Here is a 229675-nt window from a genome sequence, read left to right as displayed (position 1 = left end):
ACGCGTCGTCCGTAGGTGACTGACAAAACAGCAGGCGTGCCTCCTGGGGACACCGGGGGGAATGAGCGTTCCCGCCGCGCTGACAAACGCCGAGAGCGTGTCCTGGACCGCAAGAGACTCAATTGCCGACCGTTGGTCGGCAATTTTCATGGGTACGGCTTAGCCGCCCCCGCCAGCACCCGTTCGAGCGCCATCGACCTGGCCGCTTCCTCCGCTTGCTCGGCCGTATCGAACACACTGCCCGACACATACACCCTGTGCCACTCCGGGTTATCAGACGCGTCACGGAAAATGCGAAAGCGCGCGCAGTAGCCACGTGGCGTAGCCGGTATCACGTCGATGTCGACGGACGCACCTTCTATCTGATGCCTGACGAAGCCGTCCATGCCACCCTCCTGACGCCTGCGTTGTACGCAGAAATCCTAGCATGATGGTCGCGATGCGGTAGGTGCGTTGCAGCAAATCACCGGGCATCAATCAGACGCTCGATGACTTGCACACTCGTTCGACTTGATTGACATCGGTCCACAAGAAGGGCGCGAAGGAGTTCACACTGCCCGGTCTGCTGAAGGTTGTGGCTCAGGGCGTGCCCGCCACGAAGAAGCGCGCTTCGGCAAGGGCCCGTTCACGGGTGAAGACAAGTGGTTCACCGCGAAACCTGCTTCAATGCGTCTGAAAGTGCGGCTGCTGAAGAAGCTGAAGGACGCCGCACTGTAAGCGAAAGTGTTCTGACGTGATAGCGCCCCTCGCGACCAAAATCCGGGGGGCGTTTTGATTTGCGACGGACGACGTCGGCGTAGCAATTGGATAGCGCGTCGTTTTGTGAGTGAACCGGTTCTGGTTGAGCGCCCGCCATTTCCTTCTGAAGGACCAGCTCGCGCGTGAGTATGACGCACGACACTTCTCGTCCGGGCCGAAAGCCTCACTACCGTGCGACGGCATTCGACGGCGGCAAGCCTGGCGATGAAAAGCCTTCAGGCCAGCTCTTTAACCTGTCGCGTCGCCCGCTCCGAACCAAGAAGACCCTCAACCATCCGGGCCTGAGCTTTCATGATGTCGTTGAGGGAAGCAGCGTTGAGTTGTTCACCGAATACAGCAAGAGCGGTGGATAAAGGCAAGTAATCTGCATCGCAGACACGCCACCCGCCTCCTGCGTGCTCTTCGGCGTTGATATGCATAAGTGTGGCTTGTGCCGATTCCCGTGGGAAAGCATCCAGTGCGATGTAGCACTGCAGTAGCATCGCCGGCGTCACAGGCTCAAGCGAAGCGTGGCTGTAAGTCAGCGTGCGCAGTAAAGGTGACATTGCCGGGCGGCTGTGTTTTTGAGAACGAATTTTGCGGGTCACGTTCAGTTGTCTGGTAGCGCGGCAAACGGCCAACATGTTGAGTTAGATGGACGAAAAGCACGATGGCTGCACGACCGCTTTTTGCCGAGCCTCTCAAGGCAACGGTCAGGTCAGCCCGTTAGCACGCTGTGACCCATGACACCGGCTCAAATCCGATGTGTCTTGCAGCTCAAGGCGAGACACGCGCTGGCCGGACTGTTGTCGCCAATGCCAGCTTGACCCGCATGCCGTAATGCGGACGACAAGTTAGAAGAGCTGCAAGGCGTCGATGCTGCAGCCTTGGCTCGATTGGCAGGTAGGCCAATCCGATGTCGGCATGCGGGTCAAAATCATTTTGGCGTCGACAGCAAATCTGCTTGTTCCCTCCCCCTGAGGTTACCGCGTGGTTTTGCCGAAGTACGCCGCTCGGCCGCTTAGCCTCCGGCCAACGGGCGTCGTGTATTATCGTGAACATCGACGTTGCCCCGAAACAGGTTGTCAACACAGGAGGAGCCAATGGACGTATCTTTTCTCATCGACCCACTCCGCGAGACTGTGACAAGTGTCCCGGATGGCTACGCGCGAGCCGCTGAGCTGATAGGCACTGATACGGCGAGCGGCTCGCCGCTATGGTCGGAGGCGACTGACCCGGATGCCACTGTCGAGGTGATTACTGCGGACGACAGCCTGATAAACGAGCCCCTTTCGCGTGGCTTTTTCGTGGTCACCTTGACCAAGGACGGTGTACCTTATGAACGCCTATTTGCGGGCAAGGCAATTCTGAACGCCTATGGCAACCCGCCGTCGGACATCAAGGACCAAGTGAAGACGCTGAAAGCTGCACGAGAGCGCGTCAGGTTTCTCGGCTCGGAAGATGCGCTCCTTTGGTTCGAGCAGCACGCAGGTGGTGCCCCCTTCGACCTCGACGGGTCCACGGAAAACTGATTCTCAACGCCGAGCATTTTTGAGTCTGTCGGAGACAGCCCTCAGGACCCTTTGTGAGGAACTCTATGTCGGCTATTCCTCAGCGAGCGCCGAGATTCCGCGTCGCGCGAAGCTTGGGTACAGGCGGCGCCAGCTTGGACTGTCATCGCGGTCGCACGAAGCGGCAACGAAGGAACACCACGCGAGCACCGCGCCGTGCAGTTCGCCAGCAAGAGGAATGTAGTGGCCTGGGTTATGGCTCGGCCACGCACTCAACGGCGTGGCTACTCCTCAGCGCTAGCCGGTTTTCGTCACCCTGGCAGCCGGCCCTTCGGGCCGTCTCCGTTGTCGTCGGCTTTTGATTCTTCCTCATCAATCTGAAACCGCGCTTGTTCCCAATACTCGTCGGCGCGTCCCTCCGGGCTGCCGTCTTTTTCCCAGAGCTCGTAGGCCCTTGCACGAATCTTCTCTTCCCGCGAATCGTTATCCATTGCATGCCTCCTGGCAGGTTCCCCACGACCAGCTACTCATCAATTTGCACAGCGACCCTTTTCGATGGCAGAAGGCGCAGGAGCTAACTACAGAACAGACAAACTCAAAGTCGGCGTCCATATGAAAGCTATCGGCATCTGACGTTCCGGACGCTCTCCTGCGTTCCCCGGCAACCTGCCGAATAACCCTCACTAACCGGGAGCCTGACCATGCAGATTGCAGGATACGCCCCAAACAGCACCGCCGCTAATAAGCCTTCTTCATTCCGCCACTGTCGGAGGCTGGCGCAGTCATTTCCCCCTTTTTATGCATCGTCGGCTTCATCTGCTTTTGCGACATTTCACCTGACTTTCCCATAGTGTTTGCACCCGACGCGCCAGATGGGGACTCTGTCGTTCCGCTTGCATTCGGGGTTCCCATTCCAGTGCCACCCTTGCCTGCACCGGCGCCCCCGCCACCAGTTGTTCCCGCACCCTGCGCGTATGCGACACCAGATAGACTCAAAATGAACGCCGAAAACAAGATTCCTTTCACAGCAACTCGCATGACGGTCTCCTTCGTATGCAAAGCGACAGGCTGCAACCTGGGTCGGTGCAACCCCGCCGTCCTGCTTCGCGCAATTCTCGTGCCGCTTCTGGCCTTGGCATAACGTCTGTTCACCACCGGTACCGCAGACGGCGGCAAATGTACCGGCCAAGCTTGCCCTGTGACCCTGGACTCCGACCGCCTCGCAAGAGCCGGCTGCGCATCCTCGTCGGTGACTCATCGCGCCGACCACAAAAGGTGCTTCCCAAACAGGCGTTGCGCTGATTCCGGCAGTTCACCGAATTTCCAGGTGTCGCGAAATATTTATCGAGCCGAAATCTCGGTACATATCCCGGAGTTTTGTGAACGTCGAGAAATGTCCCTACATGCCAGCCAGTTTTTGAGAGCCTTCACGCCTGTTGAATTGGCTATACCTACGGCCGTCTGTTGCCGCGGATTTAAGTCTTCAAGGACTGAGGTTCGGGGTGGCGGACGTGCAGTAGGGGCACCTTGTTCGTGCTCGAATGAAACTCAAACATATTTCGCTGGGATACTGATGGACGGCACGAACGTTTTTGACGGAGACGACGGGCTTTTTGAGTTTGGCACGTTGCTTCCGCTTTGGCTGTTCAATCCGAGACCGGAAAAGCCGGTTGGATTGCCGGACAACACTCCCGTGTTGACGTGCCCGGTGGCAGACGAGGACGCTTACTGCCTTGCGACGGATTATCTCGAGTCATCCGTAGAGCGGCTGTTCAGGAAAGAGGACATACATTTCATGCTTTGGTCCCGTGCCCGTCCGCCCCAAGCTGAGCGAGGTATGCTGCTGGTACTACCTTAGTAAGCCAAACTCCGTTATCCGACCGCGAGAAAGCGTACCCGTCAGCGTGCATCTGCGCGGCGTCCACGACCAACACCAACGGTTGGCCGTGGCGAGCACCTAGGCATCACCAACAACAGCAGGTCTATGCACATGCGCGCCTTCGTTGTACTGCTTGTCACCAGCCAAGCAAGACCCGCAGCCGCGCCATTAACCAGTCCGTTTCTGAGCGCTCTGTCCAATTTTTTCCTACAATCGCCCGCCGCATCCGCCGCAGCGTCACTTCGCGCGAATTTTGCGGATATCTGGCGGCGTCTGCGAGGGTTTTGGGGACAAGCTGCTGTGCAAGGTCCTCGCACACATCCCAACGGACCCATCGCTCCTCTGCGGTCAGGCCGACTACAAACCTGTCATCAATCCACCGACCGGCAAGTTTTGGCTGCGCTCCTGCTAGCGAAGCAGGTGTTGGGTCCCAGGGGAAATCCGCAGGCACTTGAGAGGTCAACCGCTCATCTCGATGGTGCCTCTCAGCGTCGCGCATCAAGTCCCTGACGCTGATGTCTTCGTCGATTTGACCCCATCGCAGTACAGTGCCCGACGCAGAAATGCGGAAATCGCATCGTTGCTCAGGGGTTGCCCCCAAAAGTTTTGAAAACCTCCGCAAAGGAATTCGTAGCATGCCTCCGTCTTTCAGAAAGACATTCAGACTATCGTCTTCCACATTTGCTCTGATTGCTATCGGTCGAATGCGACTTATCATGACACCGCTCTTTAGCGGCGAGCGCTTTGCGCGACGAGATGGGCGATAACTCGCTTCGCAACTTCGACGAGGCCCATCGCTTTGCCGCTGGGGACCGTTTCTGATTGCAGAGCGGTGCCTGGTGCAGCGACGATTCGAATCTGAACGTACTCACCGATGAGCGCGATTTGCACGCACGCTTCAGGTGCCGCTTTGTCATCCCCGACCGCTTGACGTTCAACGAAAAGGCTAAATGTGCGAGCGTCGGGGTATGGTCCGAGGGGCCATTCGTAGCCGTGCGAATGCAGTGCCGTAGACACGCGGTCCCACAGTGACCTCCTTGGGTCAATGTCCACAGCCGCGGTATAAAGCGGTTCAAGACCGGGCGGCTCGGTCTCGTGATTCCCGTCGTAAATTTTGACGGAGGTGCGCGACCATTCCGAAGCCCACGCCATGGCCATTCGGCTCACTGTTTCGAATCGATTTTTATCATTTTTGAGCGCTTCAAGCGGACTAAGGTCGGCAAGGCTTTCACGCGGCGAAGTGAGAAAGTCCAGCCGGGCGTCCGTTGGCGCGGTCGCAATGACGTGGCAGATTGCGTATAGGTTCCTCCGCTGATTTGCTGGAACTGCAAGCAAAGCGGCGAAATACTGCACACCGTCGACCTCAATGCCGAAAACGCTCTCGTCTGCGAGGAGCAGGGAAAGACGTCGCGATGTCAGGTTGCAGCGCCTGCGAAATTCCGCCTCTGAAATTAGTTCGCCGTTCGCAATCATCTCTCGGCGAGTCGTTAGTGCTTGCTGCCAAAGGTCCTCGCGGAGGATGTCTTCGTCGATGTCTTCGCCGGCCTCCAGATAGGATTCGAGGACGATGTGCTCAATACGCGCGATAACCTCATCTGGCAAGTGTCCAACCTTGACGCGGTCCGTCACCGCTAGCCTGAAGTTGTTTGCGGCGATTTTGCGGACAAGCGATGACGCGTGGAATTGCGGGAGGTCGTACTCCGCGTCGATGCGGCGCATCGAGATGTCCCAGCCGCTGTCGGTCATATCGAGCTCGCAGAACTGACGACAGGATGACCACGCACTCGCGTCGAATGTTCGTCGCTCGATTGGTCCTGGACTTTCACGGTTGCCGCTCCTTTCGCTGATTCACACTTCTCCGCTCGTAGGTCACAGTTTTGCTCCCAACTTGAATCTTGCGTGTGATACGGCGGCCGCCTGTATTTACTACTGCAAGCATGGGCACTTGAGTCGTTTTGCTGGCGTTGTAGTCGCGCGCCAGCTCCCCGGGAGCGACATCAATCTTCAGCTTCTTAAAAACCTGGGCCGCGATTGTCTCGAAGGGAGCGGCAGGCGCAAGCTCGTTGGTAAATTTATTGAGCCGCGTTTTGGCGTAAATTCCCACGCTTACCCGCACGAGCCTCTTGGACTTAACTAAGGTGGATAGAACGCGGCTAAGTTGCGCTGGACTTCCAAGCGCGGCAAGCTCCGAACGAAGAATCACAATGCTGTGCCGCCTTGCAATTGAGCGCATCACGCGGGTTTCCAGTTTCACTGAGGTCTCCAGTGGCCCGTACAGCGCATTGATTGACGTAACAGCCTGCGCTGATATCTCGCAGCGGCGCGTCGAGTGTCGCCCAACCAGCGAACGCCGGACCACCCCGGGCCGAGCTTCACTACATGCCCCCGCGGCGCATGCGTTGTATCAAGTCCGCGACCACTGGATGATGCTCTCTGCTTGCAAGATGAAGAAGCACTGCGAGGCCGATTTCTACGGCTGAGTTCGATGGGTCGACGCGTACGCGTGCAATTTTCATCAAGGGCGCGCCTGTGGCTACGGCTTCGCCTCTCACGCGTCCTACAGAATCGACGGACACGGTAAAGCGCGCCGCCGCATCGTGGATGCGGCCACACTCGCGCTCGACGAAGCAAGTTACATTAGTCACGCGTTTGCGCTTTGCCGGTGACAATTGCTCAGGCTTTGCCACTTCGTCGTCGTGTGTAAGCACAAGCTGGGCGCTTTCGTATCTGTACAAGGCGTGATACGCGTCAGCCCATATGTCGGCAACGCCTCCGTGCTGTATGCAACGGCCGTGTAAAACATGAGCCCACTGCAGGTTAAAGCCAAATCGACCTGTGTACATTCCAATCACTATGCCTTCATTCTGCCGAAATTCCGTGCTGTCAACTGCATAAACCGCCATCAATACTCCTGCTGATACATTGCGGCCAGTTTTGCTCGCAGTTCTGCAAACACAACTGGAGCGCTTATTCCAAGGACCTCATGCGTTCGTACGAGCTTGTCGCGACACCAAGTAGGCCAATGGAGGTAGTCATCATCTACGGCCAACCAATCGTCGGGCTTACGGCGCAAAACGTCCGCCCATATTTGCATTCCACGGGGCGCCTGCTTAAACAACTCTGCGTCCATAGCCTCGTGGTATGTTGCTCCAATCACGCGGGTACGTAGCTCTGGTGGCAACTTGCGTGCGACTCTTACGACGCTTTTGTAGACACGTACCCAGGACGTCGACAGCACAATTTGAAGGTCTGGATATGGCAACAAGACTTTCTCAAGCAGTCCTACATTCTCGAACAACTTGTGCCCTGCAGGCGACTCGATGTAAGGTCCTCTACCCGGGCGCATATAAACATTCTCGGGGTGTAGAACCCCATCAAAGTCCAAATACAAAACGAATCCGCCAGTTGCCGCCGGTGCGGGCACAGCGGGCGGCGTCAAAACATCGCTCATCTGTCTATCTTTGTGTCGTCGTACAGACCGACCTCTTGCGAAATACGCGCTAGCTCGCGCAGCGCTCTGCGCGCAATTCTCTGCCGCTTGCGTCGATAAGCTTCAGCCTTTTCTCGAAACACGTACTTGTGGCCACGACGCACTATCACTGGGCGCAAGGTGTGTTTCCGCAACAGCTTTTTGACCACGTACACCCGCGACACGAAAAGCAGCCGTGCCAACTCGGCAATTGACATCAGGTCGTGATTTTTGGCGGTAGCCATTCATGAAATCCTGCCTCTCTCCGGTCCAAGTTTGTGGAGTTTTCGGGTTCTTTGGCTGCTCCGCTGGCAAGCAGCAGTCACATCTTCGATTTCGATGTTTCCATCCCGAGGCCGTGTGCCAACAACTAGAAGCGGACTCCGTCGTCGCCGTGGATAGTTCTGACGAGCCCTAGGTCGGTCGGCGAAGCGCTTCAGAAACTCAAATACGTCTTTGGCGACGTATTTTAGTCTTTTACGCTCTGTACGCAAGAGGCTTTTGACGGAAAACTCTGTCCTTCGCAGAATTTTCTAAAAAATTGCATGTTGTTAAGGAAGGCTTTTGGTCTCTCGATTAGCTCTGAACGCAAGGCGCGAAATTTGACGCAGGCGCAACTAGCTGAGCTGGCCGACGTCCACCTGTCCGCCCTGAGCGCACTCGAGCGGGGCTTACGACCTGCCAGTCTGGATACCTTGGAGACTGTTTCGCAGGCGCTTGGCGTTCCGCTTTCAATCCTGTTCCGGCGAGCGGAAGACCTGCAACAAACAAACCCTGACCGATAGATGGACTGGCCGCAGCGTCGCCTTGGCAAAGTGTTCAGAGACTCAATTGCGCTTTTTTAGACGAGATACAGACGAGGGCCTGTCAAGTTAAGCCCAGGCGTCACCGATGATTTTTACGCGGACGGCGTTCGTGAAGGCCACGATGTGATTGATGAACGGCGTCTGACTTGTTCGACAGTCAAAGAGGTGGATTGGCAAGCCAAGCTTCGACGACATCTTGACGCCAACGAAGAAGCTCGCGGTCAGATAGAACCGCACGGGGTGGCAGCAGCCAAGGGCGGTGTCTTGCTCGCAGGATGATTGTGCGCAGAGATAGGCCGAGGATGTCGGCAAGTTCGCTGGAGTCAAGGTAGCGGTACGGCGTAGAGGTGGAGGCTGATTTCATTCAGCCTGAAGACAGCCGACTTTAGCCAGCCTATGGCTTCAACGCATGACCATCTTATGTAGGTCCTGCGTTTGCCTCTGTGGTGCCCGCGCGCATGCCATGAAAGCAATTTGATAAATTTGTAACGTGGATGGCCGCCGTTTCACATCATGAAATGATGTGTAAACCTTGAAAACCATCAGTCCTCGCTGCGCGAGGATTGACAACGGCACAAACCAAAAAAGCTAACTTCCTGAGTTCGATCGCCATGTCCTGGAAACGCTGCGGGAACCGCTCGAAGCCGGCCGCATCACGATTTCACGCGCCGCCTTACAGGCGGATTTTCCGGCTGCGTGTCAATTGATCGCCGCCATGAACCCTTGCCCATGCGGCTGGCGCGGCGATCCCAACGGCCGTTGCCGTTGCACGCCGGAGATCGCTGCGCGCTATTTGCGCAAGCTTTCCGGCCCCCTGCTCGACCGGATCGACATCCAGCTCGAGATACCCGCTCTCACGCCAGCGGAACTGTCCGCGCGCTCGACGGCGGTCGGCGAAACAAGCGCCGCCATCGCGGCGCGCGTCAGCCGCGCCCGCGAGCGGCAATTAAGCCGTCAGGGCAAAACCAATCGTGAATTGGGAGGACGGGAAGTGGACGAAGTCTGCCGCCCCGACTCTGCCGGCGAGGCCTTGCTGCGCGAAGCCGGGGAACGCTTTGGCTGGTCGGCGCGCGCGTACTACCGGGTTCTGAAGGTGGCACGCAGCATCGCCGATCTCGCCGGCGCGCCGATGCCGAGCGCCGCGCAGATTGGCGAAGCGATCCAGTATCGCCGGGCTTTTGGCTCTCTATGAGGCGAAAAACATGCTGTCAAGACTTGACTTATGCACACGCTCGCGTTCCAGATAAATTTTGAAACAACTGAAAGGTACGCTGGGAGCTGCATCCAAAAGACGTTGATTTGATTGAGTTTTTTTAGCGGCGTCGAGAGAGCCGAATCTGACAGAGTGCCCATAGAATGGGCATCTCCAGCCAATTTTCGCGAGTTCTCAACAGAGTTATCCACAGGAACGGTGAGCAACAGGAAAACCTCAACGTAAACCGGGAATTAGCGCGCAAAGCTGCGAAGGAACTTTCAGTGTGCGCAGCGCCGCTGCCGCGCCCGTCAGGCGCCGAATCGGCCAAAAATACCGCACTCAGTACAGCTGGAACGACGAAAAAAATTGGTCGACCTGTTCCTGCTGCATCGGCTTCGACGCGATGATCGCAGCCTGATACACATGCCGTCCGCGCGCCACGAGCCGGGCGTAGACGGTGCGGGTCTCGTGCTGCGAGCCAGCCTCGCCGCTCAACTTCATTTCCAGACCGAGCACCTGGCCGCCGGCAGCAAGCGGGATCTGCACCGCACGCGCATCGGGCGCGGCGCCCACGTTACGGGCGAGGCCGGTGCGCAGGAAATCGAGCGCGGCGCGCTGCGTGGCTTCGTCGTCATTGGGCAGCATGACCGTGCCGACCGCGAAAACGGCGTCGCCGGCTTCGGCTGTCTGCATCGCCATCTGCATCGGCGTGCCGTTGATCTGCACGGCTCGCTGATCGTTGCCCGGCTTGGCCGGCAGGTCGACGGTGTAGCCGTTGTCATTGTTCATGATGGTCCGCCAGTCGAAAGTGGGCGAACAGGCGCTCAGCGCGGCGCCTAACGCCAGCGCGAAAGCGAGCGTGCTCAACGCCGTGCGCGCGCTCGACAATTGAGACGCGGAGCCCACCGGGCGGCCGCCGCTCCCTATCGGGCGCGGCGAGCGGGCAAAAAAGCGGGCCGCCGAGTCGCTGGCAGAAGTAAGAAAGAACGGGATTCGAGCGAGAAAGCGACTAACGCAAAAAACAGTTCGGAGCATGGGGACAGAAGATCAGACTGACGAGGACGTAAAACCCTATTATCCGCTCCTGGCCCGCGGCCTGCCGCACCGCCCGAATGGGGCTACAATAACGGGGCCGTTCAGCACCGGGCCGAAAACCCAAACCGACGCATTGTCCCGCGCTTTCCGCGCGACTCCTGAGGTTCCGTTCATGAGCTCCACGCCGTCCACCGCCACCCGGCGAGCGAATCCGCTTCGCTACATCATCATTGCCGCCGTGGCCGTCGCGATTGCCGTCGCCGGTTATTTTGCGTTTGCCGGCCAGCAGCGCGTGCCGGATGCGACCTTCACGTTGCTGTCTGGTCAGAAAGTTTCGACCGCCGACCTGAAAGGCAAGGTCTACCTCGTCAACTTTTGGGCGACGAGTTGCGACACGTGCATGAAGGAAATGCCGCAGATGGTCCAGACGTATAACCGCTTCAAGGGCCAAGGCCTCGAATTCGTCGCCGTGGCGATGAACTACGACGCGCCCATGTACGTGGCCAACTACACGCAAACCCGCCAGTTGCCGTTCAAGGTCGCAATGGACGACGGCTCGGCCGCCAAGCAGTTCGGCAATGTCCAGCTCACGCCGACCACGTTCTTGGTCGACAAGGACGGCAAGATTCTCAAGCGCTATGTGGGCGAACCGCAATTCGCGGAACTCGACCAGTTGCTCGAAAAGGCGCTGAAACCAGCCTGAACGGCCAGCTCAGCCTGACGCGCTTCAACTGATTCAAACACGCCGGCCTCGCATCGCGACGCCGGCGTTTTCATTTCCTTCACCGCTCCCCTTCTCCCTTCGCGGCGAGCCCATAGCGTTTGATCTTCTCGTAGAGCGTCGCCTTGCCGAGCTGCAGCTTGTCCGCCGCGACCGCCACAACGCCGCCGGTCTGCTCCAGCGCCTCCGCAATCACCGCCCGCTCGAATTGTTCGACGCGCTCCTTCAAAGGCTGCGTAGCCGCGCCGTCGTCGCCGAAGGACATGACCGGGTCGTCGGCAATGCCGAGCACGAACCGGTCGGCGGCGTTGCGCAGCTCTCGCACGTTACCCGGCCAGTCGCGCTGCATCAGGCCCGCGCGTTGACGGTCGGTGAGGATCGGCGCGGGGCGCTGGTAACGCACGGCCGCGTCCAGCAGGAAATGTTCGAAGAGCGGCACGATGTCCTCCCGACGCTCGCCCAACGGCGGCAATGCGATCGTCACCACGTTCAACCGGTACAGAAGATCGCGCCGGAACGAACCGTCCGCGACGTGCTCGGCCATGTCGCCCTTGGCAGCGGCGACCACGCGGCAATTCACGCGGATCGGCTGATTCGAGCCGAGGCGTTCCAGCACGCCGTCCTGCAGCACTCGCAGCAGCTTGACCTGCAACGCGAGCGGCATGCTCTCGATTTCATCCAGAAACAGCGTGCCGCCCGACGCATGTTCGAGCTTGCCGACGCGGCGTTTCGCCGCGCCGGTGAATGCGCCCGGCTCGTAGCCGAACATCTCCGACTCGAACATTGGCTCCGGCAGCGCACCGCAGTTGACCGCGATAAACGGCTTGTCACGTCGCGGCGACAGCTCATGCAGGCTGCGCGCGATCAACTCCTTGCCGGCGCCTGTGTCGCCGTTGATCAGCACGGAGGCGTCGGTCGGCGCGACATTGGCGATCAGCCGCCGCACCTGTTCGATGGCCGGACTCCTGCCGATGATCCGCGGCGCCACCGAGTTCTGTTCCGCCAACTCACGGCGCAGCGCGAGGTTCTCCAGCACCAGCTTGCGGCGCTCCAATGCGCGCCGCACGGTTTCGATCAGACGTTCGGAGGCGAAAGGCTTTTCGATGAAGTCGTACGCGCCGTCGCGCATCGCCTGAACGGCCGTTGAAATATCGCCGTGGCCCGTCACCAGAATCACCGGCACATCGGGCGCACGTTCGTGGCATTGCGCCAGCAGATCGAGGCCGCTCGCGCCCGGTAAGCGAATGTCGCTGACGATCACGCCGGAGAAGTCCGCGCTAATCGTCTTCGCCGCGGATTCCACCGAGGCATGCCCAATCACGTCGAAGCCCGCCAGTTGCAGACTCTGCACGCTGGCGCGTCGCACCAGTTCGTCGTCTTCGATATACAGCACTTGCAGGCCGTGGTTCAGCATGGCGTTTTCCGTGTGATTCAGGAGCCCGTGGTCAGCGGGTCCGTTGTGTGGCTCGTCTGCACGCGCGCGCGGCGCAGCGTCAATACGAATAATGCACCGCCGCGCGGCGCGTTGCGCGCCACCAGCGAGCCGCCGCAATCACGCGCGATCGACGACGATATCGCGAGCCCCAGCCCCAACCCCTGGCCCATCTCCTTGGTGGTGAAGAACGGCTCGAACAAACGCGGCAGGACGTCGTCGGCAATGCCGGGGCCGTTGTCGCTCACGGCGATCGACAAATTCGCATCGGCGACTTCGATCTCGATCGAAATGCGTGGCGGGTGGACGTCGGCGGTTGCATCGAGCGCATTGCCGAGCAGGTTGATCAACACCTGTTCGAGCCGCAGATCGTCGCAGTGCGCGACCAGTTCGGGATGGTCGTCGGCGAGACTCAGCGGCGTGCGCGTGCCGCTGTCCGCATCGAGCAAAGCGAAGTCGACTTCGACGCCCTGCAAGCGCTTTTGCAGCAACGCGACGACGTTGCGCAACGCCCGCACGATCGGCGCGCGCGCACTGCGTGGCCGCGCGCGTCCGACGAACAGCTTCAACTGATTGGTGATCTTGCCCATGCGCTCGGTGAGCGCGGCGATCGCTTCGAGATTTTCGCGCGCCGACGCCTGGTCGCCGCGCTCGAGCAGCACGCGCGTGTTGTCCGAGAAACCGCGCAACGCAGCGAGCGGTTGATTCAATTCATGCGTGATGCCGGCGGCCATCTGACCGAGCGCGGCGAGCTTGCTCGCCTGGATCAGTTCGTCGTGCGCGGCGCGCAACTCCTGTTCGGCGCGCGTGCGCTCGGCCACCTCCTTCTGCAACTGTTCGTTCGCCTGCGAGAGATCCGCGGTGCGCTCGGCAACCCGCCGGTTCAGCTCCGCGTAGGCTTTTTGCAGCAGCGCGCGACTGCGCATCACTTCGCGCACGCGAGCCCGGCGCATTCTCCAGTAAAACGCTAGCAACACGAGCGACACATAGCCGAAGCCCGTGACGATGGTCGCCTTGCGCGCATCGGCGTCGACCGGATCGACGGGCGACATGGTGATCAGATGCCAGTCCGGCTCGCCCATGCCGCGCCGCGACGCCAGATAACGTGGCGCATAGCGGCCGCCGCCGATGCGCACGATCTGCGCGTTGCCTTCGAGCGTGCGTTCGATCGACACCGGCAGCGGTGCGATCGGCTGCTGCGCGTATTGACGCGCCTGATAGATCGAATCGGCGACCGGCCCCGACAGCGGCCGGATGGTGTGGTACTTCCACGCCGGCACCGACGACAAAAAGATCACGCCGTGATCGTCGGTGACGACGAGCGGTTCGGACGCATCCGCGCCCTGGAACCATTCAAGATCGAGTTTGACCACCGCCACGCCGACAATCTTGCCCTCGCGCCGCACCGGCTGCGAGATGTAGTAGCCGGGCGCCTGCGAGATCGTACCGATGCCGAAAAAGCGCCCCACGCCGCCTTTGACGGCATCGAGAAAATACGGCCGGAATTGATAGCCCGCGCCGATGAAGCTGCCCGGCCCGCGCCAATTACTTGCGGCGACGCAAAAGCCGTTGAGTGGAATGATGTAGGTGACCGTGGCGCGCGCGTGGCGGTTCAGATCCTCGAGATAAAGGTTGGCGCGCTCGACATTGACCGGCGTGGGATTGACCAGCGCGTCCTGCACGATGGGATGTTCCGCCAGCAGATACGGCAGCGATTCGTAGCGCTCCAGCGTGCTCTTCAGCGCGCTGGTCGTACGGTCGACACGCACCGCGGCGTTGCGCCGCAAATGGTCGATGCCGCTTTGCCACGCGATGCTGTAAGTGAGCCCGCACGCCACCACGAGCCCGGCGACGAGCGCGAAGAGGATCAGCAGGCGTCGCGTCACGTTGGCAATATCCGATCGGTGAGGATCGTTTATTGTGGCATAAGGCGAAGCGTCGTCGGGCCAGGCTTCGTCGGCCGACGACGTGAGGATTGGGCGCGCGGACACCGGTTTCATACGTTTGGTGTCCGCGGCCGTGAACGTTGCGTTAAAGGACGTTGCCGATCAGGCAGCTTAAACGCCGGCCGGTTCTTTGACCGGCACATCGCCACGCAACGCGGCGTTCAGCTTGTTGCGGTCCAGTTCCTTTTCCCATGCCGACACCACCACCGTCGCCACGCCGTTGCCGACGATGTTCGTCAGCGCGCGGCATTCGCTCATGAAGCGGTCGATACCGAGAATCAGCACCATGCCCGACAGCGGAATGGTCGGCACCACGGCCAGCGTCGCGGCCAGCGTGATGAAGCCCGCGCCGGTCACACCGCTCGCGCCCTTGGAGGTCAGCATCGTCACCGCCAGCAGCGTGAGCTGTTGCGTCCACGTGAGGTCGGTGTTGGTGGCTTGCGCGATGAACAGCACGGCCATCGTCATGTAGATGTTGGTGCCGTCGAGGTTGAACGAATAACCGGTCGGCACCACGAGGCCCACCACCGAACGCGAGCAGCCGAGCTTTTCGAGCTTCAGCATCAGTTGCGGCAGCGCGGCTTCGGACGAACTCGTGCCGAGCACGATCAGCATCTCTTCCTTGATGTACGCGACGAAGCGCAGGATGTTGAAGCCCACCGCACGCGCGATGATGCCGAGCACGACCACCACGAACACGATCGAGGTCAGATAGAAGGTGCCGATCAGTTTGAGCATAGGCAGCAGCGAGCCGATACCGTACTTGCCGATCGTGAACGCCATCGCGCCGAACGCGCCGATCGGCGCCAGCTTCGTGATGATGCGCACAATGCCGAACAGCACATGCGAGAACCCGTCGATAAAGCTCGTCACGACCTTGCCCTTCTCACCGGCAGTCGCGAGCACCGCGCCGCACAGCAGCGCGATCAGCAGAATCTGCAGGATTTCACCCTGCGCGAACGCCGACACGAATGTGTCCGGAATGATGTGCATCAGGAAGTCGACCGTGGTCTGGCCATGCGCCTTGGCGGCGTACGATGCGACTGCCTTGCCGTCGAGCGTGGCCGGATCGATGTTGAAGCCGACGCCCGGTTTCAGCACGTGCGTGGCCACCAGGCCGAGCACCAGTGCGAAAGTCGAGACAATCTCGAAGTACAGCAGCGCCTTGCCGCCCACTCGCCCGACCTTCTTCATGTCCTCCATGCCGGCGATGCCCGTCACCACCGTACAGAAGATGATCGGCCCGATCACCATCTTGATCAGCTTGATGAAGCCGTCGCCGAGCGGCTTCATGTCGACGGCGAAATCCGGATAGAAATGGCCGAGTGCGATACCTATAAGGATCGCCACGATCACCTGGACGTACAGCACTTTGTGGATAGGTTTCTTCACGATGGTTCCTGCGATGTGGATGAGCTCAAATGGCCTGCCACGCTGCGCATCATGCGAACGAATAGTCGTCACGCCTGTGCACGGCATTAGGCCGCGACAAGGGACGAATTCAGAAATACCGGGAAGGGAAATCGGACATCGTTGTCTCCTTGCTTTAGTTGTCGGACCGTTGCGGCCGCGGGTTCTATTTTGCAAGGTCGATGCCAGCTCTACACCTGGATCGACGCCTTGATTTTTATAGGTTTTCTGACGATCCAGTGTACGCGCCGTCCGGGATTCTGGAAATCCGGACAAAGCCTGTCGGGGAATCCGGAATCCATTGGGACGGCGGCCTCGGGATAACCCGTAGGGCTTTCTACGGCGTGTCTTGCGAGGCAGCAAGCGCGCCGTCCAACTTGCGGCCTCTAAACGCTGCCCTCTTCCAGCACCAGCAGATTCTCGTGCGAAAAACCGAGCGACACCGGCTGCCCGCGTTCGGGCAAACCGCGATTCGGATCGTTGAATACGTCGAGCGAAATCACGGCGTCTTTCACGCGGGTTCTGATGCGCACCACCGCGCCGAGGAAATTCACTTCTTCGACGGTGGCGTTCAGCGTGTTGCGGCCGGGCGCGGCCGGCTCCAGCACGATCGCTTCGGGCCGCAGCGCGAGCAGGCGCTTCTTGCCCGCATCGTTCGACGGCAGTTCTTGTGTCGTGGTCAGCTCCTGGCCGTCCACCACCATCCTGCCGGTGGCCGGATCCACCACATGGCCGGCCAGAATATTCAGCGTGCCGACGAACGACGCAACGAACCGTGTGCGCGGAAAGTTGTAGATCTCCGAGGGCGAGCCGATCTGTTCGACGCGGCCCTCGTTCATCACGACGATGCGGTCGGAAATCGACAGCGCCTCTTCCTGATCGTGCGTGACAAAGATCGACGTGATACCGAGTTCGCGCTGCAGCGCGCGAATGTCCTGGCGCAACGAGATACGGATCTTGGCGTCGAGCGCCGAGAGCGGTTCGTCGAGCAGCAAGACTTGCGGCTTGCCGGCGAGCGCGCGTGCAAGCGCCACGCGCTGCTGCTGGCCGCCGGACAATTGCCACGGATAACGGCCGCCCAGATGTGGCAGCTTGATCAGTTGCAGCATCTCTTCGACGCGGCTATTGATCTCCGCCTGCGGCCGATGCGTAATCTTCAGTCCGAAGCCAATGTTCTCGGCCACCGTCATGTTCGGAAACAGCGCATACGACTGGAACACCATGCCGACCTTGCGCTGTCGCGTGCGAAGGTGCGTGACGTCCTTGTTGTCGAGCCGGATGATGCCGCGCGTCGGCGTTTCGAAGCCGGCGATCATGCGTAGCACGGTCGTCTTGCCGCAGCCGGACGGCCCGAGGAAAGTAACGAATTCGCCGCGTTCGATCTTCATGTCGAAGTGATGCAGCGCAATGTTCGCCCCGAAGGACTTATGCAGATTTTCGATCTCAAGGAATGCCATGATGCGCCGCCTCAGTCCGTCAAACTTGTTGGATCAAACTCGTTGGTCAAACTTTCTGGCCGCTCATGGAGCGGGCCGAGCCGAATACCTGAATCAGTCCCATCGACGCCCATGTGATCACGAACGCGATAATCGCGAGCGCCGACGGCTCGTACGCGCGGTTCGCTCCGATCAATTGCAGATACGGGCCGAACGCGGGACGATCGAGCAGACTCGCCAGCGTGAACTCGCCGATCACCACCGCAAAAGTGAGGAACGCGCCGGACAGAATGCCCGAGCGGATATTCGGAAAGATCACCTTGAAGAGAATCGTCGGCCAGTTCGCGCCGAGACACTCGGCGGCTTCGGTGAGCGAGCGCACGTCGACCGCGCGCAGACCGGCATCGACGGCGCGGTACATGTACGGCAGCGAGAGCGTCACGTAGCCGAACACCAGCAGCAGATCGGTGGCGCGCTCGTTGCCGGTGAGCGGCAGAATCGAACTGCTGTTATAGATGCGCAGATAACCGAACACGATCACGATGGCGGGCACCACCAGCGGCAGCAGCGTGATGAATTCGACCACCGGCCGCAGCTTCGGCAAACGTAATTGCACCCAGTAAGCGGTCGGCACCACCAGCAGCACGCCCACCACGATCGTCAGCAGCGCCATCAGAATCGAGTAGCCGAACGAGGCCTGAAAACGCGGATCGCCGAGCACGACGCTGTACGCTTCGAAGCTGTAGGCGCCGCGCTTCATGCGCAGGCTGAACTCGAACGTCGCGATCAACGGAATGAGGAAGTACAGCGAACCGACGATCATCGCGGTCCACGCACCCACGCGTGACTGGCTTTTCATCGACGTCCCCTTTCAGCGCGCGAACGCAGCCAGATGTAGCCGCCATTCGAGAGGCCGGTCACGAGCACCATGCCGAGCGCCAGTGCATAGCCGAGATTCTGGTTGTGCATCACGTCGCCGCGAATCTGCGCGTACAACAGGATCGTAACGATATTCAGCGAACTGCCCGTCAGCGCGTAAGCCGTCGCGACCGCGCCGAACGAGTTGGCAAACAGCAGCAGCGCGGCGCCGAGCACGCTCGGCCACAGCACCGGCAGCGCGACGTAACGCCAGTATTGATAAGCGGAGCCGCCCAGACAATCGCAGGCTTCGCGCCATTCGCGCTTCAGGCCGTCGAGCGCGGGCGTGACGATCAGCACCATCAAGGGAATCTGGAAATACAGATAGGTCAGCGCCAGCCCGGAAAAGCTCAGAACGCTGAAGCCGGTCGAATACAGATTGAAGCCCAGGTATTTCTTCAGCAGCACGGTAACGAGCCCGACGCGCCCCAACGTGCAGATGAAAGCGAACGCGAGCGGCACGCCGGCAAAGTTCGACGCGACGCCCGAAAACGTCATCAAGGTCGGACGAATCCAGCCAGGCAGTTTGCCCTGCACCGCCGCCCATGCGAGCAGCGAACCGATCACCGCGCCGCCGAGCGAAGACGCTGCGCTCACCTTGAAGCTGATCCAGTACGCATCCATGACGGTCGGCTGGAGCAGGTCACGGAAGTTGGCGAGCGTGAAGTGGCCTTGCGGGTCCTGGAATGCGCCGACCATCAGGAAGCCGGTCGGCAGAATCAGGAACAGCAGCGCGAACGTAAAGAACGGCACCACGCCGATCCAGGCGAGTAACGGCGACGCGCGGCCCGGACCGTCGACGCGAGGCGTTGGGGTAGGCACCGGCGGAACCAGCAGTTCCGGCTGCACCGATCCCGCATCCGATGAAGCGCTCATAGCTCACCCTTGGGCAATCTGGCAAACGCCGAACGCGCCGCTGAAAAAGAGCGGCGCGCCGGCGGCAAAACTTCAGGCTTCGTTCAGGCGCCGCGGCGGCGCGTTTCGCTGCCGCCGCGGCTCACGCTACGCCGCTTACTTGACGTTCGCGCCGACCGCTTCATCCCAGTGCTTCGTGATGGTGTCCTTGTACGCGTCCTGTTGCGAGAGCGTCGGGAACACCACGTTCTTGTAGGCCGACGGCGGCGGCAGTTTGTCGAGCAGCGCTTGCGGCACTTTCTTGCCGCTCACCAACTCGTTGTAGCGCATCGGATGGCAATAGCCCTTCAGCCAGCCGATCTGGCCTTCGTCGGAGTACAGGTATTCCATCCACAGCTTGGCTGCGTTCGGATGCGGCGCATAAGCGCTGATTGCCTGCACGTACACACCGGCGACCACACCCGTTTTCGGAATCACCACATTCACCTTCGGGTTGCCCTTGAGCGTGTCGCGGTCGGCCAGCGCGTTGTAGTCCCAACGCACGATGATCGGCGTGGTGCCTTGCGCGAGCGAAGCCGCCTTGCCGATCACCGGCACGAAGTTGCCGCTCTTGTTCAGGTTGGCGAAATACGTGAGGCCGGCCTGACCGGCCTTGCTTGCATCGCCCTTGCTTTGCGACAGACCGGCGGCGTACACGGCCTGGATCGCCTGATTGGCCGAGCGCGGGTCGCCCGCCAGCGAGACAGCGTTCTTGTAGTCCGGCTTGAGCAGATCGCTCCAGTCGGACGGCGCCTTGTCGATCATGTCGGCATTGACTTCGAAAGCGAGCACACCGTAGTAATCGCCATACCAATAGCCGTCGGCATCCTTCGACTCCTTCGGGATCGAGTTCCACGAGGCGACCTTGTACGGCTGCAGCAGCCCTTCAGCTTTCGCGGACGGACCGAACGACAGACCCACGTCGATCACGTCGGGCGCCTGCGGGCCCTTGTTGCCCTTGTTCGCCTTGATGGCTTCGACTTCGTCGCCCGAACCCGCATCCGGATTCAGTTCGTTGATCTTGATGCCGTACTTCTTCTGAAAGCCGGCGACCAGCTCACCGTAGTTGCACCAGTCGTGCGGCAGCGCGATCACGGTGAGTTGGCCTTCCTGCTTGGCTGCGGCGATCAGTGCGTCGAGCGGCGCGGCCGAAGCGCTGCTGCTAGCGCCGGCGGCGGCGACACCCGCAACGGCCGACATCGAAAGTATGCGAGCTAACGCGGTGCGGTTCATAGTGGTTCCCCATCCTCTGCCGAAATTGCTACGTTTGGATAATTTCTGGTTCGAACTTCGGGGCGCGCCTCTGCAAGCTCGCACTTGCGCACCCGTGCCATGTCGCTCAGGCCGGGTTGGCCGGCACCGGGAACATGTCGTGTCGCAGTGTATCGATGCGATCTGTACAAATCATGTCGACGCCCCATTGCGCGAGCAGTTGCGCGCGCGCCGGTTCGTTGACGGTGTAGGCCAGCACGCGCAGGCCGGCGCAGTGAACCTCCGCGACCAGCCGCTCGGTGAGATAGCGCTGGTTCGCATGAAATGACACACAGTCCAGTTCACGCACGATGCGCAGCCAGTCGTCAGGAATTTCGTCGAACAGCATGCCGCGTTGAACGGACGGCGCGGCGTCGCGTGCTGCGGCGAGCGCCTCGAACGAAAACGACGACAGCAGCGGCGGTGTCTTTTGGCCTTGCCACAAGGTCAGCGCACCGCGCGCCACCAGCGTGCCGGTGATCTCGTCGCGGCCCGGACACGGCTTGATTTCGATGTTGGCCGCAATGCCGTCGCGCGCGCAGCGTTCGGCCGCCTCGGCAAGCGTCGGCAACCGCGTGCCGGCGAATTGCGGTCCGTACCAGGAGCCGGCGTCGAGCGTCGCCAGTTGCTGCCATGTGTGTTCGGCAGCGGCACCGTGGCCGTTGGTGGTGCGCTCGAGTGTGTCGTCGTGCAGCAGGAAGAGCTGGTTGTCGGCGGATAGCTTGGCGTCGAATTCGACCATGCGGTAGCCATAACGCACGCAGGCGTCGAAACCGGCGAGAGTGTTTTCCGGCGCCAGCGTGCCGCCGCAGCGATGGGCGGCCAGTCGCGGATAAGGCCAGTCTGCGGATAAGGTGCGATTAATCCCGTTTCCCACGTCTCGTTACCTTTCAGATAGAGCGGGTTGACCATGCTCTCGACACGTTCCCGGCCGTCACCACCGCCTCGGCCATCATGATGGCATGCGCGGACGTCATTTCCTTTCCGAACATTTGATGTTCGAATAGACTGCGCGCTTCGATCTGCGAAGGCTAAGTTGAAATACACAAACTTGCAAGCTGCCAAAAAAATACAACACAATTCGACTAAAGTAGTAGGCTTGACATCGTCCGGACACACATTCGTGACCACGATGTCGCAGTTAAATACAGGCTGAACCAACGCGCGTACGCATCCAGGGAAAAATGAATGTGGCAGGAAGACCGTCATCAGAGAATTCGCGCGTTGCTGTCCACGCTGCAACGCGTGTCCACGGAACGCATCATGGCGGACCTCGGGGTATCGCGCGAAACCGTGCGGCGCGACCTGCTCGATCTCGAAGCGCTCGGTGAATTGCGGCGCGTGCACGGCGGCGCGATCAAGCCCGCCGACGAAGCGCCGATCGCCGAACGCGCCCACATGCGCGTCAAATCCAAAACGGCGATTGCGAAGGCGGCCACGGGTTTGATCGCGAGCGGCCAGACGCTGTTCATCGACGCCGGCACCACCACCGCCGCGCTGGCCGAAGAATTGGCGAAGCTCGCGAACCTCACCATCGTCACCAATTCGATCGACGTCGCACTGAAGATGCGCGGCGCGGTCGATCAGACCGAAGCGGCCAACGAAGTCATCCTGCTCGGCGGCTCGATCAGCGACCGCGCCATGGCAACCACCGGCGCGACCACCGTGCTCGACATCCAGCGCTATCGCGCGGACCTCGCGCTGCTGTCGCCGGTCGGCATCGACCACCGGCATGGCGCGACCAATTACGATCACGCCGAAACCGAAGTGGCGCGCGCCATGGTCGCCAACGCGGACCGCGTGGTGATCCTCGCCGACTACAGCAAGATCGGTCAGCGCAGCCGTATCTCGTACTGCCCGGTCGATCGGATCGACGTGCTCGTCACCAATAAAAAAGCGGCCGAAGCCGCCGATTTTGCATCGCTGAAAAAGAAGCTCGAAGAGATCGTGCTTGCTTAGGGTTTGGGTCGGGAGACTCGAGCGTTATTCCTTCACGTGCATCGTATCGAGCGAACGCTTGCGCAAGCGCGTGTCGTGCAACGCGCCGGCTGCGTCGAGTACCGGATAGGCGGTCGAACAGAACAGTGAATTGAGCCGCTTCATGTCGCTGATCAGATCGAGATGCAGCGCACTTGTCTCGATGCTTCGCAAGGTCTGTCCGGTAAGCCGGTCCAGATGCCGGTAGGAATAGGCGCGCTCCAGATCGCGAAAGCGCTCCTTCTCCGCGAGCAGGCGCTCGGCGCAACGCAGATCGTTGTTCAGAAACACCGACAGGCCAAGCTGCAGATTGCTGACGAGCCGCGCCTGCAAGTCGTCCAGTTCGCCCAGCCCTTCTTCCGAAAACGACAGGCGATGAGCGATCTTCTTTTCCTCGATGTCGCCCACAATCCGCTCGATGATGTCGCCCGCATGCTCCAGGTTGATCGTCAATGAAATGATGTCGGTCCAGCGGCGGCTGTCGGCCTCGTCGAGTTGCTCGCGCGAGATCAGCGTCAGATAGGATTTGACGGCGGCGTAGAGTTCATCCACATCGTCGTCCATGCGCACCGTTTCGCGCGCTTTGTCCAGATTGTTGTAATGGATCAGATCCGCGACATTGTCGAGCATGGATCGCACGATGTCGCCGATCCGCAGCACCTCGCGCGAGGCATGCGCGAGCGCGAGCGTCGGCGTGGACAGCGCGGTGGCATCCAGATGGAGCGGCCGCAGCTCACCGCCCGGCACCGGCCGGTCGGGCAACACGCGCGCGCAGATACGCGCCACCGGGTCGATCAGCGACAGGCACGCGCAGCAGCGCAGCGTGTTGTAGATCAGGTGGAAGCCGACCGTGGCTTCACGCGGGTTCGCGATCAGCACCGGCAAACCACGTGCGAGCAGCGAAGTGAACGGCAGGATCAGCAGTGCGCCGGCCAGCTTGAACGCAAAGCTGCCCAAAGCAAGACGCCGCGCCGCCGCGTTTTGCGCGACGGTGCCGAGCAGCGCGAGCAGGCCGCTGCCGAGATTCGCGCCGATCACGAGGCACAGCGCGACCTTCAGCGAAATCACGCCGGACGAGGCAAGTGTTGCGGTGAGCAACACGGCGGCAAGGCTCGAATAGGACAGCATGGCGAACCCGGCGCCGACCAGCGCGTCGAGCATGGTGTCGCCGGTCAACGCACCGAACATGACGCGCACGCCGGCGCCGTGCATCATCGGCTGCGCGGCTTCGACGATCAGACGCAGCGCCAGCAGGATCAAACCGAGGCCGATCAACGTGCGGCCGGCCTGACCGAGACGGGTTTGCTTGCGTGACAGGAACAGCGGCACGCCGAGCAGAATCAGGATCGGCGACAACCAGGATAGGTCGAGCGTGAGAATCCGCGCCATCAATGCGGTGCCGACGTCTGCGCCGAGCATGATCGCAAGGCCGCTGGTGAGCGGCAACAATCCCTGCGCCGCGAACGATGTGACGATCACCGCTGTGGCATTACTGCTTTGCACGAGACTCGTAACGCCGACACCCGAGAGAAAGGCCCGCCCGCGGCTACTGGTGCTGCGCCCCAGCACGCTGCGCAGGTCTGCGCCGAGGACTCGCAGGATGCCGGTGCGCACAATATGCGAACCCCACACGAGGAGCGCCACACCGGCAAGAAGGTTTAGGAGAATCAACATAAGGCACTGCGCATCCATTCCTGCTGCCATGACCCGAACCGCATGCCGCGCGAACCGGCACCCGGGGCGTATGACAGTAGTGTTGCATATTTTTGCCTTATTGTAATTTTGTGCTTTTAAATATAGGCTCGGTAAAGCTGTGGATTGCTGTGTGCCGGCTCATGGTCAGTCATGCGGCGACTCCTGCCACTCGACCACCTAACCACGGGAACGCTGGATGAGCCGCAACCTTGCGCTGTTCGACCTGGATCACACTTTGCTGCCGCTGGATAGCGATCAGGCGTGGGCCCACTTCATTGCCGGATTGGGGATAGAAGGCGCCGCGCGGCACGCGCAGGAAATCGACGACTACTACCAGCAGTACGTGGCCGGCACGCTCGACATGGCGGCTTATCTGAACTACACGCTGGCGCCGCTCGCCCGCCACTCGCGCGAGCAGCTCGACACGTGGCATGCGCAGTTTATGCAGCAGGTGATTGCACCGGCCATCCTGCCGGCAGCGCGCGCGCTCGCGCAACGCCATCTCGATGCGGGCGATCTTTGCTGCATCGTCACCGCAACTAATGTGTTCATCACGGAGCCGATCGGCAAGGCGCTCGGTTTCGAGCATCTGCTGGGAATCGAACTTGACACCGAAGGCGGCGATCCGCTGGCGCGCTATACAGGGATGGCGGTCGGCACGCCCACCTTCCGCGAAGGCAAGATCACGCGCACCGAGAGCTGGCTGGCCTCGCTCGGACACCGTCTGCAGGATTTCCCGCAGAGCTGGTTCTATAGCGATTCGATCAACGACGTGCCGTTGCTGGAGCGCGTCACGAATCCGGTCGCGACCAATCCTGATGCGCGTTTGCGTGCCATCGCCACGGAACGCGGCTGGCCGGTGATCGAACTGTTTGACCGAGACTGAGCGCTGACCGTGCGCGGCCTCCGCGTTATACGCGCCCTTTCCAAGGCACGAGCCGCCGCTCCAATGCACGCATGCCCAGATCGAACAGCCACGCGATCAACCCGATCAGCACGATGCCCATTACCACGACGTCGGTGCGTAGAAAGCTCGACGCGTTGAGCACCATCTGACCCAGGCCCGCAGTGGCCGCGACCATTTCCGCGGCGACCAGCGTCGTCCAGCCGAAGCCGATTGCAATGCGCAGACCGGTGAGAATCTCCGGCAACGCCGCAGGCAAAACCACATGCCGCACGATCTGCGAGAAGCGGCCGCCCAGCGAATACGCCGCATGAATCTGCTCGATGGTGGCGCTGCGCACGCCGGCGCGCGCGGCCATGGCAATCGGCGCGAAGCAGGCAAGATAGATCACGACGATCTTCGCCGTCTCGTCGATGCCGAACCAGATCACCACGAGCGGCAGATAAGCGAGCGGCGGCAATGGTCGATAGAACTCGAGCGGCGGATCGAGAAGGCCGCGCGCGACCCGGCTCACGCCCATCAGGATACCGACCGGCACAGCCGTGAGCGCGGCCAAAGCAAACGCGCCGAACACGCGCAACGCGCTCCACGCGAGATGCTCCGAGAGCGGCAAGCCACCTTGAATGCGGCCGTGCCACGCGTCGAGGAAGGCGCTCCATACCGCTTCGGGCGTCGGCAGAAATAGCGGCGGCAACCAATGCAGATGCGTGGCAAGCCACCACAATGCTGCGAGCGTCGCGACCGACAAAGTGCTGAGCGCGGCGGTCGGCCCCTCGCCCGGCAGACGCCATCCGCGCACGGGCCGCCCGGTTTGCCGCGGCCGCTTGCTAGTCTGCGCGAGCGGCGCGTCACCCAATGATTGACGCGAAGCCGTCACGACACCACCTCGTCCTGATTGCGCTCATGCAGCCGATGCACCAGCCGCTCGCGCCATTCGATGAAATCCGCCGACGACTTCACCGCGCGTGCATCGCGTGTCTGTAGAAAACGCCGTGCGAACGGCAGGTCGTAGCTATCGGCGATGCGGCCCGGTCCCGGCGTCATGACGACGAGACGGGTCGCAAGAAAGAGCGCCTCTTCGACGCTATGCGTGATGAAAAACACTGTCTTGCGTGTGCGGCCCCAGACATCGAGCACGAGTTCCTGCATCGACTCGCGTGTCATTGCGTCGAGCGCGCCCATCGGTTCGTCCATCAGCAGCACTTGCGGATCGCTGGCGAGCGCGCGGGCAATACCCACGCGCGGCTGCATGCCGCCCGACAACGCATAGACCCGCGAGCGTGCATGCGTCTCAAGTCCGACGAGTTTCAGCATGTCGAGCGCAATGCGCTCGCGCTCCGCCTTCGGCACACGCTGAAAGCGCAAACCGAGTGCGACGTTGTCGAGCACATCGAGCCACGGCATTAACGCGTACTTCTGGAACACGACGCCGCGGTCCGCGCCCGGTCCGAGCACAGGCTCACCGTTTAATCTCACTTCACCTTCAGTCGGCGGGATGAAGCCGGCGATGCAGTTGAGCAAGGTCGTCTTGCCGCAGCCCGACGCGCCCAGCGCGACCACGAACTCGCCGGGTTCGATACGCAGATCGACGTCGGCGAGCGCGACATGCGGCGCCGCGCCGCGCGCGCCTTCGTAGGCGACATGCAGTCGCCGGATTTCAAGACCGCTCATCGCCGGACCTCATGATGCCAATGGAACACGGTGCGCGACGATCAATGCGCCGCGCGCTGCACGAACTGCGGATCGACGCCGGTCGAATAGTCGGCCAACACGTTCTGGATCGTGCCTTGCGTCTTCAGAAACGCCGCGGTAGCGGCCAACGACTTCGCCGCGCCCGATTGCGCGCCGCCGCCGAGCCATGCATTCGAAGCCTGCTGCGACGGCGTTGGGAATGCGTATAACGCAAGGCTCGCCGGCACTTCCTGCGCGTTCGCGCCGGACTCCTTGGCAACCGCCTCGACCTGCGGCGACGCTGCGGTCCATGCGGACGAGTGGTCGCGGTAACTTGCGTCGGTCGCGGCGAGCACCATCACGAAGCGCGCGACGAACTCGGCGTTCTGACTAGCGAACTTGCGATCGACGACAAAGCCGTCGAAGGTTGCCTTGCCGGTCTGTTGCGCGACCTGTCCGGAGGTGATGAGCACCTTGCCGTTTTTCTTGACCTTGGCCAGGACCGGGTCCCAGATATACGTCGCGTCGATGTCGCCGCGCTCCCACGCCGCCGCGACTTCAGGCGGGCGCAGGTTGACGATCTTGACCTCGGACGGATTCACGCCGGCGCTCTGCAACGCAACCAGCGTGTGAAAGTGCGACGTCGATACGAACGGCACGCCGATCTTCTTGCCTTTGAGACCGGCGACGCTCGTTACATTGGAGCCGTCGCGTGCGACCAGCGCTTCGGCGTCGTTGATATTGTCGAGAATCCAGAACAACGAAATATCCACGCCCTGCGACAGACCCGCCGCGATCGGGCTCGAACCGGCTTCACCGAGTTGCACCGAACCGGAGGCCAGCGCGCGGATCACGTCGGCACCGCTGCCCAGCTTGCGGTAGGTGACTTTGTAGCCGGTCGCTTTCTCCACTTCACCGGTAGCCTGCGCGTAACGCCAGGGCACCACCATGTCCTGATACGCGATCACGACCTCTTTGGTGTCGGCGTGCGCCACGCAAGCAAACGGCGCGGACAATGCGAGCAGCGTAGCGAACGCGGCAAGCGGACGGAGGATGCGGTTCATCGGAAAGCCCCTTGAGCAGGTGTTGTTCGGGAGGCTTTCGACTATAGGCAGTTTATTTGCGGCCGGTTCTAATTAATCCGCGATTGCTAATCACGCTGTTTGAGCATTGCTTTTCACGTTCGGTTAGTTTGCGGCCACTGCTGCGACGGGCAGTCAGGCGGCTCCAGCGAATGATCGCGGATAGTGGCTTGTATGCGCAAGCTGGCCGTTCGGCAGATTGAGCCGCGCTTGACGCGGCGGGAATATCATTGCGTCGCTAAACCTTCGCATTCCTATGATCGATTTCGTTGGCCGCCTTAGCTGGTTACTTTTCAACGTCGGCATGCCGGTGTGCGCGCCCTTTGCGCTGCTGCCTCTGTTGAGCTTTTCGCGGTTCTATCGGCAGTCGTCCAACGGTATTGCTATACGTTCCGTGCAGAACGGTCAACTTCTCTGGGTCGTCATCTCAATGTGCGCCAGCGCGTGCTATGAAATCGGCAGCGCGTTGGGCGACGCATCGACGAACAGCAGGCTGGCTTTCATGTTGGCTGGATTGCTCTGGCATGTTCTATTTCTCGTCGTGGCATCCATCCTCGTGTCGTTCGGCGCTGCTGACTCAACGCCAAATCCCGACTATCGTCACGGCGACGAGGCACGTGAACGGAAGTTGATGTGGACATCCACGATCATGACCGCTGCAGTGGCCACCTCATTCGCCCTGTCTCATTATTCGTTAAACTAACTAAATAACAACCCTCTGAGCTATAATTTTAAGCACGTCCAACAGGGAGAACTCAAATGCCCAATCTGATCGACTACGTCATGGAGAATCGCGATGTGCGCGATCGCCTGATCGAACTGGCCGCTCCATTTTCAGTCATTGGTAGCACGATCGCCTCGATCTGCATGCTGCTCGCACGTTACTACCGGTAATTCTTCGCGGAGAAGCGCGAAACTGCGCTGCATCGGCATTCAGAATCTGACCGCCCACAAGAAAAAAGCCTGCAACGCGTGCAGGCTTTTCTAATACTGATAGCTATTAGCTAAAACGCTCAGACCACACCAGCTCCATGCGCCTGCAAATCGGCGTGGTAGCTGGAGCGAACCATCGCGCCCACGGCTGCGTGCGTAAAACCCATCTTGTACGCTTCTTCCTCGTACATCTTGAACGTGTCCGGGTGCACGTAAGAACGCACCGGCAGATGGTGCTCCGAGGGCTGCAGATACTGTCCGATCGTCAGCATGTCCACGTCGTGTTCACGTAGGTCGCGCATCACCTGCAGAATCTCTTCTTCGGTTTCGCCGAGGCCGACCATCAGACCGGACTTGGTGGCGACTTCAGGGTGCAGCGCCTTGAAGTCTTTCAGCAGCTTCAGCGAATGCGCGTAGTCCGAACCCGGGCGCGCTTCCTTGTACAGACGCGGCACCGTTTCGAGATTGTGATTCATCACATCGGGCGGCGCGGCATTCAGAATACCGATGGCGCGATCCAGACGGCCACGGAAGTCCGGCGTCAGAATTTCGATGCGCGTCTCCGGCGAAAGCTCGCGCGTCTGACGGATACATTCCACGAAGTGAGCCGCGCCGCCGTCACGTAAATCGTCACGGTCGACGCTGGTGATCACCACGTACTTGAGCTTCAACGCGGCGATGGTGCGCGCGAGATTACCCGGTTCGTCCACATCGAGCGGATCCGGTCGACCGTGGCCGACGTCGCAGAACGGACAGCGGCGCGTGCACTTGTCGCCCATGATCATGAAGGTCGCCGTGCCCTTGCCGAAACATTCGCCGATGTTCGGGCAGCTCGCTTCTTCACACACCGTATGCAGGTTGTGCTCGCGCAGAATCTGCTTGATTTCGTAGAAACGCGAATTGCCGGTCGCCGCTTTGACGCGGATCCAGTCGGGCTTCTTGAGCTTCTCGATCGGGACAATCTTGATCGGAATACGGGCGGTCTTGGCCTGCGCCTTCTGCTTTGCGGTGGCGTCATAAGCGGCGGCGGAAGCCGGCACGGCGTCAGGAGCGGGGGAAGCTGCGAGGTTCGCGGTAACGTCAGTCATTCGTTCGATCCAGTCAGGCGGTGAGGGCACCGGCCTGCGGTTGGGCGACGGCCGTGGGACTGCCGTCGAGGTTTGCCGTGAGGCGTTCTGCAAAGGTGCGGGCCACGTCGTCCCAGCCGGCGGCCACGCCAAGCGTTGCCATATCGACTGTTTCGAGCCCCGCGTAGCCACATGGGTTGATGGCCAGAAACGGCCGCAAGTCCATGTTCACATTCAGGCTCACGCCGTGATAACTGCAGCCGTTGCGGATCTTCAGACCCAGCGCCGCAATCTTGGCACCGGCGTGCAGCCCGACCTCAGGCCCGGGCGCCACGTAGATACCGGGGGCGCCCGCCTTTCGTTCTCCGGCGAGATTATACGCCGCAAGGGTGTCGATCACGGCTTGCTCGATCCGCGTGACCAGTTCGCGCACCATCAACTTGCGGCGGCGCAAATCGAGCAGCAGGTAGGCCACTACCTGCCCCGGCCCGTGATAGGTGATCTGACCGCCCCGGTCGACTTTCACCAGAGGAATACCACTGTCGGCGGCCAGCAGATGGGCGGGATCGCCCGCCTGGCCTAGCGTGAAGACCGGTGGATGTTCGACTAGCCAGATTTCGTCTGGGGTGTCGGCCGTGCGGTTGTCGGTGAACGCGCGCATGGCTTCGAAACTGGCTTCGTAGGGTTCGCTGCCACGCCAACGCAGCGTGAGCGGTGTCGTGGAGGGTGAGGGACTTGGGGAAACCGGGGTGGCGCACATGATCCCCGCAGTTTACCGAAATCTGGGAATCCCCGCCGGAGGCGGCGGGGTTGGAGGCGCCAGGTCTCTGTAGCGTGGCGGCGCCTCGAAGTACCAATTCACCTCAGCGCGGCCGCGCCGGTGGTGCCAGGCTGTGCCGGCGGCACTCGCCACGTTCCGCTGCGGCGCGCGGTTCGGCTAAACCATCGCGCCCGCAGCAGTGCCTTCAAACCGTACGCCAGCCGCCTCTTACACGCGCCACCAACCGTTCGCCGACGCGCGCAAACCAGTTCAACGCGCGCTCGTTGCAGCGTGTCGGCACTGAAAACGCCACCCTCGCTTGCCCGTTGCCCTCGGCGCTCAGCCAAAGCCGTTCACCGCGCCGCAACCGCAGCGTATGACCAGGTTGCAGCCAGTAATCTTCCGTGTCGTCGCTGCGCGTGACCCACACCGCGCCACCACGAACGACCAGCCTGGTGCTGCGCGCCACCTTTAGGGGAACTGTCTCGCCAGTGCGGATTTCAAACGCGATGCTAGAGGAAATTTCTCGCATGATGCCCTCGCAAAAAGTCGTTTCATGACTACAATCCTAGACGTAACAAGGGTTTACGCAAAACGATCTATTTTCACCTCTATGTGAGAAATATTGGCATGGATCTTCGGCAATTACCCGCCCTGAACGCAATCAAGGCATTCGAAGCCGCCGCCCGCCACGAAAGCTTCTCGCGCGCCGCCGACGAACTCTTCGTCACTCACGGCGCCGTGAGCCACCAGATCCGCGCGCTCGAAGCCGAACTCGGCGTCTCGCTGTTCGCGCGCGACGGCAAGCGTGTGCGGCTCACCGAAACCGGCCGGCGCTACGCCACGCACGTGCGCTCGGCGCTGATGGCGCTCGCCGACGCCACCCGCGAAATCCGCGCCGGCGATCGCGAGCGGCGGCTGGTGGTGTCCATGCTGTCGTCGTTTGCCGCGCGCTGGGTGACGCCGCGTGTCGGCAGCTTTATCGAGGCGCATCCGCAGTGGGACCTCGAACTGCTGTCCACGAACGCGCTCACGGACTTCGCGCGCGACGACGTCGACGTGGCGATCCGTTTCGGCTTCGGCAAATATTCGGGTCTGCATTCGGAGTTGCTGCTGGAGGAGATTTTCTTTCCCGCCTGCGCGCCGGATTTCAATGGCGGCAAGCTGCCGCAAACGCCGGCCGATCTGGCCAAAGTCCCGCTGCTGCGTTCCGACGACGAACTCTGGCGCCCCTGGTTCGACGCAGCCGGCCTCACCGACTGGCCCGAGCCGAAGCGCGGCGTGCTCTACCAGGATTCGTCGAATCTGCTGCAGGCAGCCATCGACGGCCAGGGCGTCGCGCTCACGCGCCGCTCGCTGGCCATGCCAGAAATCGCGGCGGGCCGCCTCGTGCGGCTTTTCGACGTGGATGGGCCGAGCCCGTGGCAGTACTACTTCATCTGCACGCCGCAGATGCTCGAAACCGCCCGCGTGAAAGCGTTTCACGACTGGGTGTTCGAGGAGGTGGGACGCTTCAAGCAGTTGTTCGACCAGGCTTGCGAGCTACGACCTGCCGCAAGCGCCGATCTATCGGCGAACGCATTGCACGTGACGCCGTAACACGTATTCGAACGACGGGCTTTAAAGCACCACTTTGACCATCGGATGGCCGGTGAGCGCGCGATAGATATCGTCAAGCTGCTCACGGCTCGTGGCGCGCACCGTGACAGTCAGGCCTGTGTAGTTGCCGCCGCTGGACGGCCGCGTCTCGATGCGCGAGGCGTCGACCTCGTTGTCGAACTGCCGCACCACCGTGACGATCGTCTCGGCGAACTCGGGGTGCGATTTGCCCATGATCTTGATCGGGAAATCGCAAGGAAACTCAAACAGTGACTCGTTCACGGAACTCATTCTCTACTCCTTGCTGCGCCTCGCGCGCTTGCTGGGCCTTGGCTCGCTGATACGCCGCATACAGCGCCGTAAAGACCGCACCTGGCTTGCCCTCGCCGATCGGCCGGCCATCGAGTTGCGTGACCGGCAGCACTTCCTTGGTTGCCGAACTGACGATGATCTCGTCGGCCGCGCGCAGTTCGGCCTCGGTAATCTCACGCGCCTCGAAACGGATGCCGCATTCGCCTGTCAGTTCCTCGATCAGGCCGTAGCGGATCCCTTCGAGAATCTTGTGGCTGCGCGGCGGCGCGGACAACACGCCGTCCTTCACCATCCACACATTCGACGACGACCCTTCGGTCAGCATGCCGTCGCGAAACTGGATCGTCTCGAACGCATCGTTCTCCGCGGCATATTGCGCCATCAGCACGTTGCCGAGCAGCGACACGGACTTGATGTCGCAATTGAGCCAGCGGCGATCTTCCGCCGTCACGCAACGCACACCTTGCGCGCGCTGCGCCGCGTCCGGCAGGGTCAGCGGCGTGACCATCACGAACACGGTCGGCTGGATGCCGGCCGGAAACGCGTGACCGCGTTTGGCGACGCCGCGCGTGACCTGAATATAGGCAATCGCGTCCTGATCGGCGCGCAAACCGCCGTCCACCTCGTTCGCCGCGACCACGCGCTCGATCAGCGCGCGCCAGCCGGCGTCGTCAAACGGATTGACGATGCCGATCTTGTCCACCGAGCGCGCGAGGCGCGCCAGGTGCTGCTGGAAACGGAACGGCGTGCGGCCGCCCGCGCCCCCGGTTGGCGCATACAAAGGCGCAACTTCGTAAATGCCGTCGCCGAAAATAAAGCCGCGGTCGAGAACCGGCACGCGCGCTTCGGACAACGGCACCAACTCGCCGTTCAAATAGACAATCGGATCAGGCGAAACATCGGCAACAGCGGTCATTGCAATCAGGCTCTTACTTCTTCTTGTTGAACATGAGCATCAGCGAGTCCCACACGCGGCCGACCACGCCCGCTTGCGGCACGGCCTGCAGGGCCACGATCGGGAACTGCGCGAGCACCTTGCCGTCGGCCACGAGCTTCGCGGTACCGACCTGCTGACCGTTCGCGATCGGTGCGATCAGCGGATCGATCTGCTCGATCTGCGGCTTCACCTTGTCGCCCATGCCCTTCGGCACGGTGATGTACTGGTCGCTCTTCACGCCGATCTGCACGGTGTCCTGTGCGCCCTTGTAGACACGCGGCGTGCCCACCACCTGATTCGCCTTGTACAGACGCACCGTGTCGTACGCGCTGTAGCCGTAGTTCAGCATCTTCAGGCTGTCCTGCACGCGGTCGTGTTCCTTGGTCTCGCCCATCATGACCGAAACGAGACGGCGCGACGCGTCGGTCGTGCCCGGCAGCGAACGCTTCGCGCTCGCGATCAGGCAGTAACCGGCGCCTTGCGTGTGACCGGTCTTCAGACCGTCGACCGTCGGGTCGATCCACAGCAGACGGTTGCGGTTCGGCTGCTTGATCTTGTTGTACGTGAATTCCTTGACCGAGAAAATGTTGTAGTAGTCAGGGAAGTCGCGAATCAGACGCGCCGACAACACCGCGAGGTCGCCCGCCGTGGTGTAGTGCTGCGGATCGGGCATGCCGTTCACGTCGGCGAAATGCGTGTTCTTCATGCCGAGGCGTTGCGCTTCCGTGTTCATCATGTTGACGAACTGCGACTCGCTGCCGCCAACCAGTTCGGCCAGCGCGATCGCCGCGTCGTTACCCGACTGGATGATCATGCCGTACACCAGATCGTGCACGGTCACCGGCTTGTTGGCTTCGATGAACATGCGCGATTCGTCCGTGCGCACGCGGCGCACCGCTTCGCTCGGCATGACCGTCTGTTCCATGTTGATCTTCTTCGTCTGCAGTGCTTCGAAGACGAGGTACGCCGTCATCAGCTTGGTTAGCGACGCCGGTTCCACGCGCTCGTCCGGATTGCCGGAGGCGAGCACCTGGTTGCTGGTCGCATCGACGAGCACCCACGAGCGCGCGTTGACGGCCGGCGGCGGCACTTGCGCGAACGCGGTGCTGGCGACGAGCGTGGCCGGCAGCACGACGCCGAGGGTCACGGCACGGCTAAGCGTAGAAGGAACAAAGGAAGCAACTGAAGGGAATGACGTGCGGCCGGAGGTGGAAAAACGCATAGGGTCGATTCGTGCAGAAAAATACAGCGCGCGCAGGGCGCAGAGTTTGGAAGAGCCGGTCGGCGAGCGTCTGGCCGTAAAAACGGCGCGGCGCCCATTGGACTTCCGGCCACGCGATCGGTTCGCGCAGCACGCCGGCATCCGGCACCGCTGCGCGCGAAAAGACGCTACGCGTCGCGCGAACTGCCGGATGGGCGGCGCTGCGCCCAAAAAAGAGTCGCCATTATACGCGCGCTCTCCCCGTTACTTTGCGCAAAGACCGGCGATTAATTTGCGTTTGTGCGTACCTGTACCCCGGAAAACACACATCGCGCGCCAATTACCGCCAGGCGTCGACGATGATCCGCTTCAGAACGTGCAACTTGCGATGCAGAAAATGCTCCGCCCCCGGAATCACGACAACCGGCAATTCTTGCGGCCGCGCCCAGTCGTAAACGGATTGAATGGGAACTGTCTCGTCGGTTTCGCCGTGAATCACGAGTGTATTTTCCGGCACCGGGGCGACCTCCCAGCGGCTCGCGGCCGTGCCGACCAGCACCATTCGCTCGATCTGCCGGCCTTCTTCGCGCAGTTGCGCGGCCACGTGCGACAGCACGAATGTGCCGAACGAAAAACCCGCCAGCACGAGGGGCAGATCGCTCTGACCCGGTTGAGCACGCATGTGAGCGAGCACGGCGCGCAAGTCGTCCCGCTCGCCAATGCCCGCGTCATGCTCGCCTTCCGTTTGGCCAACGCCGCGAAAATTCGAGCGATACGTCACGTAGTTCAACTGCACGAGCGTGCGCGCGAGCGTCTGCGCGACCTTGTTGTCCATCGTGCCGCCGAACAGCGGATGCGGATGCGCGACCAGCGCGATGCCGCGCGGCGCCGCGCCGTTTTCGCGCGTTTCGTCGGGCAGATCCAGCGCGACCTCGATCTTGCCGACCGGGCCGTCGATCAGATATTTTTTGGTATGTACGTTCATGGCGAGGCTTATTGATCGATTTTCAGACGCTCGACGATCTTGCCGTTCGCGAGGTGCGAGTCGACGATTTCGTCGATGTCGCTTTCGTCGACGTACGTGTACCAGATGCCTTCCGGATACACGACGAGCGTCGGGCCGAGTTCGCAGCGGTCGAGGCAACCGGCCTTATTGATGCGCACCTGGCCTGGACCGGCGAGACCCAGTTTTTTCACGCGTTTCTTCGCGTACTCCTGCATCTCCTGTGCGTTGCAGTTCGCGCAGCTTGGGCGTTCGGCGCCGGGCTCGCGCTGATTGAGACAGAAGAAGACGTGGTACTTATAGAAGGAGTCCATGATGTCCGGAGGCGAGACGGTCGTTGTGGAGAATGGCGCTGGATGCACGCGGCGCGCCAGTTGTGCGAACGATTATAACGAGCGGGGCTAGCGGTCGCTGATGCGGTCCACCGCTGCGCCACGCGCCGCGCCCCTTCACGTGTGTTTCATGCGCCGCTTGAGCCACGCCAGTTCCACCACATACGCCAGCCACACGAGCGCCGCATACGGCCAGATCCACGCGAGCCAATGCGCCAGTCCGTTGAAGTGCAGGTAACGTCCCTGCCGCCAGTCGGCGAGCACGGCATCGAAATACGGATTCACGGGCAGCAGATTGACGAACACCAGCGCGATCGTCAGCGCGACACCCGCGAGCGCGGCGCGCGATCGGCGCTGCAGGCGCAACGCGAGGAGTGCCGCGGCGGTCCCGCACACAAGACCCACCAACGCGCCAGGCGTCGCCCAGTCGAACGCGAGGCCGGACTGCGATTGCAGAAAGGTCGCGCCCGCCTTCACGCACAAGGTAATCACGATAAACAGCAGCAACAGGCGCACGCGCGGCGCAGGGCGGCGCACCGGCAACGATGCCAGCGCGAGCGCGGCGAACAGGTTGAGCGTGGTGATCACGGCTTCCCATGCGTCGTCAGGCAGCCACGCGGCGACGAGCGCCGGCCAGGCGCCGACGTGCCAGCCCGGCGGCGTCCATGCGAGCAAGGCGTCTTGCGTGGTCGAATCGAAACGCAGCCAGAGCGCGCGCGGCCAGTTGCCGAGACCGAACAGGCGCGGCGCCGGGTACATCGTCGCGAACGGCCACGCCGCGACCAGACACGCGAGCGCGGCCCGATCGCGCTCGAACCAAAGAAGCCGCACGCGCCGCAGCAAGCCGCGATCGAGCAGCGCGCCCGTCGCCGGCGACATGATCGCCGCGCCGAGCAGCGCACCGAGCGCGTTGGCGGCGAGATCGAGGTTGGAGGCGACACGCGTCGGCAAATAGGTTTGCACGGCTTCCATCACGCCGGACAGCAGTCCGCCGAGCACGAAGGCGAACGCGACCGCCAGCGTGCCGCGCCAGCGCGGATAGGCGGCGAGCACCACCAGCGCGCCGAACGGCATATAGCCGAGCACGTTGGTGACGACGTCGAACGCCGTCAGGTACTGCGGCATGGGATCGGACAGATAGGCAAACGGACCGAGGCCAAGCGAACGCCAGCCCGAAAACGGATACCACGAACCGTAGACGATCAACGCGGTGTACAGCACCAGCGCCTGCCGGGCGAGCACCGACGGACGGCGCGCCCAGGGTTTCACGCTCATGCAGCGCTCCGCAATGTGCGCTGCAAGCCGGTCATTGCGCGGCGACCAGCGCCTGCACGCCGAGCCACGCGCCGATCTGCGAGACGAGATCGTCGCTGGCGGTGGCGAGCGCCTGCGCGCCGCCGGCGGCGTCCGCCGACCTGGATGGCGCCCGTGCGATGAACGTGCGCTGACTGAGCACCTTGCCGCTTTGCGTGAGGGTGGCGCGCGCGGTGACCGCAGCGTGACTTTCGGACTGGCTGTCGAAAACCTGCTCGAACTCGCTCAGGTCGACCTTCAACACCGGCGCGGCGACGCCGTCGGCGCCGGTCAGCACCGTGCCGCGCGAACTGAGCGCGCCACGCAGACGCTGGGTCAGCAACTGCGAGGGCGTCATGGTCCAGTGGCTGTTTGCGTATGCAGCGGTCTGCTGCGCGTCGGCGTAGCTCAGGCGGTACATCAGCTTGTCCGACTCGAGCACGTCGGGCGCGCTCACATCGAGCACCTTCACGGCCGGCGACGCGCCGGCGGACGCTGCCGGACTCGGCGGCCCGAAGTCGTAGCGGATGTCCGAAAGCGCCGCCGGCGTGCCGGCGCAGCCCGCGGCGAGCACGCCGAATGCGAGCAGCACCGCCAGCGCGGCGCTCGAGGACAGGAATCGGTGAATCGAGCGTGACATGACAATCTTCCTTTCTTCAAACCTTCAGAATCATTGCTTCAACTTCATTGCTTCAACCTCATTGGGCAGCGCGCGCGGCGGGCCATTTGAAGCCTGCTTCGCCGGGGCCGGGTGCCGCACCCGGCGCGCCGAACAGCACGCTGCGCGGGCTGGTGCTGAACGTGTCGGCGGCGCGATCCACTGAGCGGGCCGCGGAGCGCACGTCTTCAGCGAGCGAGTTGACGCGCGGCAAGGTGTCGTAGCCGACCCGCGACGACAGTTCCTGCACCGCGCCGTTGATCGACACCAGCGCGTCGCCGGCTTGCTGCGCGGCCGTGCCGACCTTGTTCAGGTTGGTCTCGAACGGGCCGTTCGGCCGGTTCAGGCTGGTGATCAGCTGATTGGTCGACGCCAGCGTACGATCCAGCCGGTTGATCGTGCCGGGCAGCATCCCGGCGGCCGGCGTTATTTTCTGCGTCAGCGTAGCCACGCCGTCGGCGGCTTTCTGCAGGCTTGCAGCCGTGCCCAGCAACTGCGCGGCCATTTCCGGCGACAGCAGATTGTCGACGTCGTCCGTGACTTTTTCGAGTTTGCGCAGCAGCACGTCGCCGCGTTGCTGCAGTTGATCGAGCAAGCCGGGGCGCATCGGCAACTGCGCCACCTGTTTCGACGACGACGCCAGCGGCGTCGGATCGCGCCCATTGTCATCCAGCTGGATGAAGGCGATACCCGTGACGCCCTGAAAACCCAGGCTGCCGAACGTCGAATGGGTAATCGGCGCGTGCGTATCGACGAGGATACGAATCAGAATCTGCCCCGGATGAGCCGGATCGAACTTGATGGACTGCACCTTGCCGACGTCGAGCCCGCGATAACGCACTGCGGCGTCGGTAAACAGGCCCGTCACGTTGGTGCGCGCGATCAGATCGTACGGCACTCGCACGGAACGGTCGACATTGAACAAAAAAGCCGCCACCGCGATAGCCACCAGCAAAACGATCGTGAAGAGCCCGGCCCAGAAGGCATGTGATTTGTTTTCCATTGTCAGGTTCCCTGGTTCACAGCGGCAATTCGGACGATGCCGGCTCGAGCGCCGCCCGCGGCAGCCTCGCGCGGCGCTCCGGCGGCAGCGCCTGCAACGCGCGGCGCCCGCGCAGGCCGAGGAAATACTCGCGGATGAAAGGATGATCGACGCCCGCGGCCTCTTCCACCGGCGCGGCGACCAGCACCTTGCGATCCGCCAGCACGGCGACGCGGGTGGACAACGCGATCATCGTGTCGAGATCGTGCGTGACCATCACCACCGTCAGGCCGAGCGCGCGATGCAGCGCGGAGATCAGCTCGACGAATTCGTCCGACGCCTGCGGATCGAGCCCGGCGGTCGGTTCATCGAGAAACAGCAGTTCCGGTTCGAGCGCGATCGCGCGCGCAATGCCCACGCGTTTGATCATGCCGCCCGACAGCGCCGACGGCATTTTCGACGCATGCTTGCATGGCAGGCCGACCATTTCCAGCTTGAGCATCACGATGTCGCGCAACAGATCCTCGGGCACCTTGCCGAGTTCGCGCACCGGCTGCGCAATGTTGTCGAACACCGACAGCGACGAGAACAGTGCGCCGCGCTGAAACAGCATGCCGGAGCGGCTGCGCATCAGCAGCGCGGTTTCCGGCGAGATGGTGGCGAGATTCTCGCCGAACAGTTTGATGGTGCCCGACGAAGGGCGCTCCAGCCCGAGTATCTGCCGCACCAGCGTGGTCTTGCCGGAACCCGAGCCGCCGACGATCGACACGATCTCGCCCCGGCGCACGTCCAGATTCAGATGTTGATGCACGATGTTGCGCCCGTAGCGCTTGGTCACGTCGATCACTTCGATCACCGGCTCGGCGATCGAGGGTACGGGCTGGCCGCGCACGGCCTGAGTGAGTGGCGCGATCATCCGAGCCCCACGTTCTGGAAGAGGATCGCGAACACGGCGTCCGCGAGAATTACGATGGTAATCGAGGTCACCACCGAGGTCGTCGTGCCTTCGCCCAGACTCTGCGAATTAGCCTTGATACGGAAACCGAAATGACAGCCGACAATCGCGATCAGCATGCCGAACGCGACGCCCTTACCCAAGCCGATCCACAGATTCGCGACCGGCACCACGCCCGGCAAAGCCCGCGCGAAATAGCTCATGTCGATGCCGAGCGCGATCTTCGCGGCAAGCGCGCCGCCCGTCAGCGCGATGATGTTGGTCCACATGACGAGCAGCGGCATGGCCACGCCGAGCGCGACCACGCGCGGCAGGATCAGCCGCAGGCCATGCGGGATGCCCATCACGCGCATGGCGTCGAGTTCCTCGGTCACGCGCATCACGCCGATCTGCGCGGTGATCGCCGAACCGGAGCGGCCTGCCACCAGAATCGCGGCAAGCACCGGCCCGAGTTCGCGAATCACCGAAAGCCCCAGGATATTGACGATGTACTGGTTTGCGCCAAACAGCCGCAGTTGCTGCGCGGACAGATAACTGAGCACGATGCCGATCAGGAAGGCGACCAGCGCGGTGATCGGCATGGCTTTGGTGCCGGCGTTGTAGATGTTCGCGGATATCTCGGTCCACGGCGTGATTTTCGGTTTGCGCGCGATCGCCAACAGGTCAAGCACGACGCGCCCGAGCATCGCCACGCCGCCATACAAATGCTCGAAGAACGAGAAGATCGCGAGCCCGAGCCGCGTGAGCGGATCGAACCTGACCACCGGCTCGGCCGTTTCGCGCACGGTGTCGAGCAAGGCGATGCGCTCGAAAATGTCGCGTTGCGTGTCGGTCAGCGTAGTGTCCGGGGGCATCTTGTGGCCCCACACGCGCCACAGTGCCTGGCCGCCCACGTGGTCCATCCGGTCGATACGCGACAGGTCCCATTGACCGATGCCTTCGGCGCCGACCAGCGACCGCAGCAGAGGGATCACGTGCCCAGTGGCTCTGTCGCGCGCGAGCGCGAGCGCCGTCCACTGGCCCGAGAGCCGGACGATCTTGCCTTGGCTGCCTGCCGCGACTTCGAGGCCGGGCGGAGTGTCGTAGTTCAAGGATCGTTGAATCTGGTTATCGGATTAGCGGCCATTGTAACGAAGGCGCGGCGCCGCAACTGCGCCCGCGGACTCAACGGGTTCGCTATCGCTACAATATGATTCATGAACACGTCCAAGACTTCCCCCCAAGGCGACTGGCGCATCGACCGCGAGCGCGCCGTCGCGCTGTTCGGCCCGCACGCGCACGACTGGCCGATCGAAATCGTCGAGGAAACCGGCTCGACCAACGCCGACCTGATGACGCGCGTCAAAGCGCTGCCGCGCAAGGCCGGCGCGCTGCCGCGGCCGATCGTGCGGGTCGCCTATCTGCAAACCGCCGGGCGCGGCCGCCGCGGTCGTCCGTGGTATGCGGAGCCGGGCAATGCGCTGCTGTTTTCGGTGGCGTGCGTATTGCCGCGTCCGCTCGAAGGGCTCGCGGGCCTGAGTCTCGCGGTGGGCGTCGCATTGGTCGACGGACTGCGCTCGCTGCCGGTTGCCGGTCCCGGCCAGATCGCGCTGAAGTGGCCGAACGACGTCCTGCTCGAAGGCGACAAGCTAGCCGGCATCCTGATCGAAACCGCGTGGAGCACCGACGACGCCAGCGCGGTGGTGATCGGCATCGGCACCAACGTGAAGGGCGCAGACGAACTCGCGGCCAAAGTCGGCGCGTTGAACGCCGGCGTGCCGCCGCAGGCGCGCGGCACCGCGCCGACCGCCTTGCAGCGCGCGCTGCCCAACGCCAACCTCACCGACACGCTCGCCGCCGAACTGAACGCGCTCGAACCCGCCTTGCAGCGCTTCGGCGCTGAAGGTTTCGCGCCGTTCCAGGCACGCTGGAACGCGGTGCACGCTTATGCGGGCCGCGAAGTGGTGTTGCTGGACCAAGGCCAGGAACAGATGCGCGGGGTGGCGGCGGGCGTCGACGAGCGCGGCCAGTTGCTGCTCGACACCGCCACCGGCCGCGAGGTCGTTGCGACCGGCGACGTTTCGCTGCGTCTGGCCGACGGTGCCGCATGACGAGCGGCGCGCCTGATTTGCTGATCGACGCGGGCAATAGCCGTATCAAGTGGGCGCTGGTTGAGGCGGACGGTACGCAGATCGCGGCCGGCGCGCTGGCCCACGGCGGCGCGGATCAGCCGGACTGGTCAAACTTGCCGAGGCCGCGCGGCGCGTGGTTGTCCAATGTCGCGGGTGAAAATGTCGCGGCGCGGATTGCCGCCTTGCTCGACGCCCGCTGGCCGCAGCTGCCGCTCACCACGATCAGCGCTTCCACGCAGCAATGCGGCGTAACCAATAGCTACACCACGCCGCATGCACTTGGCAGCGACCGCTGGGCCGGCATGATCGGCGCGCATGCGGCGTTTCCCGGCGAACATCTGCTGATCGCGACATTCGGCACAGCGACCACGCTGGAGGCATTGCGCGCGGACGGCTGCTTTGTCGGCGGTCTGATCGCGCCGGGTTGGAGCTTGATGATGCGCTCGCTGGGCGAACACACGGCGCAACTGCCGACGCTCGACGCCCGCGCCGCACGCGGTCTGCTCGACGGCGGCACGTCCGATGCAGGGCGCAGCGAACCGTTCTTCGCGACGGACACGCCGCGCTCGCTGTCTGCCGGTTGCACGTTGGCGCAAGCGGGCTTGATCGAACGGATGTGGCGCGATTTGCAGGATGAATGGCAGGTGCCGGTGCGGCTCGTAGTCAGCGGCGGCGCCGTGGACGAAGTGGCGAGCGCACTGAAAGTGCCGCATACTCGCCACGATTCGCTGGTGCTGTCCGGCCTCGCGCTGATTGCTGCCGAGCGCGCCCTGGAACGCGGCAACTGAATCGCGACCAACGGCATAACGGTGGCTCAACTTCTGGACGGGGAAAACCAATAATGCTGCGCTGGCTGATCGCCATATTGTTTCTTGCCAATATGCTGGCATTCGTCGCGGTGCGCGGCGTGTTCGGCCCGACGCCCACAGCCGGCGGACGCGAGCCCAACCATCTGAATCGCCAGGTTCATCAGGAATGGCTGAAGGTGCAGCCGGTCACTGCCGCGGAGGCTGCCGACCAAGCCGTCGTAGGCGGTCCGGCGCCGGTGGCGCCGATCGCGGCATCCGCGCTTTCGCAGTAAGTCGCTCGCCGTCTTGCTGCGTGCGAAGCGCGTTTCGACTCGCGCGACGCGAGTCCTTAAGCTGGTGAGAGACTCCCGCCGCAGCCGGCCACTAGCCTTGCGTGCGCACTTTTTTCAGTAGCGCGGTCGTCGAGCGGTCGTGCTCGAAGGGAATCGCCAACGCCTTACCGCCCCAGCTTCGCACAATGGCCGACTCGGGCAACACGTCCATGTCGTAGTCGCCGCCCTTCACGAGCACGTCCGGCCGCACCGCCGAAATCAGCTCGACGGGCGTCTTCTCGCCGAAGCACACCACGTAGTCGACACTCTCCAGCGCCGCCAGCAAGGCCATGCGGTCAGCCTCGTTATTGATTGGCCGGTCGTCGCCTTTGCCGAGCATGCGCACCGACGCATCGCTATTCACACCGACGATCAGACAAGCGCCCAAAGCCTTGGCATCGGCGAGATAAGTCACGTGCCCGCGATGCAGGATATCGAACACGCCGTTGGTAAACACAACCGGCGCCTTCAGCGAGGGACGCAGCGTCACCAGTGCATCGCGCGTGAGAATCTTGCGTTCAAAAATGGCAGCCATGGAGAAATCGGAAAGGACAGGAAGGTGTCGTCACCATACACGATGGGTCGCATGAAACAAAACGGCCTGGCGCACATAAATGCGTCAGGCCGTTTTCTTTTAAACCGGTTCGCGGCGCGCGGCGCCGCAGACCGAGTCACATGCTCGCGACCCTCAGGCCGGTTGCTCCGCCGACTTCTGCTCAGCCTGCAGACGCAGAACCACTTCCTTGCGGTAGCGGTTCAATTCCTGCGCGGTGTTGAACGTGCGCTCGAATAGGATGGACAGGTTGTGCAGAATGCGCTCGACCACCTTCTTTTCCCAGCCGTCGTCGAAACGGATCTGTTCGTCGAGCCAGCGTTCCAGCCATTCCGGATCCGGCAGACGCGACTGAATCGTGTCGCGCGGGAACAGTGCCTGGTTCACGTGCAGGTTGGTGGGGTGCAGCGGTTTTTCCGTGCGGCGAGCCGAGGCCATCAGCACACCGATCTTCGCAAACGCGGCGCGCGCAATGTCGCCGGTTTGCGCCATGGCCTTCTTCATGTAGCGCAGGTATGCGCCGCCATGCCGCGCTTCGTCGCGCGAAATGGTTTCGTAGATGTGTTTGATGACCGGCTCGGTGTGCCATTCGGCCGCACGGCGATACCAGTGATTCAGGCGGATCTCGCCGCAGAAGTGCAGCATTAGCGTTTCGAGCGGCGGCGCCGGATCGAATTCGAAGCGCACGGCGTGCAGTTCTTCTTCGGTCGGGCACATTTCCGGCTTGAAGCGGCGCAGATATTCCATCAGCACCAGCGAATGCTTCTGTTCCTCGAAGAACCACACGCTCATGAACGCGGAGAAATCGCTGTCGTGATGGTTGTCACGGAGAAACATTTCCGTGGCGGGCAACGCCGACCATTCGGTGATCGCGTTCATCTTGATCGTCGCTGCCTGCTCGTCGGTCAATAGCGATGCATCGAACTTGTCCCAGGGAATGTCTTTCTCCATGTCCCATCGAACGGATTCGAGCGATTTATAAAGTTCCGGATAAAGCATGGTGTTCATAGTCCCACCCCTGTTCTGCGCATACTGTGTGTCTGTCACTACTACGTTGTAGTACTTTTGCTCACGACGAACGGGTCGCACCGTATGTGCTCCGTTTGCCGGCCAAGCATTCAATTTTACGCGGTAATCTGCCGCCTAGATGCACTGGCGGCAAAGAAGTCCAGGCGTTTGCGCATGCGCGACTAGTCCTACGTTACGCGCTGCGCGGCCAACCGTGGGTGAGGGATACCCCGTGCCTGAGGTCGAGCCAGTTTGCGATGAAAACCGCACCGTCCAGCCCTGCGCCGGTGTTGCCGGCCGCGAATGGAGCAAGGGCGGCTGGATTGGTAGTTTTCAGCGCACGCCCAAAAGCCTAATTAAGCTTACACAATGATAGCACGCTGACTTGACCGAACCCGCGCCGTAACAGTCGCAATTCCGGTGCCTGGCTGACCGTGCGCAAGAAATCGTGCGATTCGCGGAGTGTGGCGGACGATCGGGGTCAAAAGCGTGACAGACGGCGAACCTGGCCTTCTGTGTGTCTTTAATACCCGCGTCACGCCGCAGCGTTTCATTCCTGCCTTAAGTAGACTTTTTCGTGGTTTTTGGACTGGCGCTCGCGCCGCTCGTGCGCTTTGTCGCCGCAGGCGCCCGCTTCGCGGCCGGCCGCTTGGCTTCCGACTCAGCGGCTTCCGCGTCCCGCGCCTGCGGCGCGTTGGGCGCTGGCTCCCCGCCCGCTGGCGAAGCGGCCGCATCGTCGTCCGGGACAAAATCAGACGCTTCGGCGCCCGCTCCGGCGGCCGGTGGTTGCGTCATCGCGAACTGGGCGATCTGGTTGAACTGCGATTGCAGCAGATTCCACCAGGCGGATGCGTCGAACGGCGGCGTGGCCGGCGCCTCCTCTTCCCCACCCGCCGACTCCTCAGCCGACGCAGCGGCGCTCGCCGCGGCAGCCGACGCCGGCGCCGACGCAGGTGCCGCCGGATGCGGCCAACCTCTCGCGGCCGCGGGACTCGGCGCGGCCGACTCCGCCGTGGGTTGCGACATCGACGACTGCGCGAACGCGCCGAACGCGCGCAATGTTGCGAGCGTCGCGCGCTGCACTTCGAGCGCCTGAATCGCGGACTGCAGCATGCTCAGATTCAGCTTGAGCCATTGTTCGACCGCCCGCATGTCGGTGATGCGCTTGTCGAGTTCCTCGACATTGGTGAGCGGCGCCATCATGTCGGACATCATCGAGAGCGAAGGCCCGAGGCCGCCGCCGGCCGGCTGCGTGCCCGAAAAAGCCGAGCCGAACGGCGACAGCCGCATCATGCCCCACATGCGTTCGAGCATTTCAGCGGGCGGGAAACCGGGAAAGCCGGGAAAGGGCGGCGTGGAGTCAGGAGTATCGGTCATGCTTGTCGCCTCGCTGCGTAAATTGGAGAAGAAGCGGTGAAGAAGGGGCGCCGTCCCGCGCGCGTTTTTTTCGATCATACCGTGCGGGAGGCGGCCTCAGGAGCGCTCGCCGCCCGTTGCGCCGCCGTTCGACGGCCGACCGAGCCACGGATCGGCGCCGCCGAAATCCGGCGCGCGCCGCTCGCGCAGCGAGTTGACGCCTTCGCGCACATCCGGCCCGGCAAAGCCCATGAATTCGAGCGCGAGCGAGGTATCGAACGCCGGCCCCGCCGAGCGCAACCAGTTGTTCAACGCGTACTTGGTCCAGCGAATCGCCGTTTGCGAGCCGTTGGCCAGCTTCTGCGCGACCTCGAATGCCTTGGGCAGCAGATCGTTTTCGTCGACGGCGAGCGAGACGAGGCCGATGCGTTCCGCCTCTTCGCCGCTCACCGGCTCGCACAGCATCAGGTAATACTTGGCCTTTGCCATGCCGCACAGGAGCGGCCAGACGATCGCCGCGTGATCGCCGGCGGCCACGCCCAGACGCGTATGGCCGTCGATGATCCGCGCTGTCTTCGTCGCGATCGAGATGTCGGCGAGCAGCCCCGCCACGAGCCCGGCACCTACCGCCGGTCCGTGCATCGCCGATACAACAGGCTTGCTGCAATTGATCACGTTGTAGACCAGATCGCGCGCCTCGCGCCACACCCTCGCGCGTACATCGAAGTCGGTGGCCATGTCTTCGACGAGTTGCAGGTCGCCGCCCGCCGAAAAGCCCTTGCCTTCGCCGCGAATGATCGCCACACGCGTGTCGGGATCGCGGTCGACGTCGCGCCAGATTTCCGCGAGTTCGAAATGCATGCGCGCGTTGGCGGTAGCGAGCGCGCTCTTGTTGGCGCCCTCACCGCTCATCACGACTTCGAGCACGCCATGCGGATGGCGATGCAACTGAAGCGACTGGTAGTGCGCGTAGAAGGCGTCGTTACGGTGTGGTGCCTGAGACATGATGAGCAATCCGTATATCGGTGTTCGTTGAACCGTGCAGCGTTCATTCAACGCGGCTGATAAACCCACTTCGCATTCTTGATTTCGACCATCACACGCGCCCGCTGATCGAGCCCGAGGTGATCCGTGGCGCTCATATTGACGACGCCATTGGTATCCGCGAGACCGCGGGTCGCTTCGAGCGCATCGCGCAGCGCGCGGCGAAATTCCGGCGTGCCCGGCGCGCCGCTCTTCAACGCGATCGGCACGGCGTTGTTGAGCAACATGCCCGCGTCCCACGTGTACGAGCCGAACGCCGAGACGCTGCCCGCGCCTCGAACCGCTTCGAAGCGCGCGATGTAGTCGAGCGCGAGCCGCTTGGCCGGATGATCCGCGGGCAATTGCGCGGCGACCAGCACCGGACTCGCGGGCAGGAAGGTGCCATTGCAATCGGCGCCGCACACGCGCAGGAAGTCGTTATTCCCGACTCCGTGATTGTGATAGATCAGGCCTTTGTAGCCGCGCTCCCTCAGTGTCTTCGGCGGCAAGGCGGCGGGCGTGCCGGCCGCGCCCACCACGACCGCGTCGGGGTGCGTCGCGAGAATCTTGAGAACCTGGCCGGTCACGCTCGGGTCGGTGCGATTGAAGCGCTCGCTCGCCACCATGTCGATGTGATGCAGTTGCGCGAACTTCGCGACCTCGGTATAGAAGGTCTCGCCGAGCGCGTCGGCCTGACCGATGAACGCGATGGTTTTGACGCCGTGCAGGCTGGCATGTTCGGCAATCGCCGACGCCATCATCGCGTCGGTTTGCGGCGTCTTGAAGACCCAGTGGCGTTTCGCATCCACCGGCTCGATGATTTTCGCCGACGAGGCCAGCGAGATCATCGGCGTTTGACCTTCGGCGACCACGTCGATCATCGCCAGCGAATTCGGCGTGATCGACGACCCGATGATCGCGTCGACGTGATTCTCGGAGATCAGCTTCTTGGTGTCCTGCACGGCCTGCGTGGTATCGGATGCATCGTCGAGCACGATGTATTCGACGCTCTGACCGCCGATCTGTTTGGGCAGCAGCGCGACCGTGTCGCGCGCGGGAATGCCGAGCGACGCGGCCGGTCCGGTGAGCGACAACACAAGGCCGATTTTCACTTGCGCCAATGCGACGCCGGGCAACACGCTGGCAAGCGCGGCGCATAACGCGACGGCGCAGCGCGCTAGGTGATCGCGCAAGGGCGTCAGGCGCGAGTAGCTGGACGCGCGAGCGCGCCCGGTTTCGGGTTCAAGGAATTCGATTCGCGGCATGTTGTCTCCTCACGTCGGTTTTTCGTTTTGATGTACCGCCGATGTCCCGGCTCATGCCCTACTCACGTGCCGTTCACACTCGGCTACGCGACAGTCCTGCGACGGACCCGCAGTCAGCCACCCCGGCCATGCCGTCGCGCCAGTCAGTGTAGCCGCGCGCACTCGCCGCGGCATCGGGCGAAACCCTTTCGAATCGGAACGAAGCACGCGAATGCGGACGTGACCGGCAAGCCGCGTTCCGCACAACAGCGGTGCGTCAATCCAGCGGCGCAATGCCTTGGTCGATCGAACCGAAAATCGACTTGCCCGCTTCGTCGAACATTTCGATTTTCACCGTATCGCCGTACTTCATGAACTCGGTCTGCGGCGCGCCGTGCTCGATGGTTTCGAGGCAGCGCTTCTCGGCGATACAGCAATAGCCGCGCTTGGCGTCCTTGTTCGACACCGTGCCCGAGCCGACAATCGCGCCCGCGCGCAGATTGCGCGTTTTCGCGGCGTGCGCGATCAACTGGCCGAAGTGGAACACCATGTCCGTGCCGGCATCCGGCTGGCCGACTTTCCTGTTGTTCCAGTGGACGATCATCGGCCGATGCACGCGGCCTTCGCGCCAGTGTTCGCCGAGTTCGTCGGGCGTCACCGCGACCGGCGCGAACGACGTCGCCGGCTTGCTCTGGAAAAAGCCGAAGCCTTTCGCGAATTCGGCGGGAATCAGATTGCGCAGCGACACGTCGTTGACGAGCGTGATCAAACGCACGCTTCGGAGCGCCTGGTCGGGCGTGGCGCCCATCGGCACGTCGGAGGTGATCACGGCGACTTCCGCCTCGAAGTCGATGCCGAATGCTTCGGATGCGCACAGTACGTCGTCTTTCGGTCCGATGAAGTCGTCGCTGCCGCCCTGATACATCAGCGGATCGGTCCAGAACTCCGGCGGCATTTCCGCGCCGCGCGCGCGCCGCACCAGTTCGACATGGTTCACATACGACGAGCCGTCGGCCCACTGGAACGCGCGCGGCAGCGGCGCCATGCATTCCTTGGCGTCGAACGGAAAAGTGTTGCGCGCGCGGCCCTGATTGAGCGCGTCATAGAGATCCTGCAATTGCGGCGCGTAGAAGACCCAGTCGTCGAGCACGCGTTGCAAGGTGGGCGCGATCGCGTCGGCGACAGCCGCGGTGTGCAGGTCGCGGGACACGACGATCAGTTGACCGTCGCGCGTGCCGTCCTTCAGCGTGGCAAGTTTCATAGAGGAATGAACCGTGTTAGTGACGATAGAAGGAATCTATTCTACGATGGTGAATCGGCCCGGCCCAAGTGCCGACGGTCCGCCTCACCGTGTATCACTTTTTGAATGCGCTGCGTGCGCCTCGCTCATGCCTCCAACTGCCCGCTCCGGCGCCATCCGCACCAACGCCGACTCCGCTGAACCGCTCGACCCGACCGAATCCGACGACGAAGGCGGCGAAAGTGTCGATGGCGGCGAGGAAAAGCTGCGCTCGGGCATCCAGTCGATCGAAGTCGGCTTCAAATTGCTCGATGTGCTGACCCGCGAGCCTCGCGCCATGATGCTGCGCGATCTCGCCCAGCGTGCCGGCATGAGCCCGGCGAAAGCGCATCGCTATCTGGTCAGTTTTCTGCGCCTCGGTGTGGTGTCGCAAGACCCGCTGTCGGGCCGTTACGAGCTGGGCGGATTCGCGCTGCAACTGGGACTCGCGCGGCTCGCGCGCGTCGACGGCGTCAAGCTCGCGCGCATCGCGCTCTCCGAATTGCGCGACCGGCTCGATCTCACGGTCGGCATCGCGGTATGGGGCAATCAGGGGCCGACCATGGTGCATTGGATGGAATCGAGCTATCCGGCAAAGGCGTCGCTCAAACTCGGCGACGTGATGCCGCTGCTCAGCTCCGCCACCGGCCTGTTGTTCGCCGCATATCTGCCGTCGAGCAAGACTGCCGCGATGCTCGAACGTGAACTGGCTGATTCGCGCCGTTCGTCGCATATCGGCGCGCCCCGTACGCGCGATGAAGTCGAAAAGGTCCTCGCGCAGGTGCGAGAGCACCAGGCGGCGCGTGTCGAAGGCATGTTGCTGCCGACCATTCACGCGTTCTGCATGCCGGTGTTCGACTCGACCGGCGAACTCGCGCTTGGGCTCATCGCACTCGGTCATGAGGGCGCGTTCGATATTCGCTGGGGCGGCGAGATCGATACGGCGTTGCGCGACTGCGCAGAAAAGCTCTCGTATGAGCTGGGGTATAGTGCATCGCCGCGCGACGAATAGGTGTGATGCGGCGCGTTGGGTGCGTGGCGCGTTGCAGGGTTTGACGTGAACTCAGTCGGCAAGCATGGCGGCACTGCGCTGCGTGTACTGTTCCGGGTCTTGAACGTGCGCGTGTTTTCAACCGCGCGGAACATCGCTCGCGGCGATGCGGTCGAATCGGTTCGCTGCCCGCCTTGTACGCTTCAGGCGTCAGGCCTGGCGCCGTTGTCGTATTCACCGCCGCTCGCACGCGCTGCGAGTCGATCCCGAAGCTATCCGCCCGCATACAAGCACTGACCGATGTCCTCAGCCCCCGCTACCCACCGTTCCGATCGCGCGCCGCCCAGCGGGCCGCGCACCGGTTTGCGCGCGTGGCGCTGGATCGTGGTGCTGTTGATCGTGGCCGCTTTGCACTGGATCGCCGCGCAATGGGTCGAGCGAAATCGCGCAAACCTGAATCCCTCCGACAATGAGCATGTGCCGGTGCAGGTTGCATTGCTGACGCCCCAACGTATCGAACGCAAACCAGCCACCGCCGCGTCTCCCGCGCCTGAACCGGCGCCCGCTCGCCACGCCGCCGCGAGCAAGCCGCGTGAACATGTGCTGACCGCGCTGCGGCCGGCAAAGCAAGCCGCGCCGGCGGCACCTGTCGCGGCATCGGAAGCCGTTGCAAGCGCTCCGGGCGCTGTGTCGAGCGTCAACGCGGCAGCCAACGCCACCAGCGTCACCGGCACGGCCAGCGCCCCCGCTGCCGCGAGCGCGCCGCAAGCGTCGCCAGGCGTGAAGTTCTCCGTCCCGCCATCGGGCGAACTCCAGTACGACACGTTCTACAACGGCGTGCGCAACCAGCCCGGCACGATCCACTGGACCAGCAACGCGCAAAGCTACGAGATGGTCGTCTCCGTGCCGCTGCCTTTTGTCGGCACCTTCGTGTACGCGAGCCATGGCCGTATCGACGCTTTCGGTCTCGCGCCGGACCAGTACGTCGAAAAACGTGGCCGCCGGGCGGAAGACATCGCCATCTTTAACCGCGCCGACAAGAAGATCGCTTTTACGCGCACACCGTCCACCGTACCGTTGCCCGACGGCGCGCAGGATCGCTTCAGCATGGTGATGCAGCTTGCGAGCCTCGTGCGCGGCGACCCGGGCGCCTACAAACCGGGCGTGACGCGCCAGTTCTTCGTGGCCGACAACGATAGCGGCGAGAACTGGCCGGTCGAGACGATCGGCGACGAAACCATCCGCACGGCCGAAGGTTTCCTCGACACGCGTCATTTCAAACGGCTGCCCCGCCATGACGGCGATTTGCGCCGCATCGACGTGTGGCTCGCGCCGTCGCTCGGCTGGCTGCCTGCGCGCATCGTTCAGACGGAGCCGAACGGTACGCAATTCGAACTGGTGTGGCGCGGCAAGCTCAATGCCGACATGGGTGGCAGCGCTCCCAACAGCAATGGTGACGCGGCTGCGGCTTCTCCTGACAATTCAGCCGCACTTGCAGCTCCGCCGCCGCTTCCGGCCGCATCGGCAGCTATGCCCGAAGCTGCGCCCGCCTCGCGGGTCGATCCGACCGACCCCGGCAACACGCCCGGCATCATCAAACCCTGAGCCTGCAACTTGAAGAGAGTTTCTATCTGAGCGGCGAAACTTCCGCCATGAAGCTGACTCGCACCTGCTGCTGCATCCGTTCGCGAATATGCTGCGTATATTGATCAGCCCTGCAGGCAAGTGGCCAGGTGGCACGCAGCGCGCGAATGGACCTTCCACTGCGTTCCCTTTCAAAGGAGCCCGCATGCAAGTGAACATCAACCGTATCGAGACGCGCTATGTGTTGAGCAACGAGGGCGGCGGCCCGTGGCTGACGTTCATCCATCAGCTCGGCGGCGATTTGTCCGTGTGGGATCAACTCGCCGGCTATTTCCGCGACGACTACACCGTATTGCGCTACGACGTGCGTGGTCACGGCAAGACCGCCGCGTCCGGCGCACCCTTTGGCATCGTCGATCTGTCACACGATCTCGCCACGCTGCTCGATGCACTGGGCGCACCCAGTACGCATCTGGTCGGCATGTCGATGGGGGGCATGATCGCGCAGCAATTCACACTCGATCATCCCGCGCGCGTAAATACCTTGACGATCGCCGACAGCAGCGGCGGCACGCCGCAGGAAGCCCGCGCCACCTGGGATCAGCGCGCCGCCGCGGCCCGTGACAGTGGCATGGCGCCGCTCGTTCCCGCGACGTTGAGCCGCTGGCTGACCCCCGATTTTCAGTCCGCGCACCCCGAAGCAGTCGAGCAAATCCGCGACGTGTTGACCAGCACGTTGCCAGAAGGCTACGCCATGGCGTGCGAAGCTCTGCGCGAATTCGACGTACGCAGTAAGCTGGGAACAATCCGATGCCCAACATTGACCGTGGCGGGCCGCCACGACACGGGCACGCCGCCTGCTGCTACGCAGGCGATAGCAGACGCCATCGAAGGCGCACGCTTCGAATTGCTGGATGCCGCTCACCTCGCGCCCATCGAGCAATCTCACCGTTTTGCTGCACTGCTTGAAACGTTTCTTGAAAGGCCGGTCTAACCGGTAGGTTCGGAACTTTACAAGCGTCAATCCGGACCCACCCCTTGAATTCCAAACCATACGCTCCACCTATGGCGCAGGAATGGCCAGGAGCCAACGGAAATAAGGAGTGTCGCCATGCAAATGATCTACAACAGCCCCAACTATTGTGTCGTCGAGTTTCCGCCGCAGGAAGGCCCGCTGGCCATGAAGTCCGGCGGCTACGAGATCGTCGACAAAAACATGCAGCGTGAGATCTATATCGACGGCGCAATGGCGGCGCGGTTTCGCGAGCACGTGCAGAAGCTGATCGAAGAAGAACCGTCGCTGGACGAAGTAGACGAATTCCTCGGCCAGTTCGACAGCCTGATGCATCAACCGGTGATTCTTCACTAACCGCGAGGTTCGGCTTAGCGTTTTTGGCGACATACATCGACCGCGCCGTCCGCCCCCGTAACCGGGCACGCAGGCGGCTTTTACAAGTCGGTCGGCAAATATGAAGTGGCCCAGCAGGCTTTTGCCTCGCTGGGCCGTTTTCTTTGTGGCGCCGCTGATGCTTTTTTGTCTCGCCGCTTTCCGTTTTCCCAGGCAGCATGCTTTTCAATAGCGGAAGGCCGCTGCTCCGCCCGCGCCGGGCGCATCTGGCCGGCAGCGGCTACAATGACAGGTTTCCCGAAAAAGCCGGCGCAAGCCCTTGTCCGCCATGAACCAGCCCGCCCGAACCGCCACGCCAGTCCGCCCCGACGCCGCCTATACGCGCGGCACAGCGCTGCCCGCGCTGCTCAAGTCGCGCATCCTGATCCTGGACGGCGCAATGGGCACGATGATCCAGCGCTACAAGCTCGACGAAGCCCGCTATCGCGGCGAACGCTTCAAGGACTACGGGCGCGACATCAAGGGCAACAACGAGTTGTTGTCGATCACGCAGCCGCAGATCATCGGCGAGATTCACGAGCAGTATCTGGCGGCGGGCGCGGACATCATCGAAACCAACACGTTCGGTGCGACCACGGTCGCTCAGGCGGACTACGGCATGGAAGACCTTGCCGTCGAAATGAATCTCGAGTCGGCGAAACTGGCCCGCGCCGCCTGCGACAAATATTCGACGCCCGACAAGCCGCGCTTCGTCGCCGGCGCAATCGGACCGACGCCGAAGACCGCGAGCATTTCCCCCGACGTGAACGATCCGGGCGCGCGCAACGTGACGTTCGATGAACTGCGCGCGGCCTACTACGAGCAGGCCAAGGCCTTGCTCGACGGCGGCGCCGATCTGTTCCTCGTCGAAACCATTTTCGACACGCTCAATGCGAAGGCCGCGCTGTTCGCGCTCGACGAACTGTTCGAAGACACCGGCGAGCGTTTGCCGATCATGATCTCGGGCACTGTCACCGACGCGTCGGGGCGCATTCTGTCGGGTCAGACGGTTGAAGCATTCTGGAACTCGCTGCGTCATGCGAAACCGCTCACGTTCGGTTTGAACTGCGCGTTGGGCGCGGCGTTGATGCGGCCGTATATCGCCGAACTGGCCAAGCTCTGCGATACGTATGTGTCGTGCTATCCGAACGCGGGCTTGCCGAATCCAATGAGCGATACGGGCTTTGATGAACTGCCCGCGGATACTTCGGGCTTGCTGAAGGAGTTCGCGCAGGCTGGGTTGGTGAATATTGCGGGCGGTTGCTGCGGCACGACGCCGGAGCATATTGCGGCGATTGCGCAGGCGCTGGCTGAGGTGAAGCCGCGCCAATGGCCGACGCAATACCGCGACGCGGCCTGAGTCCAGCCGCGTCTCGTCGAGCCGCCGCCACATTTCCGCTATCGAACACGACGCACTTAATCGCAGCAATCGAGCACATACGCCATGACCGATCACACCATGCGCCTTTCCGGCCTCGAGCCGTTCAACGTCACGTCCGGGACGCTTTTCATCAACGTCGGTGAACGCACCAACGTGACCGGCTCGAAGGCGTTCGCGCGAATGATCCTGAACGACCAGTTCGACGATGCGATCGCGGTCGCGCGCCAGCAGGTCGAAAACGGCGCACAGGTCATCGACGTCAACATGGACGAAGCCATGCTGGATTCGAAAGCGGCGATGGTGCGCTTCATGAACCTGATCGCGTCGGAGCCGGATATCGCGCGCGTGCCGATCATGATCGACTCGTCGAAATGGGAAGTGATCGAAGCGGGCTTGAAGTGCGTGCAAGGCAAGGCGATCGTCAACTCGATCTCCCTGAAGGAAGGTGAAGATGCGTTCCGCCACCACGCGAACCTGATTCGCCGCTACGGCGCGGCCGCCGTGGTGATGGCCTTCGACGAACAAGGCCAGGCGGACACCTTCGAGCGCAAGACGCAGATCTGCAAGCGTTCGTATGACTTCCTCGTGAACGAAGTCGGCTTCCCGCCGGAAGACATCATCTTCGATCCGAACATCTTCGCGATCGCAACCGGCATCGAAGAACACAACAATTACGCCGTCGACTTCATTAACGCCACGCGCTGGATCAAAGAGAATCTGCCGTACGCGAAGGTGAGCGGAGGCGTGTCGAACGTGTCGTTCTCGTTCCGCGGCAACGATCCGGTTCGCGAGGCGATTCACACCGTGTTCCTGTATCACGCGATCCAGGCGGGCATGGACATGGGCATCGTCAACGCGGGCCAGCTCGGCGTGTACGCCGACCTCGATCCGGAGCTGCGCGAGCGTGTCGAAGACGTGGTGTTGAACCGCCGTGAAGACGGCACCGACCGCCTGCTCGAAATCGCCGACAAGTTCAAGACCGGCGCCGCGAAGAAGGAGGAGAACCTCGAATGGCGCAACCAGCCGGTCGAGAAGCGTCTGTCGCATGCGCTCGTGCACGGCATCACCAACTTCATTGTCGAAGATACCGAAGAAGTGCGCGCGAAGATCGCCGCTGATGGCGGCCGCCCGATCAACGTGATCGAAGGTCCGCTGATGGACGGCATGAACATCGTCGGCGACCTGTTCGGTCAGGGCAAGATGTTCCTGCCGCAAGTGGTGAAGTCGGCGCGCGTGATGAAACAGGCCGTCGCGCATCTGATTCCGTACATTGAAGAAGAAAAGAAGCAGCTCGCCGAGGCCGGCGCGGACGTGCGCGCGAAGGGCAAGATCGTCATCGCCACGGTGAAGGGCGACGTGCACGATATCGGCAAGAACATCGTCTCGGTGGTGCTTCAGTGCAATAACTTCGAAGTGGTCAACATGGGCGTGATGGTCTCCTGCAACGACATTCTCGCGAAGGCGAAGGTCGAAGGCGCGGACATTATCGGGCTCTCCGGACTGATCACGCCGAGCCTCGAAGAAATGGCGTATGTCGCCTCGGAAATGCAGCGCGACGACTACTTCCGCGTGAAGAAGATTCCGCTTTTGATCGGCGGCGCGACCACATCACGTGTGCATACCGCCGTGAAGATCGCCCCGCATTACGAAGGGCCCGTGGTCTACGTGCCGGACGCGTCGCGCTCGGTCTCCGTGGCGTCGAGCCTGCTGTCCGACGAAGGCGCGGCAAAGTATCTCGACGAAGTCAAGTCCGATTACGACCGGATCCGCGTTCAGCACGCCAACAAGAAGGCGCAGCCCATGGTCACTTTGGCCGAGGCTCGCGCCAACAAGACCAAGGTCGACTGGGCGAGTTATCAGCCGGTCAAGCCGAAGTTCATCGGCCGCCGCGTGTTCAAGAATTTCGATCTGAGCGAACTGGCGAACTATATCGACTGGGGTCCGTTCTTCCAGACGTGGGATCTGGCCGGCCCGTATCCGGCCATTCTGAACGATGAGATAGTCGGCGAATCGGCGCGACGCGTGTTCTCGGACGGCAAGTCGATGCTCGCGCGCCTGATCCAGGGCCGCTGGCTGCAGGCGAACGGCGTGATCGCGCTGCTGCCGGCCAACACCGTGAACGACGACGACATCGAAATCTACACGGACGAATCGCGTTCGGAAGTCGCGCTCACATGGCGCAATCTGCGCCAGCAGAGCGTGCGTCCGGTGGTGGACGGCGTGATGCGTCCGAACCGGTCGCTCGCCGACTTCATCGCGCCGAAGGACTCGGGCGTGGCCGACTACATCGGCATGTTCGCGGTCACGGCGGGTCTGGGCGTCGACGTGAAGGAAAAGCAGTTCGAAAAGGATCACGACGACTACAGCGCGATCATGCTGAAAGCACTCGCCGACCGTTTCGCCGAAGCCTTCGCCGAAGCCCTGCATGCGCGCGTGCGGCGCGACCTGTGGGGCTACGCGAACGCCGAAACGCTCTCCAATGAAGATCTGATCGCGGAAAAGTACCACGGCATCCGTCCGGCGCCCGGTTATCCGGCCTGCCCGGATCACCTGGTGAAGCGCGACATGTTCGACGTGCTGCACGCCACCGAAATCGGCATGAGCGTGACCGAGTCGCTGGCCATGCTGCCGGCGGCGAGCGTCTCCGGTTTCTATCTGGCGCATCCGGACAGCACATACTTCTCGGTCGGCAAGATCGGTCAGGACCAACTGGAAGACTACGCAAAGCGCATGGCGCTGTCGAAAACGGATGCGGAACGCGCCTTGGCGCCTTTGCTATAAGCCGTCGGGCGTGGCGGGAACCCCACTATATCGGGCTTGAAAGACTGAATATTTGCGGCAACGTAATTTTCGGCTTTGTAGACTGAGGCGGCTTGACCCCGCCAGACGCGGCCAAAACGCGTCGGCTTAATAATTGCAATCGTCAACGGAGAAAATCGTATGAAGAAGCTGACGCTGTTGTTGACCGCTGTTTCGCTTGCCCTCGGCGCCACGGCGGCGCTGGCCCAGCCGGCCGCACCTGGCGGTTCCAGCTCGGTCAGTTCGTATTCGCCGCCCACGGTGAAACACGTCAAGAAACCGAAGAAACAGAAAGCGAAGAAGGGTGCGTCGGCTCCCGCAGCCGCGCCGGCGGACGCCGCCAGCCAGTAAGCGGCACGGCAGCGCCGGTCGGTCTGAATCTCTGAACGACAAAGAGCCCGCATTAAGCGGGCTCTTTTCATTGGTGCGCAAGGTTTCGCCCCGCCGGGTGCCACGGCTCTTTTGAACGCCGCGCACAGCGGTTCAGCGTGGGATCAGAGACCCCAGACGATATCCGCGTTTTCCTTCTGCGCCGCGCGCAGCATGTCGAGAAACGGATACGCGCGCTGCGCGAGTCCCGGCGGAATTTCGTGATGCTCGTGGCCGTCTTCGCCTTCGTGAAAATGGCCGTCGTGCTCGGCACGTTCCTGCTTGTCGAAGGTAATGGCTGCCTCGAGCTTCTCGATGGCCAGCCCCGCTTCGTCGTGAGTGATCACGCCGCGCTCACCCAGCCGCTTGCCGACGATGCCGACCAGATACTGCGCGAGATTTTCCAGCATCATCACGTCCGGACAGGCGCGGCATTTGAAAGTAATCAGCATGACTGTTCCCTTTTTCGTTATGTTGGATTGGCGCGCAAGCCGCCCAAAGGCGGCTGCCAGCGCGCGTTACGTTGGCTCGCCAGTCAGGCGCGGCGGCCACGGCCCTTGTTGGGCATCTCATTGAACATATTAGCACCTGCTAAAATCCGTCTGGACGGAAAAGCGTGCCGCAATGCACCGCGCGGCGAAGGGCGTGTAACGTGGCCAGGCCGATTGAGCACAACCCGCGAACCGCCGCGGCCCGCCCAGCGGCCAACGCCACGGCAGGCCGCCTGCACCGCATTTGAAGCGTTGCAGACAACGTGCCTGATACCGGGCGCATTGCGCCCGCCGCGCTTCAGCAAGTGCATGCCGCTTTCCACGCTTCTGACGAACCGGTTGCGCCTCGCGCGGCCGGCGCCTCTCCCGCTTCACCGGATTGCCTCACTGGACTCGCAACAAGCATGCTGCCTGCACATAAACTTACTCTCGAAACACTGCTCGCCGACACGGTGAAGCAGGTCGCGACCGCCTCGCAAGGCGCGAGCGAAGCCGCGTTCGCGTCGCCCACCATCACGCTTGAGCGTCCCAAGGTCGCCGCGCACGGCGACGTCGCGTGCAACGTGGCGATGCAACTCGCCAAGCCGCTGCGCGCCAATCCGCGTCAGCTGGCGCAACAGATTGTCGACGCGCTGCTCGCGCAGCCGCAGGCCAAAGGTCTCGTCGAAGCCGCCGAAGTGGCCGGCCCCGGCTTTATCAACCTGCGCCTCGCGTCCGCCGCCAAGCAGGCTGTGATCGCCGCCGTGTTCGCCGAGAAAGAAGCTTTCGGCCGTTCCCAGCGCGACGCCGGCAAGCATGTGCTGATCGAATTCGTCTCGGCCAACCCCACCGGCCCGCTGCACGTCGGCCACGGCCGTCAGGCCGCGCTCGGCGACGCGCTCTCGAACGTGCTGGCCTCACAAGGCTATGATGTGCACCGCGAGTTCTACTACAACGACGCCGGCGTGCAGATCCAGACACTCGCGCTGTCGACCCAGGCACGCGCGCGCGGCCTCGCTCCCGGCGACGCAGGCTGGCCGGCTTCGGCATACAACGGCGAGTACATCGCCGAGATCGCGCGAGACTATCTGAACGGCGTCACCGTGGCCGCGAGCGACGGCGAGCCGGTCACCGGCGCGCGCGACGTGGAAGACCTCGAAGCGATCCGCCGCTTTGCCGTGGCGTACCTGCGGCGCGAGCAGGACATGGACTTGCAGGCATTCGGCGTGAAGTTCGACCAGTACTATCTGGAATCCTCGCTGTACAAGGAAGGCCGGGTCGAGAAGACCGTCGAGGCGTTGATCGCCGCCGGCAAGACGTACGAACAGGAAGGCGCGCTGTGGCTGCGCACCACCGACGACGGCGACGACAAAGACCGCGTGATGCGCAAGAGCGACGGCACCTACACGTATTTCGTGCCGGACGTCGCCTATCACGTCGCCAAGTGGGAACGCGGCTTCACCAAGGTCATCAACATTCAGGGCTCGGACCACCACGGCACGATCGCGCGCGTGCGCGCCGGCCTGCAAGGTCTCGGCGTCGGCATTCCGAAGGGCTACCCCGACTACATCCTGCACAAGATGGTCACGGTCATGCGCAACGGCGAAGAGGTGAAGATCTCCAAGCGCGCCGGCAGTTACGTGACCGTGCGCGACCTGATCGAATGGTCGGGCGGCGCCACGCCGGGCTCGGAAGCCGCCGTCGATCTGATCGACGAGGAAACGATTCGCCGCGGACGCGACGCCGTGCGCTTCTTCCTGATCTCGCGCAAGGCGGATACGGAATTCGTGTTCGACATCGACCTCGCGCTGAAGCAGAACGACGAGAATCCGGTTCATTACGTGCAATACGCGCACGCGCGGATCTGCTCGGTCATCGCCGAATGCAAGGCGCGCTACAGCACGGACGAAAGCACGCTGGCGGACGTGGACGTCTCGCCGCTCACCAGCGAACGCGCCATGGCCCTGCTAAACAAGCTCGCCGAATTCCCGGACATGCTGCAACACGCCGCCGACGAACTCGCGCCGCACGCGGTCGCGTTCTATCTGCGCGACCTCGCCGGGGAATTCCACTCGTTCTACAATGACCGTGCCGAGCGCGTGCTGGTCGACGATGCGGCCGAGCGCAATGCACGCGTGGCGCTGCTCGCGGCCACGCGTCAAGTGCTGGCCAACGGTCTCGCGACGATCGGCGTCTCCGCTCCCGCCAAGATGTAAGTCCTCCGGCGCAACATGCATGGGGCCGTCGTTATAATCGACGGCCGTTCCAGGATTCTTTTTGCAGGTGATTCATACGATGGCAAAACCACGCCGCACAACAAAGCAATCGAAACAAACCGGGGGCACTTTTCTCGGAATCGTGCTGGGCCTGATCGTCGGCCTTGCGATCGCGGTAGTGGTTGCGCTGTATATCACCCGTGCGCCTACGCCGTTCGTCTCGAAGGTGGCGCCGCCCGCGGCGTCCGATTCTTCCAGCGCGAACCAGCCGCAATACGACCCGAACCGTCCGCTGCAAGGCAAGACGCCGGGTCAACCTGTGCCGCAAGCCGCGCAACCTGCGCCGCCGAACACCGCGCCGGGCCAGACCAACTCGCAGACGCAGTCGGGCATGCTGGAAGAACCGCAGATCGTCGAGGTGCCGCCGGCTAACGGGAACAGCGGCAACGCGAACGGCACGGCGGTCGCACCGAAGCCCGCGCAGGATAACGGCAACGGCACGGCCACCACGCCGGCGAAGAAGCCGCAAGCCTCCAGCGCACCGGCCGCCACCGCGGCAGGTTCGGCGCCGAAGAGCACTTCGTCCACCACGGCCGCGAACGCCAAGCCCGGTTCGGGCGCGGCGCCCGCGCCGGGCGATGCGAACACCGGCTACTTCCTGCAAGTGGGCGCGTACAAGACCTCGGCGGACGCCGAACAGCAGCGCGCGCGCCTCGCCTTCCAGGGCTTCGAATCGAAAGTCACGCAGCGCGACGCCGGCGGCGTCACGTATTACCGCGTGCGTATCGGGCCGTTCTCGAAGTTCGAAGACATGAATTCGAGCCGTCAGCGTCTGTCGGACGCGGGCGTGGATACCGCAGTGATCCGCTTCACGAAGCAATAAGCCACAATAAATACACGGTGATTTGCCGGAACGCGCCGCCGCCGAACTATCGGCGTGCGGCGCGTGTCACAAGCACGACGGACGGTTCAAACCGTTCAACGCCGAATCTTGAAGACGGTGACGGGCATTTGCGTGGCGCCGCCGTTCTACGCCTACTTGGGTCAACAACATGAAGAAACTGCTGAGCATTCTGTTCCTCTCGCTGGGCCTCGTTGCCGCCTCGGCACAGGCATCGCCCACCGCGCCGGTGTCGGGCAAGGATTTCACCGTGCTGCCCAGCGCGCAGCCCACCGACGTGCCGGCCGGCAAGATCGAAGTCACCGAATTCTTCTGGTACGGCTGCCCGCACTGCAATGAATTCAACCCGTACCTCGAGGCGTGGGTGAAGAAGCAAGGTCCGGACGTGGTGTTCAAGCGCGTGCCGGTCGCCTTCCGCGACGACTTCATTCCGCATTCCAAGATGTACCACGCGCTCGACGCGCTTGGCCTCGCCACGCAGCTCACGCCGAAGGTCTTCAACGAAATCCACGTCAACAAGGACTATCTGCTGACGCCGGAAGATCAGGCCAAGTTCCTCGCGAAGAACGGCGTCGATCCGAAGAAGTACATGGACGCGTACAACTCGTTCTCGACGCAAAGCGCGCTGCAGAAGGACAAGAAACTGCTGGACGACTACAAGATCGACGGCGTGCCGACGCTCGCCGTGCAGGGCAAGTATGAAACCGGCCCGGCCGCGACCAACAGCCTGCCGGGCACGATCCAGGTGCTCGACTACCTGGTCGCCCAGGTCCGCGCCAAGAAGATGTAAAGCTAAGGCGCCGGAATGAGTTCCCCCCTGAAGGTTTTCATTACCGGCGCTTCGAGTGGCATAGGCCTCGCGCTCGCCGCCGAATATGCGCGGCGCGGCGCGATTCTCGGCCTCGTTGCCCGCCGCGGCGACGCCCTCGCCGCCTTCCAGAAGTCCCATCCGCAAAACACTGTCTCCATCTATTCCGTCGACGTGCGCGACGCGGAAGCGCTCGCCGATGCGGCTGCACAGTTCATCGCGCGGCACGGCCTGCCTGACGTCGTGATCGCCAACGCCGGCATCAGCCGCGGTGCGGTCACCGGTCATGGCGATCTGCGCACCTTCCGTGAAGTGATGGATATCAATTACTTCGGCATGGTCGCGACTTTCGAACCGTTCGCCGCCGCGATGATCGCCGCCAAACGCGGCACGCTGGTGGGAATCGCCAGTGTCGCGAGTGTGCGCGGCTTGCCGGGGTCCGGCGCGTACAGCGCGTCGAAATCGGCGGCGCTCAAATATCTGGAAGCGTTGCGCGTCGAAATGCGGCCGCATGATGTCGGCGTGGTGACGATCGCGCCCGGCTATATCCGCACGCCCATGACCGAGCACAACCCGTACACCATGCCGTTCCTGATGGACGCCGACCGTTTCGCGCTCAAGGTGGCGCAGGCGATCGAGCGTCGAACGGCGTTCGCGGTGTTTCCCTGGCAGATGCGCGTGGTGGCCATGCTCCTGCACGTGCTGCCGCGCTGGCTGTACGACCGCGCGTTCGAGCGCGCGCCGCGCAAGCCGCGCGTTACCGCCGAAGCCGAGTAAGCCATGCAACCCCGTGCGGTCGATGCACCCGGCGTCGCGCACGATCCAGCGGGCGCCGCGGCGCGCATCGTTTCGCTGGTGCCGAGCATCACTGAACTGCTCTTTGCGCTCGGTCTCGACAAGCAGATTGTCGGCCGCACCGGCTTTTGCGTGCATCCGCACGACAAGGTGCAATCGGTGCGCAAGGTCGGCGGCACCAAGGCCGTGAACCTCGACGCCATTCGTGCGTTGCGCCCAACCCATCTGATCGTCAATATCGACGAAAACGAACGCGATACGGTCGAGCAGTTGCGGGCGTTCGTGCCGCATATCGTCGTGACGCATCCTCGAACGCCGCGGGACAATCTGGCGCTCTATACGCTGCTGGGCGCGATCTTCGACCGTGCGCAGGAAGCGCAGCGCCTGAGCGAAGCGCTCGAAGCCCGGCTTTGCGACGCGGCGGCGCATGCGTTCATTCCGCAAAACGTGCTGTATCTGATCTGGCGCGAACCCTGGATGACCGTAGCGCGCGATACCTATATCTCGACGATGCTGCGGCTCGTCAACTGGCACACACTGCCGGACGTGCAAGGCGGTGCGGCAGGCGCCGCGCGTTACCCGACGCTCGACTTCGACACCGCGCCGTGGCTCGCCCAGGTCGACCGCATACTGCTCTCCAGCGAGCCGTATCGCTTTACACAGGTCCATTGCGACGCGCTGAAACGCGACGCGCGCCTGGCCGGCAAGCGCATTGAGTTGATCGATGGGGAAATGGTGTCGTGGTACGGCGTGCGCGCGATCGAAGGCATCGCTTACCTGCTGCAGCGCGCTGGGGCGGCCTGAGCGCGTGCAAGGACAGCGCGCCTTAAATCTGGGCCGCACCCGCCATATGAATATGCGGATTATGTTGTTGTCGCCGCAACCACCCTTCGATAAGCTTTCGCGAAGGCCCACGCGCGTCGGCGGCAACAGCCGACTCATGCGCCAGCGCCGGAAACGTATCACAATAAAGATGACGGCTACGCCGCAAGGCCGCCCGTCCTTCGTCAACGGAACATAACCACACAACCAGACGCACTGCCTGACTGCGCTTGTTATGGGAGATCCTATGCGCTTCAAACTGCTCGCAGCCGCCGTACTGTTCACCGCGCCCGCGCTCGTGCTCGCCAAACCGCTGACCGTCTGTACCGAGTCGAGCCCCGACGGCTTCGATGTCGTGCAGTTCAATTCGCTCGTCACGACCAACGCGTCGGCCGACGTGATCTTCAACTCGCTGGTCTCGTACGACGAGGCCGCGAAGAAAGTGGTGCCGGCGCTGGCCGACAAGTGGGACGTGAGTCCCGACGGCCTCACCTACACGTTCCATCTGCGCCCGAACGTGCAGTTCCAGACCACTGATTACTTCAAGCCCACGCGCGCGCTGAATGCAGACGACGTCGTCTTCACGTTCGACCGCATGCTCAACGACAGCAATCCGTGGCACAAGGTGGCGGGCGCGAGCGGCTTCCCGCATGCGCAGTCGATGGGTCTGCCGAAGCTCATCAAGTCGATCAGCAAGGTCGACGACAACACCGTCAAGTTCGAACTGAACGCGCCCGACGCGACCTTCGTCTCGATCCTGACCATGGGTTTCGCCTCGATCTATTCGGCTGAATACGCCGATCAGTTGCTCAAGGCCGGCAAGCAGGTCGATCTGAATTCGAAGCCGATCGGCACCGGTCCGTTCGAACTGAAGAGCTATACGAAAGACGCAGTGATTCGCTACGACGTGAATCCGTCGTACTGGGGCCCGAAGCCGAAGATCGACCGCCTGATCTACGCGATCACGCCGGACGCCACGGTGCGGGCGCAGAAAGTGAAGGCGGGCGAATGCCAGATCGCTTTGTCGCCGAAGCCGCAGGACCTCGCTGATGCCAAGACGGACAAGTCGCTTGCCATCGTGCAGACGCCCGCGTTCATGACGGCGTTCGTCGCGTTGAACACGCAGAAGAAGCCGCTCGACAACCAGAAGGTGCGCGCCGCGCTGAACATGGCGTTCGATCGCACCACGTATCTGAAGACCGTATTCGACAATACGGCGACGCCGGCCGTGAATCCGTATCCGCCGAACACGTGGAGCTACGACAAGGCCGTGAAGGCGTGGCCGTACGACCCGGCGAAGGCAAAGAAGCTGCTCGCCGACGCGGGTTACCCGAACGGCTTTGAAACGACTATTTGGGTGCGGCCGAACGGCAGCGTGCTGAATCCGAATCCAAAGGCCGGCGCCGAGCTGCTGCAAGCCGACTTCGCAAAGATCGGCGTGAAGGCCGACGTGAAGGTGATCGAATGGGGCGAGTTGATCAAGCAGGCCAAGCAAGGCCAGCATGATTCGCTCTTCATGGGCTGGGCCGGCGACAACGGCGATCCGGACAACTACCTGTCGCCGCTATTCAGTTGCAACGCGGTGAAGTCGGGGATCAACTTCGCGCGGTTCTGCGACCAGGATCTGGACAAGCTGATCGCCGACGGCAAGGCGACGCCGGATCAGGCTAAGCGCACGAAGGCGTATGAACAGGCACAGCAGATCATTCACGATCAGGCGCTGTGGATTCCGCTTGGGTATCCGACTGCTGCGGCGATCGCGCGCACCAACGTGAGTGGGTATCACGTGAGTCCGTTTGGGCGGCAGAACTTCGGAGCGGTGTCGGTGCAGTAATCGCGTTCGCGTTTGAACGTGCCGCATGCGAAAAAAAGCCCGGTTGCGAAAGCACCGGGCTTTTTGCTTTACCGGCATCCGAGGCTCGATTACTAATTCGCGCAATACGATATGCATTGCGGGTATCTCGATGAAAAGGACTTCTGCAATAGGCATTAATTGCAGGAAACGTTAAAAGTTTGTCATTTTTTTAGCACCACATCAACGAACGACGTTAGGATTCAAATTTAATTTGGATACCTATTTTATGTCTTATTGGAATATAAATGCCGCCGTCAACTATCTTCAATGGCATGCGGAATCTTCAAGCCACCAACGTTGCGCAAGATACGTTCGAGAGGCAATCCAGCGCGGCGGAACTTCACTCATGGTGATCTACTCCGCGAGGAACTATGGCTCTTCGTTAATCTGCACTGGCTTTTATGAGGTAAGCGACGCAAATCCGCAGAAAGGGGATGTCGTCGTGATCCAGGCCACCGCGAACCATCCGGACGGTCATATGGCCATGTACGACGGACGAATCTGGATTTCCGATTTCAGACAGCAATACGGTTTTTATCCCGGCCCAGCAGACCGGAGCGCACGTCCGCCTTATCAAATCTACCGTCACGACGGAGCGGCATCATGCGAAAAATCTTCATGCTTATTGCGGCGCTCTTCGCCATTTCCAGCAGTTTCTTTCAGCCGCTGGCGCTCGCGCAGATGCGCCAGGCCACGACGCCCGAGGCCAGTACCAAGGCTTTCTATACATGGTTCATCAAGCGGGATTCAGAAGACCGCGGCTATGCTCTCATGGACAAGGAAGTCTATCGCTACGTATCGAGATCGACCGTCGACTTCCTGAGGGCCGAATATAAGCAAAACAAGTTTGCCGAAAGGGCCGAGTACTTCACAAAGGTACAGGATTACGACGAGCAGGATTGGCTCGCGCACATTGCAACGCATCCCGCGATCATGCTTGACGATGTCGCGCTCGTTCCCGTTACGTTCGGATCCGCAGAGAAGAAAACCATTCTTGCGTTTCTGCGCAAACAGAATGGTGTCTGGAAGATCACCAAAATCGACGATACGCAAGATGACAAATAGTACGTTTCAGTGCCGCATTGACCACTGAAAGCCCCCGCCTGCGGGCTTTCCTCTCCCATCAACACACCACCTCGATCACGCCGGCGAAAACCGAATCACCCCATCCGCATCCTGCTTACGCTTCAACTCACCGGCAAGCCACAGCAGATGCAAGTGCGCTAGCGCTTCACCCATCGCAAACGTCATCTGATGGATATCGAGTTGCCGCTTGAACATCAGCGGCACGATATCCGCGGCGCTCTGCGGTTTCTCCGCGCACGCCTCGCGCACTTCGGCTAGGCGCGCGTCGTGATGCTCGCGCAATTGGCGGATGCGCGTGCGCACGCCGCGAAACGGCTTGCCATGCGACGGCAGCACGAGCGTGTCTTCCGGCATCGTTTCGTAACGGCCGAGCGACTCCAGATATAACGCGAGCGGCGTGCCTTCCGGCTCCATATCGAACACCGACACGTTAGTCGAGATGCGCGGCAGCACCATGTCGCCGGAAATCAGCACGCCGGTCTCTTCGCAGAACAACGCGCAGTGTTCGGGCGAATGGCCGAAGCCGGTCACCACGCGCCAGGTCTTGCCACCAATCTCCACGCCGTCCGCTTCCCGCAACCGGCGATACTGCCCCGGAATCGCCGGCACGAGGCTCGCGTAATAGCTCTTGCGATTGCGCAGTTTCTCAAGCGACTCTTCGTCGGTCACGCCGTGTCGCGCGAAGTGTCGTGCCGCGCCCTCGCCGCCCGCATTCGAGCCGTCGCCGGCAGCCATGACGCGGGCCTGCATGTATTCGCCGAGCGTCATCCATAGCCGCACGTCCCAGCGTTTTTTGTCGCCGCCGGCGCAAATCCAGTGCGCGAGGCCGATGTGATCGGGATGGCAATGCGTGACGATCACACGCAGCACCGGCAGGCCGTCGAGCACCGAGTCGAACACTTTCTCCCAGTTCTCCTTGATCGTGTCCGAGGTGATTCCGCAGTCGACCACCGTCCAGCCCCGCTGGCCGTCGATCTCGTCACGCAGCAGCCAGAGATTGATGTGATCCAGCGCGAAAGGCAGCGGCATGCGCAGCCAGAACACACCTGGCGCGACTTCCATCGCATGGCCCGCGTCCGGCAAGGTGTCGTTGAACGGGTAGTCGAGTTGATGTTCGAGTGCATTCATTGTGGGTGTCTTCCTCCGTCGGCCGTCCGGCATGGCGAGGTGTGCGATGCCGGTCGGCGTGGTTGCCGTGTGCGAATGACGTACCGCCGCCGTACTGCGCCTGGTTGCGTTCAACTCAAGTTGACGATAACGTAAACGTCGATTCTATCGTTCAATCCGATTTTCTGCCCGGCCACGGAATGCCCCGATGAACACGCAATACACGATCACCGAGCTCGCGCGGGAATTCGACGTCACGCCCCGCGCGATCCGCTTCTACGAAGACCAGGGTTTACTCTCACCGAGCCGCGAAGGATCGAGTGGCCTGCGGCGCGTCTATTCGGGCCGCGACCGCACGCGTCTAAAGCTCACCTTGCGCGGCAAACGGCTCGGCTTCACGCTTTCGGAGATTCGCGATCTGCTGGACGTGTACGAGTCACCGACCGACACGGTGCCGCAGTTGCACGCGTTCCTCGCCACGGTGGCGCGTCATCGCGAAGTGCTCGAGCGTCAGCTGGAAGACCTGAACGCGACGCTCGAAGACCTCGCGCAATACGAAACCCAGGCGCGTGCGCTGCTGGACGGCGGCACGCGCGAAGCCAAGCCGGCCTGAACAATCGCGGCGCGATGCGTCGCAGGTGCGCCCGACGATACAATCACGGGTGTCTTCACGACATGAGGCGAATGCGCGGTCGACATGAATCACTTCCCCAAACTGCTGTCGTCGCAGATCGGTTTTGACCTCGCGCAGACCATGCTCGAAGGATTCGACCGCCATTACCGGATCTTTCGCGACGCCGCGATCCACGCCAAGACGCTCTTCGAAAAAGGCGACTGGCACGGTTTGCAGAAGCTCGCCCGCGATCGCATTACTTCATACGACGAGCGTGTCGATGAATGCGTCGAGCTGCTCGAAGACGAATACGACGCGGAAAAAATCGACAGCGAAGTGTGGCAGCAGATCAAGCTGCATTACATCGGCCTGTTGACCACGCACCGTCAGCCGGAGTGCGCGGAAACGTTTTTTAATTCGGTATGCTGCAAGATCCTGCACCGCTCGTACTTCAACAACGATTTCATTTTCGTGCGACCGGCCATCTCGACCGAATACATCGAGAACGACGAGCCGGCCGCGAAGCCGACTTACCGTGCGTACTATCCCGGCAAAGATGGACTCGCGGCGACGCTTGAACGCATCGTCACGAACTTCCAGCTGGAACCGTCGTTCGAAGACCTGACGCGCGACGTCGGCTGCGTGATGCAAGCGATCCACGACGCGTTCGGTGCGTTCGACGAAGCGCCCAATTTCCAGATTCACGTGCTCTCGTCGCTGTTCTACCGGAACAAGTCGGCGTATATCGTCGGACGGATCATCAACGGCGATTTGCTGCTGCCGTTCGCGGTGCCCTTGCGTCATGTGAAGCCGGGCGTGCTCGCGCTCGACACCGTGCTGCTCAAGCGCGAACAATTACTGATCATTTTCAGCTTTTCGCATTCATACTTCCTGGTGGACATGGAAGTGCCGTCCGCCTACGTCGAATTTCTCGGCACCATCATGCCGGGCAAGCCGAAGGCGGAAATCTATACGTCGGTGGGTTTACAGAAGCAGGGCAAGAATCTGTTCTATCGCGACCTGCTGCATCACCTCTCGCATTCGAGCGATCAATTCATCATCGCGCCCGGCATCAAGGGACTCGTGATGCTGGTGTTCACGCTGCCGTCGTTTCCGTACGTGTTCAAGCTGATCAAGGACAACTTCCCGCCGCCGAAGGAAACCACGCGCGCGCAGATCCAAAGCAAGTATCAGCTCGTCAAGCGACATGACCGGCTGGGCCGCATGGCCGACACGCTCGAATATTCGAGCGTGGCGTTGCCCCGCTCACGCCTGGACGAAGCGCTGGTGCGCGAGCTCGAGAAGGAAGTGCCGTCGCTGCTTGAATACGACGGCGACAACCTGGTGATTCGCCATATGTATATTGAACGCCGCATGGTGCCGCTCAATCTGTTCCTGCAGAACGGCAACGACGAAGACGTCGAGCACGGGATCAAGGAATACGGCAATGCGGTGAAGGAACTGATGCAGGCGAACATCTTTCCAGGCGACATGCTGTACAAGAACTTCGGCGTGACGCGTCACGGCCGTGTGGTGTTCTACGACTACGACGAAATCGAATATCTGACCGACTGCAACGTGCGCGCGGTGCCGGCGCCGCGTAACGAGGAGGACGAAATGTCGGGCGAGCCGTGGTACTCGGTCGGCCCGCACGACATCTTCCCGGAAACGTACGGCACATTCCTGCTCGGCGACCCACGCGTGCGCCGTTCCTTCATGCAGCATCACGCGGACTTCTTCGATCCTGCGCTATGGCAACGGCACAAAGATCATCTATTGAAAGGCGAACTGCCCGACTTTTTCCCGTACGACGACAGCGTGCGCTTCTGCAACCGCTATCCGGAACGCTTTGCCGATGCCGCCGGCCTCGCATCGCCCGCGCCAGATGCGACAGCCGACGCGCGCAGCGTGCGGGTGGCGTGAAGCTCACGCGCCGCTCGCATCTTCAGATGCCTCGTCCGAACTTTATGCAACGACATCGACCGGTCAATCGGTCGAGCAACCGCCAAGACGCACCATGAACACGAACGATTCAACTCCTGACAATCCGCTCTCGCATCTGTTCGACAACAACGAAGCGTGGGTCGCCCGCAAGCTGTCCGAAGACCCAGAGTATTTCTCGCGCCTCGCACATCAGCAGACGCCCGAGTATTTATGGATCGGCTGCTCCGATTCGCGCGTGCCGGCCAACCAGATCATCGGCTTGCCGCCGGGCGAAGTGTTCGTGCACAGAAACATCGCCAACGTGGTCGTGCATACCGATCTGAACTGTCTCTCGGTGATCCAGTTCGCCGTCGATCTGCTAAAGGTCAAGCACATCATGGTGGTCGGCCACTACGGTTGCTCGGGCGTCGGCGCGGCGCTGCACGGCCGTCGCGTGGGTCTCGCGGACAACTGGCTGCACCACGTGCAGGACGTGCGCACCAAACATGCGGCGCTGATCGAGGAATGGCCGATCGGTGAGGTACGCCATCGGCGGCTGGTAGAACTGAACGCGATCGAACAGGTGATGAACGTATGCCGCACCACCATCGTCAACGATGCGTGGGCGCGCGGCCAGGAATTGACGGTGCACGGCTGGGCGTACGGCGTGCATGACGGCAAGGTGCGCAACCTCGGCATGATGGTCAGCGAGCCGGGCGCGCTCGATGCCACCTATCAGAAGTGCGTAGCGGCGGTGTCGGCTAGTGGCCCGCACAAGGCAGAGAACGACGTGGTCGCCGCCGATGCGGCTCAGCTCGGCGACGTGCCGGCTATCGTTGAAGGCGTAATCAAGGAGCTTAAACATGAGTGAGACAAAGATTGATCCGATCGTCATCGTGGGTGTGGCCCGCACGCCCATGGCGGCATTTCAAGGCGACTTCGCCGCGCTGACGGCGCCGCAGTTGGGCTCGGTAGCGATAGAAGCCGCCGTGAAACGCGCGGGACTGAAGCCCGAGCAGATCGACGAAGTGGTGATGGGCTGCGTGCTGCCCGCCGGCCTCGGTCAGGCGCCCGCGCGTCAGGCCGCGCTCGGCGCCGGCTTGCCGCTCGCCACCGGCAGCACCACGGTGAACAAGATGTGCGGCTCCGGCATGCGCGCCGCGATGTTCGCGCACGACATGCTCGCGGCGGGCTCCGTCGATGTGATCGTCGCGGGCGGCATGGAAAGCATGACGAATGCGCCGTACCTGCTGCCCAAGGCGCGCGGCGGTATGCGCATGGGCCACGGTCAGGTGATCGACCACATGTTCTACGACGGCCTCGAAGACGCCTACGAAAAAGGCCGACTGATGGGCACCTTCGCGGAAGAGTGCGCAGGCTCGTTCGACTTCACGCGCGAGGCGCAGGACGCGTTCGCCGTCGAGTCGCTCAATCGTGCGAAACGCACCAACGAAGACGGTTCGTTTGCCTGGGAAATCGCGCCGGTGAAGGTGGAGAGCCGCAAGGGCGATGTCACCATCGATCGTGATGAGCAGCCGTTCAAGGCGAACATCGAAAAAATTCCGACGCTCAAACCGGCGTTCAGCAAAACCGGCACGGTGACGGCAGCGAATTCGTCGTCGATTTCCGACGGCGCGGCCGCGCTCGTCATGATGCGTGAATCGACCGCGAAGCGTCTCGGCGTCGAGCCGATTGCCCGCGTGGTCGGTCACTCGACGTTCGCGCAGGAGCCGGCGAAGTTCACCACCGCGCCGGTCGGCGCGATTCGCAAGCTGTTCGAGAAGAACGGCTGGCGCGCCGACGAGGTCGATCTGTATGAGGTCAACGAAGCCTTTGCCGTCGTGACGATGGCGGCCATGAAGGAACACCATCTGCCGCACGAGAAGGTCAACGTGAACGGCGGCGCCTGTGCGCTCGGCCATCCGATCGGCGCGTCGGGCGCGCGGATTCTGGTCACGCTGATCGGCGCGCTGAAGAAGCGCGGCGGCAAGCGCGGCGTCGCGACGCTGTGTATCGGCGGTGGTGAAGCGACGGCGATGGGTATCGAACTGGTTTAACCCGCGTTTTTTCGCGCTGTTTTGACGGCTTGCTGAGGTATTCCATGAAGACAGTGTTGATCGTCGGTGCGTCGCGCGGCATCGGCCAGGAGTTTGCACGGCAGTACAAAAAGAGCGGCTGGCGCGTGCTCGCGACCGCGCGCGACGGCGCCGCGCTCGACGCGTTGAACGAACTCGGCGCCGAAACTTTTTCACTCGATGTGAGCGCGCCGGAAGAAATCGCCGCGCTCGGCTGGAAGCTCGACGGTGAGCGACTCGACGCGGCGATCCTGGTGTCGGGCGTGTACGGCCCGCGCACGGAAGGCATCGAGACGATCACCGCTGAAGACTTCGACCACGTCATGCACACCAACGTGCGCGGACCGATGCAACTGATGCCGATCCTGCTGCCGCTCGTCGAAGAGGCCGGCGGCGTGTTCGCGGTGATCTCGAGCAAGATGGGCAGCATCGGCGACGCGAGCGGCACGACCGGATGGCTGTACCGCGCGAGCAAGGCCGCATTGAACGACGCACTGAAACTCGCGTCGCTGGAAGCGAAGCGCGCCGTGTGCGTTTCGTTGCATCCGGGCTGGGTGCGCACCGACATGGGCGGTGCGCAGGCGGCGATCGATCCGGCGCGCAGCGTCACCGGCATGCGCGAAGTGCTGGCGCAAGCCGCGGCGGCGCATGAAGAGTTCAACGGCCGCTTCTATCAATACGACGGCACGCTGCTCGACTGGTGAGCAGCTGTGCCGCATGGGAGACACATACATGGTGCTTGATCAGGATCACTTGATGGTCCGCGACGCGCTGCGCACCTTCGTGCGCGAAGCGATCACGCCGCATGCCGCGGCGTGGGACCGTGAGCGTACTTTTCCAAAGGACGTGCACCGGCAACTCGCAGAACTCGGCGCGTATGGCGTGCTGGTGCCGGAAGCGTACGGCGGCGCCGGCATGGACGCGCTGGCGCTCGCGCTGATTCTCGAAGAAATCGCCGCCGGCGACGGCGGCACCTCGACGGCTATCTCCGTCAACAACTGCCCGGTCTGCAGCATTCTGCTGACCTACGGCAACGACGCGCAGAAACGCGACTGGCTCACGCCGCTCGCGCGCGGCGAGATGCTCGGTGCGTTTTGCCTGACTGAACCGCAAGCCGGCTCCGACGCATCCGCGTTGCGCACCACTGCCACACGTGACGGCGATGTGTATGTGCTGAACGGGGTCAAACAATTCATCACGAGCGGCAAGAACGGCAACGTCGCGATCGTGATGGCCGTGACCGATAAAGCGGCGGGCAAGCGCGGCATCAGCGCGTTTATTGTGCCGACCGACACGAAGGGTTACGTTGTCGCGCGCGTGGAAGACAAGCTTGGCCAGCACTCGTCGGATACGGCGCAGATCATTTTCGAGGACTGCCGCGTGCCGGCCGCGAATCTGATCGGCGCGGAAGGCGAAGGCTATCGGATTGCGTTGTCGGGGCTCGAAGGCGGACGCATCGGCATTGCCGCGCAAAGCGTCGGCATGGCGCGCGCCGCGTTCGAAGCGGCCTTGAGTTATGCGAAGGAGCGCGAAAGTTTTGGCGCCCCGCTGTTTTCGCACCAGGCGGTGCAATTCCGCCTCGCCGACATGGCGACGCAACTCGAAGCCGCGCGACAGTTGATCTGGCACGCCGCGTCGTTGAAAGACGCCGGTCAACCGTGCCTGACCGAAGCCGCGATGGCCAAGCTATTCGCGTCCGAAGCCGCCGAGCGCATCTGTTCGGCCGCTTTGCAGATTCATGGCGGGTACGGCTACCTGAGCGACTTCCCGGTCGAGCGCATTTACCGCGACGTGCGCGTGTGCCAGATCTACGAAGGCACCAGCGACATCCAGAAGATTTTGATCGCGCGTGGTCTTGGCTGAACGTCTCATGAATAGGCAACTGTTGGCAATGCAACGACCATCCGACTGTCCGTGCGGCGGCGCCGCGCCCGACCAGCGCAGCGGTGCCAAAGCGCCGCGCTTCGCGCAGTGCTGCGGCCGCTATATCGACGGCGGCGAAACGGCGCCACGGGCGCTCGAACTGATGCGCTCGCGCTATAGCGCCTATGTCATAGGTTCAACGGATTACCTGCGCGCCACCTGGGCGCCGCAGACCTGCCCCGCCGATCTCGACGCGGACCCGGCCGCACCCGATGCGCCGCGTTGGCTCGGACTGCAAATCAAGGCGTTTGCAGAAACCGACGCCGATCACGCGACGGTCGAATTCGTCGCACGTTATAAGGTGGGCGGCCGCGCGCACCGGTTGCATGAGCTGAGCCGCTTCGTTCGCGGAGATGATGGCCGCTGGCGCTACGTCGACGGCGACATCAGCGAATGAAGTCCTTTCTGCCCCTTACAAGACGCCGCAGCGTCCTTACGCCGCGCTCACATATGGCCCTGATAGCAGGGCCATTTTTTTGTTGGCGAGATGCCACATGACCCGCACCACGCCTGATTGCTTCGGTGCGCCAAACACCGGTGAGGCCTGCATCGACCGGGCTCAGCGACCAAAAAGCACGCGGCAAATTTTGCGGCGCGGGTTCTCCTTGATTGCACAAAACAAAATTGTCGTGCCAGGATGAGGCCGTAGCTTCATGACGTCACGTTGCGAGGGCCGGTCCATACCCGCTCCGCAAAATGCGCAGGGAGCCCTGCCGGGCACCAGACAGTGTGGTTCCGGCGGCGGTTTCGGGCAGCAGCCGTGGCGCTCATCATCGGCGCGTGGGGTCGCGTCGGCCGTTTGGGTTCATCCCGTGCGATCTCGAATAGCGTGCGTGCGCCTCTGGCGCACTCCGTACGCGAGTGTGTTTTTGTTTGTCGAAAACCTGCCCGAAAGGCAAATGTCAGCAACGACTTTCGACAGACAGACGCCACGGTGTTCAGGGCAGGTTTTTGAGGCAGGTGCGTGAATGGTGTTCAGCAAGGTTCTGACGAAGTGTGCGGTGATCTGTGCAGCGGCTACATGCGCTGTCGCACTCGCGCACGCCGACCCGCTCGCGGACACCCAGCCGGGACCGTTGACCCGCGCACACGTGCCGCGCATCGCGCTCGACGACGACGTCTATCTGCCCACCGCCGGTCTCAACGAACAGATCATCCGCGTACCGGTCGATGCAGCCGGCACGGTCACTCTCGAAACGACGATCTACAAACCGGACGGCGCTGGCCCGTTTCCGATGATCGTCTTCAACCACGGCAAGATTCCCGGCGATCCGCACACGCAGGAGCGCAGCGACCCTCTGCCGTTCGCGCGCGAATTCGTGCGGCGCGGCTACGTGGTCGTGGCGCCGAACCGCCAGGGTTTCGGTCACTCGGACGGCGTGTATCAGCAGGATGGTTGCGACGTCGAGAAAAACGGCATCGGCCAGGCCGGCGACGTCGCCGCGACGGTCGACTTCATGTCGAAGCAACCTTACGTGGACGCGACGCATATCGTCGTGGCCGGCACCTCACACGGCGGTCTTGCGACGATGGCGTACGGCACGCAAGCAGCGCCGGGCGTGCGGGCGCTGATCAATTTCTCGGGCGGCTTGCGGCAGGACGCTTGCAGCGACTGGCAGGGCAACCTGACGCATGCGTTTGGCGCGTATGGCGAGAAGACCAAGGTGCCGTCGCTGTGGATGTACGGCGATAACGATTCGGTCTGGAACGCGCGGTTGGTGGCAGGCATGTACGCCGCTTATGGCGCGCACGGCGCGAGCGCGAAGATGGTGGATTTCGGCAACTACAAGAATGACGCGCATCGGCTGGTCGGTGATCGTGATGGCGTGCATGTGTGGTGGCCGACTGTCGAGGCTTTTCTAGCGCAGGTGGGCATGCCGACTGGCGTGCAGTATCGTGTGTCGGATCCGTCCACGCCTAAAGCCAGTGGGTTTGCTGCTGTCGATGCTGTTGACGCCGTGCCGTTTGTCGATGAAGCCGGGCGTAATGGGTATCGGAATTTCTTGCATCAGTTTCCTAGTCGGGCGTTTGCTGTTTCTGACTCGGGGGCTTGGTCTTGGGCTGAAGGTGGCGATGATCCGATGTCGGTTGCGGTCGCGAATTGTCAGAAGCAGTCTTCTGCGCCTTGCAGGCTGTATGCGGTGAATAGCTCCGTTGTTTGGGGAGATCAGTCTTCGCAGACGGCTGATGGTGGAGCTCCCGCTGGGGGCGCCGATGCTCGGCGGGCTATTGCTAGTCGGGAATAGAAGTCCGGTTTTGTTTATGCCTGTCCGGCGGGTGTTGCTTCTCGGTGTTCTTTGAGGCGTTGGCCTTGCCTTGATCTCTTTGTGGTCTATTAGCGTTGCCCCTGTGCGGGGCGGCACCTACTTTCTTTGCCGCGGCAAAGAAAGTAGGCAAAGAAAGCCGCTTCACACCGCCAGCTCATAAGCGGGTCCCTCGGCTTGGAGGGAGTGCTGGCACATCTGGAATCTGTGCCCTCGCACATTGAGCCTCAGTGACAAGGCCGTCATTCTTCCGGCGGCGCTGCGCGCGCCGTCGCGGTAATTCTTCAAACCATCGGTTCGCTCTTGTGCTCAGTACTTGCTGAGCTGCCAGTCCCTATCTGTACCAACTTGTCCAACCGCTCATCGTTTCGGCGTGTACCGAAACGACGTCGTCGGCCCCACCGCGCACGAAAAACCCAATCGACTTACGCAGTCCCTTCCGGCGAGCGCGCAGCGCGAGGCGGGAGGTATGACTGCTGTGTCACAAGCGTCGAATGTGCGAGGGCACAGATTCCAGATGCACCACGACCGCGGCTGTGCGAGGACCCCGCTTATGGGCTAGCGGTGTGAAGCGGCTTTCTTTGCCTACTTTCTTTGCCGCGGCAAAGAAAGTAGGTGCCGCCCCGCACAGGGGCAACGCCAATAGACCACCATGAATGCAAGGAAAGGCCAACACCGCAGAGAACACAGACAGAAAAATCCGAGCCGGCGCAGACCCAAAACCCAAATCTTCGCCAGTAAGTTACCACTACTTTGCCGTCGCCAACTCCGCCGATCAGCGAGCTTCACTCACAAACAGAAACCACCTGCACCGAACATCGCCAAACCCCCGCGCCGCAGGCAAAAAACGCCATCGAACCCCTAGTGCACAGCACGAAATAAACCGCTAATCTCGACCCCGCAAGCCCGCCAAGAGCCGCGCGCAGCGCAAAAAAATCCGCGCCACCCGACTGAAAACGGCCCTAAAAAGCCACCCCGCGCAGCGGCATAAAAGCACCCCTGGAGTACCCCTTTGGAAAACCCAGCACCACCATCAGCAGCCCCCGAAGACTGGATCGCCCGCAGCCTCCGCGCCGTCTGGCACCCCTGCACGCAGATGAAGCACCACGAACGCCTGCCGCTCGTGCCCGTCGCGCGCGGCCAAGGCGCGTGGCTCTACGACCGCGCCGGCCATCGTTATCTGGATGCCATCAGCTCCTGGTGGGTCAACCTGTTCGGCCACGCCAACCCGCGCATCAACGCGGCACTGAAAGACCAGCTCGACACGCTCGAACACGCGATGCTCGCCGGCTGCACGCACGAACCGGCCATCGAACTCGCCGAGCGGCTCAGCGCGCTGACGAGCAACACGCTGGGCCACGCGTTCTTCGCATCAGATGGCGCATCCGCCGTCGAAATCGCCCTGAAGATGAGCTTCCACTCGTGGCGCAATCGCGGTTTCGCGGACAAGCAGGAATTCGTCTGCATAGCCAATAGCTACCACGGCGAAACCATCGGCGCTCTCGGCGTCACCGATGTCGCGCTCTTCAAAGACGCCTACGATCCGCTGATCCGCCACGCGCACGTCGTTGCATCGCCCGACGCCCGCCTCGCGCAACCAGGTGAAAACGCCGCCGACGTCGCGCGCCGCGCGCTCGATAACGTTCGCTCGCTGTTCGAAACACGCGCCACGAAAGTCGCCGCGCTAATCGTCGAGCCGCTGGTGCAGTGCGCAGCCGGCATGGCCATGCACGACGCGTCGTATATCGCCGGATTGCGCGCCTTGTGCGACCAATACGGTGTGCATCTGATCGCCGATGAAATCGCCGTCGGCTGCGGACGCACCGGCACTTTCTTCGCCTGCGAACAGGCCGGCATCTGGCCGGACTTTTTATGTCTGTCGAAAGGGATCAGCGGCGGCTATCTGCCGCTTTCCATCGTGCTGTCGCGTGACGAAATCTTCGCGGCCTTCTATCACGACGACACCGCGCGCGGCTTCCTGCATTCGCACTCGTACACCGGCAACCCGCTCGCGTGTCGCGCGGCGCTCGCCACGCTCGATCTGTTCGCGAGCGACAACGTGCTTGCCGCCAACGCGCAAAAATCCGCGAAGCTGAAGGCCGCGCTCATGCCGCTAGCCGAGCACAAGCAAGTCCGCAATCTGCGCCAGTGCGGCACGCTCTTCGCCTTCGATGCCGTGATCGACGACGCCCAGCAAGCCAAAACATTCTCTCGCCGCTTCTTCGAAAACGCGCTGCAGCGCGAACTGCTGCTGCGCCCGATTTCGACCACGGTGTATCTGATGCCCCCATATATCCTCGACGACGAAGAACTCGCGCTGCTCGCCTCGCGCACGCGCGAAACCTTCGAAGCCACGCTCGCGGAGACCCGCTAATGCACCTGCTCGACAGGCTCACCGAAGGCCTCGCGGAAATCGATGCGCGCGGCCTGCGCCGTCGCCGCCGCACTGCCGAAACGCCATGCGCCGCGCACATGACTGTGGACGGCCGCGAAATCATCGGCTTCGCCAGTAACGACTATCTCGGCCTCGCCGCGCATCCGCAACTCATCGCGGCGATCGCTGAAGGCGCGCAGCGTTATGGCGCGGGCAGCGGTGGCTCTCATCTGCTCGGCGGCCACTCGCGCGCGCACGCGCAGCTCGAAGACGATCTCGCGGAATTCGCGGGCGGCTTCGTCGATAACGCTCGCGCGCTCTACTTCAGCACCGGCTATATGGCGAATCTCGCCACGCTCACCGCGCTCGCGGGCCGCGGCACGACGCTCTTCTCCGATGCGCTCAATCACGCCTCGCTGATCGACGGCGCGCGCTTGTCCCGCGCCGACGTGCAGATCTACCCGCACTGCGATACGGAAGCGCTGAGCGCGATGCTCGAAGCCTCGGAGGCCGACGTCAAAGTGATCGTCTCCGATACCGTCTTCAGCATGGACGGCGATATCGCACCGCTGCCGCGTCTGCTCGAACTCGCGGAGCAACACGGCGCATGGCTGATCGTCGACGACGCGCACGGTTTCGGCGTGCTCGGCCCGCAAGGCCGCGGCGCGATCGCGCAAGCCGCGCTCCGTTCGCCGAACCTCATTTCGATCGGCACGCTCGGCAAAGCGGCCGGCGTCTCCGGCGCGTTCGTCGCCGCCCATGAAACCGTGATCGAATGGCTCGTGCAGCGCGCGCGTCCGTACATCTTCACCACGGCGTCGGTGCCGGCCGCGGCGCACGCGGTGTCGGCGAGCTTGCGCATCATCGGTGGCGAGGAAGGCGACGCGCGCCGTGCGCATCTTCAGCAACTGATCGAACGCACGCGCGCCATGCTGAAGGCGACGCCCTGGCTGCCGGTCGACTCGCATACTGCCGTGCAGCCGCTCATCATCGGCGCGAACGACGCCACGCTCGACATCGCGGCCACGCTCGATCGGGCGGGTCTGTGGGTGCCGGCGATCCGTCCGCCTACCGTGCCCGCCGGCACGTCGCGTTTGCGTATTTCGCTGTCGGCCGCGCACTCGCAAGCGGACCTCGACCGTCTCGAAGCCGGCTTGCAGCAACTCGGAGCGAAAGCGGCATGAGTAGCGCAGTTCAACACGCACTGTCCTTGTTCGTCACCGGTACCGATACGGAAATCGGCAAGACGTTCGTCTCGTCGGCGCTGTTGCGCGGCTTCGTCCGTGAAGGCCTGCAAGCCGCCGCGATGAAGCCGATCGCCGCCGGCGCGTTCGAGCTGAACGGTGTGCTGCATAACGAAGACGCGGATCAACTCGACGCCGCGTCGAACGTGTTGCTGCCGCCCGCAATGCGCACGCCGTATCTGCTGAAGGAACCGGCCGCGCCGCATATCGCGGCCGCACTGGAAAACGTTACGTTCGATCTCGACCACATCGTCGATTGTCACGCGCAGGCGCTGAAGCGCGCGGAGATCGTGGTCGTGGAAGGCGTCGGCGGCTTTCGTGTGCCGTTGACGGCCACTCAGGACACCGCCGATCTCGCCGTCGCATTGAAGCTGCCGGTCGTGCTGGTGGTCGGCATGCGGCTCGGCTGCATCAGCCATGCGCTGCTCACCGCCGAAGCAATCGCCGCGCGCGGGCTCACGCTCGCCGGCTGGGTCGCGAACCGCATCGATCCGGACATGACGTTCCCCGACGAAAACATCGCATCGATCCGCGAGCATCTGGCACGTGAATACGACGCGCCGTTGCTTGGCATCGTGCCGAATCTGAACCCAGCGTCGCCCGAACTTGCGGCGGACCAACTCGACATCAAACGGCTTTTGCAGACGCTGCGGCACACGCAAACGCATTCGCAGCGCTAAAAACTCACATATCCATCCATGAGGATTGACGACATGACGCAACTGAACATCGCTCCCACGCCCGCCGACACAGCCGCGGCAAACCACAACGCCAACGCCGCAGCCGGCGCGAAACAGGTCGCGCGCTGGCGCGTCGCCGACATCGTCGCGTTGTACGAACTGCCGTTCAACGACCTGATGTTCAAGGCGCAGCAAACCCATCGCGAGCATTTCGATGCGAACACCGTGCAACTGTCCACGCTGCTGTCCATCAAGACCGGCGGCTGCGAGGAAGATTGCGCGTACTGTCCGCAGTCGGTGCACCACGATACGGGCCTGCAGGCCGACAAGCTGATGCCGGTCGACGAGGTGCTCGCCGCCGCCAAGGTCGCCAAGGAAAACGGCGCGACGCGCTTCTGCATGGGCGCGGCATGGCGCAATCCGAAAGACCGCCACCTCGAACCGATCAAGGACATGATCCGCGGCGTGAAGGCAATGGGTCTGGAAACCTGCGTCACGCTCGGCATGCTCGAAACGCATCAGGCGCAAGGGCTGCGTGAAGCGGGCCTCGACTACTACAACCACAACCTCGACACGTCGCCGGAATTCTACGGACAGATCATTTCGACGCGCACGTATCAGGACCGCCTCGACACGCTCGAACGCGTGCGTGACGCAGGCATCAACGTGTGCTGCGGCGGGATTGTCGGTTTGGGTGAATCGCGTCGTGAGCGCGCCGGTCTGATCGCGCAACTGGCGAACATGGAGCCGTATCCGGAATCGGTGCCCATCAACAATCTGGTGCAGGTGGAAGGCACGCCGCTGACCGGCACCGAGGCGATCGACCCGTTCGAATTCGTCCGTACGATCGCCATTGCGCGCATCACCATGCCGCGCGCGATGGTGCGTCTGTCGGCAGGCCGCGAGCAGATGGACGAAGCGTTGCAGGCGCTGTGCTTCCTCGCCGGTGCGAACTCGATTTTTTACGGCGATCAATTGCTGACCACCAGCAACCCGCAAGCGGAGGCCGACCGCAAGTTGCTTGAACGTCTCGGCATTCGCGCCGAGGCCGCGCAGCAAATCCCGCTCGATCAAAGCGGCTGCGAACATGGCTGTGATAAGCACGCTGCGCCGAACTGAGCGTATGCGCCGCGCGTGATAGAGCACGCGCAATAAAAAAAAGCTGCCTCGTTTTTCGAGGCAGCCTTTTTGCTGACTTACGGCGCTAAAAACCTACTTCTTATCCACGATGATCTGATCAAACGTCCCGCCATCGGAGAAATGCGTTTGCTGCGCTTTCTGCCAGCTGCCGAACATCTCTTCCACCGTGAACGTCTTGATCGGTTTGAACTCTGCGACATGCTTCGCGAGCACGGTCTTGTCACGCGGACGCAGATGATGTTGCGCGATGATGTCCTGCGCGGCCGGCGACCACAGATAGTCGAGATAAGCCTGCGCTTCCTTGCGCGTACCGCGCTTGTCGACCACCTTGTCGACGATCGACACCGGCGGCGCCGCCAGCAAACTCACCGACGGATACACCGCCTCGAAATTGGCCCCGCCCACGCCCGTGTCCATCAGCGCGACTTCGTTTTCGAACGTCACCAGCACGTCGCCGATGCCGCGTTGCGTAAAGGTGGTCGTTGCGCCGCGGCCGCCCGTGTCGAGCACCGGCACGTTCCTGAAGATATCTTTTTCGAAGTCGAGCGCCTGCGCGTCGGTGCCGCCGTGTTGCTTGCGATAACCCCATGCGGCCAGATACGTGTAGCGTCCGTTACCCGAAGTCTTCGGATTCGCGATGATCACCTGCACGCCGGGTTTGGCGAGATCGTCCCAGTCCTTGATGTGTTTCGGATTGCCCTTGCGCACGAGGAACACCATCGTCGTGGTGTACGGCGCGCTGTCGTCCGGCAGGCGCGCGCGCCAGTTGGCCGGCACCAGTTGACCTTTCTCGGCGAGCAGGTCGATGTCGTTCGGCTGGTTCATCGTCACCACGTCGGCCTGCAGGCCTTGCAGCACCGACAGCGCCTGCGCGCTCGACGCGCCGTGCGACTGGCGGATCGATATGTTCTCGCCACTCTTCTGCTTGTACGCCGCGATGAAGCCGGCGTTGATGTCCTTGTACAACTCGCGCGTCACGTCGTACGAGACGTTGAGCAGCGATGTATCCGCGTGCGCCGTCGACATGCCCGCCAGCGCGAGCGTGATTGCCGTCATGCCGGCTGCCAGCCAGCGCGATGTCCCCGTCTTGCCTGCCATCTTGTCCCCGCCTGTCGATGATGAAAACCAGTGGCCGCACGAACGTGCAGCATGAAGCGGGATTCTAACGGATCGCTTACTTGGCCAGTGGTCCGTTCGCGCGTCACTCGATGCGCGAACGCCGCGCCCAATCACTCACACGAACGCTTGCTGTACAGCCTCGAACGGCTCCTCGCGAAAACGCAGCGGCGCCGCGCAATGCACCAGCGTATCGACGAAATATTTGGCGCGCGGCCACGGACCGAAGCCGGCCGCCGTGTTGATATGGCCGGCATCGCCGAGATTGACGAACGCGCTGCCGAAACGCTGCGCGAGATCGCGCGAGCCGGCGAGCGACATCCACGGATCGGTTTCGCTGCCGATCAGGATCGATGGCACGCCGAGACGCCGCGCGTCGAACGCTCCCGCGAAGGCGAATTTCTGCGGACTCGCGGGCGCGACGAACAGCACGCCGACCACGTCGTTCGCATACGACGCCTGCTGCAATGCATACGCGGTCGCGAGGCAGCCGAAGCTATGCGCGGCCAGCACGAACGGCCCACGCTCGCGCGCCAGCAGATCGCGCAGCGATTTCGCCCACAGCGCGAGGTCCGGCGCGTCCCAGTCGGCCTGCTCGACGCGCAACGAGCGCGCGAACTGCCGCTCCAGCCAGCTCTGCCAGTGCGCGCCCTCGCTGCCGTGCAGGCCGGGAACGGTGACGAGCCGCGGCGGCCATGTCGATTTGGTGCATGAAAGCATGTGTGTGCCTCGCTGCGGGAATCCGGGTAGTGATTGTCCCGCCGCTCACCGCAAGGGCGAACCAAGTTTTTGTGCTTTGTTTATCCGACAAATGCGCGGCCAGACGCACGAATAAATGCGCAATCCAACGCGCCGCCAACATCGGCCGCGCGGCGCAAAGCCCGCCTCCGAACCGCACGGCCGTACGCAAACGCGCGCGAATCGCGTCGAAAAAGTAGAATGAAGCCTATCCATAAAAGGAGGAGGCCTCATGCCGCAAGCGTCGTCCGCAACGCCGCAGCCGTCGCGCCGGTCATGCCGTGGCATCTTCGTCCCCAGACCCGATTTCGAAGGCGCCTTCCGGACCGTATGAAAATCCTCTTCTACATGCCGCATGCCGACGCCGCCGCCTGGCTGCACGATTTCGCTCGCGCCCTGCCGGACGCCGATCTGCGTGAATGGCAGCCGGGAGACTGCGCGCCGGCCGACTTCGCGGTCGTGTGGCGTCCGCCGCGCGAGATGCTGGCCGGCCGCGACGATCTGCGCGCGATCTTCAATCTCGGCGCCGGCGTCGACGCTATCCTCGCGCTAGAACACGAGCAGCCCGGCACGTTGCCGCGCAACGCGCAGTTGATCCGTCTCGAAGACACCGGCATGGCGCCGCAAATGGCCGAGTATGCAACGCACGCGGTGCTGCGCTATCTGCGCCGTTTCGACGAGTATCAGACGCTGCAGAACGAGCGCCGTTGGGAAGTGCTCGAGCCGCATCCGCGTGACACCTTCACGGTCGGCGTGCTGGGACTCGGCGTGCTCGGCGCGCATGTCGCACGAACGCTCGCGGCGTTCGGCCTGCCGGTGCGCGGCTACAGCCGCAGCGCGCGGCAGATCGACGGCATCACGACATTCGCCGGCGAAGCGCAATTCGACGCGTTTCTCGACGGCGTGAAAGTGCTGGTCAATCTTCTGCCGCATACTCCGGAGACGGGCAATGTCCTGAACGCGCGCACCTTCGCGAAGCTCGCGCATGGCGCATATCTGATCAACGTGGCGCGCGGCGCGCATCTGGTCGAACAGGATTTGCTCGACGTCATCGCAAGCGGGCAGATCACCGCCGCCACGCTCGACGTGTTCCGCGAGGAACCGCTGCCGCCGGATCATCTGTTCTGGCAGGAACCGCGCATCACGATCACGCCGCACGTGTCCGCGCTGACGCTGCGCGAAGAAAGCGTGGCCCAGGTCGCGCAGAAGATCGCTGCGCTCGTGCGCGGCGACACGATCAGCGGCGTGGTGAATATCGAACACGGATACTGAACCCATCGAATCCAGTTGAAGGAGCGCCGCCACGCGCGGCGTCGACATAGGAGACACATCATGGCCCTGCCCCAGCAAGTGAAAATCGTCGAAGTCGGTCCGCGTGACGGACTGCAGAACGAAAAGGAATTCGTCGCCACGGCGACCAAAATCGAGTTGATCAACCGTTTGTCGGCGGCGGGCTTCCGTAACGTCGAGGCCGCTTCGTTCGTGTCCCCGAAATGGGTGCCGCAGATGGCCGACGGCGCCGACGTGATGGCCGGCATCGAACGCCGCCCCGGCACGATCTACTCGGTGCTGACGCCGAACCTGCGCGGCTTCGAAGGCGCACTCGCCGCGCGTGCCGACGAGATCGTGATTTTCGGCGCCGCCAGCGAAGCGTTCTCGCAGAAGAACATCAATTGCAGCATCGCGGAAAGCATCGATCGATTCGCGCCGGTCGCGCAGGCGGCCAAGCAACATGGCCTGCGGATTCGCGGCAGCGTCTCGTGCGCGCTGGGCTGTCCGTATCAGGGCGAAGTGCCGGTGGCGTCGGTGGTGGATGTGGTTCAGCGTTTCGCGGCGCTCGGCTGCGACGAGATCGATATCGCCGATACGATCGGCGTCGGCACGCCGAAGCGCACGCGTGAAGTCTTCGAGGCGGTCACGCAGGTGTTTCCGCGCGAGCGTCTATCCGGCCACTTTCACGACACCTATGGTCAGGCGCTTGCCAACATTTACGCGGCTCTGCAGGAAGGGATCGAAATCTATCATGCGTCGGTGGCGGGCCTCGGCGGCTGTCCGTATGCGAAGGGCGCGACCGGCAACGTCGCGACCGAAGACGTGCTGTATCTGATGAACGGCCTCGGCATCGAGACCGGCATCGATCTCGCGCAAGTCGTGGCGATCGGCGATTTCATCTCGACGTCGATCGGCCGGCCCAATGTTTCGCGCGCGGGCAAAGCACTGCTCGCCAAAGCCCGCAGCGAAGCGGCCAACTGCGTTTGACGCTTGCGCAATGCGATCGCTGACCACTCACGCAATCAATCAGGACCTGAAACGATGACGGACCAAGCTTCTCTCGAATCCGACGATCTCACCGCACTGCCCGACTCGGCGCGCCGCGTTGCGCTGCTGCTGCGCGAACGCGGTCACGCGGGCCGGATCGTGATGCTGCCGGAAACCGGCAAGACCTCCGCCGAAGCCGCCGCAGGACTCGGCTGCTCGGTCGCGCAGATCGCCAAGTCGATCCTGTTTCGCCGCCGGGAAGACGACGCACCGGTTTTGGTGATCGCGAGCGGTGCGAATCGCGTCGACGAAAAGAAAGTGGCCGCGCGAGTCGGCGAGATTGGCCGTGCGGACGCGAAGTTCGTCCGCGAAAAAAACCGGCTATGCGATCGGCGGCGTCTGCCCGATCGGTCATGCGACCGAGCCTGTCACGCTGATCGATGCCGATCTGCTCGAACTCGGCAGTCTGTGGGCCGCCGCGGGTCATCCGCATGCGGTGTTCAATCTGACGGCGCAGGAATTAATTGCACTCACGAACGCGCCGGTGATCGACGTCGCGCTGCGCGAGACGGCTTGACGCGATGACGATGATGACAGCGGGCCTCGATAACGAAGACCACCACGCCGTGCCGTCGCCTTGCATCAACGTGTGCAGGATGGACGCGTCGACGGGCTGGTGCGAAGGATGTCTGCGCACCATCGACGAAATCGCCAACTGGTCGTTATTCGACGATGACGCGAAGCGCGCGGTCTGGGACGCGATCGAGCTTCGCCACGCGCAATTCGTCGCGAGCCAGCCGAAGGTGCGGCGATGAACGCAGCCCCACGCATCGTCACGGTCGGCGAAACGTTCAGTTCCACGCTGGCACTGTCGGCGGAGTCGGTGAAATCGTTCGCTGCGCTCGTCAATGATTACAACCCGCTGCATCACGATGAAGCGTATGCCGCGCAAAGCCGCTTCGGCGGCCTGATCGCGTCCGGCACGCAGCCCACCGCGCATTTCATGGCGCTGCTCGCGACGCACTATTCGACCTACGCGCAACCGCTGGGTCTCGAGTTCGATATCAAGCTGAAGAAAGCCGTCCACGCGAGCGACACGCTCACGATCACATGGCGCGTGAAGCATGCTTACTGGAAGCCGAGTTTGAACGGCGATCTGACGCATCTCGAAGGCTCGGTGGTGAATCAGCGTGGCGAGACCATGCTGGTCGGTTCGTCGACGATTCTCGTGATGCCGAAACCCGAAGCGTCCGCGAACGCAAACGCAAACGCAAACGCAAACGCAGGCGCAAATGTAGCGCCCAACTCGCCATGATCACGCTGCCGGAATCGATTCGGGTTTTCGAACGCGGCTGGCTCTCGTCGAACAACGTGCTGCTGGTGGACGACGCCTGCGCCGCGTTGGTCGATACCGGCTACGCTACGCACGCGCCGCAAACGCTCGCCCTCGTGCGGCAAGCACTCGGCGCGCGACCGCTCGATCTGATCGTCAACACGCATCTGCATTCGGATCACTGCGGCGGCAATGCTCTTTTGCAGGCGACGTGGCCATGCCGCACCGTCATTCCGGCTTCGGAAGCCGGCGCCGTGCAGGAGTGGGACGAAACGCGCCTGACGTTTCGCGCCACCGGCCAGACCTGCGAGCGCTTCACCCTCACTGGAACGATCGCGCCCGGCGCGCGCTTGCGGCTCGGCGCGCTCGATTGGGATGTGCTCGGCGCGCCAGGCCACGATCCGCATTCGCTGATGCTCTACTGCGCGGACGAACGCATTCTGATCAGCGCGGACGCGCTGTGGGAAAACGGCTTCGGCGTGATCTTTCCTGAACTGGAAGGCGAAAGCGGTTTCGCCGAGGAGCAAGCCGTGCTGGAAGCCATTGCGAGGCTCGACGTGCGCCTCGTGATCCCCGGCCATGGCGCACCCTTCACGAATGTCGAACAGGCGCTTGAGCGCGCGTTCTCGCGCGTTGCGTGGCTGCGCGCCGATCCGGCCCGCAACGCAAAGAATGCGCTGAAGGTGCTGATCGTATTCAAGCTGCTCGAAGTCCGTGCAATGGGCTTCGATACCTTGCTGCACATGCTCGACGACGCCAGCGTGATGCGCGCCGCCGCGTTGATGCTCAGCCCGCGTGGCGAATGGCCCGCGTTGCTGAAGGCGATTGTCGAGGAACTGGCGGCGAGGAATGGGCCGCTGGAAGTGAATGGTGCGCGCATCGTCGCGCGCGCGGCCTGACGTTTTGCCTCTGAGAGAGACAAAGCGGGATATCGTCGCCACAAAAAGAAAGCCGCTCGACCCTTGCAGGCGAGCGGCGGAAATTCTGTCGGACGTGATCAGCGTCAAGACGCATGATACGCGTGCCGGTTTTTTGACCGCATCGGTGATTTCCCTACAGAAGTTTGACGCCCGCTTTCAAAGCCGCCTACAACGCGTCACGTTACGAGGCGCCGTGGTTGCGTATCTTTCGGATCATTTAGTCCGCGGTATGAATATATTTGCGCATCCAGTTACTCTGGAATCCGTATCATTGTGATTCGTCGCAAGCGCGCAACGCCGGTCAGGTCGACGACAGGCGCTTTTGCGGCACGATCCGCCAGCCGAGATTGACCCCGGCTGCCGCCACCAGAATCAGCACCGCTCCCAGCACCTGAATCCACGCGAGCGTTTGCCCGAACGCGATCCGGTCGACGATGATCGCCACCACCGGATAGATGAACGAGAGCGCGCCCGTCATCGAAGTCGGCAGCTTCTGGATCGCACCGTACAACAGCACGTACATGAGGCCGGTATTGACGACGCCGAGCACGACCAGTTCGAGCCACTGCACGCCGGTTGTGGGCAACGCATCGAAGCGCACGAACGGCGCGAGCATCAGCACGCCGAGCGATACCTGGATCAGCGCGATCAGATGGGGCGGCGTGCCCTTGAGCCGCTTCGTGATGATCGACGACACCGCATACATTGCGGCCGCGCCGACCGCGTATGCGACGCCGACAAGATATTGCCCCGGCACCGCGAGCACCGCCGGTTCGACCTTCACGACAAACACGAGGCCGATGAACGCGACCACCAGCCACGCGACCGTCGACGCACTGACGCGCTCGCGAAACACCAGCGCGCCGAGCGCCACCAGCATGAACGGCTGCGTGTTATAGACCGCTGTCGCCATGGAGATGGACGCGCGCGAATACGCGGCGAACAGCAATACCCAGTTGATCACGATCGCCGCGCCGCCGAGCAAGGCGAGGCCGAGCATCTTCCACGAGAACAGTTTGCGCTGAAATAGCCCGAGTAAGGCGCACACGAGCGCGAGCGTCGCGCCGCCGAAAATGCAGCGGAAGAACACGACGTTGAACGGGCTTTGCTGCGACGACACCACCAGCCAGCCGATGGTGCCGGACATCAGCATCGCCATGGTCATTTCCGCGGCCCCGCGGCGGATTTCATTTGACGCCATGATTCGATCCTCGAATTGATTCCTGCATGACGAGCAGTGTAATTAATCCGATCGTCCGAATACATGGCTAAACTTAAGCGATCACGCGATACGACCTAACAATCGAAGGCCGTCATGACAAAACGCCTTACTCTTCCAACGCCCGCCCCGCTCGACGACACCGACCGGGCGCTGCTCGCCGCGCTCGCGGAAGACGCCCGTCAGCCGGTCAGCGAACTGGCGCGTCAAGTCGGGCTGTCGGCGCCGAGCACGGCGGAGCGCGTGCGCAGGCTCGAAGCGCAAGGTGTGATCGAGCGCTTCACGGTGCAGATCGATCCGCGCGCGCTCGGCTACACGCTGCAAGCTATCGTCCGCGTGAAGCCGCTGCCCGGTCAGTTGCATCTGGTGGAAGAGGTGATCCGGCGCATTCCGGAGTTCGTCGAATGCGACAAGGTGACGGGTGACGATTGCTTCATCTGCCGCCTGTATCTCCATTCGATCGAGCAGCTCGACGAGATTCTGTCCAAGGTCACCGAGCGCGCCGAGACCAGCACCGCGATCGTCAAGTCGACGCCGGTCGCGCGCCGCCTGCCGCCGCTCGGTTGAGCGACGCGCGGACGCTGCTTCGCGTAGGGGCGAAATGGAACGGACGTGACGTTACTGTGCGACCGGTTCGAAAAAAGAAAGCATTTCGGCGACCAGTTCGTCCGGCGCTTCTTCAGGAATGTAGTGGCCGCAAGACAGCGCGCGGCCGCTCACGTCGCGCGCCACATGACGCCATTCCGCCAGCGCGTCGAAGCACTTCTCGATCACGCCTTTGTCGCCCCACAGCACGCGCAGCGGGCAGCCGATCTTGAGACCGCGCTCGATGTCGGCGCGATCGTGTTCCAGATCGATGCTCGCCGATGCGCGGTAGTCCTCGCACATCGCGTGAATCGCATCCGGTTGCGCGAGGGCCGCGCGATAGGCGTCGAGCGCGACGGGTTCGAACGGCGCAAGACCCGCGTGACGGCTGCCCATCACCGCGTCGACATACGCCGCCGGATTCCCACCGATCAGCGTTTCAGGCAGCGGCGCCGGCTGGATCAGGAAGAACCAGTGGAAGTAATGCGTCGCAAAGGCGCGGTCGGTGGCTTCGTACATGGCGAGCGTCGGCGCGATGTCGAGCAGCATCAGACGCTCGACGGCGTCCGCATGATCGAGCGCCATGCGGTGCGCGACGCGCGCGCCGCGATCGTGCGCGCATACGAGAAAACGGTCGAAGCCGAAATGGCGCATCACGGCGACCTGATCGGCCGCCATCACGCGCTTGGAATACGGCGTGTGCGCGGCGTCGCTTGGCGGCTTGCCCGACGCGCCGTAACCGCGCAGATCGGTGGCGATCACCGTGAAATGCTCCGCCAGCTGCGCGGCGCACTTCCGCCAGATCAGATGCGACTGCGGATGACCGTGCAGCAGCAGAAGAGGCGGCCCCGCCCCGCCTTTCGCTCCAAAAATATCGACGTCGCCCACGGCGACGCGAAAGGGCGTGAAATTCTCGAAAGCCATGGCGTCTCGCTCGTGATTTTGGAGTCCCTGCATTGTAGAAGCCCGATGTGTCCGTGCGAGGTGGGATAGCCCACGCAAGCATAGAACCTGAACACTCCTTCCAACTGTTCTAAACGCCCCAATCGAACGCGCTCGCTGCGCTTCGCCTATAATCGAACGACCGTTCTTAAAATCTTCGGATGGCTGTGGCGTGTAGGAAAGCGCCGCAAGCCATGTGCCGCTAAACTCAGTCATCGCCGGGCGCGCAACGACGCACCGGCCCGCTCAAATCAGGAGACACGCACTATGGCATTGCCCGCCGTCCTGCAAAAACTCGCGCTGCCCGTCGTCGCTTCGCCGATGTTCATCGTCAGCTATCCCGAGCTCGTGCTGGCTCAATGTAAGGCCGGGATCGTCGGCTCGTTTCCCGCGCTGAATGCCCGTCCGGCTGAGCTGCTCGACGAGTGGCTCACCCAGATTCAGGCGCAGCTCGCCGAGCACAAGGCCGCCAATCCCGATGCGCTGATCGGGCCGATCGCCGTCAACCAGATCGTCCATCAATCGAATACGCGGCTCGAACACGACGTGCGCGTATGCGTCGAACACAAGGTGCCGATTTTCATCACGAGCCTGCGGGCGCCGGCGCGGGAGATCGTCGATGCGGTGCATAGCTATGGCGGCATCGTGCTGCACGACGTGATCAATCTACGCCATGCGCAGAAAGCGCTGGAAGCGGGCGTCGACGGTCTGATCTTGGTCGCGTCCGGCGCGGGCGGCCATGCGGGCACGACCTCGCCGTTCGCGCTGGTCGGCGAAGTGCGGCGCATGTTCGACGGCCCGATCGTGCTGTCGGGCTCGATCGCCAACGGCGGCTCGATTCTCGCCGCGCAGGCCATGGGTGCGGACCTCGCCTACATGGGCACGCGCTTCATCGCGACCACGGAAGCTCACGCAGTCGACAGCTACAAGCAGGCGATCGTCAATTCCACGGCGTCGGACATCATCTACACGAACCTGTTCACCGGCGTGCACGGCAACTACATCCGCGAAAGTATCCTGAACGCGGGGTTGGACCCGGACGCGCTGCCGGAATCGGACAAGAGCGCGATGAACTTCGGCAGCGACAAGGCGAAGGCGTGGAAAGACATCTGGGGTGCGGGTCAGGGCGTCGGGCTAATGGACGACGTGCCGAGCGTGGGCGAGTTGGTGCAGCGTTTGACGAAGGAATACAACGACGCAAAGGCGCGGCTGGGGATTGCGCGCTGAGGTGGTGCGCCCGGGCGTGACTTGGCGGGGGTTGCGCGTTTACCTAAGCGTCTGATTCGGGGCTCTGGATCCGAGGCGCCTGATCCGGACAGTTTTGCACTGCGGCCCGGCTTCACGCCGAGCCGCAGCGATCGCCGCGCAGCCTGACTCACATATTGCGGCGGTACTGCCCACCCACTTCGAACAACGCATGCGTGATCTGCCCGAGCGAGCAGACACGCACGACGTCCATCAGCACCGCGAACACGTTCTCATCGTCGATCACCGCGCGCTTCAGGCGTTCGAGCGCGGCCGGCGCCGCGTCGCGATGCTGCGCCTGGAAAGCGCGCAGACGTTGCAACTGGCTCTGCTTTTCGTCGTCGGTGGAACGGGCTAGTGCGATCGGCGGCGGCGCCTCATGCGGATGCGCGCTCAAAAACGTGTTCACGCCGACGATCGGATACGAGCCGTCATGCTTGCGGTGCTCGTACAACATCGACTCGTCCTGGATGCGTCCGCGCTGATAGCCGGTTTCCATCGCGCCGAGCACGCCGCCGCGCTCGGTCAGCCGGTCGAATTCGGCGAGCACCGCTTCTTCCACCAGGTCGGTCAGTTCCTCGATCACAAAGCTGCCCTGATTCGGATTCTGATTCTTCGCGAGCCCCCATTCACGATTGATGATCAACTGGATCGCCACCGCGCGGCGCACCGAATCCTCGGTGGGCGTGGTGATCGCTTCGTCGAACGCATTCGTGTGCAGCGAGTTGCAGTTGTCGTAGATCGCGATCAGCGCTTGCAACGTGGTGCGGATGTCGTTGAAGTCGATCTCCTGCGCATGCAGGCTGCGGCCCGACGTTTGCACGTGATACTTGAGCTTCTGGCTGCGTTCGTTCGCGCCGTAGCGCTCACGCATGGCAACGGCCCAGATGCGGCGCGCGACGCGGCCCAGCACGGTGTACTCCGGGTCCATGCCGTTCGAAAAGAAGAACGACAGATTCGGCGCGAAGTCGTCGATCGACATGCCGCGCGCGAGATAGGCCTCGACATAGGTGAAGCCGTTCGCGAGCGTGTACGCGAGTTGCGAGATCGGGTTCGCGCCGGCTTCGGCGATGTGGTAGCCGGAGATCGACACCGAATAGAAATTGCGCACGCCGTGCTCGACGAAGTACGCCTGAATGTCGCCCATCACCTTCAGGCTGAATTCGGTCGAGAAGATGCAAGTGTTCTGGCCTTGGTCTTCCTTCAGGATGTCGGCCTGCACGGTGCCGCGCACGTTTTCCAGCGCTGCGCGGCGCGTGGCGGCAAGTTCCTGGTCAGTGAGCGCGCGGCCTTGTTGCTGCGTCATGCGCGCGACTTGCTGATCGATCGCCACGTTGAAAAACATCGCGAGGATGGTCGGCGCGGGGCCGTTGATCGTCATCGAGACCGAGGTTTCCGGCGCGCAGAGATCAAAGCCGTCGTAGAGCGTTTTCATGTCGTCGAGCGTCGCCACCGAGACGCCCGAATTGCCCACCTTGCCGTAGATGTCGGGCCGCTCGTCGGGCTCTTCGCCGTAGAGCGTGACCGAATCGAAGGCAGTCGAAAGTCGTTTGGCGGGCATGCCCTCGGAGAGCAGCTTGAAGCGCCGATTGGTGCGTTGCGGATCGCCTTCGCCGGCGAACATCCGCGTCGGGTCTTCGTTTTCGCGGCGGAATGGGAACACGCCTGCGGTGAACGGAAAATAGCCGGGCAGATTGTCGAGCATCAGCCAGCGCAGAATCTCGCCGTGGTCGACGAACTTCGGCAGTGAGACTTTGCGCACTTCAGATCCGGAGAGTGTCGTGACAGTGAGCGCGGTGCGGATCTCGCGGTCGCGGATGCGGACGATGTGTTCGGCACCTGAATAGGCGGCCACGGTTTGCGGCCAGCCGTCGAGCAGCGTGCGTTCGCGTTCGCCGAGGGAGGCGGTGCGTTGGGCGATGAGGGCGTCGAGTTGTTGGAGCGGCGAAGGCGCGCCGGCGTCTGCGACGCTCGCTATGGAGTGTTCGGTTGAGTCGGCGCCCAGGTTGGCGTTCGGGTTGCCGTTCGGGTTGGCGTTCGGGTCCGCGTTCGGGTTGGCGTTCCGGTTGCTGCTTGGGCTGGTGCTCGGGTCGGCGCTCGGGTCCGCGTTCGGGTTGGCGTTCGGGTCCGTGCTCGGGTCGGCGTTCACGCTCGCCCGCGATTGCGCAACAGCCCCAGCGGCCCTCGCTGCCTCCGCGAGCATCCGGCGCGCCTCTGCAAGTTGCCAGCGTTCGCGCGCCACCCGCGCTTGCGCGTCGGCTCGCTCGCGATAAGCGTGGACCGTCTGCGCGATATCCGCCAGATAGCGCACCCGAGCCGGCGGCACAATTGCGTTGCGGCCGCTCGAAAAGCGCAGGCCTTCCGGCGCGGCCAGACGGCCGCCGCCTGCGCGCAAGCCATGTTTGCGCAGCGCCTCGGCGACGTGCACATACAGCGCGGTCACGCCGTCGTCGTTAAAGCGCGAGGCGATCGTGCCGAACACCGGCATCGCTTCCGGCGCCTTCGCGAAGTCGCCGCGATTGCGCTGCACCTGTTTGGCGACATCGCGCAACGCGTCCGGCGCGCCTTTGCGATCGAACTTGTTGATCGCGACGAAGCCGGCGAAGTCGAGCATGTCGATCTTCTCCAACTGGCTGGCCGCGCCGAACTCCGGCGTCATGATATACAGCGATTCGTCGACGAACGGCACGATCGCGGCGTTGCCCTGCCCGATGCCAGATGTTTCGACGACGATCAGATCGAAGCCCGCCGCTTTGCATATCATCAGCACGTCGGGCAACGAGTCGGAGACTTCGCTCGATGCTTCGCGCGTCGCCATCGAACGCATGTAGACGCGCGCGCCGCCGCCCCAGTCGCCGATCGCGTTCATGCGGATGCGGTCACCCAGCAACGCGCCGCCGGACTTGCGGCGCGACGGATCGATGGCGAGCACGGCGATGGTGAGGGTGTCGCCGTAGTCGAGGCGAAAGCGCCGGATCAGTTCGTCGGTGAGCGAGGATTTGCCGGCGCCGCCGGTTCCGGTGATGCCGAGGACGGGGGTGACGGTTGCCTTGACCTTGGCTTGAGCAGACAGTTTTTCGCGCGCGGATGCGTCGACGCCGCCCGCTTCGAACTCGCTGATGATCCGCGCGAGGCGCCGGAAGGTGAGGGATGTTTTGTCGGCCGTGTCGGCCGTGTCGGCCGTGTCGGCCGTGTCGGCCGTGTCGGCCGTGTTGGCCGTGTCGGCCATATGATCCGCGTTCGCCGCGTTGCCCACCCGACTCGGCTGACTGAACAGATTCCGCGCGGCATTCACGTCCTCGTCGCCGCCAGCATCGCCGCGCGAATCAAATCGCGGCAACCCATGCTTCGAAAGTTCGTTCACCCACTCGCCAACCGGATTCTGCCCGGCCGCCACAGCCGCACGCGCGCCTTCGGCGCAGCGCGCGATCATATCGTCGATCATGCCTTGCAGCCCGAGCCGCTGCCCATCCTGGGGCGAATAGATCTTCTCGACGCCGTAACGCTCGAGCTCCGCGATTTCCTCAGGGACGATCACCCCGCCGCCGCCGCCGAACACCTTGATGCGCTCGCCGCCGCGTGCTCGCAGCAGATCGACCAGATAGCGGAAGTATTCGTTGTGGCCGCCCTGGTAGCTGGACACGGCGACGCCGTCGGCGTCCTCTTGCAACGCGGCAGCGGCGACTTCATCGACGGAGCGGTTGTGGCCGAGGTGAATCACCTCTATTCCGCTCGCTTGCAGAATGCGCCGCATGATGTTGATCGACGCATCGTGGCCATCGAACAAGGCAGCCGCCGTGACAAAGCGCAAGCGCCGGCCCGCGGGCAGCTTGTGGCTGCCGGCGCGCTGCGGCGTGGACAGATCGGTCATGTCTCCCCCAGATCATTACGCGTATGGGTGCTGGCAACCAGTATAGCGAAACGGGTCACGCTGCCTCGGTGGCCAAAGCCGCCTAGCGCACCGCCAAAGCTTTGATCTGTTCGAGCGACGGCCACAGCGATTCGTTCGCGAACCGTTCGGCGAGAAAGTCGACAAACGAGCGCACCTTGGCCGACAGATGCCGGCGGCTCGCGTAGACCACGTGAATGGGCAGCTCGCGCGGCGGCACGTCGTCCACCAGCAACGGCACAAGGCGCCCCGCGGCCAGATCGTCGCCGATCACTTCGGTGCCGAGCATCGCGATGCCCGCGCCTTGCAGCACGATCACACGCTGCGCTTCCAGATGATTGACGATCAGATTGCCCGTCAAACGCACACGCGCCGAGGCGTCGCCGGTGGCGGGCGCGATTTCGAGCGCCGACACGCCCGCGTATTGCAGATAGTTGTGGCGCGCCAGATCGGCGACCGTCTTCGGCGTGCCGTGGCGCTTCAAATACGCCGGCGACGCGCACAGCACGAGGTGCGCGGTCGCGATCTGCCGCGCGATCAATGAAGAAGACTTCAGCCCGCTCGGCGACGCGCGGATCGCGACATCGAAACCCTCGTCGATCAATTCGACCACGCGGTCCGACAAGGTCATATCGACAGTGACCTGCGGATACTGCGCGGCGTAGTCGGCCACTGCGGCCATCACGTGGCTCAAACCGAATGCCGACAGCGACGACACCCGCAAGCGCCCCTGCGGCACGACGCTCGCCGCGCCGACCACCTGCTCGGCCTCCTCGAGTTCGGTGAGTACCTGGCTCAGCCGCTCGTAGTACTCGCGGCCCGCCTCGGTCGGCGCGACCCGCCGGGTGGTGCGGTTGAGCAGCCGCGCGCCGAGTTGCTGTTCGAGGTGCATCACATGCTTGCTCGCCATGGCCGCCGACATCTCCATGCGTTCAGCCGCGCCCACAAAACTGCCGACTTCGACCACGTGGCGGAACACTTTCATGCTGACGAGGGTATCCATCTCAATCACTCGCTTTGGGAATCAATCGGGATCATTTTGCCGGGTTTATCAAAGACTGGTGGGCAAAACGACTTCCCAAGCGAAAGAATAGCGGCGCGCAGATACAAAAAAACCCGCCTTCCGAAGGAGACGGGTTTGGAAATCAAACTGATGCGTCCGTCGCGCGAAGCCCGCAAGCAGGCGTCGCGCAGTGCCGCCGGGACGCTTAGAACTTCGCGCGCAAGCCGACGCCGTAGGTGTTGCCGCTCGACACGCTGGAAATGTGGTCGTACATGTAGGCGGCGTAGACGTCCGTACGCTTGGACAGCGGATAGTCGTAGCCGACCGCGGCCGTCTGACGGGTCTGGTCGAAGCCGCCGCCGTCGCGCGAGTAGGCGTACGACGCCATCACCGAGCCCGGGCCGAACGGCACCGTCGCGCCGCCTTGCGCCGTGTTCACGTGCCAACTCGTGACCTGCTGGTCGTTGTACGTGTACATGTACTGGCCGAAGAACTTCACGAACTTCAGGTCATACGACAGGCCGACTTGCGCGACGCTCTGGCTTTTCAGGCCGGGTACGCCCGACGTGCCGAAACTGCCGAGATCGCTCGGCACGTTGTTGAAGTTCACGTACTGGTACACCGCCGTGGCCGCGAACGGGCCGTGGAAGTACAGAACCTGGCCGCTCCATTTCTTCGCGCCGTTCTCGGTCGTATTGCCGAGCGCGTACATGGCCGTCGCGCTCAAACCGCTGAAGTTCGGCGACGAGTACGACACCGCGTTGCTCCAGCCCGAGTCGCCGGTCACGCCCTGATCCGTCGAGTAGGTCGGGAACGTGCCGAGGCCCAGGTACGTGTGCCAGACCATCGGCGAGAACTGGTACGAATCCACGAACGGGTTGAACAGAATCGTCGACACGAACAATGGCGTCGTCAGACGGCCGGCCGTGACCGTGCCGTAGGGCGACTCGATACCGACGTACGCGTTACGCGAGAACATCGTATCGCCGGTGAAGCGGCCGTACTGGCCGTTTTGCGCCAGGAAGAAACCTTCCAACGCGAAGATCGCCTTGTAGCCGTTGCCCAGATCCTCCGCCCCTTTCAAGCCCCAATACGAAGTCGACATGCCGCCGCCCGCGACCTGCACCGCCGTCTTGCCGCCCGGGAATTTCTGCGCGCCGACCCATTCGTCGACCTGACCGTAAAGCTGCACGCTCGATTGCGCAAAAGCAGACGATGCACTGGCCAGCAGAGCGGCACACGCGGTTGCCTTGAGGGTGGTCTTCAGCGCACTGCTGATGCTTGTTTTCATGGGTTCTCCTGTCTTTGTCAAAAAGGGTGTGGCTGTGCGAAAGGGGGAGCTCGCGCGAATCATTGTTGTTGTCCGTTCGATCATCGAGCCAATCTGGGCGGGACCATCTTTGCGGACCATTTTTATGAACAAAAATATCGTTGGTTATTGCCGGTATATCGGTCTGATTAGTTTTGTCGCTTATCGGCCTGATAAAGCCTTGGCCGATAGCGCGCCCGCGATGCCGCCGCAAGTTTTGGCGCACCGCGCAAACCGTTGCTCACCTTGCAGCGGACGGATTGATAACGCCTCAGATGACACGCGGATGACGCACCGCCGCAGAAACGACCAAATTTGACGATGGGAGAGGGTGTGCTGCCGAGTATTTTCAAAAAAGTGTGGCGTCGAAACGTCACATCGACGGCGCGCGTCAGGAGTGAAGGCAACGCCGAAGGCTGCTAACTGGCAAATTGAAAGGCAGGCGAAGCGGTGCGGTGCGATGAAGCGATATGAATTCGGGAGGACGAAATAGGCAGAGACGCCTCGCTCGCGGTTCGCGATGAGGCATGCGTAAGGCGTGCGGAATCAGCTACCCAACGGGAGCATTCGGACAATATCGAAGCGTCAGGAAGACAGAAAGAGATGTGTGCGAGGCGCAGCCGGAACGGCAAACACTGGTTGCTCACGCAACAAACCCGATGCACAGCGCACGCAGCGCGTACGCCTAGTTCCGGTAAGGCGAGCCTTCCGATTGGCGCGGGTCGTCGGACTGGCGCTGGATGGCGCGTTGCGAACCGCGTTCTTCGTTGTAGCGAGCGATGTCGGCGCGAATCGAACCGGAGCGAACCGGCGCATTGGCCGGCGGCCGCGGCACCGTCCGCGACTCGGCACTGACTGGCGTGATGGCGCCGGCGTACTGCATGCTGCCGCGGCTGTCGCCGGCATATCCGGCCGGGCCGGCGACCCGGTGCACGCCAGGTTTGTAGACGTCGAAGCCGTCGGCGTAAGTTCCGCCCGCGAAGTTCGCTCCGCCACGCGGCAAACGTGCGTTGCGGTCGGCGTCCCTAGCGCGCACCGGTGCTGCGGTGGGAGCGCCGTAGTAGCGTCCCCCATTGCGCATCTCGCCACCCACGGCGTGATTCGCTTCGGCATGCGAATGGCCGCCGCCACCGCCGCCGTGCGGCACGCCCGACGCTTTCGCATAGGCGAACGAGCACAGCGCGGTGATAACCGCGCCCAACACCCAGTGCCTCGTTCTCGACAACCCGTCCACCCAGTGACTCTCATGCCCGAAGACTTGCCTGAAACCCATCGTTCGAGCTGCGATGGACTTGTTTTGGGATTGGCACGGGCGCTGCGACAGGTTCGCGGCGCGGGTACAACCCGACGGCCTTTGAACCGTAATTTATGGGCACCGGCAAAGGGTGTCGAGCCAAAAAGTGTTAGGCCTCGGACGCGGATGTAACACCTTGTTACTGCGACCTTTTTCCGCCACGGCCCTGCGGGAAAACCGTGAAACCGCTCGGGTTCAATGACTTGGCGCGGCCCGCTCACGCGCTTTTGCATATGACGAATCGTGTGGGATTTTCACCTCGATTGCCAAAAGCGCATAGACCAAACAGATCATGTCGCCAATACTGAAAACGTGAATCAGGGCGCTGTCCGAGATTTTCCGGAACGCGCCTTTTGATGCGCAACCCTCATTAATCAATTCGGCAAATGAATTTGCATATTTAATCGAAAATCAACAACAATAGCGGTTTTTCATAGGCTGGGACGGCGGCTTCACGCGCATGTCCTACGCGCTATTCCGCGTCACCGAATCGAGATTCCGACATGGCTCGCCCGAAACTGCTTCCCGACAACTTCACCCTGTGCCTCGTCGGCACCGTGATCCTTGCCAGCTTGCTGCCGGTACACGGGCAGGCCGCCGTCGGGTTCAACTGGGTGACCAACGTGGCAGTCGGCCTGCTGTTTTTCCTGCACGGCGCCAAGCTCTCACGCGAAGCGATTATTGCGGGCGCGACGCATTGGCGTCTGCATCTTGTAGTGCTGCTCAGTACGTTCGCGCTCTTTCCGCTGCTCGGCCTCGCGCTTAAACCGCTCCTTTCGCCACTTGTCACGCCGGCGCTCTATGCGGGGGTCCTCTTCCTCTGCACGCTGCCGTCTACGGTTCAGTCGTCGATCGCGTTCACGTCCATTGCCAAAGGCAACGTGCCGGCTGCCGTATGCAGCGCGTCGGCCTCGAGCCTGCTCGGTATTTTCATCACACCCGCGCTCGTCAGCCTCGTCGTCACCAATCAGGCGGCCGGCGGCGGCGCTTCGCCGTGGCATACGGTAGGCAACATCGTGCTGCAGCTGTTGGTGCCGTTTGTGGCCGGGCAGTTGTTGCGCCCCCTGATCGGCAAATGGATCGAGCGCAATCGCGGCGTGCTTAAATTTGTCGACCAGGGGTCGATCCTGCTGGTGGTGTACGGCGCGTTCAGCGAGGCCGTCAACGAAGGTCTGTGGCATCAGATTCCGCTCTCTGCCCTCGGCGGCCTGCTGCTGCTGTGCGTCGTGCTGCTCGCACTGGCTCTCGCCGTGACGATATTCGTCAGCAAGCGGCTCGGCTTTAGCCGTGCGGACCAGATCACCATTATCTTCTGCGGGTCGAAGAAGAGTCTCGCCGCCGGCGTGCCGATGGCCAAGGTGATCTTCGCCTCGCATGCGGTGGGCGCCGTCGTTTTGCCGCTGATGCTGTTCCACCAGATCCAGTTGATGGTGTGCGCCGCGCTCGCGCAGCGCTGGGGCGCCCGCGACATGAGCGGCGAGACCCACGCCGCTTCGCGCGAGCGGACCGCCGCCGCCGTCGCCCGCCGGTGAATACGCGCGCAATGCAAACAGGACATTCATAAGCGCCCTCCCTGAGCGTCATTTGAAGAAAGCCGCCTCGCGCGGCTTTTTTGTTATTTCACGCGCAAACGGCGTCGCTGTCGCCTCGGCCGGATGGCATAGGCCGATTCCTGGCAATGCGAAGCCGGACGGGAGCGTTCTTCAGAATGACTCCACGAATATCAACCGCACCAACCCGGTGCAACGGTTCATTAAAACTTCACTTAACTCCAGGCGGGTCCGGCCGATAAGCCGAAGGTCGAACGCTACGCCTACCCGCCATGCAACCTCGCTCGCCCTCCCGACCCGCCGCGCCGCGCGTCGAGGACTTGATCGCCCGGCGTGAGCTGTCCGCCGTGTTCCAGCCGATCATCGATTTCGAAGACGGCGCGATCCTCGGCTATGAAGGTCTGATCCGCGGCCCGGCCGGCACGCCGCTCGAAGCGCCGTTCGCGCTGTTTGCGCAAGCGCTCGCCGAGGGCTGCACGATCGAGCTCGAACGCGCCGCCGCGCGCACCTGCATCGAAGCGTTCGCGCAGCTCGACTTCGACGGAAAGCTGTTTCTGAATTTCAGCGCGGGCGCGATACGTCAGCTGGCCGAGGCGCGCGATGATACGCTCGCGCTGCTGCGTCATCGCGGCGTCGATCCGCAACGGATCGTGGTCGAACTGACCGAGCAGAGCACGATTCTGGATGTGGGCAGTTTCCTGCCGGTGATCACGACGCTGCGCACAACCGGCGCGCAGTTCGCGCTCGACGACTACGGCACCGCGAACGCCAGCATGAATTTGTGGGTGCGGCTGCAGCCGGACGTCGTGAAGATCGACCGCTTCTTCATTCACGACATATCCTGCGACCCGCTCAAGTTCGAAGCCGTGCGCGCGATGCAGCACTTCGCCAGCGCGAGCGGCGCGCGGCTCGTCGCGGAGGGCATTGAAAACGAAGCGGATCTGATCGTGGTGCGCGACATGGGAATCGGCTGCGGGCAGGGCTTTTTCTTCGGCCGCCCGCACGCGCAGCCGGCCCGCCACGTGACCGACGACGCCCGCGACGCGCTGCGCGCGGGTCACATCGCTGTGTTCCCCGAGACCACGCGCACGGTGAGCAGCGCCTCACCTTCGGGCGGCATGGCGTCGGAAAAAATGCTGGTGCACGCGCCCGCGTTGCCGCGCCACGCGACTAACAACGACGTGCTCGAACTGTTCAACCGCCTGCCCGACCTGCACGCCGTCGCGGTGGTCGAACACGACGAACCGGTCGCGCTGATCAACCGCCGCAGCTTCATGGACCGCTACGCGCTGCCGTATCACCGCGAGCTGTTCGGCAAGCGCCCTTGCCTGCTGTTCGCCAATGCGTCGCCGATGATTATCGAGAAATCGATGACCGTCGAGCAGATGGCCAAGCTCCTTGCAAGCGACGATCAGCGCTACCTCGCCGATGGCTTCGTCATCACCGACAACGGCAAATACGTCGGCCTCGGCACCGGCGAGAAGCTCGTGCGCGCGGTCACGGAGGTGCGCATTGAAGCCGCGCGCTACGCGAACCCGCTGACCTTCCTGCCCGGCAACATCCCGATCAGTTCGCACATTGCCCGCCTGCTCGGCAACCACGCCGGCTTCTACGCGTGCTACGTCGACCTGAACCACTTCAAGCCGTTCAACGATCAATACGGCTACTGGCAAGGTGACGAAGTCCTGAAATTCGCCGCCGTCGTACTCGCCGATGCGTGCGATCCCACCCGCGACTTTCTCGGCCACGTCGGCGGCGACGACTTTCTGATCCTGTTCCAGAGCGACGACTGGCGTGAGCGCGTGCTGCGCGCGATTCACGTGTTCAACGAGGGCGCGCAACGCTTCTACGCACCGACCGATCGCCTCGCCGGTGGCATTCACGGTGAAGACCGACGCGGCAACCCGACCTTCTTCGGTTTCGTGACGATGGCGATCGGCTGTGTGCGGGTCGAACCCGCCGACGGCCCGTCGCTCTACAGCAGCGAGGAAATTGCATCCGTAGCGGCGCTGGCCAAGCGGCGCGCGAAACACGAGACGAGCGGTTTCGTGCTGATCGATGCCGACGAAAGCGTGACCTTGTTGCGCGGACAGGCCGAAGCCGCTCATGTTTCGCTCGGGTGAACGAGCGGCATTGAGACCACATCGGGCTTTGTTTAGCTAATTTTACTAAACAGCATATTCCGGGCCAACTCCATTTCCTACGGGTATTTCCCGGTGTCGAGCGGGTGTTTTTCGGGCGGTTCTAAAGCGGTTTTACTATACAATCGCCCGAACCCAAACCCCGTGCGGCCGCCCTTGCGCGTCCGCCTGATTCGATGGCCACAACCATCCGCGACGTCGCCCGCGCGGCCAGCGTGTCGATCGGCACCGTCTCACGCGCATTGAAGAATCAGCCAGGTCTTTCCGAGGCCACCCGCGAGCGCGTCGTCGAAGCGGCGCGCAAGCTCGGCTATGACGCTGCTCAACTGCGCCCGCGCATCCGCCGTCTCACCTTTTTGCTGCATCGTCAGCACAATAATTTCGCCGTCAGTCCGTTCTTCTCGCACGTGCTGCACGGCGTGGAAGACGCCTGCCGCGAGCGCGGTATCGTGCCGTCCGTGCTGACCGCCGGCCCCACCGAAGACGTGATCCAGCAGATGCGCCTGCACGCGCCGGACGCGGTGGCGATCGCCGGTTTCGTCGAGCCGGAAACGCTGACCACGCTGGTGGCCATGCAGCGCCCGCTCGTGCTGATCGACCTGTGGGCGCCCGGCATGCGCTCGGTGAATCTCGACAACGCCGCGGGCGCCATGCTCGCCATGCGGCATCTGTTCGAGCAGCGGCGCAAGCGTGTCGCGTTCATCGGCGGCTCGCTCGCGCACTTCAGCATCGCGCAGCGCGCGCTCGGTTACCGGCGCGCGTTCTTCGAAGCGGGTTTGCTGTTCGACCCGTCTCTGGAAGTCACAATCGACGCCGGCCTCGACCCCGACAGCGGCGCCGCGCGCGCCATGCATCAGCTGCTCGACGCGCCGGGTCCGCGCCCCGACGCCGTGTTTGCCTACAACGACGCCGCCGCGCTCGCCGCGCTGCGCGCGTGCCTCGCGCGCGGACTGCGCGTGCCCGAGGACATTGCCATCATCGGTTTCGACGACATTCCCGCCGCCACCCACGCCACGCCGCCGCTGTCGACCCTCTCGGTCGACAAGGAAGCGCTCGGCCGGCGCGGCGTCGAACTGCTGCTCGAAGACGCACCCGCCGAACTGGAAGTCCGTTTGCCCGTCCATCTCATTGCCCGTGCCAGTACTTTGGTGAAAATGCCATGACGCAATCCGATCCGCTTCACCCCGCTAACGGCGCCGCTGCGGCGCCGCCCGTCGAGAGCTTCCGCTCGCGCGACTTTCTGCTCTCGCATGTGCAGGACACGCTGCGTTTCTACGCGCCGAACGTGTTCGACCCGAGCGGCGGCTTTTTCCATTTCTTCCGCGACGACGGTTCGGTCTACGACAAAACCACGCGGCATCTGGTGAGCAGTTGCCGCTACGTCTTCAACTACGCGATGGCGTATCGCCAGTTCGGCGACCCGCAGCATCTCGAGTACGCGCGCCACGGTTTGCGTTTTTTGCGCGAAGCGCATTGGGACGCGCAGCACGAAGGCTACGACTGGGAACTCGAATGGCACGACGGCAAGAAGCGCACGCTCGACGCGACGCGCCACTGCTACGGCCTTGCGTTCGTGCTGCTCGCCTATTCGCATGCGGCGATGGCCGGCATCCAAGAAGCCAGGCCGATGATCGGCGCCACCTTCGAACTGATGGAACACCGCTTCTGGGACGCCGCCGCGGGCCTCTACGCCGACGAAGCGTCGCCCGACTGGCGGGTCAGTTCGTACCGTGGTCAGAACGCGAACATGCACACCACCGAGGCGCTGCTCGCCGCGCACGAAGCGACCCGGCATCTTGTCTATCTGGATCGCGCGGAGCGCGTGGCGTCGAATATCACGCTGCGCCAGGCGAAGCTGTCGCAAGGCCTGGTGTGGGAGCACTTTCACGCGGACTGGTCGGTCGACTGGCACTACAACGAGGAAGACAGCTCGAACATCTTCCGCCCATGGGGCTTTCAGCCGGGGCACCAGACGGAATGGGCGAAGCTGCTGCTGATTCTCGAGCGCTTCCGTCCGCTGCCGTGGTTGCTGCCGCGCGCCATCGAGCTATTCGACGCCGCCATGACGCACGCGTGGGACGAAGACCACGGCGGCCTCTACTACGGCTTCGGCCCCGACGGCACCGTGTGCGACCACGACAAGTATTTCTGGGTCCAGGCAGAGACCTTCGCGACGGCCGCGCTGCTCGGCAAGCGCACCGGCAACGAACGCTTCTGGGACTGGTACGACGAGATCTGGCGCTATAGCTGGGCGCATTTCGTCGATCACAAGTATGGCGCGTGGTACCGCATCCTCACGTGCGACAACCGCAAGTACAGCGACGAAAAGAGTCCGGCCGGCAAGACCGACTATCACACCATGGGCGCCTGCTACGAAGTACTGGCCCACGCGCTGCCCGACGGGGCGGCCGCTGCGCCCGAATCCGCGGAGCAAACAAAATGAGCAATCCCAGCGCGAACCACGAATTCCCCTTCTTCGTCTCAGCCGGCGACATCCTCACCGATCTCGTGCGCACCGGCACGTCGCAATGGCTCTCGCGTCCGGGCGGCGCCGGCTGGAACGTGGCGCGCTGCGTGGCACGGCTCGGCCTGCCGACCGCGTGCGCGGGATCGTTAGGCGTCGACAACTTCTCCGATGAGTTGTGGAACGCAAGCGTCGCGGCCGGGCTCGACATGCGCTTCATGCAGCGCGTGGAGCGGCCGCCCTTGCTGGCGATCGTCCATCAGACGCATCCGCCCGCGTACTTCTTCATGGGCGAAAACAGCGCCGATCTGGCGTTCGATCCGGCACAACTGCCGGCGGGCTGGATGGGTCAGGTGAAATGGGCGCACTTCGGCTGCATCAGCCTCGTGCGGCAACCGATCGGCAACACGCTCGCGACGCTGGCGGCCGAGTTGCGTTCGCAGGGCGTGAAGATCAGTTTCGATCCCAACTACCGCAATCTGATGGAGCACGGCTACGAGCCCACGTTGCGGAAAATGGCCGCGCTCGCCGATCTGATCAAGGTGTCGGACGAGGACTTGCGCCTGCTGTTCAAGACCGACGACGAAGCGGGCGCACTCGCGCAGTTGCGCGCCATGAATCCGACCGCCACCGTGCTGGTGACGCGCGGACCGGAGACCGCCGTGCTGATAGACGGCGCGATGGTGACCGAGGCACGGCCGCCGCGCGTCGAGGTGGTGGATACGGTCGGCGCGGGCGATGCGTCGATCGGCGGCTTGCTGTTCAGCCTGATGACCGCGCCGCAGCGGGCGTGGCCGGAGCATCTGGCGTTCGCGCTGGCCGCCGGCGCGGCCGCTTGCCGCCATGCCGGCGCCCACGCGCCGTCGCTCGATGAGGTGGTCGCGCTGCTGTAATTCTGTTGCCTTGTGCGGCGCGCATTCTCACCGGCATGGAGCGCCGCCGGGGCGGAGAACGGAAGCTCCATCATCGTGCTAGGATGAAAAAACCGAAACCTTTGGAAGACGGAGAGACGCCATGGACGACATCACCTACACCAAAGGCATTTACACGGCCACTGCCTCCACAAGAGAAGTAGAAAAAGACACCTGGCAGGGCGTGGTCACCCTCTCGCGCGACGAAGGCGACGCAACCGCCGATCAGGAAACCACGCTGTACGAAGTCGAAGCCACTTCGTCGACGCCGGAGGAAGCCCTTGAGGAAGCCAAAGCGCTTGCTCACCGCATCCTCGGAGAAATCGAACTTTAGGCAGCAACCGGCGCCGCGTCTTTCGCGTTCTGGTTTGTCATCGCTCGGCGCCACCCTGAACCAAACGGCCGGAGGCGGTCATGGCTGAACAGCTCTTCCTCTACGGCGTGTATTCGATTCACGTCCGCCCGCTCGAACTCAATGGTGCCCGCTGGGACGCGGAATACGAAATCCGCCATCGCGAGAAAGCCGTCAAACCGTGGACGACGGTAGGCGGCGACAACGGCTACGGCGACGAGACCGAAGCGGTCGCGGCCGCTCATCAGCAAGCCGTCGACGATATCGAACACGGCGCAGGCATTCCCAAGCCGCGAGCCTTTCCGTAAGTTCGCAGCGTGCGCACGCCGCGGTTCGCGTGCGTGACTGCGTGACTGCTGCGTGCTTGCTTCAAAGCGCGGTGCGAGCGCGTTGAAGCCGGTCGATACGCCGGGCGGAAGTACCGTGCAGGCACGGCGAACTCACGGCAGCGACGCACCGTCGCGCCTCGCGCGCCACGCCGAAAATCACCTTTCGCGGACAAGGCGGCGTGCTACGCTTTGGCCGTTTTCATCTCCACGAGTTTGCGATGGCGACCGAACCGTCAGACCGTCCTTCCGGCTTCGGCGACGCTGAAGCTCGTGCATCGACGCGCCGCCCAACAGGCAGCCGCGAATTCCGTCTGGACGATCGCGTGGTCATCGATCACGGCATGCCGACGCCGCTCTGGCAGGATCTCTATCACCGCGCGCTCGTGGTTCGCTGGCCGATTTTTTTCGTATCGCTCGGGGTCTTGTTCCTGCTGCTCAACACCACGTTCGCCGCGCTCTACATGCTGGGCAACGCGCCCATCGCCAATCAGTTTCCCGCCGGTTTTGGCGGCGCGTTTTTCTTCAGCGTCGAGACGCTCGCCACGGTCGGTTATGGCGACATGCATCCGCAAACCGTCTACGCGCACTGGATCGCCACGCTGGAAATTTTTGTCGGCATGTCCGGCATCGCGTTGGCAACGGGGCTCATCTTCGCCCGCTTCTCGCGCCCACACGCCAAGATCATCTTTGCCCGTTACGCGGTGATCCGACCGCTCGACGGACGCATGACGCTCATGGTGCGCTCGGCCAACGCGCGTCAGAACGTGATCGCCGAGGCGCGCGCGCGGCTGCGCATTCTGCGCACGGAAACCACGGTCGAAGGTTATACGTTGCGCAAGCTCTATGACCTGACGCTGGTTCGCGATCAACACCCGGTATTCAAACTGGGCTGGACGGTGATGCACATTGTCGATGAAAGCAGTCCGCTATTCGGCGAGACCGCGGAAACGCTCAATAAACGCGGCACGTTGCTGCTGCTCACACTCGAAGGCATCGACGAGTCGACCTCGCAAACCATGCAGGCGCGCCACACGTGGTCGTGCGACGAGATCTACTGGCAGCACCGTTTCGTCGACATCATGACCGAGAAAGACGGCGTGAGCCATATCGACTACGCGCATTTCAATGAGATCGTGCCGCTCGACGACGCGCCCGTCGCGAGCGCTGCAACGCTGCGGACGTTGCCGTAATCAGGTTCGGACCGCACCAGGGCTTACCCGACTCCGCCCGTTGCGCGGCAGATCCATCTCAAAACTTCATTAAAACGCGCGGGTCTTCGCGCCCATTTGCGACTGTCCGGGCAAAGTAGAAAAAATCCTCTCTCATTGGCGCTAAAAAATAGAGTCTCTTTCGCTGCGTCACCTTCGTGGTCCCCACCACTGCGCGCGGATGCAAACCGCAACTATGTTGCATGGGATCGGAGTAAGCGCTAAAGCGCCAACTCCGATCGACAACGGAGACTCACCCATGACCGCTCGCCTGCCGATCGACGGCACGCCCGCACTGGCCGATTACAAGCTTTCCGACAACCTCACCGCCACGCGCGGCCGGATCTTCCTGACCGGCACGCAGGCGCTGGTGCGTCTTGTGCTCATGCAGCGCGCCGCCGACAAGGCGCGCGGCATGAATACCGCGGGCTTCATCAGCGGCTATCGCGGCTCGCCGCTCGGCATGGTCGACCAGCAGTTGTGGAAAGCGAACAAACTGCTCGCGGCGAGTGATATTCGCTTTTTGCCCGCCATCAACGAAGAACTCGGCGGCACCGCCGTGCTCGGCACGCAGCGGGTCGAATCGGATCCGGAGCGCACCGTCGAAGGCGTGTTCGCGATGTGGTACGGCAAGGGTCCGGGCGTGGATCGCGCCGGCGACGCGCTCAAGCACGGCAACGCCTACGGCTCGTCGCCGCACGGCGGCGTACTGGTGGTGGCCGGCGACGACCACGGCTGCGTGTCCTCATCGATGCCGCATCAAAGCGACTTTGCGATGATGGCGTGGCATATGCCGGTGGTGAATCCGTCGAATATCGCCGACATGCTCGAATTCGGCTTGTATGGCTGGGAGTTGTCGCGCTTTTCGGGCGCGTGGGTGGGCTACAAGGCAATCTCCGAAACGGTCGAATCAGGCTCGACGGTCGATCTCGACGCGCTGCGCACCGACTGGACCATACCGCAGGATTTCGCGGCGCCCGCCGGCGGCCTGCACAATCGCTGGCCCGATCTGCCGAGCCTGACGATCGAATCGCGGATGCACGCGAAGCTCGACGCGGTGCGCCACTTCGCGCGCGTGAACAGCATCGACAAATGGATCGCGCCGAGTCCGCATGCGAACGTCGGGATCGTGACGTGCGGCAAGGCGCATCTGGACCTGATGGAAACGCTGCGCCGCCTCGATCTGACGGTCGCCGATCTGGAAGCGGCCGGCGTGCGGATCTACAAGGTCGGCCTGTCGTTTCCGCTGGAGATGACGCGGATCGACGCGTTCGTCTCCGGCTTGTCCGAAGTGCTGGTGATCGAGGAGAAAGGCCCGGTCATCGAACAGCAGATCAAGGACTATCTGTACAACCGCACGCAAGGCACGCGGCCGATCGTGGTCGGCAAGAACGCCGAAGACGGCACGCTGCTGCTGTCGTCGCTCGGTGAATTGCGGCCGTCGCGCATTCTGCCGGTATTCGCCGACTGGCTCGCGAAGCACAAGCCCGCGCTCGATCGCCGCGAACGCGTGGTCGATCTGGTTGCGCCGCAAATTCTTTCGAATGCTGCGGACAGCGTGAAGCGCACGCCGTACTTCTGCTCGGGCTGCCCGCACAACACGTCGACCAAAGTGCCGGAAGGATCGATCGCGCATGCGGGCATCGGCTGTCACTTCATGGCCTCGTGGATGGAGCGCGACACGACCGGCCTCATCCAGATGGGCGGCGAAGGGGTGGACTGGGCGTCGCATTCGATGTTCACGAAAACGCGCCACGTGTTCCAGAATCTCGGCGACGGCACCTACTTCCACTCGGGCATTCTGGCGATCCGCCAGGCCGTGGCCGCGAAGGCCACGATCACGTACAAGATTCTCTATAACGACGCCGTCGCGATGACGGGTGGCCAGCCCGTGGACGGCAGCATCTCGGTGCCGCAGATCGCGCGTCAGGTGGAAGCCGAAGGCGTGTCGCGCTTCGTCGTGGTCAGCGACGAGCCGGAGAAATATGACGGCCATCACGACCAGTTCCCGAAGGGCACCACGTTTCACCATCGCAGTGAGATGGATACCGTGCAGCGCCAATTGCGCGACACCGACGGCGTGACCGTGCTGATCTACGACCAGACCTGCGCGGCGGAAAAACGCCGGCGCCGGAAAAAAGGCGAATTCCCCGACCCGGACAAGCGTCTCTTCATCAATGAAGAGGTTTGCGAAGGCTGCGGCGATTGCGGCGTTCAGTCGAATTGCCTGTCGGTGGAACCGGTTGAAACGGCCTTGGGCCGCAAGCGCCGCATCGATCAATCGTCGTGCAACAAAGACTACTCGTGCGTGAACGGCTTCTGCCCGAGCTTCGTCACGGTGGAAGGCGGCAAGCTGAAAAAAGCCGCGGGCGCCGCGTTCGATCCGCAAGCACTGGCGGCACGCGTCGAAGCACTGCCGATTCCGGCGACGCACCTCGACGCCGCGCCGTACGACATTCTGGTGACGGGCGTCGGCGGCACGGGCGTCGTGACGGTCGGCGCATTGATCAGCATGGCGGCGCATCTGGAAGGCAAGAGTGCATCGGTGCTCGACTTCATGGGCTTCGCGCAAAAGGGCGGCTCGGTGCTGTCGTTCGTGCGCTTCGCCGCGCGCGACGAGTGGCTCAACCAGGTGCGTATCGACACGCAACAGGCCGACGTGCTGCTCGCCTGCGATATGGTGGTCGGCGCCAGCGCCGATGCGCTGCAAACGGTGCGTCATGGCCGTACGCGCATCGTCGTGAACACGCATGCAATTCCGAACGCCACGTTCGTGACCAATCCGGACGCGACGCTGCACGCCGACGCATTGCTCGACAAGATGCGTCACGCGGCCGGCCCGGAGCGCATGTCGACATGCGATGCACAAGCGCTCGCCACGCGTTTTCTCGGCGACACGATCGGCGCGAACATTCTGATGCTCGGTTATGCCTGGCAACTTGGTCTGGTGCCCGTATCGTTCGGCGCGATGATGCGCGCGATCGAATTGAACAACGTCGCCGTGCAGATGAATCAACTGGCGTTTTCGATCGGCCGCCTCGCCGCCGAAGATCCCGCCGCGCTCGAAGCGCTGTGGCAAGCGCGGCATCTCGCCAAGCAGAGCGTGCGCGTGGATACGCTCGACGAACTGATCGCGCATCGCGAAGGACGTCTGCAGACATACGGCGGCGCGAGCTACGTGAAGCGTTATCGCGCGCTAGTCGATGCGGCACGTCGTGCCGAAACCTCGGTGGATGCGAAGAGCGAGCGCGTGACGCGCGCGGTGGCGACCACGTTCTATCGTCTGCTCGCGGTGAAGGACGAATACGAAGTGGCGCGTCTGCATACGGATGCCGCATTCCGTGAAGCACTGGAAGCGCAATTCGAAGGTGTGGCCGGCAAGGACTTCGGCATCAAGTTCAATCTCGCGCCGCCGACGCTCACGCGTCCTGAACCGGGCAAGAATCCGTCTAAAAAAACCTTTGGCCAATGGATGTGGCCGGTGCTCGGCACGCTGGCGAAATTCAGCAGCCTGCGCGGCACGATGCTCGATCCGTTCGGCCGCACGCTGGAACGCAAGATGGAACGCGAACTTGCGGGCGATTATGAAACCACGTTGCAGCGCGCGCTCGCCAAGCTCGATGCCGGCAATCTGGATGACGTGGCGAAACTGGCCGACCTGCACGCTCGTGTGCGCGGTTATGGTCACGTGAAGCTTGCGAATCTGGCGGGTGTGAAGCGTGGCGAGCGCGATCTGGCCGCACGTTTGCAGATCGAAGCGGCGACCGGCGAGTCGGTGCGGAAATCGCTGGGAGAGGTAAAGGGCGCGGGGCAGTTGCGCGGGATTCCGGTGGTCGTGTCGAAGTAGTTTTTTTGGCCTTGTAGAGGCAAGTAAATTAATGCCGCTTCGAGAGCGATCTCGAAGCGGCATTTTTCTTTGCTTTGTTGTTTCAGCTATTGAGTCATGCGCTGGTCAACAGTGAGCGGACCTTTGCGATCTTGTCTGGATCGACCGGCGCGAGACCGTTGCTGTTCACGCGCACGCCCGAGCCGAAATGCACCGCTTCGACTTGTGTCCTGCTCACGAAACCGGCAATCGAATCGACCGTCAAACCGGCTCCGGCCAAGACGGTGCAGTGCGAACCGGCCGCTTGCCGCACCAATTCGCGTATCGTGTCTTCTGCGTGCAGCACCGAAGGTTGTCCTCCTGAAGTCAACACGTTCGTCACGGCGTCGAAACCAAGCAGCACATCGAATGAACGGCGCAAATCCCGCGCTTCGTCGAATGCACGATGGAAGGTGATAGCCAGTCCATCCGCCGCATCGATCGCACGGGCAAGGCCTTCGCGGTCAATCTCGCCGGCGGCGTTCAGCATGCCGATCACGATGCCATTCGCGCCTGCCGCTTTCACCGCGCGCACGTCGCGCAGCATCACTGCGTAGTCGTCGGCGTCGTAGACAAACGAGCGGCTGTGCGGCCGCACGATCACATTCACCGGTATCTCGACTGCGGCGACTACCGCTTCGATCAGTCCAACGCTCGGCGTTAAACCGCCCTCGCCCATCGCGGTGACAAGTTCGAGACGGTCAGCGCCGGCTTGCGCGGCAAGGCGCGCATCGGCAACGGTCGTGGCAATGACTTCAAGGAGGACGGACATAAGCGCGGCTGAGTGTCGTTAAATATCGTTGAAAACGACATGATCTCAGAACCGCTCTTCGTCCACCCAATCGATATCGCCGCACAACACGCAAGTCTGCTCACCGACGCGCGTCGCCACCGAAAGCGTTACGCATGGCAACGCCTCGTTGATCGACAGATACGGCCGCGTCACATGCACGCGCTCCGGCGCATTGATCGCATCGCGGAAATACGGACGACGCAACCAGTTCGCGCCTTGCGCGTCGGCAAGCGGCAGAAAGCGCGTTTCATGCGCGGCGCGATCAGCCCGCAGCACGACGTTGCGGCCCGCCTGCTTGCCCTTCGCATCGAGCAGAAAGCAGCGCGCGGCATGATCGAGCGCCAGAAAATTCCAGCACACTTCCTCCAGCGGTTCGCCGGCCGCGAGCCGCTCCGCGGCCCGCTCGAAAGCCCGCAAGTACGGCGCGAGCCGGCTGGCATTGCGGCGCTCGCGCGCGTCGGCCTGATCACGATAACGCTCGGTGAGTTCGCTGATGCAGGTGGTCGCGTGCAACGCGTCGGCCGCCCCCGGGTTCGGACGGCCGAAGAAAAAGCCCTGCACGAAGTCCGCGTTGCAGGCGAGCGCCATCTGCGCTTCATGCTCCGTTTCCACGCCTTCGACGAGTACCAGCTTGCCCGCTTCGTGCAGCAGCGCCACGAGGCCAGGCAGGATCGTCGCCATGTCGGCGCGATGCGCGGCATGCGACAGCATGATGCGGTCGAGCTTGACGATGTCGGGATTCAACTGCCAGATCCGTTCGACGTTCGAGTGGCCCGCGCCGAAATCGTCGAGTGCGATCAGGAAGCCGCGCTCGCGGAACTGGCGCACGGCGTCGGCGAGACGCTCCAGGTCTTCGGCGCGATGCTCGAGTACTTCGAGCACGATGCGTCGCGGCGGCAGATCGACGCGCTTCAAAGTTGCCAGCAAGGCAGCGGCGAGATAGGGATCGGTGAGCGCGCCGGGATGCACGTTCAGGAACAACCACTCGCGCTCCGCGCCGAGTACCTTGAAATTCTCCAGATGCAGCGTCTGAGCCAGCTTGTCGACCTGCAGCACATCGCCGAGGCGCGCGGCCTCGCCGAATACGTCGAGCGGCGACACGGGGCGGTCGAGCGCGTCGTGCGCACGCAGCAGCCCTTCGTAACCGACCGCCCGCATATGCGAGAGGCTGAAAATCGGCTGAAACACGCTACTCAGCGTGAGTTCGCCATGCTGCACCGTAAAACGTTCGAGCCCCGACGTCATCTCGACACCGAAACCGTGTGGCGCGCTGGCCGTCCTTTCCTGTTGCGCAATGGTCATGCAAGTCCTCTCACGCGAGAGCCGGGCCGGTCGGAACGCGGAAGCGAACAACCTCGGCGCCGTTTCTCAAATGTGCGTCATCGATATCCCTTAAGCAAGCTCCATGCGCACGCTGACGCACGTTCCGATGAAAATTATCTGAAAGATTGACCCGTGTAAGGGAGCATGCGCCGCGCGTGGGCGTGGCGCGCACCGTTAAGGTGCGCGGCGACGTGAAAACATGTCAGCACCTCGCTGGCGGCGCGGCATGTCGCCCTGACGGAGGCGGAATGCGTCGTCGGGCTAAACTGCGACCTTACGCTTAGTCAGCTTCGCGTGGCCCGTATCGCCGAAACCCGCCGAAACTCGCCGAACATCGCCGAAGTCACACCGTTATATCCCCAGAAATAGACCGATGGACATTGTCTTTACCGTATTGATTCTTTTGCTCGCCGTCGCCGCGTCGGGCGCCCTCACCCGCGTCCTGCCGATCGCGTTGCCACTGCCGCTCGTGCAGATCGCGATCGGCGCATTGCTCGCGTGGCCGAGGCTTGGCCTGCACGTCACCTTCGATCCGGAAATTTTCATGATGCTGTTCATTCCGCCGCTGCTGTTCGCGGACGGCTGGCGCATTCCGAAGCGTGAGTTCTTCATGGCGCGCCGCTCGATCCTGATGCTCGCGCTCGGCCTCGTCTTTATGACGGTGCTGGTGGTCGGCTACTTTGTGCACGCGCTGGTGCCGTCGATCTCGCTGCCGGTCGCGTTCGCACTGGCCGCCGTGTTGTCGCCGACCGATGCGGTCGCGTTATCCAGCATCGTCGGCAAGGGCAAGATTCCGGGGCGGCTGATGCATATTCTCGAAGGCGAGGCGTTGATGAACGACGCGTCGGGACTGGTCGCGTTGAAGTTCGCGATTGCCGCGGCGCTGACCGGTGTGTTTTCGTTGCGCGACGCGTCGATCAGTTTCGTGATCATCGCCGTGGGCGGCCTCGCGACCGGCGCGGCGGTGAGCTGGCTGTTCGGCTTCGTGTCGGCTCACTTTCTGAATCTCACCGAAGAAGGCGATCCGGCGCCCGGCGTCGTGATGACTCTGCTGATTCCGTTCGCCGCCTATCTGGTGGCCGAGCGTTTCGAGTTGTCCGGCATTCTGGCCGCGGTCGCCGCCGGCATGATGATGAACTACACGACCATTGTGACTGCGGGGCCGGCGTCATCGCGAGTGCGCGCGAGCAGCACGTGGACGATGATCGAGTTCGTGTTCAACGGCATGGTGTTCATTCTGCTGGGGCTGCAGTTTCCGCACATTCTCGGCCGGGCATTGCTCGACGCCCACGAGACCAGTGACGCGCAGGTCTGGCGGCTGATCGGCTACATCGCCGCGGTAGCGGGCGCGCTCTACGCGATGCGCTTTGTATGGGTGTGGCTGCTGCGCTATTTCGCGAGCCGCAGCGCCGCAAAACAAGGCATGGCGAACGCCGTTCCGGGCCTACGCACTGCCGCGGTGACGACGGTAGCCGGCGTGCGCGGAGCCGTAACGCTCGCGGGCGTGTTGTCATTGCCGGAGGTGTTGCCGGGTGGCGCCCCGTTGCCGGGCCGCGATCTCGCGATCTTCATCGCATCCGGCGTGATTCTGGTCTCGCTGATCGTGGCGGTGGTGGCGTTGCCGCTGCTGCTGAGCGGCTGGCGCCGCGGCAAGGATCCGCACGCCGCCGAAGAAGCGCTCGCCCGGACCATAGCCGCGCAAGCCGCGATTCGCGCCGTCGACGAGGTGCACGACAGAGAGTGTGCGAATCTCGATGAGTCGGCCTCGGCGTATGCGGCGGACGTCACGGCGCGCGTGATGGACCTCTATCGGCGCCGCCTCGCCACGCTCGATGAAGAACGCGAACCGCGCGAGCTGGCGCGCCGTGCCGACGCGCTGGAGTTCAGGATGAAGCTCGCTGCCATGAGAGCCGAGCGTAAAGCGTTGCTGGAACTGCACAGCAGCCAGGAGATCAACGACGAGACGTTGAACAAGCTGATGCGGGAGGTGGACTTGTCGGAGACCGCACTGACGGCGCGGAGAAAGTAACGGGAGCTTGCGCTACGTGGGTGCGATTCCGGCGGCGGCAACGGCCTTTTCTTCGATCAAGACAACGTGCGAAAGAAAAAGCCGCGCCGCGACGAACCTGTAGAAACGAGTGCTTCAGCGTGCGCGAAAACTCACGCCACCGGACCTTGAGCCGGCTTCCTTCTCAGAAGCGCATAGAGAATGATCGCGCCGAACGTCGCGGTGCCAATGCCACCGAGACCGAAGCCGCCGAGCTTCAACGAGAAGTCGCCGGCGCCGAGCACGAGCGTGACCGCGGCCACGATCAGATTGCGGTTGTCGGAGAAGTCCACCTTGTTGACGACCCAGATGCGCGCGCCGGTTACGGCGATCAGCCCGAACACGACAATCGACACGCCGCCCAGCACCGGTCCCGGAATGGTCTGGATCACCGCGCCGAACTTCGGTGAAAAACCCAGCACCAGCGCGATCAACGCGGCAATCACAAAGACCAGCGTCGAATAGATCTTGGTGACAGCCATCACGCCGATGTTCTCGGCATACGTCGTGACGCCCGTGCCGCCAGCGAAGCCGGAGACGATCGTCGCGAGTCCGTCGCCGAGAAACGCCCGGCCGACGTAGCGGTCCAGATTCTGGCCCGTCATCGCGCTCACTGCCTTGATATGCCCGAGGTTCTCCGCCACCAGGATCACCGCGATTGGCGCGAGCAAGGTCATTGCCTGCACGTTGAACGCCGGCGCCGTGAAGTGCGGCATGCCGAACCACGCGGCGTTCGCGACGATGGCGAAATCGACCGGCTTACCCATGCCAAGACCGTTCGTCACGATCGCGTAAATGACGTACGCCATCAGCAGGCCGACCAGAATCAGCAGACGCTGCAACATGCCGCGCGCGAACACCGCGACCGCGCCGACGCACAGCACGGTGACGAGCGCCATCCACGAATCGAAGTTGCTGCCGCTTACGCCGCGCACCGCGATCGGCGCCAGATTCAAACCGATCACGCAGACGATCGCGCCCGTCACCACCGGCGGCATCAGCGTCTCGATCCATTTGGTGCCGACCGCCGAAACGATCAGGCCAATCATCGCGTACACCACGCCGCACGCGATGATGCCGCCCAGTGCGACCGGAATGTTCGGGTTCGGGCCATGCCCACCATAACCCGTGACCGCGATCACGAGACCGATGAACGCGAAGCTCGACCCGAGGTAGCTCGGCACGCGGCCGCCCACCAGCACGAAGAACAACAGTGTGCCGATGCCCGACATGAAGATGCACAGGTTCGGATCGAAGCCCATCAGCAACGGCGCGAGCACCGTCGAGCCGAACATCGCGACGACGTGTTGCACGCCCATCGCAAACATCTGCGGCCACGCGAGCCGCTCGTCGGTAGCGACGATGCGGCCCTCGGCAGCCGCAGACTGGGGACGCCAGCGGGGGAAATAGGAATCGGCCATGGCGGGGGTTCTCCTCTGTTCGGCGCTATGTATGGTGGCGCGGCGCCGGAACAAAGCGCCGCCCAGGAATTAGGCGCGAGTGTACGGAGTGCCATTGGGCCTGGCAAGCTCGGGGAAATGCGCGGCGAGGCATCGCGTGGAAGCGGGCGCAATCCGTTGCGCCCTTCATGAACACCCGCGCGAGCACCCGCGCCCTCAGTCGTGCCGCGCTTCCAGCGAAAACACCGTCACGGCCGCCTGCAACTGCCTCGCCTGATCCGCCATCGACGCTGCCGCGGCCGCTGCCTGTTCGACCAATGCCGCGTTCTGCTGGGTCACGTCGTCCATCTGCGCGACCGCGCGGTTGACCTCTTCGATGCCAGTGCTTTGCTCCTGCGAGGCCGACGAAATCTCGCCCATGATGTCGGTCACGCGTTGCACCGCGTGCGTGACTTCGGCCATGGTCTGCCCAGCCCGCTCGGCGAGTTCTGCGCCGCTGCCCACGCGAGCCGTCGAGCTTTCGATCAACTCCTTGATCTCCTTCGCCGACACCGCGCTGCGCTGCGCGAGCGAGCGTACTTCGCCCGCCACGACCGCAAAGCCGCGGCCTTGTTCGCCGGCACGTGCTGCTTCCACCGCCGCGTTCAGCGCGAGAATGTTGGTCTGGAACGCGATCCCTTCGATCACCGCGATGATGTCCGTCATGCGCTTCGAACCGGCCGCCAACTCGCGCATCGTTTCGACCACATCGCCGACGAGATGGCTGCCGCGCGCCGCGACTTCCGACGCGCCGTGCGCCACGCCGCCGGCCTGCTGCGCGTTCTCGGCGTTCATCTTCACCGTCGACGTCAGCTCCTGCATGCTCGACGCGGTTTCCTGCAGCGCCGCGGCCTGTTCTTCAGTGCGTTGCGACAGATCGGTATTGCCCTGCGCGATTTCGCCCGACGCCATCAGGATCGATTCGCTCGACTCGCTGATGCCCGACACGATGCCGGCCAGCCGTTCGCGCATGTTGCGCAACGCGAACAGCAAGCTGTGAGCGTCGCCGGCGCGTGTTTCGACGCGCACGCTCAGGTCACCGTCCGCGATGCGGTTGGCGATCTGCATCGCGTAATCCGGTTCGCCGCCGAGTTGCCCCGCGAGACGACGCGCGATCACCATGGCGAGCAGCATGCCCGCGACGATCGCGCCCAGCACCAGCGCGCTCATGACGATGCGCATGTGCTGATAGCCGGTGGACGCTTCCGCTTGCGCGTCGTTGGCTTGCTGGCGGCGATAGTCGATCAGCGCCGTGATGCGATCGCGCAGCGCCTCACTCGACGCAATCGCACGACGCACGAGTTCGTTGTTGTCGACGCCCGCCGGAATCGGTTCGAGGCCGATCTGCTGATGCACGATACCTTCCCACACCGCCGACTTGCGCAGCACGTCGTCGAACATTTCCTGGCCCTTGCCCGTCTCGATCGTCGCGCGATACTGGTCGTAGGCGGTGTGCATCTCCTTGAGCGAGCCGACAATGCTGTCCTTCAACTTTTGACGGCCGGCGTCGTCGGCGGCGTAGCCGAGATTCGCGGCGGCCAGATCGGAATCGATCTTGTGGCGGTTCGCCTCTTCCATCCAGTACAGGCCGTTCATGTGCTTATCGCAGATGGCGTCGGTAATGCCGTGCATCGACGAGAGCGTACTCAGCGACATCGCGCCGATCACGACGCAAAAACCAATCACCACGGCAAACGCCAGCAGCAGTTTCCTGAACACAGGCATGCGGTCGAACCACTTCATTTCACCATCCTTCACGAATCACGGCGGACGCTCGAGCCGCCACGCTGTCGCGAACGTTTCGCGATCTGCCGGATACGTAGCGACGCTCCCACCTCAATTACGGCGGGTACCACAGAGACTTGATGCGCGAAATGTCAGGAATAACCGGGACAGGATGTTGTAAGCAATGCTTAGCGCACGCGACCGGGGCGCGAGGCGCTATGTGCCCGGCCGGTCAGCGGCAAGTTTGGGATTCGTCTGATGTATCGGATAAGAGCAAGCTCTTAGACTTGTTTTGCTGCGCCGACCCCCATGAGTAGGCGCATGCGATGTTGTTGTAACTCTCCGACTTTCCGCTCACGCTTCCCCGCGTGAGCGGCTTTTTTTTGTCTATGCGATTCGGTGCGCGCGTCGCTTGCAAAGACGCTGCGATCTGCGTGCCTTTATGCGCGCGTCGCGAACGCGTTGTTGGCGAGTCGCAAAGTGTAGTCGCGTACGTCCTGCGGCCATGCCGCGACGATCTCGTCGAAACGCGGGCGGTCGTCGGCGTACAGCGCGCGGGTCGCATCTTCATAGCGCGGCAGATTGCCGGCCAGCGCGGTCATGAAGCGATACACGGCTTCCTGCGCCGCGCGCTGACGGTCCTTGTTCTCGCCGGCCACGCGCGCCGCGTCGACCAGTTTGCGCAACGCGACCGACGCACCGCCAGACTGTCCGTTGAGCCAGTCCCAATGGCGCGGCAACAACGTGATTTCCCTCGCCACCACACCGAGCTTGGGTCGGCCACGGCCGCGTGGCGTGTCCTCTGCTGCGTCGTCGATGGCGTGAGCGGTTTGGGCGCCGTCATCCTGGCTCGCTAACCGCGCGACGATCTCGTCGGGTGTGCCGCGCAGATCGAATTCGACCGGCCGGCTGGTCACGTCGTCGAAGACGAGAACCGGCGCCTGTTCGCCGCGCGCCAGTACTTCCCTCACGGCAAGCGCCACGTCGGGCAAGGCGCCGGAGGCGATACGGCGATGGCCTTCGAACGCGGTGCAGGTGGTCGGATGGGCGGTCATGACAAACTCCAAATGAAGAATTTGTCGAATTATATCCGGGTTAAATTCAAATGCAAGATATTACCCGGGTAAATTTACGCGGCTTGCTCTAGACGGAGTTGCGCGCTTCGGTGCGGGGCGTCACCGCGCCGCCGCCGATGGGCGAAGTGTGCGTCACGGTGCGAGAACTCAGCACGCGATTGCGGCCCGCATCTTTGGCTTCGTACAGCGCGTCGTCGGCGGCGTTCAGGAGCGCGCGGCTCGTTGCGAACACCTCGCCTCGCGCGGTGGCGATGCCGATGCTCACGGTCAGGACATGGTGCGAACTCGCCACGTGGCGAAGCTGAAGCGCCTGAACCGCTGCACGAATCTTCTCGGCGATGAAAGTTGCGCCAGTTTCGTCAGTGTCCGGCAGCAGCACGGCGAACTCTTCACCGCCGTAGCGCGCCGCCGTGTCGCCCGGACGCCGCACGCTCTGCGTGATACAACGGGCCACCGCCGTGAGCGCGTCGTCGCCCGCGGAATGGCCGTACAGGTCGTTAAAGCCTTTGAAACTGTCGACGTCGATCAGCAGCATCGACAGTGGCCACGCGTTGCGCTGCGCGCGGCGCCACTCATCTTCCGCGTGTTCCTCGAAGCTGCGGCGATTGTTCAGGCCGGTCAGCCCGTCGGTGCGCGCCAGCACGCGCAATTCTTCTTCGGCCGCTCGGCGATAGCGCAACTGATGCGAGAACAGAAGCGCCAGCGCGATGATCGTGACATCGAGCGCGGCGATCAGCGAGCCGATGATCCACGCGCGGTGCCGCCATTCCACGTAGATATCGCGCGTGGACAGCGCAACGTCGAGGATCAGCGGATACATGTCGATATGGCGGAACGCGTACCAGCGCTCGACACCGTCAATCGCCGCCGTGCCGAAGAAATCCCCGCTCGGCTGCTGGGTGAAGCGCGAGTAGTTGGCGGTGCCGGTCAGATTGATACCGATGATTTTCGGATCGAACGGACGCCGCATCAGCATCGTGCCGTCGTTCAGCATCAGCGCCATCGAACCTCCGGCGCCGAGATTCATGCCGGCGAACAGCCTGCGGAAATAGGTGAGACGCATGGTGCCGACCACCACGCCGCCAAAACTGCCGTCCGGCCGCGTGATGCGCCGGCTCAGCGCGATGCTGATTTCCTTGCCGCTGACCTTCGGCATGAACGGGTGGCTGATGTACAGACCGACGTTGGGCGAGTCCCGCTGCACCTTGAAGTAATCACGGTCGGCGAGGTTGACGAGGCGTGGCGGCGTGGCCTGCGAGTCAAACTTGATGTTGCCGGCTTCGTCGGTCACGAGGATCGAGCCCATGTCTTTGGCGCTCGCCGATCCGTCGAACAACACCATCTGGCGGATGGCCGGATCCAGCTCCAGCACGCCGGGGTGTTTCAGACCGTCGATCACCGCGCGCAGCGAGAGGTCGTAAATCTCCAGATTGCGCGACACGTCGCGCTCGACCAGCAGCGACACGTTGAAGACCGAATCCTGGGCGCGCCGCAATGCATCGTCGCGCATCTGTGCCAGCACCCACACGGCGATCGCAAGAATCGCACTGGCCAGCACGATACTGATCGCAATCACGAAGTTCGGTCGGCGCGTCACCATGGGCTTTTCGTTCGAACATGCGCTCGCCTAAGCGCGTGAAGAAGAGGGCCGCGTCCTCACTGGCGCGTACCGTGAAGCGGTAGCGTACCAGACGATGCGCCGCGCCAAACCATCGAAAAGACGAGTTTTTTGCCGGGTCGGGCGAGTTCGGCACCGCTCGCGCGTGCTCAGCCAGTATGCAGATCGAACGCGGGCCGGGATGCTGAGCGGCTCAACGCGCGGATGTCGGTGGTCTCGAGCTCGGCTTGATCGGCGCCGTGGCGGGCGACCTTCAGCATGGCGAGACCAACGGGAACGCCGACCTTTCTCAAGCGATTGCTCCATCCTCTTGCTCGATGCAATGCTTTCATCACGCGCTCGAATATATTCGGTTGCCGAGAAATTCCAATTTTGTCGGTCATCGCGTGCAAGCCTTGTAGAGATATACCCGATCTGCCTTCAGTACTCGAGTGTGCGAACCGATATCCGGTAAATGGGATACCCATTTTGTGGCTTGCGTCGATGCGCTTTGGCTGCTGCATCGACGCAAGACATCGAAGGGATAGACCGCGCGAGGCCCCGCGATGTGCGGCGGTCACACAGACGCTCCCATGCCCGGACCTGAGAGTCCATTGCGAACGCATCTACGTTTCGTTATTGGAGAAAAAAATTTTGACACTAAAGCACCTCACCATCAAAGCAAAACTCATTGCCGGGTTCGGCATGCTGTCTCTTATCGTCGTCGCGGTTTCCGGGCTTTCCCTGAAAGCGCTCAGCGACTCAACCGATGGTTTTTCCAGCTTCGTGCGCGGTATCAATGCACGCGCGGACATGGCGGTGCAGGTGCGAACCGCAGTCGACCGCCGGGCAATCGCCGCGCGTAATCTCGTGCTCGTGACCAAGCCGCAGGACCTCGAAATAGAGAAAGCCGATGTGCTGCGCGCGCACGAAGACGTGCAAACCGATTTGAAGAAACTCAACGACATGATCGCGACCGCTACCGACACGTCGGAGAAAGCGCGCAGTCTCGTCGCCGAGATCAATCGGGTGGAGGCTTTGTATGGACCGGTCGCCACCGACATCGTCAACCTCGCGCTGACCAACAAGCGCGACGAGGCGATCGTCAAGATGGACGATCAATGCCGACCGTTGCTCGCCGCGCTGATTCGCGCGACCGACGCGTATGCCGACTACACGCATACGCGTCAGGAACAGATGATCAGCGAATACGCGGCACACTATGAGAACCAGCGCAATCTGCTGATCGCGATCAGCCTGATCGCGGTGGCGCTCGCGATCGGCGCATGCGTGCTGATTACGCGCGCGGTGACCAGACCGCTGCGCCAGGCGATCGATGTCGCGCGCACTGTGTCGGAAGGCGATCTGCGTACGCGCATCGTGGTCGACGGCAGCGATGAAACCAGCAAGCTGCTCGGTGCGTTGCGCGAGATGAACGAACGGCTGACGGCGGTCGTCGGACGCGTGCGCGACAGCAGCACGAGCATCGCCGGCGCCGCGCGCGAGATCGCCGCGGGCAATATGGATTTGAGCCAGCGCACCGAGCAGCAAGCGGCCTCGCTGCAGGAGACGGCGTCGAGCATGGAGGAACTCACCTCGACGGTTAAGCAGAACGCGGACAACGCGCAGCAAGGCAGCATGCTCGCCACGAACGCTTCGTCGGTCGCGCAGAAAGGCAGCGAGGTGGTCGGCCAGGTGGTGAACACCATGCACGACATCAGCGATAGCTCAACCAAAATCGCGGACATCACGGGCATCATCGAAGGTATTGCGTTCCAGACGAACATTCTCGCCCTCAACGCGGCCGTCGAGGCTGCGCGCGCTGGTGAGCAAGGTCGCGGTTTCGCGGTGGTGGCGAGCGAAGTCAGAAGCCTGGCGCAGCGCTCATCGAGCGCGGCCAAGGAAATCAAGGATCTGATTGCCACCTCGGTGGAGAAGATCCGCGACGGGTCGGCGCTTGCCGGTGAAGCGGGCAAGACGATGGCCGAAGTCACCCAGGCGGTGGCGCGGGTGACGGACATCATGTCGGAGATCGCGGCGGCATCGAGTGAGCAAAGCCGCGGCATCGAGCAGGTCAATCTCGCGATCACGCAGATGGACAATGTCACGCAGCAGAATGCCGCTTTGGTGGAAGAAGCGGCGGCGGCTTCGCGGTCGATGGAAGACCAGGGGCAGCAGTTGAATGAGGCTGTGGCGTTCTTTCAGATTTTGAATGGTGGTGGTGCGGGGGGGCTTGTCGCCGCGGTGCCTTTGCGGAAGGGGACGGTGCGGGAGGAGCGGGGGGTTGTGTCTGGGCGGCGGGTTGTGCGGGCGACGGGGTTGGCGGGCGCCGCGTCGGGTGTCGCGCCGGGCGCGGCGTTGGGTTCCGCGTTGGCGACGGCTGCGGGCGCGACCGGTACGGATGACGGGTGGGATAAGTTTTGAACGTGTTGTTCTGCGCGAGCGCCGTGCTTGGATGGGTGGCGCTTAAGCGGGACATCGCTCGGGGAGGCAGAGCGGTTTAGTGCGGAAAGCTTGGGACAGAAACGCGAAAACCGGCGTGTAGCCGGTTTTCGCGTGACGACAAATCTTATTGGTGGGAGGAGGAGGATCGAACTCCCGACCTTCGCATTGCGAACGCGACGCTCTCCCAGCTGAGCTACCCCCCCAACGTGCAAACAATTCTAGCACAGGCATTTTCCGTTTTGCCAAGCCCCCAACCTCTGGCAAGCCGACGAAAAACCATCACCTGGAAGGCGCCCCTGCAAGCACCCAATCCACCACTGCCCGAATATCCGCATCGCTCATCGACTGATGCGCGGGCATCGGAATCATGCCCCACACGCCAGAACCGCCGTCCTTCACCTTGCGCGACAATTTCGCCGGCGCCTGGGCGTCGCCCTTGTACCTCGCGGCGATCTGCTGGAACGACGGGCCGACCAGTTTGCGATCCACCGCATGACATCCCATGCAAGCATTCGCGTTGGCGACCAGTTGGCCGCGCGGCGCATCGGCGGCACGCGCAGCCGGTACAACGGCACCCGCAAGCGCACCGACCAGCAGCACGCTGATCACCAAGGCAACACCGCGCATCATGGCGTCGTCGCCTTCGGGTTACCCGGATGCACGGCGTTCGAATTGGTGACCGGCGCGGGCGTCTGCTGTTCGAGCGGCCGCGAACTCACCGACGAATCAGGAATAGTGCCGACGGTCGGCGCACTCGCGTCCGGTTGCGAAGCCGCCGTTACGGGTGCCGTCCCCGCTGCGGCGGCAGCCGCCGCGGCTTCCGCCGGCTGAATGTACTGGAACACCTTCACGACCTGCACCACGCCCGGCACACGGCTCGCGACATCCGCGCCGCGATTGCCTTCGTCCATCGTGACGAGGCCCATCAGGTACACCGAGCCACGCTCTGCCACCACCTTGAAGTTGTTCGCCGAAATGTTCTTCTCGGCGATCAGCGCGGTCTTAACACGCGTCTCCAGGTACGTGTCGTTGGTGCGCGACGAGAACGAACTGGCCGGCATGATCGTCAGTTCGTTGACGATCGTGCTGACGTTGTTCAAACCACGCACGATGGTTTCCGCGCGTTGCTTCGACACGTCCCCCGCCACTTCGCCGGTCAGCAGCACGCGACGATTGAACACCGTCACGTTCACGTGCGCGTTGTCGGGCAAGTTCTGGCTGATCTGCGAGAGCGCCTTCACCTGCAACTCGCGATCCTCGGTCTGCGCGCCGAGCGTGCGCCGGTCCGTCGCCACCAGCGCGCTGCCGCCCGCCGCGCCGGCAACGGCGAGAAAGCAACCCTGCAACGTTGCGGACAGCCCCGCCGCGAACCCAACCACCAGCACGGTTCTCACCAGTGTCTTCTTGACGCGGAATACGCTCATCAACTAGCTCTCCTTCGGAATCAGTCTCAGTCTTCGCCCAGCAACATGGCATCGATGCCGTCGCACAGACAATGGATGGTCAGCAAATGCACTTCCTGAATGCGCGCGGTGCGATCGGACGGCACACAGATTTGGATATCGGTGTCGCTCAATACTTCCTGCATGCGTCCGCCGCCCTTGCCGCTCAGCGCGACCACGATCATTTCGCGCTCATGCGCGGCCTCGATCGCGGCGAGCACGTTGGCGGAATTGCCGGACGTGGTGATCGCCAGCAGCACGTCGCCCGGCTGGCCAAGCGCCCAAACCTGCTTCGAGAAAATCTGTTCGAACGCGTAGTCGTTCGCGATGGCGGTCAACACCGAGGTGTCGGTGGTCAGCGCGACCGCCGGCAAGCCGGGCCGCTCGCGCTCGAAGCGGCCCATCAGTTCGGCGGCGAAGTGTTGCGCGTCGGCCGCCGAGCCGCCGTTGCCACACGCGAGAATGCGATTGCCGTTGGCCAGCGCGGCGAACATCGTGTCGATCGCAGCGGCGATCGGCATCGACAGTGTTTCGAGGGCTTCGAGTTTGACTGCCGCGCTGTCGCGGAAGTGTTGTTGAATGCGTTCGACTGACATCGAGTCTCTATCTTCTGCCGCGAATGGGCCGCACTGCGCGGCCGTGTTGTGAAGTCGTATTACCAGGTCGTGCCGCTTCGATGAATCAGACCGGCAACGCGGTGCAGGCGCGCAAACCATCGCTCATTGCACTGCTCGCCGCGTTGTCGACGTTCCCCGTGGCCTGCACGCGAGCGCAAGTTTATCGCACTCACGCGCGTTCTCCGCGCCTGGCGTCAGACTTCGTCGGCACGGAACGCGTCGCGCAACCACACGAGACGGCCGGCTTCGAACGCGATCACGTCGAAGCGGCACGCGGGTTGATCGCGCCAGCCGGCGGCCCGCGTCACCAGAAAATGTTGCGCGGCGCGTACGATGCGTTGCTTCTTCTGCCAGCCGATACTCGCCGCCGCGCCGCCGTAGCGCTTCTGCGCACGCGCCCGGACTTCGACGAAGACCAGCGCGCCGTCACGTTCGCGCATGACCAGATCGATCTCGCCGCCGCGGCACGACACATTGCGCGCGATGAATCGCAAACGCTGGCGCTGCAAAAATTCCTGCGCACGCAGCTCGAAAGCCGCGCCGACGAGTTTGGACCCGACGAGTCCCGAAAAGTTGTGCGGCCTGGTGAGGGCACCGCTCGGCGCCGGCGCGCTCACGGCCGGTCCGCCACGCGGATGCCGTGGAACCGCGTGGCACAATGGCGGCCTCGTTCCGTCTGTCTGTGTCTTCTGCCTCATGACTCCTCTCTCCGAACTCGCGCAAGGGCAGCAGTACCCCACTGCCGCGCTATATGTGGTGGCCACGCCGATCGGCAACATCGCCGACGTCACGCTGCGCGCGTTGCATGTGCTCGGACTGGTGGACCGCATTGCCGCCGAAGACACCCGCAACACGGGGCAACTGCTCGCGCGTTACGGCATCTCGAAACCGCTCGTCGCCGTGCATCAACACAACGAGCGCGCCGCGGCACTGCGTCTGATCGAGCACCTGCGAGCGGGCGAACGCGTGGCCTACGTGTCCGATGCGGGCACGCCGGGCATCTCGGACCCCGGCGCGAAACTCGTCGACGCGGTCCGCGAAGCCGGCTTTCCCGTCATCCCGCTGCCCGGCGCAAGCGCGCTCGCGACCGCGCTGAGCGTGGCCGGCGACTGGGTCGCGACGTTCTCGTTCCTCGGCTTCCTGCCGCCGAAAGCCAAAGCCCGCGCCGCGACGCTGCAGCCGCTCGCAAGCCATCCTCACGCGATGGTGTTCTACGAAGCGCCGCACCGGATCGTCGAAACGGTGCAGGCACTGGCCGATGCATTCGGCGGCGAGCGCAAACTGCTCATCGCACGGGAATTGACGAAGTTACATGAAGCGCTGCATCGCGGCACCCTGGCCGAAGCGCCAACGTGGCTCGCCGCCGATCCGAACCGGCAACGCGGCGAATTCGTGCTGGTGGTGGAAGGCGCGCAGCCGGAAGCCGTCGGCGAACACGATCACGACGCGCTGCTAGGCATTCTGCTGGAGGAGTTGACGGTGAGTAGCGCGGCTAAAGTAGCGGCGGCGATCACCGGAGCGGCGCGCAACGCGCTGTACGCGCGCGCGCTGGCGCTGAAAAAGGAAGACGAAGAGTAAAGCTGACGGACAAACTAAAAAGGACCGCGCAATGCGGCCCTTCGTTCTTCTGCGGACACAACCCGTGAGGCCGCCGACGCGGCGCTACGAGGAGCGCGCCTTAGCCGCGCTCGCCGCAGTCATATCACTTCTGGGCGCTCGAATCCGAATTCGACGCCAGCATTTCGTTACGCGCGTCGCGTGCTTCCTGCTGCGTCAGCCCTTCAATCTGCACCCGCGCCGTACCGGCATGGCGCATGTCCAGCGCGGAGGCGGCAGCCATGGAAAGATCGATCACGCGGCCGCGCGCATACGGACCACGGTCGTTGATACGCACGACGACCGAGCGCGACGTGGCCGGATTGGTCACACGCACATAGGAGCCGAGCGGCAACGTACGATGCGCGGCGGTCAGCGCGTGCATGTCGTAGCGTTCGCCGTTGGCGGTACGGCGGCCATGAAAGCCGCGGCCGTACCACGAAGCGCGACCGGTCTGATGAAAGTCCGAAATGCCGGAACCTTCATCGGTGAGAGGCTTTGCATCGGCCAGCGACGAGCCTTGAGCAGTCGCGCCGGAGGCCGGCGCGCTACCGAAAGCTTGCGGTCCAAAGGAGCCCGCTTGCGTCAGTTTCGTGCTCTGCGGCGCGCCGCTTTCCGACGTGTTGCTAGCGCCCGGAGGCGTGGCGCAACCGGCCAGCACAAAAAAGGCAAAAAGAGTCCCCAGACCACGGGATAACCGAGTTTTCATAAGACGTGCAATCACATTGTCGAGCCGCATCACGCCAAAGTTGAGCGTGTTGCCTGCGACTCCGGCGGCAATGGACGACAACGCGCCGCGCAGACAAGCGCAGAACGTCAAAGCCCGGATGCGGCTCATTCAGCCGCTACCGCACGGTTAATTTTCACGTCTGGCGCAACCTGTCCCCGGCAGCCTGACCAGACCCCACATGCCGCCATCGAACGTGGCAAACACGTTCTTGCGCGCGAAACTCAGCGCGCAGGAACGGCGGCGTAGGCCCCACCCAGCGTCACGGCAGTTAAGTCCGTAGCAGGCGCGCGGCGCCTGGCTGGGCAAGACGTGTGCATCGAAAGCATCGATACTTGATGGCCGTCCAAAAGTGCGACAGCCCATACTTGAGTGGCGATCCGCGTGCCCATTTTTGATGGGGACGCATCGCCTTGTGGCACGCACAGTTCCCTGTGCATGGGGTGCATTATACCTAAAACAGAATTCCGGGTTGGCAAGCGACTGAAAACCTTGATGAATTTTCACTCCTGCTGCAAGAATGAGCATCTCGAAGCCCGCTGCGCCGGGGCTTCAGCGCCCTCAGCGAACGCGGACGAGAGGCCGGTACAATCAATGTTTTTCCAGCGGCGCCGTCATCCATGAAAGTCACCTTGATCCCTGTCACGCCGTTCCAGCAGAACAGTTCGCTGCTCGTTTGCGAGGCAACCGGACGCGCGGCCGTCGTTGATCCGGGCGGCGACCTCGACATCATCGACGGCGAAATCGCGCGGCAGAACGTGACGGTCGAAAAAGTTTTTCTGACGCACGGCCACATCGATCACTGCGCGGGCGCGAAGACGCTGGCCACGCACTACGGCGTGCCGATCGAAGGCCCGCATTCCGACGAACGCTTCTGGCTGGACAAGCTGCCGGATCAAAGCACGCGCTTCGGCTTTCCGGCCGCCGAAGCGTTCGAACCGGATCGCTGGCTGCAGAACGGCGACAGCGTGCAGTTCGGCGACGAAACGCTTGAGGTCTATCACTGCCCAGGTCATACGCCGGGCCACGTGGTGTTCTTTAGCCGCGCGCATCGGCTGGCGCTGGTGGGCGACGTGCTGTTCGCCGGCTCGATCGGCCGCACGGATTTTCCGCGCGGCAATCATGCGGATCTGGTGCGCTCGATTCGCGAAAAACTTTGGCCGCTCGGCGACGACATCACCTTCGTCCCCGGTCACGGTCCCACTTCGACGTTCGGCGCCGAACGCCGCACCAATCCGTACGTTGCCGACGGAGTCGAGGCATGAGCAGCGAAATCTACGTGAGCACCGATGTCGAAGCGGACGGCCCGATTCCCGGTCCGCATTCCATGCTCAGTTTCGCCTCCGCCGCCTACACCGAAGACAAGCGCCTGATCGCCACCTTCTCGGCGAATCTGGAGTTGCTCGAGGGGGCCAAGGCGCATCCCGTGCAGGAAGCGTGGTGGAAGACGCAGCCCGAAGCATGGGAAGCCTGCCGCAAGGATTTGCAGAAGCCGGAGGCCGCATTGACGGCGTACGTCGACTGGGTCGAGGCCTTGCCGGGCAAACCCGTGTTCGTGGCGATGCCGGCCGGCTTCGACTTCACCTATATGTTCTGGTACATGATGCGGTTTGTCGGCCGTTGTCCGTTTTCCTGGTCGGCGCTCGACATCAAGACGCTGGCCTTCGCCATGACCGGCCTGCCGTACCGCAAAAACATCAAGCCGCGCTTTCCCAAGCACTGGTTCGACGAACATCCGCATACGCATGTCGCGCTGGACGACGCGATCGAACAAGGCGCGCTTTTCTGCAACATGCTGAAGGATTTGCGCGCAAGTCAGGCGATCACGCTGGTAGCTGGTAAAGATGGGGACGGCACAGGACAAAACACCACCGAGGAACCGGCAAATTAGGTAATCTCCCTCGCCAGGGCCGTTTTACATTGCGTTTCGTTTTCGCGCCCTCTACCATGCGTTGATACGGCGACGCAAACGGAGGCGCAGTTGACACTCGATACGTTCTCTCAAAAAATCCTGCGCCTATTGCAGCTCGATGCACGCCGCTCGGTGCAAGAAATTTCCGACCAGGTCGGCCTGTCGAGCACGCCATGCTGGCGGCGCATCAAGGACATGGAGCAGTCGGGGGTCATCCAGCGCTACACGGCGCTGCTGGATCGGGAAAAACTTGGGCTGCACGTGTGCGCCCTCGCGCACATCCATCTCACGCGGCACACCGAAGGCGGCGTGGAACAGTTCGAGCGGGAAATCGCCACCTGCCCCGAAGTCACCGAATGCTACAGCACGACCGGCGAATCGGACTACATCCTCAAAATCGTCGCGCCGGACATCAAGGCGTACGACAGCTTTCTGCACGAACGCATCTTCAAGATTCCCGCCGTTGCGCAGGTTCGCACGAGCGTGGTGCTGCGCGAGATCAAATTCGATACGCAACTGCCACTGTGATCCGTTAATGGCATAGACACGCCACGCGGGCGGCGGCATGCTCGCGCGGTTCCGCATGTCTCAGGTAGCGCTGTGCGGTTCCGTCGCCTTCGTGCGCCCTCCAATGCCCACACCGCCTTTTGCGGCGAGCGTTTCCGCATCGACTTCCGCAGATACCGCGTCCAATGCCTGTAGCAGTTCCACTCTGCGCGCGCCCAGGCGAGCCCTGAGCGCCGCCAGATCCGCCCGCCCAAGCCGCAGCGCCTCGCTGGGCAGCTTGCGCGACGACGATGCATCCGGCAGCACAACTTCGACATCCAGCCCCATGCTCAGGTAGTGGATATTCACCGCCGCCGCCTTCATGCCGTAAGACGCCAACGCGGAGTTCACCTCTGCAATGACCCGCTCGCGAGTAGGCAGATCGAAGGGCGGACGTGCAAGCGCATCGTTCTCTGGATCGACATGAATCAACGCGTCGAGCACGCGGTTGTCCGTCAATACGCGCAGGCGCGCCGACTCGGCGATGTAGTGCCCCTCCGATACCGAGATCAGCGGATCGACGAGAATATGCGCGTCGACGAGCGCGAAATCGCCCATCTTGCGCGTGCGCATTTCGTGCACGTCACGTACGCCGGGCGTCGAGAGCAGCAGCGCGCGCATGTCGGCGGTGGCAGCGTCGTCGAGCGCGCGGTCGGAGAGATCCTGCAGCGCGTCCCAGCCGAACATCCAGCCCATGCGCGCCACCATGAAGCCGACAATCGCCGCAGCAATCGGATCGAGCAGCCGCACGCCGGCGAGGCTGCCGACAATACCGCTCGCGACCACCAGCGACGACGCCGCATCGGAGCGCGCGTGCCAGGCATTGGCGATCAACATCGCGGAACGCACGCGTTGTGCTTCCCGCAGCATGTAGCGAAACAGACTCTCTTTGGAAACCAGAACCAGCAATGCGACGGCGAGCGCGCTCATATGCACGGCGGGAATATTTTGCAAATCGGCGAGACGCGTTCCGGCTCGCCATAACATGCCGACGCCCACCGCAATCAGAAGCGCGCCCAAAAATAGCGACGCCACCGTCTCGTAGCGACTGTGCCCGTAATTGTGATCCGCGTCGGGCTTTGCGCCGCTGTGCCGATTGGCAATCAGCACGACAAAATCGGAAATCAGATCGGCGAGGGAATGGACACCGTCGGCGACCAATGCCTGCGAGTGCGCAAACACGCCGATGACGATTTGCAGCGTCATCAACACCGTATTGAGCGCAATACTGACAAAGGTACTTTTGCGCGCAACGCGATGTTTCTCGGCGGATGGGGCAGCAGTGGCGGCGGGCATCTCAGAAGTGGAATGAAAAGTTCACTTCCTACATTCTACCCGGCGCATCTCGAAATGCGCCGGAGATTCCAACAAAATTCCTTTTAAATCAATCGGTTATCTAAACGAAAAGCATTCGCGTTCCAGTTGACTGGTGTTCATGCGGCAAAAAATCACGGCAGTGGCTGCAGTAAATAAAAAAACCGCGCCCTCGACGGTACGCGGTTCTCTTTCGCAACGGCAGACGCAATCACTGCATCTGATTGAAGCTATTCGTATGACTTATGATCGGAAGCATTAGTTGCAGGCAAAAAGCGGCCGGCAAAGCTGCTACAAAGCATTACTTCTCGATCAGAAACTTTTCGCGATCCAGACCTGCAATCCAGCGCGGCGGCTTACCGCGGCCCGACCACGTGCTGCCGCTATCCGGGTCGCGATACTTCGGTGCGACGCCTGCGCGCGGACGCGCGGCTTTAGCACCCTTGGCAGCACGACCGCCACCCAGTTCTGTCAGAGAAATGCCGTAGTCGGTCATTTTCTGCTTGATTTCATTTAGCACTTCAGCGTATTCGCGCGACTTCGCTTCTTCGATCTGCTTTTCGAGCTTCTCGCGCTGGGCGAGTAGTTCCTTGTAGGAAGACATAGATTCCCTTTGTGGTTTGGATAAATGACCGCCAGTCTTAAGCCGGCTTGCCCTTTGAAGATAGATCACGCCTCGGAATTGGAGGCGAGATTAACACAAGATAGAAAGATTACAAAAGATGGGGCGGAAAATTAAACTAGATTCGTTTCAAAAAATTTCCAGCTACCGTCGCGCCCGACCACTTCCTTTCAGGCAGATCATTTCGCTTTTTGCTGAAAAACGCAGTGAGCATCAGTAAATATGGGATTAACTATCAAAAGATGAAATTTAAAATGCAGATTTGACGCCAACATTTCATACCATGATAGCTTCAACATGAAATGTCGTAACATATTGAGACGCGCCGTCTGCGCTGGTATTACGCATGAGTGTTTTCCCCGAACCCCGGTAAAAATCTAATTCATGTAGCGCTGCATGCAATCTTCTAGCGCCGCGCGCAAGGTTTCAGTATCGGGTTTGGCGTCGTCAAAGGGAAACCGGCTGCGTTCACCGTTCAGTTTCAGATCCACGCCATATCGGTCGACGCCAACTAGCTGAAACTCGCCCTTACTCCCGGACTGAGCGGCGAATTGCGCGATCAACGCGTTCTCTTCATCGAAAACGAGTGGCGGCAACGGATCGAGTTCATCGCCGGCGAGCCAGCCCATTGCGCCGAAACCGCCGATATAACGCAGCCGCTCGAGCCGCATCGCCCAGAAAGTGAAGTCGCCGAGTACGAGATAGCGCTCCGCGTCGGGGTGATAGCGCAGATAACGCTGCACCACCTCGGGCGTCGAGTCGACCGGCTCGAAGGTGCCGAGCAAGGTGACGCGCTGGCCGCTCAGCACGTCGCCGTCGGGGGCGTCGACGGCCAGAAAACCGGCGCGCGGGTCGGCGTGCAGGTTATGGGTATGCTCGGCGAGGCGGCTCACGAGGATGGTCGGACGATGCTGCAAATCCGGTGCGAACGGCAGCACTGACGGATAAGGGAAACCTTCCGGCTGGCGCGCATGAGTGGCGAGCGTGCCGACAGCGGCTGTATGCAGCAGATGCAGCGGAGCATGAGCGGGAATATTCAAGTGCGCGTTCCTCGATAGATGAGCGGCGAATCACAAACGCCGGTAAGCAGGCCGCACAACGCTGGCGGCTCCGAACTGAATAATCGCCAATATGCGGATTCCGCCTTCCAAGCATAAGACAGCATGCTTCGTTAGAATCGGAAATTCGCTTTCAACGTGCTTTCTCGCGCGTCACCCCTCCTCGAGATTTCCGTGTCAGACCGTTCCTCCGAATTCGCCGCCCTTCCCGCCGCCCACCGCGACCTCTCCGATACGGCCCGGCAGCGCGCCCGTCTCGCCACGATGGCCGTGTTCTTTATTGCCGGCATGATGTACGCCTCGTGGGGCGTGCACGTGCCGACGGTGCGCGACCGTTTTCATCTGAACGCGGCGTTGCTCTCGTTTGCGTTGCTGGCTGTCGCCGGCGGCTCGATCGGGGCGATGGCGGCCAATGCTTCGTGGATCGCGCGAGTCGGCACGCGCCGCGCCTGCCTCGCCGGCGGCCTCGTGATGGCGATGTGCGCGGCGCTGATTCTGGTCGTGCCGGCTTACTGGATGCTGCTGGTCGTGCTGGCCGCCTTCGGCGCGGGTATGGCCACGCTGGATGTCGCGATGAACGCGGAGGCCAGCGCCGTCGAAAAAGCGCTCGGCAAGCCGATCATGTCGTCGTTGCATGGCATGTTCAGCGTCGGCGGGATGTTTGGTGCGGCGGCCGGCGGGGCGCTGCTGTCGCGCGGCATGGCGCCGGCGGTCCATCTTGCGCTGGCTGCCGCGGTGAGCGCGCTCGTGCTGATCGCCGCCTGTCCTTCCGTGCTGCCGCACGTGCCGCATGCCGATCACCCCGACTCCGCCGTGCCGCGCGCGAATCGCTGGCGCTCGCCGGCGTTGTGGGCGCTCGGCGCAATGGCGCTGGTTGCGCTGATCGCCGAAGGCGCGATGTACGACTGGGCCACCGTCTACATGCGCGACGTCGTACTTGCCACACCCGCGCTTGCGAGCGCGGCCTACGCGGCGTTTTCGGGCGGCATGGCGGCCGCACGGTTCGGCGGCGACGCCGTGCGCGCCCGCTTCGGCGCACCGCAACTGGTGATGGCGAGCGCGACCCTCGCCTGCGTCGGGATGGTCGGCGCGCTACTGCTGCCGAACGCGGTTGCGGCGCTGATCGGCTTCACGCTGATGGGTCTTGGGCTCGCGAACATGATGCCGGTGCTGTTCGCGGCGGCGGCGAGCGTGAAAGGCATTCATCCGGCGGAAGGGCTCGCGCATGTTGCCGGGCTGGCGTACTTCGGGCTGCTGCTCGGGCCGGTGATCATCGGCGCGGTGACGCAGGTGACCAGTTTGCCGATCGGGTTGTCGGTGGTCGCGATCTGTTCCGCGCTGATCGCGCTCGTCGGTCCGAAGGTTTTGCGGCGTTTGAAGATCTGACGCGCAGGCGCGCCGCTGCTGCGCCATGGCGTGCGGCGGCACACGAAACGCGCTCGCTTCACGTTACGTTACGCAGCGGCCGCGCGCTGAGGCGTTCCGCGACACATCGGTTGAATGAAACGTCGCCGCTCGCGGCTCTCATACCGCCAACACATTGATTTCTATGCGGTTATTACGTGCACCGGCTAAGCAGATAGAAATGGCATAGGCCTTGCAGTTAGTTCCCCCAAGTAATGACCAAACTACGGGGAGCAGACCATGAATCGCAAATTCAAGCTGACGGCGATCGCCATGTGCGTCACGTCGATGATCGTCCTGACGGGATGCGGAAGCACGTTGAACAGGCCGGGCGTAGGGAGCGGATCGGGCGGCGGCACGCCGACGCCTACACCGACCCCTACACCCACACCGACCCCTACACCCACGCCGACTCCCACACCAACGCCGACACCAACGCCCACGCCCACTCCGACGCCCACCAGCGCCAACCCCGTCGGCGTCGTCGTGCAAAACACCGGCAACGCCGTCACCGCTGTCGGGCAGACCGTCTCCGCCGTCGGCAGCCAGATCGGCCTCACGCCGATACCGGGCGCGAATCCGGCGACCAGCACGGCGCTCGGCAATGTCGTATCGAATCTCGGCAACGGCGTGACCGCGGTCGGCACGGGCGTGGCGAACGGCTTGGGCCAGTTGGGCAATTCCACCGATCCGCTCGGCACGACGCTCGCCAGCAGTGGCAACCTGATTTACGACGCAGGTCAGTCCGTCAACAGCGCCGGCCAACTCGTGACGAGTCTCGGCAGCGGCCCCACTGCGCCGCTCAGTCCGTTGACCACGCCGCTCGGCAGCGCGGTCTCGACGGTCGGCAACGCCGTCAGCGGCCTAGGTATTCAACTCGGCTCGCAGTTGACGAACGGCCCGATCCAGCAAGTCACGCAGACGGTCAGCACCGCGATCACGCCGATTACGAGCACGCTCGCGCAGACGACGCAAACCGTCGGCGACACGACCGGTCTCGGCGCACCGCTGAACGGTCTGCTCTCGACGGTCGGCCATGGCCTCGACAGCGCCGGCGGCAAACTCAGCGGGGCGACAGGCAATCCGATCGGTGAGAATCTTGGCAACGTCGTCACCAAGCTCGGCGACACGGTCACGTCCGCAGGCGGCCTGCTGACGGCGGGCGGCACCGGCAGCGGCAATCCGCTCGGCGGCATCACGGGCATTCTGAATCCGGGCAGCGGCGGCGGCACGGGCTCGCCGCTCGCGCCGTTGACGAACATCCTCACCGCGTTGCCCGGCACCTTGAGCGGCGGCCTGACGGGCGGCAGCGGCGCCGGCGGCCCGCTCGCGCCGTTGACCAGTGTGGTCAGCACGTTGACCGGCGGTCTCGGCGGAGCGGGTTCGGGTAGTCCGCTTGGGCCGCTCACCGGCGTCGTGAGTTCGGTCACGGGCGCATTGGGCGGCGCGACGGGTAGCGGCGGCAATCCGCTCGCACCGGTGACCTCGGTCGTGTCGACGCTGACCGGCGCGCTGGGCTCGGCCACGGGATCGGGTAGCAGCGGCGGAACCAGCAACCCGCTCGCACCGATCACCGGCCTGTTGACCACCGTCACCGGCACCTTGGGCGGCGCGGGAGCGTCCGCCGGCGGCACGACCGGCGGCGGCTTGCTCGGCGGCCTAGGCGGCATCGCTTCAAAGAAGTGACGAACAAGAACAACGACTGCACATAACGACGCGATTAAAACAGGCGTCGAGGGGGGCGGTGAGCCGGGCAACCGGCTCGCTGTTTTTTTATCGACGCGTCCGTCTGCGCGAGTCACACGTCAACGATGCAGCGCCGAAGCGCCGCGCTCGCTTCATCCGCGCGTCACAGTTCGTGATACGTATCGTAGTGACGCGAGAACTCGTTACCGCGCAGAAAATTGGTGAACGTCATCGTCACCGACGCGTCGAGTCCTTCCACGTAATGCCACCAGCCGATCGGCAAAAACAGCAACTCGCCGGGCGCAAGCGTGCATTCGATCAACTGCGCCTGGCGCATCGACGGGAAGCTGTCGTAGTCGATCGCTGCACCGTCCACCTGCGAATAGCAATGCAGATGGTTCGCCATATATGGCGTGTCCGACAGCGGCACGAGTTTGATCTGTTTGCGGCCAATCACCTGAGCCATGAAGTTGTTGGTCAAGTCGTGATGAAACGGCGTCTTTGTGCCGGCCGGCCCCATCCAGAAGAAACCCGTGTCGGGCGATGCAGCGTCGAGATATTCGTCGATTGGCGGCACGTCGGACCATAACGCCGCGAGCGCCGCGCGGTTGTGCGAGGTGTTATTGGCGGTCATGTAGAAATCGTTAGTCGGCCCGCTCTGTTCGACGAGGTCGACATAGTCGGCAAAGCGCATCATGCGCCTGAGCCTGGGCTGATTGATTTCGTAGTTCGCGTCCGATTCGCGGCCGAACTGCACCTCCACTTCACGAGCGCCGCACCGCTCACGAAAGTAGTCCCAATTCCATCGCGAACGTACAGGCCAGACATCGAATGCGCCGGTAATGATCACCGGCCGGTTCTGAAAGTAGTACTGCTCAAAGAACGCGTCGCGCGATAACCGTTCGCGCCGTTCGACCTCACCGCTCGCCGCGCGCATGCGACTAAGTTCGCCGTACACCGACAAAATCCATTCGCGCTTGCGCAAACGATTGCGTAGACGCGTTGCACCGTGAAAATAAGGACTCGCGAGCGCCGCGTCGATTTCCCGCGTGGCATCGGCCGCGTCGAAACCGTGGCCGACCAGCGCGCCATGCAACGCGGACGACGGTGCGTCGAGCATCAAATTCTCGGCAATCCAGCGGCGCCACGCGTCGTCGAACGAACGGGTCACGGCAGTCACGGCGCTCTCTCCCGACAATGCGGATCCGCAAAAGAAAAAAGCACGCGGACCTTGCGGCGCGCGTGCCTTTTAAACCCTGCAACCGAAGACAGGCAACACGCTGCCTTCGATCACGGATTTTTACATCTTCACTACGTCGAGCAGCGTCTTCTTGCCGGACTTGTAGTTGTACAGCGAGATCACGCCGTGCTGAAGGTCGCCCTTCGAGTCGAACGTGGTTTCACCGATCACACCCTTGTAATCCGTGCTCGGCATGGCTGCCAGAATCTTCGCCGGATCGGTCGAGTTAGAACGCTTCATAGCGTCGACGATGATGTACACAGCGTCATACGTGAACGGAGCGTAGATCTGGATCGGCTGACCGAAACGCTTCTGATACTTGGCGAGGAACGCCGAGCCGCCAGCCATCTTCTCGAGCGCCATACCGGCTTCCGAGCAGACGATGTTGTCGGTTGCGTCGCCGGCCAGGTCCGACAGCTTGTCGGTACACACGCCGTCGCCTGCCAGCACCTTCGCGCGCAGGCCGAGCTGCTTGGCTTGCTTGGCGAACGGGCCGCCGGTGGCGTCCATGCCGCCGTACATGATCGCGTCCGGGTTTTCGCCCTTGATCTTCGTCAGAATCGCGCGGAAGTCGACAGCCTTGTCGTTCGTCGCATCATGCGACATCACGTTCAGGCCCAGCGACTTGGCGGTCTTTTCGAATTCGTTTGCCAGACCCTGGCCGTAAGCGGTCGAGTCGTCGACGATCGCGACGCTCTTCACTTTCAGACCCTTCGCTGCGTAGTTAGCCAGTGCCGGACCTTGTTGCGCATCGGTCGCGACGACGCGGTACGTCGTCTTGAAACCTTGTTGCGTGTAGGCCGGGTTCGTTGCCGACGGCGAGATCTGCACGATGCCTGCATCGCTATAGATCTTCGAAGCCGGAATCGACGTGCCCGAATTCAAGTGGCCAACCACTGCCACGACCTTGTCGTCGACCAGTTTCTGGGCGACTTGAGTTGCCGTGCGCGGGTCAGCTGCATCGTCTTGCGGATCGAGTTGCAGCGTGATTTTCTGGCCACCGATCGTCAGGCCCTTGGCGTTGATTTCTTCAACTGCCAGGCGCGCGCCGTTTTCGTTGTCTTTACCCAGGTGAGCGATACCGCCAGTCAGCGGTGCAACGTGACCGATCTTGACGACCGTGTCGGCTGCAGCCGAAGTTGCCAACGTCGCGAACAGCATCGCCGCAGCGCTGATCGGCAACAGCTTTTGAATCTTGATGTTCATGTAAGTCTCCAGTTTCGGTCCCAAAAACAACGTAATCGCCCTGTGCCCCCGCTTCCCCAACACGTGTCGCTCAGTCCCGTGGACGACCACGCCGGTTGCATCGTTCATGCACTTGGCCAGCACGCTTACCGGACTGTTTGTGGCAGGCGGCAAACCGTACTTGCGCGCAAGTGTAGGCCATCAAATTAATTTGTGGGGCTTTTTTGAGGAAGTGGGATGAACACTAATAGCGTTTATCCAACAGGCGCCGATTCCGGCTGGAGAGAGTGACTGGAAAGCACCAGCCCATGCGGGTTTCCGCCAGGTGAGGCTTTCGTCTAACTGCACGGCCTAAAGCTTTTAGCGTGTTAAACCGTTAATCATCCGAATAGGCTTCGTGCTTGAAAAGGAGGCACGTCCGGATGCTGTCCGGATCGTGTCGAATCAGCGTTTGAACGCAGCGATGCGCGCGGTCGCCGCGCGCCATTCGTCTTCGAGTTGGCCCATCAGTTCGGCGGCGCCGATATCTTCGCGGCGGCGGCGGCCCAAAGGCGCGCCCTGGCCCGACCATAGGGAGAGATAGTCGCCGTTTTCCGCGCGGCTCGCGGTTTGCCGCAACTCCTGCGTCAACGCGTTTTGCACCGGATACGGCGCGATCTTTTCAGCCGCTTCGCTCAAACGCCGCATCAACGGATTGCGTATCCCGCGCGCATGGCGGCCGGTGATTGCGCGCGTGACCGAAGTCGACGTGTCGGACGTCGCGCGCACGCGGGTTTTCCATATCTGCGGAATCGCGCTTTCGTGACAGGTGAGAAACGCGGTGCCCATCACCGCGGCTTGCGCGCCGAGCGCGAGTGCGGCGACGATACCGCGGCCGTCCATGATGCCGCCGGCGGCGAGCACCGGCAGTCCGGTCGCGTCGACGAGCTGCGGTACGAGCGCCAGCGTGCCGACCAACGCATCTTCGAATGCGCCGATGAAGGTGCCGCGATGCGCGCCCGCCTCCGCCCCTTGCGCGACAATGGCATCGGCGCCCGCGTCGCGCCAGGCCACAGCTTCGGCGGCATGCGTCGCGGTGCCTATTACATATAGACCGTCGTCGTGCAGCCGGGCGACATCGTCGGCCGGAAGCAAGCCGAATGTGAAGCTCGCCAGCGGCACGCGCAATTCGATCAGCATGTCCAGTTGCGCGCGAAAATCCGGTGCGTAGCGTGCGAGCGGAGCGCCCGGCGGCAAACCGAGATCGTGTCGCACGGGATCGATGGCTTCGAGCGCGGTACGCACGGTCGCGTCGTCCGGCGCAGCCGGTTCCAGCACGAACAGATTCACGCCGAACGGACGATCCGTCAGCGCGCGGATCGCCGCGACTTCGCTCGCGATCTTCTCGGGCGAGAGCGCCGCGCACGCCAGAAAGCCGAGACCGCCGGCGTTCGATACCGCGGCGACCAGCGCCGGCGTCGTCGCGCCGCCCGCCATCGGCGCCAGCACCACCGGCACGCGCAATCCGAACCGCTCGGCAAACGGCGTCACAAAACTGCCTTCACTCATGATGGACTCCTTTCCCGTCAATGCGCCGGCCGCATGAGCGAGCCAACACGCTTCAATGTACCGAGCCGGCCCGCGCGGGGAAAATGAATTATCGAGAACGTTTCAATCGCCTTACGAGATTTCCGCCTCACGGGGCCGCGCTGCGCGGCGTTTCTTTTGGTGGCAAACTGACCGCCCCGCTTCAGGCGTTCAGGCCTGTGGCCTTCACTCGGACCGACCTCGCGCAGCCGCGCGCGAGTCAATGGAGAGCAACATGAGCACCACTTCCCGATGGATCGACATTCCCGCCGGCAACGACAGTTTCGGCGGCTACCTGGCGTTGCCTAAAGGCGGCAAGGGACCGGCCGTCATCATCACTCAGGAAATTTTCGGCGTGAACAGCCATATCCGTTCAGTCGCGGATCAGTACGCGCAAGACGGCTACGTGGCGCTTGCACCGGACGTGTTCTGGCGCGTGCAACCGCGCGTGGAATTGACGTACGACGGCGCCGATCGCGAGAAAGGCATCGAGCTGATGCAGAAGCTCAAGGTCGACGATGCGGTGGCCGATATCGGTGCAGCCGCCGCCGCACTGCGCGCCATGCCGGAAGTGACCGGCAAGGTCGCGGCAATCGGCTTTTGCTTCGGCGGCCGGCTCGCGTATCTGGCCGCGGCGCAAGGCACGCTCGACGGCGCGGTCGCCTACTACGGCGGCGGCATCCAGAACCAGCTCGACGAAGCCGCGAAGATCAAGGTGCCCATGCAGTTCCACTACGGCGAACTCGACGCGCATATCCCGGTGTCGGCTGTCGGTGAGATTCAGGAGCGCTTTGCCGGCCGCACCGACGCCGAATTCCACATCTATCCGAACGCCGATCACGGCTTCAACTGTTCGGACCGCGCGTCGTATAACCAGCGCGCCGCTGCATTGGCGCACGGCCGGACGCTGACGTTCCTCGGCGAACGTCTGTAAAGCGCGGTTCTGGAGGCGTGCTCGTGTGCGCCGCCAGTCGCGTCGATTGATTGCGCGCACCCAGTGCGCTTTTTTCTGGGTGCTTTGCATTGGCGCAAGTAACTCGCGCGCGTAACTCAGTTACTCTCTCAGAGACGGCATTTCTGCGGCCCGCCGTCTTTCCCTGTACGGCGATCAATCCGGGCGGCGGCAATTCGCCGCGTGCTTCATCGTGCGCATGGACCGCCGGCCGATTCAATACTCGATAGCGAGGGCTCCTTCGTCGTGCATTCAGACTATCTCGCCCATGACGCCACCGGCCTCGCCGAACTGGTACGCAAGCGCGAAGCAAGCGCGCGCGAGTTGCTCGACATCGCGATTTCACGCACGGAAGCTGTCAATCCCGCGATCAATGCGATTGTCCTGAAGGACTACGATGCAGCCCGTCAACGCGCTTCGCGCGACGACGCGAGCCGGGTGAACGGCGCAGACAACGCCGATGGCGTCAGCGCGCAAACCGCGCTGGCCGGCGTGCCTTATCTGATCAAAGACCTCGGCGCGCCGGTCGCCGGACTGCGCATGGCCATGGGCAGCCGCCACTACCGTCATTTCATTCCCGCCGAAGACGCGCCCGTGGTCGCGCTGGCGAAAGCGGCCGGCCTCAACATCTTCGCCAAGACCAGCACGTCGGAACTTGGACAGATGCCTTATACGGAGCCCGAACTGTTCGGCGCATGCCGCAATCCGTGGAATCTCGACCATACGCCTGGCGGCTCGAGCGGCGGCGCGGCGGCGGCGGTTGCCGCGGGTATCGTGCCGCTCGCGCATGCGTCGGACGGCGGCGGGTCGATCCGCATTCCCGCGTCGTGCTGCGGACTTTTCGGGCTCAAACCATCGCGCGGACGCGTGCCGCGTGCGAGCGCGGTGGTGGCAGCCGGCGAACTCGGCGTCGATCATGCGGTGTCGCGCAGCGTGCGCGACAGTGCGTTGCTGCTCGATCTGCTTGGCGGCAATGTCGACCGGCCGCTCGGCGCGCCGGGCACGTTTCTGGGCGCGAGCCGCGAGACGTGCAAGCCGCTGAATATTGCGTACGTCACCGAGCCGATGCTGGCGCCGTCGCTTTCCGCCGACGCGCGCGCCGCGCTTGACGATGCCGCGCAACTTGCCAGTTCGCTCGGCCATAACATCGAACCGGTATCGCTCGGCATTGACTTCGCGGCGGTTCGTCATGCGTTCCTCACGCTCTGGTCCGTCACGGCAGAAGACCTGGTGTTGAACGCCGAGCGCATTAGCGGCCGCAAACCGCTGCGCGCCGAGTTCGAAATTTCGACGTGGACGATGGCGCATGTGGGCCGCAAGCTCGGCGAACGCGGCCTGCCCGCCGCGCTGGAAGAACAGCGTCGCATCACCGAACGGCTCACCGATCTGCTGAATCGCTACGACGTGATTCTGTGCGCCACGCTTGCCGCGCCGCCGATCAAGATCGGCGAGATGCAGCCCACTTCGGCGGAGCGGATGCAGATGCGCGCCGTCACCACCATGCCGCTCGAAGCACTGTTGAAGAAGGTGCTGTCGGAAGCGTCGGACAAGGCGTTTACGTGGGCCGGTTGTACTGAACTGTTCAACCTGAGCGGCCAGCCGGCCATGTCGGTGCCGCTCTACTGGAATGCGCGCGGGCTGCCGATCGGCGTGCAATTCGCGGCGCGCGTCGGCGGTGATGCGACGCTTCTGCGTCTGGCCGCGCAACTCGAAATGGCACGGCCGTGGTTCGACAAACGGCCGCCGTTGATACAGGCGCGCAACTAGACGAAGCAACTGGCGGCGGCGAAACAATGTGTCGTGGCGAAGTGACTCAGAGAACTGGGCACCGGCATCAGCGCCTGACTTAAACCGCGCCGCCGTTCAGGCCGGCTTGCGATGCGCGTCGAGATCCGCGTGGCGCTTGCCCGGAATGCAGGCCACCGCGACGATCGACAACGCCAGTCCGCCCATCACGTAGTAAGTCGGCGCGAGCGGCGAGCCGGTGGCGTCAATCAGCCACGTCACGACAAACGGCCCGAAGCCGCCGAACACCATCACCGCGATGTTGTAGGCGAGCGATAAGCCGGTCGAGCGGACGTTCGCCGGAAACAGCTCCGCGATCAGCGCGCCGAACGGTCCGTAGTAGCCGGACAGCGTGATCGACAGCAGCGCCTGCACGAGAATCAGTTTCGACACGCTCGGCTCCGCCGCGAGCCACGCGAACAGCGGATAGATGATCACGAGCGTAATCACCAGCGACCACAGCGACAGCCCCTTGCGTCCGATCCGGTCCGACCATGCGCCGGCCAATGGCGACAGCACCGTCAACAGCAGATTGCCGACGATCACCGCGTAAAAGGATTGCGCGTAGGGCAACTTCAGCTGATTGACCGCGAAGGTGGGCAGATAGCTGATCAGCACGTAAATCGTCACCGTGAGTGCAATCACCGAGCCGAGTCCGCAGAGCACGTCGCGGGTGTGAGTCTTGAAGACCTCGCCGAGCGTTGCGCGCCGCGCGGTTTTTTGCGCGAGCAGAAACGCTTCCGAATCCGCGAGATGCCGGCGGATGTAGATGCCGATCGGCCCGATGATCAAACCCAGAATGAACGGCACGCGCCAGCCCCAGGATGTCAACGCCTCGGGCGACAGGCCGCGCGTGATCAAGGCGCCCACCAGCGCGCCGAGCAGCAGCGCCGCCGCCTGGCTTGCCATCTGCCAACTGCCGTAAAAGCCGCGCTTGGAAAACGGCGCCGCTTCGATCAGCAACGCCGTCGAACTGCCGAATTCACCGCCGGCGGAAAAGCCTTGCAGCGAACGTCCGATTACAATCATCAACGGCGCGCCGATGCCGATCGCCGAATACGGCGGTGCGATCGCCAGCACCAGAATGCCGAGTGTCATCAGCGCGATGACGAGCGACAACGCCGCTTTGCGTCCCGCGCGATCCGCATAGAGTCCGAGTACGATGCCGCCGATCGGCCGCATGACGAAGGCGACGCCGAACGTCGCGGTGGCGAGGAGCAAGGACGAATAGTCGTTGCCGGCCGGGAAGAACAACTGGGCGATCACCACCGTCAGAAAACCGAACACGGTGAAGTCGTACCACTCGAGTGCATTGCCGATTACAGCCGCGACGACGGCTCGCGTATGAAGGCTCCTTGACGCTGGTCTCATTCGGATCTCCAGCCTGCCAAAAGTATCCTGTAGTGCGTCGTTTTAGTGCAATGCCGTGTTAGCGCGAGCGAGAAAAAGAGCGCGAGCCGTAGAGGTCGCATTGGAGTGTAAAGAGCGCATAGGCGGTTTTCAAGCAGCAAAAAGACGTCTGCCGCGCGAGGTGGCAGACGTCTGAATGATGGGACCTTGAATGCGCGCTGTGATGTTGCGGCGCATTTTGCGCAACACGAAGTGCGCGTGCGGCTGATGGGTAATCAGGCCTTCTTGTTATATGCGCTGCACCAACCCTTGCTCGCGACCTGCTTGCCGGCGAACATCGGGCAGCCGGCATAGGCGTCAGTTGGCTTGCCCTGGTAGAAGCTGCAGTTGCCGCAGTCCTGACCTGCTGCGTATTTGGCGAACTTCGCCTTGTCCACTTTCGCGGCGTCTTCCTTGTAGCCGAGTGCTTGCGCGGTCGGATCGGTTTCGGAAACTTTCGGTGCGTCGGCGAACGCCTGGCGCGACAGCGCGAAGCTTGATGCCACACCAATGCTGGTGATCAAGAATGTACGACGGGAAGGTTTCATGGGGACTCACTCCATTTATATTGAACTGATCGCCGTTCTGGTGACAGCGGTCCCCAAGGATAGCAATGAAGCCGTCGCGCGTGACGGTCCAAATGATAGAGATAAGCGAATTGGTACGACCGCGCGGCTGAATGTCGCGCGGAATGCGAATCGATCGCAGACGAAGTGAGCGCTCGCGGTGAAGCGCGCGATGCGCGAACCGCGCGCTCGCAGCGAGATCGTCGCTGCCAATCACGCGCGTCCGCTCAACTCGCACACTCGCTGCGCGATGGCGAGCGACGCTGTCAATCCTGGCGACTCGATACCGAACAGATTGACGAGTCCACGCACACCGTGCGCAGCCGGACCTTGAATCACGAAGTCGGCAGCGGGTTCGCCGGGACCGGAAAGCTTCGGACGAATCCCCGCATACGCGGGCTGCAATGCATCGTCGGGAAGCGCGGGCCAGTAGGCGCGAATCGCCGCATAAAACGATTCCGCGCGACGCGGATCGACGTCGTAGTTGATCGCATCGACCCATTCGACATCGGGACCGAAACGCGCCTGGCCGCCGAGGTCGATGGTCAGATGCACGCCGAGTCCGGCCTCGTTCGGCATTGGATAAATCAGGCGGCTGAACGGCGCGCGCCCCGAGATGCTGAAGTAGTTGCCGCGCGCGAGATAGAGCGGCGGCACATGCCGCGCGTCGAGTCCGCGGATTCTGCGCGCCAGTGCGTTCGCCTGCAAACCGGCGCTGTTGATCACGCACGCTGCGCTGATCGTGGTCGGGGCGCCGCCGCCCACGTTGATGATGAAGCGGCCGTTGCTCGCTTCGATCGCTTTGACCGGCGCGTGAAACGCACACACTGCGCCGTCGCGTTCGGCGTCACCCTGCAGCGCCAGCATGAATTGATGACTATCGACGATACCCGTCTGCGGCGAGAACACCGCCTCGACACATTCGAGCGCGGGTTCGAGCGCTTGCGCCTGGTCGCCGGTGATTCGCATGAGGTCGAGCACACCGTTGTCGCGGCCTTTGGCCATGATGCTTTCGAGCTGAGGAATCTGATTGCGTGAAGTGGCCACTAGCAATTTGCCGCAGCGTGAATGCGGCACGTTGCGCTCGACGCAGTAGTCGTAGAGCATCTCGCGGCCGCGCACGCAAAGCGCGGCTTTGAGCGAGCCACGCGGATAGTAGATGCCCGCGTGAATCACTTCGCTGTTGCGCGAGCTGGTGCCCACGCCGATTGCTTCGGCGGCTTCCAGCACGATGACGTCGCGGCCCCGCGCCGCCAGTGCGCGCGCCACCGCGAGCCCGATCACGCCGGCGCCGATCACTACACATTCGATTTGGTCCATGTCCCTTGACGCGGCCAACGTCGCCGCGCGCTACCTCGTTCACCCGATCAAGATGAAGACAAGGTGCGGCTTTCGCGTGCCTTACACCGCTCGCTGCCGAACGCACCTGTCCATTCGCCACCGCTACGCAAAATTGTACGACGCCTTACAGACACAAATGCCCGCAGTCGGTAATGGCTGCGGGCATGCGGTCTTGTGCGGGTCTCAAACGTAGTGGCCGGACTTAATTAGTGTACGCCGTCGGGGATCGCGGCGCTCGCTTCTTCGTATGTGGGACGAATGGGAGGCACTGTCGGGTTGCATCTTATTAATAGCAATAATTGCCGCGACATTCATTGCATTTCGAGCGCAGATTCCTGCCTTTGGCCATAAAAAAGCCGCCCGAAGGCGGCTTTGCTGCGAAAAATTGGCAAAAATGTTCAGAAACCGATGGGTTTTCGCCGGTTTCCGTGGTCGAGGCGAATGTCGCCCGCTTCGACATGATCCCGACCATCGATCCGCGCCGCGCCGAAGCCGTTGAGAATCGCGCGGCGCATTTCACGCGGCGACGCCCGCATCAGCGCGTCGAGCGCGTCGTCGCCCAGCACCTCGGGAAAGCGCAGGCCCCAGTTGTGCGCGCTGCGGATCTCGTCGTAGATCGCCTGGGCGATGCGGCGCGCGCCGTCGCGATCCGGCGGCGGGATCTCATACACGTTCATCCGGTTCAGGATCGGCTCGGGAATCGAGCGCTCGTCGTTCGCCGTCGCGATCCAGATCACATGCCCAGCGTTGATCGGAATCTCGGCGAACTCGTCGATGAAGGTCTGCGCCGTGTCGTGCTCCAGCAGCGCATACAACGCACCGAGCGGATCGTATTGCGAATCGCCGGTGGCCTTGTCGATTTCGTCGACGGCGATCACCGGGTTCGCGTAACTGCCGTTCACGAGCGCATCGAACACCTTGCCCGGCTTCGCGTTCTTCCATTGGGAAGAAGCGCCCGACAGAATCCAGCCCGCCGTCAGCGAACTCATCGCCACGTATTGATAGGAGGTGCCGAGCAGGCGCGCCAACTGCTTGGCGAAGTGAGTCTTGCCGATACCGGGGTCGCCGAGCAGGAGGATCGGCATCAGTTCGAGCCGGTCTTCGGTCTCGAGACATAAGGCGACCTGCTTGCGAATGTCGTCGAGTGGCGCGGAAAAGTTGGGCAGCGCGTCGATCAGATCGTCGATCGACGGCATGCGGTTCGGCTTCACGCAAAAGCGCAGATTGCCGGTCTTCAGCATCTTTTCGTAGGTTGCGCGCAGTGCCTCGTTCGCGCCTTCACCGAGATCGTTCAGCGCGGTCTCGACCTGATCGAGGTCGTACACCCTGCTGAAAGACGCCACGGCGATTTCTTGTTTGACCATTGCTGTTGTCATCGCTCACCCCGTCTGGCTGGTCTTGCTGCTGCGGCTCCCTGTATGGCGCCGTTTCAAGTCCAGTGTAGCGACGACATATTCGCGTGCAAGCCAGCAGTCTCGCGACTCTGCTGCTAACAGCGGGTTGTTTTTGGTGATTGCCGGCCTTACCTGAAATGGATTGTTGCTGAACCCGGCCCCGTTTGACGTGTCAGAAAGGCGTTACGTCCATCAGGGGTAAGATGGCCTTCTGATTACTCGGCCGGATCTCGTGACCGGAGAATGCTTCTATGTGGAAAACCAGTATCGTGGCCGTGTTGCTCGGCACTTCGTTGCTTGCGAATGCACAACAGAGCGCATCACAGAGCGCACCGCAAAGCACGCCACAACGGCCGGCGCAGCAGGTCGTGCAATGGCAGTTGCAGGTCATGCGCGACGGCCAGCAAATCGACGCGTTCGACGGCACCACCACCGTGGGCCAGGCGCGCACGGACACGCATCACAAGATGGTGCAGCATAGCGTCGGCTGCAAGGATCAGCCGGCCGGCAGTATCGATCTGGCGCGCACGCTGACCGTCTCGCCGCTGCAGGCGGATGCGAGCGGCGTCACCATGTCGATCGACGCACAGGAAACATTCGAGGAAAACGCCGCGCGGCAAACCGACACCGGCTGCAAGCTGCCGCCGCAACCGCGCCAGGTCAGCGCGAGCCATCCGGGTCTGAGGGTGGCGCCGGGGCAATGGGCCACGTGGACCATCGTCGACAAAGACCCGAACCTGGTCTACCGCGTACGTGCAAGTCTCGCGGACAGCGCAACCTCGGCAAACTGATCGAACTGATGCAAAGCACACGCAAGCGAACACGCAAACAGCACGCGGCTAACCGACGCCCCCAACCAGAACACGTGGACAACGCGGCATGCGAAACCCCGAAGAATTGATCCGCGAGAGCGTAGCGCCCAAAGATTTCGTTGCGGTGAGCTGGAACCTGCATAAAGGCCGCACGCCGCTCGGCTTTCAGGCCTGGCAAGCCATGCAACGCTGGGTGCAATCGACCCATGCGGACGCCTATTTTTTACAAGAAGCGATGGCGCGGCGCATGCCGTCGCCGGTATTGGCGAGCAGTTTCGGCTCGCCGCTCGCCGATCCGTTGAGCGATGTCTGGCATTGTCAGGCCACTGAAATCGCGCGGGCGCTCGAACTCGAAATCGCGCTCGGACCAAACGTTTTCAAACCGTCGTGGCGGCATGGCAATGCGATTTTGTCGCCGCATCCACTGGATCTCGGCGGACGTTGGGACATTTCCGCGCATCGCTTTGAAAAGCGCGGTCTGCTGGTGGCGCGCGCGACCTTCGGTGGTCACTCGGTCACGCTGCTGTGCGCGCATCTTGCGCTTACACGCTCAGCCCGCTTGCGTCAGATGAACTGGATCGCGCACTGGATCGCGAAGGAAGCGCCCGAAGGTCCGCTGGTGCTCGCCGGCGACTTCAACGACTGGCGCAACGATTCCGTGCCGCTCTTCGGCGAACATGGTTTGCAGGAAGTGGCCACGCTGCTCGGCGAGTCGGGCCGCACTTTTCCGGCCTTCTCGCCCGCGCTCGCGCTCGACAAAATGTTCGTCCGCGGCATGAAGCCGATCGAATGGATCCAGCCGACGCAGGAGACCGCGTGGCTCTCGGATCACTTGCCGTATATGGCGCGCTTGCGAGTCGAATAGACGCGAACCTGAGCGCACGCGCCGCGCGTTAGTCCTTGTGCGGCGTCCATTTCACCGTCGCGGCGATCTGCTCGCCCGGCTGCAATACATAGCCGCCCACGTGCTCACGCGCGCCGACCGCGTTGAAGCAGTCCGTGGTGTTCGTCACGGGTTCCACGCACAGTTGCGGGTCGTCGGCGGGCGCGAAGATCACCATGTGATCGAACGGAGCGTCGGCGGTCATCGTTAGTCGACGGTGTTCGTCGGGCCACGCAATGGTCGCCTCGCGCGACCAGTTCGCGAAGTTGTTGTCGAGACCGAACGCGTCCGGCGACATGCCTTCGCGCAACGCTTCCACAGCGGGATGCGCCCCGAGATGCGTCGGCAACACGTCGGCGTCGGCGTGCCACATGGCTTTCACCTCGGCGTACACGCGAGTCTGCGCGGTGCGCGGATAGTACGGGTGATGTCCCATGCCGAACGGCATCGGCTGATCGGCGAGGTTTTGCGCGGCTAACGTGATGCGCAAGGCGCCGCCGCTCAACTCGATTCGCTGCCGCGCGCGATAGCGAAACGGCCAGTCGCCGGGTATGCGCGCATCCGGTTCGTGTTCGAAGTGCAGTTCCACCGAGCTTTCGGTACGCGCCCCCACCTGCCACGGATGCCGCCACGCGTTGCCATGCAGCGCGTGGGCGAAACGCGTGTCGTTGCCGGCGAGATCGATCGTGCGGCCGTCGAATTCGAAACGCGCGTCGCGAATCCGGTTGCAGTAGGGAAACAGCGGAAAGCTCGCCATGCGCAGCGGATCGCGCTCAGCGAACGCCGCTGCCGAGGCCGGCCGCAACCAGTGCAATGGACCGTCAGGCGTCGTTTCGTAGAAGGCCGCCAGCGCGCCGCCCACTTCGGGCGCGATCACGACACGCAGCGCGCCGGCCGAAAGCGTGACGACCGTGGCCACGACCGCGGGATCGTCGAGCCACATGAGTCCGGTCGCCGATGGCCGGATCGAATGCAAGGAAACGTCGCGCATGATCAGAAAAGGCAGTGCCTCGGGCGGATGGCGGCATGAACACGCATTGGCGTCTCCTGGAACGTGCCGCGCACAGCGCGCGGCCGGCGGACTGTCACGATCCGCGCGACCGAGAATCGCACGCCAAAGCATAATCGTCAATATTATTAGTAATAAACTTGTCGGATGAGCATGGTGCAGAGGGCAATGTGAACCGCCCAAATGACGGGTTACCGCGCGTTGCCGCGCGCATATTATTAGTGGTACCGTCAGGCACCAGGATGCCCACGGCATGCCCCAGTTTTAGCGCCGCCGCAGCGCGGCCCGCACAATGAAAAAATCGACTCAACGCCGTCCGACCATGACCGACATCGCCAAGCTCACCGGCGTGTCGCAATCGACTGTCTCGCTGGTGCTGAACAACGCGACCGGCGCGAAGTTCTCGGAGACTACCCGCAACAAGGTACTGAAGGCCGCGCACGATCTCGGCTACCGGCTCTCGCTGCGCGAGCCGGTATCGGCCTCCGCCGATGAACGCAATCTGATCGTCTATCTCGCCGACGAGATTTCCACCAGTCCGCATCCGGTCGTGAACATCGACGGCGCGCGCGATGCAGCGTACGCAAGCGGCAAGATGCTGGCGGTCTATTCCACGCACGGCAACGCCGACATCGAGAAACAGGTGCTGGACACCACGCTGTCCAATCCGCATGTGTTCGGCGTGATCTACGCGACCGTCTACACGCGCAAGGTGACGCCGCCGGCGACGCTGTCGCAGGTGCCGACCGTGCTGCTGAACTGCTATACGGGCGAAAGCGGGTTCTCGTCGGTGGTGCCCGCCGAAGTGGCCGGCGGCCATCTGGCGACCGACTATCTGCTGCAGTCCGGCCATCGTCGCATTGGTTATATCAACGGCGAGCCCTGGCAGGACGCGTCGAAGGATCGCCTCAAAGGCTACCGCACCGCGCTTGCGACCGCCGATCTGCCCTACGCGCCGGAAATGGTGCGCGACGGCGACTGGAGTTCGGGCCTCGGCTTCGAACTGACGCTTTCGCTGATGCGCGAACCCAGTCCGCCGACCGCGATTTTCTGCGCCAACGACCTCACCGCCATCGGCGCGATCGAAGCGTTGAAGCAACTCGGCATGCGCGTGCCCGAAGACGTCTCGGTGCTCGGTTACGACGACCAGGAAATCGCCCGCCACACGCATCCGCCGCTCTCGACCGTGGTGCTGCCGAACTACGAACTGGGACGCTGGGCCGTCGAGACCTTGCTGCAGGAAGAACACAATCGTGCCGCCGGCGCGCCGGTTCGGCACCGCATGGTGAAACTGGACGGTCCGCTGGTCGAACGCGGCTCGGTCAGGGTAATTACCGAGGCGAAAAAGCCAATAATTAATATTATTAGTGATTGACCGATAATAATTCTGGATGAAATAATCGGCACGTCCGGTAGGGCGGATCAACGTCGACCGGCAGAAGAAATTAAAAGCAAATACACCTACCTCACCAGGTACTGGAGGAAGACATGGCGTCGCTCAACACGCAGTCGCGCAGACACGCGCGCAAGCAGCAGATTCGTCCGCTGGCGGGTTCGCTGCTGGCTCTGGCAATCGGTTTCGGCGTCGCCACCGCGCACGCCGACGACGCGCTGCCGAAGTTGCCCAGCAAGACTCCGCTGAAGGTCGGCTTCGCGCAGACCGAAAGCAACAATCCGTGGCGTCTGGCGGAAACCAAGAGCTTCAAGGACATTGCCGCCAAGTGCGGCTGGCAGTTGGTCATGACCGACGCCAACAGCTCGAACTCCAAGCAGGTGTCGGACATCCAGAACATGATCGCGCAGCACGTCGATCTGCTGGTGTTCCCTCCGCGCGAAGAAAAGCCGCTTGCGCCGGTCGTGCTGCAAGCTAAAAAGGCCGGCATTCCGGTGATCCTGGTCGACCGTAATGTCGATCAATCGGTCGCCAAGGCGGGCCGCGACTACATCACTTTCATCGGCTCGGACTTCATCGATCAGGGCCATCGCGCTGCTGACTGGCTCGTCAAGGCGACGGGCGGCAAGGCGAAGATCATCGAACTCGAAGGCACCACCGGCGCGTCCGCCGCGAACGATCGCAAGAAGGGCTTCGACGAAATCATCGCGAAGAACCCGGGCATGACGATCATCGCGTCGCAAAGCGGCGACTTCGCGCGCGACAAGGGCCGCCAGGTCATGGAAACACTGTTGCAGGCGCATCCGGACGTGACCGCCGTCTACGCGCACAACGACGAAATGGCGCTCGGCGCGATCGCCGCGATCAAGGCCGCTGGCAAGCAGCCGGGCAAGGATATCCAGATCGTTACGATCGACGGCACCAAGGGCGGCATGGACGCGATCGCGGCCGGCGAACTCGGCGCGAGCGTGCAGTCGAGCCCGTTCTTCGGCCCGCTCGCGTGCGACGTCGCGCAGCGTTACGCGAAGGGCGAAAAGATCCCGACGTGGGTTAAGGTCTCCGACAAGTTCTACGACAAGAGCAACGTGCAGCAGAACATGCAGGACGGCTATTGATCACGAAGCGGAGTTGTACGCGCAGTTGCGAAGTTTGAGCGCCATGCTTTGACGGAGCGTCCACGCGCTCCGGCGGCGCCACGAAGGAAGTCCCCCGCCCCGAAGCAAGTCCGTTAGATGCATCGGAATCGGGGGATTGCCTCGCAGGACGTCCCCGCCCCGAATCTGTCTCCTCGGGGGGCGGGCGACGGGAAGGGTTCGGAGCGACGCGTTCGTGGCAGCACGAACCGTCGCTTCGCTTTTATGCGGCGTAACATGGTTCGCCAACACTGCCCGCACAAGAGCCCGAACGAGGGCCACACCGGCTCGCACGTGCAGCGCAAAGCGCTGCACGCGGCAAATCAGGCAGCACCTGCATCAGGAGGACATCCGTGACGGAATCCGGCAAAGAGACGCCACACTCCCCCCTTACGCGTTCGCCGCTGCTCGAGATGCAGGACATCGGCATCAGCTTCGGCGGCGTACCCGCGTTGCGCAGCGCCAATCTGAGCGTCGCCGCCGGCGAAGTGCATGCACTGATCGGCCAGAACGGCGCGGGCAAATCGACCATGATCAAGATCCTGACCGGCGCGTATCGACGCGGCTCGGGCAGCGTGCGCTTCGAAGGCCGCGAAGTCGATTTCCGCACGCCCAAGCAGGCGCGCGAAGCCGGCATCAGCACGATCTATCAGGAGATCAACCTGGTGCCGTTCCGCTCGGTGGCGGAAAACATTTTCCTTGGCCGTGAGCCGCGCCGCTTCGGCTTGATCGACTGGCGCGCGGTGCAGCAACGCGCCGCCGCGCTGCTCGAATCGTTCGGTTTGCAGATCGATGTGAAGAAACCCGTCGGCCGCTATTCGACCGCGATTCAGCAGATGGTCGCGCTCGCACGCGCGGTGTCGTCGGACGCGAAGATGGTCATCATGGACGAGTCCACTTCATCGCTCGACGAACGCGAAGTGGAGCTGCTGTTCACCGTGGTGCGCAAGCTGCGCGACGACGGTCGCGCGGTGATCTTCGTATCGCACCGGCTCGACGAACTCTACGCGCTGTGCGACCGCGTTACCGTGATGCGCGACGGCGAGACGGTCGCGCAAAGCACGATGGCGGACATGGACAAACTGCAACTCGTCACGACGATGCTCGGCCGCACACTCGCCGCCGTCGTGCAGGACGACGCCGAAGCACGCGAAGCAAACCTCGTGCGACGCGGCAAGCAGATGATCGCGGCCACGCAACTGAGCGCGCACCCTAAGGTGAGCGACGTTTCACTCGAAGTGCACGCCGGAGAAGCCGTGGGTCTCGCGGGCCTGCTCGGCTCGGGCCGCACCGAAACCATGCGGCTGATGTTCGGCGCAGATCCGCTGGAGCAAGGTTCGCTCTCGATCGACGGCGAGACAGTGGCGCTGAAATCGCCGCAGGACGCAATCTCGCGCGGTCTCGCCTATCTCACCGAAGACCGCAAGGCTGAGGGCATCGTCCCCGAACTCTCGGTGCGCGACAACCTCACGCTGGTCTGTCTGCGCACGCTGACCAGGAATGGCGTGGTCGACGTGAAGAAACAGCAGGCCATTGTCGATCGCTTTATTCTGTCGCTCGGTATCAAGCTGCGTTCCGCCGATCAGCCGATCCGCGAACTGTCGGGCGGCAATCAGCAGAAAGTTCTGCTGGCGCGCTGGCTGGCCGCCGAGCCTTCCCTGCTGCTGCTCGACGAACCGACGCGCGGCATCGACGTCGGCGCCAAAGCCGATGTGGCGAAGATCGTGCGCGAGCTGCGCGACGCGGGCCTCGCCGTGCTGCTGTCCGCCTCCGAACTCGAAGAGCTGACCGCCGTGGCCGACCGCGCGGTGGTGATCCGCGACGGCCGCACGGTCGCCGAACTGAATGGCGCCGACATGAGCGAGACCTCGATCATGGACGCCATCGCCTACGGCAGCGACGGCCATTCGCAACTCGCGGAAGCCGCGCAAACGGCAAACGCCGCACACATCGAAGACGCGTTGGAGGACGACCGTCATGGCGCTTAAGTTGCACACCGAATCGTTGCACACCGAGCCGCCGCTCGGCGAAACCGCCCAGCAGACAACGGCCGCTTTGCCCGCCTCCCCGGCAACCACGGTGCGTAAATGGCGCCATCTCGCCATGCAGCGCGAAGTCATCGTGCTGCTCGCGATGGTGCTGTTCAATCTCATCTTCACGCCGCACTTCTGGTCGCTGCAAACCTTCAACGTCAACATGACGCAGGTGGTGACGATCGTGATCGTCGGCATCGGCATGACGCTGGTGGTGGCGACGGGCGGCATCGATCTGTCGGTGGGCGCGTCGATGGCGATCTCTGGTGCGCTCGCGCCGATGCTGTTTCTGAACATTCCCGGCCCCGGCGGCATCGCGCTCGCGTTCGTGCTGCCGGTACTCGCCGCCGCGCTGTGCGGCGTCTTCAACGGCTTGCTCGTCACGAGGTTATCCGTGCAGCCGATTGTCGCGACGTTGGTGCTGTTCATCGCCGGACGCGGCATCGCGCAGGTCGTCACCGACGGCAGCCTGCAGGCGTTCAACACGCCCGCCTTTCAGTGGATCGCGCTCGGCAAGGTCGCGGGCGTGCCCTTTCAGGTGCTGCTGATGCTGGCACTGGTCGTCCTGTTCGCGTGGGTCGTGCGCAAAACGCTGTTCGGCCAGTACCTGCTGATCACCGGTGGCAACGAAAAAGCCGCCTATCTATGCGGCGTGCCGACGGCCACCGTGAAGCTGGTCGCCTACACGCTCTGCGCGGCGCTCGCGGGACTCGCAGGGCTGATCTCGATCTCCGTGAATTCATCCTCGGATGCGAACGTGGTCGGACTCGGCGTCGAACTCGATGCGATTGCCGCGGTCGCCGTCGGCGGCACGGCGCTGACGGGCGGCAAGGCGTATATCGGCGGCACGCTGATCGGCGCGCTGATCATCCAGTTGCTGCGCTACACGCTGCTCGCGCACGGCATCCCCGACGCGGCGGCGCTGGTGGTGAAGGCCGGCATCATCGTCGCGGCGGTGTATGTGCAGCGGCGCTCGCGCTAAGTCTCGCTAACTCGCGCGCCTCAGAGAACATTCCGGACTCCAAGCGATGAAAAAGAATCTTCCTATCCTGCTCGCACTGGCCGCGCTCGTCGTGTTCGGCCTCGTGCGCTACGAGCATTTCGGCTCGGCGTACAACATCACGTCGTTCTGGCGCTACAACTCGATGTTCGCGCTCATCTCGGTCGGCATGGCGTTCGTGATCATTACGGGCGGCATCGACCTGTCGGTGGGTACGGTCGCCGCGCTGGCAAGCGTCGTCGCCGCGCTGACCAGTGTCCATGGCGGCTGGGTTGCCGTGCTGGCGGGATGCGCAGCGGGACTCGCGGTCGGCGTGCTCAACGGACTAATCATCACGCGCCTGAAAATCCTGCCGTTTATCGTCACGCTCGCTACGAGCCTCGGCGCGCACGGCGTCGCGCTGCTGCTCGGCAAGAACGATGCGGTGTCGATTGCCGCCGAGTCGAACTTCGGCAACTTCGGCCAAGGCGATCTGTTCGGACTGCCGATTCCGGGCATCGTCGCGGTGGTGGCGGCGCTGGCCGGCTGGCTGGCGCTGCGTAGCACGCGCTTCGGGCGGCACTCGCTGGCTATCGGCGGCAGCGAGGAAGCAGCGCGGCTGATGGGTCTGAACGTCGACCGCACGCTGGTGACGGCGTATGCGGTGAGCGGCCTGCTCGCCGGGATGGCGGGCGTGATCCTCGCCGCGCAATTCGGCGCGGGACAACCTAACGAAGGCGTCGGCTGGGAGCTGTTCGCGATCTCGGCGGTGGTGCTCGGCGGCACGCTGCTGACGGGCGGCGAAGGTTCGATCGCGATGACGATTGCCGGCGTGTTGTTGCTCGGTCTGGTGTTCAACCTGCTGAACTTCGAAAACGGGCTAGGGTTTATCAGCTTGTCGGCGTACTGGCAGTCAGTGATTCGCGGCGTGTTCCTGCTGCTGGTGATCGTGCTGCAGGCTCGCGTGCTGAGACAACGAGGGAAAAAGCGGGTCGCGGCTCCGGCGTGACCGGCCGAATCACGCGGCTTGAATGATCATTTGACGCGGCGGGGTGACGGCTCAGAGCTCGCCGCTGATTTGCTTTCCTTTGCCGCGCCTCGGAGTAATCAAAACGGCAAACGCCCAAACCCCGGCTTCAACTGGGATCCCGGCGTACCTGACGGCCATCGCATCGCATTTGTGTACCAACACGGCGCCGTCGCAGTTGACCGATAAAAACTTCCTCACGGACACACCGCGAAGCTTTTTCTCTCCATCCCTCGCCCTTTTTGCCAGTTTTATCAGCAGGGTCAATGCTGCAGCGCATGGCGGGTTTCGGTATCATCCTGAAAATGTTGCCCGCGCGGCGCGCCTACCCGGCGCATCCCGGACAACCGATGGCAGCCACCCTGCGCGGCATTCGCCCATCGCCGCACCCCTGCTGAAGCGCGTAGCCGCACCACGCCAACGTATTCCGCGGCGCCGATCGCAACGACAGCCGGCGCCGACGCTTCCAGGTCCGGTAACCCGCATGACCACGCTCAACCGCCGCGCCGCAGCCCCCAGGCAGCGGGCGCGGTAAAATAGCGGATTGCGCGTGATTCCCGTATGGGTGAGCGCAGCATCGCCCTTGCCGTGCCGGCCGGCTCAAAACGACTGGCCGCCCTTGTTTTCGCACTATCCAAGAAGCCATGAGCAACCTGAATTCACAAACCGTCCTGAGCGTCCATCACTGGACCGATACGCTTTTCAGCTTCACCTGCACGCGCGACCCGGGGTTCCGTTTCGAAAACGGCCAGTTCACGATGGTGGGCCTCGAAGTCGACGGCAAGCCGCTGATCCGCGCCTACAGCCTCGCGAGCGCGAACTACGAAGAGCACCTCGAATTCCTGAGCATCAAGGTGCAGGACGGCCCGCTCACGTCGCGTTTGCAGCATCTGAAGGTCGGCGACGAAGTGCTGATCGGCAAGAAGCCGGTCGGCACGCTGATGGCCGACAACCTGCTGCCGGGTAAGACGTTGTGGCTGTTGTCCACCGGCACGGGCCTCGCGCCGTTCATGTCGATCATTAAAGATCCGGACATTTACGAGCGCTACGAGCGCGTGGTGCTCACGCACACTTGCCGTTTCGTCGACGAGCTGGCGTACAAGGAATACATCACGGATCACTTGCCGGCGCACGAGCATCTGGGCGAGCTGGTTCAGGAAAAGCTGCTGTACTACCCGACCGTCACGCGCGAAGCGTTCCAGAACCGTGGCCGTATCACCGAACTGATCGAAACCGAAAAGCTGTTCGCCGACCTCGGCGTGCCGGGCTTTTCGCTTGAAAACGACCGCGTGATGCTCTGCGGCAGCCCACACATGCTGCGCGACACGCGCAAGCTGCTCGACGACGCTGGCTTCCAGGAAGGCAGCAACAACTCGCCGGGTCACTACGTGGTCGAAAAGGCCTTCGTCGGCTGAGTCACGTTGCGATCTTCGCGGCCCGCCGCCGCGAAATCAGCAAAAGGAGCCTATGGGCTCCTTTTTTTTGCCCAGTTACAATTCGGCGTCGCCGGACTGACATTCGGCGTCGGTATTCTTCCTACAAAACACGCGTTGCAATTCATCGACCGTTGCGTGAAATGTGGGCGCTAACCCTTGGCGCGACTGCATTTTTTCTTTTAATGAGATATCATCGCGGCGCATCATCAGTCGAATTGTCCTGCCTGTCGTGGCCCGTGCGCCATGTTACTGAATGTAAATTTCGTTACGTCACACTGTAGCGATTCATCCGTTGCGTCCTAAGCGCGACGGCCTGCACCTGGAGGCTAGAGACCCACATGCGTTCTTTCGTCTTCGCGCCGCTCATGCGCATCCCCTTCGCTGTCCACAGCGTTTCCTGACAGGGAAAGTCATGGATACGTCGACTGTCGTCCGGTTCACCGCCCCTCTTGCTTCGTCACCGGCACGTGACGGATTCGACGCGTGCGGCGCGGCTGAGCCGGCTGCGCTGACCTCGCCGGCCGATCGGGAACTTGCGCGGCTGCGCGCCCGGGTGCGCGAACTCTCGGCCGAGCTGGTTCAGGCGCAGGAAGCCGCTTGCCGCCATGTGGCGCGTGAGTTGCACGATGGCGTGGGCGCCGAACTGACGGCGACGCGTTTCGCGCTCGCCGGCGTCGAAACCTGGCTGCCCGCCGACGCGCCGCCGCAGTGCGCCGCCGCGCTTGCCGTGGCGAACCGGTCGCTCGACGCGGTGTGCGAGGCTAGCCGCCAGGCTGTCGCGGAACTGCATGCGCCGTCGCTCGAAGCCGGCATTGTCGGCGCGCTGGCGCTCTGGACCGGCGACTTCGCCGCACGCACGCAACTGCGCACGAGCTTTGTGTGCGCCGCCGACGTGCGCCTCACGCGTCTGCCGGCGGACGCCGCACTGGCCGTGTTCCGCGTCGCGCAGGAAGCGCTGAACAATATCGCCAAGCACGCGCGCGCCGAATCCGCCGACGTGCGGATCGAAACCAGCCGCCGTCACCTCACGCTGCTCATTAGCGACGACGGTGTCGGCGTCACGCGCAACACCCGCAGCCGTCCTGGCCATTTCGGCCTGAGCGGCATGCAGGCGCGCTGCGCGGCTTTCGACGGGACACTGCGCATGAGCGCCCGGCGCGCCGGTTCTGAGCGCGGCGAGAACAACGAGAACGGCAAGGCGTCGCGCGGCACCCTCGTGCGCGCGCGTTTTGCCTGGGACGCAATGCTGGAGCACGCGCCGCGCGCGGCCCGGCACGCGCTGCAATCGTGAGCACGCCATCATGAGCCTGCGCATTCTGCTCGCCGACGACCACGCGGTGGTTCGCCAGGGCGTCCGCCAGTTGCTGCTCGATCGCGGCGTGGCGCGCGAAGTCACCGAAGCGCAAAGCGGCGCCGAAGCGCTCGACGCCGCTGCCCGGCACGCCTACGACGTGGTGCTGCTGGACATTTCGCTGCCCGACATGAACGGCGTCGAAGTGCTCAAGCGCATGAAGCGCAAGGCGCCGCGCGCGGCCGTGCTGATGTTCTCGATGTACCGCGAGGACCAATATGCCGTGCGCGCCCTGAAGGCGGGCGCCGCCGGCTACCTGTCGAAAACCGTCGACGCCGCGCAGATGATCAGCGCGATCAAACAGGTCGCGGCGGGCCGCAAATACGTGAGCCCGGCGATGGCCGAGGCGCTCGCCGACTACGTTTCCTTCGACGGCGAACAGTTGCCGCACGAAAAGCTCTCCGACCGCGAATATCAGACGCTGTGCATGCTCGCGTCGGGCAAGCGGCTGACGGATATTGCCGTGGCCCTCTCGCTGTCGGTGAAAACGGTCAGCGTGTACCGCACCCGGCTGCTCGAGAAAATGAAGCTGCGCAATAACGCCGAGCTGACGTTCTATGTGATGAGCAACCGGCTCATTGATCTGAATCCGGCGATGGCGGGCTGACAGCCGCTAGACGTCAACGCGGCGTTAGGTCGCTGGGTCGCTGGGTCGCTGGGTCGCTGAACAACTCGCTCCTGCCGGCACTCATTTGCAAGAGGGCGCTTCTCGCCTGGTTGGCTGCGCATCGAGCGAAAACCTTTGCGGGCGTTGCCTGGCCCGCCTCGGACGGGAGTGCCCCCGAGTCACGTCGAACAGGGATTTTCGGCCTCTGCATCCCGCCGCTAAAAGCACGTCCCAACATGGTGCAAGGCGTGCATCCGTTAAAATCGCGGGTTTTCCAACATTCGGCGCGCAACACGCGTGCACTACTGGAGACCCCGCCAATGTCCCTGTTTCGCAAGAAGAGCGTCGAGCACATGATCGCCGCGAGTGCCCAGAACGCCGGTCTCAAGAAAGCGCTCGGTGCGCTCGATCTGACCTTTCTCGGCGTCGGCGCCATTATCGGCACCGGCATTTTCGTGCTGACCGGCACGGGCGCCGTGCAGGCCGGTCCGGCTCTGATGATCTCGTTCCTGATCGCCGCGGTCGCCTGCGGCTTTGCCGCCCTGGCCTACGCCGAATTCGCGTCGACGATTCCGGTGGCCGGGTCGATCTACACCTATTCGTATGCGACGCTCGGCGAACTGGCCGCGTGGATCATCGGCTGGGACTTGATGCTCGAGTATGGGCTGGCCACCTCCGCGGTATCGGTGGGATGGTCGGGTTATCTGCAATCCTTGCTGTCGGGCTTCGGCATGTCGTTGCCGGTGGCGCTGACGGCCGCGCCGGGCGCGTTGCCCGGTCATGACACGCTCTTTAACCTGCCCGCCTTCCTCGTGATGATGGCGATCACCGCGCTGTTGTCGGTCGGCGTGCGCGAGTCAACGCGGATCAACAACATCATGGTCGCGATCAAGGTCGTCGTGGTGTTGCTGGTGATTGGCGTGGGCGTGTTCCACGTGACGCCGGCCAATTGGCATCCGTTCATGCCGAACGGCTGGAACGGCGTGTTCGGCGCGGCGGCGGTGATGTTCTTCGCGTTTATCGGATTCGATTCGGTATCGTCCGCGGCGGAAGAGGTGAAAGATCCGAAGCGCGATCTGCCCATCGGGATCATTGCGTCGTTGGGCGTCTGCGCGGTGTTGTATGTGGCGGTGGCCGCCGTGGTGACCGGCATCGTGCCGTCGGCGCAGTTCGCGAACATTTCGCATCCGGTGTCGTATGCGTTGCAGGTGGCTGGTCAGAAGTGGGTCGCGGGGTTTATCGACCTTGGCGCCGTGCTGGGCATGCTGACGGTGATTCTCGTGATGGCTTACGGGCAAACGCGGGTGATTTTCGCGATGTCGCGGGATGGGCTGTTGCCGGCGAGGCTTTCGCGAGTGCATCCGAGGTTTGCTACGCCGTTTTTTACTACCTGGCTTGTTGGGATTTTCTTCGGGTTGATCGGCGCGCTCGTGCCGTTGAATGTGTTGGCCGAGCTGATCAATATCGGTACGTTGGCAGCGTTTTCGATGGTGTCGATTGCAGTGCTGGTTTTGCGGAAGACGCATCCGGATTTGCCGAGGGCGTTTCGGTGTCCCGGGGTGCCGGTTGTGCCGGTTTTGGCGGTGGCCGCGTGTCTGTTTTTGATGGTTAATCTTCAGGCGGTTACCTGGATTGCGTTTGTGGTTTGGTTGCTGGTTGGGATGGTTATTTATTTTGGCTATTCGCGGCGGCATTCGAAGCTGAGTAAGTGATTTTCTCCACTCCGCGCGGGATACGGTTTTCTTGTTCTCGGGCGCTGGCCTTTTCATTGCTCGTCTAAATGCGTTGCACGAGAATGAGAAGGCCAGTCGTCGTAACCGGGTGTGAACGCTGGAGCCACTCTCGCCCGTCTTCAAGGCGCGCGGGACTCAGCGGCCGAGTCGGGGCAATATCGGCGTAGATGTGGATAGGCGGCATCGATTAAAGCGTTTAACCGTTTAATCGATGCATGGCTCATAATCGATTCAAACGGCATATCTTAAATACGCGCGCGCGTTGCCGGTCGCCAAAATTGCAGATTGATTCCATTTTTGAGAAGCCAGAGCCAGTAGTATCGCGACTTTCACCTGAAAATGAGGTTAGCAAATGGCGTGGAAGTACAGCCAGGCGACTGGTGTTATATCTCATGATGGAAACTCGTTAACGCCCGCGGCATACTCGGGGATCGGGCCGGGCAAAAATAATCCTCTGCGCAAATGCAGGAAAGTATCGGTCCGATTCCTCGCGGCGCATGGACAATAGGCCAGCCGTTCACGCACCCGCATGCCGGACCTTACACACTGCGGCTGTCCCCACAAACGGGTACGGTCACGTTCGGCCGCTCGGGTTTTCTGATTCACGGCGATAGCAGCGTCCATCCGGGACAGGCTTCAAATGGCTGCATCATTACCGGCATGAACAACCGTCAACACATATGGGCGAGCGGCGATCACACGCTGATCGTAACGCAATGAAATTACTTCCGTTCGTTGCCGCGCTCGCATTGGCGGCCCCCGCCCTCTGCTTCGCGGGCTCGCCCCTCGGATGCAAGAGCTGGCCCACCAATATCGCCATCGTGTATCTGAAAAACGCGGGGATTACCGATCCGACCAGGCTGGACGAATCGAAAACCCGTGCGGTTCGCGTTGCCTCGGAGAAGATCGGCAAAGGTCTTTGGCGTGATGTCTATGACATTACGTTTCACGAGCGCGGCGGACGGTCGATCGAAGTCATCACATCTAGCCAGGCCGGCTCGGTGGAGTGCTCGATGTCTGATCCGGTTGTGTGGGTTGTCTCGGAAAAACTTCCGAAATAGGCAAGTCCTAAACCACACCCCCAAAACCCCCCGCGCAAAAAACCCCTCATAGCGCCCCAGCCCAATTTGTGCTTTACTTTTCTGCAGCCTTATAAAAACCCGAAGCACCCCAATCGGACCCCGCGAAACAGGCAACAAAAGAAAAAGCAAAAGGTCCGGTCTCACCCCATAAGGAGACAACTTCATGGCGATCAGCATCAGTCTGACGGTGAACGGCGCGCCCATCAGCGCGTCAATCGATCCTGGCACCCTGCTAGTCCAGTTCCTTCGCGACCAACTGCGCCTGACAGGCACGCACGTCGGCTGCGACACAGCCCAATGCGGCGCATGCACAGTCCACCTCAACGGACGCGCGATCAAATCCTGCAACATCCTCGCCGTGCAAGCGGAAGGCGCGGAAATCACCACCATCGAGGGGCTCGCCAAAGACGGCGCCCTGCACCCCATGCAGGCGGCCTTCAAACACTGCCACGGACTGCAGTGCGGCTTCTGCACGCCCGGCATGGTGATGAGCGCGGTCTCGCTCGTCCAGCGTCAACCGAATCTCACCGGCGACGACGTGCGCGCCCAGCTCGACGGCAATCTGTGCCGCTGTACGGGTTATCACAACATCGTCAAAGCAGTGCTCGAAGGCGCCGAAGGCATGAACTCCGCCGGCTCGGCCAATGCGGCCGCGAATGTCAGCTCACAGGCCGATGCGCAAGCCACCGCACCGGCCACCGCCTGAGGAGCCGACGATGAACGCACCCGACACTCACCTGATTGGCGCTTCCGTCGAACGTAAGGAAGACTATCGTTTCCTCACCGGCAACGGCCAATACACCGACGACATCGTCCTGCCCCAGCAAACCTATGCCGTATTCCTGCGCTCGCCTCACGCGCACGCGAAGATCAACAGCATCGACACCGCCGCGGCCAGACAATCGCCCGGCGTGGTCGCGATCTTCACCGGCGAGGACATGGCGGCGGACAACGTCGGCGGCCTGCCTTGCGGCTGGCTGATCCATAGCACCGACGGCAAGCCGATGAACGAGCCGCCGCATCCGATCATCGCCCACACGAAAGTACGGCACGTCGGCGATCAGGTCGCGCTCGTCATCGCCGATTCGATCAAGGCCGCCAAAGACGCCGCCGAATTGATCGAAGTCGACTACGACGTGCTGCCGGCCGTGGTGGACACCGCGCACGCGGCCGACGCCGGTCAGCCCGCCGTGCACGACGAAGTGCCGGACAACGTCTGCTACAACTGGGGCCACGGCGACAAAGCCGCTACCGACGCCGCCTTCGCCAAAGCCGCGCACGTCACCACGCTCGACATCGTCAATAACCGCCTGATCCCGAACGCGATCGAACCGCGCGCGGTCAACGCGAGCTATTCGGCGCAGGACGACAGCTACACGCTCTATGTCGCAAACCAGAATCCGCACGTGGAGCGGCTGTTGATGGCGGCGTTCGTGCTGTCGCTGCCGGAATCGAAACTGCGCGTGATCGCACCGGACGTCGGCGGCGGCTTCGGATCGAAGATCTTCCTGTACGCCGAAGATGTGGCGCTGACGTGGGCGTCGAAGAAAATCCGCCGTCCGGTCAAGTGGACGGCCGAGCGCTCGGAAGCGTTCGTCTCCGACGCGCACGGCCGCGATCACGTGACCAAGGCCGAACTGGCCATGGACGCCGACGGCAAGTTCCTCGGCATGCGCATCCACACGACCGCCAACATGGGCGCGTATCTGTCCACGTTCGCGTCGGCCGTGCCGACCATTCTGTACGCCACGCTGCTCGCCGGCCAGTACGCCACGCCCGCGATCTACGCGGAAGTGAAAGCGGTCTTCACCAACACCGTTCCCGTCGATGCCTATCGCGGCGCGGGCCGCCCCGAAGCGACGTACGTGGTGGAGCGGCTGGTGGAAACCGCCGCGCGCGAGATGAAGCTAGACCCGGCCGAGATTCGCCGCCGCAACTTCATCCGCGAGTTTCCGTACGCGACGCCGGTCGGCCTCACTTACGACACCGGCGACTACGAAACCATCCTCGCCCGTTCGCTCGAACTCGCGGACGTCAAAGGCTTCGCGGCGCGCAAACAGGAATCCGAAAAGAACGGCAAACTGCGCGGCCTCGGCTACTCCTGCTACATCGAGGCATGCGGTCTCGCGCCGTCGAATATAGCGGGCGCATTGGGCGCGCGGGCTGGCCTGTTCGAAGTCGGTCAGATTCGCGTGCATCCCACCGGGTCAGTCACCGTGTTCACGGGCTCGCATAGTCACGGCCAGGGACACGAGACAACCTTCGCGCAAGTGGTCGCCGACCGGCTCGGTATTGCGCTGGAAAGCGTCGAGGTCGTCCACGGCGACACCGGCCGCATTCCCTTCGGCATGGGCACGTACGGCTCGCGCTCGATCGCGGTCGGCGGCTCGGCGATCATGAAGGCGCTCGACAAGATCGAAACCAAGGCGAAGAAGATCGCCGCGCATCTGCTCGAAGCCGCGGCAGAAGACATCGAGTTCAAGGACGGCGTGTTCCGCGTCGCGGGCACGGACCGCACCAAGGCATTTGCGGACATCTCGCTCGCCGCCTACGTGCCGCACAACTATCCGCTCGACGTGCTCGAACCGGGCCTCGAAGAAAGCGCGTTCTACGATCCGACCAACTTCACCTATCCATCCGGCGCGTACATCTGCGAGATCGAAGTCGATCCGGAAACGGGCGTGTGCCGGATCCAGAAGTTCACCGCGGTCGATGATTTCGGCAACGTGATCAATCCGATGATCGTCGAGGGCCAGGTGCACGGCGGGCTAGCTCAGGGCATCGGCCAGGCGATGCTGGAGCGCTGCGTGTACGACAACGAGAGCGGCCAGTTACTGTCGGGCTCGTACATGGACTATGCGATGCCGCATGCGTCCGATCTGCCGGACTTCACGGTCGAAACCGCGAAGGGCACACCGTGCACGCACAATCCGCTCGGCGTGAAAGGCTGCGGCGAAGCGGGCGCGATCGGCTCGCCGCCGGCGGTGATCAACGCGATCCTCGACGCGCTCACGCCGCTCGGCGTGACCGACCTGCAAATGCCGGCGACGCCCCATCGCGTATGGTCCGCGATTCACGCGGCCAAACAACCTCATTGAGATCCTGAGCGGAGCATTCGACATGTATTCATTCGAGTATCAACGCGCGACGGATCCCAAAGCGGCCGCCGCCATTCTCACCGCCGACAGCGATGCCAAGTTTCTGGCCGGCGGCCAGAGCCTTTTGCCCACCATGCGGCTGCGTCTGGCGCAGCCGTCGCAACTGATCGACGTGACGCGCATTCCCGCGCTCAAGGCGATCACCGTCGATGCGAAAACGGTGACCATCGGCGCCGCCGTCTGTCACGCCGATGTGGCGGATCACGCGGAACTGCGGCGCGTTTCTCCAGGGCTCGCGGATCTCGCCGCGCACATCGGCGATCGACAGGTGCGCGCGCTCGGCACGATAGGCGGCTCGCTCGCCAACAACGACCCGGCCGCGTGTTATCCGGCCGCGGCGGTGGGGTTGGATGCGACCATCGTCACGGATCGGCGGCGCATCGCGTCGAGCGACTTCTTCGTCGGCATGTATGAAACGGCGTTGGCGCCCGACGAGCTAATCGTCGCCGTGGAGTTTCCCGTGCCCGAGCGCGCGGCATACGAAAAATTCCGGAACCCCGCTTCGCACTTTGCGCTGGTCGGCGTGTTCGTCGCGAAGTTTGCCAGTGGTGTGCGCGTCGCGGTGACGGGCGCGGCGGCGTCGGTGTTTCGTGTGCCGGAGCTGGAAAGCGCGCTGTCGGCGAACTTCACGCCCGAAGCAGCACGCGGAGTGACGGTGTCGGCGGCCGACCTGAACACCGACATGCACGCGAGCGCCGACTATCGCGCGCATCTGATTCCGGTGCTGGCCGCGCGCGCGGTGACGAAGGCGAACGCTTAGCGTTTCCTCGCTGTTCGCGGCCTGGCTTCGTTGGCATCGCTTCATTGCGCAGATCCAGGAACACCATGCAGCCCGCTTCAATCGACGATACCCTCGCTCAACTCGCCGCCCAAAGTTATTTCGCCAGCCGCGAACTGGCGACCGCGCTGTATCTCGCGCTGCGCATGGAGCGGCCATTGTTCGTCGAAGGCGAGCCGGGCGTCGGTAAGACGGAGCTTGCAAAGGCCGCGGCGGGCATGCTCGGCACCTCGATGTTGCGTCTGCAATGTTATGAAGGTCTCGATACGGCAAGCGCGCTCTACGAGTGGGACTATCCGCGGCAAATCATGGCGCTGCGTCTTGCCGAAGCCGCTGGCGAACGGCCCGACAACGACACCTTGTATCGCGGCGAATTTCTGCTGAAGCGGCCGTTGCTGCAAGCGCTGATGCCCGATGAAAATCATCCCGGCGCGCGGCGCGTGTTGCTGATCGACGAGATCGACCGCGCCGACGAGCCGTTCGAAGCCTTTCTACTGGAACTGCTTTCGGACTTCCAGGTATCGATTCCCGAATACGGCACGGTCCGCGCGGAGCAACCCCCGCTCGTCGTGATGACCTCGAACCGGACGCGCGAAGTGCATGACGCGTTGAAGCGCCGCTGCCTGTATCAATGGATCGGCTATCCGGATCGGGATCGCGAGTTGGAGATCGTCGCCGCTCGCGCGCCGCAAACGTCGGCGGAATTGCAGCGGCGTGCGGTCGATTTCGTGCATCGGCTGCGCGGCATGGATCTGTTCAAAGCGCCGGGCATCGCTGAGACGATCGATTGGTGCCGCGCGTTGGAGGCGTTGTCGGTGACCGAGCTCGATCCGCAATCCGTACACAACACGCTCGGCGTTCTGCTCAAGTATCAGGACGATCTGGCACGCGTCGATGCCGCGCAAATCGCGCAGTGCCTTGCGGCGCCTGGATAGCCGGCATGACGAACTCACTCGACGACACGCCCACGCTCGCCCGCAACGTCGTCCACTTTGTGCGGGTGCTGCGCGGCGCCGGTTTGCCGATGTCGCCCGCGCAAGCCGTCGATGCGCTCGCCGCGCTGCACTGGATCGACCTCGGCCGCCGTGACGACGTGCGCGCCGCCCTCGCCGCGTCGCTAGTCTCCGCGCCCGACGAACGCGATCTGTTCAACGCCGCGTTCGATCTGTTCTGGCGCGATCCCGATTGGGAAGGCAAGCTGCGCGCGCTGCTTCTGCCAAAAGTCCGCGACGGCCTCCCGCCGCCCAAACGCAGCAACCGTCTCGCCGACGCACTGGCCGTCCGCGCGCCGCAGTCGCCGCATAGCAAAGCGCAGCAGGAAACCGAGCGACACGAACTGCATGCGCACATCACCTTCAGCGCGGAAGAGCGGCTGCGTCATCGCGATTTCGACACGCTTTCCGCTGATGAATGGCGCACTTTGCGTCATCTGATTCGCGGCCAGCGTCTGCCGCTCGCGGCCGAGCCGACGCGTCGTCTGAAAGCGGCGTCGCATGGTACACATGCGGACTTGCGCGCGAGTGCCCGGCACGCGGTCCGCGCGGGGGGCGACTGGACGGTGTGGAAATATCGCGCGGTGGTCGAACGCAAACCGCCGCTCGTGTTGCTGCTCGACATCTCCGGTTCGATGAGCAGCTATTCGCGCGCGGTGCTGTATTTCTGCCACGCGTTGCTGCAATCGCGCGAACGCTTGCAAGTGTTTCTGTTCGGCACGCGGCTCACCAACGCGACGCGCGCGCTGCGCGAGCGCGATCCCGACGTGGCGATCGCGACGCTCACCGAGCAGGTGGTCGACTGGTCGGGCGGCACGCGGATCGGCGCGGCGCTTGCCGAGTTCAACCGCCGCTGGGCCCGGCGTGTGCTGACCGGCCGGGCTACGGTGCTGCTCGTCACCGACGGCCTCGATCACGAAGCGATCGACGTGCTCGACACCGAGATGGCCCGCCTGCACCGCTTCGCACACCGCATCATATGGCTCAATCCGCTGCTGCGTTTTAGCGGCTTTTCTCCGAAAGCGCGCGGCGTGCAGGCGATCCTGCCGTATGTCGACGCGCATCGTCCGGTTCATAATCTAGACAGCCTGACGGCGTTCGGCCGCGACCTCGCGCAACTCACGCGCGCGCCGCGTCGCAGTGCCGGCGTCACAGGCACCGCAGGAGCGACATCATGGAACTGATCGAAACCCATACGCTGCCCGTTTCGCAGCAGCGCACATGGGACGCGCTGAACGACACCGAGGTTCTGCGCGCCTGCATTCCCGGCTGCGAAAGCATCGAACCGGACGGTGAAAATGCCTATGTGGTGGCGCTGAGCGCCGCGGTCGGGCCGGTCAAAGCGCGCTTCAAGGGGCGCATGCAACTCACCGACATCGAGGCGCCGAACTCGTACAGCATCGTGTTCGAAGGCCAGGGCGGCGCCGCGGGCTTTGCCAAGGGCAATGCGCATGTCTCGCTCGAGCCCGACGGCGATGCCGCCACCAAGCTCAGTTACACGGCGAGTGCGCAGGTCGGCGGCAAGCTCGCGCAGATCGGCTCGCGGCTCGTCGACGGCGCAGCGCGTAAAATTGCAGGCGAGTTCTTCAAACGCTTCGGCGCCCAGGTAGGCGGCGGCGATGAGGGCGCCGCAGCCCCGGACGCCGGGGAAAATGCAGCAGATGAAACGGTGCCGCACAATACAGCATCGAATGAGGCCGCGGACGGCGAGTCCGGCGGCGACGCAACGAAAAGGAAGAAATCATGGACAGCGTGGATCTCGAAGTCCTGAAGTCCAGCGCTCGCTGGCTCGAAGAAGGACATCGCGCGCTACTGGTGACGGTGGTGAAGACGTGGGGCTCGTCGCCGCGTCCCGAGGGCGCGATGCTCGCGGTGCGCGATGACGGACTCGTGGTGGGCTCGGTTTCGGGCGGTTGCATCGAAGACGATCTGATCGACCGCGTGCGGCAGCGCGGTATCGAGCAGACACGGCCGGAAGCGGTCAAGTACGGCATCACGGCGGAAGAAGCGCATCGCTTCGGCCTGCCGTGCGGCGGCACGATCCAGCTGGTGCTCGAACCGCTGACACCGGAAAGCGGCATTGCCGAACTGTGCCACGCGGTGGAGAACGGACGCCTCGTGGCCCGCGAAGTGAATATGACGACGGGCGCCACGCAACTCGAAGACGCGCAGGCAACCGACGGCGTGCATTTCGACGGCGAGCGTCTGCTGACGATTCACGGCCCGCGCTATCGCATGCTGGTAATCGGCGCGGGACAGTTGTCGCGCTATCTGTGCCACATCGCGGTGGGGCTCGATTATCAGGTCACCGTCTGCGATCCGCGTGAGGAATACACCGAGGAGTGGGACATTCCCGGCACGAAGATCGTGCGCACCATGCCCGACGACACGGTGATCGAGATGAAACTCGACGAACGCTGCGCGGTGATCGCGCTCACGCACGACCCGAAGCTCGACGATCTCGCGCTGATGGAAGCGTTGAAGACGCCGGCGTTTTATGTCGGCGCATTGGGCTCGCGAAGGAATAATCAGGCACGGCGCGAACGTCTCAAGGAGTTCGATCTGAACGATACGGAGTTGGCCCGCTTGCACGGACCGGTTGGGATTTATATCGGCAGCCGCACGCCGCCCGAAATCGCGGTGTCGATTCTCGCCGAAGTGACGGCGGCCAAGAACGGCGTTTCGCTACCGACCTTGCTTCAGGTCGAAGGTGCCAAGGCAGCGCGCGAAATCGCGGCGTCCGGCGGGGCGGCTTGTAGCGTTTGAAGATTTGTTCGATCGCAACGCGCGGCATCCGCTTGACATCTACGTGGCGCAAACCGACTCTAACGGGCGATCCCGTCAACGCTACGTTCGGATACCAGCCTGCCATGCGCCTCCCTTTTCTGGTCTGTCTTGCATCTCTCGGCTGGCTTGCCGGCATCCACGGCGCAGGCGCGAGCGTTCCCGACAAACTGGACGATCCGTACACCAACGAAGGCGAGACGCAAACCTTCACCGTCAACGCCGACGGCTCGTTCACCAAGCTCGATTCGATGACGCTTCACGTGAATAACGAAGCCGGCGTCGCGAGGGTCGCGCAGCAATATGTCTGGTTCAATCGCAACATGGCGGATGTGCAGATCCTCGAGGCCTACACGATCACCGCCGACGGCGTGCGTCACGACGTGCAGCCCGAGCAGATTCGCAACGTTCAGGAAGCCCGTTCGTTCGACGCGCCGATGTTCCAGGACATCCAGGAAAAGGTGATCGTGTTCCCCGCCGTCGAGCCGGGCGCGCGCGTGCATCTCAGCTATCGCAAGACGCAGAAGCAGCCGATCGTGCCGGGCGAATTCAGCGACTTCACACCGCCCGACCTCGCGCCGACGCACAACTTCCGTCTGATCTACGATCTGCCCGCCGACAAGCCGCTTTATGCCGACGCGCGTGGTTTCACCGCCGTGCAACCCGTGACGCGCGACGGCCGCACGCGCTACGAATATCGCTACGACAAGGCGCACTTCAGCCGGCTGGAACGCGGCTCCATTGCGTACGTTTCGTATGGCGACCGGCTGATGGTGTCGACCTTCCCTGACTACGCCGCGTTCGCCGCAACCTACCGCGAATCGGCAGCGGACCCGAGCGCGCCCGACGCGGCCGTCACGCGTCTCGCGCAACAGCTCACCGCGCACGACCGCACGCCGCGCGACAAGGCCAAAACGCTATACGACTGGGTACGCCGCAACGTGCGCTACGTGGCGATCAACGTCGGGCGCGGCGCCGTCGTGCCGCACAACGCGAGCGCGGTGCTGGCGAATCGCTACGGCGATTGCAAGGATCACGTGGCGCTGTACGGCGCGTTGCTCGACGCGGCCGGCGTGCGCAACGAGCCGGCCTTGATCAGCAGCGGCACGATCTACACGCTGCCGAGCGTGCCGGGCTACGGCGTCATCAATCACGTCATTACGTGGCTGCCGGATTTGCAGCAATACGTTGACTCGACCGCCTCGAATGTCGAGTTCGGTTTTCTGCCGTCGTCCGATATGAACCGGCCGACCGTGCTGGTCGGCGAGGGCGTGCTGTCGCGCACGCCCGCCACCATGTTGATGACGCGCAGCACCGATCTGTCGATCAAAGTCGAACCGGATGGCTCCGCGAGCTTTACGTACCGGCTGGAAGCGGCCGGCGCTTCGGCTGAACAGGCGCGCTCGATGTTACGCACGCAGACACCCGCGCAACGCGAGGAGTCGATTCAGGCCGAATTGCGCAGCGCCAACCTGCGTGGCACCGCGACGCTCGCCACCAATGACCTCGGCGTCGCCGACGGCCCGCTCGTCATTACGATGAAAGGCCCGCTGGAAAGTCTCGTGGTGCCGGGCGCGGCGGCGTCGATTCCAGCGTTGACGAGCCTGGCCGGCGGCCTCGCGGCGGATACGCGTTACTGGCTCGGCGAGCGCCGGCGCACGCAGCCGTTCGTCTGTCACAACCTGGCGTTGCACGAACGCGCGCGCATCGAGTTGCCCGCCAATTTTCGCGTGCTCGACATGCCGGAGGCGAAACGAACCCAGGATCGCTTCGTCGATTTCGAGTCGCAGTACACGTTCGATCCGCTCAGCAACGTCGTCACGATGACGCGCGACGGCACGACGCACTTCGATAGCGACGTCTGCACGCCCGACGACTTCACGCAGATGCGTCCCGCAATCGAAGCAATCGGGCGCGACGTGCGAGCGGAGGTGATCGTCAGATCGACACTGGTCGATTCGTCGAGCGTTGCCGCGCAGGCGCCTTGAGCGCCTGCTTCAGAGCGCACGCGCTCAAACGGGCCAGAGCGGCCCTTCCTGCATCGCCCCAAGCTGCTCGCGCAACTCCAGGATGCGCTCTTCCCAGTAACGCTGCGTGTTGAACCACGGAAACGCCGCGGGGAAGGCCGGATCGTCCCAGCGACGCGCGAGCCACGCCTGATAATGAATCAGCCGCAGCGTGCGCAGCGCCTCGACCAGATAGAGTTCGCGCGGCTCGAAGTCGCAGAAGTCTTCGTAACCGGCGAGCAGATCCGCCAGCGCGCGCGACGCTTCAACGCGCTCGCCCGGCAGCAACAGCCACAAATCCTGCACCGCCGGTCCCATTCGGCTGTCGTCGAAATCGACGAAGTGCGGCCCTGCGTCAGTCCATAACACGTTGCTCGGATGACAGTCGCCATGCATGCGCAGCATGCGGATGTCGCCGGCCCGTTCGAACGCGCGCTCCACGCCTTCGAGCGCGAGGTTCACCACGGTTTCCCACGCGGTGCGCACGTCGTCCGGCACGAAACGGTGCGCGAGCAGAAAGTCGCGCGGTTCATAGCCGAAAGTGTGGATGTCGAGCGTGGGACGTTCGGCGTAGTTCTGCGTCTGGCCGACCGCATGGATTCGGCCGATGAAACGCCCGAGCCATTCGAGCGTGTCACGCCGGTCGAGATCCGGCGCGCGGCCGCCGCGACGCTCGAAGATGGAAAAGCGGAAGCCGTCGAACGTATGCAGCGTGCGGCCATCGAGAGCAAGCGCGGGCACAGCCGGAATCTCACGCGCGGCGAGGTCGGCAACGAAAGCATGTTCTTCGAGGATAGCGGCGTCGCTCCAGCGCTCGGGACGGTAGAACTTCGCGACCACGGGCGGGCCGTCTTCCACGCCCACCTGGTAGACGCGATTCTCGTAGCTGTTGAGCGGGAGCATACGGCCGTCGGTGCGCACGCCGACTGTACTGAGCGCGCTGTCGAGCGCGTCGAGCACGATTTCCGGCCTGAGCCGGGCGAAAGGCACAGCGCTGTTCGCGCTGTCCTGTGGATCGAGGATGTCGTCGTTCATGCCCGCATTGTGCGCCGCGCCGCCGTCAAAGACGAGGGCGACGGCTCACAAGCGGAACGAACAGCGGAATGAACCGCGGCTTACAACTTGCACACGGCGCACACTCAAACTGCCTTCAATGCATCTGCGCGCTCGACGGGCGGACTTGCTCGCCCGTATCGATCAGGTCTTCAAGGAAAAAGGGTTCAGTATTCAGGTGCGGCGAAGCGCCGGGCTCGCCGGCATACCACGCCACCATGGCCATGTCGCCGAGAATGCGCATGACGATCCCGCGCGCGCCTTGCGGCACCGCGATATGCACCGATCGAACAATCGAACCGATTTGCATGATGTTTCCCCGTTTCTCCCATAGCCGGCTTTATGATTTCGCGCCGGTCAATGTGATGATAAAAGCGTCGCCCCGCCGATAACGTTGCGTACGCACCCAATCTGCTGCGCGTGATACGCGTGAGAGGTTCGAGTCATTGTTCCCGTTTTGCGGGGCCGAGGAAAGCGCGAACTCAAGGCTCTTCACCCCTTGTTTCGCCCTATTCCCATTACGGCGCGCTGGACCGATGATTCGGAGCGTAACGCGTCGCAACGAGACCATCATAAACCCTGGTGGGGTGAGATATCAAAAACGTGCACCAACTAGACCATTTGCTCGAGCGGACCGCCCCTGCGGCCTTTGCGCGCTGCGGCGGCGCGCGTCCCGCGGCTCACGTTCCCCGCCTCTATGGCGCGGCCTTGCGCGGGTTTGAGCGGCCCGACTAGTCATGTGGATCGTTCGTCTCGCGCTGCGGCGCCCCTACACGTTCGTCGTCCTGGCCCTGCTATTGCTGATCGTCGGACCTTTGACGATCCTGCGCACGCCCACCGACATCTTCCCCAATATCGACATTCCGGTGCTCTCGGTGATCTGGTCGTATAACGGCCTGCCCGCGGACGAGATGGAAAAGCGCATCGTGCTCAACTACGAGCGCGGGCTGTCGGTGGCGGTCAACGACATCGAACACACCGAGTCGACCTCGCTGAACGGCATCGCCGTCATCAAGATCTTTTTCCAGCCGCACGCGAATATCGACGAGGCGCTGGCCGAGGTCACCTCGCTGTCACAAACGCAGTTGCGCTCGCTGCCGCCCGGCATCACGCCGCCGTTCATCCTGCGCTACAACGCCTCGACCGTGCCGATCCTGCGGCTCGCATTATCGTCCGCATCGCTTACCGAGCAGGAACTGTTCGACTTCGGCAACAACTTCCTGAAAACGCAACTCGCCACCGTGCCGGGCGCGTCCGCGCCGCTGCCGTACGGCGGCAAGCAGCGCCAGATCATGGTCGATATCGATTCGCGCAAATTGCAGGAGCGCAATCTTTCACCGATGGACGTGGTCAACGCGGTGACCGCCCAAAATCTGATCCTACCCTCGGGCACCGCGAAAATCGGCTCGACCGAATACTCGGTGGAAATGAACGGCAGCCCGGATTCGCTGGCGGGCCTGAACAATATCCCGATCAAGTCCACCGCCAACGGCACCGTTTATATTGGCGACGTCGCTCATGTGCGCGACGGTTTCCAGCCGCAAACCAATATCGTGCGCGTGAACGGCCAGCGCGCGTCGCTGCTGACCATCAACAAAAGCGGCAACACGTCCACGCTCGAAATCGTCGACCGTATCAAGAAAATGATGCCGACGTTGCGCAATCTCGTGCCCGCCTCGCTGAATATCGACCCGGTCGCCGATCAGTCGCTGTTCGTGCGCGCTTCGGTGCAAGGCGTGCTGCGCGAGGCGCTGATCGCGGCCTGCCTGACCGGTCTGATGATTCTGCTGTTCCTCGGCAACTGGCGCGCCACGCTGATCATCGCCGTGTCGATTCCGCTGTCGATGATCACGTCGATCATCGCGCTCTCGATGCTTGGCGAAACCATCAACATCATGACGCTCGGCGGGCTCGCGCTCGCGGTCGGCATTCTGGTGGACGACGCGACCGTGGCGATCGAAAACATCAGCCATCAACTCGAGCAGGGCAAGACACTGGAGCAGGCGATTCTCGACGGCGCGCATCAGATTGCGATTCCGACACTGGTGTCCACGCTGTCCATCTGCATTGTGTTCGTGCCGATGTTTCTGCTGACGGGCGTCGCGCACTATCTGTTCATTCCGCTCGCCGAGGCGGTAGTGTTCGCGATGCTGGCGTCCTACTTCTTTTCGCGCACGCTCGTGCCGACGCTCGCGAAGTATCTGCTGCGTTATCACCATAAGCCGGCAGATCCGCATCACGCCCCGGCGCAAACGCGTAATCCGTTCATGCGCGTGCACTACGCATTTGAAGGCGGCTTCGCGCGTTTGCGCGACCGCTATCGCGTGTTTCTCGAAGCGCGCGTCGCGCGGCCGGGTCTGTTCGTGACGCTGTTTCTGGTGTGCTGCGGAGCGTCGATGGTGCTGATGCCGTTTCTCGGCCGCGACTTTTTCCCTGCCGTCGATGCAGGCACGATCGCGCTGCACCTGCGCGCGAAGACCGGCATGCGGGTGGAGGAAACGGCGGTCGTGACGGATCGTGTGGACACGCGCATCCGTCAGTTGATACCGCCGGGTGAGTTGCATTCGATCATCGACAACATCGGCTTGCCGGTGTCGGGCATTAACCTCTCGTACAGCAACACCGGCACGATCGGCACCTCGGATGCGGACGTGCTGATCACGCTCAATCCCGATCATCATCCGAGCGCGGATTACGTGCGCACGCTGCGGCGCACGCTGACCGACGAATTCCCCGGCGTGCAGTTCGCCTTCCTGCCCGCGGATATCGTCAGTCAGACGCTCAACTTCGGCATGCCGTCGCCGATCGATATTCAGATCGTTGGCCGTGACGTGGCCGGCAATCGCGTGTTCGCCGCAAAGTTGCTGAATCGGCTGCGCACGGTGCCTGGTCTCGTCGATGCCCGCATTCAACAGCCCGCGGATTTGCCACGCATCTTTATCGATGTGGACCGCACGCGCGCGCAGCAAGCCGGTTTTTCGCAACGCGACATCGCGAGCAATCTGCTGATCACGCTGTCGGGCAGTCAGCAAACCACGCCGACGTTCTGGCTCAATCCGCGCAACGGCGTGAGCTACAACGTGATCACGGAAGCGCCGCAATACACGATCGATTCGCTGCAATCGCTCGCCAACATTCCGCTGAACGCGAATGGCCGCAGCAACATTCTCGGCTCGCTCGCCACCATGAAGCGCGAAGCGGGTAACGCGACGCTCACGCACTACAACGCGCAGACCACCATCGATATTTTCGGCACCGCCGACGGCCGCGATCTGGGCGGCGTATCTGACGACATCCGCAAGATCATCGACGACGCCAAGGCCGATCTGCCCAAGACCTCCACCATCGAAGTGCGCGGCCAGGTGCAGACCATGAACGATTCGTTCTCCGGCCTGTTCGCCGGACTCGTGTTCGCGATTCTGCTGGTGTATCTGCTGATCGTGGTGAATTTCCAGTCGTGGCTCGATCCTTTCATCATCATCACCGCGTTGCCGGGCGCGCTCGCGGGCATCGTGTGGATGCTGTTTCTCACGCACACCACGCTGTCGATTCCCGCGCTCACGGGCGCGATCATGTGTATCGGCATTGCCACCGCCAACTCGATTCTCGTGATCAGCTTCGCGCGCGAGCAGTTGCTCGAACACGGCGACGCGACGCGCGCGGCGATCGAAGCGGGCTTCACGCGTTTTCGTCCGGTGCTGATGACGGCGCTCGCGATGGTGATCGGCATGGTGCCGATGGCGATCGGTCTCGGTGAAGGCGGCGAGCAGAATGCGCCGCTCGGGCGCGCGGTGATCGGCGGTCTGACGATCGGCACGCTGGCGACGCTGATTTTCGTGCCGGTGGTGTTTTCGATGATCTACCGCCGACTGGCGGCACGTCGCTTGCGCGCGGCTGAGCACGTGGTGGGGAAGCCGTGATGCAGAGCATCTTCGTCATCGTGCCGGCAGTGGCATGGAGCATAAGAGGCAGCCTGGACTGCCCACGCATCTCTACAGGGGAAGTTTGATGGAAGGACCACGTCCAGACCGTTCCGGCACCACGCCCGATCCGGCCAAAGCGAAACGCGCACGCTGGATCGGCATCGCGGTCGCCGTGGCCGTCGTCGCGCTGGCGGCACAAGGCATCTGGTCGCGTCACGACGCGCACGCGGCGCTCGAACGCGATGCCGAGCATACGAGCCAGACGAGCGTCGAAGTGGTGCGGCCGCAGAAGTCGACGGCCGGACTCGATCTCGTGCTGCCCGGCAACGTGCAGGCTTTCCTCGATACGCAGATTTACGCGCGCACCAGCGGCTATCTGAAGAAGTGGTACGCCGACATCGGCGCGCATGTGAAGAACGGCCAGTTGCTAGCGGAAATCGACACACCCGAGGTGGACGATCAATTGCGCGCGGCCCGCGCCGATCTCGCGAACGCCAACGCCAACTATGCGCTGGCGAAAAGCACCGCCGACCGTTGGACCGACATGCTGAAAAGCAAATCGGTCTCGAAGCAGGAAACCGACGAGAAAGTCGGCGACATGCTCGCGAAGAAAGCCACGCTCGACGCCGCGCGGTTCAACGTGGCGCGACTCGAGAAGACACAGTCGTTCCAGAAAGTGTATGCACCGTTCGACGGCATCGTGACGGCGCGCAATGTGGACGTCGGCGCGCTGATCGACGCGGGCAGTTCGGGCGGACCCGCGAAGGAGCTGTTTCACGTCGCGCAGGCGGATCGGTTGCGCGTTTATGTGAATGTGCCGCAGGCTTACGCGCAGCAGGTTCGCGCTCAGCAGACCGCGTTTCTGACGCTGACCGAAACGCCGTCGAAACATTATCCGGGCACGGTGGCGCGCACCGCGGGCGTCGTCGATCCGCAACAACGCACGATGCTGGTGGAGGTCGATGTCGACAACCGAAATGGCGACTTGCTGCCGGGCGCCTATGCGCAAGTGCACTTCGCGTTGGGCACCGGCGCGGCACCATTTACGCTGCCCGGCAACGCGCTGCTGTTCCGCCCGGACGGCGTGAAAGTCGCGACCGTCGACGCGCAACGCAAGGTGAAGCTGGTGCCGGTGTCATTGGGAACGGACTTCGGCACCCGCGTTGCGATCGTGTCCGGCTTGCAGGGCGATGAGCAGGTGATCCTGAATCCGCAGGACTCGATCGTCGATGGCGCGCCGGTGCGGATCGTGCCCGCGAAAGCAGGTGCGTCGAAGGGTGCGTCGTCATGAACACGCAAGGATCGCGTCGCCGTTTTTTCGCGCCGCCGCTGCGATATGTCTCGCTGCACGCGTCCGCTTTTGCATTAGTGAGCGCATGTGCACTCACCGCATGCACGCTCGGCCCGGACTACGTGAAGCCGACCGCCACCACCGCCGCCACCTACAAAGAACTCGACGGCGCCGGCTGGAAACCCGCCCAACCCGCCGACACGCTCACACGCGGCACTTGGTGGAGCGTCTATGCTGACCCTTCGCTCGACGCACTCGAACAACAGGTTGCGAGCGCGAACCAGAACGTGCAGGCCGCGCAAGCGCGCTTTCGCGCCGCTCGCGCCACGGTGGCGCAATATCGGTCGAGCTTCTTCCCGGTCGTCAGCGCGAATGGCGCCTATTCGCGTGCGCGTTCTTCGGAGAATGTGCTGCACAAATCGACCGCCGGCCTCACGCTGAACGACTACCTCGTGCAAGCCGACGCGTCGTGGGAGCCCGACCTGTGGGGCCGCGTGTCGCGCAGCGTCGAAGGCGCGAAAGCCGAAGCGCAGGCCAGCGCCGCCGATGCCCAAGCCATGCTCCTGTCGATGCAGGCCGAACTCGCCACCGACTATTTCGAGCTGCGCGGACTCGATCAGGAGCGTCAACTGCTCGACGACACGATCGGGGCCTACAAGCAAGCCCTCGATCTGACACAGCACCGCTACACCGGCGGCATCGCCACGGATGCCGATGTCGCGCAGGCGCAGACGCAACTGAAAACCACCCAGGCGCAAGCACTCGATCTCGGCGTACAGCGCGCGCAACTCGAACACGCGATCGCGATCCTGATCGGGCAGTCGCCTTCCACGTATTCACTGCCGGTTGCGCCGCTCGCCGCGGTGCCCGTCGTGGCAGTGGCAGGCGTGCCGTCCGCGTTGCTTGAACGCCGGCCAGACATCGCGGCGGCGGAACGGCATGTCGCCGACATGAACGCACAGATCGGCGTGGCGACGGCGGCGTTTTTTCCGAACCTCATTCTGTCGGTGACGGGCGGCCTCGAAGCCACCAACTATAGCCAATGGTTGCTGGCGCCGAGCCGCCTATGGTCGTTGGGGCCGACGTTGGCGGGCACGCTGCTCGACTTCGGCGGACGCGCGTCCGTGAAGGAGCAGGCCCGCGCGCATTACGACGAAAGCGTGGCCCAATACCGGCAGACGGTGCTGAGCGCTTTCGGCCAGGTTGAGGACAATCTCGCTGCGCTGCGCGTGCTCGAACAGGAAGCGACTGCGCAAGACGATGCGGTGGCCGCTGCGCAACGAGCGCTCGCGGTCGTATCGAATCGCTATAAGAACGGCGCAATCACTTATCTCGATGTGGTGGTCGCGCAAACCACCGCGCTCACCAACGAGCGCGACGCGGTGTCGATCGCGCGTCGGCGGATGGCCGCGAGCGTGGCGTTGATCAAGGCGCTGGGCGGCGGCTGGGACGCATCCGCGCTGCCCACGGATGAACAGCTCGTGCATCCGTCCACACCCGCGAGCGATGCCGCGACGCATGGGTAACCGCCGTTTTTCAATGGCGCGAAAGGCCGTCGGGCGCGCCGTCTGATCGCGTCGTAGCGACGGTCCGCTGATCTGAGTGCCGATTCGTGCGGTTTTTTCAGCGTATCCTTAACTCTTTCAGCCTTCGCATCCCTGAGGAGATTTTTCGTGACCCCGCCGCCGGACGCCCACCAGACTGCTGCTTCGGCTGCTCCTGCTTCTTCGGTCGATTCCTCGCCCATTTCTTCCAGCGCCTCTGTCGCGCCCAACATTCCTTACCTCGAACGCGGCACGCGCGCGTACTTGCGCGCCAGCATCGCGCTATTGTTCGCCGGCTATGCGACGTTCTCGCTGCTCTATTGCGTACAGCCCTTGCTGCCGTCGTTTTCGACGGCGTTCAACGTGACGCCGGCACAGAGCAGCCTGTCGCTCTCGTTCACCACGGCCGCGCTCGCGCTTGCCGTGTTCGTTGCCGGCTTCGTTTCGGAAGGCTGGAGCCGTCACAAGCTGATGACACTTTCGCTCACCGTTTCCGCACTACTCACCATCGGCGTGTCGATCGCGCCGCAGTGGCATCAACTGCTCGTGCTGCGCACGCTCGAAGGTCTAGCGCTTGGTGGCGTGCCCGCCGTCGCGATGGCCTATCTCGCGGAAGAAGTGCATCCCGATGGGCTCGGCCTCGCGATGGGACTTTACGTCGGCGGCACGGCGATCGGCGGGATGGCCGGGCGCGTGATCACCGGCGTGGTCGCGGATCTGTTCTCGTGGCGCGTCGCGATTGGTACGATCGGCGTGCTCGGCATTCTGTCGATGCTCGCGTTCCGCGCGCTGCTGCCGCCGTCGCGTCACTTCGTGCCGCGGCGCGGCCTCGGCTTCACGCATCACCGCACTGCCCTGCTCAGGCAATTCACACGACCTGGACTGCCTCTGCTGTTTCTGCTTGGCTTCGTGCTGATGGGCAGCTTCGTCACGCTGTACAACTACATTGGCTACCGGTTGCTCGCGCCGCCGTATCAGTTGAATCAGACGGAAATCGGCGCGATCTTTGTCGTATATCTGACCGGCGTAGTCGCATCACCGTGGTCGGGACGCATGGCCGATACGTTCGGCCGCGCCCGCGTGCTCATCGCCAGTTTGCTGTTGATGCTGCTCGGTCTCGCGCTCACGCTGTTGCATCCGTTGGCGGCGATTGCGGCCGGCATTGCGTGCGTCACGTTCGGCTTCTTTGCCGGACATTCCGTGGCGAGCGGCTGGGTCGGACGCCTCGCCAAGGATGCCAAAGGTCAGGCCGCCGCCCTCTATCTGCTTGCGTATTACATCGGCTCGAGCCTGGTCGGCTCGTACGGCGGTCACGTGTGGGCCGGTTTCGGGTGGAACGGTGTCGCGGGGTTGGTGGGCGTGTTGCTCGTCACCGGCCTGGTCGCGGCGAGGGGTTTGCGCGGGCGCGAGCAAGCTCGCATCTGAGGCTCGCGCTTCGACCCAGCGCGCATTGAATAGCGCCTAAAAGTAAGGACAACGTAAGCGAACGCTTAACGTTTTTTATCGTGATTGCTGCGTCGCGACAATCGCGGCGGCCCTTACGGCACCGGGTTCAGCGGCTTGCGAATAGGCGCTGCAGCGCCGCAAAGCGCCGCCATATCGACCCGACTTGTCTCCTATACTCAAATCGAGCGCGGGCGGTGCATGACTCCATAAATCGAGCCGCCGCCTTCGCCGGAATATATAAGGAGACGAGAATGACGACCTACTTCACGATCGGCGATTTCATCCTGGTCATTCCGATGGCGTTGGCCGGGGCCTTGTTTGTCGGTGCACTTCCGTGCAAGACGGAATTCCGGCACAACGCGTTGCGCGTGCTTGGCGCGCTGATCGGCGTGATGTTCGCCGTGGTGCTCGTCGAAGGTCTGCCGGCACTCGTCTAGGAAAAAAGCCGCCCCGACGGCGGCTTTTCTCTTGCTGCGGTGTGAACGGCCGAGGCGCGAGGATCAGATCGCCTGATCCGTCGACGGCTTTTCCCACAGGTTGATGCCGCCTTCGGTCGCGTAGCGATCGATCTCGGCCAGTTCGTCCTTCGAGAACGCGAGATTCTTCAGCGCACCGACGTTCTCACGCACCTGCTCGGCACGGCTCGCGCCAATCAGCACGGACGTCACGCGCGGATCGCGCAGCGCCCACGCGAGCGCCATCTGAGCGAGGCTCTGTCCGCGGCGTTGCGCGATGTCGTTGAGCTTGCGCACGTGGTCGATATTCTGCGCGCTCAAATGCTCCTGCTTTAACGAACCGCCGCCCGGCTTGTTGACGCGCGCGTCATCCGGCACGCCGTTCAGGTATTTGCCAGTGAGCAGACCCTGAGCCAGCGGCGTGAACGCGATGGCGCCCGCGCCGACATTCTCCAGCGTATCCAGCAATCCGTGCTCGATCCAGCGATTGAGCATGTTGTACGCGGGCTGATGGATCAGCAGCGGCACCTTGTACTCGGCGAGCAGCTTCGCCATTTCGAGCGTTTTGGTTGCCGAGTACGACGAGATCCCGATGTACAGCGCCTTGCCCTGCTGCACCGCGCTCGCCAGCGCACCCGCGGTTTCTTCGAGCGGCGTGTCGGCATCGAAACGATGCGAATAGAAAATATCGACGTAGTCGAGTCCCATGCGCGCCAGGCTCTGATCGAGACTCGCGAGTACATATTTGCGCGAGCCGCCGCCTTGACCGTACGGACCGGGCCACATGTCCCAACCGGCCTTCGACGAAATCAGCAGTTCGTCGCGATACGGCTTGAAGTCGTCCTTGAAGAGTCGGCCGAAATTGGTTTCGGCGCTGCCGTACGGCGGCCCGTAGTTGTTGGCAAGGTCGAAGTGCGTGATGCCGAGGTCGAAGGCTGTGCGCAGGATGTCGCGCTGCGTGGAAATCGGCGTGGTGTCGCCGAAGTTGTGCCACAGACCGAGCGACAGCGCCGGCAGTTTGAGACCCGACTTACCGCAGACGCGGTACTGCATATCCGAATAGCGTTCTGAAGCTGCTTCGTAAGCCATTGCTAGTGTCCTTGATGGTGAAGGCGCCCGACATGTGCGGGCATGGGCAATTGCATGCTGCGGGAGGCGTGCTGCTTTATTTTTGTAGGTGGGGGATGCAGCCAGACCGCTATGGTAGCGAATCGACGTGATGCATGCAGACACCCAGTATGCGGGATGGACGATCGCCTGCGGCTCCCCTACACTTTGCCCGACTCGAGCTCAGGGGAGAGATAGATGACGAAAGCGATTTCCATCGCGTTGATTGTCGGCGGTATCGTGCTGCTGTATTTCGGCGGGCAGGCGTTCAATTCGGTGAGCAGCGACGTCTCGCGTGTCTTTACCGGTTCGCCGTCCAACAAGGCGATCATGCTGATCGTGGGCGGCGTCGTGGCTACGATCGCCGGCCTGACGGGAATGGCTTTGTCGGGGCGGCGGCGCTAACGGCGTGCGCGATGCGCGGCGAGGTGCTTCGGGGTCCGCGTATCTGGCCCCGAAGCGCCGCCATGACAAATCGGGAAAGCCTAAAACGCCACCTCGGGCTTCGCAGCCGAACGGGTTCCCGGCAACGGCACGTTGCTCGCGCCGTGATAGGTGTACACCAGCGAAAACTTCACTTGATCGCTGATGTTCTTGCCGGCTGAATGCAGCGTATTGCAGTGGAAAAACACCACGTCGCCGGGCTTGAGTTCAGGCGACACCGCGGCGCGAATCCACTCCTGATTCTCTTCCAGATCGGAGCGGAAAAATTTGGCCTGATCGAACCGGTCGGAAGTGAACGTGGCGTTGTGCGACTTCGGCACTAGCCACAGCGCGCCGTTATCCACCGTTTCCGAGCCGACCGCCAGCCACACCGATACCAGATCGTCCCGCTCGAACGACCAATACCTTACGTCGCGATGCCAGCCGGTCAAGCTGCCATACGCCGGATGCTTGGTCATCATGCAGTTATGGTGCGCGCGCGACAGACGCGGCTCCTCGCCGAAATACAGCTCCATCCAGCCGCGAATTTCCGGCGCGGTCGCCCATTGCGCGAAACTCGGATGACGGCCATACGCATCCAGCAGCCGCCGCACCGTATGGCCGCCGGGCGCGTGTTTGGAGGTCGGCGCGCCGGGATACTGCAGATCCGCTTCGAACTCGATCGGCGCGGCCGCTTCCTGCAACTGACGCTGCGCAATCTGCCTGAATTCATCGCAACGCTCGGGCGACACCAATCCCGGCACCACGACAAAACCCTGCTCCCGCAACGTCTGAATCTGCTCTTTCTTGGAATGAAGTGACATGGTGTTCCGTTACTGTCGACAAGCCGATGCAAGATTGTAAAGCGGGCGCGATCCCAAGGTGTGCCGTTTCACCCGCGAGGAACCGCACCTTACGCACTACTTTCATGCGCCAGGCTAGATGTTGCGGCACTTCGAATGGGCAGACACGCACGAAAATCGACCGCAAAGGGCGCGATCCCGCCGCCGCAAATCGCGATCTACCCGTAAAAACCCGTATTCGCAGGGTAAAAACGGACTTTATGACGTCACGAATCGCGTGTAACCTGCGCTGCATGTTGATCGTTATTCCCGCACTTCCGCGCCGCGTACAGGCCGCCGAGGCCGACTCCGCCGTACACCGTGCACTTTTCCGTCGAATTCCAGGCTTTCGCGCCGTCCATCGCGACACCGCCATTGGCACATTTGGTGCTCTTCTTGGCGCACATTCCGTCGCGCGACACGTTGCCTATTTGTGAAGCCATGCATACTCTCCTGAGCACCCGTCTTACCCGCGCCGCACTGAAAGCAGCGCGTCCCGCGCGCCGCCATGTCGTGCGCGCGCTGCGCCATCACGCCACCCGCACCCGCGCGCTCGGCGAACAATGGCGCGATGCCAGAGCCGTCGACGGCATTCGCACCTGGTTCAACACGTTCTTCTCCGCCTTGCGTGTACAAGGCGGCTCGCGCCGTTTTTCGCTGCGCACGCTGCTGCGCAAACCGACGCCGCTGCGCCTCATCGCGCCGCGTGCCCCCGTCGCCGTGCCGCAGAACACGAGCCGTCGTCCACGTCGCATGTCGACGAGTGGCAGCACGGGCTGGTTCGCGTTCGCGTTTGCGAGCCGTTAAGGCGATTACGGAATGCAGCACGTTTCTGGACCGGCGCGGCTGCAACGGCTGCGCTGATGCGAGAACACTTCGCAGCCGTTGAAGCTGCCAGTCGACTGCGCAGCAAAGCAACCGACGCAAAATGAAAAAACCCCGCCTGGCTCACGCCAGCGGGGTTTTTTTTCTGAAACGGACGGCTCGCGCTTATTCGGCCAGCGCGGCAACCGGTTCCGTACCGGCGGCTTCGGCGAGCGCCAATGCCCTGTCCGTGGATTCCCACGTGAATTCCGGCTCTTCACGGCCGAAGTGACCGTAGGCCGCGCTCTTCTCGTAGATCGGGCGCAACAGGTCGAGCATCTGGATGATGCCCTTCGGACGCAGGTCGAAATGCTCCTGCACCAGGCGTGTGATGGTCGCGTCCGACACACGGCCCGTGCCGAATGTGTTCACCATCACCGAGGTCGGCTGGGCGACGCCGATCGCGTACGACACCTGAATCAGGCAGCGCGAAGCGAGGCCTGCGGCCACGATGTTCTTCGCGACATAACGGCCGGCATAAGCCGCCGAACGGTCGACCTTGGACGGATCCTTGCCCGAGAACGCGCCGCCGCCGTGCGGTGCGGCACCGCCGTATGTATCGACGATGATCTTGCGGCCGGTCAAACCGCAATCGCCTTGCGGACCGCCGATCACGAAACGACCCGTGGGGTTCACGAGGAACTTGATGTCGCCCTTGATGAGCTCGGCCGGCAGCGTCGGCTTGATGACTTCTTCGATCACGGCTTCACGCAACGTGCCCAGATCAATATCCGGCGAATGCTGCGTGGACAGCACCACGGTGTCGATCGCGTGCGGCTTGCCGTCGACATAACGCACGGTGACTTGCGACTTCGCGTCCGGACGCAGCCACGGCAGACGGCCGTCACGGCGCAGATTCGCCTGACGCTCCACCAGACGATGCGACAGGTGGATCGGCAGCGGCATCAGTTCCGGCGTTTCTTCACACGCGTAACCGAACATCAGGCCTTGGTCGCCCGCGCCTTGATCGAGGTTGTTGTCGTGCGCGCGGTCCACGCCTTGCGCGATGTCCGGCGATTGCTTGTCGTACGCGACGAGCACCGCGCAGCCGCGGTAGTCGATGCCGTAGTCCGTATTGTCGTAGCCGATGCGCTTGATCGTGTTGCGCGCCACCTGGATGTAATCGACGTTAGCGGTCGTGGTGATTTCACCCGCCAGCACGACGAGACCCGTATTGCACAGCGTTTCCGCAGCGACACGCGAGTATTTGTCCTGAGCGAGAATGGCGTCGAGAATGGCGTCCGAAATCTGATCCGCGACTTTGTCGGGATGGCCTTCGGAAACGGATTCGGAAGTGAAGAGATAGTCGTTTGCCACGTTGCAGACTCCTGTTGTGTGGTTACGGTTGAGTTTCACGTAGCCAGCTTCGGGAGCCTTGAAGCGGCGACGCTTTAGCGGATTACCTGACCAGGCGGCGCAAATCACATGGATTGCAGCCACCGGCTTCGCCCCGCAAGTTGTCTATTAACTCGGCGAAGCCCTTATTATAGCGACTTCTTATGATTGTCACAGAGTGTCCAAGAGTGCGGTATTACGTCAACTTTTCCGCTTTTCTGAAGCCCGTCCTGTGCCGCGCCTTTTTTCAGGGGGCGGCATGCTGAGCCGCTATGGCGCCAAACTCGCGATCGCGCTGCTGAAACTGTTTGCACTGTTGCCTTATGGTCTTATCGCTCGCATTGGCGACGGACTCGGCTGGCTGCTCTATCAGATCCCGAGCCGGCGCAAACGCATTGTCCATATCAACCTGAAACTATGCTTTCCCGAGTGGAGCGACGAGCGTCGCGATGACGTCGCGCAGAAGCATTTCCGACACGCGATCCGCAGCTACCTCGAGCGCAGCGTGCAGTGGTTCGGCTCGGCGAAGAAGCTCGAAAAACTGATCCAGGTCGAGAGCGAAATCGATTTGACCGACCCGAATATGCCCCCCACGCTGCTCCTCGGGCTTCATTTCGTCGGCATTGAAGCCGGTGCGATCTTCATCAACTACGTGCTCGATCGTCAATGCGGCTCGCTGTATCAGCCAATGTCGAATCCGGAACTCGAAGAAGTCGCCAAAGCGGCGCGCGGACGTTTCGGCGCGGAGATGGCTAGTCGTGCCGACAGTGCGCGCATCGTGCTGCGCTGGCTGCGCGATGGTAAGCCGGTCATGCTCGGCGCCGACATGGACTACGGCGCGCGCAACTCTACCTTCGTGCCGTTCTTCGGCGTGCCGACCTGTACGCTGACCGCAGTGGGACGTCTCGCCAAGGTCGGCCACGCGCAGGTCGTGCCGTTCATCGGCGAGGTGCTGCCGAATTACAAAGGCTACCGTCTCAAGGTGTTCAAGCCGTGGGAGAACTATCCGACCGGCGACGACGACGCCGACGCCCGTCGCATGAATGCTTTCCTGGAAGAGCAGATTCCGTTGATGCCCGAGCAGTACTACTGGGTCCACAAGCGCTTCAAGACCCGGCCGCCGGGTCAACCGAGCGTGTATTGAGCGACCGCCTTCGCGGTGTGCGAAGCAAGCGCCCGAACACGGAAATAACGCGGCGTTCGGGTCCACCTGTGGGCGGGTCACTTACAATAGCGTGATGAAACTGAAATTCACCAAAATGCACGGCGCGGGCAATGACTTCGTCGTGCTCGACGGCTACACCCAACCGGTCGACCTGACGCCGGCGCAGGTGCGCGCGCTCGCGGACCGGCATTTCGGCGTGGGCGCCGACCAGTTGCTGCTGGTCGAGAAGCCCACGGTAGCCGGCGTCGATTTCAGATATCGCATCTTCAATTGCGACGGCGGCGAGGTCGAGCATTGCGGCAACGGCGCGCGCTGCTTCGTCAAGTTCGTGCGCGACAGGGGCCTCACCGATCAACGCAGCGTGCGCGTGCAGGTGCAAAAGGGCACCATCACGCTGACCATGCAGGAAAACGGCGAAGTGCTGGTCGACATGGGCACGCCTGTGTTCGACCCGGAACGCGTGCCGTTCGCCACGAAAGGCCTGGAAGGCCGCCGCGAGGGCGCCGACACGCTCTGGCCGCTCGACGTGAACGGCACGACACGCTGGATTTCGGTGGTATCGATGGGCAATCCGCACGCCGTGCAAGTAGTCGACGACGTCGAGGCGTTCCCCGTGCTGGTCGAAGGCCCGGTGATCGAACGGCATGCGCGTTTTCCGCAGCGGGTGAACGCGGGCTTCATGCAGATCGTCGGGCGCAGTGAGATCAAGCTGCGCGTGTACGAACGCGGCGCGGGTGAAACGCTGGCGTGCGGCACGGGCGCCTGCGCGGCCGTCGCGGCCGGCATCCGGCGCGGGCTGCTGGACGCACCGGTGCTCGTGCACACACACGGCGGCAAACTGACCATCACATGGGACGCCGCGCAAGCGGACCAGCCATTGCTGATGGCCGGCCCTGCCGCGACCGTCTTCGAAGGCGAAATCGAACTGCCCGACTCATCAGCCGATTCATTAGCCGATTCACAGGCCGCTTAAACTCATTGACCGATGCGCCGCCCCAAGGCGTCGCCCCGTAGTCCTTTAGCCGAAACCATGAACGATCGCGAAGTCGCCGAATACCTGCTCGCCAATCCTGAATTCTTCGCCGAACACGCGGAAATGCTCGCGACGATCCGCCTCGCGAACCCGCACGGCAAAGCCGCGGTGTCGCTGCAGGAACGGCAGATGGAAATGCTGCGCGACAAGAACAAGCACCTCGAACGCCGCCTCGCCGAACTCCTGCGCTACGGCCACGAGAACGACAGCATCGCGTCGAAATTCAACCGCTGGACCATTCGCGTGATGGCCGAGCGCGATCCGTATGCGCTGCCGCGCACGATCGCCACCGGTTTGCGCGACATCTTCGACGTGCCGCAAGCCGCGCTGCGCGTGTGGGATGTGGCCGAACGGTATGCCCAGGCCGACTTCGCGCGCCATGTCGGCGAAGAAGTGCGCATTTTCGCTAACAGCCTGACCACGCCGTATTGCGGCGCGAATACCGGCTTCGAGGCGGCGCAGTGGCTGGTGCCCTCCGTGGCCACCGTGAGCGACGAGGGCTCGGCCGGCCACGCGGCGCCCGAATCGGCGCACGCAACCGAATCGATCGCGCTGCTTGCGCTGCGCGATCCGGAAGGCAAGGAAGAAGCGCCGACATTCGGCCTGCTGGTGATGGGTTCGGCAGACGCGCGCCGCTTCCACGAGGGCATGGCCACTGATTTCCTCACGCAGATCGGCGCACTGGCCAGCGCGGCGCTGAGCCGTCTGCTGCCGCGCTGAACCGCGTTCCGTTCCGCGCCAGCCGCTCGAAAACCCACCGTGACCGCCGCCGACCCGATCGCCGCCTATCTGTCGAATCTCGAACACGAGCGGCGGCTCTCGGCGCATACGCTGCGCGGCTACGCCCACGAACTGGAAGAACTCAGGCAGTTGGCCAAAGGCCGGCCGCTCGAAAGCCTCACAGCCGTGGACATTCGCGGCGCCGTTTCGCGGGCGCATGCAGGCGGCCTGACGGCGCGCTCGATTAGCCACCGGCTGTCGGCGTGGCGCGCGTTTTACCGCTGGTTCGCCGGCCGCGTCGATCTGCCGGCCAACCCGGTCGCGACCGTGCGCGCGCCGAAGCAGGCCAAACCGCTGCCCAAAGCGCTATCCGTCGACGACGCCACGCGCCTGATGGAAAGTTCGCCCGTCGCATCGCCCGAAGGTTTGCGCGATCACGCCATGCTCGAACTGTTCTACTCGTCCGGCCTGCGACTCGCGGAACTGGTCGGGCTCGACGCCCGTTTCGCCGATGCCGACGGCTATCGCTCGGCCGGCTGGCTCAAGCTCGATTCCGCCGAAGTCGAAGTGCTCGGCAAGGGCAACCGGCGCCGCGTCGTGCCGGTCGGCAGCAAGGCGCTGGAAGCCTTGAGCGCCTGGCTCGCCGTCCGCGATCAGATGGTGAAGCACGATCCGCATCCGCTGTTTCTCTCGGCGCGCGGCAATCGCCTGTCGCCGAACGTCGTACGCGAGCGTGTGAAGCGCGCGGCGCTGGTCGCCGGCATTCCCGCAAACGTGCATCCGCACGTGCTGCGGCATTCGTTCGCCACGCACGTGCTGCAGTCGAGCGGCGATCTGCGCGCCGTGCAGGAGTTGCTCGGCCACGCGAGCATCACCGCGACACAGGTCTACACCGCGCTCGATTTCCAGCATCTCGCGCACGTCTACGATCAGGCGCATCCGCGCGCTAAAAAACGCGACTGATTCCGCGATTCGATTCGCGGCGTACGGTCTCCGCCTTACCTGCTGCGCGCGCCGTGCCGCGCGGCCCATTGCTCTCTCTGACACCCTGATGAATACCGTTACGCTCAAACCGTCGAAAGAAAAATCGCTGCTGCGCCGCCATCCGTGGGTTTATGCCAACGCGATCGACCGGATCGACGGCAATCCCGCGCCCGGCGCCACTGTGCTGGTACGCGCGCACGACGGCCGTTTCCTCGCGCGCGCGGCCTACAGCCCGCATTCGCAGATCCGCGCCCGCGTGTGGAGCTTCGACGAAAGCGAGCCGATCGATCACGCCTTTTTCAAGCGCCGCGTGCAGCGCGCGCTCGCGCACCGTCAGACGATGGTCCACGACACCGGCGCGGTGCGGCTGATTTTCGGCGAAGCGGACGGGCTGCCGGGCTTGATCGTCGATCACTACATCGCCGAGGACGAAGGTCAGCGCAGCCAACTCGTCTGCCAGTTCATGGCGGCGGGCGTCGAGGCGTGGAAGGAAGCGATCGTCGCGGCGCTGACCGGCGCGACCGGCTGCCCGAACGTCTACGAACGCTCGGACGTGTCGATTCGTCAGAAGGAAGGACTTGAGCAGATCACCGGCGTGCTGGCGGGCGAAGCGCCGTCGGAAGCGTTGATTGCGAGCGAAAACGGCGTGCGCTATCACGTCGACGTGCGCAACGGCCACAAGACCGGCTTCTACGTCGATCAGCGCGACAACCGCCTGCTCGTGCAGCAGCTCGCGCAGGATCGCGAGGTGCTGAACTGCTTCTGCTATACCGGCGGCTTCTCGCTGGCGGCGCTGAAAGGCGGCGCCAAACGCTTGGTGTCGATCGATTCGTCGGGCGACGCACTGGCGATCGCCCAACAGAACGTCGCGGCCAACGGCTTCGACGCCGAGCGCGCCACCTGGCTCGACGCCGACGCGTTCAAAACGCTGCGCCGCCTTCACGACGAAGGCGAGCGCTTCGACCTGATCGTGCTCGATCCGCCGAAATTCGCGCCGTCGCGCGAGCATGTGGACCGTGCGGCGCGCGCTTACAAGGACATCAACCTGACCGGCCTGAAGCTGCTGCGCCCGGGCGGCCTGCTCTTCACCTATTCGTGCTCCGGCGCGATCGACGCCGAGCTTTTCCAGAAGATCGTCTCCGGCGCGGCCGCCGACGCGCGCGTGGACGCCCGCATTCTCAAGCGGCTCGGCGCCGGGGTGGATCACCCATTGCTCACTGCATTCCCCGAAGGCGAATACCTGAAGGGCCTGCTGTTGCAAATCGCCTGATCGCCCATAGTTTCAGGAATGTTTCCGGCGCCGGACGCTCGGGCGAAAGCGGACGCGAACCAGGGTCCGCCAGCGTCGCCTTGACAGATATGTTTCAATAACCGCCTGGACAGGGCAGCGCGCCACCCGGCTGCGCGCCCGGCACACGCATTCGCTTATTCACCCGATTACGCACCGTTACACGACCATACAGGCGACCCACATGATCCCAGTCACCATCCTGACCGGCTTTCTCGGCAGCGGCAAAACCACCCTGCTCAAGCGCATCCTGAATGAAAAGCACGGCATGAAGATCGCCGTGATCGAGAACGAGTTCGGCGAAGAGAACATCGACAACGAAATCCTCGTGCAGGACACGGGTGAGCAGATCATCCAGATGAGCAACGGCTGCATCTGCTGCACGATTCGCGGCGACCTGTCGCGCGTGCTGGGCGATCTGGCGGCGCAGAAGCAATCAGGCAAGCTGGATTTCGACCGCGTCGTGATCGAAACCACCGGCCTCGCCAATCCGGGCCCGGTTGCGCAGACGTTCTTCATGGACGACCAGATCGCCAATGAATTCCTGCTGGACGCGATCATCACCCTGGTCGACGCGAAGCAAGCGAACCACCAGCTGGACGAACACGAAGTCGTGCAACGCCAGGTCGGTTTCGCCGACCGCCTGTTCATCACGAAGTCGGATCTGGTCGATGAAAACCAGTTGGCCGATCTCCGCCACCGCCTGCTGCATATGAACCCGCGCGCGGCCATCAAGGTGGTCAATTTCGGCGAAGCGGACATCAAGGAAATCTTCGACCTGCGCGGGTTCAACCTGAACTCGAAGCTCGAGATCGATCCGGACTTCCTCGTGGAAGATGAGCATGCGCACAGCCACGCTCACGCGCATGACGAGCACGGCCACACCCATGACGATCACGCCAACTGCGATCACGACCACGGCAAATGCGATCACGAAGGCCACGATCACGCGCATCACCACCATGCGCACCATGACGACAAGATCAAATCATTCGTCTACCGCAGCGACCGACCGTTCGATCCGAACAAGCTGGAAGACTTCCTCGGCGGCATTCTGCAGATTTATGGCGAGCGGCTGCTGCGCTACAAGGGCGTGCTCTATATGAAGGGCGTCGATCGTAAGGTGGTGTTCCAGGGTGTGCATCAGATGATGGGCAGCGATCTGGCCGCCAAATGGCAGCCCATTGAGAAGAAGACCAACAAGATGGTGTTTATCGGCATCGAACTGCCGCAAGACCTGATCACGGACGGACTGGACGCCTGCCTCGCCTAAGAAATGCGAAGCCCCGGCTCGTCCGGGGCTTGCCGTTTATCCAGACCGGGAGCCGTGCGACGCGGCATGCGCCGTGCTAATGCCTGCATGTAAATATGCGCAAAGCGCGCGCGAGCCAAATCATCTGCTGAATCCGCCTTAGCGGCGGCCGAAAGCTCACTGAAAAGTCGCGCGTATGAAAAGCGCGTGAAAACCCTGCTGTATTAAAGCGTGCACGACCATCGCTTTTTGGTCGTGCGCGCGTTATATTTTCGGGATATCGGGGTGCCGTACGGGGATTTTCACCACTTGCGGCGCTAGATTGTGGTTCAGTTACAATACGTGCCCACTGGAGAATGACAACGAATTGCCCGGTCAGCGCGTATCCCGCGACGGGCCTGAAAGGCGCCGGAAAATCTTATCCGGACGATACGCCGACAATGCCGGCTGGCAGCGCCTGAAAAGCGCGCTGTCGGCAAGCAATGCCTCAGGAGCATTTGAGAATCGGTTTCCAGAGGAGTTCGGCCCCGCATTAGCGTTGCGACGCCCGGCGTGTGGGCGCCAGGCGCTTCGGCGTCACGACAGTCCACCGTCCGTGCCCGCCTTGGCGCTCAGCGTCTTCGAGGCGCATTTGCGGGCAATACGAAAGTGCGGGCACTATGTAAGAGTTTTGCCTCACATTGAAGAAGTAAGCCAGATGACGACGAAACGACTCTTGACCGAAGCCGAAATCCTGAAGATGAGCGACAAGGATTACATGAATGAGGATCAGCTCGCCTTCTTCAAGAACAAGCTCGAACAACTGCAGGCGGATATTCTCCGCAATGCCGGCCAGACGACCGAGAACCTGCGCGAAACGGTAATCGTGCCGGACCCGGCCGACCGCGCAACGATCGAGGAAGAGCATGCGCTCGAACTGCGCACGCGCGACCGCGAGCGCAAGCTGCTGAAGAAGGTGCAGCAATCCATCGCGCGCATCGACTCGGGCGACTACGGCTGGTGCGAAGAAACCGGTGAGCCGATCGGCATCCCGCGTCTGCTCGCGCGGCCCACGGCTACCCTGTCGCTCGAAGCGCAGGAGCGCCGCGAACTGCGCCAGAAGCTGTTCGGCGACTGAACGCTTGCGGCGCGGCTTCGGCTCCGCGCCCTGAAACGCTGCTTCGTCGAGAGGCGCACGGTGAGCCGTGCGCCTTTTTCTTTTGTGTGACGCATATCTGAGGCATTGCCGTGGTGCAGGCGGTTTCGGCCTTGCCTCGACACCTCCTTATCGGCGTAACCACCGCGTTCGCTTCCGAACTCATCTGTACTTGTCCTATGCCATTTGCCGGCCCGCGAGCGGGATTCATGCTATCCCGACCCCGCGCCGCATGATGCCTCGCGGACGCGCACGCCGCACCAATTCACGTGTTTTTTGTCTTATGCCATTTGCCGGCTCTTGATATGACCGCGCACGCCCTAAAATAAATCGGACATGCGCTGCACGAGCGCGCGCCGGCCGGTTGGTTAGCGTCGCGCGCCGTCCGCTTTCAGGATTCATGCGGTAGCGCAGTGCGCTGCCGCGTCCTACCCGTTTTGCAAAGAGGAACGCATATGGAGCAATTTCACGGCACGACGATCGTCTCCGTGCGCCGCGGCGACAAAGTCGCGCTCGGCGGCGACGGCCAGGTGACGCTAGGCAACATCGTCATGAAAGGCGGGGCGAAGAAAGTCCGGCGCATCTATAACGGCAAGGTGCTGGTCGGCTTCGCCGGCGGCACGGCCGACGCCTTCTCGCTGCTCGACCGCTTCGAAGCGAAGCTGGAAAAACATCAGGGCAACCTCACGCGCGCCGCCGTCGAACTCGCCAAAGACTGGCGCACCGACCGCATGCTGCGTCGTCTCGAAGCCATGCTGATCACCGCGGACGCCACGACCACGCTCGTCATCACCGGCAACGGCGACGTGCTCGATCCGGAAGGCGGCATCTGCGCGATCGGTTCCGGCGGCGCTTATGCGCAAGCCGCCGCGACCGCGCTCGCTCACAACACTGACCTGTCGCCCCGTGAAATCGTGGAGAAGTCGCTGGAGATTGCCGGCGACATGTGCATCTACACGAACCATAACCGCGTTATCGAGACGATCGAGTAAGGACCCACGATGAGCACCATGACCCCTGCCGAGATCGTCTCGGAACTCGACAAACACATCATTGGCCAAGGCCGCGCGAAAAAAGCGGTGGCGGTGGCGCTGCGCAATCGCTGGCGCCGTCAGCAGGTTGAAGATCCGCTACGTCAGGAAATCACGCCGAAGAACATTCTGATGATCGGACCGACCGGCGTCGGCAAGACCGAAATTGCGCGGCGTCTGGCGAAACTGGCCGATGCGCCGTTCATCAAGATCGAAGCCACCAAGTTCACCGAAGTCGGCTATGTGGGCCGCGACGTGGACAGCATCGTGCGTGACCTGATCGAAATTTCCGTCAAGCAGACGCGCGAAACGGAAATGCGCAAAGTACGGACCAAGGCCGAAGATCAGGCCGAAGACCGCATCCTCGATATTCTGCTGCCGAGCGCGCGGCCCGTCGGCTTCGGCGCGAGTTCGAGTGCGGCTGATACCGTCGACGAAGGCAGCACGACACGCCAGACCTTCCGCAAGCGTCTGCGCGAAGGCTTGCTCGACGACAAGGAAATCGAGCTCGACGTGGAACAGCCGCAAGTCGGCATGGACATCATGGGGCCGCCGGGCATGGAAGACATGACCGAGCAGATCCGTTCGATGTTCGCGAACATCGGCGGCGGCAAGAAAACGCGCCGCAAGCTGAAGGTGAAAGAAGCACTGAAAGTTCTCACCGACGAAGAAGCCGGCAAGATGCTGAACGACGAAGAGGTGAAAACCAAGGCTGTGCAGAACGTCGAGCAGAACGGCATTGTGTTTCTCGACGAAATCGACAAGATCGCCTCGCGTAACGAAGCCGGCGGCGGCGAAGTTTCGCGTCAGGGCGTGCAGCGCGATCTGTTGCCGCTGGTTGAAGGCACCACGATCAACACCAAGTACGGCATGGTGAAGACCGATCACATTCTGTTCATTGCGAGCGGCGCATTCCATTTGGCCAAGCCGAGCGATCTGATTCCGGAACTGCAGGGCCGCTTTCCGATTCGCGTCGAACTGGACTCGCTCTCGGTGAACGACTTCGAATCGATCCTGGTTTCCACGGATGCGAGCCTCGTCAAGCAATACCAGGCATTGCTCGCCACCGAAGACGTGCATCTGGAATTCGCCGACGACGGCATCCGCCGCCTCGCCGAGATCGCGTACTCGGTGAACGAAAAGACCGAGAACATCGGTGCACGGCGTCTGTACACGGTGATCGAAAAACTGCTCGAAGAAGTTTCGTTCGCGGCCGGCAATCACTCGGGCCGGACGGTGCAGATCGACGCGGCTTATGTCGATCGCGCGCTGAACGAAGTGGCGGAAGACGAGGATCTGTCGCGCTACGTGCTGTGAGGTCGTCGCGGGGAGTGCCTCCTTCTGTTGCTTTCACTGCTTGATGCGGAATAGATGCAAGGCGTATAAGAAAACGGGCTGCCTTTGATTGGCAGCCCGTTTTTATTTGCCTACGGCAAGCGGAATTGAATTGAGGCTCTTATTGCTTGACCGGCCGCTTCGCCAGCTTGCGCTGCAGCGTGCGACGATGCATGTTCAACGCGCGCGCGGTAGCCGAAATATTGCCGCCGTGCTCGGCGAGCACGCGTTGAATATGCTCCCACTCCAGACGCGCCACCGACAGCGGCGTGGGATGCTCGATCGCCTCTTCAGCTTGCAGCGCACTCGCTTCACTTTGCAGCGCCGACAGAATCGTCTCGACGTTGGCAGGTTTGGCCAGGTAATTATCCGCACCGTCTTTCACCGCCTGCACCGCGGTGGCGATGCTCGCATAGCCCGTCAGCACCAGCATGCGCGCGTCGGGCTGCAAATCGCGCAACGGTGCGACGAGCGTGAGACCTGAGTCGTTGCCGAGATGCAGATCCACCGTGATCTGGCTGAACTTCTGCTGATTTGCCAGCTTGATGGCCTCATCCGCGTTGTGCGCCTCGCTCACCGTGTAGCCGCGCCGGGTGAGCCCACGAGCGAGGATGCCGGAGAACACCTCATCGTCGTCGATCACCAGAAAATTCATATCGCTCATGCCTGTTTCTCCGTGTTGGATGGCGCAGCGCCTAGACGGCCTTTGCCAGAAAATTTGCGTCCGGCGAGCGGCAGCTTAAGGACCGCGCGCGTGCCACGCGGCTTGATCGCGCTGACATCGGTCAGCTCGATCGACCCATTCAGACGCGCCGCCGCCGAAAAAGCCAGATAGAGGCCCACACCGTGCCCACCTTGCGTGCTCTCGACCGGCATCGCTCCGAGCGAGCCGCGCAACGCGGCCGGAATGCCAGAGCCCGCATCACATACTTCGAAGACGATCTGGTCGCCGCGCGCCCCCAGCGCGCAGGACAGCGTCACGTGATCGCGGCTTGCGCGCGCGGCGTTGTCGAGCAAAATCGTGAGAATCTGACTCACGGCCACCGTATCGTCAAGACTGACATCCGCCGGCGGCACGCCAACCCGCTCGAACTTCACATGCGGATGACGCAAGCGCCACTGCTCGGCAAACGATTCGAGCCACTCGCCGACCTGCTGCCGGTTGGTTGTTGTCGATGCCCGGCTGCGCAAGCGTGCAAGCGCCGACGTACACAGGGTCATCTGCTGTTCGAGCAATTCGAGATCGGCGCTATAAGGTGCAAGTCCCTTATCTGAACGCGCTGCATCTCGTAATTCTTCGGACAACATGGCAATTGTAGACAACGGCGTTCCGATTTCGTGCGCGACGGTAGCGGCCTGCACACCCAGAGCGACCGCGCGTTCGTCGTGAAGCAAGCGCTGCTGCGCGTCTCCGAGCGCTGCGTCACGTAGCCGCAATGCTCGCGACATGCGCGCAACGAACCATGCAATGAGGCCGACGCTGACCATGAAGTTCACCCACATGCCGGCTCGGTAGTAGTCGAACAGGTTCGCCGGATTGTCGAGATTCAGCGGCACGGAATCGAAACCGAGGACTGCGTAACAGGCCACGGCGAACGCCGCGAGCCACGCCATCAGATGCCACGGCAGCACGGCCGCGGCGATGGCGAGCGACGGCAGATAGAGCGAAACGAATGGATTGGTGGTGCCGCCGGAGAGAAACAGCAGCGCGGACAGCGCGCCCAGATCGACCCAGATCTGGCCGAACAATTCCATGTTGGATTCGGGGCGCTGCTGCGAGACACGCCACCATGTGATTCCGTTGAAGATCACTTCGAGCGCGATCACCAGCAGCATGGCGGGCAGCGGCAAGTGCACGCCAATGAAAATCTGCACGAACGCAATCGTCATCAACTGGCCAATGATCGCAAGGCTGCGCAGCCAGAACAGATGCCCGAGATTGACGCGGCCAGTGTTGGTGATTCGATGCATGACTTTAACTTTAATTTACCTGTTCGGACTAGTCCGACTTACCTCGCGGCCTTGCGTCGGTAACATGGAATTTTTGCGATAGCGCTTAACGGGAACGAACTTTTCTTCGGCTCCTCCATCGCGCAACCCATCCATGCTACCGACTCCCCACAGCGAGGCCGACGCCTCTTCAGCTTTCCTGACTGTTCTGCGACAAGCCGCCGCAGCCCGGCAAACCGGCACGGCGCAGGCCGAAGCCGACTGCCTCGACGCTGCGGCGCGAATTCATCCGCTCGACGACGCCTCGCTCAGTTCGCTCATGGCCACGCTGCTCGAGCAACAGCGCTCCGGCGACGCAATCGAACTCGCCGCCATTATTGCCCAACTCGATCCGCGCAACGCTCTTGCACACTTTCGCCTCGGCTACGCGCTGCAGATGGCGAACCGGCATGCCGAAGCCATCGCGCCCTATCGCCATGCACTCACAATCGATCCGCGTTTGCCGCGCCTGTGCAACAATCTTGCCGCTGCGCTGACGTTCACCGGCGGCGACCTGAACGAACGGATCACGCTGCTGGAAAATGCCGTCCGCGATGAACCCGATGAGGGCGACGGCTGGACCAATCTCACGCACGCTTACCGTATAAATATGGACCTGCCGCGCGCGCTCGAAGCCGGCGCAAAGGCCGTTCAATGCGCGCCGCATAGCCCGCTGGCGCACAACAACTATGGGCTGACGCTGCGTGAAGCGCAACGTTGGGACGACGCGGTGCAAGCCGCCCAAACCGCTTGCGCGCTAGCCCCCGACGACGCCAGCATGCGCTCCAACCTCTCCATGCTGCAGCTTGTGCATGCCGATTATGCGCACGGTTGGGCATCGCATGAAGCGCGCTGGGACGGTTCTTCGGAATTGGGCGGCAACCGTCCGGTAATGCCGGCGCCGGTTTGGCGCGGCGAACCGCTTGCCGGAAAGACATTGCTCGTGTGGGGCGAGCAAGGCATGGGCGACCTGTTGCAGTTCTGCCGCTACATTCCGATGCTGGCCGAGCGCGTCCATCGCGAAGGCGGCCGTCTCGTCTGGAATTCATTTCCGCAGATGGGCGCGCTGCTCGCGCGCAGCCTCGGCGCTCATGCGGACGAGTTTTCAACCGGTGGCGGGGTCGAATCGCTGCCGGCGTTCGATTACGAGGTTCCTTTGCTGAGCCTGCCGCTGATTTTCGACACGCGCGAAGAAACGATTCCGGCGGCGCCCTATCTGCAAGCGGACCCGCGCGCATTCAACTCATGGCAAGAGCGGCTGGCCGGGGAATCGCGGCTCAAAGTCGGGTTGACGTGGACCGGCAGCCACGGACATCAACGCAATCCGTTCCGGCGTGTCGGCTGGGAGCGCTATGCGGCTCACTTCGGCGGCATGCAGGACGTGGCGTTCTATTCGTTGCAGCCGGGCGCTGGCGCGGACGTGGCGGCGGCACGCGCGGCCGGCTTGCCGATAACCGACTACACCGCCGAATTCGCGACCTTCGACGATACAGCCGCGTTTGTCGGCGCGCTCGATCTCGTCATTACGGTTTGCACCTCGGCGGCGCATCTGAGCGGCGCAATCGGCCAGCGCACGTGGGTGCTGCTCGACGTCAACCCGCATTGGGTCTGGCTGCTCGACCGCCGCGACAGCCCGTGGTATCCGAGCGCCACGCTTTACCGGCAGCCGCAATTCGGTCAGTGGGAGCCGGCGCTGGAAGCCGTCGCGCGTGATCTGAGTGCGCTTGCGGCTCAGCACCGCCGGGCGGCGTAAGCGCGCAGCGCTTACGTAGGCGGATCGCGCTACCGTGAGCCGGTGGCGCCGCCTTGAGCCGGCGGCGCTCTCGCAAGACGGCGACGCTGCGCCCGTAGGCCATTGGCGCGCTCGCCAGCCAGCGACACTCCCGGGGACTGACTGTGCTTTCCCCGAGCTACGCCGGCTCCCGCGGCCTCCCGCCGCCAATCACACGCCGCCGGGCCTCACCTGAGCCGCCTGCGCAATCTCCGCCGCAAGACATTCAGGACACAAACAGCGCCCAGTTGGATCGAGCCGGTCCGCCGGCAACGGCGGCATCTCACGGCACCAGCAGTCGAATGGCTGGCCGTGCATGGCGCAATCGAACGCGTTGCCGCAGCGCGGGCAGCGCGCGCGGCCTTCAGAACGGGAAACGGACGGTTTCATGACAGCCTGGACACCCTCGCAGCAACGGGGATCAGGAAATGATGCCACGACTGGCGAACCACCGTGAGTCGTCCGTTCGGCTAATTTACGGGCACCTCCGAGGCGCGGTACGCTTTGTCGTCCGTTGGCGTGTGCGGGCCGTGATTGCGCGGTGCGCAAAGCCCACGGCGCCCGCCGCCCGCGCAACTATCGAAAACCCTGTTGCAGCGCGCCAGTCCTGTACAATTCGCCCTGTTTCAACTGTTCCGTGCCTGAGCCTGCCGCCATGTCCGAGCTTCCCGACCTTTCGCAGATCGCGCCCACCCTGAAGGCTGAAATCCTGGCCGAGGCGCTTCCCTACATTCGTCAGTATCACGGTAAGACCGTGGTCATCAAATACGGCGGCAACGCCATGACCGAAGAGCGGCTCAAGCAAGGCTTCGCGCGCGACGTGATCCTGCTCAAGCTGGTCGGCATCAATCCGGTCATCGTGCACGGCGGCGGTCCGCAGATCGATCAGGCGCTGAAAAAGATCGGCAAACAGGGCACGTTCATCCAGGGCATGCGCGTCACCGACGAAGAGACGATGGAAGTCGTCGAATGGGTGCTCGGCGGCGAAGTGCAGCAGGACATCGTCACGCTGATCAACCACTTCGGTGGCCACGCGGTCGGTCTGACGGGCAAGGACGGCGGCCTGATCCACGCACGCAAGATGCTGATGCCGGATCGCGACAATCCTGGCCAGTACGTGGATATCGGGCAAGTGGGTGAAGTCGAGGCGATCAATCCGGCGGTCGTGAAAGCGCTGCAAGACGACGCGTTCATTCCGGTGATCTCGCCTATCGGCTTTGGCGAAGACGGCCTCTCGTACAACATCAACGCGGATCTGGTCGCGGGCAAGCTGGCGGTGGTGCTGAACGCCGAAAAGCTCGTGATGATGACCAACATCCCCGGCGTGATGGATAAGGAAGGCAATCTGCTGACCGATCTGTCGGCACGCGAAATCGACGGCCTGTTCGCCGACGGCACGATCTCCGGCGGCATGCTGCCGAAAATCTCGTCGGCGCTGGACGCGGCCAAGAGCGGCGTGCGCTCGGTGCACATCATCGACGGCCGTATCGAGCACTCGGTGCTGCTGGAAATTCTCACCGAACAGCCGTTCGGCACGATGATCCGTTCGCATTGATTCCTGCCTCAAATCCGGCACACGCGGCACGTCATGGCGTGCCCTGTGTGCCGTGCTGTTGCGCTGGGCAGTCATACGGCGCGCGCTACACCTTCGGCGGCTCGCAGCGGCGCGCCGCCACAAAGCACCACCCCGCTACTTCGTCCTTGCTCGCCACCCGCACCGTGAACCGTTCGCGTTCGCCGCGTGAGGCAACTGTTCGCGCCTGAACGGCGTCCTCCACCATGCGCACTCCCACCTCCCGAAACCGTCGGCCGCACATCGCAGGGGGCCGTCCGGTCTGGCTGTTCGATCTCGACAACACGCTGCATCACGCGTCGCACGCGATTTTTCCGGCGATCAATCAGGGGATGACGCAGTACATCATCGACGCGCTGCAAGTGGACATCGACGAAGCAAACCGTCTGCGCACCGGCTACACGCAACGCTATGGCGCAACGCTGCTGGGCCTGACACGCCACCATCCGCTCGACGCGAACGACTTCCTGAAGGTCGTGCACACCTTCCCCGATCTCGGTTCGATGATCCGCCATGAACGCGGCGTCGCGCGCCTCGTCGCAGCGCTGCCGGGCCGCAAGATCGTGCTGACGAACGCGCCCGAAGCCTACGCGCGCGCGGTGCTCGCCGAACTGCGAATCGAGCGTCTGTTCGAACAGGTGATCGCCATCGAACATATGCGCGATCGCCGCCGCTGGCGCGCCAAGCCCGACCACGGGATGCTGCGCAAGGCCATGCGCGACGCGCACGTTTCGCTAAAGGACGTGATCCTCGTCGAAGACACGCGCTCGCACTTGAAAAACTACCGGCGGCTCGGCATCCGCACGGTGTGGATCACCGGCCATCTGCCGCGCAAGCCGCACGCAGACGGCATACCGACTCGCCTGCCGGGCACCGGCCGGCCACACTATGTCGATAGAAGCATTCGTTCGTTAAAATCGCTACGACTGAGCACCCGCTCGGTTCGATTGAAGAGACAGCAGACGGGACGACAGCCATGCAGCCGATCGACAAGCCTGACGAAGTCTTAACCGAACACGAACCGACCACCACGCTCGCCGCCCCGCGCGCGCAGCGCCTGAAGCCGGGCGAGCGCCGCGTGCACATCCTGCAGACGCTCGCCGCGATGCTGGAGGCGCCCAAGAGCGAAAAGATCACCACCGCGGCGCTCGCCGCCCGGCTCGGCGTATCGGAAGCCGCGCTGTATCGTCATTTCGCCAGCAAGGCGCAAATGTTCGAAGGGCTCATCGAGTTCATCGAGCAGACCATCTTCGGGCTGATCAACCAGATCGTCGACAAGGAAAGCAACGGCGTGCTGCAGGCGCGTTCGATTGCGCTGATGCTGCTCAACTTTCCCGCGAAGAACCCCGGCATGACGCGCGTGCTGACGTGCGAGGCGCTGGTCGGCGAGCATGAACGGCTGACCGAGCGCGTCAATCAGATGCTGGAGCGCGTCGAGGCGTCGTTGAAGCAATGCCTGCGGCTTGCGCAAATGGAAGCGAACACCACGGCGAACTCGGGCGAGGACGCCGTCCCGCTGCCGGCCGGCTACGATCCCGCGATCCGCGCGAGTCTGCTGCTGAGCTATATCATCGGCCGCTGGCATCGCTATGTACGCAGCGGCTTCGCGCGACCGCCCGCCGACCACGCCGACGCGCAACTGCTCCTGATTCTTCAGTAGTCCGCGCGGCTTGCGTCGCGCCACGCTCTGCGCCCGCGACGTTGCCGCACGAAAATTTCCGCTATACTTTGCGCCTGACCGCGGGACCCCGATTCATTCGGAACCGCTGTCCGCAACACCCTGAACACCTGCTTGAAAACCTTATACGCGCCGATTTGCTGACTCGATTGCGGGCGCGCGAACTGCCGGGAACGTTTCCCGCGGTTCACTATAAATGCGGCTAAAGAGGTCGTCAGCCACGCACACAGTCGTTCCTCCGTGCTTTTGCCGACGCCGTTTAGCCGCCCTGTTTTGACAAATGGCGGAATGAATGGAATCCATCGGTATCGTCGCTCCCCACAAAATGCATTTCTCCGAGCCGCTGCAATTGCAGAACGGCAGCTCGCTGGCCGGTTACGACCTGATGGTCGAGACCTATGGCACGCTCAACGCCGCGCATAGCAACGCGGTGCTGGTGTGCCACGCGCTCAACGCGTCGCATCACGTGGCGGGCGTGTACGCTGACAATCCCAAGGACATCGGCTGGTGGGACAACATGGTCGGGCCGGGCAAGCCGCTCGACACCGACAAGTTCTTCGTGATCGGTGTGAACAACCTCGGATCGTGCTTTGGCTCGACCGGGCCGATGAGTATCGACCCGGCCACCGGCAACCCGTACGGCGCCACGTTCCCGGTCGTGACAGTGGAAGACTGGGTCAACGCCCAGGCGCGCGTCGCCGACCAGTTCGGCATCACGCGTTTCGCGGCGGTGATGGGCGGCAGCCTCGGCGGCATGCAGGCGCTCGCGTGGAGCATGATGTATCCGGAGCGCGTCGGTCATTGCATCGTGGTCGCGTCCACGCCGAAGCTGTCGGCGCAGAACATCGCGTTCAACGAGGTCGCGCGCTCGGCGATTCTGTCGGACCCGGATTTCCACGGCGGCAACTACTACGCGCATAACGTCAAGCCGAAGCGCGGCTTGCGCGTCGCGCGCATGATCGGCCACATCACGTATCTGTCGGACGACGACATGGCCGAGAAATTCGGCCGCTCGCTGCGTCGCGCGGAAGGCGCGGTAGACGCGTATAACTTCAACTTCGACGTGGAATTCGAAGTGGAGTCCTATCTGCGTTATCAGGGCGACAAATTCGCCGACTACTTCGACGCGAACACCTACCTGCTGATCACCCGCGCGCTCGACTATTTCGATCCGGCCAAGGCTTTCGACGGCGATCTGACCGCCGCTGTCGCGCACACCACGGCGAAATATCTGATCGCCAGCTTCTCGACCGACTGGCGTTTCGCGCCGGCCCGCTCGCGCGAACTGGTGAAAGCACTGCTCGACCACAAGCGCACGGTCACGTACGCGGAAATCGACGCGCCGCACGGCCACGACGCCTTCCTGCTCGACGACGCGCGCTATCACAACCTGATGCGCGCCTACTACGAACGTATTGCGAACGAGGTGAACGCATGAACCAGCGAGCACTCGATTACCTGGCGCTGCGCCCGGACTTCCGCGCGATCGCGCGCTGGGTCGAACCGCGCGCCACCGTGCTGGATCTGGGCTGCGGCGATGGCTCGCTGCTCTCGCTGCTGACCGAAGAACTGGACGTGCAGGGCTACGGCATCGAAATCAACGACGCGGGCGTGCTGGCGTCGACGCAGAACGGCGTCAACGTAATCCAGCAGAATCTGGAAGACGGCCTGCGCCTGTTCGAAGACGGCAGCTTCGATTTCGCGATTCTGTCGCAGACGCTGCAAACCATTCATCAGACGGCGGCGATCCTGCGCGAGACCGTGCGGGTCGGCAAGGAATGCATCGTGTCGTTCCCGAACTTCGGCTATTGGGCGCATCGGCTCTCGGTGCTGCAGGGACGCATGCCGGTGTCGAAGTCGCTGCCTTATCAGTGGCACAACACGCCGAACGTGCGGGTACTGACCATCGAGGATTTCGAGGCGCTGGCGCCGGAAGTCGGCATCGAAATTCTTGACCGCGTGGTGCTGCACGACGGTCAGGTGGTGCGGTGGGGGGTGAACTGGCGTGGTAGTCTTGCGGTCTATCGCGTCAAGAAAAGCTAACCCCACTTATCCACATGTCGAACCCGCCGCACGAGGCGCCTGCACTTACCGCTCACGAAGAACATCCCGGCTGGCGCGCGTTCCTGAATACGCGCATGCTGATCTGTGTCTTTCTCGGCTTTACGTCGGGCTTGCCGCTGTTCACGCTCGTCTACCTGGTGCAGGCGTGGTTACGCTCAGAAGGCGTCAATCTGAAGGAAATCGGCCTCTTTGCGCTGATCCAATTCCCGTACACCTGGAAATTCATCTGGGCGCCCTTGATGGACCGCTACGTCCCGCGTTTTCCGGGCTGGCGTCCGGGCAGACGGCGTGGCTGGATGCTGGTCACGCAAATACTCGTGGCCGGCGCCATCGCCACCTTGGGGTTCGTGTCGCCTAAAGATTCGATCTGGACGGTGGCGGCTTTGACCGCGCTGGTCGCGTTCTTTGGCGCAAGTCAGGACATTGTGATCGACGCCTACCGGCGCGAGTTGTTGAGCGATACCCAGCAAGGTCTCGGCAACGCGGTGCACGTGAACGCTTACAAGATCGCGGCGCTGGTGCCCGGTTCGCTCGCGCTGATCCTGTCCGACCATTTGCCTTGGACCACCGTTTTCATTGTGACGGCCGCGTTCATGCTGCCTGGCATGGTGATGACACTCGTAGTGCGCGAACCCGAAGTTCATGGCACGCCGCCGAAAAATCTGCGCGAAGCGATCGTGCAGCCATTCAAGGAATTCATTCAGCGCGACGGCTGGCGCGGCGCGCTGTTCGTGCTCGGTTTCATCTTTCTGTACAAGCTCGGCGACACGATGGCGACCACGCTGTCCACCTCGTTCTTTCTCGACATCGGCTTTTCGCGCACGCAGATCGGCGTGATCGCGAAGACCACCGCGTTCGGCGCGAGCCTGGCGGGCGGGATTGTCGGTGGGATCTGGCTGATGAAAATCGGCATCGGCCGCGGGCTGTGGATATTCGGCGTCCTGCAGATGGTGTCGACGCTCGGCTTCGCATGGCTCGCGCACCTCGGGCCGGCATCGCCCGGTCTCGTCGCAATTTACGACATCGCCGTCTGGCTAAGCGAAGGCACGACAAAGCTGCTGGCACTGGTGGGCGTCGATTGGGCGGTGCAGCTCGAGCCGCGTTCAGTTGCGCTGGCGCTTGTCTACGGACTGGAAACCTTTGCCACCGGGCTGACGATGGCGGCCTTCACCGCCTATATCGCCAGCACCACCGATCCGCGCTACACCGCCACCCAGTTCGCCCTCTTCACGAGCCTTGCTTCGGTGCCGCGCACGCTGGCTTCCGCGGCGAGCGGCTACGTGGTCGCGCAGATCGGCTGGTTCGACTACTTCATCGTTTGTACCGCGCTGGGGTTGCCCGGCATGTTGCTACTGCTGCGTATCGCGCCGTGGAGGAAGCAGTCGTGAAGGCGCTTCTTTCGAAGGGTGCGGCGCGCTCGGTGATGTCTCGGCGCCCTGCCATCAAGGGCAGCCGCGCGGCACTGCACGCCATATGCGCGCTCGGCTGTGCGAGCCTGACATTAGCCGCGCCATTGAACGCCTCTGCGGCAGCCATGCCGGCTGCGGCTACCAGCGCACCCGCGGCGGCTCCGGCGCCGGCCACTACGTCAGCACCGACGGCGAAGCCCGCAGCGGCGACAGGCGCGAGCCCTGAAAGCGCGACATCGGCTGCACAGGGCGCGAACAATGCCACCGGCGCTGCGGGTGCAGGCAGCGCGCCCGCCGCTGCAACGCCGCCTTCATCGCCTCCCTCGCCCCAATCGACGCAGCCGCCGCCGGCCCCGGTCACGGCCAGAACGCCCGCCGCGACATCTTCGCCACCCGCGGCCACCAAAGCGCCGGCCGTCCCCTCGATGCCCGCCGCGGCGTCCGCGTCGTACACCCTGAACACGCAGTTGCGTTACGGCGGTTATCTGGTGTTCCGCAACCTGATCCCATCGCCGATGCTTGAGGCGCAAGCCGCCGACGAGTTCAGCCAGATCACCTACGGCGCCGAGCATTCGAACCGCCTGTACGCCGACACCGACGCGCATGTCACGCGCGTGCGCTCGATCGTCGACAAGATGATTCCGTACTCGCTGAAATGGAACGAGCGGGCCAAGAACTGGAAATGGGATGTAGCGGTGGTGCGCTCGCCCGATATCCGCATGTACTGTCTGCCGGGCGGCAAGATTGTCGTGTACGGCGGCCTGCTCGATCGCGCGAAACTGAACGACAACGAGCTCGGCATGCTGATCGGCCATGAGATCGCGCATGCGTTGCGCGAGCATGCACGCGAGCGGCTCGGCCAACTGCAGGCAAGCCAGCTCGACTCGTCCGGCACGATCCCGCAGCTGTTCGGGCTCGCCGATCTGGGCGCGGCACCGCTCGGCATCGGCTCGCGCCTGCTGGAAATGAAGTACGAAAATACGGACGAGACCGAAGCCGACGTGATCGGCAGCGATATCGCATCGCGCGCCGGCTTCGATCCGCGCGCGGCGGTCACGCTGTGGGACAAGCTGGCGCAGGCCACGCGCAACAATCGCGATCAAGGCTTCATCTACGTGCATCCCTATACGCCGGCGCGCCGTCAGGACATCGTCAAGCGCTTGCCGGACATGCTGCCGCTCTACGCCAAGGCGATCGGCAAGACCGTGGACGCGTTGCCGGACTACGCCGGCATGGGCCGGCCGCGTCGCAAACTGGCCCGCGATTGAGTTGCGTGGGCCTTTAGCGTCCGCTGCTTCCGCGACAACGCGTTCCGCAGGGTCGAGTTCCGGTTCGCTTGCTGCGCACTCGCACTGGCGACCATTGTCGTGACAAAGGCGAGGCCTCAGCCTCGCTTGCCGTTCTTACTTCTTCACCTTGTGGTCGTAATCCACCGTTAGCGGCGCATGGTCGCTGAACTTGATGTCGCGGAACACGTCGGTGCGTTTCGCCTTGCTCGCGATACCCGCCGTCGCGATCTGATAATCGATCCGCCACCCGACGTTCTTCGCATACGCCTGACCGCGATTGCTCCACCATGTGTACTGTTCCGGCCGCTGGTCGAGCGTGCGGAACACGTCGACGTAACCCACTTCATCGAATAGTTTGGTGAGCCATGCGCGCTCTTCCGGCAGGCAACCCGAATTCTTCTGGTTGCTCTTCCAGTTCTTGATATCGATTTCCTTGTGGACGATGTTGACGTCGCCGCACACGATCACCTCACGCTCCTGAGCCAGCTCCGCGAGATGCGGCATGAACTCGTCCATGAAACGGTATTTGGCCTGTTGGCGTTCGTCGCCGCTCGAACCCGAGGGCACATACACCGAAATCACCGAGAGCTTGCCGAAACGCAGTTCGACATAACGCCCTTCCGGGTCGAACTCCTCGCTGCCGAAGCCGATCACCACTTCGTCCGGTTCGTGACGCGTGTACACGCCCGCGCCGCTATAACCCTTCTTCACAGCGTGCTGAAAGTATCCGGTGAAGTTGTGCGGGGCCATGAATTCCGGCGTCATGTCGTCCTGCGAGCATTTGATTTCCTGCACGCACAGCACGTCGGCCTTCTGCTCTCCGAACCAGTCGAAAAAGCCTTTCTTGGCCGCCGAGCGGATGCCGTTCAGGTTCGCGGTAATCACACGCAACATGTCGTTCCTTTTTACGTTCGATTCGTTGATGAAGCGAAAGGCACGGTCACTCGACCTTGATGCCCTTCAGCGATTCTTTGGCAGGCGGATATTCGAGCTTGAGCGCTTCGAACGTGCGCAACAGCAACTCCGCAACCATCACGTTGCGATGCGTCTTGGAGTCGGCGGGAATCACGTACCACGGCGCGTATTCCGTCGAGGTCGCTGCCAGCGCCTCCTGGTGCGCCGCCTGGTACTCGTCCCACTGCTTGCGCACTTCGAGATCGGCAAGGTCGAATTTCCAGTGCTTGCTCGGATCGTCGATGCGCGCCTGCAGACGCGTCCGCTGCTCGTCTTTCGAAATGTGCAGCATGCACTTGACGATGGCCGTACCGCTATACGCCAGCAATTCCTCGAACTGGCGGATGTGGCAGCAGCGTTGCACAAAGGCTTGCTCATCCAAAGTGCCGTGCACGGTGGGCACCAGAAGATCTTCGTAGTGACTGCGGTTGAAGATCGTCAGTTCACCGGCGGCCGGCGCTTGTGAATGCACGCGCCAGAGAAAGTCATGCGCGAGTTCGACAGGCGTCGGCGCCTTGAAGGGCACGATGCGCAAACCAAGCGGATCGACTTCGTGAAACACGGCGCGGATCGTGCCGTCCTTGCCGCTCGTGTCCATGCCCTGCAGCACCAGCAATACGCGGCGCGTTTGCTGCGCGTGCAAGCGCTCCTGCAAGTTGTCGAGCTTCGTGCCGATCTCCGACAGACGCGCCTTGTCGCCATCTTTCGAGCCGGTCGAAAACGGCTTGGCGGCCGGGTCGAAATCGCTCAGCGAGAATTTGTTTTTCTTCTTGCCGTCGTCGAAATACGGCACGCGGAAATCGTCGAGTTCGGGTTGCCTGGCCATCCACACACTCCCCTGATCTGTGTTCGCTTAAACGGACCCGCATAATGAAACGGGCCGTTGCCCCACTTTCGTTGCCGGCAACAGCCCGTGCTGACCTGAGCTTTAGCGCTTCAGTCGTTCACGCTCAACTTAACTTCGACTCAGGATAGCTTCTTCTTCAGCAGTTCGTTCACCTGCGCCGGATTGGCCTTGCCCTTCGTCGCTTTCATTGCCTGACCGATCAGCGCGTTGAATGCCTTTTCCTTGCCGGCGCGGAATTCCTCGACCGACTTCTGATTCGCGGCGAGCACTTCGTCGATGATCGCTTCCAGCGCGCCGGTATCCGAAATCTGCTTCAGCCCCTTCGCTTCGATGATGCGGTCGGCGGCGGCTTCGTCGGTGGCCTTCTCTTCCCAGATCGCGAGGAAAATTTCCTTGGCGATCTTGTTGGAGATGGTGCCGTCGGCGATACGCTGCAGCAGCAACGCGAGTTGCGCGGACGACACCGGGCTCCCGGCAATGTCGAGACCCTCGCGATTCAGTTGCGACGACACTTCGCCCATCAGCCAGTTGGCGGCAACCTTGGCGTTGGCCGGACCGACCTTGCTCACCACCGCTTCGTAGTACGCGGCCATGGCTTTGCTCGACGTCAGCACGTTAGCGTCGTACGGCGTCAAACCGTATTGCGACACGAAACGCTGTTGAATCGCCACCGGCAGCTCTGTCATCCCTGCCTTGACGCGCTCGATCCACGCCGCGTCGATCACGAGCGGCATCAGATCGGGATCAGGGAAATAGCGGTAATCGTGCGCGTCTTCCTTGCTGCGCATGGAGCGCGTTTCGCGCTTGTCCGGATCGTACAGACGCGTTTCCTGCACCACCGTGCCGCCGTCTTCGATCAACTCGATCTGACGGCGCACTTCGTACTGGATCGCTTCTTCGAGGAAGCGGAACGAGTTCAGGTTCTTGATCTCGGCACGCGTGCCGAATTCGGCCTGCCCGACCGGACGCACCGACACGTTCGCGTCGCAACGGAACGAGCCTTCCTGCATGTTGCCGTCGCAGATACCGAGCCACGTGACGAGCGTGTGCAGCGTCTTCGCGTAAGCGACCGCTTCGGCCGCGCTGCGCATTTCCGGCTCGGTGACGATTTCGAGCAGCGGCGTGCCGGCGCGATTCAGGTCGATGCCGGTCATGCCCGCGAAGTCTTCGTGCAGCGACTTGCCCGCGTCTTCTTCGAGGTGAGCGCGCGTGAGATTGACGACCTTCTCATACGCTTCCTTGCCGGCCTTTTCATTGGCCGGCACCTGAATCGTTACCTGACCGCCCTGCACGACGGGGATTTCGTACTGGCTGATCTGATAGCCCTTCGGCAGATCGGGGTAGAAATAATTCTTGCGCGCGAAGATACTACGCGGCGCCACCGTTGCGCCGATCGCGAGACCGAACTGGATCGCGCGCTCCACGGCGCCGCGGTTCATCACCGGCAACGTGCCCGGCAACGCCAGATCGACGGGGCTGGCTTGCGTGTTCGGCGCCGCGCCGAATTGCGTCGCGGTGCCCGAAAAAATCTTCGATTGAGTCGACAGTTGCGCGTGGGTCTCCAGACCGATCACGACTTCCCATTGCTTGGCCATGGTGCTCACACTCCTGCCGGTGCTTTACGGTGCCAGTCGGTCACGCGCTGGAACGCGTCGGCCACCTGAAGCATCCGGGCTTCATTGAAATAGTTGCCGATGATCTGCAAACCGACCGGACGCTGCGCATTCGCGCCCGCGCCGAAGCCGCACGGCACACTCATGCCCGGCAAACCGGCAAGGCTCACCGACAGCGTGTAGATGTCGGCCAGATACATCTGCACCGGATCGTCGCCCTTCGCGCCGAGGTCCCACGCCACCGACGGCGCGACCGGTCCCATGATCACGTCGCACTGCTTGAACGCTTCCTGGAAGTCCTGCGCGATGATGCGGCGGATCTTCTGCGCCTGCAGGTAGTACGCATCGTAATAGCCGTGCGACAGCACATACGCGCCGACCAGAATGCGGCGCTTCACTTCCGGACCGAACCCTTCGGCGCGTGACTTCTTGTACATGTCCAGCAGATCGCGATACTCGGCAGCGCGATGGCCGAAGCGCACGCCGTCGAAACGCGACAGGTTCGACGAAGCCTCGGCCGGCGCGATCACGTAGTACACCGGAATCGACAACTCCGTTTTCGGCAGCGAGACTTCGACCAGTGTGGCGCCGAGCGCTTCGTATTGCTTCAACGCGGCGTCGATCGAGGCGCGCACGTCGTCGGCAAGACCGGCGCCGAAATACTCTTTCGGCAGGCCGATGCGCAGGCCCGCGAGCGGCTTGCCGGCGCCGTCTTCTTTCCACGGTTTGCCGAGATAACGCGTGTAGTCTTCGTCGTCGCGCACGAGGCTGGTCGAATCGCGTTCGTCGAAGCCGGCCATGGCGTTGAGCAGCGTCGCGCAATCCGCGGCGTTTTGCGCCATCGGACCGCCCTGATCCAGCGACGAGGCAAACGCGATCATGCCGTAACGCGATACTCGACCGTACGTCGGCTTGATACCGGTGATGCCGGAGAACGACGCCGGCTGACGGATCGAGCCGCCGGTATCCGTACCCGTTGCAGCGGGCGCGAGGCGCGCGGCCACAGCGGCAGCCGACCCGCCCGACGAACCGCCCGGCACAGCCTTAACATCCCACGGATTCTGCACAGGACCAAAGTACGAATTCTCGTTGGACGAGCCCATCGCGAACTCATCCATATTGGTCTTGCCCACGCACACCATGCCGGCGTTCTGCAGACGCGCGACCACGGTCGCGTCGAACGGGCTTTCGTAGTTCGACAGCATTTTCGAGCCGGCGGTGGAGCGCCAGCCCTTGGTGACGAACACGTCTTTGTGCGCGATCGGCAGGCCGACCAGCGGGCCGGCGTGGCCGGTATGAAGCAGCGCGTCCGCGGCTTTCGCCTGCGCGAGCGTCAGATCGGGATCGACCTGGATGAATGCGTTCAGGCTGTTGGCCGCGTCGATCCGCTTCAGATAGAGCTGCGCCAGTTCGACTGCGGAGCATTCCTTGGCCGTCAGTGCGGCGCGCAGTTCGGTCAAACTTTTTTCATGCATTGCGTTTTATCCTGAAGAGCGCGGCAGCGTAGGCACGCTGCCGTGGAGGCGTTCGGCTGCCCGCCGGCAAACCGAGCCGAGGAAGCCGGAGACGACGGTTATGCGAGCGCTGAAGCCACGAGTCGATATGCCGCAAGTCGGCACTTCGTCTGGAGGCCCGCTCGCATACCGCGCCGGGCTCGTTGCGCGGGTGTTACTCGATCACCTTCGGCACGAGATACAGGCCGTCCTGCACGGCGGGTGCCGGGCGCTGGAAAGCTTCGCGTTCGACCGTTTCTGTCACCGCGTCGTTACGCAAACGCAGCGCGACGTCTTCGATCTGCTCGATCGGATGGGCAAGCGGCGCGATGCCGGTGGTATCGACCGCCTGCATCTGCTCGACGAGCCCGAAAAAATCGTTGAGCTGGACGAGCGTGTGCTCAGCGTCGGCGTCGGCCAGTTCGAGCCGCGCGAGATGCGCGATGCGTTTTACATCGGTCAGGGTCAGAGCCATGCAGTCACCGGAAAATGTGGTGGACCGCCGCAGCAAGGAAAAAACGATGCCGCGACAGCGGGTTACGACGCTGGAGGAAGACCTCGAAAAAGGGGCCAGCGGTGGCAAAAAGTGCCGTCCGTTTCCTTCAAAACATCCAAAATTATAAGGTATCATTACGCGTTCGACCCAAACCCGGACCGTCTTACCAAGGCCTTTCTGAACAATTCCCAAAGATAGTTCGGATTTTTCTGACCTGGCTTTGCATCGGCCTCCGGTAGACTCCCTCGCAGCTTCAAGTTCCTGTGGCGCCGCATCCGCCCGGTTGAAGCTGTTATTTTTTCCGCTGCCGCCCTGCGCAACCATTGCGAGGCCCGGCCCCCAGCGAGACAGGATTTTGAATGTTCGGTTTTTTGCGCAGCTACTTTTCCAACGATCTGGCCATTGACCTCGGTACGGCCAACACGCTCATCTACATGCGTGGCAAGGGCATCGTTCTTGATGAACCGTCTGTGGTGTCGATCCGCCAGGAAGGCGGTCCCAACGGCAAGAAAACCATCCAGGCAGTCGGCAAGGAAGCCAAGCAGATGCTCGGCAAGGTGCCGGGCAACATCGAGGCAATCCGCCCCATGAAAGACGGCGTGATCGCCGACTTCACGGTCACCGAGCAGATGATCAAGCAGTTCATCAAAACTGCTCACGAATCGCGCATGTTCTCGCCGTCGCCGCGCATCATCATTTGCGTGCCGTGCGGTTCGACCCAGGTCGAGCGCCGCGCCATTAAAGAAGCCGCGCACGGTGCGGGCGCTTCGCAGGTCTACCTCATTGAAGAACCCATGGCCGCGGCTATCGGCGCCGGCCTGCCGGTGTCGGAAGCAACCGGCTCGATGGTCGTCGACATCGGCGGCGGTACGACCGAAGTCGGCGTGATCTCGCTCGGCGGCATCGTGTACAAAGGCTCGGTGCGCGTAGGCGGCGACAAGTTCGACGAAGCCATCGTCAACTACATCCGCCGCAACTACGGCATGCTGATCGGCGAACAAACCGCCGAAGCCATCAAGAAGGAAATCGGTTCCGCCTTCCCGGGTTCCGAAGTCAAGGAAATGGAAGTGAAGGGCCGCAATCTGTCGGAAGGCATTCCGCGCAGCTTCACCATCTCCAGCAACGAAATTCTCGAAGCCCTCACCGATCCGCTGAACCAGATCGTGTCGTCGGTGAAGATCGCGCTCGAACAAACGCCGCCGGAACTCGGCGCCGATATCGCCGAGCGCGGCATGATGCTCACGGGCGGTGGCGCACTGCTGCGCGATCTGGACCGCCTGCTCGCCGAAGAAACCGGCCTGCCGGTGCTCGTCGCCGAAGACCCGCTGACCTGCGTTGTGCGCGGTTCGGGCATGGCGCTCGAACGCATGGACAAGCTGGGCAGCATCTTCTCGTACGAGTAAGCGAGCCCGTCTCCATGTCAGTAGCGCGGATCAGGCAAACGGCTCCTTGCGGGCCGGTTTGCCGTTGGCTGGGCCTACCAGCCTCCGCGCGCTGAACGCGCGTTCCTCGCGCGCCGCCGTCTCACCCAACCGCTCACGCCCCCGGCGCCGACCATGGAATACAGTCCGCCGCCCCTGTTCAAGCAAGGACCGTCCGCCCTCGCACGACTCGTATTTTTTGTCTTGCTGGCGATCGCCCTGCTGATCTCCGACGCACGCTTCAAAACGCTCGAAATCGTTCGCGGCGTGCTCGGCGCGGGTCTCTATCCGTTGCAACGCGCCGCCCTCGTGCCGCGCGATATGTTCGTGGGCGCCGCCGACCTGGCCGTGACCAGCGCCACGCTGCGCAGCGAAAACGACAAACTGCGCACCAAAGACCTGCAGCTTTCGCAGCAAGCCAATACGGCCGCTGGGTTGGCGGCCGAGAACGCGCATTTGCGCGCGCTGCTGCAACTGTCGCAGCGCTCTACCACGGAATCGCTGCCTGCCGAGATCCAGTACGACACGCGTGATCCGTTCACGCAGAAGGTCGTGATCGGCCGAGGTGCGCAGCAAGGCATCCAGAACGGTTCGCCGGTCGTCAACGAAGACGGAGTGATTGGCCAGGTAACGCGCGTGTTCCCGCTGCAAGCCGAAGTGACGCTGCTCACAGACAAGGATCAGGCAGTGCCTGTGCAGATCGTGCGCACGGGTCTGCGCAGCGTAATTTACGGCACGCCGAAGGGCGACACGCTCGATCTGCGTTTCGTGCCGATCAGCGCCGACATTCAAACCGGCGACGAACTCGTCACCAGCGGTCTGGACGGCGTGTATCCGCCGGGTCTGCCGGTCGCCAAGGTGGTGCGGGTCGACAAGCAGGCCGATACGGCGTTCGCCCGCGTGATCTGCCTGCCGGTCGCGCCGGTGCGCGGCGCGCGTCAGCTGCTGGTGCTGCATTACGTGAACAATGTGCCGCCGCGTCCGGCCGAAGAGCCCGACGCAGCCACGGCCGCGAAGGACGCAAAAGCGAAGAAAGGCGCCAAATCGGCCGACGGCAAGGCCGCGGCGGATAAATCCCAGGCAAAAGCCGGCGAAAAGGCCGCAGCCGAGAAACCCGCAACCGCCAAGCCCACCGAAAAGGCGCCGGCCAAACCGCCCGCAGCGGAGAAAAAGCCCGCCGCCGAAAAGAAACCGGCCGCTGACAAGAACGCGAAGCCGCCAGCCAAGCCAGGGGCCCAGCCATGAACCGTCCGCAATACATCCTGCAGCCGGTCAATCCTTACTTCATCTCGTTCAGCCTCGCTGCGGCGTTCCTGCTGAACCTGATGCCGTGGGGGCGCCTCGTCGGCGTGCCGGACTTCGTCGCGCTCGTGTTGCTGTTCTGGAACGTGCACCAGCCGCGCAAAGTCGGCATGGGTATCGCGTTTTCGCTCGGATTGCTGATGGATGTGCACAACGCCAGCCTGCTCGGTGAGCACGCGCTGGCGTACACGTTGTTGTCGTACGGCGCGATCACGATTCACCGTCGTGTGCTGTGGATGTCGCTCGGCGTGCAGACCTTCGCGGTCATGCCGCTGCTGGTGGTCGCGCAACTGGTGCCGTTCGTGATCCGTCTGCTGACGGGCGCGGCGTTTCCGGGCTGGGGTTATCTGATCGACGGCTTCGTCGAAGCCGCGCTGTGGCCGGTCACCAGCATGCTGCTGCTGATGCCGCAGCGCCGCCCCGCCGATCCGGACGATACCCGGCCGATTTGATCCCGCATCGAGCGCGCCGGCCGTTCTTGCCAGAACCCACTTTCCCGGCCCACTCGACGCGCATCGCTGTTCATGCCTCCCGGTTCCGGCCGGAAAAGGCGCACACTCATGATGGCCGTCACCCGGCCTTTTGCAGAATCGCATGACCGAATTCAAGGACACTCAGCAACAGCTCTCGAAGTTCCGCCTGCGCGTCGCGGCGGCGGGCCTGTTCGTGTTCGTCTGCTTCGGGCTGATCGGCTTCCGTTTCCTGTTTCTGCAGGTCTGGCACTACAGCAAATACTCGCTGCAGGCCGATGAAAACCGCATTTCGGTCGCGCCGATCGTCCCGAACCGCGGCATCATCACCGATCGCAACGGCGTGGTGCTGGCCAAGAACTACTCGGCCTACACGCTCGAACTGACGCCGTCGAAGCTGAACGACTCGATCGAAAACGTGATCGACAACCTGGCCACGGTCGTTTCAATCGACGCGCGCGATCGCCGCCGCTTCAAGAAGCTACAGGAGGACTCGAAGAACTTCGAGAGCCTGCCGATCCGCACCCGACTGACCGACGACGAAGTCGCGCGTTTCACCGCGCAGCGCTTCCGCTTTCCTGGCGTGGAAGTGCGCGCGCGCCTGTTCCGTCAATATCCGCTCGGGCCGACCGCGGCGCACGTGATCGGCTACATCGGCCGGATTTCGCAGCGCGATCAGGACCGTATCGACGACGCCAGCGATCAGAACGACAGCGATCCGGACCACTACGATCCGCGTCTGGACGCGAATAACTACAAGGGCACCGACTACATCGGCAAGATCGGCGTCGAGCAGAGTTACGAGACCGAGTTGCACGGCCAGACCGGTTTCGAGGAAGTGGAAGTAACCGCCGGCGGCCGCCCCGTGCGCACGTTGTCGCGAACCCAGGCGACGCCTGGCAACAACCTCGTGCTGTCCCTGGATATCGGCTTGCAGCAGGTCGCCGAGCAGGCCTTCGCGGGCCGCCGCGGCGCGCTGGTCGCGATCGAACCGTCGACGGGCGACGTGCTCGCCTTTGTGTCCGCGCCGAGCTTCGATCCGAATTCGTTCGTCGACGGAATCGACCAGCAGACCTGGGACGATCTCAACAACTCGCCCGACCATCCGCTGCTCAACCGTCCGCTGCACGGCACCTATCCGCCGGGCTCGACCTACAAGCCCTTCATGGCGCTCGCCGCGCTCACGCTGCACAAGCGCACGCCGGGCTGGGGCTTCCAGGATCCCGGTTCGTACACCTTCGGCGGCCACACGTTCCGCAACGACGTGCGTTCGGGCCAAGGCTGGGTAGATATGAACCGCGCGATCGTGGTGTCGAACGACACGTATTTCTACATGCTCGCGCACGATCTCGGCGTCAACAATATCGCCAACTTCATGAAACCGTGGGGTTTCGGCCAAATCACCGGCATCGACATTTCGGGCGAGGCGAAGGGCATTCTTCCCTCCACGGAATGGAAGCGCAAGGCGTACCGCAAGCCCGAGCAGCAACGCTGGTATGAAGGCGAAACGATCAGTCTCGGCATCGGCCAGGGCTACAACTCGTTCACCATTCTGCAGCTCGCTCACGCCACGGCCACGCTCGCGAACAACGGCGTCGTGATGAAGCCGCACCTCGTGCGCGACATCGAAAATCCGATCACGAAAGACACGCGGCCGGTGGTGCGCGATCCTAGCGACAAGATCGCGGTCAAGCAATCGGACATCGACATCATCAAGCGTGCGATGGAAGGCGTCGTGACCAACGGCACGGCGTCGAAGCTGTTCATCGGCGCGCCGTATCAGGCCGCCGGCAAGACGGGTACGGCGCAGGTCTACTCGCTGCAGGGCGCGAACTACAAAGGCCACGCGGTCGCCGAGCATCTGCGCGACCACGCGCTCTTCATCGCGTTCGCACCAGCCGAGCAACCGAAGATCGCGCTCGCGCTGATCGTCGAAAACGGCGGCTGGGGTGCGGAATCCGCAGGCCCGATTGCGCGCAAGGTGCTCGACTATTACCTGGTCGGCAAGAACAAGCCGGGTGCGCAGCAAGCGGCCATCGAGGCAGCGGCGTCGGCAACCGAAGATGCCTCCGCGCCGGAAGTCGGCGGCGCACCGCTGGCGCCGCAGGACGGAGTGCAGCCGGTCAAGGTCGCAGCGGGCTTCACCGCGTTGCCGATTCCCGGCGCGGCTTCGGCGGCAGCGGCGGCCTCCGCTGCGGCGGCTGCGAAGGCGGCGTCCGCGGCGGCAGCAGCTTCCGCGCCTGATGCCGCATCGGCACCGGTTGCCGCCTCGACGTCCGCATCCACCGCCACGAAGAATCCGGCGTCGCGTAAATCCGGCGTCCCGCATAAACCCCGTCCGGCCAGCGAGCCGGCGCCGACAGCCGCCGCTGCGTCGCGCGATGGCGGCATTCAGGCCACGTCGCCACGCCAGCCGGTTTCCGGCGGCATCGACGAGTAAGGAGAAGGCATGCAATTCGACAAGCGCGCCTGGCTCGACCGCATCAAGCGGATGTTCGCGGGCTTCGATCGCCCGCTCGCACTGATCGTGTTTCTGCTGTTGTGCGTCGGCATCGTCACGCTGTACAGCGCGAGTCTGGATGTCCCCGGCCGCGTGGAAGACCAGCTGCGCAACATCATGCTGACCTTCGTGCTGATGTGGGCGCTCGCCAATGTGCCACCCACCACGCTGATGCGCTTCGCGGTTCCGCTCTATACATTCGGGATCGCGTTACTGGTCGCGGTGGCGCTATTCGGCCTCACGCGCAAAGGTGCGAAGCGTTGGATCAATGTCGGCGTGGTGATCCAGCCTTCGGAAATCCTGAAGATCGCCACGCCGTTGATGCTCGCCTGGTACTACCAGCGACGCGAAGGGGTAATGCGCTGGTACGACTTTCTGGTCGGCCTGGTGATTCTCGCGGTGCCGGTCGGCCTGATCGCCAAGCAGCCCGACCTCGGCACAGCCGTGCTGGTGTTCGCGGCCGGTCTCTTCGTGATTTACTTCGCTGGCCTGAGTTTCAAGCTGATCGTGCCGGTGCTGATTGCAGGCGTGATCGCGGTCGTGTCCATCGCCGCCTTCCAGGACAAAATCTGTCAGCCGGAAGTGCAATGGCCGCTGATGCACGACTACCAGAAACACCGCATCTGCACGCTGCTCGATCCGACTTCCGATCCGCTCGGCAAGGGCTTCCATACCATTCAGGCGGTCATTGCGATCGGCTCGGGTGGCCCGCTTGGCAAAGGCTGGCTGAAGGGCACGCAGGCGCACCTGGAGTTCATCCCTGAGAAGCACACCGACTTCATTTTCGCCGTGTTCTCCGAAGAGTTCGGGCTGGCGGGCGGCGTCGTGCTGCTCACGCTATACATGCTGTTGATCGCGCGTGGGCTGTATATCGCGGCCAATGGCGCGACACTATTCGGACGCCTGTTAGCCGGCTCATTGACCATGGCGTTCTTCACCTACGCGTTCGTGAATATCGGCATGGTGAGCGGCATCTTGCCGGTGGTCGGCGTGCCGTTGCCATTCATGAGTTACGGCGGCACCGCGCTGACGACGCTGGGCGTCGCGATCGGCCTGATCATGAGCGTCGCGCGGCAGAAGCGGTTGATGCAGAGCTAGCGCGGCGGTGCCGCGCGGGCTTTGCCGGCGACTCCACAAGCAAAAGGGACGCTCTTCACGGAGCGTCCCTTTTTGCATCCAGCGTCGTTATCAAAACGCCACGGTCTTACTGCGGCTTCACTTCCTTCTGATCTCGCAACTGCGCGCTGAGTTGCTGATACTTGAGCCGCGCCGCCGGATCGCCCTGCGCCGCCGCGGCTGCGTAATAAGCGCGCGCCACGTTGAGATTCTTCTCTACGCCGTCGCCGCCCCGCTCATAAAACGAGCCGGCCACGTATTGCGCGGTCATGTCGCCGCCCTGCGCGGCTTTCTTGTACCAGACGAACGCCTGCTTGTTGTCGCGCTCGGTGCCGCGGCCATCGAGGAACTGATTGGCCAGTGCCAGTTCCGCCTGCACGTGTCCCTGCTCCGCCGCCTTCAGGAACCAGCGGTGCGCTTCGACCGGATCGCGCCCGACGAACTCGCCATCGTCGTACATCTTGCCGTACACGTATTGCGCGTGCGACATGTTGGCGTCGGCGGCCTTGCGCAGCCATTTCTTGCCTTCATCGACATTGACCGACGTGCCTTCGCCGTTGAGCAGCATCATCGCGTAGTTGAACTCGGCGAGACGGCTGCCGCGCTCGGCAGCTTTGCGGAACTCGACAAGCGCCGCAGCCAGATTGCCGGCGTTGTAGTCGGCGACCGCGGTTTGCGTCTCCGGATCATTCGACTTCGCGATCCGGCTGTCTTGCGCATAGGCCGCCACATTCGCCATCAATGCCGCTGCAACTGCCAGACGCACCACGACGCACTGCACCGTCCCCTTCATGACCTCACCTCCTGCAGCGCCTGGCGAGTCGCGCGCAACATCCACATGACGTCCGCGGCCAGAGCGATGAATCGAAAACCGGCATCGCGGTGCTGCTTCGCACTCGCGACGTCCATGGCAAAAATACCGGCGGCAATGCCCGCCTTGTCCGCGGCGCTGACGATGCGCGCCATCGCGGCCTGCACGTCGGCGTGCTTCGAATCGCCGAGATGACCGAGGCTCGCGGCGAGATCCGCCGGCCCGACGAACAGGCAATCGACGCCCGGCGTCGTCGCGATCTTTTCCACTTCCTGCAAGCCGCGCGCCGACTCGATCTGCACGATGGTCGCGATCTGCGCATTGGCCGTCTGCACGTAGTCACGCCGCATGCCGTAACCCGCCGCGCGCACTGCGCCGGCAACGCCGCGCTCACCGTCGAGCGCGCCGGCGGTCGGATATTGCGTGAGACGCACGGCGCGCGCCGCCTCGTCCCCGGACTCGATATTCGGGAACATCAGCGTGCGCGCGCCGGCATCCAGCACGCGCTTGACGAGCCATGCCTCGCTGGACGGCACGCGCACCACCGGCTCGCTCGGCAGATGCGCGGCGGCGATCGCGCGCAATTGCGAGGCGACGTCGCCGCTATCGTTCGGTGAGTGCTCCATGTCGATCAGCAGCCAGTCGTAACCGGCGTGCGCGAGCGCTTCGGCGGCGGCGTCGCTGCCGAGCGAGAGCCACAGTCCGAACAGCGGATCGGTTTCTTTAAGGCGTGACTTGAGGGGATTGGTGAAGGTGCTCATCGCCGCGCTCCCTCGCAATGAAGCGGCGCTTCGCCTGAACTGCGGGAAAGCGTGCTGCCCTCGTGGGCCAGATGAGCGCGCGGGCCGTGGCGGCCCGGCTGCCTGCTGCGACGCAATGCGGTGACCGGCATGTCTCGCTCCGTGTGGTTGTCGGAGCGATCATACCGTGACAATAACGCGAAGGTTGGGCCGCGCGAGCGGCCCGCGAGCGTCGGGTTACAGGCTTTAGTCGCGGACCACGTCTGCCCAGCAATTCGGCGTCTCGTACAGACGCAGCTTGTGCAGACGCAGATTCACGCCGTAGTGCGCGTCGTAGACGTTCGCGAGAATGTCGAACGCGACGGCGGCAAGATTTTCGACGGTGGGAATGCGATCGAGCACGACCGTCTTGTGGCCGGCCATCGTTTCCAGGAAACCGCGCACTTGCGTGTCGCCTTCATAGACGAGAAACGCGTGGTCCCACTTGTCGACGAGATGCTCGACGGCGAGCGACTTCACGTCGGCGAAGTCCATCACCATGCCGCGATCGGGCGCGCCTTCGGTGTCGACCAGATCGCCTTGCAGCGTGATTTCGAGCACATAGCGATGACCGTGCAGATTACGGCACTGGCTGCGGTGATCGGGGATGCGGTGACCCGCGTCGAATTCGAGTTTTCGTGTAATCGTCAGCACGGCAAATCAGGGAATGTTCAGATACTTGTGGGTCTGCATCGACAGGCGCCATTGCGGATGGCGTTTGCACCAGTCGATCGCGAGCTTGGTGTTGAGGTCGCGCGACGGTCCGTCCATAGGCTGGACGAGGAAATACTCGAAGTCGAGCTTCGCATACTCGGACAAACGCTGGTTGTCCTGCGGAATCACAACCTTCAATTCGTTGCCCTTGGTCACGACGAGCGGTGCGTCCGCCTTCGGGCTCACGCAGATCCAGTCGATCGTTTCGAGCACCGGCAGCGAGCCGTTGGTTTCGATGGCGATTTCGAAGCCGGCGGCATGCAGCGCGTCGACCAACGGTTGATCGATCTGCAGCATCGGCTCGCCGCCCGTGCACACCACGAAACGCTCGCCCTCGCCTTCCGGCCATTGCGACGCGATCATCTTCACGAGATCGTCAGCCGTGCGGTACTTGCCGCCGTTCTCGCCGTCGGTGCCGACGAAATCGGTATCGCAGAAGCGACACACCGCCTCGGCGCGATCTTCTTCACGGCCCGACCACAGGTTGCAGCCGGCGAACCGGCAGAAGACAGCAGGACGCCCGGCATTCGCGCCCTCGCCCTGCAACGTGTAGAAGATTTCCTTGACCGCGTAAGTCATGCTGCTTTCTGCCCTGTGTTCCTGAAAAATTATTGCCTGAGTTGCGCTGCTGCGCCGCGCGTCATCAGAGCGGCGCCTCGGTGACCTTCTCACCCGACAGATACGCCTCGTAACCGCGCTTGCGCAAACGGCACGCCGGGCATTCGCCGCAACCGAAACCCCATGCATGCAATTCAGCGCGTTCGCCGACATAGCATGTGTGCGTCTCGACGCGCACCAGCTCGACCAGCTCGTCGCCGCCGAGCTCGTGTGCGAGACGCCACGTGTCGGCTTTGTCCAGCCACATCAACGGTGTTTCGAGCAGGATGCGCGTGTCCATGCCAAGGTTCAGCGTGACTTGCAACGCCTTCATCGTGTCGTCGCGGCAGTCGGGATAGCCCGAGAAATCCGTCTCGCACATGCCGCCGACCAGCACCTGCAAACCACGTCGATAGGCAATCGCCGCCGCGATGGTCATGAACATCAGATTGCGGCCCGGCACGAACGTGTTCGGCAAACCGTTCGCCGTAGCTTCGATCTCGATCTCGCGCGTCATGGCGGTATCGCTGATCGCGCCGAGCACCGACAGATCGATCATGTGGTCGTCGCCGAGACGCTCCGCCCATGCCGGAAATGCGCGCGCGACCGCATTGCGAAACCCCTCGCGGCATTCCAGTTCGACGCGGTGCCGCTGACCGTAATCGAAGCCCAGTGTCTCGACCGTTTCATAACGTTCGAGCGCCCAGGCGAGACATGTGGCGGAATCCTGGCCGCCGGAAAACAGCACCAGAGCGCTACGTTTAGCGTCTTTGCGGATCACCGTGAAACTCCGTGAATGAAGAGTGCCACGTCGCGCTGCGCGAGGTGCGCCATGCAAGCAACGCGGCGCGACGCGTGCCGGCACTGCTGCCGGCCCAAAGCAGTATAGGCCGCGCCTTCCGCATGCAGAGTCGCTGGGGCTTATACCGTTAATCGTCGGGCGAAGGGTTCGGTGCTAGTGGCGGCGTTGCCGCGCGGCACTCAGGCGACGCACTTACGTGCAAGTCCTTGAACTGGCGCGATTTTATCACGCGACGCCAAACACCGCTGAGCGCGCCCCGCACACGTGGCGCACGCAAGCCGAAGCAACGCTGCCCGTCACGCCCCATCACACCAGGCGCACAAAAAGGAAAAGCCCCAGGAATCTTGCGATTTCCTGGGGCTGAATCCTGGTGGCCTGGGACGGAATCGAACCATCGACACGCGGATTTTCAATCCGCTGCTCTACCAACTGAGCTACCGGGCCAACGAAGAACGAAATGATATCAAAGGGTCAGCGCTCCGACAAGCCCCTTCTCGAAAAATTCTGTGGAAGCGAGATCGACATGTTTAACGCCGGCTTCACTTCCGCGGTTCACTCACCTTTGTTTTTGCCAAGATCCACGCCGAGCTGCTTGAGCTTGCGATACAAGTGCGTGCGCTCCAGCCCGGTCTTCTCCGCCACGCGCGTCATGCTGCCGTTCTCGCGCGCGAGGTGATATTCGAAGTACGCGCGCTCGAACGCGTCGCGTGCATCACGCAGCGGAATGTCGAACGAGATCGAGGCCGTTTGCGCAGCCAGCGCGCCGCTGCCCATGCCGTCGGTGGAGAGCATCGGCAATGCCGCCGCCGAAGCGACCGCCGAAACACTCACCGGCAACGCCGGCTTGGCCGCCGCGCCGCCGGGCGCACCCACTGCCGTCCCCCGCGCGAGACCCTGCTCGACGGCCTTCAGCAGCTTCTGCAGCGCAATCGGCTTCTCGAGGAAATTGAGCGCGCCGATCTTGGTTGCTTCAACCGCCGTGTCGATGGTTGCGTGGCCGGACATCATGATCACCGGCATGGTCAGTTGCCCTTGCGCGGCCCATTCCTTAAGCAAGGTCACGCCGTCGGTGTCGGGCATCCAGATGTCGAGCAGCACCAGGTCAGGCGCCTGGCGCAAACGGAATTCGCGCGCTTCCTGCGCATTTTCCGCGGCCTCCACGACATGCCCTTCGTCGCTCAGGATCTCCGAGAGCAATTCCCGGATGCCCATTTCATCATCTACCACCAGGATGGTTGCCATTTACGCTGCCCTTGTCTGCACTGTTGCTTTTGTCTTTCCCTGCGACGCACCGCCGTGCGCCGGACGCGGCCCTGTTCCGGGTGCCACGCCATCGTCTGCCAGTTGAAGGAAGAGGATCGAAATCTGCGCGCCCTCGATGACATCTCCCGCTTTCATGCGATTGCGGATGTCGATGCGCGCGCCGTGTTCATCGACGATCTTCTTGACCATCGCAAGACCCAGGCCCGTACCTTTGGCCTTGGTCGTTACGTAAGGTTCGAATGCACGTGTGAGGATACGCGCGGGAAAGCCCGCTCCGTTATCCGACACGGTCAGACGCACCGCGACCCGGACTTTGCCTTCCGCGTCGGGGTCTCCGTATTCTACTGTCCTCGTCTCGAGCAACACACGCGGATGCTCGAGATCCGCCACCGCATCCTGCGCGTTCTGCAGCAGGTTGTGAATCACCTGACGCAATTGCGTCGCGTCGCCACGAATCGCCGGCAATGCGGCGAGCTCCACCTGAATGGCGCCCTTGCCTTCTTCGATACCGTACAGCGTGAGCACTTCGCTGACCAGATCGTTCAGCTGCAAATGGGCGAGCACCGCCGGCGGCGTACGCGCGTAATCGCGGAAGTTGTCGACCATCTGCTTCATCGCGGCGACCTGGTTCACGATCGTGGTCGCGCCACGCTTCAAGACATCGGCATCGGATGGCGAGAGCTTGTCGGCGAGTTTCATCTGCAGACGTTCGGCGGAGAGCTGGATCGGCGTGAGCGGATTCTTGATTTCGTGCGCGAGCCGCCGCGCGACTTCGCCCCACGCGATGGAACGCTGCGCGGAGATCACGTCGGAGATATCGTCGAACACCACGACGTAGCCGGAAGTCTGCATGTCTTCCGCGTCGCGGTCCGTCGCCGAGACAAGCCGCGCACCGCGCACGAGCAACGTAAGCGGCTCGGTTTCGTCCGGCACCTGCACGGAAAACTGCTGCTGCCAGTGACCGCGATCGTCGTGACCATCGCCGCTCGCCGCTTCGCGATCGGCAAACGCCTTGCGCACCATGCCGCCGAATTCGCTCAGCACGCCGATCTGATCCAATGCCGAACCCATCACCGCCTGGAACGGCTGACGGAAAATCCGCTCGGCGCCTCGATTCGCGGTGGTCAGTCTGAACTGCCGGTCGAACACGAACACGCCCGCGGTCAGGTTCGCGAGAATACTTTCCAGATACGCCTTCGAGTGTTCAAGCGCGATGCGGTTGTTCTCGACCGCCGCGCGCGCTTCCGACAACTGCCGCGTCATCGCATTGAACGACTGCGTGAGAAAGCCCAGTTCGTCGCGCGATTTGATTTCGCGCTTCGGCGTGTAATCGCCTTCCG

212 protein-coding genes, 2 tRNA genes and 4 pseudogenes (1 of these 218 only partly in view) are annotated in these 229675 nt (G+C 62.9%); 118 read left to right on the top strand and 100 right to left on the bottom strand.

The genetic code is table 11. The features are described 5' to 3' along the window. Positions 1–146: 146 nt before the first annotated feature. On the bottom strand, positions 147–386 hold the full coding sequence (locus B0G80_RS17530) for a hypothetical protein (protein ID WP_116118799.1): 240 nt from the start codon (positions 384–386) through the stop codon (positions 147–149). A 128-nt stretch (positions 387–514) separates the two neighbouring features. On the opposite strand from B0G80_RS17530, the pseudogene B0G80_RS17525 reads away from it, so the two are divergent. Then, positions 515–717: pseudogene (locus tag B0G80_RS17525) on the top strand (DNA-binding protein); the annotation flags it as partial. 257 nt (positions 718–974) lie between these two features. On the opposite strand, the gene B0G80_RS17520 reads toward B0G80_RS17525, so the two are convergent. Further along, positions 975–1346: a hypothetical protein gene (locus tag B0G80_RS17520; protein WP_116118798.1), complete on the bottom strand. Its 372-nt coding sequence runs from the start codon at positions 1344–1346 to the stop codon at positions 975–977. A 495-nt stretch (positions 1347–1841) separates the two neighbouring features. Between B0G80_RS17520 and B0G80_RS17515 the strand changes: the two genes are divergently transcribed. Beyond that, entirely contained in the window at positions 1842–2270 is a 429-nt protein-coding gene (locus tag B0G80_RS17515) for a hypothetical protein (protein ID WP_116118797.1), read from the top strand. A 290-nt stretch (positions 2271–2560) separates the two neighbouring features. Here B0G80_RS17515 and B0G80_RS17510 read toward each other — a convergent pair whose 3' ends face one another. From B0G80_RS17510 to B0G80_RS17470, 9 genes and pseudogenes are all read right to left on the bottom strand, one after another. Then, positions 2561–2740: a DUF2934 domain-containing protein gene (locus tag B0G80_RS17510; protein ID WP_116118796.1), complete on the bottom strand. Its 180-nt coding sequence runs from the start codon at positions 2738–2740 to the stop codon at positions 2561–2563. A gap of 247 nt (positions 2741–2987) precedes the next feature. Next, a complete protein-coding gene (locus tag B0G80_RS17505) occupies positions 2988–3287 on the bottom strand; it encodes a hypothetical protein (RefSeq protein ID WP_116118795.1) in 300 nt (99 codons plus the stop codon). 755 nt (positions 3288–4042) lie between these two features. Continuing rightward, positions 4043–4195: pseudogene (locus B0G80_RS17500) on the bottom strand (RNA--NAD 2'-phosphotransferase); the annotation flags it as partial. Between the two features lie 69 nt (positions 4196–4264). Continuing rightward, entirely contained in the window at positions 4265–4807 is a 543-nt protein-coding gene (locus B0G80_RS17495; RefSeq protein ID WP_220377461.1) for a DUF2442 domain-containing protein, read from the bottom strand. A 50-nt stretch (positions 4808–4857) separates the two neighbouring features. Next, positions 4858–5874 (bottom strand): hypothetical protein, encoded by a 1017-nt coding sequence (locus B0G80_RS17490; protein ID WP_116118793.1) that lies wholly within the window; start codon positions 5872–5874, stop codon positions 4858–4860. Between the two features lie 76 nt (positions 5875–5950). Continuing rightward, positions 5951–6382 (bottom strand): DUF6088 family protein, encoded by a 432-nt coding sequence (locus tag B0G80_RS17485; protein ID WP_116118792.1) that lies wholly within the window; start codon positions 6380–6382, stop codon positions 5951–5953. A gap of 121 nt (positions 6383–6503) precedes the next feature. After that, on the bottom strand, positions 6504–7031 hold the full coding sequence (locus B0G80_RS17480; protein WP_116118791.1) for a hypothetical protein: 528 nt from the start codon (positions 7029–7031) through the stop codon (positions 6504–6506). Next, a complete protein-coding gene (locus B0G80_RS17475) occupies positions 7031–7579 on the bottom strand; it encodes an HAD domain-containing protein (protein ID WP_116118790.1) in 549 nt (182 codons plus the stop codon). The genes B0G80_RS17480 and B0G80_RS17475 overlap by 1 nt, the downstream gene beginning before the upstream one ends. Then, on the bottom strand, positions 7576–7842 hold the full coding sequence (locus B0G80_RS17470; protein WP_116118789.1) for a hypothetical protein: 267 nt from the start codon (positions 7840–7842) through the stop codon (positions 7576–7578). The genes B0G80_RS17475 and B0G80_RS17470 overlap by 4 nt, the downstream gene beginning before the upstream one ends. A 300-nt stretch (positions 7843–8142) precedes the next feature. Here B0G80_RS17470 and B0G80_RS48050 point away from each other — a divergent pair, with 300 nt between their 5' ends. Together B0G80_RS48050 and B0G80_RS17460 are read left to right on the top strand one after the other, a co-directional pair. Then, positions 8143–8382: a helix-turn-helix transcriptional regulator gene (locus B0G80_RS48050; protein WP_116118788.1), complete on the top strand. Its 240-nt coding sequence runs from the start codon at positions 8143–8145 to the stop codon at positions 8380–8382. 613 nt (positions 8383–8995) lie between these two features. Then, a pseudogene (locus B0G80_RS17460) lies at positions 8996–9595 on the top strand (ATP-binding protein); the annotation flags it as partial. A gap of 342 nt (positions 9596–9937) precedes the next feature. On the opposite strand, the gene B0G80_RS17455 reads toward B0G80_RS17460, so the two are convergent. Further along, positions 9938–10633: a hypothetical protein gene (locus tag B0G80_RS17455; RefSeq protein ID WP_116118786.1), complete on the bottom strand. Its 696-nt coding sequence runs from the start codon at positions 10631–10633 to the stop codon at positions 9938–9940. A gap of 172 nt (positions 10634–10805) precedes the next feature. Between B0G80_RS17455 and B0G80_RS17450 the strand changes: the two genes are divergently transcribed. Further along, on the top strand, positions 10806–11336 hold the full coding sequence (locus B0G80_RS17450; RefSeq protein WP_106302219.1) for a TlpA disulfide reductase family protein: 531 nt from the start codon (positions 10806–10808) through the stop codon (positions 11334–11336). A 79-nt stretch (positions 11337–11415) separates the two neighbouring features. Here B0G80_RS17450 and B0G80_RS17445 read toward each other — a convergent pair whose 3' ends face one another. From B0G80_RS17445 to ugpQ, 8 genes are all read right to left on the bottom strand, one after another. Then, entirely contained in the window at positions 11416–12768 is a 1353-nt protein-coding gene (locus B0G80_RS17445) for a sigma-54 dependent transcriptional regulator (RefSeq protein WP_181919971.1), read from the bottom strand. Positions 12769–12785: 17 nt separating this feature from the next. Next, positions 12786–14786 carry an ATP-binding protein gene (locus B0G80_RS17440; RefSeq protein ID WP_116118785.1) on the bottom strand — a complete coding sequence of 667 codons (2001 nt, stop codon included), beginning with the start codon at positions 14784–14786 and terminating at the stop codon, positions 12786–12788. Between the two features lie 57 nt (positions 14787–14843). After that, a complete protein-coding gene (locus tag B0G80_RS17435; protein WP_106282311.1) occupies positions 14844–16124 on the bottom strand; it encodes a dicarboxylate/amino acid:cation symporter in 1281 nt (426 codons plus the stop codon). 404 nt (positions 16125–16528) lie between these two features. After that, on the bottom strand, positions 16529–17599 hold the full coding sequence (locus B0G80_RS17430; RefSeq protein WP_116118784.1) for an ABC transporter ATP-binding protein: 1071 nt from the start codon (positions 17597–17599) through the stop codon (positions 16529–16531). Positions 17600–17645: 46 nt separating this feature from the next. Further along, entirely contained in the window at positions 17646–18437 is a 792-nt protein-coding gene (locus tag B0G80_RS17425; protein ID WP_106282249.1) for an ABC transporter permease, read from the bottom strand. Next, positions 18434–19372, bottom strand: coding sequence for an ABC transporter permease subunit (locus tag B0G80_RS17420; protein WP_116118783.1), 939 nt, complete (start codon positions 19370–19372; stop codon positions 18434–18436). Before B0G80_RS17420 ends, B0G80_RS17425 begins: the two co-directional genes overlap by 4 nt. A 135-nt stretch (positions 19373–19507) precedes the next feature. Next, complete coding sequence (locus B0G80_RS17415) at positions 19508–20623, bottom strand: ABC transporter substrate-binding protein (protein WP_106282253.1); 1116 nt, start codon at positions 20621–20623, stop codon at positions 19508–19510. Positions 20624–20729: 106 nt separating this feature from the next. After that, positions 20730–21518 carry a glycerophosphodiester phosphodiesterase gene (gene ugpQ, locus B0G80_RS17410; RefSeq protein ID WP_116118782.1) on the bottom strand — a complete coding sequence of 263 codons (789 nt, stop codon included), beginning with the start codon at positions 21516–21518 and terminating at the stop codon, positions 20730–20732. 311 nt (positions 21519–21829) lie between these two features. On the opposite strand from ugpQ, the gene B0G80_RS17405 reads away from it, so the two are divergent. Beyond that, positions 21830–22600, top strand: coding sequence for a DeoR/GlpR family DNA-binding transcription regulator (locus B0G80_RS17405; RefSeq protein ID WP_106302239.1), 771 nt, complete (start codon positions 21830–21832; stop codon positions 22598–22600). Between the two features lie 24 nt (positions 22601–22624). Here B0G80_RS17405 and B0G80_RS17400 read toward each other — a convergent pair whose 3' ends face one another. Beyond that, on the bottom strand, positions 22625–24292 hold the full coding sequence (locus B0G80_RS17400) for a Na/Pi cotransporter family protein (RefSeq protein ID WP_116119721.1): 1668 nt from the start codon (positions 24290–24292) through the stop codon (positions 22625–22627). Positions 24293–24509: 217 nt separating this feature from the next. Here B0G80_RS17400 and B0G80_RS17395 point away from each other — a divergent pair, with 217 nt between their 5' ends. After that, on the top strand, positions 24510–25199 hold the full coding sequence (locus B0G80_RS17395; protein ID WP_116118781.1) for an HAD family phosphatase: 690 nt from the start codon (positions 24510–24512) through the stop codon (positions 25197–25199). Between the two features lie 25 nt (positions 25200–25224). Here B0G80_RS17395 and B0G80_RS17390 read toward each other — a convergent pair whose 3' ends face one another. From B0G80_RS17390 to tauA, 3 genes are read right to left on the bottom strand one after another with little or no spacing between them, the layout of a single operon-like run. Further along, positions 25225–26094 carry an ABC transporter permease subunit gene (locus B0G80_RS17390; RefSeq protein ID WP_116118780.1) on the bottom strand — a complete coding sequence of 290 codons (870 nt, stop codon included), beginning with the start codon at positions 26092–26094 and terminating at the stop codon, positions 25225–25227. Then, complete coding sequence (locus tag B0G80_RS17385) at positions 26091–26888, bottom strand: taurine ABC transporter ATP-binding protein (protein ID WP_116118779.1); 798 nt, start codon at positions 26886–26888, stop codon at positions 26091–26093. Before B0G80_RS17385 ends, B0G80_RS17390 begins: the two co-directional genes overlap by 4 nt. Positions 26889–26929: 41 nt before the next feature. Beyond that, entirely contained in the window at positions 26930–27952 is a 1023-nt protein-coding gene (gene tauA / locus B0G80_RS17380; RefSeq protein WP_116118778.1) for a taurine ABC transporter substrate-binding protein, read from the bottom strand. Positions 27953–28226: 274 nt separating this feature from the next. Between tauA and B0G80_RS17375 the strand changes: the two genes are divergently transcribed. Both B0G80_RS17375 and B0G80_RS46860 read left to right on the top strand, forming a co-directional pair. Next, positions 28227–28673, top strand: coding sequence for a hypothetical protein (locus B0G80_RS17375; protein WP_116118777.1), 447 nt, complete (start codon positions 28227–28229; stop codon positions 28671–28673). A gap of 56 nt (positions 28674–28729) precedes the next feature. Continuing rightward, the gene (locus B0G80_RS46860) at positions 28730–28864 is read left to right on the top strand and encodes a hypothetical protein (RefSeq protein ID WP_258193327.1); all 135 of its coding nucleotides are present in this window, start codon (positions 28730–28732) and stop codon (positions 28862–28864) included. 119 nt (positions 28865–28983) lie between these two features. Here the strand turns inward: B0G80_RS46860 and lipA are convergent, their stop codons facing one another. From lipA to B0G80_RS17360, 3 genes are all read right to left on the bottom strand, one after another. Next, on the bottom strand, positions 28984–29991 hold the full coding sequence (gene lipA / locus B0G80_RS17370) for a lipoyl synthase (protein WP_106282260.1): 1008 nt from the start codon (positions 29989–29991) through the stop codon (positions 28984–28986). Between the two features lie 13 nt (positions 29992–30004). Continuing rightward, on the bottom strand, positions 30005–30730 hold the full coding sequence (lipB, locus tag B0G80_RS17365; protein WP_116118776.1) for a lipoyl(octanoyl) transferase LipB: 726 nt from the start codon (positions 30728–30730) through the stop codon (positions 30005–30007). 205 nt (positions 30731–30935) lie between these two features. Beyond that, on the bottom strand, positions 30936–31262 hold the full coding sequence (locus tag B0G80_RS17360; protein WP_116118775.1) for a DUF2917 domain-containing protein: 327 nt from the start codon (positions 31260–31262) through the stop codon (positions 30936–30938). 98 nt (positions 31263–31360) lie between these two features. Between B0G80_RS17360 and B0G80_RS17355 the strand changes: the two genes are divergently transcribed. Continuing rightward, positions 31361–32329 carry a transcriptional regulator GcvA gene (locus B0G80_RS17355; RefSeq protein ID WP_106282263.1) on the top strand — a complete coding sequence of 323 codons (969 nt, stop codon included), beginning with the start codon at positions 31361–31363 and terminating at the stop codon, positions 32327–32329. Between the two features lie 21 nt (positions 32330–32350). On the opposite strand, the gene B0G80_RS17350 is transcribed toward B0G80_RS17355, so the two are convergent. The 10 genes from B0G80_RS17350 to B0G80_RS17305 form a co-directional block, all read right to left on the bottom strand. Then, positions 32351–32620, bottom strand: a complete 270-nt coding sequence (locus B0G80_RS17350) for a DUF493 family protein (protein WP_106282264.1) — start codon at positions 32618–32620, stop codon at positions 32351–32353. Then, on the bottom strand, positions 32592–33557 hold the full coding sequence (locus tag B0G80_RS17345) for a D-amino acid aminotransferase (protein WP_116118774.1): 966 nt from the start codon (positions 33555–33557) through the stop codon (positions 32592–32594). Before B0G80_RS17345 ends, B0G80_RS17350 begins: the two co-directional genes overlap by 29 nt. 13 nt (positions 33558–33570) lie before the next feature. Then, on the bottom strand, positions 33571–34800 hold the full coding sequence (locus tag B0G80_RS17340) for a D-alanyl-D-alanine carboxypeptidase family protein (RefSeq protein WP_106282266.1): 1230 nt from the start codon (positions 34798–34800) through the stop codon (positions 33571–33573). A 319-nt stretch (positions 34801–35119) separates the two neighbouring features. Beyond that, on the bottom strand, positions 35120–35764 hold the full coding sequence (locus B0G80_RS17335; protein WP_116118773.1) for an alpha/beta hydrolase: 645 nt from the start codon (positions 35762–35764) through the stop codon (positions 35120–35122). 8 nt (positions 35765–35772) lie between these two features. Next, on the bottom strand, positions 35773–36096 hold the full coding sequence (locus B0G80_RS17330; RefSeq protein ID WP_106282268.1) for a ferredoxin: 324 nt from the start codon (positions 36094–36096) through the stop codon (positions 35773–35775). Positions 36097–36231: 135 nt separating this feature from the next. After that, entirely contained in the window at positions 36232–37389 is a 1158-nt protein-coding gene (locus B0G80_RS17325) for a VanZ family protein (protein ID WP_116118772.1), read from the bottom strand. A 31-nt stretch (positions 37390–37420) separates the two neighbouring features. Beyond that, positions 37421–38047, bottom strand: a complete 627-nt coding sequence (locus B0G80_RS17320) for an ABC-type transport auxiliary lipoprotein family protein (protein WP_106282270.1) — start codon at positions 38045–38047, stop codon at positions 37421–37423. A 58-nt stretch (positions 38048–38105) separates the two neighbouring features. Then, positions 38106–39068 carry an MlaD family protein gene (locus B0G80_RS17315; protein ID WP_106282271.1) on the bottom strand — a complete coding sequence of 321 codons (963 nt, stop codon included), beginning with the start codon at positions 39066–39068 and terminating at the stop codon, positions 38106–38108. Positions 39069–39084: 16 nt separating this feature from the next. Continuing rightward, positions 39085–39963 (bottom strand): ABC transporter ATP-binding protein, encoded by an 879-nt coding sequence (locus tag B0G80_RS17310; protein ID WP_106282272.1) that lies wholly within the window; start codon positions 39961–39963, stop codon positions 39085–39087. Then, entirely contained in the window at positions 39960–41093 is a 1134-nt protein-coding gene (locus tag B0G80_RS17305) for an ABC transporter permease (protein ID WP_116118771.1), read from the bottom strand. Before B0G80_RS17305 ends, B0G80_RS17310 begins: the two co-directional genes overlap by 4 nt. Positions 41094–41198: 105 nt before the next feature. Between B0G80_RS17305 and B0G80_RS17300 the strand changes: the two genes are divergently transcribed. Genes B0G80_RS17300 through B0G80_RS17290 form a run of 3 tightly spaced genes read left to right on the top strand, consistent with a single transcriptional unit; the run spans position 41199 to position 43194 of the window. Further along, entirely contained in the window at positions 41199–42092 is an 894-nt protein-coding gene (locus B0G80_RS17300) for a biotin--[acetyl-CoA-carboxylase] ligase (protein ID WP_116118770.1), read from the top strand. Continuing rightward, entirely contained in the window at positions 42089–42901 is an 813-nt protein-coding gene (locus tag B0G80_RS17295) for a type III pantothenate kinase (RefSeq protein WP_116118769.1), read from the top strand. The genes B0G80_RS17300 and B0G80_RS17295 overlap by 4 nt, the downstream gene beginning before the upstream one ends. Positions 42902–42954: 53 nt before the next feature. After that, entirely contained in the window at positions 42955–43194 is a 240-nt protein-coding gene (locus B0G80_RS17290) for a hypothetical protein (RefSeq protein ID WP_106282276.1), read from the top strand. A gap of 91 nt (positions 43195–43285) precedes the next feature. Here B0G80_RS17290 and rfaE2 read toward each other — a convergent pair whose 3' ends face one another. The 6 genes from rfaE2 to B0G80_RS17260 form a co-directional block, all read right to left on the bottom strand. Further along, complete coding sequence (rfaE2, locus tag B0G80_RS17285) at positions 43286–43768, bottom strand: D-glycero-beta-D-manno-heptose 1-phosphate adenylyltransferase (RefSeq protein WP_106282277.1); 483 nt, start codon at positions 43766–43768, stop codon at positions 43286–43288. A gap of 153 nt (positions 43769–43921) precedes the next feature. Beyond that, a complete protein-coding gene (locus B0G80_RS17280) occupies positions 43922–44794 on the bottom strand; it encodes a ferritin (protein WP_106282278.1) in 873 nt (290 codons plus the stop codon). A 561-nt stretch (positions 44795–45355) separates the two neighbouring features. After that, positions 45356–46171: a PhaM family polyhydroxyalkanoate granule multifunctional regulatory protein gene (locus B0G80_RS17275; RefSeq protein ID WP_116119719.1), complete on the bottom strand. Its 816-nt coding sequence runs from the start codon at positions 46169–46171 to the stop codon at positions 45356–45358. 96 nt (positions 46172–46267) lie between these two features. After that, positions 46268–47155 carry an enoyl-CoA hydratase/isomerase family protein gene (locus tag B0G80_RS17270; RefSeq protein ID WP_116118768.1) on the bottom strand — a complete coding sequence of 296 codons (888 nt, stop codon included), beginning with the start codon at positions 47153–47155 and terminating at the stop codon, positions 46268–46270. A 47-nt stretch (positions 47156–47202) separates the two neighbouring features. Beyond that, the gene (locus B0G80_RS17265; protein WP_116118767.1) at positions 47203–48438 is read right to left on the bottom strand and encodes an ABC transporter substrate-binding protein; all 1236 of its coding nucleotides are present in this window, start codon (positions 48436–48438) and stop codon (positions 47203–47205) included. A 256-nt stretch (positions 48439–48694) separates the two neighbouring features. After that, complete coding sequence (locus tag B0G80_RS17260) at positions 48695–49678, bottom strand: fumarylacetoacetate hydrolase family protein (RefSeq protein WP_116118766.1); 984 nt, start codon at positions 49676–49678, stop codon at positions 48695–48697. A gap of 127 nt (positions 49679–49805) precedes the next feature. Between B0G80_RS17260 and B0G80_RS17250 the strand changes: the two genes are divergently transcribed. From B0G80_RS17250 to B0G80_RS17220, 7 genes are all read left to right on the top strand, one after another. Next, positions 49806–50708 (top strand): IclR family transcriptional regulator, encoded by a 903-nt coding sequence (locus B0G80_RS17250; protein WP_116118765.1) that lies wholly within the window; start codon positions 49806–49808, stop codon positions 50706–50708. Positions 50709–50987: 279 nt separating this feature from the next. After that, entirely contained in the window at positions 50988–52292 is a 1305-nt protein-coding gene (locus B0G80_RS17245; protein ID WP_116118764.1) for a DUF3108 domain-containing protein, read from the top strand. A gap of 184 nt (positions 52293–52476) precedes the next feature. Next, entirely contained in the window at positions 52477–53265 is a 789-nt protein-coding gene (locus tag B0G80_RS17240; RefSeq protein WP_116118763.1) for an alpha/beta fold hydrolase, read from the top strand. 117 nt (positions 53266–53382) lie between these two features. After that, positions 53383–53640: a DUF3567 domain-containing protein gene (locus tag B0G80_RS17235; RefSeq protein ID WP_007179533.1), complete on the top strand. Its 258-nt coding sequence runs from the start codon at positions 53383–53385 to the stop codon at positions 53638–53640. A 307-nt stretch (positions 53641–53947) separates the two neighbouring features. Beyond that, positions 53948–55018, top strand: coding sequence for a homocysteine S-methyltransferase family protein (locus B0G80_RS17230; protein ID WP_116118762.1), 1071 nt, complete (start codon positions 53948–53950; stop codon positions 55016–55018). An 84-nt stretch (positions 55019–55102) separates the two neighbouring features. Further along, positions 55103–57820: a methionine synthase gene (gene metH / locus B0G80_RS17225; RefSeq protein WP_181919970.1), complete on the top strand. Its 2718-nt coding sequence runs from the start codon at positions 55103–55105 to the stop codon at positions 57818–57820. 159 nt (positions 57821–57979) lie between these two features. Further along, positions 57980–58189, top strand: a complete 210-nt coding sequence (locus tag B0G80_RS17220) for a hypothetical protein (RefSeq protein WP_012431543.1) — start codon at positions 57980–57982, stop codon at positions 58187–58189. A 143-nt stretch (positions 58190–58332) separates the two neighbouring features. Here the strand turns inward: B0G80_RS17220 and B0G80_RS17215 are convergent, their stop codons facing one another. After that, positions 58333–58659, bottom strand: a complete 327-nt coding sequence (locus B0G80_RS17215) for a DUF1840 domain-containing protein (RefSeq protein ID WP_106282286.1) — start codon at positions 58657–58659, stop codon at positions 58333–58335. Positions 58660–59102: 443 nt separating this feature from the next. Between B0G80_RS17215 and argS the strand changes: the two genes are divergently transcribed. The 7 genes from argS to B0G80_RS17175 all read left to right on the top strand — a co-directional run bounded on the left by argS (position 59103) and on the right by B0G80_RS17175 (position 67139). Beyond that, positions 59103–60893 (top strand): arginine--tRNA ligase, encoded by a 1791-nt coding sequence (gene argS, locus B0G80_RS17210; protein ID WP_116118761.1) that lies wholly within the window; start codon positions 59103–59105, stop codon positions 60891–60893. Positions 60894–60954: 61 nt separating this feature from the next. Next, positions 60955–61776 (top strand): SPOR domain-containing protein, encoded by an 822-nt coding sequence (locus B0G80_RS17205; protein WP_116118760.1) that lies wholly within the window; start codon positions 60955–60957, stop codon positions 61774–61776. 169 nt (positions 61777–61945) lie between these two features. Further along, complete coding sequence (locus B0G80_RS17200; protein WP_116118759.1) at positions 61946–62584, top strand: thiol:disulfide interchange protein DsbA/DsbL; 639 nt, start codon at positions 61946–61948, stop codon at positions 62582–62584. A gap of 15 nt (positions 62585–62599) precedes the next feature. Then, positions 62600–63379, top strand: coding sequence for an SDR family oxidoreductase (locus B0G80_RS17195; RefSeq protein WP_116118758.1), 780 nt, complete (start codon positions 62600–62602; stop codon positions 63377–63379). A gap of 3 nt (positions 63380–63382) precedes the next feature. After that, positions 63383–64201 (top strand): cobalamin-binding protein, encoded by an 819-nt coding sequence (locus B0G80_RS17190; protein ID WP_116118757.1) that lies wholly within the window; start codon positions 63383–63385, stop codon positions 64199–64201. Between the two features lie 265 nt (positions 64202–64466). Next, on the top strand, positions 64467–66053 hold the full coding sequence (locus B0G80_RS17185) for an ABC transporter substrate-binding protein (RefSeq protein WP_116118756.1): 1587 nt from the start codon (positions 64467–64469) through the stop codon (positions 66051–66053). Between the two features lie 624 nt (positions 66054–66677). After that, positions 66678–67139 (top strand): DUF3828 domain-containing protein, encoded by a 462-nt coding sequence (locus B0G80_RS17175; RefSeq protein ID WP_116118755.1) that lies wholly within the window; start codon positions 66678–66680, stop codon positions 67137–67139. 75 nt (positions 67140–67214) lie between these two features. On the opposite strand, the gene B0G80_RS17170 is transcribed toward B0G80_RS17175, so the two are convergent. Continuing rightward, on the bottom strand, positions 67215–68288 hold the full coding sequence (locus tag B0G80_RS17170; RefSeq protein ID WP_116118754.1) for an MBL fold metallo-hydrolase: 1074 nt from the start codon (positions 68286–68288) through the stop codon (positions 67215–67217). A 187-nt stretch (positions 68289–68475) separates the two neighbouring features. Here B0G80_RS17170 and B0G80_RS17165 point away from each other — a divergent pair, with 187 nt between their 5' ends. From B0G80_RS17165 to bioB, 12 genes are all read left to right on the top strand, one after another. Next, complete coding sequence (locus B0G80_RS17165) at positions 68476–68880, top strand: MerR family DNA-binding transcriptional regulator (protein ID WP_116118753.1); 405 nt, start codon at positions 68476–68478, stop codon at positions 68878–68880. Positions 68881–68964: 84 nt separating this feature from the next. Continuing rightward, positions 68965–70803 carry a bifunctional isocitrate dehydrogenase kinase/phosphatase gene (gene aceK, locus B0G80_RS17160; RefSeq protein ID WP_116118752.1) on the top strand — a complete coding sequence of 613 codons (1839 nt, stop codon included), beginning with the start codon at positions 68965–68967 and terminating at the stop codon, positions 70801–70803. A gap of 94 nt (positions 70804–70897) precedes the next feature. Beyond that, positions 70898–71674 (top strand): carbonate dehydratase, encoded by a 777-nt coding sequence (can, locus tag B0G80_RS17155; RefSeq protein ID WP_116119715.1) that lies wholly within the window; start codon positions 70898–70900, stop codon positions 71672–71674. Next, positions 71667–72860 (top strand): acetyl-CoA C-acetyltransferase, encoded by a 1194-nt coding sequence (locus tag B0G80_RS17150; protein ID WP_116118751.1) that lies wholly within the window; start codon positions 71667–71669, stop codon positions 72858–72860. The genes can and B0G80_RS17150 overlap by 8 nt, the downstream gene beginning before the upstream one ends. Before the next feature lie 44 nt (positions 72861–72904). After that, entirely contained in the window at positions 72905–73582 is a 678-nt protein-coding gene (locus B0G80_RS17145) for an SDR family oxidoreductase (RefSeq protein ID WP_116118750.1), read from the top strand. A 28-nt stretch (positions 73583–73610) separates the two neighbouring features. Continuing rightward, positions 73611–74741 (top strand): acyl-CoA dehydrogenase family protein, encoded by a 1131-nt coding sequence (locus tag B0G80_RS17140; RefSeq protein ID WP_116118749.1) that lies wholly within the window; start codon positions 73611–73613, stop codon positions 74739–74741. 7 nt (positions 74742–74748) lie between these two features. Then, positions 74749–75198, top strand: a complete 450-nt coding sequence (locus B0G80_RS17135) for a YchJ family protein (protein WP_116119713.1) — start codon at positions 74749–74751, stop codon at positions 75196–75198. A gap of 571 nt (positions 75199–75769) precedes the next feature. After that, positions 75770–77047, top strand: a complete 1278-nt coding sequence (locus tag B0G80_RS17125; RefSeq protein WP_116118748.1) for a dienelactone hydrolase family protein — start codon at positions 75770–75772, stop codon at positions 77045–77047. 1030 nt (positions 77048–78077) lie between these two features. Beyond that, positions 78078–79439, top strand: coding sequence for an adenosylmethionine--8-amino-7-oxononanoate transaminase (gene bioA / locus B0G80_RS17110; RefSeq protein ID WP_116118747.1), 1362 nt, complete (start codon positions 78078–78080; stop codon positions 79437–79439). Beyond that, positions 79439–80623 carry an 8-amino-7-oxononanoate synthase gene (gene bioF / locus B0G80_RS17105; protein ID WP_116118746.1) on the top strand — a complete coding sequence of 395 codons (1185 nt, stop codon included), beginning with the start codon at positions 79439–79441 and terminating at the stop codon, positions 80621–80623. The genes bioA and bioF overlap by 1 nt, the downstream gene beginning before the upstream one ends. Next, complete coding sequence (gene bioD, locus B0G80_RS17100; RefSeq protein WP_116118745.1) at positions 80620–81363, top strand: dethiobiotin synthase; 744 nt, start codon at positions 80620–80622, stop codon at positions 81361–81363. The genes bioF and bioD overlap by 4 nt, the downstream gene beginning before the upstream one ends. 33 nt (positions 81364–81396) lie before the next feature. Further along, on the top strand, positions 81397–82482 hold the full coding sequence (gene bioB / locus B0G80_RS17095) for a biotin synthase BioB (protein ID WP_116118744.1): 1086 nt from the start codon (positions 81397–81399) through the stop codon (positions 82480–82482). A gap of 93 nt (positions 82483–82575) precedes the next feature. Here bioB and B0G80_RS17090 read toward each other — a convergent pair whose 3' ends face one another. Both B0G80_RS17090 and B0G80_RS17085 read right to left on the bottom strand, forming a co-directional pair. Beyond that, positions 82576–83601, bottom strand: coding sequence for a sulfate ABC transporter substrate-binding protein (locus B0G80_RS17090; protein ID WP_116118743.1), 1026 nt, complete (start codon positions 83599–83601; stop codon positions 82576–82578). Between the two features lie 135 nt (positions 83602–83736). Then, on the bottom strand, positions 83737–84339 hold the full coding sequence (locus tag B0G80_RS17085) for an alpha/beta hydrolase (RefSeq protein ID WP_116118742.1): 603 nt from the start codon (positions 84337–84339) through the stop codon (positions 83737–83739). A gap of 348 nt (positions 84340–84687) precedes the next feature. Between B0G80_RS17085 and B0G80_RS17080 the strand changes: the two genes are divergently transcribed. The 6 genes and pseudogenes from B0G80_RS17080 (at position 84688) to B0G80_RS17055 (ending at position 88848) form a co-directional block, all read left to right on the top strand. Further along, positions 84688–85629 (top strand): glyoxylate/hydroxypyruvate reductase A, encoded by a 942-nt coding sequence (locus B0G80_RS17080; protein WP_116118741.1) that lies wholly within the window; start codon positions 84688–84690, stop codon positions 85627–85629. A 60-nt stretch (positions 85630–85689) separates the two neighbouring features. Continuing rightward, positions 85690–86616, top strand: a complete 927-nt coding sequence (locus B0G80_RS17075) for a hydroxymethylglutaryl-CoA lyase (protein WP_116118740.1) — start codon at positions 85690–85692, stop codon at positions 86614–86616. A 54-nt stretch (positions 86617–86670) separates the two neighbouring features. Continuing rightward, positions 86671–87193 (top strand): annotated as a pseudogene (locus B0G80_RS17070) (YbaK/EbsC family protein). Between the two features lie 13 nt (positions 87194–87206). Further along, positions 87207–87431 (top strand): DUF1289 domain-containing protein, encoded by a 225-nt coding sequence (locus B0G80_RS17065; protein ID WP_116119711.1) that lies wholly within the window; start codon positions 87207–87209, stop codon positions 87429–87431. Beyond that, the gene (locus tag B0G80_RS17060; protein WP_116118739.1) at positions 87428–87931 is read left to right on the top strand and encodes a MaoC family dehydratase; all 504 of its coding nucleotides are present in this window, start codon (positions 87428–87430) and stop codon (positions 87929–87931) included. Before B0G80_RS17065 ends, B0G80_RS17060 begins: the two co-directional genes overlap by 4 nt. Continuing rightward, the gene (locus tag B0G80_RS17055; RefSeq protein WP_116118738.1) at positions 87928–88848 is read left to right on the top strand and encodes an MBL fold metallo-hydrolase; all 921 of its coding nucleotides are present in this window, start codon (positions 87928–87930) and stop codon (positions 88846–88848) included. Before B0G80_RS17060 ends, B0G80_RS17055 begins: the two co-directional genes overlap by 4 nt. A gap of 322 nt (positions 88849–89170) precedes the next feature. Here B0G80_RS17055 and B0G80_RS17050 read toward each other — a convergent pair whose 3' ends face one another. Beyond that, positions 89171–90070 (bottom strand): DMT family transporter, encoded by a 900-nt coding sequence (locus B0G80_RS17050; RefSeq protein ID WP_116118737.1) that lies wholly within the window; start codon positions 90068–90070, stop codon positions 89171–89173. Between the two features lie 114 nt (positions 90071–90184). Here B0G80_RS17050 and B0G80_RS17045 point away from each other — a divergent pair, with 114 nt between their 5' ends. After that, positions 90185–90655 carry an Lrp/AsnC family transcriptional regulator gene (locus tag B0G80_RS17045; RefSeq protein ID WP_116118736.1) on the top strand — a complete coding sequence of 157 codons (471 nt, stop codon included), beginning with the start codon at positions 90185–90187 and terminating at the stop codon, positions 90653–90655. Between the two features lie 51 nt (positions 90656–90706). Here B0G80_RS17045 and B0G80_RS17040 read toward each other — a convergent pair whose 3' ends face one another. Beyond that, on the bottom strand, positions 90707–91597 hold the full coding sequence (locus tag B0G80_RS17040) for an alpha/beta fold hydrolase (RefSeq protein ID WP_116118735.1): 891 nt from the start codon (positions 91595–91597) through the stop codon (positions 90707–90709). A gap of 285 nt (positions 91598–91882) precedes the next feature. Here B0G80_RS17040 and B0G80_RS17035 point away from each other — a divergent pair, with 285 nt between their 5' ends. Continuing rightward, positions 91883–92842 carry a nitronate monooxygenase family protein gene (locus tag B0G80_RS17035; RefSeq protein ID WP_116118734.1) on the top strand — a complete coding sequence of 320 codons (960 nt, stop codon included), beginning with the start codon at positions 91883–91885 and terminating at the stop codon, positions 92840–92842. A 148-nt stretch (positions 92843–92990) separates the two neighbouring features. Here the strand turns inward: B0G80_RS17035 and B0G80_RS17030 are convergent, their stop codons facing one another. From B0G80_RS17030 to B0G80_RS17020, 3 genes are all read right to left on the bottom strand, one after another. Continuing rightward, a complete protein-coding gene (locus B0G80_RS17030; RefSeq protein ID WP_116118733.1) occupies positions 92991–96731 on the bottom strand; it encodes a methylmalonyl-CoA mutase family protein in 3741 nt (1246 codons plus the stop codon). 82 nt (positions 96732–96813) lie between these two features. Continuing rightward, complete coding sequence (locus tag B0G80_RS17025) at positions 96814–97752, bottom strand: LysR family transcriptional regulator (RefSeq protein ID WP_116118732.1); 939 nt, start codon at positions 97750–97752, stop codon at positions 96814–96816. Between the two features lie 205 nt (positions 97753–97957). Continuing rightward, a complete protein-coding gene (locus B0G80_RS17020; RefSeq protein ID WP_116118731.1) occupies positions 97958–99043 on the bottom strand; it encodes a porin in 1086 nt (361 codons plus the stop codon). A 124-nt stretch (positions 99044–99167) separates the two neighbouring features. Here B0G80_RS17020 and B0G80_RS45285 point away from each other — a divergent pair, with 124 nt between their 5' ends. Beyond that, positions 99168–99380, top strand: coding sequence for a hypothetical protein (locus B0G80_RS45285; RefSeq protein ID WP_147309868.1), 213 nt, complete (start codon positions 99168–99170; stop codon positions 99378–99380). Between the two features lie 366 nt (positions 99381–99746). On the opposite strand, the gene B0G80_RS17015 is transcribed toward B0G80_RS45285, so the two are convergent. Beyond that, on the bottom strand, positions 99747–100265 hold the full coding sequence (locus B0G80_RS17015; RefSeq protein WP_258878897.1) for a hypothetical protein: 519 nt from the start codon (positions 100263–100265) through the stop codon (positions 99747–99749). A 593-nt stretch (positions 100266–100858) separates the two neighbouring features. On the opposite strand from B0G80_RS17015, the gene B0G80_RS17010 reads away from it, so the two are divergent. The 9 genes from B0G80_RS17010 (at position 100859) to B0G80_RS16970 (ending at position 113157) form a co-directional block, all read left to right on the top strand. Continuing rightward, on the top strand, positions 100859–101887 hold the full coding sequence (locus B0G80_RS17010) for a bile acid:sodium symporter family protein (protein ID WP_106283862.1): 1029 nt from the start codon (positions 100859–100861) through the stop codon (positions 101885–101887). Between the two features lie 290 nt (positions 101888–102177). Further along, on the top strand, positions 102178–104028 hold the full coding sequence (locus B0G80_RS17005) for a phosphodiesterase (protein ID WP_116118729.1): 1851 nt from the start codon (positions 102178–102180) through the stop codon (positions 104026–104028). 194 nt (positions 104029–104222) lie between these two features. Further along, positions 104223–105209, top strand: a complete 987-nt coding sequence (locus tag B0G80_RS17000) for a LacI family DNA-binding transcriptional regulator (protein WP_116118728.1) — start codon at positions 104223–104225, stop codon at positions 105207–105209. Then, a complete protein-coding gene (locus tag B0G80_RS16995; protein ID WP_116118727.1) occupies positions 105206–106489 on the top strand; it encodes an AGE family epimerase/isomerase in 1284 nt (427 codons plus the stop codon). Before B0G80_RS17000 ends, B0G80_RS16995 begins: the two co-directional genes overlap by 4 nt. Next, positions 106486–107403 carry a carbohydrate kinase gene (locus B0G80_RS16990; protein WP_106283866.1) on the top strand — a complete coding sequence of 306 codons (918 nt, stop codon included), beginning with the start codon at positions 106486–106488 and terminating at the stop codon, positions 107401–107403. The genes B0G80_RS16995 and B0G80_RS16990 overlap by 4 nt, the downstream gene beginning before the upstream one ends. Before the next feature lie 121 nt (positions 107404–107524). Continuing rightward, positions 107525–107755 carry a hypothetical protein gene (locus B0G80_RS16985; protein ID WP_012431490.1) on the top strand — a complete coding sequence of 77 codons (231 nt, stop codon included), beginning with the start codon at positions 107525–107527 and terminating at the stop codon, positions 107753–107755. A gap of 80 nt (positions 107756–107835) precedes the next feature. Further along, positions 107836–108081 (top strand): hypothetical protein, encoded by a 246-nt coding sequence (locus tag B0G80_RS16980; RefSeq protein WP_106283867.1) that lies wholly within the window; start codon positions 107836–107838, stop codon positions 108079–108081. Positions 108082–108320: 239 nt separating this feature from the next. Further along, positions 108321–109292: an ion channel gene (locus B0G80_RS16975; protein ID WP_116118726.1), complete on the top strand. Its 972-nt coding sequence runs from the start codon at positions 108321–108323 to the stop codon at positions 109290–109292. A gap of 277 nt (positions 109293–109569) precedes the next feature. Then, a complete protein-coding gene (locus B0G80_RS16970) occupies positions 109570–113157 on the top strand; it encodes an indolepyruvate ferredoxin oxidoreductase family protein (RefSeq protein WP_116118725.1) in 3588 nt (1195 codons plus the stop codon). A gap of 94 nt (positions 113158–113251) precedes the next feature. Here B0G80_RS16970 and B0G80_RS16965 read toward each other — a convergent pair whose 3' ends face one another. Both B0G80_RS16965 and B0G80_RS16960 read right to left on the bottom strand, forming a co-directional pair. Continuing rightward, the gene (locus B0G80_RS16965; RefSeq protein ID WP_116118724.1) at positions 113252–113947 is read right to left on the bottom strand and encodes a copper homeostasis protein CutC; all 696 of its coding nucleotides are present in this window, start codon (positions 113945–113947) and stop codon (positions 113252–113254) included. 45 nt (positions 113948–113992) lie between these two features. Then, positions 113993–115270, bottom strand: a complete 1278-nt coding sequence (locus B0G80_RS16960; RefSeq protein WP_106283871.1) for an EAL domain-containing protein — start codon at positions 115268–115270, stop codon at positions 113993–113995. 394 nt (positions 115271–115664) lie between these two features. Between B0G80_RS16960 and B0G80_RS16955 the strand changes: the two genes are divergently transcribed. Next, positions 115665–117320, top strand: coding sequence for a Na+/H+ antiporter (locus B0G80_RS16955; RefSeq protein WP_116118723.1), 1656 nt, complete (start codon positions 115665–115667; stop codon positions 117318–117320). A gap of 131 nt (positions 117321–117451) precedes the next feature. Here B0G80_RS16955 and B0G80_RS16950 read toward each other — a convergent pair whose 3' ends face one another. From B0G80_RS16950 to B0G80_RS46850, 5 genes are all read right to left on the bottom strand, one after another. After that, positions 117452–118759, bottom strand: coding sequence for a solute carrier family 23 protein (locus tag B0G80_RS16950; protein ID WP_116118722.1), 1308 nt, complete (start codon positions 118757–118759; stop codon positions 117452–117454). Between the two features lie 195 nt (positions 118760–118954). After that, positions 118955–120520: a methyl-accepting chemotaxis protein gene (locus B0G80_RS16945; protein WP_116118721.1), complete on the bottom strand. Its 1566-nt coding sequence runs from the start codon at positions 120518–120520 to the stop codon at positions 118955–118957. Positions 120521–120942: 422 nt separating this feature from the next. Next, positions 120943–121557 (bottom strand): DUF2239 family protein, encoded by a 615-nt coding sequence (locus B0G80_RS16940; protein ID WP_116118720.1) that lies wholly within the window; start codon positions 121555–121557, stop codon positions 120943–120945. An 88-nt stretch (positions 121558–121645) separates the two neighbouring features. Then, on the bottom strand, positions 121646–123178 hold the full coding sequence (locus B0G80_RS16935; RefSeq protein WP_116118719.1) for a sensor domain-containing diguanylate cyclase: 1533 nt from the start codon (positions 123176–123178) through the stop codon (positions 121646–121648). Between the two features lie 167 nt (positions 123179–123345). Beyond that, positions 123346–123579 (bottom strand): hypothetical protein, encoded by a 234-nt coding sequence (locus tag B0G80_RS46850; RefSeq protein ID WP_258878896.1) that lies wholly within the window; start codon positions 123577–123579, stop codon positions 123346–123348. 250 nt (positions 123580–123829) lie between these two features. On the opposite strand from B0G80_RS46850, the gene B0G80_RS16925 reads away from it, so the two are divergent. Continuing rightward, entirely contained in the window at positions 123830–125599 is a 1770-nt protein-coding gene (locus tag B0G80_RS16925; RefSeq protein ID WP_116118718.1) for a methyl-accepting chemotaxis protein, read from the top strand. Positions 125600–125748: 149 nt separating this feature from the next. Here the strand turns inward: B0G80_RS16925 and B0G80_RS16920 are convergent. The 5 genes from B0G80_RS16920 to B0G80_RS16900 form a co-directional block, all read right to left on the bottom strand. Next, positions 125749–125823, bottom strand: a tRNA-Ala gene (locus B0G80_RS16920). Positions 125824–125899: 76 nt separating this feature from the next. Beyond that, complete coding sequence (locus tag B0G80_RS16915; protein WP_181919968.1) at positions 125900–126250, bottom strand: c-type cytochrome; 351 nt, start codon at positions 126248–126250, stop codon at positions 125900–125902. Beyond that, positions 126247–127044 (bottom strand): BON domain-containing protein, encoded by a 798-nt coding sequence (locus B0G80_RS16910; RefSeq protein ID WP_116118717.1) that lies wholly within the window; start codon positions 127042–127044, stop codon positions 126247–126249. The genes B0G80_RS16915 and B0G80_RS16910 overlap by 4 nt, the downstream gene beginning before the upstream one ends. A gap of 26 nt (positions 127045–127070) precedes the next feature. Continuing rightward, positions 127071–127658, bottom strand: coding sequence for a phosphoheptose isomerase (locus B0G80_RS16905; RefSeq protein WP_116118716.1), 588 nt, complete (start codon positions 127656–127658; stop codon positions 127071–127073). 215 nt (positions 127659–127873) lie between these two features. Then, positions 127874–128377 (bottom strand): YraN family protein, encoded by a 504-nt coding sequence (locus B0G80_RS16900; protein ID WP_116118715.1) that lies wholly within the window; start codon positions 128375–128377, stop codon positions 127874–127876. On the opposite strand from B0G80_RS16900, the gene rsmI reads away from it, so the two are divergent. Further along, entirely contained in the window at positions 128376–129257 is an 882-nt protein-coding gene (rsmI, locus tag B0G80_RS16895; RefSeq protein WP_116118714.1) for a 16S rRNA (cytidine(1402)-2'-O)-methyltransferase, read from the top strand. The genes B0G80_RS16900 and rsmI overlap by 2 nt on opposite strands. Positions 129258–129381: 124 nt before the next feature. Here rsmI and B0G80_RS16890 read toward each other — a convergent pair whose 3' ends face one another. Further along, a complete protein-coding gene (locus B0G80_RS16890) occupies positions 129382–129984 on the bottom strand; it encodes a septal ring lytic transglycosylase RlpA family protein (protein ID WP_374957034.1) in 603 nt (200 codons plus the stop codon). A 638-nt stretch (positions 129985–130622) separates the two neighbouring features. Here B0G80_RS16890 and B0G80_RS16880 point away from each other — a divergent pair. The 3 genes from B0G80_RS16880 (at position 130623) to B0G80_RS16870 (ending at position 132442) form a co-directional block, all read left to right on the top strand. Then, positions 130623–131267: an MBL fold metallo-hydrolase gene (locus B0G80_RS16880; RefSeq protein WP_116118712.1), complete on the top strand. Its 645-nt coding sequence runs from the start codon at positions 130623–130625 to the stop codon at positions 131265–131267. Then, complete coding sequence (locus tag B0G80_RS16875; protein WP_116118711.1) at positions 131264–131893, top strand: exonuclease; 630 nt, start codon at positions 131264–131266, stop codon at positions 131891–131893. Before B0G80_RS16880 ends, B0G80_RS16875 begins: the two co-directional genes overlap by 4 nt. Positions 131894–131983: 90 nt before the next feature. After that, positions 131984–132442: an Lrp/AsnC family transcriptional regulator gene (locus tag B0G80_RS16870; RefSeq protein ID WP_012431468.1), complete on the top strand. Its 459-nt coding sequence runs from the start codon at positions 131984–131986 to the stop codon at positions 132440–132442. A 60-nt stretch (positions 132443–132502) separates the two neighbouring features. Here B0G80_RS16870 and B0G80_RS16865 read toward each other — a convergent pair whose 3' ends face one another. From B0G80_RS16865 to B0G80_RS16855, 3 genes are all read right to left on the bottom strand, one after another. Further along, positions 132503–133756, bottom strand: a complete 1254-nt coding sequence (locus tag B0G80_RS16865; RefSeq protein WP_116118710.1) for a cation diffusion facilitator family transporter — start codon at positions 133754–133756, stop codon at positions 132503–132505. 319 nt (positions 133757–134075) lie between these two features. Next, complete coding sequence (locus B0G80_RS16860; protein ID WP_106283886.1) at positions 134076–134378, bottom strand: H-NS family nucleoid-associated regulatory protein; 303 nt, start codon at positions 134376–134378, stop codon at positions 134076–134078. A 395-nt stretch (positions 134379–134773) separates the two neighbouring features. Then, complete coding sequence (locus B0G80_RS16855) at positions 134774–135436, bottom strand: HugZ family protein (RefSeq protein ID WP_116118709.1); 663 nt, start codon at positions 135434–135436, stop codon at positions 134774–134776. A gap of 192 nt (positions 135437–135628) precedes the next feature. On the opposite strand from B0G80_RS16855, the gene B0G80_RS16850 reads away from it, so the two are divergent. Continuing rightward, positions 135629–136840: an MFS transporter gene (locus tag B0G80_RS16850; protein ID WP_116118708.1), complete on the top strand. Its 1212-nt coding sequence runs from the start codon at positions 135629–135631 to the stop codon at positions 136838–136840. A gap of 258 nt (positions 136841–137098) precedes the next feature. Continuing rightward, positions 137099–138544, top strand: a complete 1446-nt coding sequence (locus B0G80_RS16845; protein WP_116118707.1) for a collagen-like triple helix repeat-containing protein — start codon at positions 137099–137101, stop codon at positions 138542–138544. Between the two features lie 163 nt (positions 138545–138707). Here B0G80_RS16845 and B0G80_RS16840 read toward each other — a convergent pair whose 3' ends face one another. The 3 genes from B0G80_RS16840 to B0G80_RS16830 all read right to left on the bottom strand — a co-directional run bounded on the left by B0G80_RS16840 (position 138708) and on the right by B0G80_RS16830 (position 142517). Continuing rightward, positions 138708–139724 carry a cupin-like domain-containing protein gene (locus B0G80_RS16840; protein WP_181919967.1) on the bottom strand — a complete coding sequence of 339 codons (1017 nt, stop codon included), beginning with the start codon at positions 139722–139724 and terminating at the stop codon, positions 138708–138710. Between the two features lie 120 nt (positions 139725–139844). Next, entirely contained in the window at positions 139845–140990 is a 1146-nt protein-coding gene (locus B0G80_RS16835) for a branched-chain amino acid ABC transporter substrate-binding protein (RefSeq protein WP_106302606.1), read from the bottom strand. A gap of 423 nt (positions 140991–141413) precedes the next feature. Continuing rightward, positions 141414–142517 carry a nitronate monooxygenase family protein gene (locus B0G80_RS16830; protein WP_116118706.1) on the bottom strand — a complete coding sequence of 368 codons (1104 nt, stop codon included), beginning with the start codon at positions 142515–142517 and terminating at the stop codon, positions 141414–141416. 253 nt (positions 142518–142770) lie between these two features. On the opposite strand from B0G80_RS16830, the gene B0G80_RS16825 reads away from it, so the two are divergent. Beyond that, on the top strand, positions 142771–143469 hold the full coding sequence (locus tag B0G80_RS16825) for a dienelactone hydrolase family protein (RefSeq protein ID WP_116118705.1): 699 nt from the start codon (positions 142771–142773) through the stop codon (positions 143467–143469). 264 nt (positions 143470–143733) lie between these two features. Beyond that, positions 143734–145254, top strand: a complete 1521-nt coding sequence (locus B0G80_RS16820; protein ID WP_116119705.1) for an amidase — start codon at positions 143734–143736, stop codon at positions 145252–145254. 96 nt (positions 145255–145350) lie between these two features. Here the strand turns inward: B0G80_RS16820 and B0G80_RS16815 are convergent, their stop codons facing one another. The 4 genes from B0G80_RS16815 to B0G80_RS16800 all read right to left on the bottom strand — a co-directional run bounded on the left by B0G80_RS16815 (position 145351) and on the right by B0G80_RS16800 (position 149944). Beyond that, positions 145351–146643 carry an MFS transporter gene (locus B0G80_RS16815; protein ID WP_116118704.1) on the bottom strand — a complete coding sequence of 431 codons (1293 nt, stop codon included), beginning with the start codon at positions 146641–146643 and terminating at the stop codon, positions 145351–145353. 254 nt (positions 146644–146897) lie between these two features. Further along, entirely contained in the window at positions 146898–147209 is a 312-nt protein-coding gene (locus B0G80_RS16810; RefSeq protein WP_116118703.1) for a high-potential iron-sulfur protein, read from the bottom strand. 231 nt (positions 147210–147440) lie between these two features. After that, the gene (locus B0G80_RS16805; protein ID WP_106283896.1) at positions 147441–148547 is read right to left on the bottom strand and encodes an NAD(P)/FAD-dependent oxidoreductase; all 1107 of its coding nucleotides are present in this window, start codon (positions 148545–148547) and stop codon (positions 147441–147443) included. Between the two features lie 419 nt (positions 148548–148966). After that, complete coding sequence (locus B0G80_RS16800) at positions 148967–149944, bottom strand: AAA family ATPase (protein WP_106283897.1); 978 nt, start codon at positions 149942–149944, stop codon at positions 148967–148969. Between the two features lie 269 nt (positions 149945–150213). Here B0G80_RS16800 and B0G80_RS16795 point away from each other — a divergent pair, with 269 nt between their 5' ends. Both B0G80_RS16795 and B0G80_RS16790 read left to right on the top strand, forming a co-directional pair. Continuing rightward, positions 150214–150753, top strand: a complete 540-nt coding sequence (locus B0G80_RS16795) for a hypothetical protein (RefSeq protein WP_106283898.1) — start codon at positions 150214–150216, stop codon at positions 150751–150753. An 88-nt stretch (positions 150754–150841) separates the two neighbouring features. Next, positions 150842–151639: an endonuclease/exonuclease/phosphatase family protein gene (locus tag B0G80_RS16790; protein ID WP_012431452.1), complete on the top strand. Its 798-nt coding sequence runs from the start codon at positions 150842–150844 to the stop codon at positions 151637–151639. Between the two features lie 28 nt (positions 151640–151667). Here B0G80_RS16790 and B0G80_RS16785 read toward each other — a convergent pair whose 3' ends face one another. After that, positions 151668–152648, bottom strand: a complete 981-nt coding sequence (locus tag B0G80_RS16785; RefSeq protein WP_258878895.1) for an aldose 1-epimerase — start codon at positions 152646–152648, stop codon at positions 151668–151670. Between the two features lie 340 nt (positions 152649–152988). On the opposite strand from B0G80_RS16785, the gene B0G80_RS16780 reads away from it, so the two are divergent. The 5 genes from B0G80_RS16780 to B0G80_RS16760 all read left to right on the top strand — a co-directional run bounded on the left by B0G80_RS16780 (position 152989) and on the right by B0G80_RS16760 (position 159213). Next, a complete protein-coding gene (locus B0G80_RS16780) occupies positions 152989–154041 on the top strand; it encodes a LacI family DNA-binding transcriptional regulator (protein WP_116118702.1) in 1053 nt (350 codons plus the stop codon). A gap of 113 nt (positions 154042–154154) precedes the next feature. Beyond that, complete coding sequence (locus B0G80_RS16775) at positions 154155–155174, top strand: ABC transporter substrate-binding protein (protein ID WP_116118701.1); 1020 nt, start codon at positions 154155–154157, stop codon at positions 155172–155174. 431 nt (positions 155175–155605) lie between these two features. Further along, on the top strand, positions 155606–157180 hold the full coding sequence (locus B0G80_RS16770) for a sugar ABC transporter ATP-binding protein (protein WP_258878966.1): 1575 nt from the start codon (positions 155606–155608) through the stop codon (positions 157178–157180). Next, on the top strand, positions 157170–158207 hold the full coding sequence (locus tag B0G80_RS16765) for an ABC transporter permease (protein WP_181919966.1): 1038 nt from the start codon (positions 157170–157172) through the stop codon (positions 158205–158207). The genes B0G80_RS16770 and B0G80_RS16765 overlap by 11 nt, the downstream gene beginning before the upstream one ends. A gap of 46 nt (positions 158208–158253) precedes the next feature. Further along, a complete protein-coding gene (locus tag B0G80_RS16760; RefSeq protein WP_106283904.1) occupies positions 158254–159213 on the top strand; it encodes an ABC transporter permease in 960 nt (319 codons plus the stop codon). A 51-nt stretch (positions 159214–159264) separates the two neighbouring features. Here B0G80_RS16760 and B0G80_RS46400 read toward each other — a convergent pair whose 3' ends face one another. Next, positions 159265–159498: a hypothetical protein gene (locus tag B0G80_RS46400; RefSeq protein ID WP_116118699.1), complete on the bottom strand. Its 234-nt coding sequence runs from the start codon at positions 159496–159498 to the stop codon at positions 159265–159267. Between the two features lie 377 nt (positions 159499–159875). On the opposite strand from B0G80_RS46400, the gene B0G80_RS16745 reads away from it, so the two are divergent. From B0G80_RS16745 to B0G80_RS16680, 14 genes are all read left to right on the top strand, one after another. Further along, positions 159876–160646, top strand: a complete 771-nt coding sequence (locus B0G80_RS16745; protein ID WP_106283905.1) for a ferredoxin--NADP reductase — start codon at positions 159876–159878, stop codon at positions 160644–160646. Positions 160647–161079: 433 nt separating this feature from the next. Further along, complete coding sequence (locus B0G80_RS16740) at positions 161080–161958, top strand: sensor histidine kinase (protein ID WP_116118698.1); 879 nt, start codon at positions 161080–161082, stop codon at positions 161956–161958. Positions 161959–161968: 10 nt separating this feature from the next. Then, positions 161969–162625 (top strand): response regulator transcription factor RqpR, encoded by a 657-nt coding sequence (gene rqpR, locus B0G80_RS16735; RefSeq protein ID WP_012431442.1) that lies wholly within the window; start codon positions 161969–161971, stop codon positions 162623–162625. A 320-nt stretch (positions 162626–162945) separates the two neighbouring features. Further along, positions 162946–164337 carry an amino acid permease gene (locus B0G80_RS16730; RefSeq protein WP_116118697.1) on the top strand — a complete coding sequence of 464 codons (1392 nt, stop codon included), beginning with the start codon at positions 162946–162948 and terminating at the stop codon, positions 164335–164337. 483 nt (positions 164338–164820) lie between these two features. Next, positions 164821–165078 carry a DUF2778 domain-containing protein gene (locus tag B0G80_RS16725; protein ID WP_241974486.1) on the top strand — a complete coding sequence of 86 codons (258 nt, stop codon included), beginning with the start codon at positions 164821–164823 and terminating at the stop codon, positions 165076–165078. Continuing rightward, a complete protein-coding gene (locus B0G80_RS16720; RefSeq protein WP_116118696.1) occupies positions 165075–165419 on the top strand; it encodes a hypothetical protein in 345 nt (114 codons plus the stop codon). The genes B0G80_RS16725 and B0G80_RS16720 overlap by 4 nt, the downstream gene beginning before the upstream one ends. Positions 165420–165603: 184 nt before the next feature. Further along, complete coding sequence (locus tag B0G80_RS16715; protein ID WP_116118695.1) at positions 165604–166146, top strand: (2Fe-2S)-binding protein; 543 nt, start codon at positions 165604–165606, stop codon at positions 166144–166146. 10 nt (positions 166147–166156) lie between these two features. Beyond that, on the top strand, positions 166157–168538 hold the full coding sequence (locus B0G80_RS16710) for a xanthine dehydrogenase family protein molybdopterin-binding subunit (protein ID WP_116118694.1): 2382 nt from the start codon (positions 166157–166159) through the stop codon (positions 168536–168538). Positions 168539–168560: 22 nt separating this feature from the next. Next, positions 168561–169358, top strand: a complete 798-nt coding sequence (locus tag B0G80_RS16705; RefSeq protein ID WP_116118693.1) for a xanthine dehydrogenase family protein subunit M — start codon at positions 168561–168563, stop codon at positions 169356–169358. A gap of 65 nt (positions 169359–169423) precedes the next feature. Further along, positions 169424–170311: a MoxR family ATPase gene (locus B0G80_RS16700; RefSeq protein ID WP_116118692.1), complete on the top strand. Its 888-nt coding sequence runs from the start codon at positions 169424–169426 to the stop codon at positions 170309–170311. Positions 170312–170316: 5 nt separating this feature from the next. Then, on the top strand, positions 170317–171552 hold the full coding sequence (locus B0G80_RS16695) for a VWA domain-containing protein (RefSeq protein ID WP_116118691.1): 1236 nt from the start codon (positions 170317–170319) through the stop codon (positions 171550–171552). Further along, positions 171543–172139: a CoxG family protein gene (locus B0G80_RS16690; protein WP_116118690.1), complete on the top strand. Its 597-nt coding sequence runs from the start codon at positions 171543–171545 to the stop codon at positions 172137–172139. The genes B0G80_RS16695 and B0G80_RS16690 overlap by 10 nt, the downstream gene beginning before the upstream one ends. Beyond that, complete coding sequence (locus B0G80_RS16685) at positions 172112–173134, top strand: XdhC family protein (RefSeq protein ID WP_116118689.1); 1023 nt, start codon at positions 172112–172114, stop codon at positions 173132–173134. The genes B0G80_RS16690 and B0G80_RS16685 overlap by 28 nt, the downstream gene beginning before the upstream one ends. 104 nt (positions 173135–173238) lie before the next feature. Beyond that, positions 173239–175140 carry a DUF3857 and transglutaminase domain-containing protein gene (locus tag B0G80_RS16680; RefSeq protein ID WP_116119699.1) on the top strand — a complete coding sequence of 634 codons (1902 nt, stop codon included), beginning with the start codon at positions 173239–173241 and terminating at the stop codon, positions 175138–175140. A 24-nt stretch (positions 175141–175164) separates the two neighbouring features. Here the strand turns inward: B0G80_RS16680 and B0G80_RS16675 are convergent, their stop codons facing one another. Both B0G80_RS16675 and B0G80_RS16670 read right to left on the bottom strand, forming a co-directional pair. Then, the gene (locus B0G80_RS16675) at positions 175165–176193 is read right to left on the bottom strand and encodes a serine/threonine protein kinase (protein ID WP_116118688.1); all 1029 of its coding nucleotides are present in this window, start codon (positions 176191–176193) and stop codon (positions 175165–175167) included. Between the two features lie 115 nt (positions 176194–176308). After that, entirely contained in the window at positions 176309–176521 is a 213-nt protein-coding gene (locus B0G80_RS16670; protein ID WP_042327325.1) for a hypothetical protein, read from the bottom strand. Between the two features lie 427 nt (positions 176522–176948). Between B0G80_RS16670 and B0G80_RS16665 the strand changes: the two genes are divergently transcribed. From B0G80_RS16665 to B0G80_RS16645, 5 genes are all read left to right on the top strand, one after another. Continuing rightward, entirely contained in the window at positions 176949–180131 is a 3183-nt protein-coding gene (locus B0G80_RS16665) for an efflux RND transporter permease subunit (RefSeq protein ID WP_116118687.1), read from the top strand. Positions 180132–180219: 88 nt separating this feature from the next. Beyond that, positions 180220–181425, top strand: a complete 1206-nt coding sequence (locus B0G80_RS16660) for an efflux RND transporter periplasmic adaptor subunit (protein WP_116118686.1) — start codon at positions 180220–180222, stop codon at positions 181423–181425. Then, positions 181422–182951 (top strand): efflux transporter outer membrane subunit, encoded by a 1530-nt coding sequence (locus tag B0G80_RS16655; RefSeq protein ID WP_116118685.1) that lies wholly within the window; start codon positions 181422–181424, stop codon positions 182949–182951. Before B0G80_RS16660 ends, B0G80_RS16655 begins: the two co-directional genes overlap by 4 nt. Positions 182952–183170: 219 nt before the next feature. Further along, positions 183171–184394 (top strand): MFS transporter, encoded by a 1224-nt coding sequence (locus tag B0G80_RS16650; RefSeq protein ID WP_408968026.1) that lies wholly within the window; start codon positions 183171–183173, stop codon positions 184392–184394. 272 nt (positions 184395–184666) lie between these two features. Next, a complete protein-coding gene (locus B0G80_RS16645) occupies positions 184667–184852 on the top strand; it encodes a hypothetical protein (protein ID WP_012431424.1) in 186 nt (61 codons plus the stop codon). Between the two features lie 63 nt (positions 184853–184915). Here the strand turns inward: B0G80_RS16645 and mgrA are convergent, their stop codons facing one another. Then, on the bottom strand, positions 184916–185959 hold the full coding sequence (mgrA, locus tag B0G80_RS16640; RefSeq protein ID WP_106283922.1) for an L-glyceraldehyde 3-phosphate reductase: 1044 nt from the start codon (positions 185957–185959) through the stop codon (positions 184916–184918). Positions 185960–186175: 216 nt separating this feature from the next. Here mgrA and B0G80_RS16635 point away from each other — a divergent pair, with 216 nt between their 5' ends. Beyond that, entirely contained in the window at positions 186176–186382 is a 207-nt protein-coding gene (locus B0G80_RS16635; RefSeq protein WP_116118683.1) for a DUF3185 family protein, read from the top strand. 80 nt (positions 186383–186462) lie between these two features. Here B0G80_RS16635 and B0G80_RS16630 read toward each other — a convergent pair whose 3' ends face one another. Both B0G80_RS16630 and B0G80_RS16625 read right to left on the bottom strand, forming a co-directional pair. Further along, positions 186463–187224: a phytanoyl-CoA dioxygenase family protein gene (locus B0G80_RS16630; protein ID WP_116118682.1), complete on the bottom strand. Its 762-nt coding sequence runs from the start codon at positions 187222–187224 to the stop codon at positions 186463–186465. 245 nt (positions 187225–187469) lie between these two features. Next, positions 187470–187685: a hypothetical protein gene (locus tag B0G80_RS16625; protein WP_116118681.1), complete on the bottom strand. Its 216-nt coding sequence runs from the start codon at positions 187683–187685 to the stop codon at positions 187470–187472. On the opposite strand from B0G80_RS16625, the gene B0G80_RS16620 reads away from it, so the two are divergent. Then, the gene (locus tag B0G80_RS16620; RefSeq protein ID WP_116118680.1) at positions 187684–188049 is read left to right on the top strand and encodes a hypothetical protein; all 366 of its coding nucleotides are present in this window, start codon (positions 187684–187686) and stop codon (positions 188047–188049) included. The genes B0G80_RS16625 and B0G80_RS16620 overlap by 2 nt on opposite strands. A gap of 183 nt (positions 188050–188232) precedes the next feature. On the opposite strand, the gene metK is transcribed toward B0G80_RS16620, so the two are convergent. Further along, positions 188233–189423, bottom strand: a complete 1191-nt coding sequence (metK, locus tag B0G80_RS16615; protein ID WP_116118679.1) for a methionine adenosyltransferase — start codon at positions 189421–189423, stop codon at positions 188233–188235. A 277-nt stretch (positions 189424–189700) separates the two neighbouring features. On the opposite strand from metK, the gene B0G80_RS16610 reads away from it, so the two are divergent. From B0G80_RS16610 to hslU, 9 genes are all read left to right on the top strand, one after another. Next, on the top strand, positions 189701–190585 hold the full coding sequence (locus tag B0G80_RS16610; RefSeq protein ID WP_116118678.1) for a lipid A biosynthesis lauroyl acyltransferase: 885 nt from the start codon (positions 189701–189703) through the stop codon (positions 190583–190585). Positions 190586–190679: 94 nt separating this feature from the next. Continuing rightward, positions 190680–191579, top strand: coding sequence for a diaminopimelate epimerase (dapF, locus tag B0G80_RS16605; RefSeq protein WP_116118677.1), 900 nt, complete (start codon positions 190680–190682; stop codon positions 191577–191579). Between the two features lie 57 nt (positions 191580–191636). Beyond that, positions 191637–192359, top strand: a complete 723-nt coding sequence (locus B0G80_RS16600) for a DUF484 family protein (protein WP_116118676.1) — start codon at positions 191637–191639, stop codon at positions 192357–192359. 39 nt (positions 192360–192398) lie between these two features. After that, the gene (gene xerC / locus B0G80_RS16595; protein WP_116118675.1) at positions 192399–193322 is read left to right on the top strand and encodes a tyrosine recombinase XerC; all 924 of its coding nucleotides are present in this window, start codon (positions 192399–192401) and stop codon (positions 193320–193322) included. A gap of 88 nt (positions 193323–193410) precedes the next feature. Then, positions 193411–194613 carry a class I SAM-dependent rRNA methyltransferase gene (locus tag B0G80_RS16590; RefSeq protein ID WP_116118674.1) on the top strand — a complete coding sequence of 401 codons (1203 nt, stop codon included), beginning with the start codon at positions 193411–193413 and terminating at the stop codon, positions 194611–194613. 202 nt (positions 194614–194815) lie between these two features. Beyond that, a complete protein-coding gene (locus B0G80_RS16585) occupies positions 194816–195904 on the top strand; it encodes a GTP-binding protein (RefSeq protein ID WP_116118673.1) in 1089 nt (362 codons plus the stop codon). Positions 195905–196580: 676 nt separating this feature from the next. Further along, the gene (gene dksA, locus B0G80_RS16580; protein WP_012431412.1) at positions 196581–197000 is read left to right on the top strand and encodes an RNA polymerase-binding protein DksA; all 420 of its coding nucleotides are present in this window, start codon (positions 196581–196583) and stop codon (positions 196998–197000) included. Between the two features lie 473 nt (positions 197001–197473). Next, positions 197474–198010: an ATP-dependent protease subunit HslV gene (gene hslV / locus B0G80_RS16575; protein ID WP_106283934.1), complete on the top strand. Its 537-nt coding sequence runs from the start codon at positions 197474–197476 to the stop codon at positions 198008–198010. Positions 198011–198019: 9 nt separating this feature from the next. After that, positions 198020–199366 carry an ATP-dependent protease ATPase subunit HslU gene (hslU, locus tag B0G80_RS16570; protein WP_106283935.1) on the top strand — a complete coding sequence of 449 codons (1347 nt, stop codon included), beginning with the start codon at positions 198020–198022 and terminating at the stop codon, positions 199364–199366. Between the two features lie 139 nt (positions 199367–199505). Here hslU and B0G80_RS16565 read toward each other — a convergent pair whose 3' ends face one another. Both B0G80_RS16565 and B0G80_RS16560 read right to left on the bottom strand, forming a co-directional pair. Further along, positions 199506–200048, bottom strand: coding sequence for a response regulator transcription factor (locus tag B0G80_RS16565; protein ID WP_012431409.1), 543 nt, complete (start codon positions 200046–200048; stop codon positions 199506–199508). Further along, positions 200045–201355 carry an ATP-binding protein gene (locus B0G80_RS16560; RefSeq protein WP_116118672.1) on the bottom strand — a complete coding sequence of 437 codons (1311 nt, stop codon included), beginning with the start codon at positions 201353–201355 and terminating at the stop codon, positions 200045–200047. The genes B0G80_RS16565 and B0G80_RS16560 overlap by 4 nt, the downstream gene beginning before the upstream one ends. A gap of 133 nt (positions 201356–201488) precedes the next feature. Here B0G80_RS16560 and B0G80_RS16555 point away from each other — a divergent pair, with 133 nt between their 5' ends. Next, complete coding sequence (locus B0G80_RS16555; protein ID WP_116118671.1) at positions 201489–203126, top strand: tetratricopeptide repeat protein; 1638 nt, start codon at positions 201489–201491, stop codon at positions 203124–203126. 189 nt (positions 203127–203315) lie between these two features. Here B0G80_RS16555 and B0G80_RS16550 read toward each other — a convergent pair whose 3' ends face one another. Then, a complete protein-coding gene (locus B0G80_RS16550) occupies positions 203316–203534 on the bottom strand; it encodes a cysteine-rich CWC family protein (RefSeq protein ID WP_106283938.1) in 219 nt (72 codons plus the stop codon). A 265-nt stretch (positions 203535–203799) separates the two neighbouring features. Here B0G80_RS16550 and argB point away from each other — a divergent pair, with 265 nt between their 5' ends. From argB to B0G80_RS46845, 7 genes are all read left to right on the top strand, one after another. Then, positions 203800–204699, top strand: coding sequence for an acetylglutamate kinase (gene argB, locus B0G80_RS16545; RefSeq protein WP_007179687.1), 900 nt, complete (start codon positions 203800–203802; stop codon positions 204697–204699). A 224-nt stretch (positions 204700–204923) separates the two neighbouring features. Continuing rightward, positions 204924–205727 (top strand): pyrimidine 5'-nucleotidase, encoded by an 804-nt coding sequence (locus B0G80_RS16540; protein WP_116118670.1) that lies wholly within the window; start codon positions 204924–204926, stop codon positions 205725–205727. Continuing rightward, positions 205694–206377, top strand: coding sequence for a nucleoid occlusion factor SlmA (gene slmA, locus B0G80_RS16535; protein ID WP_116118669.1), 684 nt, complete (start codon positions 205694–205696; stop codon positions 206375–206377). The genes B0G80_RS16540 and slmA overlap by 34 nt, the downstream gene beginning before the upstream one ends. Positions 206378–206687: 310 nt before the next feature. Beyond that, complete coding sequence (locus B0G80_RS16530; RefSeq protein ID WP_106283941.1) at positions 206688–207833, top strand: homoserine O-acetyltransferase; 1146 nt, start codon at positions 206688–206690, stop codon at positions 207831–207833. Continuing rightward, positions 207830–208438, top strand: coding sequence for a methionine biosynthesis protein MetW (gene metW, locus B0G80_RS16525; RefSeq protein ID WP_012431403.1), 609 nt, complete (start codon positions 207830–207832; stop codon positions 208436–208438). The genes B0G80_RS16530 and metW overlap by 4 nt, the downstream gene beginning before the upstream one ends. 14 nt (positions 208439–208452) lie before the next feature. Continuing rightward, positions 208453–209847, top strand: a complete 1395-nt coding sequence (locus tag B0G80_RS16520) for an AmpG family muropeptide MFS transporter (protein ID WP_106283942.1) — start codon at positions 208453–208455, stop codon at positions 209845–209847. After that, positions 209844–211136 carry a M48 family metallopeptidase gene (locus B0G80_RS46845; protein ID WP_408967707.1) on the top strand — a complete coding sequence of 431 codons (1293 nt, stop codon included), beginning with the start codon at positions 209844–209846 and terminating at the stop codon, positions 211134–211136. Before B0G80_RS16520 ends, B0G80_RS46845 begins: the two co-directional genes overlap by 4 nt. 135 nt (positions 211137–211271) lie before the next feature. On the opposite strand, the gene B0G80_RS16510 is transcribed toward B0G80_RS46845, so the two are convergent. The 5 genes from B0G80_RS16510 to gatC form a co-directional block, all read right to left on the bottom strand. Then, complete coding sequence (locus B0G80_RS16510) at positions 211272–212051, bottom strand: exodeoxyribonuclease III (protein WP_116118668.1); 780 nt, start codon at positions 212049–212051, stop codon at positions 211272–211274. A gap of 46 nt (positions 212052–212097) precedes the next feature. Continuing rightward, positions 212098–212937: a PPK2 family polyphosphate kinase gene (locus B0G80_RS16505; RefSeq protein WP_116118667.1), complete on the bottom strand. Its 840-nt coding sequence runs from the start codon at positions 212935–212937 to the stop codon at positions 212098–212100. Between the two features lie 140 nt (positions 212938–213077). Further along, positions 213078–214553, bottom strand: coding sequence for an Asp-tRNA(Asn)/Glu-tRNA(Gln) amidotransferase subunit GatB (gene gatB / locus B0G80_RS16500; protein ID WP_116118666.1), 1476 nt, complete (start codon positions 214551–214553; stop codon positions 213078–213080). Between the two features lie 5 nt (positions 214554–214558). Next, the gene (gatA, locus tag B0G80_RS16495) at positions 214559–216046 is read right to left on the bottom strand and encodes an Asp-tRNA(Asn)/Glu-tRNA(Gln) amidotransferase subunit GatA (RefSeq protein ID WP_116118665.1); all 1488 of its coding nucleotides are present in this window, start codon (positions 216044–216046) and stop codon (positions 214559–214561) included. A gap of 193 nt (positions 216047–216239) precedes the next feature. After that, positions 216240–216539, bottom strand: a complete 300-nt coding sequence (gatC, locus tag B0G80_RS16490; RefSeq protein ID WP_105511670.1) for an Asp-tRNA(Asn)/Glu-tRNA(Gln) amidotransferase subunit GatC — start codon at positions 216537–216539, stop codon at positions 216240–216242. Here gatC and B0G80_RS45865 point away from each other — a divergent pair. The 6 genes from B0G80_RS45865 (at position 216538) to rodA (ending at position 223351) form a co-directional block, all read left to right on the top strand. Next, the gene (locus B0G80_RS45865; protein ID WP_181919965.1) at positions 216538–216687 is read left to right on the top strand and encodes a hypothetical protein; all 150 of its coding nucleotides are present in this window, start codon (positions 216538–216540) and stop codon (positions 216685–216687) included. The two genes, gatC and B0G80_RS45865, sit on opposite strands and share 2 nt — an antisense overlap. Positions 216688–216919: 232 nt before the next feature. After that, on the top strand, positions 216920–217963 hold the full coding sequence (locus B0G80_RS16485; RefSeq protein WP_004189550.1) for a rod shape-determining protein: 1044 nt from the start codon (positions 216920–216922) through the stop codon (positions 217961–217963). 153 nt (positions 217964–218116) lie between these two features. Further along, positions 218117–219226, top strand: coding sequence for a rod shape-determining protein MreC (gene mreC, locus B0G80_RS16480; RefSeq protein WP_116118664.1), 1110 nt, complete (start codon positions 218117–218119; stop codon positions 219224–219226). Further along, positions 219223–219735 (top strand): rod shape-determining protein MreD, encoded by a 513-nt coding sequence (gene mreD, locus B0G80_RS16475; protein WP_095417751.1) that lies wholly within the window; start codon positions 219223–219225, stop codon positions 219733–219735. Before mreC ends, mreD begins: the two co-directional genes overlap by 4 nt. Positions 219736–219877: 142 nt before the next feature. Beyond that, entirely contained in the window at positions 219878–222193 is a 2316-nt protein-coding gene (gene mrdA / locus B0G80_RS16470; RefSeq protein WP_116119695.1) for a penicillin-binding protein 2, read from the top strand. 9 nt (positions 222194–222202) lie between these two features. Beyond that, complete coding sequence (rodA, locus tag B0G80_RS16465) at positions 222203–223351, top strand: rod shape-determining protein RodA (RefSeq protein ID WP_116118663.1); 1149 nt, start codon at positions 222203–222205, stop codon at positions 223349–223351. Positions 223352–223457: 106 nt separating this feature from the next. Here the strand turns inward: rodA and B0G80_RS16460 are convergent, their stop codons facing one another. The 8 genes from B0G80_RS16460 to B0G80_RS16425 form a co-directional block, all read right to left on the bottom strand. After that, on the bottom strand, positions 223458–224162 hold the full coding sequence (locus B0G80_RS16460) for a tetratricopeptide repeat protein (RefSeq protein WP_116118662.1): 705 nt from the start codon (positions 224160–224162) through the stop codon (positions 223458–223460). Then, positions 224159–224941, bottom strand: coding sequence for an HpcH/HpaI aldolase/citrate lyase family protein (locus B0G80_RS16455; protein ID WP_116118661.1), 783 nt, complete (start codon positions 224939–224941; stop codon positions 224159–224161). The genes B0G80_RS16460 and B0G80_RS16455 overlap by 4 nt, the downstream gene beginning before the upstream one ends. 225 nt (positions 224942–225166) lie before the next feature. Next, positions 225167–225610, bottom strand: coding sequence for a 6-carboxytetrahydropterin synthase QueD (gene queD / locus B0G80_RS16450; RefSeq protein ID WP_090518804.1), 444 nt, complete (start codon positions 225608–225610; stop codon positions 225167–225169). A 9-nt stretch (positions 225611–225619) separates the two neighbouring features. Continuing rightward, positions 225620–226252, bottom strand: coding sequence for a 7-carboxy-7-deazaguanine synthase (gene queE, locus B0G80_RS16445; protein WP_116118660.1), 633 nt, complete (start codon positions 226250–226252; stop codon positions 225620–225622). Between the two features lie 64 nt (positions 226253–226316). Continuing rightward, a complete protein-coding gene (queC, locus tag B0G80_RS16440) occupies positions 226317–227051 on the bottom strand; it encodes a 7-cyano-7-deazaguanine synthase QueC (RefSeq protein ID WP_116118659.1) in 735 nt (244 codons plus the stop codon). Between the two features lie 389 nt (positions 227052–227440). Beyond that, positions 227441–227516: transfer RNA gene (locus B0G80_RS16435), tRNA-Phe, on the bottom strand. A 108-nt stretch (positions 227517–227624) separates the two neighbouring features. Next, a complete protein-coding gene (gene esaR, locus B0G80_RS16430) occupies positions 227625–228314 on the bottom strand; it encodes a response regulator transcription factor EsaR (RefSeq protein ID WP_116118658.1) in 690 nt (229 codons plus the stop codon). Continuing rightward, positions 228315–229675, bottom strand: the 3' portion of a protein-coding gene (locus B0G80_RS16425; RefSeq protein ID WP_106283955.1) for a PAS domain-containing sensor histidine kinase. The gene runs 1054 nt beyond the window's last position; the window shows 1361 of its 2415 coding nt (coding positions 1055–2415); its start codon lies off the right edge, out of view — the gene reads right to left on this strand; it ends in the stop codon at positions 228315–228317.

It is taken from the genome of Paraburkholderia sp. BL6669N2 (assembly GCF_003387275.1).
In the GTDB taxonomy this organism is placed as follows: domain Bacteria; phylum Pseudomonadota; class Gammaproteobacteria; order Burkholderiales; family Burkholderiaceae; genus Paraburkholderia.
This window is presented reverse-complemented; position numbering and strand designations above follow the sequence as displayed.

Coding starts and splice junctions, on each gene's coding strand:
- B0G80_RS16805 (WP_106283896.1), bottom strand. CDS start 148,547: ATGGACCAAATCGAATGTGTAGTGATCGGCGCCGGCGTGATCGGGCTC.
- B0G80_RS16725 (WP_241974486.1), top strand. CDS start 164,821: ATGCAGGAAAGTATCGGTCCGATTCCTCGCGGCGCATGGACAATAGGC.
- B0G80_RS16955 (WP_116118723.1), top strand. CDS start 115,665: ATGGACATTGTCTTTACCGTATTGATTCTTTTGCTCGCCGTCGCCGCG.
- B0G80_RS17455 (WP_116118786.1), bottom strand. CDS start 10,633: ATGCTCCGAACTGTTTTTTGCGTTAGTCGCTTTCTCGCTCGAATCCCG.
- B0G80_RS17345 (WP_116118774.1), bottom strand. CDS start 33,557: ATGACCGCTGTTGCCGATGTTTCGCCTGATCCGATTGTCTATTTGAAC.
- B0G80_RS16985 (WP_012431490.1), top strand. CDS start 107,525: ATGGACGACATCACCTACACCAAAGGCATTTACACGGCCACTGCCTCC.
- B0G80_RS17415 (WP_106282253.1), bottom strand. CDS start 20,623: ATGAACCGCACCGCGTTAGCTCGCATACTTTCGATGTCGGCCGTTGCG.
- B0G80_RS17010 (WP_106283862.1), top strand. CDS start 100,859: ATGGCTCGCCCGAAACTGCTTCCCGACAACTTCACCCTGTGCCTCGTC.
- B0G80_RS16685 (WP_116118689.1), top strand. CDS start 172,112: ATGGACAGCGTGGATCTCGAAGTCCTGAAGTCCAGCGCTCGCTGGCTC.
- mreC (WP_116118664.1), top strand. CDS start 218,117: ATGGAATACAGTCCGCCGCCCCTGTTCAAGCAAGGACCGTCCGCCCTC.
- B0G80_RS17450 (WP_106302219.1), top strand. CDS start 10,806: ATGAGCTCCACGCCGTCCACCGCCACCCGGCGAGCGAATCCGCTTCGC.
- B0G80_RS17325 (WP_116118772.1), bottom strand. CDS start 37,389: ATGAGCGTGAAACCCTGGGCGCGCCGTCCGTCGGTGCTCGCCCGGCAG.
- B0G80_RS17200 (WP_116118759.1), top strand. CDS start 61,946: ATGAAGAAACTGCTGAGCATTCTGTTCCTCTCGCTGGGCCTCGTTGCC.
- B0G80_RS17350 (WP_106282264.1), bottom strand. CDS start 32,620: ATGAGTTCCGTGAACGAGTCACTGTTTGAGTTTCCTTGCGATTTCCCG.
- B0G80_RS17510 (WP_116118796.1), bottom strand. CDS start 2,740: ATGGATAACGATTCGCGGGAAGAGAAGATTCGTGCAAGGGCCTACGAG.
- B0G80_RS16825 (WP_116118705.1), top strand. CDS start 142,771: ATGAGCACCACTTCCCGATGGATCGACATTCCCGCCGGCAACGACAGT.
- B0G80_RS17445 (WP_181919971.1), bottom strand. CDS start 12,768: ATGCTGAACCACGGCCTGCAAGTGCTGTATATCGAAGACGACGAACTG.
- B0G80_RS17310 (WP_106282272.1), bottom strand. CDS start 39,963: ATGATCGCGCCACTCACTCAGGCCGTGCGCGGCCAGCCCGTACCCTCG.
- B0G80_RS16635 (WP_116118683.1), top strand. CDS start 186,176: ATGACGAAAGCGATTTCCATCGCGTTGATTGTCGGCGGTATCGTGCTG.
- B0G80_RS16630 (WP_116118682.1), bottom strand. CDS start 187,224: ATGTCACTTCATTCCAAGAAAGAGCAGATTCAGACGTTGCGGGAGCAG.
- B0G80_RS17125 (WP_116118748.1), top strand. CDS start 75,770: ATGGTGTTCAGCAAGGTTCTGACGAAGTGTGCGGTGATCTGTGCAGCG.
- B0G80_RS16950 (WP_116118722.1), bottom strand. CDS start 118,759: ATGGCCGATTCCTATTTCCCCCGCTGGCGTCCCCAGTCTGCGGCTGCC.
- B0G80_RS17250 (WP_116118765.1), top strand. CDS start 49,806: ATGCCTCCAACTGCCCGCTCCGGCGCCATCCGCACCAACGCCGACTCC.
- B0G80_RS16875 (WP_116118711.1), top strand. CDS start 131,264: ATGAGCAGCGAAATCTACGTGAGCACCGATGTCGAAGCGGACGGCCCG.
- B0G80_RS46850 (WP_258878896.1), bottom strand. CDS start 123,579: ATGACCGACAAAATTGGAATTTCTCGGCAACCGAATATATTCGAGCGC.
- B0G80_RS17030 (WP_116118733.1), bottom strand. CDS start 96,731: ATGACCGATCTGTCCACGCCGCAGCGCGCCGGCAGCCACAAGCTGCCC.
- B0G80_RS17190 (WP_116118757.1), top strand. CDS start 63,383: ATGCAACCCCGTGCGGTCGATGCACCCGGCGTCGCGCACGATCCAGCG.
- metW (WP_012431403.1), top strand. CDS start 207,830: ATGAACCAGCGAGCACTCGATTACCTGGCGCTGCGCCCGGACTTCCGC.
- B0G80_RS16860 (WP_106283886.1), bottom strand. CDS start 134,378: ATGTCTTCCTACAAGGAACTACTCGCCCAGCGCGAGAAGCTCGAAAAG.
- B0G80_RS17040 (WP_116118735.1), bottom strand. CDS start 91,597: ATGGCTTTCGAGAATTTCACGCCCTTTCGCGTCGCCGTGGGCGACGTC.
- B0G80_RS17245 (WP_116118764.1), top strand. CDS start 50,988: ATGTCCTCAGCCCCCGCTACCCACCGTTCCGATCGCGCGCCGCCCAGC.
- B0G80_RS17360 (WP_116118775.1), bottom strand. CDS start 31,262: ATGCGAGAAATTTCCTCTAGCATCGCGTTTGAAATCCGCACTGGCGAG.
- B0G80_RS17230 (WP_116118762.1), top strand. CDS start 53,948: ATGAACCAGCCCGCCCGAACCGCCACGCCAGTCCGCCCCGACGCCGCC.
- B0G80_RS16695 (WP_116118691.1), top strand. CDS start 170,317: ATGACGAACTCACTCGACGACACGCCCACGCTCGCCCGCAACGTCGTC.
- B0G80_RS17065 (WP_116119711.1), top strand. CDS start 87,207: ATGACAGCGGGCCTCGATAACGAAGACCACCACGCCGTGCCGTCGCCT.
- B0G80_RS17315 (WP_106282271.1), bottom strand. CDS start 39,068: ATGGAAAACAAATCACATGCCTTCTGGGCCGGGCTCTTCACGATCGTT.
- tauA (WP_116118778.1), bottom strand. CDS start 27,952: ATGAACCGCATCCTCCGTCCGCTTGCCGCGTTCGCTACGCTGCTCGCA.
- B0G80_RS17270 (WP_116118768.1), bottom strand. CDS start 47,155: ATGTCTCAGGCACCACACCGTAACGACGCCTTCTACGCGCACTACCAG.
- B0G80_RS48050 (WP_116118788.1), top strand. CDS start 8,143: ATGTTGTTAAGGAAGGCTTTTGGTCTCTCGATTAGCTCTGAACGCAAG.
- B0G80_RS16745 (WP_106283905.1), top strand. CDS start 159,876: ATGAGCAACCTGAATTCACAAACCGTCCTGAGCGTCCATCACTGGACC.
- B0G80_RS17340 (WP_106282266.1), bottom strand. CDS start 34,800: ATGCGTTTTTCCACCTCCGGCCGCACGTCATTCCCTTCAGTTGCTTCC.
- B0G80_RS16790 (WP_012431452.1), top strand. CDS start 150,842: ATGCGAAACCCCGAAGAATTGATCCGCGAGAGCGTAGCGCCCAAAGAT.
- B0G80_RS17135 (WP_116119713.1), top strand. CDS start 74,749: ATGAATAGGCAACTGTTGGCAATGCAACGACCATCCGACTGTCCGTGC.
- B0G80_RS17035 (WP_116118734.1), top strand. CDS start 91,883: ATGGCATTGCCCGCCGTCCTGCAAAAACTCGCGCTGCCCGTCGTCGCT.
- B0G80_RS16585 (WP_116118673.1), top strand. CDS start 194,816: ATGATCCCAGTCACCATCCTGACCGGCTTTCTCGGCAGCGGCAAAACC.
- B0G80_RS17300 (WP_116118770.1), top strand. CDS start 41,199: ATGAACACGTCCAAGACTTCCCCCCAAGGCGACTGGCGCATCGACCGC.
- B0G80_RS17050 (WP_116118737.1), bottom strand. CDS start 90,070: ATGGCGTCAAATGAAATCCGCCGCGGGGCCGCGGAAATGACCATGGCG.
- B0G80_RS16845 (WP_116118707.1), top strand. CDS start 137,099: ATGAATCGCAAATTCAAGCTGACGGCGATCGCCATGTGCGTCACGTCG.
- B0G80_RS16975 (WP_116118726.1), top strand. CDS start 108,321: ATGGCGACCGAACCGTCAGACCGTCCTTCCGGCTTCGGCGACGCTGAA.
- B0G80_RS17440 (WP_116118785.1), bottom strand. CDS start 14,786: ATGAAACCGGTGTCCGCGCGCCCAATCCTCACGTCGTCGGCCGACGAA.
- B0G80_RS17075 (WP_116118740.1), top strand. CDS start 85,690: ATGGCCCTGCCCCAGCAAGTGAAAATCGTCGAAGTCGGTCCGCGTGAC.
- B0G80_RS16540 (WP_116118670.1), top strand. CDS start 204,924: ATGCGCACTCCCACCTCCCGAAACCGTCGGCCGCACATCGCAGGGGGC.
- B0G80_RS17085 (WP_116118742.1), bottom strand. CDS start 84,339: ATGCTTTCATGCACCAAATCGACATGGCCGCCGCGGCTCGTCACCGTT.
- B0G80_RS17220 (WP_012431543.1), top strand. CDS start 57,980: ATGAAGAAGCTGACGCTGTTGTTGACCGCTGTTTCGCTTGCCCTCGGC.
- slmA (WP_116118669.1), top strand. CDS start 205,694: ATGCAGCCGATCGACAAGCCTGACGAAGTCTTAACCGAACACGAACCG.
- B0G80_RS17530 (WP_116118799.1), bottom strand. CDS start 386: ATGGACGGCTTCGTCAGGCATCAGATAGAAGGTGCGTCCGTCGACATC.
- B0G80_RS16900 (WP_116118715.1), bottom strand. CDS start 128,377: ATGAGGCAGAAGACACAGACAGACGGAACGAGGCCGCCATTGTGCCAC.
- B0G80_RS16910 (WP_116118717.1), bottom strand. CDS start 127,044: ATGAGCGTATTCCGCGTCAAGAAGACACTGGTGAGAACCGTGCTGGTG.
- dapF (WP_116118677.1), top strand. CDS start 190,680: ATGAAACTGAAATTCACCAAAATGCACGGCGCGGGCAATGACTTCGTC.
- B0G80_RS16700 (WP_116118692.1), top strand. CDS start 169,424: ATGCAGCCCGCTTCAATCGACGATACCCTCGCTCAACTCGCCGCCCAA.
- B0G80_RS16510 (WP_116118668.1), bottom strand. CDS start 212,051: ATGTTGCGTGTGATTACCGCGAACCTGAACGGCATCCGCTCGGCGGCC.
- B0G80_RS45865 (WP_181919965.1), top strand. CDS start 216,538: ATGCAGTCACCGGAAAATGTGGTGGACCGCCGCAGCAAGGAAAAAACG.
- B0G80_RS16830 (WP_116118706.1), bottom strand. CDS start 142,517: ATGAGTGAAGGCAGTTTTGTGACGCCGTTTGCCGAGCGGTTCGGATTG.
- B0G80_RS16800 (WP_106283897.1), bottom strand. CDS start 149,944: ATGACAACAGCAATGGTCAAACAAGAAATCGCCGTGGCGTCTTTCAGC.
- B0G80_RS16960 (WP_106283871.1), bottom strand. CDS start 115,270: ATGACCATTGCGCAACAGGAAAGGACGGCCAGCGCGCCACACGGTTTC.
- B0G80_RS17175 (WP_116118755.1), top strand. CDS start 66,678: ATGCGAAAAATCTTCATGCTTATTGCGGCGCTCTTCGCCATTTCCAGC.
- gatC (WP_105511670.1), bottom strand. CDS start 216,539: ATGGCTCTGACCCTGACCGATGTAAAACGCATCGCGCATCTCGCGCGG.
- B0G80_RS16555 (WP_116118671.1), top strand. CDS start 201,489: ATGCTACCGACTCCCCACAGCGAGGCCGACGCCTCTTCAGCTTTCCTG.
- B0G80_RS16520 (WP_106283942.1), top strand. CDS start 208,453: ATGTCGAACCCGCCGCACGAGGCGCCTGCACTTACCGCTCACGAAGAA.
- B0G80_RS16865 (WP_116118710.1), bottom strand. CDS start 133,756: ATGCCCGCCGCCACTGCTGCCCCATCCGCCGAGAAACATCGCGTTGCG.
- rodA (WP_116118663.1), top strand. CDS start 222,203: ATGCAATTCGACAAGCGCGCCTGGCTCGACCGCATCAAGCGGATGTTC.
- B0G80_RS17060 (WP_116118739.1), top strand. CDS start 87,428: ATGAACGCAGCCCCACGCATCGTCACGGTCGGCGAAACGTTCAGTTCC.
- B0G80_RS16765 (WP_181919966.1), top strand. CDS start 157,170: ATGGCGCTTAAGTTGCACACCGAATCGTTGCACACCGAGCCGCCGCTC.
- B0G80_RS16990 (WP_106283866.1), top strand. CDS start 106,486: ATGAGCAATCCCAGCGCGAACCACGAATTCCCCTTCTTCGTCTCAGCC.
- B0G80_RS17185 (WP_116118756.1), top strand. CDS start 64,467: ATGCGCTTCAAACTGCTCGCAGCCGCCGTACTGTTCACCGCGCCCGCG.
- B0G80_RS16660 (WP_116118686.1), top strand. CDS start 180,220: ATGGAAGGACCACGTCCAGACCGTTCCGGCACCACGCCCGATCCGGCC.
- B0G80_RS16645 (WP_012431424.1), top strand. CDS start 184,667: ATGACGACCTACTTCACGATCGGCGATTTCATCCTGGTCATTCCGATG.
- B0G80_RS16550 (WP_106283938.1), bottom strand. CDS start 203,534: ATGAAACCGTCCGTTTCCCGTTCTGAAGGCCGCGCGCGCTGCCCGCGC.
- B0G80_RS17215 (WP_106282286.1), bottom strand. CDS start 58,659: ATGCTGATTACTTTCAAATGCCGCGCCTGTCCGGACGTGATGATGCTG.
- B0G80_RS16530 (WP_106283941.1), top strand. CDS start 206,688: ATGGAATCCATCGGTATCGTCGCTCCCCACAAAATGCATTTCTCCGAG.
- B0G80_RS16655 (WP_116118685.1), top strand. CDS start 181,422: ATGAACACGCAAGGATCGCGTCGCCGTTTTTTCGCGCCGCCGCTGCGA.
- B0G80_RS17170 (WP_116118754.1), bottom strand. CDS start 68,288: ATGAATGCACTCGAACATCAACTCGACTACCCGTTCAACGACACCTTG.
- B0G80_RS17055 (WP_116118738.1), top strand. CDS start 87,928: ATGATCACGCTGCCGGAATCGATTCGGGTTTTCGAACGCGGCTGGCTC.
- bioB (WP_116118744.1), top strand. CDS start 81,397: ATGACGCAACTGAACATCGCTCCCACGCCCGCCGACACAGCCGCGGCA.
- B0G80_RS17195 (WP_116118758.1), top strand. CDS start 62,600: ATGAGTTCCCCCCTGAAGGTTTTCATTACCGGCGCTTCGAGTGGCATA.
- B0G80_RS17385 (WP_116118779.1), bottom strand. CDS start 26,888: ATGAGCGGTCTTGAAATCCGGCGACTGCATGTCGCCTACGAAGGCGCG.
- B0G80_RS17430 (WP_116118784.1), bottom strand. CDS start 17,599: ATGGCATTCCTTGAGATCGAAAATCTGCATAAGTCCTTCGGGGCGAAC.
- B0G80_RS17000 (WP_116118728.1), top strand. CDS start 104,223: ATGGCCACAACCATCCGCGACGTCGCCCGCGCGGCCAGCGTGTCGATC.
- B0G80_RS16730 (WP_116118697.1), top strand. CDS start 162,946: ATGTCCCTGTTTCGCAAGAAGAGCGTCGAGCACATGATCGCCGCGAGT.
- hslV (WP_106283934.1), top strand. CDS start 197,474: ATGGAGCAATTTCACGGCACGACGATCGTCTCCGTGCGCCGCGGCGAC.
- B0G80_RS16915 (WP_181919968.1), bottom strand. CDS start 126,250: ATGATGCGCGGTGTTGCCTTGGTGATCAGCGTGCTGCTGGTCGGTGCG.
- aceK (WP_116118752.1), top strand. CDS start 68,965: ATGAATCACTTCCCCAAACTGCTGTCGTCGCAGATCGGTTTTGACCTC.
- B0G80_RS17240 (WP_116118763.1), top strand. CDS start 52,477: ATGCAAGTGAACATCAACCGTATCGAGACGCGCTATGTGTTGAGCAAC.
- B0G80_RS17090 (WP_116118743.1), bottom strand. CDS start 83,601: ATGGCAGGCAAGACGGGGACATCGCGCTGGCTGGCAGCCGGCATGACG.
- mreD (WP_095417751.1), top strand. CDS start 219,223: ATGAACCGTCCGCAATACATCCTGCAGCCGGTCAATCCTTACTTCATC.
- B0G80_RS17295 (WP_116118769.1), top strand. CDS start 42,089: ATGACGAGCGGCGCGCCTGATTTGCTGATCGACGCGGGCAATAGCCGT.
- B0G80_RS16485 (WP_004189550.1), top strand. CDS start 216,920: ATGTTCGGTTTTTTGCGCAGCTACTTTTCCAACGATCTGGCCATTGAC.
- B0G80_RS17260 (WP_116118766.1), bottom strand. CDS start 49,678: ATGAAACTTGCCACGCTGAAGGACGGCACGCGCGACGGTCAACTGATC.
- B0G80_RS17045 (WP_116118736.1), top strand. CDS start 90,185: ATGACAAAACGCCTTACTCTTCCAACGCCCGCCCCGCTCGACGACACC.
- B0G80_RS46860 (WP_258193327.1), top strand. CDS start 28,730: ATGCCCAATCTGATCGACTACGTCATGGAGAATCGCGATGTGCGCGAT.
- B0G80_RS16835 (WP_106302606.1), bottom strand. CDS start 140,990: ATGAACATCAAGATTCAAAAGCTGTTGCCGATCAGCGCTGCGGCGATG.
- B0G80_RS16880 (WP_116118712.1), top strand. CDS start 130,623: ATGAAAGTCACCTTGATCCCTGTCACGCCGTTCCAGCAGAACAGTTCG.
- lipB (WP_116118776.1), bottom strand. CDS start 30,730: ATGTGCGCCACCCCGGTTTCCCCAAGTCCCTCACCCTCCACGACACCG.
- B0G80_RS16795 (WP_106283898.1), top strand. CDS start 150,214: ATGTGGAAAACCAGTATCGTGGCCGTGTTGCTCGGCACTTCGTTGCTT.
- B0G80_RS16560 (WP_116118672.1), bottom strand. CDS start 201,355: ATGCATCGAATCACCAACACTGGCCGCGTCAATCTCGGGCATCTGTTC.
- B0G80_RS16610 (WP_116118678.1), top strand. CDS start 189,701: ATGCTGAGCCGCTATGGCGCCAAACTCGCGATCGCGCTGCTGAAACTG.
- B0G80_RS16680 (WP_116119699.1), top strand. CDS start 173,239: ATGCGCCTCCCTTTTCTGGTCTGTCTTGCATCTCTCGGCTGGCTTGCC.
- B0G80_RS17375 (WP_116118777.1), top strand. CDS start 28,227: ATGATCGATTTCGTTGGCCGCCTTAGCTGGTTACTTTTCAACGTCGGC.
- B0G80_RS17395 (WP_116118781.1), top strand. CDS start 24,510: ATGAGCCGCAACCTTGCGCTGTTCGACCTGGATCACACTTTGCTGCCG.
- B0G80_RS45285 (WP_147309868.1), top strand. CDS start 99,168: ATGAACAAAAATATCGTTGGTTATTGCCGGTATATCGGTCTGATTAGT.
- B0G80_RS16705 (WP_116118693.1), top strand. CDS start 168,561: ATGTATTCATTCGAGTATCAACGCGCGACGGATCCCAAAGCGGCCGCC.
- can (WP_116119715.1), top strand. CDS start 70,898: ATGAACACGAACGATTCAACTCCTGACAATCCGCTCTCGCATCTGTTC.
- B0G80_RS17505 (WP_116118795.1), bottom strand. CDS start 3,287: ATGCGAGTTGCTGTGAAAGGAATCTTGTTTTCGGCGTTCATTTTGAGT.
- B0G80_RS17515 (WP_116118797.1), top strand. CDS start 1,842: ATGGACGTATCTTTTCTCATCGACCCACTCCGCGAGACTGTGACAAGT.
- B0G80_RS16740 (WP_116118698.1), top strand. CDS start 161,080: ATGGATACGTCGACTGTCGTCCGGTTCACCGCCCCTCTTGCTTCGTCA.
- B0G80_RS16675 (WP_116118688.1), bottom strand. CDS start 176,193: ATGAACGACGACATCCTCGATCCACAGGACAGCGCGAACAGCGCTGTG.
- B0G80_RS16965 (WP_116118724.1), bottom strand. CDS start 113,947: ATGTCCGTCCTCCTTGAAGTCATTGCCACGACCGTTGCCGATGCGCGC.
- bioD (WP_116118745.1), top strand. CDS start 80,620: ATGAGTAGCGCAGTTCAACACGCACTGTCCTTGTTCGTCACCGGTACC.
- B0G80_RS16715 (WP_116118695.1), top strand. CDS start 165,604: ATGGCGATCAGCATCAGTCTGACGGTGAACGGCGCGCCCATCAGCGCG.
- B0G80_RS16980 (WP_106283867.1), top strand. CDS start 107,836: ATGGCTGAACAGCTCTTCCTCTACGGCGTGTATTCGATTCACGTCCGC.
- B0G80_RS17265 (WP_116118767.1), bottom strand. CDS start 48,438: ATGCCGCGAATCGAATTCCTTGAACCCGAAACCGGGCGCGCTCGCGCG.
- B0G80_RS16810 (WP_116118703.1), bottom strand. CDS start 147,209: ATGAAACCTTCCCGTCGTACATTCTTGATCACCAGCATTGGTGTGGCA.
- gatA (WP_116118665.1), bottom strand. CDS start 216,046: ATGCATGAAAAAAGTTTGACCGAACTGCGCGCCGCACTGACGGCCAAG.
- B0G80_RS16890 (WP_374957034.1), bottom strand. CDS start 129,984: ATGAAAACTCGGTTATCCCGTGGTCTGGGGACTCTTTTTGCCTTTTTT.
- mrdA (WP_116119695.1), top strand. CDS start 219,878: ATGACCGAATTCAAGGACACTCAGCAACAGCTCTCGAAGTTCCGCCTG.
- B0G80_RS16505 (WP_116118667.1), bottom strand. CDS start 212,937: ATGGCCAGGCAACCCGAACTCGACGATTTCCGCGTGCCGTATTTCGAC.
- B0G80_RS17280 (WP_106282278.1), bottom strand. CDS start 44,794: ATGAACACCATGCTTTATCCGGAACTTTATAAATCGCTCGAATCCGTT.
- B0G80_RS16815 (WP_116118704.1), bottom strand. CDS start 146,643: ATGAGACCAGCGTCAAGGAGCCTTCATACGCGAGCCGTCGTCGCGGCT.
- rqpR (WP_012431442.1), top strand. CDS start 161,969: ATGAGCCTGCGCATTCTGCTCGCCGACGACCACGCGGTGGTTCGCCAG.
- B0G80_RS17420 (WP_116118783.1), bottom strand. CDS start 19,372: ATGAGCGCTTCATCGGATGCGGGATCGGTGCAGCCGGAACTGCTGGTT.
- B0G80_RS17005 (WP_116118729.1), top strand. CDS start 102,178: ATGCAACCTCGCTCGCCCTCCCGACCCGCCGCGCCGCGCGTCGAGGAC.
- B0G80_RS17475 (WP_116118790.1), bottom strand. CDS start 7,579: ATGAGCGATGTTTTGACGCCGCCCGCTGTGCCCGCACCGGCGGCAACT.
- B0G80_RS16935 (WP_116118719.1), bottom strand. CDS start 123,178: ATGGTGACGCGCCGACCGAACTTCGTGATTGCGATCAGTATCGTGCTG.
- queE (WP_116118660.1), bottom strand. CDS start 226,252: ATGACTTACGCGGTCAAGGAAATCTTCTACACGTTGCAGGGCGAGGGC.
- B0G80_RS16945 (WP_116118721.1), bottom strand. CDS start 120,520: ATGAAGTGGTTCGACCGCATGCCTGTGTTCAGGAAACTGCTGCTGGCG.
- rfaE2 (WP_106282277.1), bottom strand. CDS start 43,768: ATGGCTGCCATTTTTGAACGCAAGATTCTCACGCGCGATGCACTGGTG.
- B0G80_RS16565 (WP_012431409.1), bottom strand. CDS start 200,048: ATGAGCGATATGAATTTTCTGGTGATCGACGACGATGAGGTGTTCTCC.
- B0G80_RS16780 (WP_116118702.1), top strand. CDS start 152,989: ATGACCGACATCGCCAAGCTCACCGGCGTGTCGCAATCGACTGTCTCG.
- B0G80_RS17290 (WP_106282276.1), top strand. CDS start 42,955: ATGCTGCGCTGGCTGATCGCCATATTGTTTCTTGCCAATATGCTGGCA.
- B0G80_RS17490 (WP_116118793.1), bottom strand. CDS start 5,874: ATGACCGACAGCGGCTGGGACATCTCGATGCGCCGCATCGACGCGGAG.
- B0G80_RS16625 (WP_116118681.1), bottom strand. CDS start 187,685: ATGGCTTCACAAATAGGCAACGTGTCGCGCGACGGAATGTGCGCCAAG.
- B0G80_RS17025 (WP_116118732.1), bottom strand. CDS start 97,752: ATGGATACCCTCGTCAGCATGAAAGTGTTCCGCCACGTGGTCGAAGTC.
- B0G80_RS16720 (WP_116118696.1), top strand. CDS start 165,075: ATGAAATTACTTCCGTTCGTTGCCGCGCTCGCATTGGCGGCCCCCGCC.
- rsmI (WP_116118714.1), top strand. CDS start 128,376: ATGACTCCTCTCTCCGAACTCGCGCAAGGGCAGCAGTACCCCACTGCC.
- B0G80_RS16690 (WP_116118690.1), top strand. CDS start 171,543: ATGGAACTGATCGAAACCCATACGCTGCCCGTTTCGCAGCAGCGCACA.
- argS (WP_116118761.1), top strand. CDS start 59,103: ATGCTGCCTGCACATAAACTTACTCTCGAAACACTGCTCGCCGACACG.
- metH (WP_181919970.1), top strand. CDS start 55,103: ATGACCGATCACACCATGCGCCTTTCCGGCCTCGAGCCGTTCAACGTC.
- B0G80_RS16760 (WP_106283904.1), top strand. CDS start 158,254: ATGAAAAAGAATCTTCCTATCCTGCTCGCACTGGCCGCGCTCGTCGTG.
- B0G80_RS16665 (WP_116118687.1), top strand. CDS start 176,949: ATGTGGATCGTTCGTCTCGCGCTGCGGCGCCCCTACACGTTCGTCGTC.
- B0G80_RS16710 (WP_116118694.1), top strand. CDS start 166,157: ATGAACGCACCCGACACTCACCTGATTGGCGCTTCCGTCGAACGTAAG.
- B0G80_RS17330 (WP_106282268.1), bottom strand. CDS start 36,096: ATGGACTCCTTCTATAAGTACCACGTCTTCTTCTGTCTCAATCAGCGC.
- hslU (WP_106283935.1), top strand. CDS start 198,020: ATGAGCACCATGACCCCTGCCGAGATCGTCTCGGAACTCGACAAACAC.
- esaR (WP_116118658.1), bottom strand. CDS start 228,314: ATGGCAACCATCCTGGTGGTAGATGATGAAATGGGCATCCGGGAATTG.
- lipA (WP_106282260.1), bottom strand. CDS start 29,991: ATGACTGACGTTACCGCGAACCTCGCAGCTTCCCCCGCTCCTGACGCC.
- dksA (WP_012431412.1), top strand. CDS start 196,581: ATGACGACGAAACGACTCTTGACCGAAGCCGAAATCCTGAAGATGAGC.
- B0G80_RS16970 (WP_116118725.1), top strand. CDS start 109,570: ATGACCGCTCGCCTGCCGATCGACGGCACGCCCGCACTGGCCGATTAC.
- B0G80_RS17480 (WP_116118791.1), bottom strand. CDS start 7,031: ATGGCGGTTTATGCAGTTGACAGCACGGAATTTCGGCAGAATGAAGGC.
- B0G80_RS16905 (WP_116118716.1), bottom strand. CDS start 127,658: ATGTCAGTCGAACGCATTCAACAACACTTCCGCGACAGCGCGGCAGTC.
- B0G80_RS16770 (WP_258878966.1), top strand. CDS start 155,606: ATGCAGGACATCGGCATCAGCTTCGGCGGCGTACCCGCGTTGCGCAGC.
- B0G80_RS16455 (WP_116118661.1), bottom strand. CDS start 224,941: ATGAGCACCTTCACCAATCCCCTCAAGTCACGCCTTAAAGAAACCGAT.
- B0G80_RS16670 (WP_042327325.1), bottom strand. CDS start 176,521: ATGCAAATCGGTTCGATTGTTCGATCGGTGCATATCGCGGTGCCGCAA.
- B0G80_RS17145 (WP_116118750.1), top strand. CDS start 72,905: ATGAAGACAGTGTTGATCGTCGGTGCGTCGCGCGGCATCGGCCAGGAG.
- B0G80_RS16940 (WP_116118720.1), bottom strand. CDS start 121,557: ATGACCGCCCATCCGACCACCTGCACCGCGTTCGAAGGCCATCGCCGT.
- B0G80_RS17335 (WP_116118773.1), bottom strand. CDS start 35,764: ATGAACGTACATACCAAAAAATATCTGATCGACGGCCCGGTCGGCAAG.
- B0G80_RS17020 (WP_116118731.1), bottom strand. CDS start 99,043: ATGAAAACAAGCATCAGCAGTGCGCTGAAGACCACCCTCAAGGCAACC.
- gatB (WP_116118666.1), bottom strand. CDS start 214,553: ATGGCCAAGCAATGGGAAGTCGTGATCGGTCTGGAGACCCACGCGCAA.
- B0G80_RS17140 (WP_116118749.1), top strand. CDS start 73,611: ATGGTGCTTGATCAGGATCACTTGATGGTCCGCGACGCGCTGCGCACC.
- argB (WP_007179687.1), top strand. CDS start 203,800: ATGTCCGAGCTTCCCGACCTTTCGCAGATCGCGCCCACCCTGAAGGCT.
- B0G80_RS16600 (WP_116118676.1), top strand. CDS start 191,637: ATGAACGATCGCGAAGTCGCCGAATACCTGCTCGCCAATCCTGAATTC.
- B0G80_RS16775 (WP_116118701.1), top strand. CDS start 154,155: ATGGCGTCGCTCAACACGCAGTCGCGCAGACACGCGCGCAAGCAGCAG.
- B0G80_RS16785 (WP_258878895.1), bottom strand. CDS start 152,648: ATGCGCGACGTTTCCTTGCATTCGATCCGGCCATCGGCGACCGGACTC.
- B0G80_RS17400 (WP_116119721.1), bottom strand. CDS start 24,292: ATGTTGATTCTCCTAAACCTTCTTGCCGGTGTGGCGCTCCTCGTGTGG.
- B0G80_RS17320 (WP_106282270.1), bottom strand. CDS start 38,047: ATGTCACGCTCGATTCACCGATTCCTGTCCTCGAGCGCCGCGCTGGCG.
- mgrA (WP_106283922.1), bottom strand. CDS start 185,959: ATGGCTTACGAAGCAGCTTCAGAACGCTATTCGGATATGCAGTACCGC.
- bioF (WP_116118746.1), top strand. CDS start 79,439: ATGCACCTGCTCGACAGGCTCACCGAAGGCCTCGCGGAAATCGATGCG.
- B0G80_RS17470 (WP_116118789.1), bottom strand. CDS start 7,842: ATGGCTACCGCCAAAAATCACGACCTGATGTCAATTGCCGAGTTGGCA.
- B0G80_RS17405 (WP_106302239.1), top strand. CDS start 21,830: ATGTGGCAGGAAGACCGTCATCAGAGAATTCGCGCGTTGCTGTCCACG.
- B0G80_RS17080 (WP_116118741.1), top strand. CDS start 84,688: ATGAAAATCCTCTTCTACATGCCGCATGCCGACGCCGCCGCCTGGCTG.
- B0G80_RS17425 (WP_106282249.1), bottom strand. CDS start 18,437: ATGAAAAGCCAGTCACGCGTGGGTGCGTGGACCGCGATGATCGTCGGT.
- B0G80_RS17355 (WP_106282263.1), top strand. CDS start 31,361: ATGGATCTTCGGCAATTACCCGCCCTGAACGCAATCAAGGCATTCGAA.
- B0G80_RS17275 (WP_116119719.1), bottom strand. CDS start 46,171: ATGACCGATACTCCTGACTCCACGCCGCCCTTTCCCGGCTTTCCCGGT.
- B0G80_RS17150 (WP_116118751.1), top strand. CDS start 71,667: ATGAGTGAGACAAAGATTGATCCGATCGTCATCGTGGGTGTGGCCCGC.
- B0G80_RS16995 (WP_116118727.1), top strand. CDS start 105,206: ATGACGCAATCCGATCCGCTTCACCCCGCTAACGGCGCCGCTGCGGCG.
- B0G80_RS16620 (WP_116118680.1), top strand. CDS start 187,684: ATGCATACTCTCCTGAGCACCCGTCTTACCCGCGCCGCACTGAAAGCA.
- B0G80_RS16460 (WP_116118662.1), bottom strand. CDS start 224,162: ATGAAGGGGACGGTGCAGTGCGTCGTGGTGCGTCTGGCAGTTGCAGCG.
- B0G80_RS17165 (WP_116118753.1), top strand. CDS start 68,476: ATGAACACGCAATACACGATCACCGAGCTCGCGCGGGAATTCGACGTC.
- B0G80_RS16590 (WP_116118674.1), top strand. CDS start 193,411: ATGAATACCGTTACGCTCAAACCGTCGAAAGAAAAATCGCTGCTGCGC.
- B0G80_RS17235 (WP_007179533.1), top strand. CDS start 53,383: ATGCAAATGATCTACAACAGCCCCAACTATTGTGTCGTCGAGTTTCCG.